This is a genomic window from Atlantibacter sp., assembly GCF_032062175.1.
In the GTDB taxonomy this organism is placed as follows: Bacteria; Pseudomonadota; Gammaproteobacteria; order Enterobacterales; family Enterobacteriaceae; genus Atlantibacter.
Map to the genome: position 1 here is coordinate 1 of NZ_DAMBQK010000002.1, position 228248 is coordinate 228248.

Sequence of the window (228248 nt, forward strand, 5' to 3'; positions counted from 1 at the left end):
GTCGATGACGGCAGATTTACAGTCTGCTCCCTTTGGCCGCTCGGGAACCCCACCACGGGGTAATGCTTTGTTAATCGCTTCCTGACCGGGAAGCGGGGCGCATCATATCAAATGAAACGCCCCTGTAAAGCTTTCCTTTTTGGAAAATGTGCCGTTTGCGTACTTTTTACCCTTAACGATGGAAAGCTAATCAATACGTTACGGCTTAAAGCAGAATAGTACGGTTGCCGTAAACGAACACCCGCTGCGCCAGCACGTGGTACAGCGCACGGCTTAATACGTTTTTCTCAACGTCTCGGCCAGCGCGCATCATATCTTCCGCCGTGTAGCTGTGATCCACATGAATCACGTCCTGCATAATGATCGGGCCTTCGTCGAGGTTGTCATTCACATAGTGCGCCGTCGCACCGATGATTTTTACGCCGCGCTCATAGGCCTGATGATAGGGACGCGCGCCGATAAATGCCGGCAGGAACGAGTGGTGAATGTTGATAATCTGGTTCGGGAAACGCGCCACAAATTCCGGCGTCAACACGCGCATATATTTCGCCAGTACCACGTAATCCGGCTGATATGATTCGATCGCTTCAGCCATCTTGTCATCGTGCTCTTCGCGGGTCAGCCCTTCGTGGCTAACCAGTTGGAACGGAATGTCGAAACGCTCAACCAGAGTACGCAGTGTATCGTGGTTACCGATCACCGCAGCGATTTCTACATCGAGGCCGCCATAATTGGCTTTCATTAACAGATCGCCCAGACAGTGCGCTTCCTTAGTCACCAGAATCACCACCCGGCGGCGGCCTGCAGGGTTTAACTCACGCAGCGAACCCGGCGGCAGCGCGCCGTCCAGATCGGCCAGCAGCGTGGCGTCGTTGAAAATACCTTCCAGCTCGGTACGCATGAAAAAGCGCCCGGTGCGATGATCGACAAACTCATTGTTCTGCACAATGTTCAGTTCGTGCTTGTAGCAAATATTGGTGATGCGCGCGATTAACCCTTTCTGATCCGGGCAGATGGTGCGCAGTACTTTACGTTGAATTGGTTGCATTACCGGGGAAATCCTGTTGAGTGTCTGCTTATCGAGTGCTGTTAAGGCCTTATTGCCCGCAACACTTTTTAAATTTTTTACCTGACCCGCACGGGCAGGGATCGTTACGTCCGAATTCAGGGCGCTGACCGTCTATATAATACCAGTGGCCGTTTTCGTACAAGAAACGCGAGCGTTCGATGATCGCGCCGTTGCGCTGGTTTTCACGATAACGCGCCACAAAGCTGACAAAGCCTTCGCTTTCACTGCGGCCCGCGGCCTCTTCAAAAATCGTCAGTCCCAGCCACTCCGTGCCCGCGAAACCGGCTTCAATATCGGCGCGGAACTCAGCGGCATGAACGGATGGATGCCAGGTTTTAACCAAATAATCCGCGTTCTTCGTCACAAAAGCACAATAACGAGACCGCATAAGCCGCGCTGGAGTGGGCGCCGCCACGTTTGCACTAATATAAGGCGCGCAACATAGGCTATACTCCAGAGCGCTGCCACAAGGACAAAGCTGCGACAAAGCGTGGCTCCTTGAATAAAAATAAACGGCGTTTATCGCCAGGCGGCTCTATGTTAACTGACTGGCAGCATTGATGCCATGCTGTGAAGAACCGGGGGAGCAATCGAGACGAATGAGAGTAATATTCAGTGAACTGGCTAACACCAGAAGAGTGGACTCGATTGATGCATTAACTGTTTTACGAAACACATTGTTATCAGAGACAGAGCCAACGCTCACACAGGCGGCGCGCCACTCCGGCGGACCGCATTCCAACGATCCCAACGCCCGTCATCGTTCAAATCTCGCGCAGGTGCTTGCCTTCGCGCGGTTTTACCAGGCGTTTCGTCCATTTCTTCGGGATATTCTGACAGGCGATAGCGGCTCGGGCATGCCACTATTTAACTATCGTCAGTCAGAGGTGCTCGCATGACCCAGCCCTTGTCAGGAAAAAAGATTCTTATCGTTGAGGACGAGCCGGTATTCCGCTCGTTGCTGGACTCCTGGTTGGCCTCTTTGGGTGCGATAACCACGGTTGCCGTCGACGGTGTAGAAGCCCTGGAAAAAATGAGCCTGTCCGTGCCGGACCTGCTGATTTGCGACCTCGCCATGCCGCGTATGAACGGGTTGAAGCTGGTTGAGCATGTGCGCAATGAAGGCCATCAACTGCCGATTCTGGTCATTTCCGCGACCGAAAATATGTCCGATATTGCCAAAGCGCTGCGCCTGGGCGTTCAGGATGTGATTTTAAAACCGGTCAAGGATTTAAACCGGCTGCGCGAAACGGTGTTTTCCTGCCTTTATCCCGCCATGTTTAATTCCCGCGTTGAGGAAGAGGAACGGTTATTCCAGGACTGGGACGCGTTGGTCAGCAATCCTCAGGCGGCGGCGACGCTACTCCAGGAATTGCAACCGCCGGTGCAACAAGTGATTTCCCATTGCCGGGTCAACTACCGTCAACTGGTCTCCGCCAATGAGCCAGGAATGGTGCTCGATATTGCACCACTTTCCGATCGCGACCTGGCATTTTATTGCCTCGATGTGACCCGCGCCGGAAATAACGGCGTACTGGCGGCATTATTATTACGCGCGCTGTTTAACGGGCTATTGCAGGAACAACTCTCTCGCCAGAAACAACGCTTGCCGGAGCTGGGGCATTTACTAAGGCAGGTTAATCAGTTGTTGCGCCAGGCGAATTTAACCGGCCAGTTTCCTTTATTAGTCGGTTACTACCATAGCGGATTAAAAAATCTGATATTAGTTTCTGCGGGTCTTAACGCAACGCTTAATACCGGTGAGCAACAAATTCAACTCAGCAACGGTGTCCCTTTAGGCACGTTGGGCAATACTTATTTAAATCAAATTAGCCAGCCGTGCGAAGCATGGCAGTGCCAGATTTGGGGGGCAGGCGGCCGTCTACGATTGATGCTGTCTGCGGAATAACCGTTTGATTTAAAAATGCCAGAATGCTTTTCCTGCCGCGATGAACCCAGTGTTAATATCGCGGCAACTTCTTCATATTAGTCCGAAATTGCCGCGCTTCGGCGTGTTCAGCCCCAACGACGTTTTTATGCTGATATACTCGAACGCGATATTTAATTGACGAACAAGTATAAAACTTGAACGGTTCAGGAGAAATTTACATGGCTGCCATTAATTCCAAAGTGAAAAAAGCAGTAATTCCGGTTGCGGGTCTGGGCACCCGTATGCTGCCTGCAACAAAGGCGATCCCAAAAGAAATGCTGCCTTTGGTTGATAAGCCCCTGATTCAATATGTAGTTAACGAATGTATCGCAGCCGGTATCACCGAGATTGTTCTGGTGACCCACTCTTCTAAAAACTCGATTGAAAACCATTTTGATACCAGTTTCGAACTGGAAGCCATGCTGGAAAAACGCGTTAAGCGTCAGTTGCTGGCAGAGGTGCAATCTATTTGCCCGCCGCACGTCACCATTATGCAGGTGCGTCAGGGTCTGGCGAAAGGTCTGGGCCACGCGGTTATGTGCGCTCATCCGGTAGTTGGCGACGAACCGGTCGCGGTGATCCTGCCGGACGTGATCCTGGATGAATTCGAATCCGATCTGTCCCAGGATAACCTGGCGGAAATGATCCAGCGCTTTGATGAAACCGGTAATAGCCAAATCATGGTGGAGCCTGTTGAAGACGTCACCGCCTATGGCGTGGTGGATTGCAAAGGCGTTGAACTTAGCCCTGGCGATAGCGTGCCGATGGTCGGCATCGTTGAGAAACCGAAAGCGAACGTGGCGCCTTCAAATCTGGCGGTAGTGGGTCGTTACGTGCTTGGCGCGGATATTTGGCCGCTGCTGGCGAAAACCCCTCCAGGCGCGGGCGACGAAATTCAGTTGACCGACTCCATTGCGATGCTGATGGATAAAGAAACCGTCGAAGCCTACCACATGAAAGGCAAAAGCCACGACTGCGGCAACAAACTCGGCTATATGCAGGCATTCGTTGAGTACGGTATTCGTCACAACACCCTGGGCGAGGAATTTAAAACCTGGCTTGAAGGCGCGGTCGGCATTAAGAAATAAGTTTCTCACCGCAGGAAAATGCAATGAAAGTAACCGTATTTGGTATTGGCTATGTTGGCCTGGTACAGGCAGCGGTGCTGGCGGAAGTCGGTCACGATGTGATGTGTATCGATGTGGACGCGCAGAAAGTCGAGAACCTCAAACAGGGTATCATCCCTATTTTTGAGCCTGGCCTGACGCCGCTGGTAAAGAAAAATTATGAAGAAGGACGCCTTCATTTCAGCACCAATGCGAAAGAGGGTGTCGATCACGGGGTGATGCAGTTTATCGCCGTAGGTACGCCGCCGGATGAAGACGGCTCTGCCGATCTGAAATATGTGACTGCCGTGGCGCGCACCATCGCTGAACATATGACGAATCACAAAGTTGTGCTGGATAAATCCACGGTGCCGGTCGGCACGGCGGATAAAGTGCGTAAAGTGATGGCTGACGCGCTGAAAGCGCGCGGCAGTGATTTGGGCTTTGATGTGGTTTCAAACCCCGAGTTCCTGAAAGAAGGCGCGGCGGTATCTGACTGTATGCGTCCTGAGCGCATCGTGATCGGGACCGATAACAACGATGTGGTCGATCTGCTTCGTGAGCTATACGAGCCGTTTAACCGCAATCATGACCGCCTGATTTTAATGGATATCCGCAGCGCAGAGCTGACCAAGTATGCCGCTAACTGCATGCTGGCGACCAAAATCAGCTTTATGAACGAGATTTCCAACCTGGCGGAACGTCTGGGTGCGGATATTGAAAAAGTGCGCCAGGGGATTGGTTCTGATTCGCGCATCGGCTATCACTTCATCTATCCTGGCTGCGGCTATGGCGGCTCCTGCTTCCCGAAAGACGTACAGGCGCTGATCCGTACTGCGGAGCAGATTGGCTATGTACCGCGCATTCTGAAAGCGGTGGAAGAGGTCAATGAAGATCAAAAGATGAAACTCCCTGAGTTCATTACCCGTCATTTCGGCGAGGATCTTCAGGGTAAAACCTTCGCGCTGTGGGGGCTGTCGTTCAAGCCAAACACCGATGATATGCGTGAAGCCTCCAGCCGTGTGTTGATGGAAGAACTCTGGAAGCGCGGGGCAGTCGTCCAGGCGTTCGATCCGGAAGCCATGGATGAAACGCAGCGGATTTATGGGCACCGCGCGGACTTACGTCTGATGGGCACCAAAGAAGCGGCGCTACAGGGTGCAGATGCGTTAGTCATTTGTACTGAATGGCAGGCTTTCCGGGCCCCGGATTTCGATACCATCAAAAAATCATTGAAACAACCGGTTATCTTTGACGGCCGTAATCTGTATGATCCTGTCAGGCTCGATAAGCGCGGCTTTGTTTATTATGCAATTGGCCGTGGAGCATCCATTAATATTGCAGAATAAATGAGGGTCATATGAAATTTCTGGTTACCGGCGCAGCAGGCTTTATCGGTTTTCATGTAAGCGAGCGTCTGCTTGCTGCCGGTCACCAGGTTATCGGTATCGATAACCTGAATGACTACTACGATGTAAACCTCAAACTTGCCCGCCTTGATCTTCTCAAAAAGCATTCCAACTTTCGCTTCGATAAAATAGACCTCGCCGATCGTGAAGCGATGGCGGCGTTATTTTCAGCAGAACAGTTTCAGCGCGTGATTCATCTTGCGGCGCAGGCTGGGGTGAGATATTCGCTTGAGAACCCACATGCGTATGCGGAGGCAAACCTGATTGGCCATTTAAATGTTCTCGAAGGGTGCCGTCACAATAAAGTTGAACATTTATTATACGCCTCATCCAGCTCCGTTTATGGTTTGAACCGTAAAATGCCTTTTTCAACGGAAGATTCAGTCGATCATCCGGTTTCTCTGTATGCGGCTACAAAAAAAGCCAATGAATTAATGTCGCACACTTATTCACACCTTTACGGATTACCCACAACAGGTCTACGCTTTTTTACCGTTTATGGGCCGTGGGGGCGTCCTGATATGGCGCTGTTTAAATTTACCAAAGCGATCATTGAAGGCAAAAGCATCGACGTTTATAACCATGGACAGATGCGCCGCGACTTCACTTATATAGACGATATTGCCGAGGCTATTGTCCGTTTGCAGGATGTTATTCCTGATCCTGATTCTGAATGGACGGTTGAAGAGGGAACCCCGGCGACCAGTTCGGCCCCTTATCGTGTCTACAATATCGGTAATAGCTCGCCGGTAGCGCTAATGGATTATATCTCTGCACTGGAAAAAGCCCTTGGCAAAGAAGCCATTAAGAATATGCTGCCGATGCAGCCTGGCGATGTGCTGGCCACCAGCGCGGATACGCAGGCGTTATATAAGGTTATTGGTTTTAAACCCCATACCTCGGTCGAGGAAGGTGTTCAGCAATTTGTTGACTGGTATAAAAATTTTTATCACGTCGCTAATTAATTACTGAACGTGAATAAAAAAAATCCCGCCTGGGCGGGATTTTTTATTGAGGATGGGAAACTTACTCGTTGATCAGGAAATCGTCGAGTTGTTTGCCTTGCTCTTCGATAGCTTTTTTGATTACTGCCGGCGTACGACCCTGGCCAGTCCAGGTTTTGCTTTCGCCGTTTTCATCGATATAGCTATATTTAGCCGGGCGAGCAGCACGTTTTGCTTTGGCACCCGTTTTAACCGCAGCCATGCTGTTCAGTAATTCATTAGGATCAATACCGTCAGCAATCAGCATTTCACGATATTGCTGTAATTTACGAGTACGCTCTTCGATTTCAGCAGCAGCTGCGCTTTCTTCTTCGCGACGCTCAGATACAACAACTTCTAATTTTTCCAGCATTTCCTCAAGCGTTTCGAGGGTGCATTCTCTTGCCTGCGCACGAAGAGTACGGATGTTGTTCAGAATTTTAAGTGCTTCGCTCATTGTAGTAATCTCAAACTTATATTGGGGGGGTTTGTTGAGCTAATAATAGAGCCTTAATTTAATTTTCGCAATAGGGCGAAATGTAAGGAATTCAAAATTACAGAATATATGTTAGCGGTTCTAAATATTGTCTGGGGCGTTTTTCTTGAACAACCGCACAAAAAAAGCGGGAGTAAGGTAAATTTCAGACAAAATATTGCGTATCGGATAACTAAACTACCGGCTTCGACAGGCCATTATTGCGGCCCCGCATTAATATCATCCTAATGTATTATGGAGTGGCGGATGATGGAAAAATCTAAGGTTTATAAATACATTTAGCGATGCGCTTAATGACGAGGTGTTATTTGAAAAATACTTTCATTTCTTGGGGTTACGCTAATTTTATCATAATCGATTAACCCGCAGCGAACAAAAAATAAACGTGATTTCTTATATAATGACGAAGCGAGCGTAGCAGAAACCACCATGTCAATGGCCTGCCGCGCTGCCTTCACAGAAGAATATGGTACAATCACGCATGATAAAATTACATGACGAACGGAGTGATGCGGCGAATGGCGCAACTATATTTTTACTACTCGGCAATGAATGCAGGTAAGTCTACCGCGCTACTTCAATCCTCGTGGAATTATCAGGAAAGAGGGATGAGGACGCTGGTCTACACCGCAGAGATTGATGACCGCTTCGGCATCGGTAAAGTCACTTCACGTATCGGCCTCTCATCGCCGTCACGGCTTTTTAATCCCGGGACAGACTTATACGCGGATATTCATGCCGAACATCAGCGTGAGGCGATTCATTGCGTTCTGGTGGATGAAAGCCAGTTCCTGACCCGCGAGCAGGTGCATGCACTTTCCGAAGTGGTCGATAATTTGGATATTCCTGTGCTGTGTTACGGGTTACGCACCGATTTCCGTGGGGAATTATTTTGCGGAAGCCAATATTTACTGGCCTGGTCCGATAAGCTGGTGGAGCTGAAAACGATTTGCTATTGCGGTCGTAAGGCCAGCATGGTGTTGCGTTTAGACCAGCACGGTAAGCCTTATAATGAAGGTGAACAGGTAGTGATAGGGGGCAATGAGCGTTACGTCTCGGTGTGCCGTAAGCATTATAAAATCGCTCTGGCGACAGGCTCTCTGAAAGAAATCCAGAATAAATAATGACTGTTGCCGTTACTGTTAAGTAACAAGATAAAAAACCCGCCATCAAGGCGGGTTTTTTATTATTGCCGTAACAATCAGGCAGACTTTTTAGCTTTTTTCTCAGCTTTCACTGGCGCCACAACGGCGTCTTTCTTCGCGACGTCGCCTTCACTGAATTCGCGACCGTAGAAAGTATCCATCAGAATCTGTTTCAGTTCGGAGATCAGCGGATAACGCGGGTTCGCGCCGGTGCACTGGTCATCGAAAGCATCTTCAGACAGTTTGTCTACGTGGGCCAGGAAGTCCGCTTCCTGCACGCCAGCTTCACGGATTGACTTCGGAATACCCAATTCAGCTTTGATGCTTTCCAGCCATGCCAGCAGTTTCTCGATTTTCGCAGCGGTGCGGTCGCCCGGCGCGCTCAGACCTAAATGGTCAGCGATTTCTGCATAGCGACGGCGCGCCTGCGGACGGTCGTACTGGCTGAATGCCGTCTGCTTGGTCGGGTTGTCGTTGGCGTTATAACGGATTACGTTGCAAATCAGCAGGGCGTTAGCGAGGCCGTGCGGAATATGGAACTGAGAACCCAGCTTATGCGCCATAGAGTGGCAAACACCCAGGAAGGCGTTAGCAAATGCAATACCGGCAATGGTTGCTGCACTGTGTACACGCTCACGCGCTACCGGGTTTTTAGACCCTTCATGGTAGGACGCCGGCAGGTTTTCTTTCAGCAGTTTCAGGGCTTGCAGCGCCTGGCCGTCAGAGAACTCGCTCGCCAGTACCGACACATAAGCTTCCAGGGCATGAGTCACCGCATCCAGGCCGCCGAAGGCGCACAGGGATTTCGGCATCTCCATCACCAGGTTAGCATCGACAATCGCCATATCCGGGGTCAGCGCGTAGTCTGCCAGCGGATATTTCTGACCGGTTGCATCATCGGTCACTACTGCGAACGGCGTGACTTCAGAACCGGTACCTGAAGTGGTGGTGACGGCGATCATTTTCGCTTTCACGCCCATTTTCGGGAACTTGTAGATACGCTTACGGATGTCCATAAAGCGCAGCGCCAGTTCTTCGAAGTGGGTTTCCGGGTGCTCATACATAACCCACATGATTTTCGCAGCGTCCATCGGGGAACCGCCACCCAGCGCGATGATCACGTCAGGTTTGAAGGAGTTCGCCAGCTCTGCGCCTTTACGTACCACAGACAGCGTTGGGTCAGCTTCAACTTCAAAGAATACTTCAACTTCAACGCCGGCAGCTTTCAGAACAGATGTGATCTGGTCAGCATAACCATTGTTGAACAGGAAGCGGTCGGTCACGATAAGCGCACGTTTGTGGCCGTCGGTAATCACTTCATCCAGCGCGATAGGCAGAGAGCCACGGCGGAAGTAGATAGATTTCGGAAGTTTGTGCCACAACATGTTTTCTGCTCGCTTGGCCACGGTTTTCTTGTTGATCAGGTGCTTCGGACCCACGTTTTCAGAGATGGAGTTACCACCCCAGGAACCACAACCCAGCGTCAGAGAAGGCGCCAGTTTGAAGTTGTACAGGTCACCGATACCACCCTGTGAAGCCGGGGTGTTGATCAGAATACGGGCAGTTTTCATCTTGTTGCCAAACAGGCGAACGCGTTCCGGCTGGTTATCCTGGTCGGTATACAAGCAAGAGGTGTGGCCGATACCGCCCATTTCTACCAGTTTTTCCGCCTTGATCACCGCGTCGTCGAAATCTTTCGCGCGGTACATTGCCAGGGTCGGAGACAGTTTTTCGTGGGCGAACGGTTCAGATTCGTCAACAACAGTCACTTCGCCGATCAGAATTTTGGTATCTGCCGGTACGGTGAAGCCTGCCAGTTCAGCGATTTTGGTTGCTGGCTGGCCTACGATGGCGGCGTTCAGCGCGCCATTTTTCAGGATAATGTCCTGAACGGCTTTCAGTTCGCTGCCCTGCAACATATAGCCGCCGTGGGTGGCGAAACGCTCACGCACTGCGTCATACACGGAATCGACGACCACAACGGACTGCTCGGAAGCACAGATAACGCCGTTGTCGAAGGTTTTAGACATCAGAACGGAAGCCACAGCACGTTTGATATCGGCAGTTTCGTCGATCACAACCGGGGTGTTGCCCGCGCCTACGCCGATAGCAGGTTTACCGGAGCTGTACGCCGCTTTCACCATGCCTGGGCCGCCAGTCGCCAGGATCATATTGATATCCGGGTGATGCATCAGGGCGTTGGACAGTTCCACAGAAGGCTGATCGATCCAGCCGATAAGATCTTTCGGCGCGCCGGCAGCGATAGCAGCCTGCAGCACGATATCTGCCGCTTTGTTGGTGGCATCTTTGGCACGCGGGTGCGGAGAGAAGATGATACCGTTGCGGGTTTTCAGGCTGATTAAAGACTTAAAGATTGCGGTAGAGGTTGGGTTAGTTGTCGGAACAATACCGCAAATAATACCAATGGGTTCAGCGATGGTAATGGTTCCGAAGGTGTCGTCTTCAGACAGCACACCGCAGGTTTTCTCATCTTTATAGGCGTTGTAGATATACTCAGAAGCGAAGTGGTTTTTAATCACTTTATCTTCTACGATACCCATTCCGGATTCGGCAACGGCCAGTTTCGCGAGGGGGATTCGAGCATCAGCGGCGGCCAGGGCGGCGGCGCGGAAGATCTTGTCTACTTGCTCTTGAGTGAAGTTGGCATATTCACGCTGGGCTTTTTTTACGCGCTCGACGAGGGCGTTAAGTTCAGCGACGTTGGTAACAGCCATAAATGCTCTCCTGATAATGTTAAACTCTTTTAGTAAATCAGCTGTTCGACACGTCAGTATAGTCAGCATGAAACAGCTTGGGTAAAGACAGTATGTAACGCCACGCTACTACTTATTATCTACTGATTTACTAAAAGAGCCTTACCTGAAACACCACTAATATATGATGTTGTTATCAATTGGGGCGTAATCAAGAGTACCCACTTCTGAGTAGAAAATGTGTGATCTGGATCAATTATTCTCAATGCTGACACCTTTCAGCAGGGCTTTTTCGTGGAGAGTTGTTAACAAAATAATACTGATTACAACACGCAAATATTAAAGTTCCATGAATACAACACATGTATAACACAGATGAATAATTCCATCATTATGAAATTATTCAGATAAATGTGCTGTGAAAGAGCGTGACGGCAGTTGAGGTTTTCCATTACATTACGCAAGCCACAACTACCCCCTGAAATGCGGAGCTCCCCGTGATGCAGTCGTTTTTTGATTTGCCGACCTATTTTAAATTTTTTATAGGATTATTTGCGTTGGTCAACCCGGTGGGCATTATCCCGGTGTTTATTAGCATGACCAGCTATCAGACGGCGGCGGCGCGCAATAAAACCAATCTTACGGCAAACCTGTCGGTGGCGATTATTTTATGGACTTCGCTGTTCCTCGGCGACGGTATTCTGCAAATATTCGGCATTTCTATTGATTCGTTTCGTATTGCGGGTGGCATCCTTGTGGTGACCATCGCCATGTCGATGATTAGCGGCAAGCTCGGCGAAGATAAGCAAAACAAGCAGGAAAAATCAGAAACCGCCATCCGTGAAAGCATTGGCGTTGTGCCGCTTGCCCTGCCGTTAATGGCGGGACCGGGGGCGATCAGTTCGACTATCGTATGGGGCACCCGATTCCATTCCATTTCGCATCTGATCGGTTTTTCGGTCGCCATTGCGCTGTTCGCTTTATGTTGTTGGGGCGTGTTTCGCCTGGCTCCCTGGCTGGTGAGGTTATTAGGGCAAACCGGTATTAACGTCATTACTCGTATTATGGGATTACTGTTAATGGCGTTGGGTATCGAATTTATTGTCACCGGTATAAGAGCGCTTTTTCCCGGGCTGGTCTCCTGAATCACTTTCATTTGAAAAAAGGCGAAGCAGAGCTTCGCTTTTTTTGAAATTTTACTCGCATTATTGCAAAACCCTCCAATCATCTTCCCTTGCATAATAAAAAGTAATGGTTAATAAAAGCATTGCTTTTCAATGAATTAAAAATAGTTTTGATGGCTTCTGATTATTTCTTCTCCGCCTGAGCTGTTATTTCTCTCACAATCAACTCTGATACTTGCTGCAACATTATTGAAATGATATTAGTAATTTTGTGGCTATCGTAGCGTAATCTGCTAAAAAATAGTCAGTTGTTAAATTTATGCAAAATATCTGATATTGGTGTTCACGATACCGTAATTATTAGTATAAATATAGCAACTAATTGATTAAGAAAGATTTTTATGAGATTTTGTGTGGTTTTGCGCTCACCTGTCTTCCAGATTGCGCATTCCAAAAGAGAAACGCTTAACAAATTTGCAAATTATATTGGCGCGGGTGGAATGCATTTGGTACTTTCCGGCCAAAACATTCGCGGGCTCAGTATCTACAGAGTCAGGTCGCTGGGTAACAAATCCGCCGATAACGAAGAAGTAAAAAAAAACATCTGGCAGCGGCTATTCACTCCTGCGCTGTACAGAACTCCCTGAGGGAAAAACAGGCCGTAAAAAGGTCTTCATTATAACGAGTGGAGTAACAACACAATGTCCATCATCACAACAAGAAGTCTGGTTGCAGCAGGTATTTTATCAGCGCTAATCGCAGGTTCGGCAATGGCTGCCGACGTGCCGGCGGGCGTTCAACTGGCAGAAAAGCAAACGCTGGTGCGTAATAACGGTTCGGAAGTGCAGTCGCTTGACCCGCATAAAATCGAGGGCGTGCCGGAGTCGAACGTTAACCGCGATCTGTTTGAAAACTTATTGATTACCGGCCCGGATGGCCATCCAAAGGCTGGTGTAGCGGAATCCTGGGATAATAAAGATTTCAAAGTCTGGACGTTCCATCTGCGTAAAGACGCGAAATGGTCCAACGGCGACCCGGTTACCGCGCAGGACTTCGTGTACAGCTGGCAACGTCTGGCCGATCCGAAAACTGCCTCTCCTTATGAAAGTTATCTGCAATACGGCCACATCGCCAATATTGATGAGATCATCGCCGGTAAAAAACCTTCAACTGAGCTGGGCGTGAAGGCGATTGACGACAACACGCTGGAAGTCACCTTAAGCGAGCCGGTTCCCTATTTCTATAAGCTGCTGGTTCACTCATCCATGGCCCCGGTCCCTAAAGCCGTGGTAGAAAAATTTGGTGAAAAATGGACCCAGCCTGCCAATATCGTGTCTAACGGCGCGTATAAGTTAACCAATTGGGTAGTCAACGAAAAAATGGTGCTGGAGCGTAATACCCACTACTGGGATAACGCCAAAACCGTCATCGACCAGGTCACCTATCTGCCGATTTCTTCGGAAGTCACTGACGTAAACCGCTACCGCAGCGGCGAAATTGACATGACGTATAACAACATGCCAATTGAACTGTTCCAGAAACTGAAAAAAGAGATCCCCAACGAAGTTCACGTCGACCCCTATCTGTGCACCTATTACTACGAAATCAACAACCAGAAAGCGCCGTTTAACGATCCGCGCGTTCGCGCCGCGCTGAAGCTGGGTCTCGACCGCGACATTATCGTTAATAAAGTGAAAAACCAGGGCGATTTGCCAGCCTTCGGCTATACCCCGCCTTATACCGATGGCGCGAACTTTACCAAGCCGGAGTGGTTTGGCTGGACGCAAGAGAAGCGTAACGAAGAAGCACGTAAACTGTTAGCCGAAGCGGGTTACACCAAAGATAAGCCGCTGACCTTCAACCTGCTGTACAACACCTCCGATCTGCATAAGAAACTGGCCATCGCCGTGTCGTCAATCTGGCAGAAAAACATTGGCGTCAACGTCAAGCTGGAAAACCAGGAGTGGAAAACCTTCCTGGATACCCGTCATCAGGGCAACTATGACGTAGCACGTGCTGGCTGGTGTGCGGATTACAACGAACCGACGTCGTTCCTGAATACCATGATGTCTACGAGTTCAAACAACACCGCGCATTATAAGAGCGATGCGTTTGACAAGATTATGGATGAAGCGATTAAGGCCACCGACGAGGCGCAGCGTACCGAGTTTTATAACAAGGCTGAGCAACAGCTGGATAAAGATTCGGTCATTGCGCCGGTGTTCTATTACGTGAACGCCCGCCTGGTGAAACCCTGGGTCGGTGGTTATACCGGTAAAGACCCGCTCGATAATATCTATGTGAAAGATCTGTATATTATCAAACATTAATGGCAATGCGTGGGGCAGGGACGGACGTTGTTTTTGAATAAACGGTTTTCCTTGCCCCACTGTGTCTGTTTTTAGCGCACTACAAAGGCACACGCCAGAAGGTACGGGCAATGTTAAAATTCATTCTACGTCGTTGTCTGGAAGCGATTCCGACGCTATTTATTCTTATTACGATTTCCTTTTTTATGATGCGTCTCGCGCCGGGGAGTCCGTTTACCGGCGAGCGCACCCTCCCGCCAGAGGTCATGGCGAATATTGAAGCAAAATACCATCTGAACGATCCCATCCTGACCCAGTACTTCAGTTATCTGAAGCAACTGGCGCACGGGGATTTCGGCCCATCGTTTAAATATAAAGATTATTCGGTTAACGACCTGGTCGCGACGTCGTTTCCGGTGTCCGCCAAACTGGGCGCAGCCGCATTTTTCCTGGCGGTGTTTTTAGGCGTCAGCGCGGGGGTGATTGCGGCGCTGAAGCAAAACACCCGATGGGATTATACGGTGATGGGCTTCGCCATGACCGGGGTAGTGATACCCAGCTTTGTGGTGGCACCATTGCTGGTCTTGATCTTCGCCATTACGCTGAAGTGGCTGCCGGGCGGCGGCTGGAACGGCGGGGCGCTGAAATTTATGATCCTGCCGATGGTGGCGCTGTCGCTGGCCTACATCGCCAGCATTGCGCGTATCACCCGGGGTTCGATGATTGAAGTCCTGCACTCTAACTTTATTCGTACCGCCCGGGCCAAAGGCCTGCCGATGCGCCGCATCGTGCTGCGTCACGCCCTGAAGCCCGCCTTGTTGCCGGTGCTCTCCTATATGGGGCCCGCGTTTGTAGGGATCATTACCGGTTCGATGGTTATTGAAACGATTTATGGCCTGCCGGGTATCGGCCAACTGTTCGTTAATGGCGCACTGAACCGCGATTACTCGCTGGTGCTGAGCCTGACCATTCTGGTAGGCGCGCTGACGATCCTGTTCAATGCCGTGGTTGATGTGCTGTACGCCGTCATCGACCCGAAAATCCGTTATTAACGCTGAGGTACGCCATGATGTTGAGTAAGAAAAACAGCGAGGCGCTGGAAAACTTCAGTGAAAAGCTGGACGTGGAAGGCCGCAGCCTGTGGCAGGACGCGCGCCGTCGTTTTATGCATAACCGGGCGGCGCTGGCCAGCCTGGTGGTGCTGTTGTTGATTGCCCTGTTCGTCACCCTGGCACCGATGCTGTCGCAGTTTACCTACTTTGATACCGACTGGGGCATGATGTCGAGCGCACCGGATAGGGAGTCCGGCCACTATTTCGGCACTGACTCATCGGGGCGCGATTTGCTGGTGCGCGTCGCTATCGGCGGGCGCATTTCGTTGATGGTAGGGATTGCCGCCGCGCTGGTGGCGGTGCTGTTGGGTACGCTTTACGGTTCGCTGTCGGGCTATCTCGGCGGGAAAGTCGACTCGGTGATGATGCGCTTGCTGGAAATACTTAACTCATTCCCGTTTATGTTCTTCGTGATCCTGCTGGTGACCTTCTTTGGACAAAACATCCTGCTGATCTTCGTTGCTATCGGCATGGTGTCCTGGCTGGATATGGCGCGTATTGTGCGCGGCCAGACGTTAAGCCTGAAGCGCAAAGAATTCATTGAAGCTGCCCAGGTTGGCGGCGTCTCTACGGCAAATATCGTCGTTCGCCATATCGTGCCGAACGTATTGGGCGTGGTGGTGGTGTATGCCTCACTGCTGGTGCCGAGCATGATCCTGTTTGAATCTTTTCTGAGCTTTCTCGGTTTAGGTACCCAGGAGCCGTTAAGCAGCTGGGGCGCATTGCTGAGCGATGGGGCGAACTCGATGGAAGTTTCTCCGTGGCTGCTGCTGTTCCCGGCCGGTTTTCTGGTGATTACTTTGTTCTGTTTTAACTTTATCGGCGATGGCCTGCGTGATGCCCTCGATCCGAAAGATCGCTAAGGAGCGCCCTGATGAGCACCCATGAACAGGCTATGAGCCAGGCGCTGTTAGACGTTAAAGATTTACGTGTGACGTTCAGCACCCCGGACGGTGACGTAACGGCGGTCAACGATCTCAACTTCAGCCTCAACGCGGGCGAGACGCTGGGCATTGTCGGTGAATCCGGCTCCGGTAAATCACAAACCGCGTTTGCGCTAATGGGCCTTTTAGCGGCCAATGGCCGTATCGGCGGTTCCGCTACCTTTAACGGCAGAGAAATTCTGAACCTGCCGGAACGCGAGCTTAACCGCCTGCGCGCCGAGCAAATCTCGATGATTTTCCAGGATCCGATGACCTCGCTGAACCCCTATATGCGGGTAGGTGAGCAGTTGATGGAAGTGCTGATGCTGCATAAGGGCTTGGGCAAAGCGGAAGCGTTCGAAGAGTCGGTGCGCATGCTGGATGCGGTGAAAATGCCGGAATCCCGCAAGCGGATGCGCATGTTCCCGCACGAGTTTTCCGGCGGGATGCGCCAGCGCGTGATGATCGCGATGGCCTTGCTGTGCCGTCCAAAACTGCTGATTGCCGATGAGCCGACAACGGCGCTGGATGTCACGGTACAGGCGCAAATCATGACGCTGCTGAACGACCTGAAGCGCGAATTTAACACCGCCATCATCATGATCACCCACGATCTCGGCGTGGTAGCGGGGATTTGCGACAAAGTGCTGGTGATGTACGCCGGGCGCACCATGGAATATGGCCGCGCGCGCGATGTGTTCTACCAGCCAGCGCATCCGTACTCTATCGGTTTGATTAATGCGGTTCCGCGCCTTGATGCCGAAGGGGAGTCGCTGATGACTATTCCCGGCAACCCGCCGAACCTGCTGCGTCTGCCGAAGGGTTGCCCGTTCCAGCCGCGCTGTCCGCATGCTATGGAGATTTGCAACACCATGCCGCCGTTGGAGCGATTTGCCGAAGGGCGTTTGCGCGCCTGCTTTAAACCGGTGGAGGAACTGGTATGAACGCTGTGACTGAGGAAAGAAAAGTTCTGCTGGAAATCGCCGATCTTAAAGTGCATTTCGAGATCAAAGACGGCAAACAGTGGTTCTGGCAGCCGCCGAAAACCCTGAAAGCGGTGGATGGCGTTACTCTGCGTTTGTACGAAGGCGAAACGCTGGGCGTGGTCGGGGAATCTGGCTGCGGTAAATCTACCTTCGCGCGGGCGATTATTGGTCTGGTTAAAGCCACCAGCGGCCGCGTGGCGTGGCTCGGTAAAGACCTGATGGGGTTAAACCCGCAGGAATGGCGCGACGTGCGCAGTGATATCCAGATGATTTTCCAGGATCCGCTGGCGTCACTGAACCCGCGTATGAATATTGGCGATATCATTGCCGAACCGCTGCGCACCTATCATCCGAAAATGCCGCGCCAGGAAGTGCAGGACCGCGTGAAAGCTATGATGATGAAAGTGGGACTGTTGCCGAACTTGATTAACCGCTACCCGCACGAGTTTTCCGGCGGCCAGTGCCAGCGTATCGGCATTGCGCGCGCGTTGATCCTTGAGCCGAAGCTGATTATCTGCGACGAGCCGGTTTCCGCGCTGGATGTGTCGATTCAGGCGCAGGTGGTAAACCTGCTTCAGAAACTGCAACGCGAAATGGGATTGTCGCTGATTTTTATCGCTCACGACCTGGCGGTGGTGAAACATATTTCCGATCGCGTTCTGGTGATGTACCTGGGCCATGCGGTAGAGCTTGGCACTTATGACGAGGTTTACCACAATCCGCTGCACCCCTATACCAAAGCGCTGATGTCGGCGGTGCCGATCCCCGACCCGGACCTGGAGAGAGATAAGCAAATTCAACTGCTGGAAGGGGAATTACCGTCGCCGATTAATCCGCCGTCGGGCTGCGTGTTCCGCACCCGTTGCCCGATTGCCGGGCCGGAATGCGCGAAAACCCGTCCGATGCTGGAAGGCAGCTTCCGTCATGCGGTTTCCTGTCTGAAGGTTGACCCGCTGTAAGGGCCAGCCGGGTGTTTATCTGAAGCCATAAATATCAAGACCGCTTTCCGGCGTTATGCCAGGATCTCAGGGCCAGCAATCGCTGGCCTTTTTTATCAAGAGAGTGTGGAAATGGCGATGCTGCGCTCGCGTCTCTATTACCGGTTATTCGATCAACGTACCCGCAGCGGCCGGCGCTTTGAAGCGCTGTGCGGTTTTATCGCGCTGCTTAGCGTGGTTGTGGTATTTATCGAATCCGGTTTTGGCACCCAATATCATCCTTCCGGCTACCAGCGGATGATCTTTGTTGGTCTGGAAATTGGCTTTACGCTGCTGTTCACCGCCGAATATTTACTGCGGCTCTGGGTATGGCCCAATCCGGCCCACTATGCGTGGAGCGTTTGGGGCATTATTGATTTACTGACGCTGCTGCCGCTCTACGTTCTGCTGCTGTGGCCGGAGTTTGCACTGAGCTATGTCTATCTCTGGCGGGCCATGCGGGCTATCCGGGTATTCCGTATCCTGAAACTGCTGCGCATTATGCCTGCGGTAAACAGTCTGTGGCGTTCGGTGGTCAATGCCCGGCATCAGTTGATCCTGTTTTACAGTTTTATTGGCATTGTGATGGTGATTGCCGGGGCGCTGATGTACGGCATTGAAGGGCCAGAAAGCGGCTTTAAAACGCTGGGGACGGCGGTGTACTGGGCAGTGGTGACGGTTACCACTGTCGGTTATGGCGATATTACGCCGCAAACCGCTGCCGGGCGGCTGGTGGCGTCGCTGCTGATCTTAATCGGTTATTCCGTTATCGCCATCCCGACCGGGATCCTGACCGCGCAAATGACCACGGAATTGCAGAACCGAAATAAAGCGCGGGCTTGCCCAAAATGTAAAACACAGGGCCATGAAGTGACGGCGAAATATTGCAATAAGTGCGGCGGGGCATTACCAAAAAGCGATGAATAAGACGCGGCGGACGCCGCGCCAGATTATTCACGCCACAGGATATGACAGAATTTATGATCTTTTTCGCGGCACAGCAGTACGCGGGCAAATACATCGGTGATTTCACCGTCTTCGCTATCCGCCAGGCCAATCACCACTTCGGAGAAGAAATCAGGATTTAAATCGAAATCCACATGCTGTTCCCATTCCTGGGACGGGTCGAAAAGCTCTGCGCCGCCGCGCTCTTCGAACTGCAAATTAAACAGAATAATATCGGCCGGATCGAGATTATCCGCCGCCAGCTCGAGAAAAATATCGTATGCCTGATCCAGCGTTTCGTCTTCCGTCAGGCGATTATTCAGATCCATTTCCATCATCACTACCTTGATTGATTCATTGAGGCCCGTTTTACAGCAACGGGCTAAAGAAGTAAAACAAACGCTCGGTGATCCGCTGCCATAACGGGCGTTTTACCCACAAACGCACGTCCAGCAACCGGGAGCGTGAAATATAATCGTCCTGTACGGCGGCGAGATCGGCGGCGAAACCCGCGTCGTCGATCACCAGCGTGATTTCAAAATTGAGCCACAGGCTGCGCATATCCAGATTGACGGTTCCCACCAGGCTTAATTGCCCATCCACCAGTACGCTCTTGGTATGCAGCAGGCCGCCTTCAAACTGGTAAATTTTCACCCCGGCGGCCAGTAGCTCGGTAAAGAAGGCCCGGCTGGCCCAGCCCACCAGCATCGAATCATTTTTGCGCGGCAGAATAATGCTCACATCCACGCCGCGCTGCGCAGCGGTGCAAATCGCGTGCAGCAAATCATCCGACGGCACAAAGTAGGGCGTGGTCATAATCAGGTATTCCCGTGCGGCATACACCGACGTTAACAGCGCCTGGTGAATCAGATCTTCCGGGAAGCCCGGCCCGGAGGCGATGGTCTGTATCGTATGCCCGCTGGCCTGCTCAAACGGCATAATATTGACATCCGGCGGGGGCGGCAGCAGGCGCTTACCGGTTTCGATTTCCCAGTCGCAGGAATACACAATGCCCATCGCGGTCGCAACCGGGCCTTCCATGCGCGCCATTAAATCCACCCACTGGCCCACGCCGGCATCCTGTTTAAAAAAGCGCGGGTCCACCAGGTTCATACTGCCGGTATAAGCGATGTAGTTATCGATCATCACCATTTTGCGATGCTGGCGTAAATCCATGCGGCGCAGGAACACACGCATCAGGTTTACTTTTAACGCTTCCACCACTTCCACGCCCGCATTGCGCATCATCGCCGCCCAGGGACTGCGGAAAAACGTCACGCTGCCGGCGGAATCCAGCATTAAGCGGCAATGCACGCCGCGCCGCGCCGCCGCCATTAATGACTCCGCGACCTGATCGGCCATGCCGCCCGGTGCCCAGATATAAAAAACCATCTCAATATTGTGGCGGGCGAGCTGGATATCGCGGATGAGCGCCTGCATTACATCGTCGGAATCCGTCAGTAACTGAAGTTGGTTGCCTTTAACGCCGCTGATGCCCTGACGCCGTTCACACAGTTGGAAAAGCGAGCTCGCCACCTCGCTGTTCTCTTCGGCGAAGATATGTTTGCAGGCTTTTAATTCATGCAGCCATTTTGCCGTAGAAGGCCACATCGCGCGGGCGCGCTCGGCCCGGCGTTTACCGAGATGCAGTTCGCCGAACGATAAATAAGCGATGATTCCAACCAGCGGAAGAATATAAATTATCAGCAGCCAGGCCATGGCGGAGGGAACGGCGCGGCGTTTCATCAAAATACGCAGCGTCACACCGGCAATAAGCAGCCAATAACCCAAAAACACCAGCCAACTCATCACGGTGTAGAAAGTCGTCATATCCTGAAAATCCTTTTGATTCGCTGTCTTATGAGTGTACGCACAAGTCGCCATCCATCAAACAGAAAATGCGCCAGAAAACCCCTATGAAGCCACCCGGAAGGGTCTATAATGACGCGTCTGTTCTTATTAAGAGTAGTAGTCATGAGGCGTAGTAGAACTGAGGTTGGGCGCTGGCGGATGTTACGCCAGACTCAGCGGCGCAAATCGCGCTGGCTGGAAGCGCAGTCGCGACGCAATATGCGGATCCACGCCATCAGAAAGTGCATTGTTAATCGTCAACGCGGCACTTTACTGTTTGCAATCCACGCGATGTAAGCGCAAAAAAGAGGGCACCGCATGCGGTGCCCAATGATTTTTTACTCGTCTGCTCAGAAAACCTTTTTATACGGCTTCACCGAAACGGTTTTATATACGCCTGCCGCGATATAAGGATCTGCCTGGGCCCAAGCCTCGGCATCTTCGAGCGATTCGAATTCAGCGATAACCGTTGAACCGGTAAAACCCGCAGCGCCAGGTTCATTGCTGTCGACAGCTGGCATCGGCCCGGCGGTCAGCAATTTCCCTTCATCCCGCAGCAATTGCAGACGAGCCAGGTGAGCAGGGCGCACCGACAAACGTTTTTCCAGAGAATCAGCATTATCTTCAGCGTAAATCACGTAAAGCACAGGCAGAGTTCCTTTAAAAATCATAAGAGCGTTTACGGTATTGGAAAGTGCCTGATTCTGCAACGTAAAGATAAACTCCCTGCTAATTCCTTAACATATTCCGGGTGTTTTTGAGGTTTGCCAGACGAGATTTATCTCAACGGGTGATGCGTTGTTGAATATGATTGCTATTTGCATTTAAAATCGACCCATCGCTCATTTAACGAAATTGCTATGACTTCAATGACCCTCGATTTACCTCGTCGTTTTCCATGGCCAACACTGCTGTCAGTGGCGGTACATGGTGCCGTAGTGGCGGGGCTGCTTTATACCTCGGTACATCAGGTTATTGAATTGCCTGCGCCGTCGCAGCCTATCTCCGTGACAATGGTTGCGCCGGAAGTGCTTGAGCCGCCGCAGCCGGTGGTCGAGCCGCCACCACCGGAACCGGTGGTTGAACCGGAGCCAGAGCCTGAACTGCTGCCGGAGCCGCCGAAAGAAGCGCCGGTGGTGATCCACAAACCCGAGCCGAAGCCAAAACCGAAGCCTAAGCCAGTGAAAAAAGTGGAAGAGCAGCCGAAGCGTGAAGTGAAGCCCGCCGAGCCGCGCGCTGCCTCGCCGTTCGAGAATAAAACCCCGGCGAAAACGGTGACAAACCGTCCGGCTGCGCCCGCGCCTGCCGTGGCCGCGCCGTCAGGTCCCCGCGCGGTGAGCCGAAACCAGCCGACCTATCCGGCGCGTGCCTTTGCGCTGCGGATGGAAGGTAACGTCCGGGTGAAATTCGACGTGGGTGCCGATGGCCGGGTAGATAACATCCAGGTGTTGTCTGCCAAACCGACCAACATGTTCGAGCGAGAAGTGAAAAACGCGATGCGCAAATGGCGCTATGAGCCAGGTAAACCGGGTAATGGACTGGTGGTGAACATTGTGTTCCGCATCAATGGCGGCGCGACGGTGGAATAACCCTCTCCATAAATAACGAAGCACGCCAGATGGCGTGCTTTTTTTTACGTTAACGCGGGCAATGGTCGGGGTTTCCCCTGTTCGTCCACCGCGACATAAATAAACAGCGCTTCGGTGGCTTTATAACGCTGGCCGATAGGTTCGGAAGAGACTTTTTTCACCCACACCTCCATATTAATGGTCACTGAGGTGGTGCCGCGCTTGATACAGCTGGCGTAGCAGCAGACCACATCGCCTACCGCGACCGGGCGCAGAAAGGTCATCCCGTCAACGCGCACGGTCACCACGCGGCCATGAGCCTGCTCTTTCGCCATAATTGCGCCGCCAATATCCATTTGCGACATCAGCCAGCCGCCGAAAATATCCCCGTTGGCGTTGGTATCCGCTGGCATTGCCAGTGTGCGTAATACCAGTTCTCCCTGCGGCGCAACTTGCTCATTACTCATTTTTTTTCTTCCTGCGGCATATGGCGGTAAATATAAATCCCGCTTAACAGCGTGAACACCAGGGTTAACGCCGTCAGGCCAAAGACTTTGAAATTGACCCACACGCTTTGCGGCAGCCAGAACGCGATATAAATATTGGCGAGGCCACAGCCAATAAAGAACAGCGCCCAGGCGACATTCAACCGCGACCACACCGCCTGCGGCAGCGTCAATTCTTTGCCAAGCATACTTTGGATCAGGGGCTTTTTCATGATCCACTGGCTAATCAGCAAGGCGCTGGCAAACAGCGCGTAAATCACGGTGACTTTCCATTTAATAAATTCATCATTGTGGAAAAACAGCGTCAGGCCGCCGAATACCGCCACCAGAACAAAGGTAATTAACGCCATTTTTTCAATTTTGCGGTATTTAAACCAGCTATAAACCAGCACCACGGCGGTGGCAACAATCAGCGCCGCGGTTCCGGCATAAATGTCGTACAGCTTATAAAACGCAAAGAAGACAATCAGCGGTAAAAAGTCGAGAAACTGCTTCATAATCGATTCCGTAACGAAAGGCTCCTGACTATAACGCCACAGCCAGGAGCAGGGACAGGTTATTGGCGTAACAGCATGTACAGGCGATAAAGATAGATTAGCAGCAGCGCTGAAATTAAATTGCTCAGCGTGTTCGCCACAATCGCGCCCACCTGAGGAGTCAACGCCGCAAAGCCGGAGGCCATCAGCAGCAGGGCAGTTTTCGCCAGCAGCCAACTCATCACCGCCGGCGCGACCAGGCGCATATTGCTCCAGGCCAGGCGCATACTGTTACGCATCGCCTGGAAAATACCCACTTTATCCTGCACCAGCATGATCGGCGCCAGCGAAAGCACAATCGCCAGAATCACGCCCGGCAAAACGATCAACATTATGCCGACTTGCACTAAGAGCGTGGTCAGTAAAATCAGCAGAAACATGCGCGGCAAAACCGGCGCGCTGGCACCAATCGCGCGCAGGGCGCTCACCGGTTGTCCGGCGGAAACCATCTGGATCAGCAATAAAATGCCGCCCGCGAGGATCGCGTTCCCGAACAGGCCGGAAAACGTCGACACCGCTGAGGCGCGCAGTAACACCTGCTGCTGCTCTGGCGTCATATTTTGCACCAGTTCAAACAGCCCAACGCTCCCGGTTAAATTATCGCCCTCGCTAAGAATCGACAGCTGTTCTTCGCTGGGTGAAAAGGCATGCCCAAAAAGAACGGTAATAAAGGCACATAACAGCGCGATCAGCAGGATAGTAACCAGCTGATTGCGAAAAAAATTCCCCGTGTCACGGTAAACGGATTTTGCCGTGATAGACATGCACTCTCCTTGAGTTGATTGCCGTATTAATCTGGCGGCAATTGTAACCTGGATGGGCTGTCACTTGCAGCACTGTGAATGGTCAAGCTCAGTAAATCTGTGCCATACAGCGGCGGCAAACCGTAATGGGCGCGGGCGCGGTTACAAGCGTCTTCGGTAACACCGTTTTCACCCGACTGGGTAAATTCCCGGCACGGAGAAGGCCGCTGCTGATAAATCGCACAGCTCACGTTAATGCCTGGTTCACCCCGGAGCGCCACGCAACGGCTCTGGCGCTGGTTGGTGCCGCGCATGCAGCGAAGAAAAGGGCTGACAGGCTCCGTCAGTTGGGCAGGGACCAGACCCCCCGCATCATCGGCTTCCGCCCAGTAAAAAGAGACACGAAAAAACGCACAACAGGCACCGCAAGACAAGCATTCATTACTCATCGTACACCCGCACTCAACGCATTCGCTTAAAGAGGAGTTATCACGTTAGCCAGCCTTAACGGTGCACGCAAGATGTTAAAAATAAATTTTATTTGTTCTGTAACCTGGCGATTGATGTGGATGCAAAGTGTTGATGGGTGAAAGACATGTAAAAATTAATCTAAATCAAGAAATGTTAAATTTACAAAATAAGTGTGATCGAATCGAGATCACTTATTACTTCTTTGTAGGTATATTCATCGCGCAAATAAAACCACAAAGAGGGAATGGATATGAAGAAGCTGACAGTGGCATTGGCACTTTTGGGTTGTTTTTCGGGTGTTGCGCCAGCTCACGAAGCAGGTGAATTTTTTATGCGCGCGGGAACCGCGACGGTGCGCCCAACGGAAGGTTCGCAGAATGTACTGGGCATGGGGGGTTTTAACGTCAGTAATGATACCCAACTGGGCCTGACGTTTACCTGGATGGCGACGGACAATATCGGTGTGGAACTGCTGGCAGCGACGCCGTTTCGTCATAAAGTCGGTCTGGGCCCGACAGGCGATCTGGCGACCGTTCACCAGCTACCGCCGACACTCATGGCGCAGTGGTACTTTGGCGATGCCTCCAGCAAAGCGCGTCCTTATGTTGGCGTTGGGGTGAACTACACCACGTTCTTTGATACCAAATTCAACGACACCGGTAAGGACGCGCAGCTAAGCGACCTGAGCGTTAAAGACTCCTGGGGCGCGGCGGGTCAGGTCGGCCTGGATTACCTTATCAATCCGGACTGGCTGATTAACATGTCTGTGTGGTACATGGATATCGATACTGAAGTGAAATTCAAAGCGGCAGGCGAGCAGCAGAATATTAAAACCCGTATTGACCCTTGGGTGTTTATGTTCTCGGCAGGATACCGTTTTTAATTTTCCTTAGCCTCTGACGCAGTAAAGAATGGAGGCGGGTCAATTTTTGGTAAGTCATAAACTGGCCGCGCGTCGGCCAGTTTTTATCCCGGCTACACTTTCTGGGAAGCGGTAAAAAATAAACTGAAATCGTTCGGATAGTTGTTATGAATACTATTGGTTTTAACATAAATGTTACTTCCTATCGCATTGATAGCGATTTCCGGCAGGCGTTACGGATCCTTCAGCAATAAGATTGAATCGGTGCCATTTCAGGGAGAGCAGCAATGAATATCGAAAAATATCAAGAATTTGCGAATTATCTCAGGGTGATTGTGGAGGGTGAGCGCGACCAGTGCGTTATTGATAAGAATTTATTATTAACGGCCGCCGCCGCCATTGATGAATTATCCAGCCGGCTGACTTCGGCTCATCCGCCGTTTCATATTAGTAAAGTCAGCACCTTGCCTCTGTCATCGTCATGCCGTACGGCGCGTTATATCGCTAAAGCGCCGCTGGAATAACCTGCCGCTATCAACAGATTTGCGTCCATCCCAGTCTGTTCTGTAACGGTTTGCGGACGAAAGACAATAACCGCCGCTTTCCGGGCATGTTCCGCTATCTCCGCGCTTTTCGCATTAACTCAATGACATCGCCTGTTATTCGCAGAAATAAAAAAGCCCCTGAATCAGGGGCCTTATAGCGGGACGATCATCCCTGGCGGGTCGCGGCTTTCAGGCTTTGCACAAAGGCCCTCAGTTCGCTCAGCATCGCGCTGTGATCGTTGAGGTTCTTCTCAATAATCTTCACGATGGCAGAGCCAGAAATTGCTCCGGCAGCGCCTGCGCTAATTGCGGCTTCCACCTGCGACGGCTCAGAGATCCCAAAGCCCTGCAACGGCGGTGCGGCATGGTATTCGGTCAGCTTGTCGATCAGATGATTCAGCGGCACGCTGGCGCGGTTTTCCGCACCGGTAACGCCTGCGCGAGACAGCAGATAAGTATAGCCGCGACCGCGTGAGGCAATCTGGCGCAGAAGATTATCATCAGCATTCGGCGGGCAGATGAAAATCGGTGCCACGTTATGGCGCAGCGCCGCTTCGCTGAACGGCGCGGATTCTTCTACCGGCACATCCGCCACCAGCACCGAATCCACACCCACCTGGGCGCATTTCTGGTAAAACGCGTCGATGCCGTTACTGAACACCAGGTTAGCGTACATCAGCAGACCAATCGGGATCTGCGGGTGCTTCTGGCGGATAGCCGCCAGCATCTCAAAGCACTGCGCAGGGGTCACGCCGGACGCAAAAGCACGCAGGGTGGCGTTCTGGATCGTCGGGCCATCCGCCAGCGGGTCAGAGAACGGGATGCCCAGCTCCAGCGCATCCGCGCCCGCGTCGATCAGGGTGTCGATAATCCGCAGTGACTGTTCCGGAGAGGGGTCGCCGAGGGTGACGAAAGGTACAAACGCCCCTTCCTTACGGGCTTCAAGCTGCGTAAACAACTGCTCATAACGTTCCATCAGATTTCCCCTCTTGCTTTCAAAATATCGTGAACAGTGAAGATGTCTTTGTCGCCACGGCCAGAGAGGTTAACCACCAGCAGTTGCTCTTTTTCCGGGTTCTCATGCGCCATTTTCAGGGCGTGAGCCAGCGCGTGTGAGGATTCCAGCGCCGGGATAATCCCTTCTTTCAGGCACAGGGTTTTAAACGCTTCCAGCGCTTCATCATCGGTAATCGACACATAATCCGCGCGGCCTGTGCTGTTCAGATACGCATGCTGTGGGCCGACAGACGGGAAATCCAGACCGGCAGAAATGGAATAGGACTCTTCGATTTGCCCGTCTTCGGTCTGCATCATCGGCGATTTCATGCCGAAGTAAATCCCAACGCGGCCATGCCTCAACGGCGCGCCGTGTTCGCCGGTTTCAATACCGTGGCCGGCTGGCTCTACACCGATCAGCCCCACGCTCTCTTCTTCAATAAAGTCCGCGAACATGCCGATGGCGTTAGATCCACCGCCCACGCAGGCCAACACTGCATCCGGCAGACGGCCTTCTTTTTCGAGAATTTGCGCTTTGGTTTCTTCGCCAATCATGCGCTGGAATTCACGCACGATGGTCGGGAACGGGTGCGGGCCCGCTGCGGTGCCCAGCATATAGTGGGCGCGGTCGTAGCTGCCGGACCAGTCGCGCAGCGCCTCGTTACAGGCGTCTTTCAGCGTAGCGGAACCGCTGTGCACCGGGATCACTTCCGCGCCCATCAAGCGCATACGGAACACGTTCGGCGACTGGCGCTCCACATCTTTCGCACCCATATAGATGCGACACTTCAGGCCGAGCAGGGCGCTCGCCAGGGCAGAGGCCACGCCGTGCTGGCCCGCGCCGGTTTCGGCGATGATTTCGGTTTTACCCATCCGCTTCGCCAGCAGCGCCTGGCCCAGCACCTGGTTGGTTTTATGCGCGCCGCCGTGCAGTAAATCTTCACGCTTCAGATACAGCGTGGTGCGGGTGCCTTCCGTGATGTTCTGGCATTTGGTTAACGCGGTTGGGCGACCGGCGTAGTTTTTCAGCAGATCGGTAAACTGCGCCTGGAACTCCGGGTCCTTCTGCGCGCTGACAAACGCTTCTTCAAGCTGGCGCAGGGCAGGCATTAGGATCTGCGGAACATACATACCGCCGAATTCACCAAAATAGGGGTTCAGTAATGTTGTCATGGTCTCTTCCTTAATAGGCCCGCAGCGTTTTAAACACCGCCGCCAGCTTGTTGCTGTCTTTGATACCCGGCGCGCTTTCCACGCCGGAATTGAAATCTAACCCGCTGCAACCGAGTTTGGCCGCATCGACGCAGTTATCCGCGCCCAGTCCGCCTGCCAGTAATACGTTATCGAGCCGTTGGCCTGCCAGTAATGACCAGTCGAAACGCTGGCCGCTGCCGCCCTGGCCGTTATCGAACACATAGCGGTCGACAAACTGTAAATCCCGCGCCGGAAGGCTGTGCGCCACGCTGAGCGCTTTCCAGATTGCCACGTCGTCGGGCAAGGCTTCGCGCAGGGCGCTAATATAGGCCTGGTCTTCACTACCATGCAGTTGCACGGCAGATAAATTCAGGGTTTTGGCGATTTCCGCAGCCTCCTGAAGGGCGCTGTCGCGGAACACCCCCACATAGCGCAGCGGTGCGGCAGCGATTACCGTACTGGCCTGCTCCGGTGAGACGTAGCGCGGGGATGACGATGCGAAAATCAGCCCGCCGAAGATTGCGCCCGCTTCATACGCGGCTTGCGCATCCTGAGGGCGGGTCAGGCCGCAGACTTTATTTTCGCCCAACAGCACGCGGCGTACTGCGGCGTTGAGGTCATCCTGGCCCATCAGGGCAGAGCCGATCAGAAAACCGTTGGCGAAATGGCTAAGTTCGCGAACCTGGGCATAGCTGTTAATGCCGGATTCGCTGATCACCGTGACGCCTGCGCCGAGGCGCGGTGCCAACTGGCGGGTGCGGTCCAGATCAATCGACAGGTCACGCAGGTCGCGGTTGTTAATGCCGACGACCTTCGCTTCCAGCGCGATGGCGCGTTCCAGCTCCTCTTCATTGCTAACCTCGGTCAACACGCCCATCTTCAGGCTGTGGGCCACGGCCGCCAGTTGACGGTACTGCTCGTCGTCCAGCACCGAGAGCATCAGCAGGCAGGCATCAGCCTGGTAGTAACGCGCCAGGTAAATCTGGTAGGCATCGATAATAAAATCTTTGCACAGCACCGGCTGTGGGGCGATCTGGCTGACGATGGGCAGGAAGTCGAAGCTGCCCTGGAAATATTTCTCATCGGTCAATACCGAAATCGCCGAGGCGTGGTGCTTATAAACGCCTGCGATACGCGCCGGGTCGAAGTCATTGCGGATCACGCCTTTGGACGGCGACGCCTTTTTACATTCGAGAATAAAGACGGTCCGCGCACCCTGCAACGCCTCGTAAAAATGGCGCTGGCTCGGCACAATGTCATTCTGGAAGCTGGACAGCGGTTGCTGTGCTTTGCGCGCTTCCACCCAAATGGCTTTGTCGGCGACGATTTTCGCTAACACGGTTTGCATGATTTATCCTCTCGCTGCCAATGCGGTAACACGATCGTAAGCGGCACCACTGCGCAGCACCTCGATAACCCGTTGAGCGTTTGCCCTGAGATCCTCTTCGCCGTGTAAACGCAGCAGCATCGCGACGTTAGCGGCCACGGCGGCCTCATGAGCGCTCTCGCCTTTACCTTGTAACAGGCGGGTCAGAATGTCACGGTTTTCTTCCGGCGTACCGCCCAGTAACGCGTCCTGATGATAAGGCGTCAGGCCAAAGTCTTCAGCGGTCAGCTGATAGCTTTTGATTTCGCCGTTATGTAGCTCCGCCACCAGGGTCGGGGCATGCAGCGACACTTCATCCATCCCGCCGCTGTGAACCACGGCGGCGCGCTGATAGCCCAGCACGCGCAGGGTTTCGGCAATCGGCAGCACCAGCTCCGGGCTGTAAACGCCAATCAGCGCCAGCGGCGGGTGCGCCGGGTTAATCAGCGGCCCCAGCACATTAAACAGGGTGCGGGTTTTCAACTGCTGGCGGACCGGCATGGCGTGACGAAAGCCGGTGTGGTATTTCGGGGCGAACAGGAAGCAAACGCCCAGTTCATCCAGCGCTTTACGTGATAAATCGGCGTTCATATCCAGATTGATACCGAACGCCGCCAGCAGATCCGACGAACCCGAACGGCTGGAAACGCTGCGGTTGCCGTGTTTCGCCACTTTCATCCCGACCGCTGCCGCCACAAAAGCGCTGGCGGTAGAAATATTGATGCTGTTGCTGCCGTCGCCGCCGGTGCCAACGATATCGGCAAACAGGTAATCCGGGCGCGGGAAAGGTGCGGCGTTCTCTAACAGCGCCGTCGCGGCCCCGGCGATTTCATTCGGGTGCTCGCCGCGTACTTTAATGCTGACCAGCGCCGCCGCCAGCTGTTCCGGCTTCAGCTCGCCGCGCACAATTGCCGAGAACAGCTGGTGGCTCTCTTCGCGGCTCAGGGTTTGCGCCTGATACAGCTTGTCGAGGATCGGCTGAATAGTATTTTTCTCTTCCAGCGATTTCAGCGCCCAGGCGAGGGTTTGCTCCAGCAGGCGCGCGCCCTGGCTGGTAAGGATTGATTCCGGGTGAAACTGGAAACCGACCACGCGATCCGCATCGTGGCGCACGCCCATCACCATCCCGTTGAAGTGGGCATTGATGGTCAACCCCGCCGGGACGTTGCTGCCTACCAGCGAATGGTAGCGCGCCACCGGCAGCGGATTGGGCAACCCGGCGAACATTGCTTCCCCGTCGTGGGTAATGTTGGAGGCTTTGCCGTGCAGGATTTCCCCGGCCTGGCCCACGTAGCCGCCATAGGCTTCGACAATCGCCTGATGGCCGAGGCAGATGCCGATAATCGGCAGCTTGCCGCGCATCCGGGTCAGCAGTTCCGGCATACAGCCCGCTTCTGACGGCGTGCCCGGGCCAGGGGAGAGCATCAGTACCGGGCTTTTCATGGTCGCCAGCCGATCAATTAAGGTCTGCGCCGGAACATGGTTACGGTAGATCACCACATTGTGCCCGCTGGCCCGCAGCTGATCGGCCAGGTTATAGGTGAACGAGTCGATATTATCGAGCAGCAGAATGTCGGCCATTAGAAAATCTCCTGTGCGTGGTGTGCCGTGGCGATTGCGCGCAACACCGCGCGAGCTTTATTACGTGTTTCATCTGCTTCTGACTGCGGCACCGAGTCGAGTACCACGCCTGCGCCCGCCTGGACGGTGGCGATGCCATCTTCGACATAGGCCGAACGGATCACAATGCAGGTATCCAGATCGCCGTGGGCGGTGAAATAGCCGACCGCGCCGCCGTAGCTGCCGCGCCGCGTACCTTCCGCTGCCGCGATAAGCTGCATGGCGCGGACTTTCGGCGCGCCGCTCAGGGTGCCCATGTTCATGCAGGCGCGATAGGCGTGCAGCACATCCAGATCCCGGCGCAGTTCGCCCACCACGCGTGATACCAGGTGCATCACGAAGGAGTAACGGTCAACTTTGGTTAAGTCCGCCACGTAGCGGCTGCCCGGTGTGCAGATGCGCGCCAGGTCGTTACGCGCCAGATCCACCAGCATCAAATGTTCAGAGAGTTCTTTATGGTCGGTGCGCATTTCCAGTTCGATACGGCTATCCAGGTCGCGGTCCAGCGAGCCATCGGCGCGGCGGCCACGCGGACGGGTGCCGGCAATCGGGTAGATTTCAATCTGGCGGGACACGGCGTCATATTTCAGCGAGCTTTCCGGCGATGCGCCAAACAGCGTGAAATCGTTATCCTGCATAAAAAACATGTACGGGCTGGGGTTGCTGTTTTTCAGCGTCTCATAGGCGGCGAGCGGCGACGGGCAGGGTAGCGTAAAGCGGCGTGACGGCACCACCTGGAAAATTTCCCCGGCGCGAATCGCTTTTTGCATATCGCGTACGACCGCGCCGTACTCTTCATCGCTCTGATTGCATTCGCAGCGCAGGGTCGGCACGGTTTCCACCGGCAGCGGCTCTGCAGGCTGACTCAACTGTTGGGTGATTTCGTCAATACGTTGCGCCAGACGACGCGCTTCGCTGTCTGACGGGGTGAACTGGCTGGTTTGAATACGGATATATTTTTTCTGATGGTCGATAACCAACAGGGTTTCCGCCAGGTAGAAGCAGTAGTCCGGGCAGCGGTTATGCTGCTCAACCGCAGGCAACTCTTCAAAACCGGCAACCAGGTCGTAGGCAAACAATCCGCCGAAGAACATGGCTTCACGCTCTTCTGCCGGAACGGTGACCAGTTCCTGTAACAGGCGGAAGGTATCGAACACCGACAGCGAGCACAGGCGCGCGTCTTCATCCAGCAGCGCGCTCACCGGCGGGAAGCGCAGCACGCGGCCCTGGGCCAGGATTTGATTGTCGATCCCGGCAGGCAGCGCTTTATCCAGTAAATCCAACAGCGCTGCGCCGTTAGCGGTCAGCGCGTCAATGGTGACAGTGTCACCCAGCGCCGTAATGCGCAGCGCGCTGTCCACCAACAACAGGCTTTTTAACGAGTCTTTACTGTCGATATCCGCCGATTCCAGCAGCAGCGTGGCAGGGCGAGAAGCGCAAAGCTGATGAAACAGCGCGGTCGGATTATCGCGATAGGCGGCTTCGTAAGCCTGGAGTTGCAACGCGGGTTTCTGGGTTTGCATATCGGTTCTCATTATTCTGTTCAAAAAAAAGCCCGCTTGATGGCGGGCTGGGTATCTGGTGTGCGTGGCGCACAGTGGATTCACTGCCCTGAGTCAGGAAGTGCGCCACCAGCGGTTAACAATCATGTTTGCTTTCATCTTCAGATACCTGTCTTGTGTGAACTTGTGTACTAGTTAACTAGTTCGATGCGTTGGCGTCAAGAGGTTTTCTTATTTTTTTCCAGACAAGAGTAAATCATGACCTCGACCAGAGCCTGTTGACGCCAGGCGCAGTATAAAACGTTGCCCATCACAGGAGGTTTTATGCCAGGGATAAATTATAAACAGGGCGCTATCGTCGGTTCGATAGTTGCGCTTATCGCATGTCGTTCGACGCTGAACAGCAATGACGTGGAAATGCTTCACCGTAAACCGGGCGCAAACGAGAGTACATTAGTTGTACAAGGTTCGATGCCGGCCAATACTGCGTTAAGTGTCAGCGCTGAATATGAATCCAGCACGTGCCGGGAAACCGAGCTGATATTTCCGTATGGTGAAATCACCAATCCCACCTTTCATGAAAAAAACCGTTACGCCTGGGTGAGGCATAATATTGCCGCGTCTTCGTCTGAACAGCCCTTTAATGTTGCGTTACTAAGCGGTGAGCCGGGAAAATGTCAATGGCACATGACATCGCTGATTGCCGACTGGTCTTACACCGATGTCGGTCATGCAAAAAAACCGCTGTCGTGGCGTAATAAATTTATTGATCGAAGCAATAGCGAGGAAGCACGCGATTTACGCTATACGCCACTAATTTATGCATTGCAGGTTCACGAAGATAATAATGCTAAAACCACAGAGGAAATCCGTCTGGCGTCGAGCGATAATAATAACAGTGAGTGGTTCCAGGCTGATGAAGTTGAAGATTATATTGATTTGAATCCGACAACGCAGCGTTCCATTACTCTCAAGCCGACGCTCGATTTAAACCATATCGTTGCGATTACCAGCCATTTCAAAACCGGTACCCAATGGGGCGAAAAATATTACGACGAAACCATTCGATACCCCGATGGAACAACGTTCTTCTTCGATCGTAATCCAGACGCGCAGGTGCCAGCGGGGGCGTTGAGAATGCAGCAAAACCGCGCGCTTTTTAGCCCTGATCGGCCTGAGTCGCAAATTAACACCCTAATAAAAAGTGCCGATCCCTCCGCCAAACGGCAGTTGGCTGAAATCTATGAACTGGGCCACGCCGTGGAACAGGATCGACCCAAAGCGCATGCGCTGTACGAAACAGCGGCAAAAGGGGGCGATATTCCCGCCATGCAGTGGATGAAAAAGCAGGCGGGATACGCTCAGCAGCCAAAACAGGTACGCTACTGGCAGCATAAGCTGGCGATGGCTGATGACATCCAGGCAAAATTTGATGACGCCCGGGATGACCTGTGCGAACAAAAAAATCAAGTTCATGCCGAAGAGGTTATTGCGTCTCTGGCGGCGAATGGGACGCAGAGAATGAAAAATTTCGCCCTTTTTTGGCAGAACATAAACCAGCCTGAAAACGCTCAGGATAAACGCGCATGGTTTGAGGATTGCCGCCGCTAACAAGTTTACTGGGGTGACAGGCGTTAAATTGATAAGATAGCTTTTTAACATCCGTTACCTCCGGAATCGCTTTGAATCACACGACGCAACCCCCTGTTTACGATCTTCACAGCCATACGGTCGCCTCTGATGGCGCGCTCACGCCGGAACAACTGGTGCACCGCGCCGTTGAGATGGGCGTGACCACGCTCGCCATTACCGATCACGACTCCACCGCAGGCCTGCCCGCTGCGCATCGGGAAATCACCCGACAGCAACTGCCTCTGCAACTGATCAACGGCAGTGAAATTTCCACGCTGTGGGAAAACCATGAGATTCACATCGTCGGGCTGAACATCGATATTGAACACCCTGCGTTAATTGAATTCCTTGGCGAACAACATGCGCGCCGCAACCGCCGTGCCGAAATGATCGCCGAACGGCTGGAGAAAGCGCGTATTCCCGGTGCCTGGGAAGGCGCGCTGCGCCTGGCGGACGGCGGAACGGTCACGCGCGGCCATTTTGCCAAATTTTTAATAGAGGACGGGCGCGCCAATTCGATGGCTGACGTGTTTAAACACTATTTAGCCCGTGGGAAAACCGGTTATGTGCCGCCGCAGTGGTGTACAATAAAACAAGCTATTGATGTGATTCACCATTCTGGCGGTCTGGCGGTGGTTGCCCATCCGGGGCGTTATCGGCTGTCGGCGAAGTGGCTTAAGCGTTTGCTGGGACATTTTGCCGAACAGGGCGGCGACGCGATGGAAGTGGCGCAGTGCCAGCAAGCGCCCGACGAGCGCGCGAAACTTGCCGCGTATGCAACCCAATTCGGACTGTTGGCATCACAGGGATCGGATTTTCATCAGCCTTGCCCGTGGATCGAGCTGGGCCGCAAACTCTGGCTTCCCGAAGGCCTTCAGCCTGTCTGGCAGCGCTGGGACGCGCCAGAATCGAGTAAAGAGAGGGCAGTATGAGTCAGTTTTTTTATATTCATCCGGATAACCCGCAGCCGCGGCTGATCAACCAGGCCGTGGACATTGTGCGTAAAGGCGGGGTGATCGTTTACCCCACCGATTCCGGCTACGCGCTGGGCTGTAAACTGGAAGAGAAGGGCGCGATGGAGCGCATTTGCCGTATTCGTCAGTTGCCGAACGGCCACAACTTCACGCTGATGTGCCGCGACCTGTCGGAGCTGTCGACCTATGCGTTTGTGGATAACGTGGCGTTTCGCCTGATTAAAAATAATACGCCGGGCAATTACACCTTCATCCTGAAGGGCACCAAAGACGTGCCGCGTCGGTTGTTACAGGAAAAGCGTAAGACTATTGGTCTGCGCGTGCCGTCAAACCCGATCGCGCTGGCCCTGCTGGAAACGCTGAACGAGCCGATGCTGTCCACCTCGCTGATGCTGCCGGGCAGCGAATTTACCGAATCCGACCCGGAAGAGATCAAAAACCGCCTGGAAAAAGTGGTCGATTTGATTATTCACGGCGGCTACCTCGGCCAGCAGCCCACCACGGTGATTGATTTAACCGACGATTCGCCGGTGGTGGTGCGTGAAGGCGTGGGCGACGTTAAGCCTTTCCTGTAATGCCCTGAGCCGCTATACTACGCGGCCTTAAAGGCGGCGGGTCACTGCCGCCTTCCCCATTCGACGCCTGGGAAGGCGACATCTTAAGGAAGCTCTATGAGCGAGAAGCTACAAAAAGTATTGGCCCGCGCCGGTCACGGTTCGCGCCGCGAACTCGAAACCATGATCTCTGCTGGTCGCGTCAGCGTTGATGGCAAAATTGCCACCCTGGGCGATCGCGTTGAAGTTAACAGCGCGCTAAAAATTCGTATTGATGGCCATCTGATTTCAATTAAAGAATCCGCCGAGCAGATTTGCCGTGTGCTGGCCTATTACAAACCGGAAGGCGAGCTGTGCACCCGTAACGATCCGGAAGGCCGCCCGACGGTGTTTGACCGTCTGCCGAAGCTGCGCGGCGCGCGCTGGATTGCGGTAGGGCGTCTGGACGTGAATACCTGCGGTCTGCTGTTGTTCACCACCGATGGTGAACTGGCTAACCGTCTGATGCACCCGAGCCGTGAAGTGGAACGCGAATACGCGGTACGCGTGTTTGGTCAGGTTGAAGACAGCAAAGTTAACGATCTGGCGCGCGGCGTTCAGCTCGAAGATGGTCCAGCGGCGTTCAAAACCATTAAATTCACCGGCGGTGAAGGCATTAACCAGTGGTACAACGTCACCCTGACAGAAGGGCGCAACCGTGAGGTGCGTCGTCTGTGGGAAGCGGTAGGCGTACAGGTTAGCCGTTTGATCCGCGTGCGCTACGGTGACATCCCGCTGCCGAAAGGCCTGCCGCGCGGTGGTTATACCGAGCTGGACTTAGCGCAAACCAACTACCTGCGCGAGCTGGTAGGCCTGCCTGTTGAAACCAGCAGCAAAGTGGCGGTAGAAAAAGATCGTCGTCGTATGAAGGCGAACCAGATCCGCCGTGCGGTAAAACGTCACGGCCAGACTACTGCGCGCCGCAGCAGCGGCCCGGCAGTGAAGAAAACCCGCGAAAGATAATCGCCTTTGCTCATAAACAGAGATGGTCGCTTAAGGCGACCATTTTTTTGCGCACAGATCAGTAATCGATGCCCATCTGGGCTTTCACGCCCGCGTCGAATGCGTGTTTTACCGGACGCAATTCGCTCACCGTGTCGGCAATTTCAAGAATATCGCGATGGCAGCCACGCCCGGTAATAATCACCGTTTGCTGTTCAGGGCGATTATTTAACGCTTCCAGCACCACCTCCAGCGGCAGATAGTCATAGGCCACCATATAGGTCAGCTCATCCAGCACCACCAGATCCAGTGACGCGTCGCGCAGCATACGCTCGGCGTGCTGCCATGCAGAGAGGCAGGCGGCGGTATCGGATTCGCGGTTTTGGGTTTCCCAGGTAAAGCCGGTGGCCATGGTCTGGAACTCGACGCCGTGTGGCTCCAGTAAATTCCGTTCGCCGTTAGGCCAGGTCCCTTTGATAAATTGCACCACACCGGCTTTTTTACCGTGGCCCACCGCGCGGGTCACGGTGCCGAAAGCGGCGGTGGTTTTGCCTTTGCCGTTGCCGGTAAACACCATCAGTATGCCACGCTCTTCCTGGGCATTGGCAATGCGGGCATCCACTTTCTCTTTTACTCGCTGCTGGCGTTGCTGGTAACGATCGTCACTCATTCAGAAATTCCTGGTTTTCGGTTGGGTTGGGCATCAAAGGTCATGCCGGTTTTGCGACGGCTGTCGTCGCCCATCAGCCACAGATAGAGCGGCATCAAATCGCGTGGGGTCTTGAGTTTATTCGGATCTTCCGACGGAAACGCATTGGCACGCATCGCGGTGCGGGTACCGCCGGGGTTGATGCAATTTACCCGCAGATTGCGGTGGACATACTCTTCCGCCAGCACCTGCATCATGCCTTCGGTGGCGAATTTCGACACGGCGTAGGCTCCCCAACCCGCGCGGCCCTGACGGCCAACGCTTGAGGAAGTAAATACCAGCGAGCCCGAATCAGACTTCAGCAGCAGCGGGATCAGCGCCTGGGTCAGAAAGAAGGTGGCATTTACGTTCACCTGCATGACATCCAGCCAGCTTTCCGGGGTTTGTTCGATCATTGGCCGCACTTCGCCGAGCGCGCCCGCGTTATGCAACACCCCGTCGAGCCGGGGAACCTGGGCGGCGATTTGGCTTGCCAGCTCCTGGCACTGCTGCGGCGTGGCGCTGGAGAAGTCGAGAATGAACCAGCGCGGCTGCGCATAGCCTTGCTGATGAATAGCGTGCGCGACATCGCGCAGTTTTTGCTCGTTGCGGCCCAGCAGGACCACCTCGGCACCGTATTGCGCATAGGTCATCGCCGCTTCTCGGCCAATACCATCGCTGGCACCGGTGACCAGAATGATGCGATTTTGCAGCAAATCGCGTTGGGGTTGATAGTGCACAAATCACTCCTGAGCGGGCAGTTAGCGTGCGAAACAGGGTCTTTTCACAGAGATTTAACGTGTTATGCCTGAATCCGCCCGCTATTTCAATCAGCCATCCGCCCCGGTAGCCGAAGGTTAACATTTTGAAATAATTCACCGTCGATGAAATTTACGGGATAGATTCCATGATAAACATGTCATACGAGACTGATCGGGCTTGAGTCGGTAAACTCAAGCTAACTTTTGGACGTAATATCAAGGCGGATGTTGTGGATCTACTTTCTGAATATGGGTTGTTTTTAGCCAAAATCGCCACGGTTGTGATCGCTATTGCGATTGTTGCAGCCATTATCGTCAATGTTGCCCAACGCAGGAAACAGCAGCGCGGGGAATTACGCGTGACCCGTTTGAGCGAACAATATAAGGAAATGCAGGAAGAGATGGCGGTGTCGCTGCTCGATCCCCATCAGCAAAAACTGTGGCATAAAGCGCAGAAGAAACAGCACAAGCAGGAAGCCAAAGCGGCGAAAGCGCTGGCGAAGCAGGGTAAACCGACCGCGGATGGCCGTGCCAAATTGTACGTGCTCGACTTTAAAGGCAGTATGGATGCCCATGAAGTGACGTCACTCCGTGAAGAGGTGACGGCGGTGCTGGCGGTGGCGACGCCGCAGGATGAAGTGCTGGTGCGTCTTGAAAGCCCCGGCGGCGTGGTTCACGGCTACGGTCTGGCGGCCTCGCAGCTCCAGCGGCTGCGCGAGCACAGTATCCCGTTAACGGTCGCCGTGGACAAAGTTGCGGCCAGCGGCGGTTATATGATGGCCTGCGTGGCCAGCCATATCGTGGCGGCACCGTTTGCCATCGTCGGCTCGATTGGCGTAGTGGCGCAGATCCCCAACTTTAACCGTCTGCTTAAACGCAATGATATTGATGTGGAATTGCATACCGCCGGGCAATATAAACGTACCCTGACGCTGTTTGGCGAGAACACCGAAGAAGGGCGCGAGAAATTCCGCGAAGATCTCAACGATACGCATCTGCTGTTCAAAAGCTTTGTTAAAGAGATGCGCCCGAGCCTGAATATTGATGAGGTGGCGACCGGCGAACACTGGTATGGCGTTCAGGCGAAAGAGAAAGGGTTGGTCGACGCCATCAGCACCAGCGACGATCTGATTCTGGAAAAGATGAAACAGCGGGACGTGGTCGGTGTGCGCTATCTGCGGCGTAAAAAAATGATGGACCGTTTTACCGGCAGCGCGGCGGAAAGCGCCGATCGCTTGCTGCTACGCTGGTGGCAGCGCGGTGAGAAACCGCTGCTGTAACCGCGCAACGTGAAAGAGGCCATACGGCCTCTTTTTTAATCCTGCAAACGATATTTTTCAGACAGTTCGTGGGCGAGGTATTTAAACATGTTAAATACCGCCGTGCTCTTCGGCGTCGGCAAACCTTGTTCGTCCAGGAAGTATTCGCCTCTAAAAACCAGCACCCCGCTTTTCTGCTCAACGTCAGTGGCTACGATGCCCGCGATATAATCTTCATGTTCGACAATTAATGCATTTGCTTTTTCAAGCAGTGTTTTTTTGTCTATCGGTTGAATCGTCTGTTGCATAGTCTACTCCTTCAAAACTGCGCGTAGTGTACGCCGGGCCTGACATAAGGTGCAAATTTTCCCAGAAAGAGAGTGTGGATTTATCCTCACCGACAAGTTGGCGCTCACGAGCAAGGCATGCTAATAAAGTTGCGTAACGAATTTTATCAGGTAGAGTGTGACGCTTTCGCAAATCTGGCAACAGAATTGCTTGACATTCGACCAGACTTTCGTCGTGCTGTGTCGTCATGGCGCGAAAAACCTGCTGTCTCAGGCACCTGAAAGTGCGTTCCGTCGCATTGGTCAAAGAAGCAGGGTTGAATTCCTTTACGGCTATCGCAATATCTCCTGGCGTATGGCCCGATAAAGTGAATTATCGTGCGACGTCATTTGGAAGAATCAACCAGGTAAAGGTGAATATGGGTAAAGCTCTCGTTATCGTTGAGTCCCCGGCAAAAGCCAAAACGATTAACAAGTATCTCGGCAATGACTACGTGGTGAAATCCAGCGTCGGTCATATCCGTGATTTGCCGACCAGCGGATCAACCCAAAAAAAGAGCGCTGACTCTGCCTCCACCAAAACGGCCAAAACCGGCAAAAAAGTCAAAAAGGATGAACGCGGTGCGTTAGTCAATCGCATGGGCGTCGATCCGTGGCATGACTGGGAAGCACAGTACGAAGTGCTGCCGGGCAAAGAGAAAGTTGTCTCTGAACTGAAATCGTTGGCTGAAAAAGCTGACCACATCTATCTCGCAACCGACCTTGACCGCGAAGGGGAAGCCATTGCATGGCACCTGCGGGAAGTGATCGGCGGCGACGACACCCGCTATAGCCGCGTGGTGTTCAACGAAATTACCAAGAATGCGATTCGCCAGGCGTTTGAGAAGCCGGGCGAACTGAATATCGACCGGGTTAACGCTCAGCAGGCGCGCCGCTTTATGGACCGCGTCGTGGGCTACATGGTTTCTCCGCTGTTGTGGAAGAAAATCGCCCGTGGCCTGTCTGCCGGACGCGTGCAGTCCGTTGCAGTTCGTCTGGTTGTTGAGCGCGAGCGTGAAATCAAAGCCTTCGTGCCGGAAGAATACTGGGAAATCGATGCCGCGCTGACCACCCCGAAAGGCGACGCGCTACAGGTTGAAGTGACCCACCAGAACGACAAACCGTTCCGTCCGGTTAACCGCGATCAAACTATGGCGGCGGTAAGCCTGCTTGAAAAAGCGCGTTACACCCTGCTGGATCGTGAAGATAAACCCACCAGCAGCAAGCCTGGCGCGCCGTTTATCACCTCGACGCTGCAACAGGCAGCCAGCACGCGCCTCGGCTTTGGCGTGAAGAAAACCATGATGATGGCCCAGCGTCTCTACGAAGCGGGTTACATCACCTATATGCGTACCGACTCCACCAACCTGAGCCAGGACGCGGTGAGCATGGTGCGCGACTACATTAAAGACGAATTCGGCAAAAAATACCTGCCGGAGTCGGCTAACCAGTACGCCAGCAAAGACAACTCCCAGGAAGCGCACGAAGCCATTCGTCCTTCGGATGTAAGCGTGGTCGCGGACGTGCTGAAAGATATGGAAAGCGATGCGCAGAAACTGTACCAACTGATCTGGCGTCAGTTCGTGGCCTGTCAGATGACCCCGGCGCAATACGACTCCACCACATTGACCGTTAAAGCAGGCGATTTCCGCCTGAAAGCGCGTGGCCGTACCCTGCGCTTTGATGGCTGGACCAAAGTGATGCCTGCGTTGCGTAAAGGCGACGAAGACCGTACGCTGCCTGCCGTTGAGCCTGGTGACGTACTGTCCCTGGTCGAACTGACGCCGGCGCAGCACTTCACCAAGCCGCCTGCACGCTTTAGCGAAGCGTCCCTGGTCAAAGAACTGGAAAAACGCGGTATTGGCCGTCCGTCTACCTATGCATCGATCATCTCTACTATTCAGGATCGCGGCTATGTGCGGGTTGAAAACCGCCGTTTCTACGCGGAGAAAATGGGTGAGATCGTCACCGACCGCCTGGAAGAAAACTTCCGCGAGCTGATGAATTACGACTTCACTGCCCAGATGGAAAGCAGCCTCGACCAGGTGGCAAACCATCAGGCTGAATGGAAAGCGGTGCTTGATAACTTTTTCGGTGATTTTACCCGTCAGTTAGCTACGGCGGAGAAAGACCCGGAAGAGGGTGGGATGCGTCCGAACCAGATGGTGTTGACCAGCATCGACTGCCCGACCTGCGGTCGCAAAATGGGCATTCGCACCGCCAGCACCGGAGTGTTCCTGGGTTGTTCCGGCTATGCGCTGTCGCCAAAAGAGCGCTGCAAAACCACCATCAACCTGGTGCCAGAAAACGAAGTGCTCAACGTGCTGGAAGGCGATGATGCCGAAACCAACGCCTTGCGCGCCAGGCGCCGTTGCCAGAAATGCGGCACCGCGATGGACAGCTACCTGATCGATCCGAAGCGCAAAATCCACGTTTGCGGCAATAACCCGACCTGCGATGGCTATGAAATCGAAGAGGGTGAGTTCCGCATCAAGGGCTATGACGGCCCGATCGTCGAGTGCGAGAAGTGCGGTTCGGAGATGCATCTGCGTATGGGCCGTTTCGGTAAGTACATGGCCTGTACTAACGACGAGTGCAAAAACACCCGTAAGATTTTACGTAACGGCGACGTTGCGCCACCGAAGGAAGATCCGGTTCCGTTACCGGAGCTGCCGTGCGAGAAATCCGACGCGTACTTCGTGCTGCGTGACGGCGCGGCGGGCGTGTTCCTGGCAGCGAATACATTCCCGAAATCGCGAGAAACCCGTGCGCCGTTAGTGGAAGAACTGTACCGCTTCCGCGATCGTCTGCCGGAAAAACTGCGTTATCTGGCAGATGCCCCGCAGAAAGATCCGGAAGGTAATCCGGCGGTGGTTAAATTCAGCCGTAAAACCAAACAGCAGTACGTTTCTTCAGAGAAAGCGGGTAAAGCCACCGGTTGGTCTGCGTTTTACGTCGACGGCAAGTGGGTGGAAGGCAGTAAGTAACTTGCTGTAAATAGAAATAAAAAAGGGCTGGAGAAATCCGGCCCTTTTTGTTTATTACGGCGTTATTATTTATTTTCACCATCTATACACAGAAGATATAAATGATATAGTGGTTATAGTTAACCTCTTTTTTAGACTGATTCGGTCTTAATCTCGTCAGAAAGCGCAGTCAGCGCGGATGGTCTGCCATGAAACTACAACAGCTTCGTTATATCGTTGAGGTGGTCAATCACAACCTTAATGTCTCGTCGACAGCAGAAGGGCTGTATACGTCCCAGCCCGGTATCAGTAAACAAGTCCGCATGCTGGAAGACGAGTTAGGAATTCAAATTTTTGCCCGTAGCGGCAAGCATTTAACCCAGGTGACGCCAGCCGGGCAGGAAATCATCCGCATTGCCCGGGAAGTGCTGTCGAAAGTGGACGCCATCAAATCGGTCGCGGGAGAGCATACCTGGCCAGATAAAGGCTCGCTGTATGTCGCCACCACCCATACTCAGGCGCGTTACGCGCTGCCTGGCGTGATTAAAGGCTTTATTGAGCGTTATCCGCGCGTATCCTTGCATATGCACCAGGGCTCGCCAACGCAAATTGCTGAAGCGGTCTCAAAGGGCAACGCGGACTTTGCCATCGCCACCGAAGCGTTGCACCTGTATGACGATTTAGTGATGCTGCCGTGCTACCACTGGAACCGTTCGATTGTCGTCACGCCGGATCATCCGCTGGCGTCTAAAGAGTCGGTCACTATTGAGGAACTGGCGCAATACCCCCTGGTGACTTACACCTTCGGCTTTACCGGGCGCTCGGAACTGGATACTGCCTTTAACCGCGCCGGGCTGACTCCGCGTATCGTGTTTACCGCTACCGATGCGGATGTCATTAAAACCTACGTACGCCTCGGCTTAGGGGTAGGGGTTATCGCCAGCATGGCGGTGGACCCGATTGCAGATCCGGATCTGGTGCGTCTGGACGCCCACGAAATTTTTAGTCACAGCACCACGAAAATCGGTTTTCGCCGCAGCACGTTTTTAAGAAGCTATATGTACGACTTCATTCAGCGTTTCGCTCCGCATTTAACCCGCGATGTGGTGGATACCGCCGTGTCGCTGCGTTCTAATGAGGATATTGAAGAAATGTTCAAAGACATTAAATTGCCTGCTAAATAAGCGGCTCTTTAATAAAGAATATATTATCTGCTGCCGATTAAACGGTAAGATTTCCCGTTAAAAGCCCACGTGTTAAACATGGGCTTTCTGTCTCTGTGGGACGACAAAAATAGAAAATAATTTCCATCCCGGCAAATCCCGGGTTTCGATTATTTATTTGATGTCAAAAGATTGATTATTTAGATGGTGATCTCACATAAATCTGCTGGCTTTTTTGATACTTTTTAATTAGGATTTGTCTCATCAATTGATTAATTCTGACTATTGTTTGGTGAAACATGATAAGCAATGTCGATTATATGAGGACCCCGATGCCTTCAGAAAGCCATCAGCCACAATGTGGTGCGAACCTGAAACGTAGAGCCTGGCTCGCGGCGTTCGCACTGTCCGCCCTGTTTTGGGTTGTGGTTGGCGGGCTTGCCTGGTACATCTGGGGCTAGTATGGTTTCGGAAGAGAACAAGACGACGGGCGCTGAGACGGATCGCGATGGCGAGACGCAACAGGAACAAAAACCGACAATCCCGACGTCATGGACTCTGACCAAACAGCAAAAAGCGTTTATCGATTTGTTTTCGCAAGATGACGAGACAAATAACGAATAACAGATACGAGTAATATTGCCTGTTTTCGCAAAACCCTCTGAAGTTTTCAGAGGGTTTTTTCTTTTTGATAATAACGTAATTATTCTTTTACTACCGCCTGGCGACTGACCCGCTGCCCGTCAATACTCACTGAACGCACGCGGATATTTCCCGTCACCTCCGGGTGGGATTTATCGTTATAACGCTGCCAGCTCTGCCCGTTATCCAGCGAATACTCAACCGGCGTACCGGGAAGCGCGCTGTTTACCAGCAGTTTGCCGTTTAGCACCCGTGCGCCTGGCACCGGGAGGCGGTACTGAATACCTGCTTTTTCCAGCTTCGTCAGTTCACGTTGCCCCACAAGATTGGCGAATCGCTCCCATTCTCTGTTCATCGCTGTCACATCGATAAAATGGGTTTCGCCACCTTTGTATTCGCGTCCGGCCTGATAATCCTGTTCCCAGCCAGCCCGATGCCAGGCACGCTCCGCCACGGAAATCATTCGCGGATAAATCATGTACTCCATCTGTTTATCGGTGCGCACCACTTCGCTCCACAGTTGCGCAGACAGGCCGTAAGCGCCGGGCCAGGCCTTATCAGATTTGGCGGTAAAGGCGTTGCCGTCGCGATCGACGGAGGTTTCTGCATTCTGAGGCAGGTTATCTGGTGCGAAGCTGAAGATTTTGCGCTCGTCGCTAAAGCGCGTCCCCCAGTAATAACCGCTTTCTTCCGGGTTAACTTCATTGGGGAAGTCCAGATAGAGATAGTCTGGATTAGATACCACTACACGGAATCCTTTATTGGCCCAGTCGTTTGCGGTATCAAAACCACCCCAGTAGAGCGTATCCCAGAAGTTGACGTTAACGTGGTCGGTCCCGAACGTGCTGGCGTCTTTGGCATCTTTCAGGCCATCCTGCCACGCCTGCATCGCTGTGATGCCGTGCGCTTTAACCAGCTTACTGACTTCAATGCCAAAATAGCTGGAGAGATGCTCGACATCGGCAACGCTGCCTTCTTTGACCATCCGCTGGCAGGCGGGGGATCTCGCCCAGGGTTTATCCTGCTGGCTTTGGTCAATCACGCCTTTTCCGTCTTCAGGCTTCGCCCGATCGGTATAGCCGGTACCCAGATAAATATTCTTCGCTTCGTCGCCGCCGAAATGCCAGGTATTGAGTGGGATACCCGCTTCTTTGTGCATCTGTTGGATTTCGCCGATGACCTTATCCACAAAACGGCTTGATGCGGGCAGGCACGGATTAAGATAACCGGTACGGTTATAGTACTGAACACCGGTGGTATTCGAGATGTCGCCAGGCTCCAGCAACCGGTACTGCTCCGCTTCCTGTGTTTTACCTTGCTGGTTCAACCGTTCATAGCGCGCTTCCATAGCGATAATTGCCGCACGGGCATGTGCGGGCATATCGATTTCCGGGATCACCTCGATTTGCCGGGCCCCGGCATATTTCAGGATCGCGATGTAATCCTCGCGCGTGAAATAGCCGCTGCCATTATTGTCGCTGTCTGGCCCGGAGCCGAGCTGTGGCAGCAGGCAGGTTTTTTCGTTCAGGTCATGGCAGCGTTTGGCACCCACATCGGTCAGTTCCGGCAGACCGGGTATTTCCAGACGCCATCCTTCATCATCGCTAAGATGAAAATGGAATTTATTGAGTTTATAGGCGGCCATTTGTTCCAGCAGGCGCAACACCGCTGCTTTGGAGTGAAAATTACGGCCTACATCCAGATGAATACCGCGGTAAGCAAAGCGCGGAGCGTCCTTGGCATCCAGCGTGGCGATGACAGGCGCGCCTTCTCCCGGCATCATCGACAGCATTGACTGTAGCCCGTAAAACAGTCCGGCCTGGTCATAACCCGTCACCACGGCTTCTTTCTGGCCCACATTAAGGTGATACGCGCCGCTTACCGCCTCTTTCCCGCCAAATGCCCGGGGAGCGATTTCCCCGCGGATCGGGTAGTCACCATCGGTTTTTACGCTAAGCAGCGCAAAGCGAGACTCAATGGCCTGCCGGGCAGGGGCCGCCAGCGCCGCCAACTGCAATGTAACGCCCCGGCTTAAATCAACGTCCTGCTTATAAATATGGGTTTCAAGTGGTGTAGGGATAATCTGCCCACGCAGCGTCCGGCTATCGAGTAAATGCAGATCGCTGTTTTTATCGAAACGCGTCTGCGCAGTCATCAGGATATTTTTATCATCCGGGGTGCGCTTCCATTGTTCGCCTAACGGCGTAACGAACTGGGTCAGTTCTTCGGTATCGGTGTTGGCAATAATCCTGGGCACCGCATGGTCTGCGGTCACATACCAGCGCGGCAAAATATCGGTGATAAAAAGCTGCCAGTATTCATTGATAATCGGAATTTCCACACGCTGTCCCGCCGGGAAGCCGGTAAATTTATCGGTGGGCTCCAGCTTATGCAGATCGCCCATGATATGGCTGACCTTGAACTGGTCGTTTTCAACCTGAAGAATGCGGCGAATACTGTGAAAATAGATGGTCCATGATTTGTCCGTTACCGCGTCGCCGTTATTGGCCAGCGTAATCGTCGCTTTGGTGCAGGACGCCCAGTCTGCGCCTAATTTCGCGCAGTCGGTGCCGTGCAGGGCGGCATGATTATCGTTGACCGTGTAGTTCAACGTGAACTGACTGATTTGATCCACCGTTTGCTGGCTGGCGGCGGCTGAAGGGCTATTAAGCAGCGCCAGAACAGACGCGGCTAAAAGACTCAAAGATAATTTATTCATGTCAAAATCCTTATGATGTCTCGCTGATTTTCCCGATCGTAACGATCGATATTTAACGCTGAGGTATTCCGACCGTTCAGAAAATCGTGAACGGGGCGATGACCATGAATTTCACGTCGCGCTCATCCTGGAAAATATTTCCATATCCACCGCCGTAGCTGGGAATGTCGGAGTGGTTGTCATACTGCGTGAAATGAAGCTTAAACAGAGTGCCTTTAGCGCGGCCTTGTTGCAGCGTGTAGCTGGCATCCAGACTGTATGCGGATTCCTTCAGGCGATTACCGGCATCGTAGTACCCATCGCGGGTGGGCGCTGAGCTGGGTTTCGCATCCCATGCGTAAACGTAAGAGCCGCCAACGGCGAAACCGGCTAAATCCCAGTTGCCCAGATCGTACATTGCGCCGAAATACACCGCCTTTTCGCCGTTGGCATTAAAATCTGAGCGGTTATCCCACCAGATATCCAGACGACCATTGGAGGACGCGTAAGTAGGGGTCATACGTTGCAGAAAATAACCCTGCTGACCGTCCGCCCTGACCCATGTGCCCTCAAGGCGCAAATCCACCTGACCGAGCTTATAGCCGAAGGTTAATGCCTGAAGCCAGGCGGTGCCGTCATAAATATCATTGATGCCGCCGTTGTCCACCTTATCGCGCGTGCCGTAGAACTGATAACTGGTGGTCAATGGGTTCCCGCTTATCGGCCATTTATAGCTGGCTTTGGCAAAATACTGGTCGATATATCCCTGAGCCTGACCAAATGCGGCTTCGAGTATCAGGTTATTTTTAAAATCATATTTCGCGCCGACAGAATGGAGATAATCCACATGGGTGGTTTTATCGTTCTGATAAAAATCATCCATCTCAAGGTGCCAGGGTGATTTATATTCATTGGTCCACATGTAAGAAAAACTGAATGCGCCCGAATCACCGTAATCAATATTCGCGCCTGCTTCAGCGCCCTGGTAGGTGCCAGGCATAAAACTCCAGTGTGGCGCCAGCAGCGTCTGGCCGGTGGGTTGAATATAACCGGCGCGCGCCCATACCGGCCCCAGTTTCAGTTTCGCCGCAGCCTTATACAGGCTAATACCGCTTTTATCGCCAGACCAGTCTTCGTCATAGGCCTTATTGCTGGAAGAGAAGGCAATTTCGTTAGGATGGCCGCTGTCACTTGCTTCCGCCATTTCAACGGCGGTAAAGGCCGCGATATCCAGACCCAAAATATCGTTAATATAGCCTGACTGGAAATCAAGATTCGCGTTCCAGGTAGAATGGGAAAGGTTGGTTTTATATTTATCTTCCGCAACGTCTTTGCGATCGCGTTCCCGTTGCCAGTAATAAACGCCGCCCGTTAGCGTCGAATCTTCAACAAATCCTGCGGCACTGGCCTGGGGGGTAAATAGCCCCGACGCGCCTGCGCTCAGGCTTAGTAATGCCCAGCCGAAGGCATGCCGTTTGTTATTAAACGAATGCATAATAATTCCTTTTAAAATAATAAGAGAGCGAGTGTGAGTGATTCGCCATATTCGGCGTTTAATGTGAGAGGTTAATTTCCGTACGGGTTAAGGGTGCGTTCACCTTATTTTTCGCGAAGCGAATTATCAATAACTATTTTGATGATATTTTTGCGTTTATGATGAAGTGCACAAAATTTTATCATCATATTACCTTTGCGCTAATTTGTTTGTTTTTGGGTTTTTAAATTATAATATGACAATATTATAGATGATGGTTTTGATAATGGTCTTTTTTTAGCGTTTAGCTCTGTTTTGACATAATTGAATCATTCGTGAAAATATCGAGATAAATAGAATTAATTCGCGACGCGAATATTAATGAGGTAATTAAGAATGTCCTTATTTCTTGTCGCCATCCTTATTCGCTTCCTGAAAGCAGACATTCCACTCGGCAGACAACGTCCCGATTCCACGGACATTTTCCTGAACAATGTTCCGGCCCCGCCAGCGGTGATTTATCAATTTGGGTTGTTATCAAAACGTTACGACATGTTTGTGTTATCTTTAATACAAACCCTGATTATCGTCAGGGTATCGCATCTCAGCTATTAAGGAGGAGCATATGTCGTCGACACTACGCGAAGCCAGTAAGGATACGTTGCAGGCACTCGATAAAACTTACCACTATTACAGTCTGCCGCTGGCTTCCAGGGAACTTGGGGATATTTCGCGATTGCCCAAGTCGCTAAAAGTGCTGCTGGAAAACCTGCTGCGCTGGCAGGACGGAGGTTCCGTTACCGGTGAGGATATCGCGGCGCTGGCCGGTTGGCTGAAAAACGCCCATGCTGACCGGGAAATTGCCTACCGCCCGGCGCGCGTGCTGATGCAGGACTTTACCGGGGTGCCCGCCGTGGTAGATCTCGCCGCGATGCGTGAAGCGGTGAAACGCCTGGGTGGTGATGTCTCGAAGGTGAATCCGCTCTCGCCGGTTGACCTGGTGATCGACCACTCGGTCACGGTGGACCATTTCGGCAATGACGACGCATTTGAAGAAAACGTGCGTCTGGAAATGGAGCGCAACCACGAGCGCTATGTGTTTCTGCGCTGGGGCCAGCAGGCATTCAGCCGGTTCAGCGTGGTGCCGCCGGGCACCGGTATTTGCCACCAGGTGAACCTGGAGTATCTCGGCAAAGCGGTCTGGAGCGAATTGCAGGACGGTGAAATGGTGGCCTACCCGGACACCCTGGTCGGCACGGACTCCCACACCACCATGATTAACGGCCTCGGCGTATTGGGCTGGGGTGTAGGCGGGATCGAAGCGGAAGCGGCCATGCTTGGCCAGCCCGTGTCGATGCTGATCCCGGACGTGGTGGGCTTTAAGCTTACCGGTAAGTTACAGGAAGGCATTACCGCCACCGACCTGGTGCTGACCGTTACCCAAATGCTGCGTAAACACGGCGTAGTGGGTAAATTCGTGGAATTCTATGGCGACGGGCTGGACGATTTGCCGCTGGCGGACCGCGCGACCATCGCCAACATGGCCCCGGAATACGGCGCGACCTGCGGGTTTTTCCCGATTGACGGCGTCACGCTGGACTATATGCGGCTCAGCGGGCGCAGCGAAGAGCAGGTGGCGCTGGTTGAAGCGTATGCCAAAGCCCAGGGGATGTGGCGCAATACCGGCGATGAGCCGGTGTTTACCAGTACGCTAGCACTGGATATGGCAGAAGTGCAGGCGAGCCTCGCCGGGCCTAAACGCCCACAAGATCGCGTGACCCTTAAAGATGTACCTGCCGCATTTGCTGCCAGCAATGAGTTGGAAGTGAACCACAGCCAGAAAGATCGCGCCCCGGTGGATTATGTGATGAACGGGCAGCAGTATCAGTTGCCTGACGGCGCAGTGGTGATTTCCGCGATCACCTCCTGTACCAACACCTCAAACCCCAGCGTGTTGATGGCCGCTGGCCTGCTGGCGAAAAAAGCAGTCACCTTAGGGCTGAAGCGCCAACCGTGGGTGAAAGCATCGCTGGCGCCAGGGTCAAAAGTGGTTTCCGATTATCTGGCCCAGGCGAAGCTTACGCCTTACCTCGACGAGCTAGGCTTTAACCTGGTAGGTTACGGGTGCACCACCTGTATCGGTAACTCCGGGCCGCTGCCGGACCCTATTGAGCAGGCGATCAAAAAAGGCGATTTGACCGTGGGTGCAGTGCTCTCCGGCAACCGTAACTTTGAAGGCCGTATCCATCCCCTGGTAAAAACCAACTGGCTGGCGTCGCCGCCGCTGGTCGTGGCGTATGCGCTGGCGGGGAATATGAACGTTAACCTGGCGACCGATCCGCTGGGCCATGATAAAAAAGGCGACCCGGTGTATCTGAAAGATATCTGGCCGTCATCCCAGGAGATCGCCAGGGCGGTGGAACAGGTTTCTACCGATATGTTCCGTAAAGAATATGCCGAAGTGTTCGAAGGCACCGACGAGTGGAAATCCATTGAAGTTGAACGCTCCGACACCTATGGCTGGCAGAATGATTCGACCTATATTCGCCTGTCGCCGTTCTTTGACGACATGCTGGCGGAGCCGAAGCCGGTCGAGGATGTCCACCAGGCGCGCATTCTGGCGATGCTGGGCGACTCGGTCACCACTGACCATATCTCTCCGGCGGGTAGCATCAAAGCCGATAGCCCGGCGGGGCGCTATCTGCAAAGCCACGGCGTGGAGCGGGGCGATTTCAACTCCTACGGTTCGCGCCGTGGTAACCATGAAGTGATGATGCGCGGTACTTTTGCCAATATCCGTATCCGTAACGAAATGGTGCCGGGTGTGGAAGGCGGGATGACGCGCCTGCTGCCGGGTGATGAAGTCATGTCGATTTACGACGCGGCGATGGCCTATCAGGCCAAATCCGTGCCGCTGGCGGTCATTGCCGGTAAAGAGTACGGTTCCGGCTCCAGCCGCGACTGGGCGGCAAAAGGCCCGCGCCTGCTGGGCGTTCGGGTGGTGATTGCGGAGTCTTTTGAACGTATCCACCGCTCGAACCTGATCGGTATGGGCATCCTGCCGCTGGAATTCCCACAGGGGGTGACGCGTAAGACGCTGAATCTGACCGGGGAAGAGCACATTGACATTAGCGGGCTGCAATCACTGACGCCGGGCGCGACGGTTCCGGTCACGCTTACCCGTACCGATGGGACAACAGCGGTGGTGAACTGCCGCTGCCGCATCGATACCGGCAATGAGCTGACTTATTACCAGAATGACGGCATCCTGCATTTTGTGATACGCAACATGCTCACCTAAAAGCAAAGGCCTGCGAATGCAGGCCTTTTTCTGAAGATATTTAGTCGCGGGACAACAGATGGCCCATTTTCGCGGCTTTGGTATCCAGATAGTGTTCGTTGTTTGGATTACGGCCCACAATAAGCGGTACGCGTTCAACAATATTGATCCCCGCCTCGCTAAGAATTTCCACCTTACGCGGATTATTAGTCAGCAAGCGTACTTCATTCACGCCCAGCAGCTTGAACATATCGGCGCACAGCGTGAAATCACGTTCGTCAGCGGCAAAGCCGAGCTGGTGGTTGGCTTCAACGGTATCGTAACCCTGATCCTGCAACGCATAAGCGCGGATTTTATTCAGCAGGCCAATATTACGGCCTTCCTGACGATGGTACATCAGGATACCACGGCCTTCTTCGGCAATGTGGGACAGCGCCGCCTCGAGCTGGAAACCGCAATCGCAGCGCAGGCTGAACAGCGCATCGCCGGTTAAACATTCGGAATGCACGCGTGCCAGTACCGGCGACTCGCCGGTAATATCGCCGAACACCAGTGCGACATGATCATGACCGGTAGCCAGTTCTTCAAATCCCACCATCAGGAAATCGCCCCAGGGGGTTGGCAGTTTAGCTTCCGCCACACGTTTAAGCTGCATGTGATTCTCCAGATCGTTATAGGACGCTTTCGCGCCAGCCACTATTTTGGCTTTCTGTTATTGGCGCTATTTTGCCACAATGCACTGCCGTTCGCCTACTGTGAGCCCGGTCACGCAATTGTTAAGCGCACAAAACTGGCAGTAAATGGGTGAATGTTAAATTTTCGGTTATCCTTGTGTGACATTACGATGAAGGAGACGTCATGCTGTCGATTGCTACGCGCACCACCTTTGGCGCGGGATTGTTATTGGTGATGCCTTTATTGGTTTGGATTTCCGGCTGGCAATGGGAACCTACAACCGGCTCATTCTGGTTAAAGGGCATGTTCTGGATCACCGAAACGGTTACCCAACCCTGGGGGATCATCACGCATGTGCTACTCTGCGGCTGGTTTTTGTGGTGCCTGCGTTACCGTCTGCGCGCTGCGGTGGTGTTGTTTCTGATCTTAGGTGCCGCGATTCTGGTCGGGCAGGGCGTCAAATCCTGGATCAAGGATTCGGTGCAGGAACCGAGGCCATTTGTCATGTGGCTTGAAAAAACGCGTCACGTTCCGGTGGACGACTTCTACAATTTAAAGCGTAAAGACCGCGGGCATTTAGTCAAAGAGCAATTGCAGAACGAGGCAAACATTCCGGTCTGGCTGCGCAAACACTGGCAGAAAGAGACCGGTTTCGCGTTTCCTTCGGGGCACACGATGTTTGCCGCCAGTTGGGCGTTGCTGGGCGTGGGGCTCTTATGGCCGCGCCGCCGCACAATCACGCTGGCGGTGCTGTTAGTCTGGGCCAGCGGCGTGATGGCCAGCCGCATGCTATTAGGGATGCACTGGCCACGTGATTTGGTGGTCGCCACGCTGATCTCCTGGCTGCTGGTCACGCTGGCGGTATGGGTTGCGCAAAAATTATGTGGGCCGTTTGCGCCGCCAGTGGAAGAGAAGAAAGAAATCGCCGAACGCGAAAATGACTAGCGTTGGCTTGAAAAGCGTGCAGGGGATCCGCATTTATTCCTTTTGCAATGGTGCATTCTCATTTCCCGATTAGCCAGGAAATGTTAATTTATAGCGTTACAAGAAAGAGTTGAACACGATTTATTCGCTCAAACCACATAACGGGAAGTAATGTGAAATATTTACTCATTTTCTTACTGGTATTAGCGATATTTGTCATTTCCGTCACACTGGGCGCGCAAAACGACCAACAGGTAACCTTCAATTATCTGCTGGCTCAGGGTGAATATCGTATCTCTACACTGCTGGCCGTGCTGTTCGCGACGGGGTTTATCATTGGCTGGTTAATTTGCGGGCTTTTCTGGCTGCGGGTACGCGTACAGTTGGCGCGGGCCGAGCGCAAAGTTAAGCGTCTGGAAAACCAGCTCTCTCCGCTGCCTGAAACCACGCCGGCCCCTGCCGCGCCTGCGGTAAAAGGCTGATTCGATGCTGGAACTGTTATTTCTGCTGCTGCCTGTTGCCGCCGCCTATGGCTGGTATATGGGGCGCAGAAGTGCACAACAGGCGAAGGATCAGGAAACCAACCGCCTCTCCAGAGATTACGTCGCTGGGGTTAACTTTCTGCTGAGCAATCAGCAGGATAAAGCGGTGGATCTGTTCCTCGAGATGCTGAAAGAAGATACCGGCACCGTTGAAGCGCACCTGACCCTCGGCAACCTTTTCCGTTCACGCGGCGAAGTAGACCGGGCTATCCGTATTCACCAGACCCTGATGGAAAGCGCCTCGCTAACCTATGAGCAACGCTTGCTTGCGGTACAGCAACTGGGCCGCGACTATATGGCCGCCGGGCTTTATGACCGGGCGGAAGAGATGTTTGGCCAACTGGTGGATGAAACCGACTTCCGTATCAGCGCGCTTTCCCAGCTGTTACAGATTTATCAGGCGACCAGCGACTGGCAAAAAGCCATCGACGTGGCCGAGCGCTTGGTGAAACTGGGTAAAGAAAATCATCGGGTTGAAATTGCGCATTTCTATTGCGAACTGGCGTTGCAAATGATGGCCAGCGAAGAGATGGACAAGGCGCTGGGCCTGCTGAGAAAGGGCGCGGCGGCAGACAGCAACAGCGCGCGCGTTTCCATCATGATGGGCCGCATTTATATCAATAAGCAGGAGTATGCCAAAGCGCAGGAGTCGCTGCTTAAAGTGATTGAGCAGGACCGCGAACTGGTGGGCGAAACCCTGGAAATGCTGCAAACCTGCTACCAGCAGTTGGGCAAGCATGACGAATGGGCAGAGTTTCTCAAACGCTGCGTTGAGGAAAACACCGGCGCGGTGGCGGAGCTGATGCTCGCTGAGTTAATGGAGCAACAAGAAGGCTCTGATGCGGCGCAGGTCTATATTACCCGGCAATTGCAGCGGCACCCGACGATGCGCGTATTCCATCGTCTGATGGACTATCACCTCAACGAAGCGGAAGAAGGCCGGGCCAAAGAGAGCCTGCTGGCGCTGCGCGATATGGTCGGCGAACAGATGCGCACCAAACCGCGTTACCGCTGCCAGAAATGCGGCTTTACCGCGTTTACCCTGTACTGGCATTGCCCGTCGTGCCGGGCGTGGTCCACCATTAAGCCGATTCGTGGTCTGGATGGACAATAAATTTTTTAATCTATCATCTTAGTTACAACATACTTAGAGGTTATCACCGTTATTGGCCGTAACGCCGTACCTGGATTCGTCTGGCAGGGCGCTAAGCGCCTGTAATTTTTCAGGCTCCGCAGGTAGAATGCTTGCCGTTTATTGTTTCGCGCCTTATCGGTGCCCCTATCAGAAGGTCTGGTCATGACGCTACTTGCCTCCACTTCCCGTTCTGCGACTGATTCACCGATTGTGGTTGCCCTGGATTACGATAGCCGCGATAAAGCGCTGGCCTTCGTCGATCTTATTAATCCGCAAGATTGCCGGCTGAAAGTCGGTAAAGAGATGTTCACCCGGTTTGGACCGCAGCTGGTTCGCGATTTACAAGGCCGTGGGTTCGACGTATTCCTCGATCTAAAATTTCATGATATTCCCAATACTGCCGCGAAGGCGGTGGCGGCAGCGGCGGATCTGGGCGTCTGGATGGTAAACGTTCATGCCAGCGGCGGGGCGCGAATGATGCAGGCTGCGCGCGAGGCGCTGGTGCCCTTCGGTCAGGACGCGCCGTTGCTGATTGCCGTGACGGTGCTTACCAGCATGGAAAGCAGCGATCTGGCGGATATCGGCATCACGCTTACACCGGCGGAACATGCGGAACGCCTGGCGCGTTTAACGCAGCAATGTGGCCTTGACGGCGTGGTCTGTTCGGCTCAGGAAGCCGTGCGCTTCAAATCAGCGTTGGGCAATGCGTTTAAATTAGTGACGCCGGGCATCCGTCCTGAAGGCAGCGCGGCAGGCGATCAGCGCCGTATTATGACGCCTCAACTAGCGCAACAGGCCGGTGTGGATTATATGGTGATTGGACGTCCAGTGACGCAGTCGGACAACCCGTCGCAAACCCTGCGCGATATTCTGGACAGCCTGCGGGAGGCGTAATGAAAGACGATAACAGCCGGTTAGTCTATTCCACCGGGACCGGGCGCATCGAGGAGCCGAAAACACAGCCCGAGCGCCCAAAAGGGGACGGCATTGTGCGTATCCAGCGCCAGACCAGCGGGCGTAAAGGCAAAGGGGTGTGTTTGATCACGGGTATTGATGAAGATGACGCTACCCTGAATAAAATCGCGGCAGAACTCAAAAAGAAATGCGGCTGCGGCGGTGCAGTAAAAGACGGGATTATTGAAATTCAGGGCGACAAACGCGATTTAATCAAATCGCTGCTGGAAGCCAAAGGGATGAAGGTCAAACTGGCTGGCGGCTAAAATAACATGGCCACGGTAAAACACCGTGGCCATTAATTTAAACTGCTGTATAGCCCAACGTTAAAATACTGTTCGTTCTTTACGTTAAAGCATTATTCTTGACATTATTATTAGTCAATCTGGTGACCGATAATACCGCCAACCGCTGCACCGCCTAATGTCCCCAGGGTGCTGCCATCGGTCAGTACGGAACCGCCAATTGCGCCGGCACCCGCGCCAATTGCGGTGTTACGGTCGCGTTTAGACCAGTTAGAACATGCGCTCAGAGACATAACCAGAGTAACAGCAAGCATCGCAGCAGCCGCTTTTTTGTAATTTAATGTCATAATACTTTCTCCTGAATAATTGATTCACGGAAGGAAGTCACGCCTTAAGTATAGAAGCTCTCTGCTAAATAAAGCGTCGATCCGTGAAACGGGGTTGCGTCAGGTAATTCACATCACGCAGGTGATAGTTACTTCCTGTGATATCGCTACAGTAATTTTAAATTCTTTGTAACATTGATACAGGTAAATAGTCCTAATTGGACGATGGGAATAGTCTCAGAGAGCGGGCCTGATAACGAACAGGCCCTGATAATTACGCGGCGGGGAATTGCGGTATCAGGTTAACCTGAAGCCCGGTGTTTTGAAGATGGCGGAGTGCGTCGGGTTTGATCCCGTCATCGGTGATCACGCGGCTAAAACTGTTGGCCGGGCTCAGTGTATATGGATGCACCGCGCCGAATTTGGAACTGTCGGTCAGGACAATGGCTTCGCCGCCCTTTTCAAGCACGGCGTTGACCACATCGGTACGCATCATATCGCGCCCGGTAAAGCCGGTTTCCGGCTGCCAGCCATCAATGCCGATAAACGCCTTGCTGAAATGCACCTGCCGCACGTACTGGCGGGTGAGGGGACCAACCATGCTTTCGCTTTTCTTTTGATAAATCCCGCCCAGCAAAATGACTTCGCAGTCCGTTTCTTTCAGAAGATGGGCGATGTATCCGCTGACGGTGATCAGGGTGACGTTTTTCTGCTCGGCGAGGGTGCGCGCCAGTAACGCGTTGCTGCTGCCGTTTTCGATAAACACCGTTTCGCCGTCATTCACCAGAGAGGCTGCGAATTCTGCCAGACGACGTTTCAGCGCATAGTTATTCAACATCCGCGTTTCTACATCGTCGCTGTCCAGCGGCACGGCGTAACCATGTGCACGGCGCAAATAGCTGTGCTTCTCAAGAAGATTCAGGTCCTGGCGAATCGTCACTTCAGAAACCCCGGTCATTTTCGCCAAATCCGAGACGCTCATTCGGCCCTGGTCGATGACCATTTGCAAAATTATTTGTTGTCGAGAATTCATATCAGCAAGTTTAGCGTGGTTAAGCCATCTATCAGTGGAGCCTGCCGTTCTGCACAAGGGATTACCGCGCAGGGGGCAGTGCGAAAAGTCGAGTGTGACCGTTTAAGCGCAGCGATTCAACTTTAAAAAAATATCCCGCTTACGAAACCGCCAGGTCCTGTACGGTATCGCAGCGACTATATTTCCCAGGGCGCTTTGGGTTGAGAGGGCAATTCATCGCCGTGACCCTGGTCCTGCGCCAGTAATTCGGCTTTTAAGATTTCCAGGTTATTTATGGCGGAGTGGTAATCACCGGCCACCAGAATATCCAGCACGGTGTCGATTCGATGGGCGAGGGCTTTGGCGTCGAGCGTTGACATGATGCGTCCTTATTCATTTAGCGACCACCATGATGCTAAAAAGCGCTGCAAAAGAGAAGCCTTCATCCCGGCTTTATGTCGTTTGCAACCAATTATTTGATCCTAAAACATAAAGAATAATTATAAATAACCGCAAACACACGCCGACGTAATTGCGGTGAATTAGTCTTTCTCTGCGGTTACCGCATTCACATAAAAGAGGAATGATTATGACAGTTTTAAATCACCCCACCTGTAAACTCTTCACCGATCCTGCACGTTTCACGCAACTTTGCGCCTGGTATGACGAAGAGCGCCGTACCCTCTGGATGATGCTGCGGGCACAGCCGCGTCCGTGCTTTAACCATGCCCTGATCGAAGAGATTATGAATCTGGGCTATCTGGTGCAGAAAAGCGACTATAAAGTCGATTTCTGGGTAACCGGCTCTCTGGTTCCCGGTATCTACAACGCGGGCGGCGATTTGCACTTTTTTGTCGAATGCATTCGCAATGGACGGCGTGAAGCGCTGCGCGCGTATGCTCGCGCCTGTGTGGATTGCGTACACGCGGCCTCAAGAGGGTTTGATACCGGCGCGGTCAGTCTTGCCATGGTCGAAGGCAGCGCCTTAGGCGGCGGGTTTGAAGCGGCATTAGCGCACCACTTTGTGCTGGCGCAGCGCGACGCGCGGCTTGGGTTCCCGGAGGTTGCTTTTAATCTCTTCCCGGGCATGGGCGGCTATTCTCTGGTGGCTCGCCGGGCAGGAATGCGGCTCGCTGAAGATCTTATTTTTACCGGAGAATCGCATACCGCCGAATGGCATCAGCAAAAGGGTCTGGTCGATGAATTGTTCGAGCCGGGACAGGGTTACATCGCTACCCGGACCTTTATTGATACGTTGCAACCCCGGCTCAACGGCGTGCGCGCTATGTTACGCGCCCGTCAGCGGGTGCTGAGGCTGCCGCGCGCCGAGCTGATGGATATTACCGAGGACTGGGTCGAGGCGGCGTTCTGCCTGGAACCTAAGGATATCGCCTATATGGAGCGGCTGGTGCTGTTGCAAAACCGCCACACCACCAGCGCGTTACGCAAAGCCAGTTAACGCATCATTCTGGTCTGATATCGTTTGAGCCAACGCTCGAGTGCGGCAGCGGGCATCGGCTTAGCAAATAAGAAACCTTGCCGTTCATTGACGCCGTTCTTTGTGAGAAAGGCGTCTTCTTTCGCATTTTCCACGCCCTCGGCAATCACCTGCAAATTCAATGCCTGCGCCACCGCCACAATCGCACGCACCAGCGACTGGGACACCGACTGCTTGTGCACATTGCTGACAAACGTCTGATCGAGCTTTATCGCATCAATGGGGAAGCGCGCCAGTTGCGACAATGACGAATAGCCAGTGCCAAAATCGTCCAGATGAATTTGCGCGCCCAGGCTGCTGAACTGCTGGATAACCGACAGCGCTAACTCCTCGTTTTCGATTAAACAGCTTTCAGTGAGTTCCACATCGATGGGGCAATACTCGAAATCCAGATCTGCCAGCGCCTGTTTTAAATCCGTAAAAATGGTTTGATCGGCGAGCTGGCGGGCAGAGACGTTGACGGCCACCCGCAGATTCAGGCCTTTGTCGCGCCATTTGGCGACCTGGCGCACCACATCAAGCATCACCCAGCGCCCAAGCGGCACAATCAGCCCTGATTCTTCGGCATAAGCGATAAAATCCTGTGGCTGGATCATGCCGCGCTCTGGCGACTGCCAGCGCACCAGCGCTTCGACACTGCGTACTTCGCCTCGCCAGGTGATTTTCGGTTGGTAATGGATAACCAACTGGTCGTTATCCAGCGCCTTACGCAGGTTGGTATCAAGCCATAAATATTCAAAAACCCGTTGGTTCATTTCGGGAGAGAACACGCAAAACTTGCCGCGGCCGCCTTCTTTCGCGGTATACATGGCGGTATCGGCGTTGCGGATCACGCTCTCATGGTCGAGCCCATGCTGAGGTGCCAGGGCGATGCCCAGCGAGCAACTGGTATACACCTCGATAAGGCCGATGCGAAAAGGCTGTTTTAACCGGGTCAGAATGCGCGACGCCATCGCTTCCAGCGCGCTCTGGGACGTGTCGTTGGCCAGCACGATAAACTCATCGCCGCCGAGACGCGCCAGCACCTGGCCTTCCTCCAGACAACTTAATATCGCCAGCGAAACCGACTGGAGAAGCTGATCGCCAAACAGATGCCCATAGGCGTCATTCACTTTTTTGAAGTTATCCAAATCCAGATACACCACGCCGACCTGTGTGTCGCCGCGCTGAGTAATGGCTTCGGTAATCAATTCATAAATGGCGTTGCGATTGGGTAAACCGGTGACGGTATCGGTATTGGCTAATACCCGTAAACGCTCCTGGGCGCGGCGCTCTTCGGTAATATCCGTACCGGAACAGATAAGGAAAATTTCATTTTTCCCACTGCCGCTGTGCACAAATTTATTGCGGAATAAAAATAAACGCTGCCCTTTACGGGTTTTAATCCAGCGCTCGACTTCATAGGAGCTGCCATCGCGGAAGAAAGTAGAGATATTTTGCCGTGACGCGGCCGCCTCAGACGGGCTCATAAATAATTTATATACGTTCTGGCCGATAACTTCGTGCTCTTTTAGCCCGGTATATTCCTCGCACAATCGGTTAAAGCGCTGAATATTTCCCATCTTATCGAGAATGACGATCACCGAATTCGCTTCAGAAACCACCTGCTCGGCGAACGAGAGGCCCTGGACTAAATCGCGGGCGACGGAAGGGGTATCATTCCAGGCGGACGCTGTTCCTCCCCATTCACGGCGAGAAATTTTTCGGCCCACTAAATGTAATGGCATGGTCACGCCAAAAAAAGAAACATTCAGGGTAACGCTTGACGTTATTACCGTCATTTCGCGTATTTGCAACGCCTCTTCCGGCGTCAGGCTAATAACCTGATTGCTGTCGCCATTTTCCGTTGCGGATAATTGCAATGCGTTACTATCCAGCGGCAGCCGCCAGTAAGGGCTGGCCGTTCCCAAATAGCGATACAGCAAGTTTTGTTCCAGGTCATCTTTCATGGGTTCTCCTGAACACCTTTTTAAAATCGCAACCGCTGAATTTTATAGCGAAAATCAAGGGTTACTGGCAAGCAGGATTCGGATGTAAATATTTTGTTTTTACAGAAGTTAATTGATTTAACGCGGCAATGTGAAGTGTAGCACTATCTGCTTAGTTCATCGTTATTAATGAATAACAACGCTAAACGCTATTTTACCGGGAAATTTTGATGAGGACTGCGAGCAGAACCGATAATCCTGGTCTGCATTGGCCGTAAAAATCTGAAAGTACTCCCCGGCGTTAACCGGGGAGAAAGACATTACGCTGCCGGGCGAGCGATGACGCTACGGGTTTCCATGCGCACTTCAGCAATGGTCACATCGATCACATCAGTCACTTTGTAAGCCACTTCGCCTTTAATCTGCACGGTGCCGTTTTCCTGGCTGCACACCAGCTCATCGCGCACCGCATGCAAGAACGGCGCAGGGATAAACGCCACCGCGCCGTTATCCACCAGACGCACACGCATGCCGCCACGGCTGATATCAATAATTTCCGCCGCAAAACGCGTGTCCGTGCCGGCTTTATCCTTCAGGAAACGGGCATAGAGCCAGTCGCCAACGTCACGCTCCGCCATACGGTTGGCGCGGCGGCGTTCCGCCATCGGCGTCAGGACGTCATCTTGCGGGCGCTCTGCGGTTTCGCCTTTGATGATGGCTTTCAGCAGGCGGTGGTTGATCATGTCGCCATACTTACGGATGGGCGATGTCCAGGTAGCATAGGCTTCAAGGCCAAGACCAAAATGCGCGCCCGGCTCGGTGCTGATTTCAGCGAACGACTGGAAGCGACGAATGCGGCTATCCAGGAAACCGGTCGGCTGCGCGTCTAATTCGCGGCGCAGTTTACAGAAACCTTCCAGCGTCAGAACTTCCTGAGCATCAACATGCATGCCGTGAGATTGCAGCAGGCTCGCCAGTTGCTCAGTATTCGCCGGGTCGAAACCGGCGTGCACGTTGTAAATGCCAAAGCCCAGCTTGTCGCGCAGCACGCGCGCGGCGCAGACGTTAGCGGCAATCATCGATTCTTCCACAATGCGGTTGGCGATACGGCGCGGCTCAGCCACGATATCCAGCACTTCGCCTTTTTCACCCAGCACAAAACGGTAGTCAGGACGATCTTTAAAGACCAATGCATGCTGGTGGCGCCACGCGTTGCGGCGCTCGCAGACCTGTTGCAGCAAACGGATTTGTTGGGCAATCGCGTCGCTTTCCGGTTGCCATTCACCGCTGTTTTCCAGCCAGTCAGAAACATTGTCATAAGCCAGTTTGGCTTTTGATTCCACGGTCGCGGCGAAGAAATGGATCTCGTCGTCGATAGCGCCGTCCGGCTGGATCACCATGCGGCAGGCCAGCGCCGGACGCGCTTCATGGGCGCGTAGCGAGCAGAGATCGTCTGACAGTTCGCGCGGCAGCATCGGGATATTGAAGCCCGGCAGGTAGTTAGTGAACGCACGGATTTTCGCCATGCCGTCAAGCTTGCTGTTGGGCGCGATCCAGGCGGTAGGATCGGCAATCGCTACGGTCAGCGCCAGGCTGCCGTCTTCGCGTTGCTCGACGAACAGCGCATCATCCATATCTTCTGTGCTGGCGCTGTCGATAGTGACGAAATCCAGCGCGGTAAGATCTTCGCGTACCATGCCTTCGTCCAGCATTTCCGTCGCCACGCCGTTCGGTGCTTCACGTTCCAGATTATGGCGTGCCAGCGTTACCCACCACGGGGCGAAATGGTCGTCGCCAAAGGTAATGTACTGGGTGAGTTCCGCGTAAAAACCGCGATCGCCCTTCAGCGGATGGCGGCGCATTTCTGCCACGACCCAGTCGCCGTTTTGGAAATCGTGTTCAACATCGCGGGCGGCGCGGCAGGAGATAACATCTTTGATCAATGGATGGTCCGGTACGATGGAAAGACGGTCATCTTTCTTTTGTACCCGGCCAACGAAACGGGTCAGGAAGGGTTCAATCAGCGTTTCTGGTTCCGCGCTTTCTTTCTCTTTTTCAGTGTGAATGACGGCGCTGATCCGGTCGCCGTGCATCACTTTTTTCATCTGCGGCGGCGGAATGAAATAGCTTTTTTGCGCGTCAACTTCGAGAAAACCAAATCCTTTTTCGGTGGCTTTTACCACGCCTTCGGCGCGTGGCGTTTGGGAATGCAGTTGCTGTTTAAGCTGCGCTAGCAGCGGGTTATCCTGAAACATATTTTCGCATTTTCGTGGCCAATTGAGCGGCTGACAGTTTTACGCGATTCCAGGGGTGTCAGCAAGCGCTCTTTGCCCTGAAATCACGCGATCGGGCGGTTTTAGCCGATATCGCCGAAACCCAGTTTCAAGCGGTTGAGCCACCCGCAGAACCCCACCCATATTAGTAAACGCAGCGCCTGGTGGCAGGATAACCCCTGTTCAATTAACGGCTGGAAATGCGCCTGGCTAAAGCGATCGGGGGCACGGGTTAGCCATTGCGTCGCCTGAATAATGGCTCGCTCGGCCGAATGATGGTGGCTCCAGGCATTCAGCGCCCGTTCGCCGTTGCGCACCGCTTCCGGCAAACTGGTATCGCCGCTCCATATCTCAGCCGCATCATTAAAACAGGCTACGCTACCGTTGATTCTGGCACTCACCAGCGTGGCAAGGGTGGCGGCATTAAAAATATCTTGCGAGGGCCGAAGTTCTGTACTTAGCTGCACAAAAGGCTCAATCGTCAGCGGATCCTGAATCAATAAACCCGCCAGCTCGCGCAACAGCGGCTCTCGGGCGCAGTGAAGAAACCGCTCCTGAAGCTTATCGTTAGCCAGTGGTGTGTCGGACTGGGGTAAATCAGCGCGCCAGCTTGCAGGGGTTTGATGGAACCGTTCGGCGGGCGCATCTTGCTGCATATCAAAACCGGGCAACCAGCGTACCGGTATCCCCATCGCGGCCTGAAACGCCGCAACAACCCGCGCCTGGAAACCAACAAAGCCGATAATGTGATTAAACGTGACGATATCGCCCGTCGACAACCCGGCTTCGTCAAGTTGCTGGCGAAGATGACTATCGATTAGCGTCGGCTGGCTGGCGAGTTGGCGCGCGTACTGGGTAATAAGGGTTAAGCGGCGGTTACTTTCGCGGGAGGAATCGGGGCCGGGTAGCGGCGTGAGGCGGGCGGCGTAGTGATTACACAGCCGCTGTACGCCGCACACCTGCGCTACCGTGAGGGCGGTGCTCAGGCGGTCGTAACTGCTTAACGTATTAAGCCGGTCAGGCACAACGCGATCGGGGAAGAACAGAGCGCTAAGCTTACGGGCGGTGGATAACCCTAACAGGTGCGGAGCAACCAGGTCGTCCTCCACCGTTAAATCCAGTAAAAACCGATCCTGCACATGGGCAGCTTCCGGTACGAGCGACACCACATCATCAGGAAGACGGCTTGACTGAGTTTCATGATACCAGTGGTTACGACCGGTTTCGCGGCGGCGTTGTTCCATGAGCTTTCCTTGAAAAAAATGAAAGACCCGAAGCCCGAGCGGCTTACCGGGCCTGGTTCGCAGCCTTATCCTGGCGTAAGGGCAACGGCCAACAAAAGATTGTTCAGTGATATTTAAGATCGGAAAGCTATAAACAGCGGGAGGGAAGGCGGGGCGATGGTAATAAAAAGGCGGGCCGCAGCCCGCCTTAGCAATACGGAAATCTGGATTACTTGAGTTCCAGCTCGTTCATCGCGGCGATGCTGAATCCGCCATCCACGTGAACCACTTCACCGGTAATGCCGCCAGAGAGATCGGAGCACAGGAATGCTGCGCTGTTGCCCACGTCTTCAATGGTGACGGTGCGACGAATCGGGGTAACCGCTTCGCAGTGCGCCAGCATTTTACGGAAATCTTTAATGCCAGAAGCCGCCAGTGTGCGGATCGGACCCGCAGAGATCGCGTTGACGCGAACGCCTTCAGGACCCATCGCATTCGCCATATAACGCACGTTAGCTTCCAGCGACGCTTTCGCCAGGCCCATGACGTTATAGTTCGGGATAGCACGCTCTGCGCCCAGGTAGGAAAGGGTCAGCAGGGCAGAGCCAGGGTTAAGCATTTCACGGCTGGCTTTCGCCAGGGCAACAAAGCTGTAAGCACTGATGTCGTGCGCGATTTTGAAGCCTTCACGGGTCACAACGTTGACATAGTCGCCATCAAGCTGGTCGCCCGGCGCGAAACCGATGGAGTGCACAAAACCGTCGAACTTCGGCCACACTTTCGCCAGCTCGACAAACAGTGCGTCAATGCTGGCATCTTCAGCTACGTCGCACGGCAGCACGATGCTCGAACCCAGTTGAGCGGCAAACTCTTCCACGCGGCCTTTCAGCTTGTCGTTTTGATAGGTGAACGCCAGTTCAGCCCCTTCGCGGTGCATCGCTTGCGCAATACCAAAGGCGATGGAAAGTTTGCTGGCGACGCCAGTCACCAGAATGCGCTTACCGGTAAGAAAACCCATAGCTTTTAATCCTTATCGTCGTTACTTATTCTGTTTTAAAATCATACGATTATGAGTCTAAAACCAAATTACATGCAATGCAGAATGAAATTATAGCCTTTTACAGGCATGAGTTGTCACGCCTTTTTGCTAACACGGATGCATCAAAAACCGCGTTAAGCCCTTCACCGCATCCATCAACGACTCAAATATACCACGAGGATAACGACGCACTGATCCAACCTTTGAGGAGGCATCAGTATTTGAGCGGCAAATGCTTGATTTCACGTAGGCGCCCTACCTCTATAACGATATAGCCGCCTTTTTTGAGATCGGATAGAATTTTCATTACGCAAGTACGGGAAAGATGCACTTTGTCACGAATGTAACGCTCAGCTGAAAGGCTATTGCGCAGCGATTCGGGTTCGTTGATTAACTCAATGAGTTGTTTACGAACCAGTTCATAGGAAGTCGGTGCGGTAAGCTGGTTACTGTAGAGGTACAATTTATTGGTCTGTACCATCATATGCCGCGCTAAAATTTCCCACAGACCTTTTTCTTCGATGTGCTGAAGAACCTGTTCCTGGGGAAGAGTGTGTATTGAGGCGGTTTCTTTAATCACGATATACGCATCGGAAACGCCCAGGCCCAACACACTTGGCGCGGCTATTCTGACAATAAGTATCTGGTCGGTGCTACGACGGAGTTCAATGACGCCTGTTTCGACAATATGACAAATCCTAACGCCGCCCTGAATGAAATCAAGCCGAGTCCCTTTTGCATACATGCGTGGTGTAAAGGGTTTTAACGACTCGATTAATGGCATCGCATAAGGCGATGGTTTATTAACTGCTGCTACTGGGCTTTTTTCGCTCATATAAATTGTATCGCCTTTTCCTTAGCTAGTTTCTATTTGTAACGCTCATGCCCATATTTTTACATAATTTAGGCACACCATTCCCTTCGGTTATCTGTAAATATAATTAAGAAATAGTCATATTAAACTTAGGGTGTTAATAGTGACTCCTTGGATGAAAAGCTATTGAATTTAATGATATAAGATGGATTTTTTACATCTTGAGGGGGTTGGTTTTATTTCCATCTCTGTTAAAGAAGTTAACGTTATTTAGCCATGGCAGTGATAAGTGTGCCATACCAGAAAAAAAGAGAAAATATAGTGTTTTATTTCATAAATTACAGGAAGCGTATTTTTGTTCAAAATCGCACCAGAAATATACTTAAAGTTTATATTTAAAGCGAATTCATTGACGCCATTGATTTATACAGATTAACTTATTAGGAATTGATTGCAGGGCGATTAAAATAAGCTTTTAAATATATGTTTCGATGTAGGTGATATTATATACCTAATTCGCACCAGAAAGGCGATTTTTTTTGGCGGGTCGCCCCGCCCATCGTTCAGCGATCTTTGCGCCAGGCGTCCGCCGTCAATGCCTCACCAAAATGGCTGGCGATTAACCGCTTAGTCAGATCGTGCAGCGGAGACGCCAGCACATCAGCAGTGCTGCCGCGCTCCACCACTTCGCCCTGGTGCATTACCATCACCAGATCGCTGATGTGCTTCATCATGCCGATATGCTGAGTCACATAGATATACGAAATCCCCTGTTTCTCCTGCAACTCCAGCATCAGGTTGATTAACTGGGAGCGCATCGACATATCCAGCGACGCCAGCGCCTCATCGGCAATAATCACTTTCGGGCGCAGGATCAGCGCACGCGCCAGTCCGAGACGCTGTTTCTGGCCGGGGGCCAGCATATGGGGGTAGTAGCTGGCGTGATCCGGCAGCAGCCCCACCATACGTAGCGTTTCCAGAATCTGCTTCTTACGCAGTTCCGGTTCCAGATCGGTATTCAATCGCAAGGGGAAATCGAGGATCTGCGAAACGCGCTGGCGCGGATTAAGCGACGTCGAAGGGTCCTGGAAAATCATACGGATACGCTGGCTCCGGAATGAATAATCACCGTAGTGCAGCTTATGATCGTCAATCAACAGTTCCCCGCTGGTGGGTTCCACCATGCCGGCCAGCATCTTAGCCAGGGTAGATTTCCCCGAACCGTTTTCGCCAATAATCGCCAGCGTCTGCTTTTCCCGCAGGGTAAAGCTTAACGGCTTAACGGCTTCCACGGTCTGGCGGTGAAACCAGCCGGTGCGATAGCGAAAGGTTTTGCTGAGATTGCGGACTTCTAATAGCGTCTCGACCACTTCACTCTTTCTCCATATTCAGCGGGAAATGGCAGGCGAAAAGATGCCCTCTCGGGCCGGCAAGACGCGGCGTTTCGACGCATTTGCGCTGGGCATAGGGGCAGCGCGGCCCCAGACGGCAGCCAATCGGCAGGTGTTCCAGCAACGGGATCGCGCCCTGGAGTGTATTCAACCGGCTTTTATGCGGCATGGCGCTGCCAAAATCGGGAATCGCGCGGATCAGCGCCTGGGTATAAGGATGATGCGGCATGGTGATCAGTTCTTCGCTTGGTGCGGTTTCCACCGTCTGGCCGCAGTACATTACGTTAATCCGATCAGCCCACTGGCTGAGCATCTGCAAATCATGGCTGATGAGCAGAATGGTGGTATTGTTATTCTGGTTAAGCCGGGTCAACAAACGGAAAATCTGCGCCTGAGTCGTCGGTTCCATCGCATTGGTCGGCTCATCGGCAATCAGTAAACGTGGCTGGTTAGCCAGCGCGATGGCGATCATGACTTTCTGGCACTCCCCGTCGGTAAGCTCATACGGGAAGCTGTTCATCGCATCTTTGTGATCTTTAATCCCCACCCGGTGCAACAGCTCAATGGCGCGCTGTTTGCGCCAGCCAACGCGCTGCCACCAGCGACCTTTCCAGGTCCAGGCGGGAATGTTTTGCATCAGCTGGCGGCCAATTTTTTCTGAAGGATCCAGACATGATTGTGGCTCCTGAAAAATCATCGACACGTTATGTCCCACCAGACGGCGTCGTTCACGCGCGGAGAGGCGCAGCAGGTCGATATCATCAAAGCGCATACGGTCGGCGGTAACGCGCCAGTTGTCTTTAGTTACGCCGCAAATTGCTTTAGCGATGAGACTTTTGCCGGAACCCGATTCGCCCACCAACCCACGGATCTCCCCCTCGGCCAGCGTCATACTGACCCGGTCCACGGCTTTCACCCACTCTTCACCGGCTTTAAATTCAATGGTGAGATTACGGATATCAAGTAACGGCATTATTCCACTCCCGCATTAATGGCGCGTCGGATACCTTCGCCAAGCAGGTTGATCAGCAACACGCTGACCATAATGGCGGCACCGGGCAGCATCACCGTCCAGGGCGCGACATAAATTAATTCTAGCGCATCCCCCAGCATCGCTCCCCACTCGGGCGAAGGTAGCTGCGCGCCGAGATCAAGAAAGCCGAGCGCGGCAATATCCAGCACCGCCATCGACAGGGCGCGCGTCACTTCGCTAACGAACACCGAGGCGGTATTGGGCAGCACGGCGAACCAGAGAATATTCAGGGTTGATGCGCCGTCAAGGCGGGCCGCCACGACGTACTCTTTTTCCAGTTCATCGTGCACCATGCTGTATACCGAACGCACAATGCGCGGCAGCAGTGCCAGCCACACCGCGAACATCGCATGGGTCAACCCTGGCCCGGCAAACGCGACCACGATAATTGCCAGCAGCAGGGAAGGGATCGACAGCAGCGTATCCAGAATATGGTTAAGCAACGCCGAACGCAGCCCGTGGGTAGATCCGGCGATTACGCCTAACACTAAACCCACTACCGCCGCGCCCAGCGTCACCACGAACGCGCCACCTACGGTGGGTGCCGCGCCGCTCAGCAGACGGCTTAATACATCGCGGCCTAAATCGTCGGTGCCTAAAAAGAATGACACCTCGCCATAGCGCGACCATGACGGCGGCAGCAACTGATAGCCGAGAAACTGCTGATTAATGTCATAAGGAGAAAACAGCGAGCCAAACACGCAGAGCAGCATCAGCCCGGCGCAGCCGTACAGGCCGACCATCGCCATGGTATCGCCGTAGAATTTGCGCCATACCGTGCGTAACGCCCCCGGCGGTCGCTTTTCGCTGTAAACATTATCGTAGGGCATACCATTCCTTATGCTTCAGCGGGTTCGCCATGGCGCCGAGAATATCCGACAGCACGTTAACTGCAATCACCAGTGCGCCAATGACCATGACCCCGGCGGAAATCGCCGCATAATCCTGCTGGCGGATGGCATTAATCAACCAGCGGCCCAGCCCAGGCCAGCTAAACACCATCTCAGTAATCATCGCCAGCGTCAGCATGGTGGAAAATTGCAGGCCCAGGCGGGGGATCACCGGAGGGAGGGCGTTATGCAGCACATGGCGGCGCAAAATCGTTAGCCGCGACAGGCCGCGTGTGGCAGCCGCTTTGACATAATTCTGATCGAACACCTCAATGGTACTGATGCGCATCAGACGGATCACTTCGGTGGTCGGCGCCACCGCCAGCGTCAGTACCGGCAGCACCATATGGCGCGCGGCGCTGATAATCATCTCATCGCGCCACGGCGAATCGGAAAGCCAGGCATCAATCAGAGCGAAACCGGTCACCTGTTTGACTTCATACAGCAGATCGAACCGGCCCGACACCGGCAGCCAGCCGAGGGTGAGCGAGAAAAACAGCGTCAGCAGCAGGGCCAGCCAGAATACCGGAATAGACAGGCCCACCAACGCCAGCCCGCTGATAAACGTATCCTGCCATTTATTGCGCAAAATCCCGGCCAGCATTCCAACCGGAATACCAATCAGCAACGCAAAGCCAAACGCCAGAATGCACAGTTCCATGGTAGCCGGGAACACTTCCCGCAACTGGGCGGTGATGGGCTGACCGTTGATGCTGGATACGCCAAAATCCCAGTGCAGCACGCCGTCAAACCAGAACCACCACGCATTCCACAATGATGCGCCTTGTAGCGGGGCATGCGGGGTAAAATAGCTCAGGCAGAAGCCGACGATACTTAAAAACAGCAGCGTTACCAGCAACAGCAGTAAACGACGCAGGGTAAAAATAATCATGGCGCTTTCACCTCCGCCTCGTCCCGGGATACCCCGGCGAATGACGCGTTGCCGAACGGGCTTAATACCAGCCCTTTGATATCATAACGGGATGCCTGTAAGCGCAGAGACGACGCCAGCGGCAGCACCGGCAACTCTTTTGCCAGCATCCGCTGGGCTTCGTCGTAGGCTTCGATACGCGATGCCAACTGCTGTGATGACAGCGCTTTTTGCAGCACCTCGTCGAATTCACGGTTGCACCAGTGCGCCACGTTGCTCTGGGAACGAATTGCCGCGCAGCTCAGCAACGGGCGGAAAAAACTGTCCGGGTCGTTACTGTCGGTGGCCCAGCCCGCGAGCGTGAGATCGTGATTCATATCCATCAGCCGTGCTTCCTGGAAACGCCCCTCAACAGGCACGATCACCACCGTCACGCCCACCTGCGCTAAATCGGCCTGAATCAGTTCGGCGGTTTTCAGCGGGCTGGGGTTCCAGGCCTGAGAACTGGTCGGCACCCACAGTTGCAGGGTTAAATTCTGTACGCCCAGCGCCTCAAGCTGCGCTTTGGCTCTGGCGGGATCGTATTCGGTGATTTTCGCATCATTGTCATAAGCCCATGATGCGCGCGGCAAAATTGAGGCGGCGGTTTCGGCGGTGCCGTAATAAATCGACTGCATCAGGCGTTGGTTATTAATCGCCAGCGCCAGCGCGTGGCGTACCGCCGGATTATTCAGTGGCGCTTTATTGGTGTTGAACCCCAAATAGGCGATGTTCATACCGGGGCGCAGCGTCAGGCGCAGGCGCGGATCGTCGCGCAAGATGGAAAGCTGGCTGGCGGCTGGCCAGGCCAGCACATCGCACTCGCCAGTCAGCAATTTGGATAAACGCCCGGTGCCGCCGGAGCCCAGATCGATAACCACTTGCGGCATTAACGGCTTGCCGCGCCAGAAATTATCGTGGCGTGCCAGGCGAATATATTGCCCGGTGCGGTACTCGCTCAGTTTAAACGGGCCGGTGCCAACCGGTTCGCGGTCCAGCATCTCCTGGCGATCGGCTTTGGTCAGTTTCGCCGCGTATTCTGCTGACATTACCGACGCGTAATGGGTTGCCAGATGCCACAAAAACGAGGCGTCCGGCTGGGCGAGGCGAAACTCAATGCTGTATTCACCCGTTTTGCGTACGCTTTTAACGGTATCGGCAAATTGCAGGCTATCGAAATAGGGATAACTCGCGCCATTGACGCTGTGCCACGGATTATTGCGATCGAAAATGCGCTGGAAGCTAAACACCACGTCATCGGCGTTCAGGGGGCGGGTCGGCGTAAACCAGGCGGTGGTCTGGAACTGCACGTTGCGGCGCAGGTGGAAGCGATAGGTTGCGCCATTGTCCAGAACTTCCCAGCTATCAGCCAGCTCGGAAACCAGCCGGTAAGTGTAAGGGTCAACGTCCAGCAAGCGATCGTAGAGTTGCGCCGCCAGGGTATCAACGGTCAGGCCGCTGCCCGCTTTTTGCGGATTAAAGGTGTTCACCTGCCCGCTGACGCAATAAACAAACCCACTCTGGCGAATATCGGCAAGAGGTTTTGGGGCAGGGGCCGCATGGGCGTACCCGCCAGAAATGCCGAGCGCCATAATCAGGGAAGACAAAAATACGCGCATAAGTTTTTGAGTTATTTTGACCAATAGTCAAAGTGTATCGCACTTGGACGGGCCAGGGAAAAATCTCTGCGCCAGTTGGCGCAAAAGCCATCACTGGGCGGCAATCTCATGCTTTTTCAACAGGGCGCGCAACTGATGATAGGTGACGCCCAAAAGCTGCGCGGCACGTTTCTGGTTATATTTCGCCTGGGCGAGGCTGGTTTCTACCAGCGTTTTTTCGCTTTGCTGCTGCCAGTGGCGTAAATCGAGCGGCAGGGCGGGTAATTCGCTGTCATTGGCTTCGGTTTTTAGCGCCATTGGGCGTGAAAAGGGGTCGAGAATAATGGTATCTACCGGCGTATCGCTGCTGCCGTGGCGATAAATCGACCGCTCTACTACGTTTTTCAGTTCACGGATATTACCCGGCCAGCCGTATTCCAGCAGAGTCTGTTCGGCATCGGGGGTAAAACCAGGGAACAGCAGCCAGCCGAGTTCCCGGCACATCTGGATGGCAAATTGTTCTGCCAACAGCATGATGTCGCTGCGCCGCTCGCGCAGCGGCGGGAGCTGCACCACGTCAAACGCCAGCCGGTCGAGCAGGTCGGCGCGGAATTTTCCTTCTTCCACTAAATCCGGCAGGCTGGCGTTGGTGGCGCACACCAGACGCACATTGACCTGCAACGGCTGGCTGCCTCCCACGCGTTCCAGTTCGCCGTACTCAATGACTCTGAGCAGTTTTTCCTGCACCATCATCGGTGCAGTGGCCAGTTCATCAAGAAACAGCGTCCCGCCGTCGGCCCGTTCAAAACGACCGGGATGGCGCTTCTGCGCACCGGTAAACGCCCCTGCCTCATGGCCGAACAGCTCGGAATCGAGCAGGTTTTCATTCAACGCCGCGCAGTTCAACGAAATAAACGGTCCCTGCCAGCGGCGTGACAAAAAGTGTATGCGGCTGGCAATCAGTTCTTTACCGGTCCCGCGCTCGCCAATCACCAGTACCGGCTTATCCAGCGGTGCCAGCCGCGACACTTGCTCCAGCACTTCAAGAAAGCTATTCGCCTCGCCAATCAAATTATCTTTGTAATCTGCCATGATGAAATTGACCACTTGTTGGTGGATATGACTACTATTAAAGATAACACACCGGGCGATAAAACGCGTAACATCTTTAAAAACAGCAAGTTAAAAAAGTGGCACGATGTTTGTATTAGTTAAAACGAAATCGAGCAGGGCGCATAACGCCCGGATAATCAAAGAGGATTGAGTTATGGGTATTTTTTCTCGTTTTGCCGACATCGTGAACGCCAACATCAACTCCCTGCTGGAAAAAGCAGAGGACCCGCAAAAGCTGGTGCGTCTGATGATTCAGGAAATGGAAGACACCTTAGTTGAAGTGCGTTCCACCTCCGCGCGTGCGCTGGCTGAAAAGAAACAGCTCAGCCGTCGCATTGAGCAGGCTACCGCGCAGCAGGCCGAATGGCAGGAAAAAGCCGAACTGGCGCTGCGTAAAGATAAAGACGATTTAGCCCGTGCGGCGCTAATCGAAAAACAAAAGCTGACCGACCTGATTACGGTGCTGACCGACGAAGCCACCCAGGTTGATGAAACCCTGGCGCGTATGAAAACCGAAATCGGCGAACTGGAAAACAAGCTCCAGGAAACCCGCGCTCGCCAGCAGGCGCTGACGCTGCGCCACCAGGCGGCATCGTCTTCCCGCGATGTGCGTCGCCAGCTCGACAGCGGAAAAATTGATGAAGCGATGGCGCGTTTTGAATCGTTTGAGCGCCGTATCGATCACATGGAAGCAGAAGCTGAAAGCCAGCGTTTTGGCAAACAAAAAAACCTCGATCAGCAGTTTGCCGATCTCAAAGCGGACGATGAAATCAGCGCTCAACTGGCTGCGCTTAAAGCCAAAGTACAGCGCGACGTTGAATAAAAACTTTGCTGCGGCGACGTGACGCGCCGCAGCGCTTTTACTGTCAAGGAGTACACATGAGCGCACTTTTTCTCGCTATACCGCTAACCATTTTTGTGCTGTTCGTCGCGCCAATCTGGCTGTGGCTGCATTACAGCAACCGCAGTTCGCGCAGCGAGTTAACGCAAAGCGAACAGCAGCGCCTGGCGCAATTGACCGAAGACGCTCGCCGGATGCGCGAACGCATCCAGTCGTTGGAGCAGATTCTGGATGCTGAACACCCCAACTGGAGAAATGACTAATGACCCCCTCTTTTGGAAATCGCAAGCTGTGGCGTATTCCCCAGCAGGGCATGGTTAAAGGGGTTTGCGCGGGCGTCGCGCAGTATCTCGACGTGCCGGTTAAGCTGGTGCGCCTGATTGTGGTGCTGTCGATGTTTTTCGGTCTGTTCTTTTTTACCCTTGTGGCGTATATCGCCCTGACATTTATACTCGACCCGATGCCGGAAGGCGCGGAGCAGGGCGAAGGCGCGCCGCGCAGCGGTGATTTGCTGAACGACGCCGATGCCCAACTGGCTGAGTCCGAGCAGCGTTTACGCGTAATGGAGCGTTATGTCACATCCGACACGTTCACCTTGCGCAGCCGTTTTCGTCAGCTTTAACCCTTAACTGGAGAGCGAATGAAACAAACCCGTTGGCAGCAGGCTTCTGTGAAAGCGCGTCCCGGCCTGAAACTGGCCGGTAAACTGATCATACTCGGCGCATTGCGTTACGGGCCTGCGGGCGTAGCAGGCTGGGCGGTGAAGTCGGTTGCGCGCCGGCCGGTAAAAATGCTGTTGGCATTCGCCCTTGAACCGCTGTTAAAACGCCTGGCGACCAAATTGTCGCGCAATATCAAACCCTGATTCACAAAAAACGCATCGCCAGGGCACAACGGGGACGTGCCTGTCGGATAAATCATCCCCATAATATCCTTATCTATACGCTTGTTCGAAAACAGGATGACGATGAAGCGAATCAAGACTGAATTCAATGCACTGGTCAACCGGGGCGTCGATCGCCATTTACGGTTGGCCGTCACTGGCCTGAGCCGCAGCGGCAAAACGGCGTTTATCACCGCGATGGTGAACCAACTGTTAAACCTTCATGCCGGGGCGCGTCTGCCGCTGTTGAATGCGGTGCGCGAAGAGCGGCTACTGGGCGTGAAGCGCGTGCCGCAACGTGACTTGGGCGTGGCGCGTTTTACCTACGATGAAGGGCTGGCGCAATTGTACGGCGAGCCGCCGGCCTGGCCGACGCCGACCCGCGGCGTCAGCGAAATGCGCCTCGCACTGCGTTACCGCTCAAATGAATCCCTGCTGCGCCATTTCAAAGACACCTCAACCCTGTATCTGGAAATCGTCGATTATCCCGGCGAATGGCTGCTGGATTTACCGATGCTGGCTCAGGATTACCTGAGCTGGTCGCGGCAGATGACCGGTCTGCTCAAGGGCGATCGTGAAAAATGGTCTCAGCAGTGGCGTAAGTTGTGCCACGGGCTTGACCCGCTGGCCCCCGCCGATGAAAACCGCCTTGCGGCAATTGCCGAGGCCTGGACTGACTATCTGCACACCTGTAAACGCGAAGGGCTGCATTTCATCCAGCCGGGGCGCTTTGTGCTGCCCGGTGATATGGCGGGCGCGCCCGCGCTGCAATTCTTCCCCTGGCCGGACGTGGACGGCATCGGCGAATCGCGCCTCGCCCAGGCGGACAAATCCACCAACGCCGGGATGCTACGCGAACGCTATCGCTACTACTGCGAAAAAGTGGTCAAAGGCTTTTATAAAGACCACTTTCTGCGTTTTGACCGCCAGATCGTGCTAGTGGACTGCCTGCAACCGCTTAACAGCGGGCCGCAGGCGTTTAACGATATGCGCCTTGCGCTGACGCAACTGATGCAAAGCTTTCACTACGGCCAGCGCACGCTGTTCCGCCGCCTGTTCTCCCCGGTGATTGATAAACTGCTGTTTGCCGCCACCAAAGCCGATCACATTACCGCCGATCAGCACGCCAATATGGTCTCGCTGCTACAGCAACTGGTGCAGGACGCCTGGCAAAACGCGGCGTTTGAAGGCATCAGCATGGACTGCCTCGGGCTGGCGTCGGTGCAGGCAACGCAAAGTGGGCTGGTGGAGGTGAAGGGCGAAAAAATTCCGGCGTTACGCGGTCACCGATTAAGCGATGGTGCACCGCTCACGGTCTACCCCGGCGAAGTCCCGGCGCGCCTGCCGGGTAACGCCTTCTGGGAAAACCAGGGATTTCAGTTTGAGCAGTTCCGCCCGCAGCAGATGACAGTGGATACGCCACTGCCGCATATCCGGCTGGATGCGGCGCTGGAGTTTTTAATAGGAGATAAATTGCGATGAGCGAGCCGTTAAAACCGCGAATCGATTTCGCCGAGCCGTTACAGGCAGAGCGGGAGCCACAGATTAAAAGCGCCCAGGCATTTAGCGAGCCGGAAGCGGAACGGTTTACCCCCGCGTTGACCACCGAGCTGGAGCCAGAAAACGGCCAGGCTGAAGCGGTGGTGGAAGCTGCGCTGCGTCCTAAACGCAGCTTGTGGCGACGTATGGTCACCGCCGGGCTGGCGCTGTTCGGCGTTAGCGTGGTGGCGCAGGGCGTACAGTGGACGATGACTGCCTGGCAAAATCAGGACTGGATCGCCCTGGGCGGGCTGGCGGCGGGCGGGCTGATTGTCGCAGCGGGTGTGGGTGCAGTGGGCACCGAATGGCGGCGATTGCACCGTTTGCGCGAACGCGCCACCGAACGCGACGAAGCGCGGGAACTGCTGACCAGCCACGGCATGGGCAAAGGCCGGGCGTTCTGCGAGAAGCTGGCGCGCCAGGCGGGGCTGGATCAGGGCCATCCGGCGTTACAGCGCTGGTATGCCGCTATCCATGAAACCCATAACGACCGGGAAATCGTCGAGCTTTACGCCCATCTGGTGCAGCCGGTACTGGATAGCCAGGCGCGGCGTGAGATCAGCCGTTCGGCGGCAGAATCTACGCTGATGATCGCCGTCAGCCCGCTGGCGCTGGTAGATATGGCGTTTATCGCCTGGCGGAATTTGCGCCTGATTAACCGCATCGCCGCGCTGTATGGCATTGAGTTGGGTTATTTCAGCCGCATCCGGCTGTTCCGGCTGGTGCTGCTGAATATCGCCTTCGCCGGAGCCAGCGAAATGGTGCGCGAAATTGGCCTCGACTGGATGTCTCAGGATTTGGCGGCGCGGCTGTCTGCCCGTGCGGCGCAGGGCATTGGCGCAGGGCTGCTGACGGCGCGTCTCGGCATCAAGGCTATGGAACTGTGCCGCCCCCTGCCGTGGCTTGATGATAAGCCGCGCCTCGGCGATTTCCGCCGCCAGTTGCTGACCCAGGTTAAAGAGACTCTGCAAAAGAAACCGCGCGAAAACTAACCCTTCGGCGCTGTGAACGTTTAACTTTACGGCGCAGCGCCCAATTTTCCGCCATACTGTCAATGATTGTTGACAGACATCTTCCTGGTGAAGGTTATCTTGAGTATCATCGCCCCGTCATTGGCCCTTAAGCATGAAGGTTACCCCCATGCGTCTGGAAGTATTTTGCGAAGACCGTATCGGTCTTACCCGAGAATTACTGGATTTACTGGTGCTGCGCAGCATTGACCTGCGCGGAATCGAAATTGACCCTATCGGGCGTATCTACCTCAACTTTTCCACCCTGGATTTTGATTCCTTCAGTAGCCTGATGGCGGAAATCCGCCGTATCTCAGGCGTGACAGATGTGCGCACCGTGCCGTGGATGCCGTCGGAGCGGGAGAACCGTGCCCTGGCGGCCCTGCTGGAAGCGTTGCCGGAAGCGGTGCTATCGCTGGATTTAAAAAGCAAAGTGGAACGGGCTAACCCTGCCAGCTGCGCGCTGTTCGCCCTGAGCGAAGCAAAGCTGCGTAACCATAACGCCAGCGCGCTGATTAACAGCTTCAACTTCCAGCGCTGGCTGGATAGCGACCCGGTGGAATCGCATTCCGAGCATGTGATCATCAGCGGCCAGAATTTCCTGATGGAAATCACCCCGGTGCATCTGGAAGAGGACAAAGGCGTTAACACGCTGATTGGCGCGGTAGTGATGCTGCGCTCCACGGTGCGTATGGGCCGCCAGTTGCAAAACCTGTCGAGCCTGGATGCCAGCGCGTTTAGCCAGATCGTCGCGGTCAGCCCGCGCATGCGCCAGGTGGTAGAGCAGGCGCGTAAATTCGCGATGCTGAATGCGCCGCTACTGATTGTCGGCGACACCGGCACCGGTAAAGATCAATTAGCGCGCGCCTGCCATCAGGCCAGCCCGCGAGCCGAGAAACCCTATCTGGCGCTCAACTGCGGCTCTATTCCGGAAGACGTGGTGGAAAGCGAACTGTTCGGCCATGCGCCGGGCGCGTACGCCAACGCCACGGAAGGTAAAAAAGGCTTCTTTGAGCAGGCTAACGGCGGCTCGGTGCTGCTGGATGAGATCGGCGAAATGTCGCCGCGCATGCAAACCAAACTACTGCGCTTCTTAAATGACGGCACCTTCCGGCGCGTCGGCGAGGAGCATGAAGTGCATGTGGATGTGCGGGTGATTTGCGCGACCCAGAAAAACCTGGTGGAGATGGTGCAAAAGGGCACGTTCCGTGAGGATCTCTACTATCGCCTTAACGTGCTGACCCTGAACCTGCCGCCGCTGCGCGATCGTCCGCAGGACATCATGCCGCTGACCGAGCTGTTTGTGGCGCGTTTCGCCGATGAACAGGGCGTGGCGCGTCCCAAGCTGTCCAGCGATCTGAGTAATATGCTGACCCGCTACGGCTGGCCGGGCAATGTGCGCCAGTTGAAAAACGCCGTATACCGGGCGCTGACCCAGTTGGAAGGCTATGAACTGCGCGCGCAGGATATTTTGCTACCGGACTTTGACGCCGGTACATTGCCGGTCGGCGAAGAGGCGATGGACGGTTCGCTGGATGAGATCACCCGGCGCTTCGAGCGTTCGGTATTGAATCAGCTTTATCGCACCTATCCCAGCACCCGTAAGCTGGCGAAGCGCCTTGGCGTGTCGCATACCGCGATTGCCAATAAGCTACGTGAATATGGATTAAGCCAGAAGAAGGGCGAAGAGTAGCGGTTGTCAGGCGAAGAACAAAGGGGGCTTAACGCCCCCTTTTGTTATTTCAGTGCTTCCAGAGCGGCGTCGTAGTTCGGCTCGTGGGTGATTTCATTCACCAGTTCGCTGAATACCACTTCGTCTTGCTCGTTGATAACAACCACTGCGCGAGCGGTCAGGCCTTTCAGCGCGCCTTCTTCAATGCCGACGCCATAGTCCTGCTGGAACTGCGGGTTGCGCAGCGTAGACAGGGTGATGACGTTGCTCAGGCCTTCCGCGCCGCAGAAGCGAGACTGAGCGAACGGCAGGTCAGCGGAGATGCACAGCACCACAGTGTTGTCCACGCTGGTCGCCAACTGGTTGAATTTACGCACTGACGCAGCGCACACGCCGGTATCAATGCTCGGGAAAATATTCAGGACCTTACGTTTGCCGGCGAATTGGCCAAGCGTAACGTCAGACAGATCTTTTGCCACCAGGCTGAAGGGCTGAGCTTTGCTGCCTTGCGCCGGGATCTGACCGACTACGGATACCGGATTGCCCTGAAAATGAACGATTTGTGACATAGTTATCTTCCTGTTTACATATAGTTAACGTCGCCGACAGTGTATGCCATCATTCAACAGATGAATATAAAAAACTGAGTCGGCGTAAGCTAAATTCGCTCGCTATAATGAGGCAAACCCTTGGAGAGGCTAATGAAATGCGCAGCGTAAAGGTCTATCAGGAATCCTGGCCCCTGCATTCGCCGTTCGTTATTTCGCGCGGGACGCGCAATGAAGCGGTGGTGGTAGTAGTAGAAATCGAGCAGGACGGCGTTAAAGGCGTCGGGGAGTGTACCCCGTATCCGCGCTACGGCGAGAGCGTCGAATCGGTAATGGCACAAATCATGACCGTGGTAGAACCGCTGGAAGCCGGCGCCAGTCGCGACGCGCTTCAGACGCTATTGCCCGCCGGTGCGGCGCGCAATGCCCTGGACTGCGCGCTATGGGATCTCGACGCGCGCCGCGAAGGGAAACCGCTCAGCGGCCTGCTGGGCGTGACGCTGCCGGAGTTCGTACTCACTGCGCAGACGGTCAGCATCGGCACCCCGGAGCAGATGGCGAGTTCGGCGGCGGTGCTGTGGGACAAGGGCGCGCGGCTGCTGAAAATCAAGCTTGATGACCGGCTGATTACCGAGCGCATGGTGGCGATCCGCACCGCCGTACCTGACGCCATACTGATTGTCGATGCCAATGAATCCTGGTCCCACGATGGCCTGGCGGCGCGCTGCCAGCTCCTGGCGGATTTAGGCGTGGCGATGCTGGAGCAGCCGCTGCCTGCGGCGCAGGACAGCCAGTTGGAAAACTTTATCCATCCGCTGCCGATATGCGCCGATGAAAGCTGCCATACCCGCGACTCGCTTGCCGGTCTGGCGCGGCGCTATGAGATGGTGAATATCAAACTGGATAAAACCGGCGGCCTGACCGAAGCGCTGCTGTTAAGCGACGCAGCGCGGGAGCAGGGCTTTGAGGTAATGCTCGGCTGTATGCTGTGTACTTCACGGGCCATCAGCGCCGCCTTGCCGTTAAGCGTTCAGGCGCGTTTCGCCGATCTGGATGGCCCCACGTGGCTGGCGGTGGACGTGGAGCCAGCGCTTAACTTTTCAACCGGCGCGATTCACCTGTAAGGCTGCCAGTGAAGCAGCGCCGTCATGGCGTCCAGATAGCGCTCGCTGGCTTCATCAGCGGAAATGGGCGGGAATTCGGCGGTGATGCAGGGCAGATTGATGTCCGCGCACCAACTGCCGAAGGAACCCGGCGTGTCATAGCCGACGCTGGTGACCTGCGGCAAACCGAACGCCTGCGCCAGCCACTGCCCGAGGGCGCTGCTGCGCGGATCTTCAATACAGGCCAGCGGATCGTGGAACGAGATTACCCAACGCGGCGCAATCTGGTGAATTAACTGGCACAGCGCCACGGTTTCCGGTTCTGAACCGGGTTTATCCCCGGTGGACAACACCACGTCGCGCTTATCCGCTGCGCTGTTCCAGCGGTATACCGTCTCGCCTGCTTTCCAGTTTGCCGCCGGGAAATTCCGGTTTAAATCCACGCCGTGCGCATTGGCCCGCAGGCCAAGCTGGCAGCCATCTGGATTGACCGCCAGCACCACGTGATGCTGGCGGTGCGTTGGCTCAAGGGTGCGCAACGCGCAGGAGAGCGCCACCATCGCGGCATTTTCATCACCGTGGGTGCCGGCGAGGATCAATCCGGCATTTTCACTGGCTTCCGGTGCCGGGAACCACAGCAGCGGCGCGCCTAATACGCTTTTTCCGTAGCGTTCCGCACCGGGTGGAAAATGGCCGCGCTGCGAACGAGGGCGTAACGTCGTCATAGGTCTCATTCCTTGAAGTGATGATGAGATGAGTGTTGAGCAAAAGCGCCGGGAAATCAACTGCCTGCGCCTGTCCACATTTCTGAGGATAAATTCCCCCCGGCGTTTGCATTTCAATACATCAAAACAAATAATAAACGCCAATTAATAATCAGCTGGCCCGCCTGAAAAGACGCGTCGGTATCGTTGAGTTTAGGGGGTTGGTATGAAATTTCCCGTGCGTATCGCAACCGGTGTGTTGCTGGCGGGTAGTACATGGGGGCCTGCTGTCGCGGCGGAGGTTCCGCAAGGCACGGTGCTGGCGGAGAAACAGGAGCTGGTGCGCCATATCAAAGATGAACCGGCCTCGCTGGACCCGGTAAAAGCCGTGGGCCTGCCGGAAATTCAGGTGATCCGCGATTTGTTCGAAGGGCTGGTAAACCAGAACGAGAAGGGCGAGCTGACGCCTGGCGTCGCTACCCGCTGGCAGAGCAGCGACAACCGCGTCTGGACCTTCAGCCTGCGCAGCGACGCCCGCTGGTCCGACGGTACGCCGGTCACCGCGCAGGATTTCGTGTATAGCTGGCAACGGCTGGTGGATCCGAAAAACACCTCGCCCTTTGCCTGGTTTGCGGCGCTGGCGGGCATTACCCACGCGCAGGCGATTATCGATGGCAAAATGCCTGCCGATAAGCTGGGGGTTTCTGCACCCGACGCGACCACGCTGCGGGTGGAGCTGGACAAACCGGTGCCGTATTTCCCCAACCTGACCGCCAATTTCTCGCTCTATCCCACCCCTAAAGCCACCATTGAAAAGTGGGGCGGCGAGTGGACCAAACCCGGCTATCTGGTAGGTAACGGCGCTTATACGCTGACCGAGCGGGTAGTGAATGAAAAGCTGGTGGCGACGCCGAATAAAAATTACTGGGATAACGGCAAAACGGTGATTAGCAAAGTCACGTTTATTCCCGTTAACCAGGAATCCGCCGCCACCAAACGCTATCTGGCGGGAGATATCGATATCACCGAGTCCTTCCCGAAAAACATGTACCAGAAGCTCCTCAAGGATATTCCCGGCCAGGTGTATACGCCGCCGCAGTTGGGCACTTATTACTACGCGTTTAACACCCGGAAAGGCCCGACGGCGGACCAGCGGGTCCGGCTGGCGCTGAGTATGACGATTGACCGGCGCATTATGGCCGAAAAAGTGCTGGGCACCGGTGAGAAACCGGCCTGGCGATTCACACCGGACGTCACGGCGGACTTCAAACCAACGCCGTCGATGTTTGAGGAAATGAGCCAGCAGGAATTAAACGCCCAGGCGAAAACCCTGCTCCAGGCCGCCGGTTACGGTCCCAATAAGCCGTTGAAACTGACATTGCTGTACAACACGTCAGAGAACCATCAGAAAATCGCTATCGCGGTGGCATCAATGTGGAAAAAGAACCTCGGCGTGGAGGTGAAGCTGCAAAACCAGGAGTGGAAAACCTATATCGACAGCCGCAATACCGGCAATTTCGATGTGATCCGCGCCTCCTGGGTAGGGGATTATAACGAACCATCCACCTTCCTCTCATTGCTGACCTCGACTCACAGCGGCAACATCTCGCGCTTTAACGATCCGGCTTATGACAAAGTGCTGGAACAGGCCAGCCGCGAAAACACCCTGGAAGCCCGTAACAGCGATTACAACCAGGCGGAAAAGATCATTGCTGAGAAAGCACCGATTGCGCCGATTTATCAGTATACCAATGGGCGCTTAATCAAGCCTTGGGTGAAAGGCTACCCGATTAACAACCCGGAAGATGTGGCCTATACCCGTACGATGTATATGATTAAGCATTAATTTCTTTTCTGTTTATTCTTCCTGCTCAACATGGCGGGCGCAAAAACTCGCGCCCGCCTCTTTTCATAATCCTGAAACATGTTATGTTATATTGTAACGTAAATCACAGGGCAAATGAGGAAGACATGTTGGTGGGTTATTTTTCTAAATTAGCGTTCACTCTGGGTGCGATACTGGTAAGCGGCCATGCATTGGCGCATGGGCATTCCCACGGGAAGCCGCTGACGGAAATTGAGCAAAAAGCCACTGAAGGCGTGTTTGATAACAAAAACGTGAAAGACCGCAGCCTGTCTGACTGGGACGGCGTCTGGCAATCGGTCTATCCGTATTTGCAGAGCGGCGATCTGGATCCGGTATTTAAAATGAAAGCCGGGAAAGATAAGACCCAAACCTTCGAGGAGATCAAAGAATATTACCGCAAAGGCTATGCCACCGATGTGGACACGATCGGCATCGAAAATGGTGTGATGGAATTTCACGTCGGCGATACCGTTAGTGCCTGTAAATATGATTATGCCGGGCATAAGATCCTGACCTATAAATCCGGTAAAAAAGGTGTGCGCTATCTGTTTGAGTGTAAGGATGCCAGCAGCCAGGCGCCGAAATTCGTCCAGTTCAGCGATCACATTATCGCGCCACGTAAGTCCACGCATTACCACATCTTTATGGGAAATACGTCGCAGGAAGCCCTGCTGGAAGAGATGGACAACTGGCCGACGTATTACCAGTACCAGCTCTCTAAGGAGCAGGTGGTGGACGAAATGCTGCACCATTAATTATTGCCAGCACCAGGTTCAGGCCGCTCGCGTTGAGCGGCCTTTTTCATTCATTACTATGGCTGGTCAGCAGCGCGTTACTGATGAAATTCCGCGACCATCATGGTGAACTCCAGACGAGTACTTTGCATGTTTGCGTACCGGCGCGAGGCTTCGGTTTTCGCCACGGCGGAGCAGTGCATTTAAAAGCCATCAAGGCTGATGCGCTTTCAGCCTATGCCTGGAGGGAAATTTCTTAAAACCCGATATACTTATTCTTAGGTGAAGCAGAATGGAAAATCGATATGTGGTGGATGGTAGTAGTCATTGCATTACTGATTTTCATGGCTGCTGTGTGGGTATTTATGTCGGCAGCTGACGATAGTAAACACGACTACTAAGCATTTATGCTTAAGGGGGCGGTTATGGCATCGGGTTGGGCGAATGACGATGCGGTACAGCAGCAAATCGACAGTACGATTGAAGACGCAATTTCCCGGGCTCGACAGGATCTGACATCAGGCGAAAGCCTGACGCATTGCGAAGAGTGCGGCGAACCTATCCCACTCGCCCGGCAAAAAGCGGTGCCGGGGGTACGGTTATGCATTAACTGCCAGCAAAAGGCAGATACTGAAAAACAACGCTTCTCGGGTTACAACCGGCGGGGTTCAAAAGACAGCCAGTTGCGTTAGTCCGGATGACGTGCCGCAGTATATTCATTCCAGCGGTTACGTCCGCTCTCCTTAGCCTGATACAGCGCCGCGTCCGCCTGGGCAATAAATACCGTTCCTGACATGTCTGGTTTCCAGACCGAAATCCCCTGGCTGACCGTCACGTGTTTATTGACCGGCGATGCGGCATGCTCAATCGCTAAATTTTCCAGACGCCATGCCAGCCGACGCGCCACGCGGTGTGCCGCCTCGCCGCCGCCGCCCGGCAGCAGGATAGCGAACTCTTCGCCGCCGAGGCGCGCGACACTGTCTTCCCGTTTTCTCACCGCGCTTTTAAGTTGGTTCGCCACTTCCTTCAGACAGACATCCCCGGCCTGATGACCGTAATGATCGTTAAAACGCTTAAAATGATCGACGTCCACCATAATCATTGCCAGTTCGCCGCCTGTCTGGGTGGCCTCATGGATAGCAATATCAAGCTGCTGCTGAAAGTTACGGCGATTGGCGATGCCGGTCAACGGATCGTAACTCGCCAGCGTTTCCAGTTGCTTAATCAAATCCCTTTTTTCTTGCCCACGTCGCAGCGCCAGGAAAAACCAGTTATTCAGCATCCGGCGGCCTGATTCCAGCAGCGCGGCCAGCAGCAACCACAGCACCACATTGAGCGCGGTAGGGCTTTGGTCGTAAGCAAACGTGCTCACCAGTATCGCCAGCCAGATCGGCACAATAAACGTGAGCAACACGCGAACATCAAAATAGAGCGAAATCAACGCGGTAAACAGCAGCAGTGCCGCCAGGGGAAAGATAACGCGCATATCGCCGCTGGCGATAAACACATAAAACGAAAGCGCCCAGGCCAGGCTTAAAAACAGCACCGTGCCTTTGGCGAGCTGGCTTAACCATATTGCCTCGCGATCCGGCGCCATGCGTAAAATAAACAGCACGCTGGATGACGCTGCAAGCACCAGCACCATCGCGCTTTCCAGCACGTGGTGGGGGCGGTGCAGCACGGCGACGAGCGGTTCCGGCGAAAAGTAGTTACGTCCAAGAATAAACAGCGAAAACAGGATATTTACCCACAGGAACCAGCTTGTGCTGACGGTAATGGCCTGGCGACGCATTTCAGCGGCATGAAGTTCAAAATTAACGCAGCGTGGCTGTTTATCAGTCACTTAAAGCTCCTGGTACGAAGAAAAACAAAAGAAAACAGGAAAGGGGATTAACGTATTTTTATTGCTTATGTTAACTGTTTGCTTTCGTAATGAGCAAACGGTATGACAGCAAACGGTGGCCTCTTGCCACAGAGAAGCAGGAGACTAGACTGACACCATTGCCCGGTCAAACCAGGAGGCTTACGTGCAGGCGATAAAGGGATCGGAACTGAATGTGCCGGATGCGGTATTTGCATGGATACTGGATGGAAAAGGCGGCGTGAAACCGCTGGATAACGATGACACCATTGATAAAGAGCACCCTTGTTGGCTGCATCTCAATTATACCCACCCTGAAAGCGCCCAATGGCTGGCGACCACGCCGCTGCTACCCAATACCGTGCGCGATGCGCTGGCAGGGGAAAGCACCCGTCCGCGCGTGACCCGTATGGGCGATGGTACGTTGATTACGCTGCGCTGTATTAACGGCAGCACCGACGAGCGCCCCGACCAACTGGTGGCGATGCGCCTGTATATGGACGAGCGGCTGATTGTTTCCACCCGGCAGCGTAAAGTGCTGGCGCTGGACGACGTGGTGCAGGATCTCAACGACGGTACTGGCCCGACGGATGGCGGCAGTTGGCTGGTGGACATCTGCGATGCGCTAACCGATCACGCCAGTGAGTTTATCGAGGAGCTGCACGATAAGATTATTGACCTCGAAGACAACCTGCTGGATCAGCAAATCCCGCCGCGCGGCTTTCTGGCGCTATTGCGCAAGCAGTTGATCGTGATGCGCCGCTATATGGCACCCCAGCGCGACGTGTATGCGCGGCTCGCCAGCGAACGCCTGCCGTGGATGACCGACGATCATCGCCGCAGAATGCAGGACATTGCTGACCGGCTGGGGCGCGGGCTGGATGAAATCGACGCCTGTATTTCGCGTACCGCCATCATGGCCGATGAAATCGCCCAGGTGATGCAGGAATCCCTGGCGCGCCGGACTTATACCATGTCGCTGATGGCGATGGTGTTTTTACCCAGTACGTTTTTAACCGGGCTGTTCGGCGTTAACCTCGGCGGCATCCCCGGCGGCGAGTGGCGGTTAGGATTTAGTTTGTTTTGCCTGATGTTAGTGGTGCTAATTGGGGGTGTTACCTGGTGGTTGCATCGCAGTAAATGGCTGTAAAAATTCACATTTTTAACAATATTGGAACCTTTTAAAGCGTTTCTTATTGAGCAAAGTCAATAAAAAAAGCGGCTACTGCGGGCAAACTCTCTCTTGCAGGTGAATGCAACGTCAAGCGATGGGCGTTGCGCTCCATATTGTCTTACTTCCTTTTTTGAATTACTGCATAGCACAATTTAATTCGTACGACGCCGACTCTAATCAGTCGGCTTTTTTTTTGCCAGTCGGAAAGGGGCTTCTACGCTTAAGGAGTACAGCCACTTCTGGAGGTAATGATGACTATCAAGATGAGTGACCCGGTACCCACCGATCCGGTTCCCGTTCCGGACCCGATCCCACGGCCTCAGCCCATCCCTGAACCCACACCCGATCCGGGCCCGATCCTGGCGGCACCGCCGCAACGATAAAAAAACGCCCTCGAGATTGAGGGCGTTTCGCTTATTTCACTTCGACGATATCCAAACGGTTGCTGATATCCAACTGTTCGTCCTCATCCGGCTGCCAACCCACCGGCTGCACCGGGATTTCATCGCGGTCGAATGCCAGATCGCCGCCATCTACCACGTCGCTACCGTGCGTGATGGATTTAAAATCAAACAGGTTGATATCGCTCAGGTGCGACGGCACCACGTTTTGCATGGCGCTGAACATGGTTTCGATGCGCCCCGGGTAGCGTCTGTCCCAGTCGCGCAGCATATCGGCAATCACCTGGCGCTGGAGGTTTGGCTGGGAGCCGCACAGGTTACAAGGGATAATCGGGTAGGCTTTGGCTTCGGCAAAACGCTCGATGTCTTTCTCACGGCAGTAGGCCAGCGGACGGATCACAATGTGTTTGCCGTCATCACTCATCAGCTTCGGCGGCATGCCTTTCATTTTCCCGCCGTAGAACATGTTCAGGAACAGGGTTTGCAGAATGTCGTCACGATGGTGGCCGAGTGCGATTTTGGTGGCACCCAGTTCGGTGGCGGTGCGGTACAAAATGCCGCGACGCAGACGGGAGCAGAGTGAACAGGTGGTTTTCCCTTCCGGGATTTTATCTTTGACGATCCCGTAAGTGTTTTCTTCCACAATTTTGTATTCGACGCCGATGCTTTCCAGATATTGCGGCAGCACATGCTCCGGGAAACCCGGCTGTTTCTGGTCGAGATTAACCGCCACCAGGCTAAAGCTGATCGGCGCGCTTTGTTGCAGATTGCGCAAAATCTCCAGCATGGTGTAGCTGTCTTTGCCGCCCGACAGGCAAACCATAATCCGGTCGCCGTCTTCGATCATAGTAAAATCGGCAATGGCTTCGCCGACATTGCGGCGCAGGCGCTTCTGGAGTTTATTCAAGTTGTATTGCGTTTTTTTATCAATCTGCTGGGTATCTTGCATAGTTCGCGTGACCGGTTGATTCAGAGGGATACGGAGCGTTCCCGTATCAGTTAATGCATGAGCAATGCGTTGCGTGGCGTGTATGGTACGGATTACGGCGGCGATTGCCAGCAGGATTTATCTCTGCCCGCTATCCGTTGTCATCAATAAAGCGTAAACGGGATGCCGGATGCAGAATATATCGCCGGGCCTGGTGACATTCCGTTTATGATCCGCTGAGGTTTATGCATTATGCTGCGCGTAAATTAATCTGGGGTGAAATCATGAAAAAAATCATTATGGCGTTGGGAATGGTAAGCCTGGCGGGTTGCGCGACGGTTAACCCGCAGGCGGAACAGGTCGGTATCATTAAAGGCAACAGTGCGTTTTCCGCGCAGTGCCAGTTTGTCGGCAACGTGGTATCGCACCGTAATCCTATGGCTTTCCTGGACATGGCTGAATACCAGCAGCAGGTGAAAAACGATCTGCAAATGGAAGCCTTAAAACTGGGCGCGGATTCGGTGGTGTTGCAAACCCTTGATGACCGGGGCGGCACCGGTAGCGCATTGAAGTGTGCAAAGACCCGCTGAATATCTTCACTTTTCCCCCGTCGTCTACACTTAACTCACGACATCTGATGGGAGAAAGTTATGTCTGATAAAACCAATTTCGAACGTAATAAAGAAGGCGAAGTGAGCAAAGGGCTGCCTGAGGCCGCGCCAAACGCGGGGAATGCTTATGAAGAGGACGAGCATCAGGTGAACGACGCGCCCAATAAGCAGGGTGAAATCCCCCGCAAGCGCGATGACAGCGAAGACGATGAAAAAGACCCGTTTAACGCGTAATAAACATCAGGCCCGGTTTTCGGGCCTGTTTGTTTTCGTCTGCCAAATGACCACGCCACCTGAATCTGCTAGCATAGCGGCCCGCTTGATTTCAGAGAGATGACCGTGACTGCCTTTTCAACCTTAAATGCTTTGCCTGCCGAACTGCTCGCCAACCTTAACGAGCTGGGCTACCACACCATGACCCCGGTTCAGGCGGCGGCATTACCGGCCATTCTCGCGGGAAAAGACGTACGCGCGCAGGCGAAAACCGGCAGCGGCAAAACGGCGGCGTTTGGGCTGGGGCTGCTTCAGCATATCGACGCCAGCCGGTTTATTACCCAGTCGCTGGTGTTGTGCCCAACCCGTGAACTGGCGGATCAGGTGGCAAAAGAGCTGCGTCGCCTGGCGCGCTATCTGCCGAACATCAAAGTGCTGACACTCTGCGGCGGCCAGCCGTTTGGCGCGCAGCGCGATTCTTTACAACATGCTCCGCATCTCATTGTCGCCACGCCGGGGCGTTTGCTGGATCATCTGGAAAAGGGCACCGTATCGCTGGAAGCGTTAAAAACGCTGGTGCTGGATGAAGCCGATCGCATGCTCGATATGGGCTTTAGCGATGCCATTGACGATGTGATCCGCCATGCGCCGTCGCAGCGCCAGACGCTGTTGTTTTCCGCCACCTGGCCGGAATCCATCGCTGCCATCAGCAGCCGCGTGCAGCGCAACGCCGAGCATATTGAAATCGACAGCGTGGACGCGCTGCCTGCCGTCGAGCAACAGTTTTATGAGGCTTCTCGCCGCCAGAAAATCCCGTTATTGCTGAGCCTGTTAAGCAAGCATCAGCCTGCGTCCTGCGTGGTGTTCTGCAATACCAAAAAAGACTGTCAGGAGGTGTGCGACGCGCTGAACGAGCACAGCCAGAGCGCGCTGGCGCTGCATGGCGATATGGAACAGCGCGACCGCGACCAGACGCTGGTGCGCTTCGCCAACGGCAGCAGCCGGGTGCTGGTGGCCACTGATGTCGCCGCGCGCGGGTTGGATATCAAGTCGCTGGAGATGGTCATCAACTATGAACTCTCCTGGGACCCGGAAGTCCACGTTCACCGCATTGGCCGTACTGCACGTGCCGGGCAGAGCGGGCTGGCGATCAGCCTGTGTGCCCCGGAAGAAGCGCAGCGGGCAACGATTCTTGCTGAGATGCTGGGCCTGTCGCTGGACTGGCGTGAGCCAGTGATGGGCACTAACGTCAAACCGCTGGAGCCGGAAATGGCGACGCTGTGCATCGACGGCGGTAAAAAGGCCAAAATGCGCCCCGGTGACATTCTCGGCGCGCTCACCGGAGATATGGGGCTGGATGGCGCGGACATCGGCAAAATCGATATGCACCCGATGCACGCCTACGTGGCGGTGCGCCAGTCGGTAGCCCGTCACGCCTGGAAGCAGCTCCAGCAGGGGAAAATCAAAGGCAAGTCCTGCAAAGTGCGTTTGCTGAAATAACTTTCGCCAGATAAAAAAATCCCCGCTCAAAAAAGCGGGGATTTTGGTTTATATAGCCAGCTTACTCGCTGCTGGCTTTCTCGGCTTTACCCGCCATCTGCGCCAGGAAGTCATAGCGTCTTTGCAGATCTGCCGTGGCATCCTTCCACAACTGCTCCGCCACTTCCGGCTGCTGCGAATTGAGCCGGCGGAAGCGTTGTTCATTGAGCAGCGTATCGGCCAGCGCGTCTGACGGCGGACGAGAATCCAGCGCCAGCGGCAGTTTGCCTTCATCGGCACGGCGCGGGTCGAAGCGGTACAGCGGCCAGAAGCCGGTAGCGGTTAACTGACGCATCTGATCGTGGCTGAGCGCCAGATCGTAGCCGTGCTCCTCGCACGGGCTATAGGCGATAATCAGCGACGGCCCCGGATAGGCTTCCGCTTCCTGAATCGCCTTCACCGTCTGGTTAAGCTGGGCACCCAGCGAGATCTGCGCCACATAGACGTGCCCGTACATCATCATGCTGACGCCGAGATCTTTACGCGCCTTACGCTTGCCGTGCTCGCCAAATTTGGTCACCGCGCCAAGCGGCGTCGCTTTAGACGCCTGGCCGCCGGTGTTGGAGTAGCACTGAGTATCCAGCACCAGAATGTTGACGTTCTCGGTCAGGCTCAACACGTGGTCCAGACCGCCAAAGCCGATGTCGTAGGCCCAGCCGTCGCCGCCAATCAGCCAGATGGATTTTTCCACCAGCGCGTCGGCATCGGTGAGCAACTGGCGCGCATCAACGCTGGTTTCCCCGGCAAGATGCTGGCGCAGTTGTGCCACCTGTTCACGGCGGACGTCCGGCGTGGCCTCACTGTGAAGTTGCTGATTCAGCTCTGCCGGGATCTTGTCGGCAAATTGCTCCAGCAAGCGCATCACGCGCGCTCGATGCTGATCCACCGTTAAGCGGAAGCCGAGGCCAAATTCGGCGTTGTCTTCAAACAGCGAGTTAGCCCATGCCGGGCCGCGCCCGTTGGCGTCGGTGGTGTACGGCGTGGAGGGCAGATTGCCGCCGTAAATGGACGAGCAGCCGGTGGCGTTAGCAATCAGCAACCGGTCGCCGTATAACTGGGTCAGCAGTTTGATATACGGCGTTTCGCCGCAGCCGGAACAGGCTCCCGAATATTCGAACAGCGGGGTAATTAACTGCGAGGTACGAATATCGATACGTTCCAGCTTGTTGCGATCGATTTCCGGCAGATTCAGGAAGAAGTCATAATTCACTTTCTCTTCTTCCACGTGCTCAAGGCGCGACATCATGTTGATCGCCTTGATGTCCGGGTTCTGGCGATCTTTTGCCGGGCAAACTTCCACGCACAAATTACAGCCGGTGCAGTCTTCCGGCGCAACCTGCAGGACATATTTCTGACCGCGCATATCGCGTGATTTCACATCCAGCGATTGCAGGGCGTCCGGCGCGTTCTCCATGTCCTCAGGCGAGACCACTTTGGCGCGAATAGCCGAATGCGGGCAGGCGGCGACGCAGTGGTTACACTGGGTACACAGCTCAGGCTTCCAGATCGGGATTTCTTCAGCGATATTGCGTTTTTCCCAGCGGGTGGTGCCCACCGGCCAGGTGCCGTCCGGCGGCAGGGCTGAAACCGGTAGCGCATCGCCGAGGCCCGCCAGCATGGCGGCGGTGACGGTTTTGACGAAGTCCGGCGCGGCGTCGGAGACCACCGGCGGGCGGTTGGCGCTCTGGCTGTTCACCGGCTGCAACGGCACGGCGGAGATCGATTCCCGCGCCAGCGCCAGCGCCTGCCAGTTGCGCTCCACCAGCTCCTGGCCTTTGCTGCTGTAGCTTTTCGCTATCGCGCCCTGAAGCTGTTGCAGGGCGTTGTCGCCCGGCAGAATCTGGGTCAGATGGAAAAACGCCATCTGCATTACCGTGTTGATACGCGCGCCGAGCTGGCATTCGCGGGCGATTTTCTGGGCGTTGATGATATAAAACCGCGCCTGCTTCTGATTGAGCACCGCCTGGACATCCTGCGGCAAACGATCCCAGACTTCTTCAGCGCTATACGGCGTATTAAGCAGGAAAATGCCGCCGGGTTTCAGGCGCTCGGCCATCTGGTATTTATCGATAAACTGTAGCTGGTGGCAGCCAACGAAATCGGCTTTGTCCACCAGATAAGCAGAGTTAATCGGCTTTTCACTGACCCGCAGATGGGAAACCGTCAGGCCACCCGCCTTTTTCGAGTCATAGACAAAATAGCCCTGGGCGTACCACGGCGTGGCGTTACCGATGATTTTGATGTTGTTTTTGGTGGCTGACACGCTGCCGTCGCTACCTAAACCGTAGAACAGCGCTTCCAGTTTGGCGTGAGACGGCAGGGTGTTTTCCGGCAGCGGCAGAGAGAGATGGGTAACGTCGTCATAAATCCCCACCGTAAAGCGTGATTTCGGCTTCGCCTGGCGCAGCTCTTCAAATACCGCCAGCGCGCAGTCCGGGCCGAACTCTTTAGAGGAGAGCCCATAGCGCCCGCCAATTACGCGCGGCAGCGTTTCGCGCTCGCCGCGGCTGAAGGCTTCCGCCAGCGAGGTCATCACGTCCAGGTACAGCGGCTCCGCCAGCGCGCCAGGCTCTTTGGTGCGGTCCAGCACGGCAACCTGGCGCACGCTTTGCGGCAGCGCCGCCAGCATCTGGCTGGCATTGAACGGGCGGAACAGCCGGACTTTCAGCACGCCGACTTTCTCGCCGCGCGTCAGCAGTTCATCCACCACTTCTTCGCAGGTGCCGATAGCCGAGCCCATCAGCACGATCACACGTTCGGCCTGCGGGTGGCCGTAATAATCAAACGGACGGTACTGGCGGCCCGTCGCCGCTGCGAAATCGTCCATCGTCTGCTGAACGTGGTCATAGACCGCGTCGTACCACGGGTTGGTGGCTTCCCGGGACTGAAAATACGTATCCGGGTTGGCGGAGGTGCCGCGGATCACCGGATGTTCCGGGTTCAGCGCTCTGGCGCGGTGGCCGTCAATTTCCTCCTGCGGCAACAGGCTTAGCAGCGTCTCGTTGGAGAGCGGAACGATTTTGTTAATTTCGTGGGAGGTGCGGAAACCATCAAAGAAATGAATAAACGGCACCCGGCTTTTCAGGGTGGCGATATGGGAAATCAGGGCGAAATCCTGCGCTTCCTGCACGCTGCTGGCGCACAGCATGGCGCAGCCGGTCTGGCGCACCGCCATCACGTCAGAATGATCGCCGAAAATCGACAGCGCGTGGGTGGCGACGGTACGCGCGGCCACGTGCAGCACAAACGGGGTGAGTTGCCCGGCAAGTTTATACAGGGTCGGGATCATCAGTAACAATCCCTGTGAGGAGGTGAACGACGTCGACAGCGCACCGGTTTGCAGCGCGCCATGAACCGTGGCGATCGCCCCGGCTTCTGACTGCATTTCCACCACGCGTGGGACATCGCCCCAGACGTTTTTCACCCCGTTGCCCGCCCAGTCGTCGGCCTGCTCCGCCATGGTAGAACTGGGGGTGATGGGGTAGATAGCAATCACTTCGCTGGCGCGAAACGCCACCGAGGCGACTGCGCCGTTACCGTCAATTGTGATCATTCGACACCCTTACATTGCGCAAAATTAAATAAACTCCCTCAGCGTGGAGTCCTGAAATAATTCACTAAGTTTAGCAAAGCGCCGCCTGGGCCATTTTCGCTTTTGTGTCCTCAATATATCTTCTGATCGTTTCAGGCGCGAATAGCCATAAAAGTGCTAAAAAATGTGTCCAGACGCCGAAAGTGGCGCAGGTGCTATCGACGTGACGGCGTTGGCTCGCCTATATTGCAGGGGTTTTGCTGTTTATTAATGAGGGGAGCGTCATGCGTGCAGCGTTTTTAGTGGGGTGTGCGGCACTTTTTTTGTCCGCGTGCAGTAATGAACCGGTCCAACAGGCGACGGCGGCGCACGTGGCGCCCGGCATGAAGGCCGCAATGTCCAGTTCCGGCGAAGCCAACTGCGCGATGGTCGGCGGCGCGGCTTTATCCGCGCGGCAACTGGACGGCTCGTTAATTGGCATGTGCGCATTACCGAACGGCAAACGCTGTAGCGAAGCCGCTTTAGCGTCCGGTAGCTGCGCCAGCTATTAATTGACCCAGTCGGCCTGCTTATAAACCAGAGTGTGCTGTGGGTTTTTTAACGTCAGCGACTGCGGCTTAACGTCGACTGTGGCACCCGTTGTCAGCATCTCGCCGATCAGGTTATCCAGTTGGTTAAGTTCAGGCTCGGCGCACAGCATCCGGGTGGAGGCCATGCCGTCTACTTTCAGCACGTTGCCATCCAGTTTGCCCTGGCCCATAAAGCGGTTACACATGCTGCCCGCAACGTGCAGATTTTCGCCGAAGCTGAGATCCTGCTGGCGCGAATTTGCGGTTAGCGGTTTACCGTCGACGCTTTCCAGCACATAACGGCGATGCTCCAGATCTTTTGAGGACAGCGCATCGCTGGCGGATTGCGCGCAGCCAGCGAGCAGGGTGATGCCGAGTGCTAAACAGGTTAATCTTTTCATAACTCCTCCATAAGTATTTACGCCATCAATGATTACGCGAGGAGTGTGCCACGTTATGTCCGCGTAATCATTGAGGATCGTCTTAAAAGACCTATACCAGCGCGTTCGGGCACTCGCCGCCGTTTTCCAGCTGGCGCAAATTATCCAGCGTGGTTTCGGAAATGCTGATTAGCGCCTCTTCAGTCAGGAACGCCTGATGCCCGGTGAACAGCACGTTGTGGCAGGCGGACAGGCGACGGAACACGTCATCCTGAATCACGTCGTTGGACTTATCTTCAAAGAACAGATCGCGCTCGTTTTCATACACGTCCATACCCAGCGAACCGATTTTCTGGTTCTTCAGGGCATCGATGGCGGCCTGGGAGTCAATCAACCCGCCACGGCTGGTGTTGATGATCATCACGCCATCCTTCATCTGATCGAAGGCCGCCTGGTTTAACAGGTGATAGTTTTCCGGGGTGAGCGGGCAGTGCAGGGAGATCACGTCCGAATGAGAGAACAGCGTCGGTAAATCAACGTATTCCACGCCGATATCCAGGGCCGCCGCGCTCGGGTACGGGTCAAACGCCAGCAGGCGCATCCCGAAGCCTTTGAGGATCCGCAGCGTGGCGACGCCGATTTTACCGGTGCCGATGACCCCGGCAGTTTTGCCGTGCATGGTAAAACCGGTTAATCCTTCGAGAGAAAAGTTGGCGTCACGGGTGCGCTGGTAAGCGCGGTGAATACGGCGGTTGAGGCACATCATCATGCCAATAGCATGTTCTGCAACGGCTTCCGGCGAGTAGGCGGGGACGCGCACCACGCGCAGGCCAAGCTCTTTGGCGGCGTCTAAATCGACATTATTAAACCCGGCACAGCGCAGGGCGATAAACTTCACGCCCTGCTTTTTAAGCTCTTCCAGAACCGGGCGGCTACCGTCATCGTTCACGAAAATACACACCCCGTCGCAGCCGTGCGCGGTTTTAGCGGTTTTTTCAGTGAGCAGGAAGTCATAAAATTCGATATCGTAACCATATTCCTGGTTAACATGCTGTAGATACTTCTTGTCATACTGTTTTGTGCTATACACGGCCAGTTTCATAAGACATTCTCCAGTGATTTTCTGTGATCACGTTAGCATGATTCAAATTTTCTTACAAAGTCTAAAAAATCTGATATGAAAGTTAGGGTTATCAATAATTTTAGGCCAACTACGCTTAAATCAACGGCCAGGTTCAACGTTGCTGATAAAAATGGCACAATGCGCGGGATAGCCCGTTTAAATCTCTTTCATTATCAGGATATTAATCACCCATGAGGGGTAAATACCGAGCTCTTATCGCCCTTGCGCTGCTGCTGGTCCTGCTGCCGCTGGCGCTGCTATTGACGGTGGCGCACTGGCTGCCGGGGCTGGTGGGGATTTGGCTGCCACCGGGCACCCGTATCGCGCTGGAAGAGAGCCCGCGCATTACGCGCAACAGCGTGCTGATCCCGCATCTCAGCTATTTGGCGGGAGACTGCGAACTGGCGAAAGTTACCCACGCCACGCTCAGCCATCCCAGCCGCTGGAAGCTCGACGTCGATGCGCTCGATATTAACAGCGCCTGTTTTAATCAACTTCCCGCAGGTGAAGAAAACCCCGCCGCGCCGCGCACCCTGGCTGAATGGCAGGCGATGCTGCCCTATAGCTGGCTGACAATTAATCAATTCACGCTTGCTTCCTGGCAGCAGTTTGCGGGCGAACTCAACGTGGGGTTGACCCCGACGCGTCAGACCATCAGCTATCAGGGCGATACTGTCTCTTTGAGTGCGCAAATCGACGGGCAAACCGCCACCATCAAATCGTTCTCCTTTCAGGCCCTTGAAGGACAGGAGCCGCTGTCGCTGGCGGGCGAAGTAACGCTGGGCCTGCTTCCGGACGGCTTGCCGACCCAGGGGCACTTGAATACGCGCGTCCACTTGCCAGGTCCGCTGCCGCTGGCGGATGCCGAGCTGGAATGGGAACAAAATCGCGGCCAACTGCTGATTAGCGCCCCGGACGATCCCGATCCGCTGCTCGACCTTCCCTGGACCGTGACCGCCGATCGCTTCTCCATTAGCGACGGTCGCTGGCACTGGACGCTTGAAGGCATGCCGCTGAGCGGCCGTCTGGCTATCAACGCCGATAACTGGCAGCAGGGGCTGGACGCGGCGCAAATTAGCGGGCGGCTGAACGTGGTGACCCAGGGGGCCGCCGGGAAAGGCAACGCGGTACTCAATTTTGGGCCGGGTAAACTGAGCCTGACCGACAGCGCCATGCCGGTACAGCTCACCGGGGAAGCCAAACAGGACCAGATGATTTTCTACGCAGTGCTGCCAGGGGCGCTGAGCGGTCCGCTGCTCGACCCGCAACTGCGCTTCGCACCCGGTGCGCTACTGCGCTCGCGTGGGCGGGTGATCGACTCGCTGAATATCGACGAAATCCGCTGGCCGCTGGCGGGGGTGAAAGTCGCCTCAACCGGTGTGGACGGTAGGCTCCAGGCCATTCTGCGCGCCCACGAAAACCAGATGGGCGATTTTGAACTGCATCTCGACGGCCAGGCGAATGATTTTTTACCCGACAGCGGCCTGTGGCAGTGGCGCTACTGGGGTGAAGGCGGCTTTACGCCGATGCAGGCGCGCTGGGATGTGAAGGGCACTGGCGAATGGCATGACAGCACCATCACGCTCAATACGCTCTCTACCGGGTTCGACAAACTGCAATACGGCTCGATGCGTATCAACGCGCCGCGCCTGGCGATGAACAAGCCGGTGCGCTGGGTGCGCGACGGAGCTCATTCGCTGTTTGAAGGGGCGATGACCCTCAATGCGGGAGAAACCACCTTCACTGGCGGTAGCGTCTTGCCGCCGTCGCGGCTCAACTTTAGCGTTCAGGGCAGCGACCCCACCTCGTTCCAGTTCAAAGGCGATCTGCATGCCGACGAGATTGGCCCGGTACAGGTTAACGGTCGCTGGGATGGTATTCGCCTGCGCGGCCAGGCGTGGTGGCCCGCCCAGCCGCTGGCAGTTTTCCAGCCGCTGATCCCGCCAGACTGGAAAATGGCGCTGCGCGACGGCACGTTCTACGCCCAGATCGCGTTTTCGGCGGCGGCGGAGCAGGGTTTTGAAGCGGGGGGGCACGGCGTTCTCAAGGGCGGCAGCGCATGGATGCCGGATAACAAACTCGACGGCGTGGATTTTGTCCTGCCGTTCCGCTTCAGCGACTCGACCTGGCAACTCGGCACGCGCGGCCCAGTAACGCTGCGTATCGCCAGAGTAGAAAACCAGGTGGTGGCGCAAAACCTCACGGCAGATCTGGAAGGCTGGTATCCCTGGAATGAACAGCAGCCGCTAATCCTCAGTAACGTCAACGTTGGCGTGCTGGGCGGCAACATCAGCATGCAGCAGTTGCGGATGCCTCAACACGATGCGGCGCTACTGCGGGTAAACAATATTTCCTCCAGCGAACTGATTACGGCGGTAAATCCGAAACAGTTTACCCTGTCCGGGCGGGTGAACGGCGCACTGCCGCTGTGGCTGGATAACCCGGACTGGATTATTCGCGACGGCTGGCTGACCAACCCTGGCCCGATGACGCTGCGGCTGGATAAAGACATGGCGGACGCTATCGTCAAAGATAATATGGCAGCGGGAGTGGGCATCAACTGGCTGCGTTATATGGAGATTTCCCGCTCCTGGACGCGGCTTAATCTGACCAATCTCGGCGTGCTGACGCTGCATGCCGAACTCCAGGGCATCAGCCGCATCGATGGCAAAAGTAATACCGTCAAGTTGAACTACCAGCATGAAGAGAACCTCTTCACCCTGTGGCGCAGCTTGCGATTTGGCGACAATCTTCAGGCCTGGCTTGAACAACATGCAAGTTTGCCGGATAGCGCGTGTGCAACCGGCGAAACCTGTGAGGAACCCCAATGAGAGTGATGTTAGCAACCGGGCTGGCGCTGCTGTTTCCGGTGCTCAGCGGCTGCACGCCGCGCATCGAGGTGGCGGCCCCGAAAGAGCCGATTACCATCAATATGAACGTGAAAATCGAGCACGACATCAATATTAAAGCGGATAAAGAGGTCGAGACGCTGCTTAACAATCGCAGCGATATGTTGAAGCCCGATCGCACACAGCACTGAGCGGCTACCCCTGACGGGTAGTCTCCGGCTCAGGCCTGAAGTGCTACGCTGTGAGTCTTATTTTGATGGAGAGCCGTCATGGAACAACACACATTTCGCCTGCCGCTGGAAGGTATCGATGCGCAGGACAAACAGCAGCTTATCCCGTTAATCACCCGCCATGCGGGGATTTTCGAACGCTTCGTGATGTCAGAGTTTCCCGGCGATCGTCGCTATGCGTACCAGCCGGAGTCGTTTGAAATCGTTACCCTCGACGATAAGCAATTCACGTTCCGTTGCCTGACGCACTACTTTGAGCCGTGCTGCGATCGCAATATGCATGATGAGCATCAGTATACGGTGGCTTATCAGCGGGAAGGGGATGCGCTGGTGATTACGCTTGATGAAACGCCGTGGGAAGTGGTGTAGCCATAAAAAAGTGGGCGCGAGGCCCACTTCTTACAAATTCTACTGAACGGTGAAGCTTACGCCGCGACCAGGCTATCAATCGCCGCTTTGGCATCGCTCTGGGCTTTGGTCGCGACTTCCGGACCGTAAGCAATCCCTTCTGCGAACACGAAGTTCACATCGGTGATGCCGATAAAGCCGAGGAACAGGCTCAGGTACGGTGCAATCAGGTCGGTCGGGGTGTCTTTATGGATACCACCACGGCTGGACAGCACAATCGCACGTTTACCGGTTACCAGACCTTCCGGCCCTTTCTCGGTATAACGGAAGGTCACACCCGCTCGCGCCACCAGGTCAAAATAGTTTTTCAACTGGGTCGGGATGTTGAAATTGTACATTGGCGCCGCAATAACAATCACGTCATGAGCTTTCAGCTCGGCAATCAGTTCATCAGACAGCGCCAGCGCGTCCTGTTGACGCGGGGTCAGCGGGGCATCGCTCGGGCGCAGCGCGCCGACCAGTTCGCCATCCAGTACCGGGATTGGGTTTGCTGCCAGGTCACGCACGGTGATGTGGTCCGCGCTGTGCTGCTCACGCCACTGATCGACAAAATAATCTGATAACTGGTTAGACTGTGAATACCCTGCCAAAATGCTTGATTTGAGAACTAATACTTTGCTCATGGGTGGTTCCTTTTATTTGATAGTCGGGGTAATGCCCCTTGCTTGAAAACACTTTATTCACAATCCGATTGCAGTGATAGCGCAATATATCGATTCCTATGTTCGAATTTATTGAACAAGGCGTGGGATTGAGCGATGTGGTACTCTACGCCGCATCGCGCTCGACGCCTTAACACCTTGTGCACCTAACATTTAAAAGCACCATGGAAACCAAAAACCTGAACGTAAACGCGCTGATGGCGCGCCTTGATACGCTGATGCTGAAAGATCGCCAGCGTTTCGCGCGCCGTCTGCATGGCGTGAAAAAAGTGAAAAATCCTGATGCCCAACAGGCCATTTTTGCCGAGCTGGACCAGCAAATTAACGAAGCGGTAGGGAAGGTTCAGCTGCGTCTTGCGGCGCGCCCTGAGATTACCTATCCGGATAATCTGCCGGTCAGCCAGAAAAAAGATGACATCCTGGCGGCTATCCGCGATCACCAGGTGGTGATTGTCGCCGGGGAAACCGGCTCGGGCAAAACCACCCAGTTACCGAAAATTTGTATGGAGCTGGGGCGTGGCATCACGGGGCTGATTGGTCACACCCAGCCGCGCCGTCTGGCGGCGCGCACTGTGGCAAACCGTATCGCCGAAGAACTGAAAACCGAGCCGGGCGGCGCGGTGGGCTATAAGGTCCGGTTTAGCGATCACGTTAGCGAATCCACCCAGGTCAAGCTAATGACCGACGGGATCCTGCTGGCGGAAATCCAGCAGGACCGGCTGCTGATGCAGTACGACACGCTGATTATCGATGAGGCCCACGAACGCAGCCTGAATATCGATTTCCTGCTCGGCTACCTGAAAGAGCTGCTGCCGCGTCGTCCGGATCTGAAAGTGATTATCACCTCGGCGACCATCGACCCGGAACGCTTCTCACGCCACTTTAACCACGCGCCGATTATTGAAGTGTCGGGACGGACTTACCCGGTGGACGTACGCTATCGCCCGATTGTTGAAGACGCCGACGACACCGAACGCGATCAGCTCCAGGCGATTTTCGATGCCGTGGACGAGCTGAGCCACGAAGCGCCCGGCGATATCCTGATCTTTATGAGCGGGGAGCGGGAAATCCGCGATACTGCCGATGGCCTGAACAAGCTGAATCTGCCGCACACCGAAGTGCTGCCGCTGTACGCGCGTTTATCCAACAGCGAACAGAACCGAATTTTCCAGTCCCATACCGGGCGGCGCATCGTGCTGGCGACTAACGTGGCGGAAACCTCGTTGACCGTGCCAGGCATTAAATATGTGATCGACCCGGGCCAGGCGCGCATCAGCCGCTACAGCTACCGCACTAAAGTGCAGCGCCTGCCGATTGAGCCGGTCTCGCAGGCCTCCGCCAATCAGCGTAAAGGCCGCTGCGGCCGCGTGTCGGAAGGCATCTGTATCCGTCTCTATTCGGAAGACGATTTCTTGTCGCGTCCGGCGTTTACTGACCCGGAAATTCTGCGTACCAACCTCGCGTCAGTTATTTTGCAGATGACCGCGCTGGGGCTGGGCGATATCGCCGCTTTCCCGTTCGTTGAAGCGCCGGACAAGCGTAACATCCAGGACGGTGTGCGCCTGCTGGAAGAGCTGGGGGCGATTACCGCCGACGAGCAGGCCTCGGTCTACAAACTTACCCCGCTGGGCCGCCAGCTCTCGCAACTGCCGGTTGACCCGCGTCTGGCGCGTATGGTGCTGGAAGCCCAGCGGCTCGGCTGCGTGCGCGAGGCGATGATTATCACCTCGGCGCTGTCGATTCAGGACCCGCGCGAGCGTCCGATGGATAAGCAGCAGGCGTCCGATGAAAAACACCGCCGCTTCCATGATAAGGAGTCGGATTTCCTGGCGTTTGTGAACCTGTGGAATTACCTCGGCGAGCAGCAAAAAGCGCTCTCCTCGAACCAATTCCGCCGCCTGTGCCGGGCCGATTACCTGAACTATCTGCGGGTGCGCGAATGGCAGGATATTTACACCCAGCTACGCCAGGTCGTCAAAGAGTTGGGCATTCCGGTAAACAGCGAACCGGCGGAGTACCGCGAGATCCACACTGCGCTGCTCACCGGCCTGCTGTCGCATATCGGCATGAAGGATACCGACAAGCAGGAGTTTACCGGCGCGCGCAACGCCCGGTTCTCAATTTTCCCCGGTTCCGGCCTGTTTAAGAAGCCGCCGAAATGGACGATTGTCGCCGAACTGGTAGAAACCAGCCGTCTGTGGGGGCGTATTGCCGCGCGCATCGATCCCGAGTGGATTGAACCGGTGGCGCAGCACCTGCTGAAGCGTAGCTACAGCGAGCCGCACTGGGAGCGGGCGCAGGGCGCGGTCATGGCCACGGAGAAGGTCACGGTTTACGGGCTGCCGATTGTCGCGGCGCGTAAGGTAAATTACAGCCAGATTGACCCGGCGCTGTGCCGCGAACTGTTTATCCGCCACGCGCTGGTTGAAGGCGACTGGCAAACCCGTCACGCCTTTTTCCGGGATAACCAGAAACTGCGTGCCGAAGTGGAAGAGTTGGAGCACAAATCGCGCCGTCGCGACATTCTGGTGGATGACGAGTCGCTGTTTGAGTTTTACGACCAGCGCATCGGCCATGAAGTGGTATCGGCGCGTCACTTCGACAGCTGGTGGAAAAAGGCCAGTAAAGAGAACCCGGACCTGCTCAATTTTGAAAAGAGCATGTTGATTAAAGAAGGCGCGGAGAAAGTCAGCAAGCTGGACTATCCGAACTTCTGGCATCAGGGCACTCTCAAGCTGCGCCTCAGCTACCAGTTTGAGCCGGGCGGCGACGCGGACGGGGTGACGGTGCATATTCCCTTGCCGCTGCTGAACCAGGTGGAAGACGCGGGGTTTGAATGGCAGGTGCCGGGGATGCGCCGCGAGCTGATTATCGCGCTGATCAAATCGTTGCCCAAGCCGTTACGCCGTAACTTTGTGCCCGCGCCTAACTATGCAGAAGCATTCTTAGGGCGCACCACGCCGCTGGAACAGCCGCTGCTCGAGTCACTGGAGCGCGAACTGCGCCGCATGACCGGCGTCACCGTTGACCGCGAGGCGTGGCAGTGGGAACAGGTGCCCGATCACCTGAAAATGACCTTCCGGGTCGTGGATGAAAAGAACCGCAAGCTCAACGAAGGCAAAGATCTCACGGCGCTGAAAGGCAGCCTGAAGAATAAAGTGCAGGAAACGCTCTCCGCCGTGGCGGATGACGGCATCGAGCAAAGCGGCCTGCATATCTGGAGCTTCGGCACGCTGCCCGATCACTACGAGCAGAAGCGCGGCGGCTACCAGGTTAAAGCCTGGCCTGCGCTGGTGGATGAAAAAGAGAGCGTCGGCATCAAGCTGTTTGATAACCCGCAGGATCAGCAGAACGCCATGTGGCGCGGGCTGCGGCGCTTATTGCTGCTTAATATTCCGTCGCCGATTAAGTATCTGCATGAAAAACTGCCTAACAAAGCCAAGCTGGGCCTCTATTTCAACCCGTACGGCAAAGTGTTGGATCTGATCGACGATTGCATCTCCTGCGGCGTGGATAAGCTGATTGCCGAACACGGCGGGCCGGTGTGGACCGAAGAAGGCTTCGCGCAGTTGCATGAAAAAGTGCGTGCCGAGCTTAACGACGCGGTGGTGGATATCGCTAAACAGGTCGAGCAGATCCTGACGGCGGTATTTAACATCAACAAGCGGCTCAAGGGGCGGGTCGATATGACGATGGCGCTGGGGCTGTCCGATATCAAAGCCCAGATGAGCGGCCTGGTGTATCGCGGTTTCGTGACCGGCAATGGCTATCAGCGGTTAGGCGATACCCTGCGCTATTTGCAGGCCATCGAAAAACGGCTTGAGAAGCTGGCTATCGATCCGCATCGCGATCGTGCCCAGATGTTGAAAGTGGAAGCGGTACAGCAGGCGTGGCAGCAATGGCTTAACAAACTGCCTGCCGCGCGTCGCGATGACGAAGAGGTCACTGCGATCCGCTGGATGATAGAAGAACTGCGGGTCAGCTACTTCGCCCAACAGCTCGGCACGCCGTATCCCATTTCGGATAAACGGGTGTTGCAGGCGATGGAGCAGGTCGGCGCTGCGTAAATAAAAAGGCTGCACATCATTTGCAGCCTTTTTTATCGGTTAACTCTGCGGCTTCGCGGCATCTTCATAGGTGAAGGAGACCGGGAAGCTGCTTTCGCCCTTCGCCAGGGGCGGTTTGGGTAGCGGGCTGGCTTTGGCGGTAGTAATAAACGCATTGCACAGCGAGCCGCCGTTTTGCTGTTGCTGAATTTCCGGCGGCGCGATAGGCGTGGCGGCGGATCCATCGGCTGATGGCCCGTTTGCCAGCGCATCATCAATACTGGCATCGGCCATCGCTGCACTGGCGGCAGCGGCCTGGGCGCTCGGCAGCGCCGGAGTGCCTTCAATCTGTTCGATAGTGCCGTCTGCGTTCACGCTCATCAGCACTTCGCAGGCCTGACCGGCATACGCGGACTGCTCAGCATCAAAGCGCTTATCTAATTCAGCCACCACCAGTTTTTGATACTCGTCGCCGGTTAACGGTTTCGGCTTCGGCTTCGGTTTAAATGCCGATTTCTGGGCATCCAGTTTTTCGAGGATTTGCGCCAGTTCCGCCGCGCCGAGCGGGTTAACGAAATTCATCCGCTTGCGAATGGCCTCTCTGGACTGGCTGTAACAGGTATCAAAGGCTTTCTGCTCGCCGTCAGATTTTTGGGTGCAATCCACGTCATACTGGGCGCGGAGCTGGGAAGGGGTGCTGCATCCGCTAAGCGCAAACAGCGCCGCAAGGGCGATTAAGGTGTAACGGGTTTTCATAACGCGTGAATACCTGGTTTATCGATAAACGTGCCGGAGCCTCAAAGGCGCAGAATAATGCCGTAAATTAACGGAATTTTCCATTGCCTCTACTCCTTTTTACCAGGCCGTCAACCGGAGCGTTGACGGGCGGTTTAACCCGTGAGGTTTATTTTTACAATGGTAAGATTTAGCGCTGTTAAGGAGCTTTTATGACGGATGAGAAACGCCCCTATCATCACGGCAGTTTACCGCAGGCGGTACTGGAAGCCGCTGAGCGGGTGCTGGTGCGCGACGGGATCGCGGGCGTAGGGTTACGTGCCATCGCGCGGGAAGCGGAGGTATCGCATACCGCGCCAAAGCATCATTTCGGCAACCTGGCGAATTTGCTGAGCGAGCTGGCGGCAAAAGGCTATCAGCGGCTGGCGGCGGCGCTGTTCAACGCCACGGAGCACTGCACGGATGACGCGGCGCGGCGGCGCGAGATGGCGAAAACCTACGTTCACTTCGCCGCTGAACATCCACACATGTTTAGCCTGATGTTTCGCAACGAGATCATCAGCTTATCCAATCCAAACCTGCTCAGCGCGATGCGTAACGCCATGTTTATGATGGCGCGCAGCGTTTCGTCGGACGCGGGTGACGGGACCAGGGTCATGGATGAGGCGGCAGCAATGCGCGTGACCGTCGCCTGGGCGTATTTGCACGGCCTGGCGACCTTGCTGATCGATAAACGCCTGACCGGTATTGCACGAGTCAGCCCGTTTGAAAATGCTCCGGCGCTGGTCGAACGCGTACTGGAGCAGGTCACGTTAACGATTCATTTGCCTGGGGATGAACCTGATAAACGCTGACATCAACCCCAGATTTCGCCAGTTCGATGAAAAACTGTGGGGAAGGGCGCGTTCCGGTCAGGGGAGTTTGTACCGCGATGCGCAGGAATAAGCCTTTCGGACGCTTCTCCCTGCAACCCTCATCTGGCGACGGTACACTGGCCGCTGGTTTCTAACATGGAGTGCCAAACGATGACGCCATTTCCTCCTTTATCCCCGGCGCTGATTAACGCCGCGAACACACTTGGACAGTGGCTGGCGCAGGATGACAGCGCCGTGCTGCCAGCCGCGAAAGATATCGGCCTGGTGGTGCTGGCGGGTAATGCGGCCATCCCCGCCATTGACGCGGCGTGCCGGGAAGCGGCGCAGCGCAAGGTGCCGCTGTTGATCAGCGGTGGGATTGGCCATTCCACGCCATTTTTGTACGCTGCCGTCGCCCGTCACCCTCGCTATAACGTGTTGCCCACCACCGGACGTAGCGAAGCGGCGGTACTGGCGGATATCGCCACCCGGTTCTGGCACATCCCCGCCGATAAATTGCTGGTAGAGGATAAATCCACCAACTGTGGCGAGAACGCGGCCTTCACACGTGACATGATGACCGCGCGTGACGTATTGCCGCCCCAGGCGATTGTGGTGCAGGACCCGACCATGCAGCGCCGTACCGCCGCGACCTTTGCCCGCGTCTGGCGCGATGCTGAACATCAGGTTGAATGGTTTAACGTACCGGGAATGGTGCCGACGTTAATCACCACGCCGCGCGACACCCGTTTTGCCGAAGGAGAAGGGTGGTGGTCGGTGGATCGCTATCTTTCACTGATTGTCGGGGAAATCCCCCGGTTGCGTAATGATAAAGACGGCTACGGTCCTAATGGGCGCGGTTTTATTGAAGCGGTGGACATCCCTGAAGCCGTTTTAGCGGCCTGGCAAACGCTGCGTCACGATCCCTCGTTTACTGCGATACTGAATCGCTGAGTGCTTCATAAATTGACGCCGGGCCTGACCCGGCGCAGTCATATTTCCATCTTTAGCTTTGTAATCATTCGTTTACGAAAGCTGTAAAAATTGCCCCTCCGATCCATAACTTCAGATTATGTGAAGTTGATCACTATTTACATCCCTGATAAGGTAAATAAGTTGTTACAGCAACGCCTGACGCACACACAGCGCGATTGCTTATTACTTCACCATGCTGAAATAACAAACCTGCTACGCTTTCAAAGGGGCAACCCTGTTTCTTACTTTTATTTCGCCGCTTAGTGAAATCACGCTCTGCTTAGTCTGGGCAAAACGCGTGTGTTCTGCTGTCGCTGCGGGGATTTTTAGAGGATGACTATGAAACTTAAAAGGAAAAAAATTGAGCCGATATCGCTCTCCGATGTCACGATTATTGATGACTCGCGGCTTCGTAAAGCGATAACGGCGGCCTCCCTGGGTAACGCCATGGAATGGTTCGATTTCGGGGTTTACGGCTTCGTGGCCTATGCGCTCGGTAAAGTCTTCTTTCCAGGTGCCGATCCCAGCGTTCAGATGATCGCCGCGCTTGCGACTTTCTCTGTACCCTTCCTGATCCGCCCGCTCGGCGGCCTGTTCTTTGGGATGCTGGGCGATAAATATGGTCGCCAGAAAATCCTCGCCATCACGATAGTGATTATGTCGGTCAGTACCTTCTGTATCGGGCTGATACCATCCTATGCCTCGATCGGCATCTGGGCACCGGTATTGCTGCTGCTGTGTAAAATGGCGCAGGGCTTCTCAGTGGGTGGTGAATATACCGGCGCGTCAATTTTTGTCGCTGAATATTCGCCAGACCGTAAGCGCGGCTTTATGGGCAGTTGGCTGGACTTCGGGTCTATTGCCGGTTTCGTACTGGGCGCGGGCGTGGTGGTCATGCTCTCGGCGATGATCGGCGAAGAAAAATTCCTTGACTGGGGCTGGCGTATTCCGTTCTTCCTGGCGCTGCCGTTAGGGATCATCGGCCTGTATTTGCGCCACGCGTTGGAAGAGACGCCGGCGTTCCAGCAGCATGTTGAAAAGCTGGAGCAGGGCGACCGCGAGGGTCTGCGCGACGGGCCGAAAGTCTCGTTTAAAGAAATTGCCACTAAACACTGGCGCAGCCTGTTGACCTGTATCGGCGTGGTGATCACCACCAACGTGACGTACTACATGTTGCTCACCTACATGCCGAGCTACCTGTCCCACAACCTGCATTACTCCGAAGATCACGGCGTGCTGATTATTATTGCCATCATGATCGGGATGCTGTTTGTGCAGCCGATTATGGGCCTGCTGAGCGACCGTTTTGGCCGCCGCCCGTTTGTGATTTTCGGTAGCGTCGCGCTGCTGTTGCTGGCAATCCCGGCGTTTATCCTGATTAACAGCAACGTTATCGGGCTGATTTTTGCGGGCCTGCTGATGCTGGCGGTGGTCCTTAACGCCTTTACCGGCGTGATGGCCTCCACGCTACCTGCGATGTTCCCGACTCATATCCGCTACAGCGCCCTGGCGAGCGCGTTTAATATTTCGGTATTGATCGCGGGCCTGACGCCCACCCTCGCGGCCTGGCTGGTGGAAACCTCTAACAATTTGATGATGCCTGCTTATTACCTGATGGTGATTGCAGTGATCGGTCTGATTACCGGCCTGACAATGAAAGAAACCGCCAACCGTCCGCTTAAAGGCGCGACGCCAGCGGCATCGGACATCCAGGAAGCGCGGGAAATTCTTCAGGAGCATCACGATAACATCGAGCAAAAAATCGACGATATCGACCATGAAATCGCTGAGCTTCAGGAGAAGCGCCAGCGCCTGGTACAGCAGCATCCAGATATCAACGAGTAACCCAGGCGGCCCATAACGGGCCGCTTTTTTTCGCCACGCCAACAGCTTGCGGCTACGCTTAAACAGGGATCACTGTCCGGGTTTTCGCAATGCGCTCAAAATACACCTCTTTGCAAATCACGCTGCACTGGCTGGTTTTCCTGCTGGTGATTGTCGCCTATACGGCGATGGAGCTGCGCAGCGAATTTCCGCGCAGTGTCCGGCCGCTGGTGGTATCGACCCATTTTAGCTGCGGGATCGCTATCTTCCTGTTAATGGCGACCCGATTATTGTTGCGCATCAAATACGCTGCGCCACCGATAACCCCTAAACCCCATCCGCTGTTTATCGGGCTGTCCCATCTGGTGCATCTGCTGATTTATCTTATCTACCTCGCGCTGCCGCTGCTGGGCGTCACCCTAAAATATTATGGCGGTAGCGACTGGGTGGCATTCGGCGTTTCCATGCCCGTCGCACCGGAGCCGGATGAGGATTTCGCCGATACGCTGGCGGATTATCATGGGCTTATCGCCCGGCTGGGCTATATCGTGCTGGGCCTGCATGCGGGGGCGGCGCTGTTTCATCACTACGTCTGGAAAGACAATACGCTGCTGCGCATGATGCCGGGCAAACGATCTTAAAATAAAGTTGCATTTTAACTGCACATTTTGAAAAATGACCTCTGACACGACGTGGTTAAATAGTCGCAACGCATGATGCGACATTAAAAGGGGATCACATGCTACGCATTCCAGCTAACTGTATTCATACCCGTTCTACGCCTTTCTGGAATAAAGACACCGCCCCTGCGGGCATTTTCAAACGCCACCTTGATACCGGCACCCGTCCGGGCGTTTATCCGCGATTATCGGTCATGCAGGGCGCAGTGAAATACTACGGTTTTGCCGATGGCGAATGCCCGGAGCCGGACAGCCAACGGGTGATCAACGCCGGAGAGTTTGGCGTTTTCCCACCGGAAAAATGGCATTACATCGAATTACTGACTGACGACACCTGGTTTAATGTCGACTTTTTCGTCGCCCCCGAGGTGCTGTTAGAGGGCGCAACATTGCGCAACGTGAAGAAATAAGGAGTCAATAATGGGCAAAGCAACCTATACCGTCACCGTGACCAATAACAGCAACGGTGTATCCGTGGATTATGAAACCGAAACGCCGATGGCTTTGCTGGTGCCGGAAGTGGCCGCCGAAGTGGTGAAGGATTTGGTTAACACCGTGCGCGCCTATGATACCGAAAATGAGCACGAGGTTTGCGGCTGGTAAAACACGGCTCGCGCGCGACGAGATCGTGATTGATGATCTCCTGTGGCCTTACCCATAGATTTTCTGAATATGACTTCGTTCCGCTGATACCCTGGCGTATGCTGACATTCTGATTAATACAAAAGGAGATCATGATGTTAGAAGGGTATTTTGACGATAATAATGCCGTACAAAACAAACAGCGTCTGCTCGCCGTTGCGGCCGCACTCGAAATCGCGAAATCCGCCGTGGGCGCGGGCAACGGGATTTCTGGGGCGCGTACGGAATACGATTTACAGTCGGTTGCAAGAGAGATCGGCCCCTTGGCGGATGCGATTCAGGATGCACTCGCGCTGCGAGGTTAACCTCTGACAAACCGGGCCCGCATTGCGACGCCAATCTCTGCGGGAAAGAAAAACTTAATAAGAAATAATGAAGCGTTAAAACCGCATCATTATTTCTTCGCGCGCATTAACTGTATTTTTTATATTCTAAGTAAGTAAGAATTAACTTTTAAGAGGCCTGATCCCGTAAGGGCATATTTTAAATAAACAACTCTCAGTGCGTGTACATTCGCAAGAAATCAGGGCGTCATTACCCGGACAGTACATTGTTGATTTAAAAGTATTCCAGAGAACGGTATTATAAGGGAAGGCGTGAATAATTTCGATGTTTCTGGCGCGCCCATTAATATTAATTCCGAAGTAGCCTGTCTTGATTATGTTTCCAGCACGTATAAAATAACTACCTTTATACCATAATATGAGTTTTAAATTTTTTGCACTTGATACCAGTGCGAAAAATGTGCTGGTCGAGGGACAAACTAGCTGCTTTTCTACAACCCATTCCATGCGAAAATACTACTCCTGTGGTGTGTTTGCATTTATCCAATAGCGTTTTGAAACTGCAATTCAATATTAGCAAATGAAATGATGATGTCTAATGAAAATGTGAAAAAAATGCCTTAAACAAAATTTTAATGTTTATGGCGATCTTTTTATTATGTTTACCATTTGATACATAAGACTATTTGCGAAGCGATTGCGTTTTTAGTTCTCTGCGGGATTATATTTTGACTATTATTATACAAAGGGACTAGTTAATGTAGGTAATAAGACATTGCTTAATAAATGATGCGTAGTGGTGTGAGATTAAAGAGCGGAAATGAAGCGTGAAAGTAAAAGTCTTTAATATGCCTGCAATGCGACCGGGTATTTGCAAAAAAAGAGAACATCAAATTTCTTATCCCCCCTGAGTCCATTATGCCTGAGCGATCCTGAGGCGAAGCGATTCAAAGGGGGGGGGACAATTCGCAGACTATAGCGACAGACCCATTACCGCATTTACCACCGATGAGGCCATAAACACGCCGCCGACGATAAAAAAGGCGCGGTTTTGCTGGGCCGCGCCCAGGATCAAAAATACCATGGCCGTCGCAAAAAACGGGATGGCGATGATATTGAATGTGCTCATGACGGCTCCCCAGGGGTACAGAATAACCTGCCAAATAAAAAAGCAGGATAGGGATATTGCCTGCGCCACTCAACTCCCTTTTCTTGTAGGGTGTCAGGCAAACAGTCTGGCTCTGGTTGAGAGCCGGGCCGGGTACAGAAGGGGAAATGGACCCTTTGGTAAAATTTTTTTATTTCCGCCCTTGAAACCCCGGCCAGCGATCATATTTAAATAGCGGACAAGCCACGCTTGCCTTTAACGTGAACTTTTGAATGGGTTATTCAGGAGGTTAACTTATGGCACTCAGAACCTTGTCAGCACTTCCAGGCTTTGCTGATTCTGTATTTAGCGATCGCTTTAACCGTATCGATCGGCTTTTCAGCCAGTTAACAGGGGATACGCCGGTATCGTCTTTACCTGCTTACGACTTAAAGAAAGTCGATGGCAATAATTATCTGCTTACCCTAAGCGTGCCGGGCTGGAAAGAGGACGAACTGGAGATTGAAACGGTTGGCGGAACCCTGCACGTGTCGGGTAAACGTTCTGCCAGCGAATCTGAGACTGAAGAAGGCTGGATTTACCGGGGCATTCGACGTGCTGATTTTCGCCTGAGCTTCTCGCTACCTGAATTTGCGAAGGTGAACAATGCAAAACTGGATAGCGGGCTGTTATACGTGTCCATTTATCAGGAAATACCGGAAAGCGAAAAGCCGCGTAAAATCGCGATCGAAAATTCACAGCCGGTAATTGAGCATAAGGCTTCATAACGCCATCTTTAAGGCCCACTTCGGTGGGCCTTGTTATTTCCCGTTAAGTCCCGTTTGTTGCCTGCTATAAATAACGTGAGACGAGGAGAAAATTGATGATCATGATTGATTCGCTGCGCGCAGAGGGGGGGGAGTTGGATCAACCCGCCCGATATTTATAGTTTCGAAAACGGGACGCTGCGCTTCACAACGCAAGGCAACACGGATTTCTGGAAACAAACTTACTATGGCTTCCAGCGACACTCCGGTCATGCCTTTGGGTTTTACCTGGCCGATGATTTTACCCTCCAGGTAAAAATCAGGGCTGATTTTTCTCATCTTTATGACCAGGCCGGCCTGTTCCTGCAGGATGACGAAGATCACTGGGTTAAGGCAGGCATAGAATTTAATGACGATCGGCCCTCTACAGGAAGCGTGGTAACCCGTAAAACATCGGACTGGTCAACCGGCCTTTTCTCGGGCGATCCCGGCGCGTTCTGGATGCGCGCCACGCTGGAAAATGAGGCATTGCGGATCCAGTATTCCGTGGATGGTCAAACCTGGCCGTTACTGAGGTTGTGCCACTGGCCGCAACGCCAACAACGTTTTGTCGGGGTGATGGCGTGCACACCTGAAAGGCAGGGGCTCGACGTCGCTTTCGAAAGCTTTACCCTCAGTACCCCTTCCGGCAAGCCGCTGCATGACCTTACCTGAGCAACATTTTCGGAACATAAAGCGGCTCGCTTACGTCATTTTCTGCCGCCCTCCGTTCAGAACATAACCTAAACTGCTGTCTCCCACTATACTGACCAATGCAGTTGTCATTTTCATACGGAACTGCGCACGGTTTATTACCTGCTACCCACCTTTCCCATGACCACCAGGAGAACAACATGCAAAAGAGTAAAACCTTGAAAGGATTGCTGGCCGTATCGGCAGTCGTCGCGATGTTCACCACTGTTGGCGTGCAAGCCCAGACCCAGTCCACTGCCGCGCAAAATGACGCCGCAGGCCAGACCACATCGAACACTAAACTCAGTTCCGGCGACGAGCAAGCCTTGAAGGACATGGCGCAGGCCAATATCAATGAAATTGCCGCCGCCAGGATCGCGCTGAACAAAGCCCAAAGCAGCGAAGTCAAAGCATTCGCTCAGCAAATGGTCAAAGACCACGGCGATGCCCTGGCCAAAGTACAGGCCGTTGCCCAGCAAAAAGGCGTAACGCTGCCGACTGAGCCAGACCCTATGCACAAGGACATGGCCGCCCGGCTTGAACAACAGAGCGGCGAGGCATTTGACAAAATGTATATGGAAAATGCCGGCACCAAAGACCACGAGATGGTGCTGTCGAAACTGAAAAGTGACGCCCAGAAGATCAAGGATCCGGATGTGAAAGCCCTGGCCGACGCGCATACCCCTGTCGTTGAGCAGCACCTGAAGGCCGCCCAGCAGATGTCAATGCAATCAGGTAAGTAGCCAGGTTGTTCGGTGGGCACACGGTTAAAAAGATTTCATAACGTCACGGTAGGGCATCATTATTGACAGTGTTTAAGAACAGGGACGACCGCTCCTGTCAGTATGCCGATCGATGCTCGTCCATATGCAGTCGCAAGCTGTAACGACCAGAATGGGCCTGAAGGCTACAGGCTGTAAATATAGCGAAGGACCGCTTCTGGCACGAAGCGGGTATGTCGCTACCGCCGAAGGGCCTCAATGAGCGATAAGCCGACGTCAAAATTCACAACAAAAAAATCGCCAGATTTGGTAGTAAAGGCTAAATTGAATTCAGGTGCCACTGGTATGACCACACAGAACAGGCTCAATTAATGAATTCAATAATAATACCCGTCAATGAAGGTGGATTTTTGGCTGCCACGATTTGGGAAAGAAGTGATGCCAACGCGATGGTTATCCTTCATCCCGCAACGGCAGTTGTGCAAACGTTTTATGAAGGGTTCGCAGAATACCTTTTTAACAGGGGATTCAGTGTCCTCACTTACGATTACCGTGGCACTGGCCGGTCGAAATCCGGGACGGTCCGTCGCTACAGCGTCTCCATGTCAGACTGGATCGAGCAGGACGTTGGATGCATAACAGCCTGGGCGAAAGCGCGTTTCCCCGGGCTTAGCCTGCTGGCGGTAGGGCACAGTGTAGGAGGGCATGCCATTCTGCTTTCGACGGCCACCCACCACCTGGAGGCGGCAGTCATTGTGGCCTCACATGCGGGTGTGACGAGCACAATAAAACAAACCACAGAAAAGGTGCGTGTCTGGTGCCTACTGCGTGTGCTGGCCCCGGTTCTGTGCCGTATATTCGGGTACATGCCTGCCAGGCGCCTGGGGCTGGGCGAAGATTTACCGGCTCCAGTGATGCTTCAGTGGGGGCGCTGGAGCACAATGCAGGGTTATTTCTACGACGATCCAGACTGGAATGCACGCCAGCGGGCAAGTGAGATAACGTTACCCGTACTGGTGATGGGTTTTGATGACGATCCCTGGGCTAACCCTGAAGCCATTGCGCGGTTGATGGAGCCCGTGCAAAACGCAAAAATCGAACGCCGCGAAATACGACACGCAGATTTTGGTCTTCCGTCCATTGGTCATATGGGCTTTTTTCGTGCGCGATGTGCGGAGAAATTATGGCCCGCCGTTGGTCAGTGGCTGGAGAATCAGTGCGCGGATTGAACGAAAAGTGGATATTAATCCTGAACACGTTCAGGGTAACGTCCGCTTCTTTCAAAACGCAGACTTCGCGACCAGTAAAACCTGTCATATAAAACCCTTTCAAAGCACGGCTTATGAACATGATGCGAAATGAACATTCATTCGCCTTTAAACGAATGGGTGTAGTAATGACAAAATTCTTTCGCTACCACTTTATGAAGTGTTCTGAGGGGGGGGAGGTTCATTGCATCATGTAACAATGGCTGGATGCCATACAGTTAAAGGGCAATGAGGCCAGACTTCATTTCGGCGTCATCCCAGCAGATGCGTGATTTATTCATTGAGCACACTGACGGGAGAGGAATGTTACTACCACCGAAGAGCCAGTTTTTACTGAAGCGGTTATTCACGAAGAGGGTGAAGAAGAGATGTGCGGCCTGACGGTATTTTTTGCCGAGGCGGCCTTTCAATGAAGAACTATGGAAAGGCTTGAAAAAAGAATATCTGCCTTAGAACAAAAATAATCAGATGTAGCCTCAAGCATCCATGTGGGCGCGAATGCATAACATTATCCGAACTTAAGTTAAACTTTTGTTGGAGCATGGAGTGCAAGATAAACTGAGGGTCTCACCTCATTGACTGAGGTGGCAGTAGTTAATAGAATGAATTGATCAATACACTCTTTATATATAAAGGAAATTAAATCGTGGCGCAGGAAGTTGATAAATCTTTCATAGTTCAAGACCAGGGAGCAGGGAATTCGTTTGCTTGTGGAGTACTTGAAAATAGTAAAGAGAATAACGTCCAGTTTAATGGAAATAATAATAAATTAGTAATTGAAGATGATGTTGAATGTAGGTGGCTTACTGTAATTTTTCGTGGCGACAATAATTACGTTAAAATACACAAAAACAGTAAAGCCAAAGGAGTAATAGTCGCATCTAAAGGATCAAAGGTAACCGTTGGGCGTAGAACGACTATTGGATCTGGATTTGAAGTTGTTACTGATGGATGCAATGTGACTATCGGCCATGACTGTATGATCGCGCGAGATGTAATTTTGCGCGCTTCAGATGGGCACCCTGTATTCGATGCAACAAGTGGCAAAAGAGTTAACTGGGCAAAAGATATCAATATTGATAGTTATGTCTGGGTTGGCAGAAATGTATCAGTAATGAAAGGTGTTAGTATTGGTAGCGGCTCTGTGGTCGGTTACGGAAGTATCGTTACCAAAGATGTACCTGTAATGTGCGCGGCGGCTGGTAACCCTGCAAAAATCATTAAACGTAATATTATCTGGGCGAGAACAGACAAAGCCGAATCAATCAGTGATGACAAGCGTTGTTCAAGTTATCACGCCAAACTTACCCAACAATGAACATGCGACTCTTCTATCTCACTAATTGATAGGCCTCGCTAAATTTATCTTCTCCCGATTAAAAACTACTGCATACAAAAACAGTATAATAATCGGGAGTCGACTTATTATAGAATTATACACCCCATGAGAACTGCGCGAGATTGACGCGCTACCCCTCTTCGGAGACTTCGTCCTGTGCGGGTTTCGTCTCCCTCCGCCGATTATGTTGAGCAGCGCATTGATTTGAATGAACTGATGATCCCGCACCCCAGCGCGACATATTTCGTTAAGGTGGCAGGGACATGATGATCCAGGCAGGAATCAGTGACGGCGACCTGTACCAGAAAGCAGGCGTTAACAGCAGCAGTTGCAAATGAAAAGGGATATTCTGTCGCCGCGCTATACCACCAGATTTACAGATCTATTGGTTGTTAAATAGACGCGCAATAGTAGATTTTTAATATGGTAAGATTAAATTACTGCTATCAAAGATTTCTATCCATTGCATGAATTCATCTTAGATGTAAATAAAAAAACTGACATTAAAAATAATTGAATGCGCTATTCAGTTGTGGCAATAAATTTTTACCATTTGAACACGCGCTTACCGCAAAACAATGAAAAATATTACCTTGCGAGTGCTAAGTTATTGATGTCTACAATTGATACGATGGGGTTTATTGAATATGATCCTCAAAATGCTGTATTCCAGCAGTGGTTGGATACGTACTCAAATATAGAAAAAATAGGTTTAACTTCGAACGAGTTATATGAGTTTAGAAATTCACTTTTACATATGACTAACCTTGATTCTCGAAAACATATTCAGAACAAGGTGAGGCGAGTAAGTTTTTATATAGGTGGGCCTGATTCTGAAACAAAAACATAAATTTTACAACTACTTGCTCATCCTGTTACTATACCCCCCTATAGTATACAGGAGGCAATCATGCCCCATTCCCCTGAAGATAAAAAACGCGCCCTGACGCGGGTCCGGCGGATCCGCGGCCAGGTTGAGGCGCTGGAGCGCGCACTGGAAGCGGGCGAACCCTGCATCGCAATTCTGCAACAAATTGCTGCCGTACGCGGCGCGGCCAACGGTTTGATGGGCGAGATGGTGGAAATCCATCTCAACGATGAACTGGTCAACGGCGAAACCACTCGCGAACAACGCGCGCAGCGGATGGATAAAATCGGTCATTTATTGCGCGCTTATCTAAAATAAGAGTCACGACTCACAACAACGGAAGAGACGATATGAAATCACGTGCAGCCGTCGCATTCGGCCCTGGCAAGCCGCTGGAGATTGTGGAAATTGATGTTGCGCCGCCGCAGAAGGGCGAAGTGCTGGTCAAAATTACCCACACCGGGGTGTGCCATACCGATGCGTTTACCCTGTCGGGCGACGATCCTGAAGGCGTTTTCCCGGCGGTGCTGGGCCACGAAGGCGGCGGGATTGTGGTGGAAGTGGGCGAGGGCGTCACCAGCCTGAAGCCGGGCGATCACGTTATTCCGCTTTATACCGCGGAATGCGGCGAGTGTAAGTTCTGTAAATCCGGCAAAACCAACCTTTGCCAGGCCGTTCGCGCCACCCAGGGAAAAGGCCTGATGCCGGACGGCACCACCCGTTTTTCCTACAACGGCGAGCCGATTTACCACTACATGGGCACCAGCACCTTCAGTGAATACACCGTCTGTGCGGAAATCTCGCTGGCGAAAGTCAACCCGCAAGCACCGCTGGATAAAGTGTGCCTGCTGGGCTGTGGCGTGACCACCGGCATCGGCGCAGTACATAACACCGCGAAAGTGAAAGAAGGCGACAGCGTCGCGGTCTTCGGGCTGGGCGGTATCGGCCTGGCAGTGATCCAGGGCGCAGTGCAGGCCAAAGCGGGCCGCATCATCGCTGTGGATACTAACCCGGAGAAATTTAAGCTGGCGGGTGAAATGGGGGCCACCGATTTCGTCAACCCGAACGATTATGACAAGCCCATCCAGGACGTGATCGTTGAACTCACCGACGGCGGCGTGGATTTCAGCTTCGAGTGCATCGGCAACGTCAACGTGATGCGCGCCGCGCTGGAATGCTGCCATAAAGGCTGGGGTGAAAGCGTGATCATTGGCGTAGCGGGCGCGGGCCAGGAAATCCGCACCCGTCCGTTCCAGCTTGTCACCGGTCGCGTATGGCGTGGTTCGGCGTTTGGCGGCGTGAAAGGGCGCAGCCAGTTGCCGGGCATGGTGGAAGACGCGATGGTCGGCAAAATCCAGCTCGACCCGTTTATCACCCACCGTTTGCCGCTGGAACAGATCAACGAAGCCTTTGATTTAATGCACGAGGGCAAATCGATCCGTACCGTTATTCACTTCGGCGACCAGTAATTCCTTCGGCCAGCGGCGTCCTGTCGCTGGCCATAATTTATCTTTATCCTGATTTGTGACCCATCTGACGTTTTCTGGGGTAATCGAAACCTGGGTTTTTGCCGATGACTATCTGACGAGCATATACCTGACCCTGGAAGACTGTTATGACGACACACAACACGATAATTCAAAAACCTGCAGCTGTGAGTTTCTGGCATCACATCCGTTTAGTCCCGCTCTTTAGCTTTATTCTCGGTGGTATTCTGGTGCTCTTCGCGGCGAGCGTTGGATTAGCAAGTTATTTCATGGTTCAGAGCAACACCGCGCTTCATGACGTTACCGAAGAGATCCAGGTACGCATGGGGCTTTCCAACAGTTCAAACCATCTGCGCACCGCGCGAATCAACCTGATCAACGCCGGGGCCGCCAGCCGCGTGGCGGAAATGGACGATCTGAAACGTAACGTCGCCGATGCGGAAAAACGCCTGAAGCAGGCCCAGGAAGGGTTCGACAGCTATATGGCGCGCCGGGTAAAAACCCCGCAGGACGAAGCGCTGGACGGCGAACTTAAAGCCCGTTTCGACGCCTATATTCAGGGCATGCAGCCAATGGTGAAATTCGCTAAAAACGGCATGTTCGAAGCGATCATCAAACACGAAAACGAGCAGGCGCGCGGCCTGGACAGCGCCTATAACGAGGTGCTGTTAAAGGCCATCGCGATCCGTATGGAGCGCGCCACAGCATTAGGCGTGGCGGCGGAAACGCGCACCACCTGGGGCGTGATGGCGATGATCGCGGCGCTGACCATTGCCGTGTTAATGACCATCATCACCTTTGTGGCGCTGCGCGGCATCGTGATTCTACCGCTGCGCCGGGCGGCCAACCGTATCGAGCATATTGCCAACGGTGATTTAACCGTGGCGCCGGAAGCCGCAGGCCGCAGTGAAATCGGCGTACTCAGCAAGAACCTACAAAAAATGCAGCATTCGCTGGCGGAAACCGTCGGCACGGTGCGCACCGGTGCCGAAGCCATTTATCAGGGCACCAGCGAAATTTCCGCAGGGAACACCGATCTTTCTTCCCGTACCGAAGAACAAGCGTCCGCGCTGGAGCAAACCGCCGCCAGTATGGAACAGCTCACCGCAACGGTGAAACAGAACGCTGAAAACGCCCACCACGCCAGCAAACTGGCGAACGACGCGTCCGATAAAGCCAGCGCGGGCGGGCACATGGTCTCGGGCGTGGTTACCACCATGGGCAATATCTCCACCAGTTCGAAAAAAATCTCGGAAATCACCGCGGTAATTAACAGCATCGCGTTCCAGACCAACATCCTGGCACTCAACGCCGCCGTGGAAGCTGCTCGTGCGGGCGAGCAGGGACGGGGATTCGCAGTCGTGGCGAGCGAGGTTCGTACCCTTGCCAGCCGCAGCGCCCAGGCGGCGAAAGAGATTGAAGGGCTGATCCAGAACTCGGTAAGCCTGGTGGATAAAGGCTCCAGCGAAGTGGTGGCGGCCGGTCAAACCATGCAGGGTATCGTTGAAGCGGTGCAGCGTGTGACCGATCTGATGCAGGAAATCGCCGCCGCCTCGGACGAGCAGAGCCGCGGTATCCAGCAGGTCGCCCAGGCGGTGTCGGAAATGGATAACGTCACCCAGCAAAACGCCTCACTGGTGGAAGAAGCTTCTGCGGCGGCGCTGGCGCTGGAAGAGCAGGCGGCGCGGCTAACTGATGCGGTGGGCATTTTCCGCCTCTCGTCACACGCGGAAAGGGTGCGTGAAAACGCGAAAGCAGATAGCGTGCCGCCAGCGAACACCTTTACCCGCCCGGCGGCGGCGCACGGCGATAACTGGGAAACCTTCTAAGCGAGACAGAATAAAAAACCCCGCCTCACGCGCAATGTCGTTCATTTAAGCGGAGCGGTACGGGATTTTACCGGGTAGCGGGTTTTTGACATCTTAACCGCCCCCGGCCTTGCTGGCCGGGGGCGTTTTGTTATGCACACAGCCTCCAGATCCCCCGCAGGTGTTCCAGCCGTTTCAGGATCATCCCCGGCGATACCCTGTGTCCCGGTAATCTGTGCAGAGGGCGGTGGCATAAGCGGATAGTCACTGAAATCGAGCAGGTCGTTGAGAAGTGGCATAAGAAGACGGCTTCCTGTTGTGGAAGCCGTTATAGTGCCGCAGTTTAAGGATTGGCCAACTTATCCTTTACTGATCGGCATTGCCGCAGCAAGCGGGTTTTTTATGTCTACATTCCAGCATCAGCCAATCCAGCTATGGATCGCCAGGTTGATTGCGCCACCGCCGATAATTAGCCAGCCAAACAAAATCAGGCCCAGCAGGAACGGTTTTAACCCCGCTTTCATCAACTGGCTGATGCGGGTAGTCAGGCCCAGCGCCGCCATCGCCATCGCCAGCAGCACATTATCCACCACGTTAATCATCGCTACCCACTGCGTGGGCAGCAGATGAAACGAGTTAAACAGCGCCACCAGGATAAACATCAGGGCGAACCAGGGGAAAACGATGGGCTGTTTATGCGTACCGTCGCTTTCCACATGGCGGCTGACCGCAATACTCAGCAGCAGTAAGAACGGTGCCAGCATCATCACACGCAGCATTTTGGCAATCACTGCCGCGCTTTCGGTTTCCGGGCTGACCGCGTGGCCCGCTGCCACTACCTGGGCGACTTCGTGCATGGTTGAGCCGGTATAGACGCCAAATTGCGTTGCGGAGATAGCCGGGTAGTGGCTGGCGACTTCATGCCAAATCACCGGGTAGAGAAAGATCCCAACCGTGCCGAAAATCACCACGGTTGCCACAGCCACCGCGACTTTGGAAGATTCCGCCTTAACCACCGGGGCAGTCGCCAGCACCGCCGCCGCGCCGCAGATGCTGCTGCCCGCGCCGATCAGCCACGAGGTTTTCAGGTCGAGGTTCAGCAACCGCGCGCCGATAAAGGTCGCGAGCAGAAAAGTGCTGGTTAGCATCACGATATCGATGGCCACGCCGCTCACGCCCACATCCATCACCTGCTGAAAGGTCAGGCGAAAGCCGTAAAGGATAATCCCCAGTCGCAGCAGCTTCTGTTTGGCAAACTGCACGCCAGTATCGCACAGCGGATGCGCCGCCGGATAAAGGGTATTCCCCAGCACAATACCGACGATAATCGCCAGAGTCAGCGCGCCGAGGCCCAGCGACGAGACGGCGGGGATGTTGCCGATCCACGCCGTGGCGAAAGCGATAACCGCCGTCAGCGCCAGGCCAGGAACAAAGCGTTTAACGTCGTGCTGATATCGCGTGCTGGAAATCTCGGCCATAATCACTTTCCCTCTCATGTATAGGACTTAGCATGAGGCATAACCTGAGAAAAGAAAAATTTATTATATCGTTATAATTAATCGAAATAACCGGTATGGACATACCTGAGGGACGGGGAAGCATAAAACATGTTCTGTTAATGGTTTTTGCAGACAAGGGTTAAGATTAAAAATGATATAAATCAATATACAAAGATGTCAACTGAAACCAGGTAGCCATGATTTCCAGTCAATATACTACCCAGTATCAACTAAGCCAAAACGAATAATCATGTCAAAACATCCAGAAAACCGCAACATCCTCACGAAATTCGCCTGCAAAAGATGTCAGCCACTCCTCTATATGTCATAGTAATTCTAACGTGATGTTGTAGGACTCGTTCCGGGAGGAAGGTACGCATGAATCAGGACATTTCACCCTCTGCTGAAATGAAGTCAGCCGTTTTTCAGCCGCTTTATCTGCAAATCAGCCAACTGTTGCTGGAAAGGATCGCCTCCGGCGAATGGCCTGCGGGCACTTATATCCCCAGTGAGGCCAGCCTTGCCGAGGCGTATAACGTCAGCATCGGCACCTTACGCAAGGCGCTGAACGAACTGGTCAGCAATAACGTGGTGATCCGCTACCAGGGCAAAGGCACCGTGGTAGCAGCGCATGACTCCGACAGCGCGCTGTTCCGCTTCTTTAATATTTTGCGGGAAAATGGCGAACGTTCGCTGCCGCTGTCCCGCGTGCTGGCGCGCCATTTACGCACCGCGTCGCAGGAGGAGGCTGCCGCGCTGTGTATCGCACCGGGCAGCAAAGTGATCCATATCTGGCGCGTGCGCGATCTGGATGGCGCGCCGGCAATTCTTGAGCATGTCTATGTGGATGCCGCGCTGTTCCCCGGCCTCGATCGCGACCCGGAAATTCTGCCCAATACCCTCTACCAGCTCTATCAGCAGAAATTCGCCTGCACCGTGGCAAATGCCCATGAGCAGATCAAAGCGGTGAATGCGGGGCCGGATGAGGTGTTGCACCTTGAAGCAGAAGAGGGCGAGGCGCTGCTGCGGGTTTACCGTATCGCGCGGGATTTTCAGGATAAACCGGTGGAGTACCGCGTTTCCACGGTACTCACCCGGCATCATGCGTACTTTAACCAGCTCTGATCCGCAACTGCGCCATTAACCCGCCAGGCATCAGCAGCGTCTCGCTGTTTTGCCTGGCGACATCCCGCCGCCGCGCGCCAGGTAAACGCACGCCGGGCTGCGCCAGCATCGCGCTGAACAGCGTTTCGCAATGCTGAAGATAACCTGGCGGGAAAAAACCAGGATTCAACAACAGCAACAACTGGGCGACTAATGGCGGTTCGCCGTCGGCGGTAAAAAACGAGCTGGCCTGGAAGCCGTAATGGCTGCCGGTTAAGCCTGCGGTTAACAACTCCACCATCAGCGCCAGTGCGGCCCCTTTAGCGCCGCCTGCGGGAGCCATACTGCCCGCCAGCGCGGCGTCGGGATCGGAGGTCGGCTCGCCGTGACGATCGAGCGCCCAGCCGAAGGGGATCGCCTGCTGCTTCTGGCTGGCTATCATGATTTTCCCGCGCGCCACTTCAGAGAGCGACAGGTCGATGACCAGCGGTTCATCATTCACGCGCGGTGAGGCGAAAGCGACGGGATTGGTGCCGAACAGCGGCGTTTGACCGCCCCAGGGTGCCATCGCCGCCGGGCCGTTGCTGAAGGCCAGGCACAGCATACCCCGCTGCGCCGCCTGCTCGACATAATATCCCGCCATACCGAAATGGTGCGAACGGCCAATCGCCACCGCGACCACGCCAAACTCTTCCGCCAGCACCAGGCCGCGTTCCAGCCCGCCCTCTACGGCGGGAAACGCCAGCCCGGCGTCCGCATCCACGCTCAGCACTGCGCCGCGCGGGGTGATGGCGGGCCGCGCGTTGGGGTTGAGTTTGCCGCTGGCGAGCTGATCGAGATAAAACGGCAGCCGCGCGAAACCGTGCGAGGCAATGCCCGCACGTTCCGCCGCCATTAGCGCCCGGCATGTTGCCTCGGCGGCCTGCGCCGTGACGCCGGTTTTCATTAACGCCTGGCGGGCAAGGGCATCCAGTTGCGCCACGCGAACGGAGACAAGCGCGTTCACGGCATACTCCTTTTTTCCGGCTCCAGGATCGGCGTATCCTGCGGCAGGGTGAGTTTGCCGGGGCCAAGCCGCAATTGTTCTCTGGCCGTCGCCAGATCTAATTTTTGCTCCCAGCGGGCGATCACCAGCGTCGCCACCACGTTGCCGATCATATTGGTGACGGCGCGCATCTCGTTCAAAATCCGGTCGATACCCAGCACCAGGGTGATGCCCGCCAGTGGGATAATATTGTGGGTCGCCAGGGTCGCGGTAAGCGCAATCAGCGCCGCGCCCGCTACGCCCGCGCCGCCTTTCGACGTCAACAGTAATATCAGCAGCAGGCTGATTTGTTGCCACAGGGTGAGATCGGTATTGGTCGCCTGGGCGATAAATAACGCCGTCATGGTCAGGTAAATCGCCGCGCCGTCCAGATTAAAAGAGTAGCCGGTCGGCAGCACCAGCCCGACAATGGCGCGGTCGCAGCCCAGCTTTTCCATTTTCACCATCAGTCGGGGCAGTACCGATTCGGTGGTCGAGGTGCCCAGCACGATCAGCAACTCCTCGCGGAAGTAGAGGATTAGCCGCCATAAACTGACCCCCACCAGCTTGCAGATCAGCCCCAGCACGCCGCCGATAAACAAAAAACTGGTGATATACAGGCAGACGATCAGCATCCCGAGATGCGAAAGCGAGGTCAGGCCATATTTGCCGACGGTAAAGGCGATGGCCCCGAATGCGCCGAGGGGCGCGAGGCGCATAATCAGCTCGACGATGCGCATCAACACTTCGCCGCACTGCTCAATGGTTTTGGTGATAAATTCGCTACGCTGGGAGGCCAGCGACAGGGCGACACCGAACAGCACCGAGAACAGCAGCACCTGCAACAGATTCCCCTGGGCGAACGCGCCAATCACCGAATCGGGAATGATCTGCTCCATAAAGCCTTTGCTGTGCTCATTGGCGCTGACGTAATGGCTGACGGCGCTGCCGTCCAGCTTGCTGGCGTCAATGTTCATGCCCGCGCCGGGCTTCATCACATCGGCCACCACCATGCCGATGATCAATGCCAGCGTGGTCACCACTTCAAAGTAAATCAGCGTCTTACCGCCGACTTTGCCCACCTGTTTCAGGCTTTCCATACGGGCAATGCCAATCGCCACGGTACAAAAAATCACTAAGGTTACGATCATCTTGATAAGACGAATAAAGGTGTCGCCGAGGGGTTTCATCTGAACAGCAAAATCAGGAAAGGCGTACCCCACAGCAACCCCGGCGACCAGGCCGATTAAAACCTGGACGTAAAGGTGCTTGAGCAATCGCATCTGGATATCCTCGCGTGAGAATCGGTGCCCGAACGGCACCGCAGGCAAGCGTGAAGAGAGGCCCGCCGGAGCGGCGGGCAAAGGATCAGGCGCTTTCGAAAATACGGGTGAGGACAAACTCCCGGTGCCCCAGCGCTTCGGCGGCGGTCAGGCGGCCATTGGCGGTGCGCAGCAGGCTCTCCAGCAGCGCATCCCCCGCGCCATCCAGATTCATCTCGCGGCGCAGAATAGCCGACACATCCACATCAATATGTTCCGACATGGTGCGCACCGTGCGCGGGTTAGCGCACACCTTGATCACCGGCAGGATCGGGTTGCCGATCACATTGCCCTGGCCGGTGGGGAAAAAGTGCGCCACATAGCCCCCGGCGGCGCACAGCGTCACCATTTCGGCGGCGGCGGAGGAGGAATCCATAAACCACAGCCCCGGTCCGGTGGGCATTTCGGCTTTATCCAGCACCCCGTCGACCCGGCATTTCTTGCCGATTTTCTGGATGTTGCCCAGCGCTTTTTCCTCGATGGTGGTCAGCCCGCCCTCAATATTCCCTTTGGTCGGCTGCGACTCGGAGAGATCGCTGGTTTTCCAGCGGTCGATCATGGCGCTGTAGCGGTCGAACATAAACTGGAACTTCTGGCGCACATCGCTGTTGGCGCAGCGGGCCGCAACCAGATGCTCGCCGCCGGTCAGCTCCGAGGTTTCGCCGAACAGCAGGGTATTGCCGTTCTCGTACAGCCGGTCGAACAGATTGCCGACGGCAGGGTTGGCGCCGCAGCCGGAGGTGGTATCCGATTCGCCGCACTTGGTGGACACCCACAGCTCGCTGATGTCACACATCTCGCGCTGAAGTTCCGACGCATATTGTGAAAACTCACGCGCTTTGCGCGAGGCGTTGCAGATGGTGTTGTGATCGCCGTTCTGCTCAATCCAGAAACCGGCGACCGGTTTGCCGGTGGCTTTAATGCCGTCGACCACGCGCTGGGTCCAGCCCGGTTCGATGCCGATGACGATCACCGCCGCCACGTTAGGGTTACAGCCGGTGCCGATCAGGGTGCGAAAGTGCAATTCCAGATCTTCGCCAAACTGTAAGCGCCCATACGGGTGCGGCAGGGCGATGATGCCTTTAATGTTGTTGGCGACCGCTTCCGCTGCGGCGTTGGAAATATCATCCACCGGCAGCACAATCACATGGTTGCGGATACCGACCCGGCCATTTTCACGGCGATAACCTGCAAACTGACGTCCTTTGATTTCCATCATTACCACCTTTTGGTTTTCACGTTGTGTACATGCAGATGTTCGCCTTGCTTGATCGCCGAGACGACGCGGCCAATGTCTTCACCATACTTAATGACCGAGTCATTGACGGCCAAATCGCGAATGGCCAGCTTGTGGCCGATGGGAATGTCATTTTTTACTTCAAATTCAATGGTTTTGTTCTGGTCCATAATCCAGCCGGTGAGCTTCTGGCCCGCTTCAACGCCCTCTATCACCACCACGCCTACTGAATCACCATCATCGTGTACGACAAAATCGATACTCATAATCGCCTCCGTTTTAGTGCACAAGAAATCAACTCATGTATATGACATATATTAAATGACTTTGAGGTGCCAAATTAATTTAGCGCTGGCGGTTAGTTTTTGAGATCCGGCTCACGAATAGAGGGGGGTTACCATGAAAAAACAGAAAGGCAACAAAGGCCAGAAAGGACTAATCGTTTAAATCGATGATTAATAATACTTTATTCAATAAGGACTTTAAAATGTGAAAAAAATGTGATCGGGGCAGGAGTTCTGCGGAATGAAGACGATCGCGATCACTTTTTGTTCGATTGCTTTTTGCAGTTCGTGGCGATGCTCACTATAGATAACGATAGTCATATATATGACACAGGAATAACGGTCAGCAGTTCAGCCCGGCCCCTTAAACAATCCTTGGAGATACGTATGTCTATTAACTGGTTAAAGAAAGCGAGTAAAACACCGGAGTCCAACACGTTTGAAGCGCGTCGCGTGGTGGATGAGATGCTCGCTACCATTAAAGAACAGGGTGAAGAGGCAGTACGTCGCTACGCCAGTAAGCTCGATAACTGGACGGGCGACATTATGTTGACCCCCGAACAGATCGCCACGCAAATCCGCGAAGTGCCCGGCGACGTACGCCGCGATATCGACTACGCCATCGAGCAGGTATACACCTTTGCCTGCGCCCAGCGCGAATCGGTGAAGGACTTTGAAGTGACTTTACCTTCCGGGCTGGTGGCAGGCCAAAAAGTTCTGCCCGTCACTACCGTGGGGTGTTATGCGCCCGCTGGCCGCTACGCGCATATCGCTTCTGCTTATATGGGCGTGGCGACCGCCAAAGCGGCGGGAGTGAAAAACATTATTGCCTGTTCGGGCCCTTATCTGGGGCAATCGATTCACCCGTGCGTGCTGTACGCGTTTCACCGGGCGGGGGCGCACACCATTATGACGCTGGGCGGCGTCCAGGCCATCGCTTCGATGGCGTGGGGTCTGTTTACCGGTAAACCCGCCGATGTGGTCGTGGGGCCAGGCAATAAGTTTGTTGCAGAAGCCAAGCGCACGCTGTTTGGCCAGGTAGGGATTGACGTGTTTGCCGGGCCATCAGAAGTGGCGGTGATCGCCGATGACAGCGCCGACCCGCATATCGTCGCCAGCGATCTGGTTGGGCAGGCGGAGCACGGGCATGAGTCGCCCGCCTGGCTGTTCACAACCTCCCGCGCTCTGGCGGAAGAGGTGCTTGAGCGCGTCCCGCAGTTGATCGACCAGCTCCCGCCGGTAGCCCGCGACGCGGCAAGCTGCGCCTGGCGTGATTACGGCGAAGTGATTGTCTGCGACACACGCGAAGAAGTGGTGGAGATTTCCGACCGCTACGCCTCCGAGCATCTCGAAGTCCATACCAGCGACCTGAATTGGTGGCGCGATACCCTGAGCTGCTACGGCTCGCTGTTCCTCGGTGAAGAAACCACCGTGGCGTTCGGCGACAAGTGCAGCGGCCCTAACCACGTCCTGCCGACCAAAGGCGCGGCGCGCTATTCCGGCGGCCTGTCGGTACACAAATTCCTGAAAACCCTGACCTGGCAGCAGATGTCCCGGGAAGCGGTGCCGCAAATTGCCGAAACCACCGCGCGCATTTCGCGGCTGGAAGGCATGGAAGCGCACGCGCGCACCGCAGAAGTCCGGCTGGAGAAATATTTCGCCGGCGAGTCTTTCCTGACCGGCGTCCCGGTCACCCGTTGAGGAACTCCTATGCAACTTTCAGCTTTATTTGATTTGACGGGCAAAACCGCGCTGGTCACCGGCGGCGGCAGCGGGATCGGTGCGGCGATGGCCGAAGCGCTGGCGCTGGCCGGGGCGACCGTTATTATTGCCGCCCGGCGCGAAGGCACCCTGGCCGAAACCGTCCAGCGCTTGTCCGCAGCGGGCGGGCGCGCCAGCTATCTGTGCGCGGATATCAGCAAAAAAGCCGATATCGACAAACTGGCGGCAGCCTGCGGCGCGGTGGATATTCTGGTCAACGCGGCGGGGGTCAATTTACGCCAGCCGTTTGAAGAGGTCAGCGAGTCGGCGTGGGATGAGCAACTGGCGCTGCATCTTAAAGCGCCGTTTTTCCTGACCCAGGCGCTGGCACCGGGCATGGCCCGGCGGCGCTGGGGGCGGATTATTAATATCGCCTCGCTCCAGTCGACGCGGGCGTTTGCCAACAGCGCCCCCTATGGCGCAGGCAAGGGCGGCGTGGTGCAGCTTACGCGGGCCATCGCCCAACGCTGGGGGCGTGACGGTGTCACGTGTAACGCCATCGGGCCAGGCTTTTTCCCTACCGCGTTAACCGGGCCGGTGTTTGCCGACGAGGCTCTGCGCGAACGTCACGCCCAGCACACCTGTCTGGGGCGTAACGGCGAACTGGAGGATTTGTCTGGCGTGACGCTGTTTCTCGCCAGCAACGCCAGCGCCTATATCACCGGGCAAACCCTGATGGTCGACGGCGGTTACAGCGCCATTTGATCTCTTCTTTTCAGCGCAGAGGAACACATCATGCAAAAACCCGCTGCCGGTAACTTGCGACGCGTTACGCTGTCCAGCCTGTTCGGTTCGACCATTGAATGGTATGACTTCTTTCTCTACGGCACCGTTGCCGGGATGGTGTTTAACAAACTCTATTTCCCGGAAGGCGATCCGTTTATCACCACGCTGCTCTCCTACGGCGTGTTTGCCATCGGCTTTCTGACCCGGCCGCTCGGGGCGATTATTTTCGGCCACTTCGGCGACACCCTCGGGCGCAAAAACATGCTGATCCTGACGCTGGTGATCATGGGCGGCGCAACGGTGGTGATAGGGCTGATACCCAGTTATCAGCAAATTGGCCTGTGGGCGCCGTGTTTGCTGATTGCCTGTCGCATGATTCAGGGCATCGGCCTCGGCGGCGAATGGGGCGGCGCGGTGCTGATGACCTTTGAATCGGCCCCGGAAAAGAACCGCGCGTTCTTCGCCAGTATTCCTCAGGTTGGGATGTCCCTGGGCCTGCTGCTGGCCTCCGGCGCGATTGGCCTGGCCTCGTTTACCCTCTCCGATGAGGACTTTATGTCCTGGGGCTGGCGCGTGCCGTTCCTGCTCAGCGGGGTGTTTGTGATTATCGGCACCTACATCCGTAAAAATGTCGCGGAAACTGAAGACTTCCTGAAAGCCAAAGAAAAGCAAAAAGATGCGCCGAAGCGTATCCCGCTGGTGGAGTTGTTCCGCAAACATACCCGACTGGTGTTCACCTGCATGGGGATGCGCCTGATCGACGGCGTGTTCTTTAATATCTTCGGGGTGTTTTCGCTGACTTACCTGACGCAAACCCTGAACATTCCGCGCGATCAGGCGATTGTGGCGATACTCGGCAGCGCCTTTGTGATGAGCTTCTTTATTCCGTTCTGGGGCTATATGGCGGACCGCTGGGGACGGGCGCGGGTCTACGCGATGGGGGCGGCGCTTTCGGGCCTGTCGGCATTCCCGGCATTCGCGATTATGCATTACAACGCGGACCAAATCTGGCTGGTGTGGGCGGCGATCATCGTGCCGTTCGGGATTTTCCATGCGGCGGTGTTTGGCACCATGTCGTCGGTCTATTCGGAATGTTTTGACGCGTCGGTGCGTTATACCGGCATTTCGTTTGCCTACCAGATTTCCGGCGTCTTCGCCGGGGGCTTAACGCCGGTGCTGGCAACCCTGTTCTCCGAATCGATGGGCGGCGAGCCGTGGCTCATCTGCGCCTACGTACTGGTTATCGGCCTGATCAGCGCCGCCTGCGCAGTGTATCTGTGGCGACGCACCCACGGTGCGGGCCGCATGGCGGTAACCCATTCAGTCATGATGAAGTGAGGATGCATGAAAGCACTTGTCTATACCCGCCCGCTGGGCGTTGAGATTCAGGAGCGGCCTTATCCGCAACTGCCGGAAGGCGGTGACCAGGTGGTGATCCGCATTGCCGCCGCCGGGATTTGCGGCTCGGATATGCATGCCTTTCACGGTAAAGATCCGCGCCGCCAGCCGGGGCTGGTGCTGGGGCATGAACTGTCCGGCGAAATCGTCGAAAGCCAGTCGCCGCGCTTTAAGCCGGGCCAGCGTGTCACCGCTAATCCGCTGATCACCTGCGGGAAATGCGATTACTGCCGCGAAGGCCGCGACAACCTGTGCAGCGACCGCCATATGATCGGCATGGACTGGCCGGGGGCGTTCGCCGAATACATGGCGATCCCGGCGGCCTCGGTGGTGGCGTTGCCCGATGGCCTGTCGTTACAGGACGCGGCGATCACCGAACCCGCTGCCACCGTGGTGCATGCCCTGCGCCTGACGCAGCGGGCGATGCAGATGCCGCTGGCGGACGCCAGGGTGCTGGTGATCGGCGGCGGGGCGATCGGCCTGCTGACGGTACTGGTGCTGCGCGCCTGGGGATGCCGGGAAATCACCCTGGCGGAAACCAATCCGCTGCGCGCCGACACGGCGCAGCAATACACCGGGTGCGAATGCGTTAATCCCATCAACCAGACGATTGATGAATCCAGCCGTCAGGTGGTGATCGACGCGGTAGGGTCCGCCATCACCCGCAAACTGGCGATTAAAACCGTCAAGCCGGGCGGGGTGGTGATGCATATCGGTTTGCAGGACTGGGACAGCGAAATAGATATGCGCAAAATCACCCTCGGGGAGATCACGCTGCTGGGGACGTACACCTACACCATGGAAGATTTCCATCTGACGCTGTCGATGCTGGAGCAGGGCTCGCTGGGGACGCTGGGCTGGATTGAACAGCGGGAACTGCTGGCCGGGCAACGGGCATTTGATGACCTGGAATTCCAGCGGGTCTCTTCCGCTAAAATCCTGCTCATCCCCTGACGGTAAAAAGAGAGCGGCCAAAAAGGCCGCTCTCTTTATCTGCGGTTAATCTAACGCCGGATAATCGGTATAGCCCGTCGCGCCGGGGGCATAAATGGTTGCGTTGTTCAGCGCGTTAAACGGTCCTTGCTGGCTAAAGCGCTCCACCAGATCGGGGTTAGCGATATACAGCTTGCCGAACGCGGCGGCATCGGCTTCACCGCGTTCAATCAGCGCCTCCGCCGAGTGTTGTGTCAGCCCTTCGTTGGCGATCCACGCGCCGCTGAATTTTTGCTTCACCTGCGGCCCCACGCGACCGGGGAAATCCTGCGATTCGCGGGCAAAGATATAGGCCACCTTGCGCTGGCTGAGCTGCTCCGCCACATAGCTAAACAGCGCCAGCGGGTTACTGTCTTCCATAGAATAAGAGTTGGACATCAAATTCAGGTGCACGCCCAACCGGTCTGCGGGCCATACGTCCAGTACCGCATCCACCGCTTCCAGCAGAAAGCGGGCGCGATTTTCAATGCTGCCGCCGTAGCGGTCGGTACGCTTATTAGAGCCATCATGCAGGAACTGATCAAACAGATAGCCGTTCGCGGCATGGATTTCCACACCGTCGAACCCGGCGCGTTTGGCATTTTCCGCCGCACGGACAAAATCTGCCACAATGGCCGGGATCTCGTCGGTTTCCAGGGCGCGCGGGGTTTCATACGAGCGCTGCGGGCGCACGGTGGTGACGTGGCCTTCTGGCGCGATGGCGCTGGGGGCGACCGGCAATGCGCCGTCGAGGAAAATCGGGTCGGATACGCGGCCCACATGCCAGAGCTGGCTGACGATTTTACCGCCCGCCGCATGTACCGCGTCGACGATCTCTTTCCACGCCTGTACCTGTTTTTCCGACCAAATGCCCGGCGTGTTGGGGTAACCCACGCCCTGGGGAGTCACGGAGGTGGCTTCGGTAAAGATCAGTCCGGCGCTGGCGCGCTGGACGTAATACTCTTTGGTCAGTGGACCGGGCGCACGCTCGTCCACCGCGCGCATGCGGGTCAGCGGGGCCATAACGATACGGTTTTTCAGCTCAAGCGCGCCAATTTTGACGGGATCATACAGGGTGGGCATAGGTTTCTCCGGGTCTGATTGCGTGAACTCATTATGTACGCCCGGAGAAACGGCGGTTATCACTTTATGCGCTTAATTATTCCAGCAGGTGATGAAAATGGCCGCCATTACAGCGGCATGGATTTTCTGATTGACGCCAGCAACAGTTGCGCCCCAGGCGAGAGCGGCTTATCGACCCGCGTCAGAATACCGATGGGTTCGCCAACCCCAGGGTTAGCGATGGGCAGGGCGATCAGCGTGTTCTGGCGCAGATCCTCTTTGACCGCGCCGGACGGCACAAACCATACGTAGTCGTAATCCACCGTTAGCTGGCGCGACAGCGACGCCGACAGCGTTTCAATACAGGAATTCGGCAATTTGCAGTTCTGGCTCGCCAGTAGCGCGTCGGCGTGCTGGCGCGGCGCGGTGCCTTTCGGGGAGATCACTACCGGCCATTCCAGCACCCGACTTAAGGTAATGGTGTCGGCTAACAGTGGATGATTGGGGCGCACCACCAGCTTCATCGACTCCAGAAACAGCAGTTCATAATTGAGCCCGGTCATCATTTCCGGGTCAGACATGCGTCCGATACCTAAATCCAGCTCGCCCGATTTCAGCCCCGACAGCAGCATCGGGTTATTCATGGTGGCGACCTGAAGCGTCAGGTTGGTTTGATGTTTGTGAAACGGACCGATCACCGCAGGCAGAATGCCCAGCGCGGCGGTGGGCAGTGCGCCGATGCGCACCACGTCTTTGGATTGCTCTTCTTTGCGGGCCAGCGACTGTCCGGCATGGTTGAGCGCGTCCAACACCTTGATGGCGTGAGTGAGAAACTGTTCGCCGACCAGCGTCAATTGTGCACCCAGCCGACCACGGTCGAACAGGCGCTCACCGGTCAACTGCTCAAGTTCATTAAGCGTTTTAGATAATGCAGGCTGGCTTAAATTAAGGGTTTCTGCCGCGCGCCCCAGCGTTCCCTGTTGAGCGACGGCAACGAATGTATGTAAATGGCGCAAACGAATGCGCTGACTGAACAAACCGTTTTTTTCCATAGTCGATGTTAAAAACGAAACGTGATCCGTGACAAGAAAAGTTATGTGATTTTGATAACTTGATAGCAAATTATTATTAACATTACGGTATTTAAGTTAACAAAACAACGCGGATATATTCTAATTATTGGGGTATTGCCCAGGATTTGTCTGAAGATCAAATTCCGCGCCTGGCTTATAAAATCATCACCCTGGCCTGAGATCACAGATTCCACATTCTTCACGTCAATCTATTCCGTCGTTTCCTACAATCTCAGCAATATTCACTGGAGAAATGACATCATGGCGAACAGCATCACGGCAGATGAGATTCGGGAACAATTTTCGCAGGCAATGTCAGCGATGTACCAGAAAGAGGTGCCACAGTACGGCACGCTGCTTGAACTGGTGGCGGATGTGAACCTGGCGGTGCTGGAAAATAATCCGCAATTGCATGAGCAACTGGTAAACGCCGACGAACTGGCGCGCCTGAATGTGGAGCGCCACGGCGCGATCCGGGTTGGAACAGCGGAGGAATTATCCACGCTACGCCGGGTGTTCGCGGTGCTGGGCATGTATCCGGTGGGCTATTACGATCTTTCCCAGGCGGGCGTACCGGTGCACTCTACCGCGTTTCGCCCCATTGACGACACCGCGCTGCAACGCAACCCGTTTCGCGTTTTTACCTCGCTGCTGCGCCTGGAACTGATCGAAGATGAAAACCTGCGCAAAAAGGCTGCCCGCATTCTCGCCGCGCGGGACATTTTTACGCCGCGTTGCCGCGAATTGCTGGATATTTATGACGCGCAGGGCGGGCTGGATGAGAAGCAGGCCAGGGAGTTTGTTAGCGAAGCGCTGGAAACGTTCCGCTGGCACAGCCATGCCACGGTGGATACTGACACCTACCACGCGCTGCATAACGCCCATCGGCTGATTGCCGATGTGGTGTCGTTTGGCGGTTGTCACATCAACCATCTGACGCCGCGCACCCTGGACATCGACCGCGTGCAGTCGCTGATGCCGGAATACGGCATCGAACCCAAAATGATTATCGAAGGGCCGCCGCGCCGGGAGATCCCGATCCTGCTGCGCCAGACCAGTTTCAAAGCGCTGGAAGAGCCAATTATGTTTAACGGCGAACATCACGGCACCCATACCGCGCGATTTGGTGAAATCGAACAGCGCGGCATCGCCCTGACCCCGAAAGGCCGGGCGCTGTATGACAAACTGCTGGGCGAGGCGGGCAGCGGCAGCGATAACCTGACCCATCAGCTTCATTTGCAGGAGGTGTTCCAGGCGTTTCCTGACAGCGACATGCTGCTGCGCCATCAGGGGCTGGCCTATTTCCGCTACCGTTTAACCCCGGTGGGCGAAACCCACCGCAAACAGATCAACCCCGGCGATGACCCGCAACCGCTTATTGAGCGCGGCTGGATCACCGCCCAGCCGATTATTTATGAAGATTTCCTGCCAGTCAGCGCGGCGGGGATTTTCCAGTCTAATCTGGGTGATGAGGCGCGCGGGCGCAGCCACGGCAACGCCAGCCGGGGCGCGTTTGAAGCGGCGCTGGGGTGTGCGGTACAGGATGAGTTTGCGCTCTACCAGGAAGCCTCCGATCGCAGCAAACGCCGTTGCGGTTTGCTGTAAAAGACAGTCGTTGAAATACCCTCGATTTCTGTAAAGCAATCGAGGGTATCAAGTTGGCAAACATTTATTACAACAATTATCCGCTGAGCTAATAATTAATTGTATGATTACATCGGTCATAAAAGGTAGACAGGAAACAAATTTCATTTGCAGCAAGCAAAAATATACACACAGTCAGTTTGCTTCCTCTTATTAATTAGATACCCTACATGCCGGGTTAATAAACTATAAGGGAAAGCATGGCTATTCCAGGAAATATGTGGATTCATGATGACGGTGGGGCACTCACAAAGGTGGGTGCGATGTCACGGGAAGAGAGTTTAGTATTGAGTTTAAAGGGTTTCACCATAGCCTTGCTATTCCTGTCGACAATGCAACTGGAAAACCTACCGGTACACGTCAACACTCTCCAATGATTATCGTAAAAGAATTCGACTATTCCAGTCCATATCTTTACAAAGCAGTTGCAACTGGTCAGAACCTAAAATCCGCTGAGATAAAATGGTATAAAATCAACGACGCCGGTCAAGAAGTCGAGTATTTTAACATGCTCCTCGAAGGCGTGCGTGTTGTTTCTATATCCCCTTCAATGGGCTCACCTGAAGATAACAATAATAATCACCTTGAATCCATTGAGCTAAGGTATGAAAAAATCACATGGAAACATTGTGACGGAAACATAATTTATACGGATGCATGGAATGATCGTCAAACAGCATAATGGTAATTGAATGGATACTACCGAGGAATTGAACGGAAATTATTTCTATCATGGGCAAAATAACCTGTCCGCAGGGGAGTTGTTTGATGTGATTTTTCTTGAGCAATTTTGTGATGAACCAGGGATTGGCATTGAGTCAGGTGCTGTTATCCTCGCCGGGCAACCGTGGTTAAAAACCAGAACGAAACCGGGAGAGGCTATCAAAGGGACAAGTGTTATTTCCAGGTATGGGAGGATGCTTTTACGAAATGCGCGAACTCCTTTTGGTATTAGAGTTCCTATACCAGTTGGCGTGAGAATGCGAAAAACAAATAATCTTGCCGCTGTCATTGCACGATATGTTCCGTGGTTAGGCTGGGTTGGACTCGTTAATTCAATTTACCAAGCATCAAGGAAAACTCAGGCAAAATATAACCTCATAGTCTGCCCTAAAGATCGTATACAATGGACATCTTTTTGATGGACACAATTCAGCAAGCGGTGTTAGCACTCTTCCGAGAAGAGATTCCGGGATATTTAGATAACAACTGGGAAGAAATCCCTTTAGAACTTGATTCTGATTTATTCGAAGTTCCTGGTGATGATCTGCATGAAGCATTAAATAAATTTGAAAAAAAATTCAATGTAAATTTATCAGAAGTTAAATGGTCATGTTATTTTCCTTGGGAGAATACACCGCTACTAACGCGGTGGTTTAAATTAAAACGAGAAGCTGTAGAGAAAAATCGAAAACCTTTAACTGTTAAAATGTTTGCCGAATCAGCGAAAGCTGGAAAATGGCTTTATGATTGATAAAAAGATAGGATTATTTGTTATAAATAGGAAATATGTATAAAAGCTGGTCTTCTTAAAGAAGACAAACATTCTGGAGAACTTCACCTTTTTGAAGGAGTTATGCTCCGAAAGATTCAGAATATAAATGATGCGCCATCATGTCAGTCTGGAGTAAGCAACTGCGCGACAAATGCCGCCATCAGGTCGCTTTCCTGCGGGGCGTCGCGCAGCACCAGACGGTAGCTGGCGCCGGTTTTTACGCTCTGGGGGAACGGACGGACCAGCCGCCCGGCGCGTAAATCTTCTGCCACCAGCCGTTCATCGGCAATCGCCACGCCAAACCCCTGGATCGCCGCGCTGATGGCTAAATCCATAGTATCGAAGTGTTGATTTTTACGCATAACCGGCCGCGGCGACGCCTGCTGGGCCAGCCATAGCGACCAGTCGGTTTTATCACGGGTGGGATGCAAAAACGTCAACGGTGCCAGCGCGTCCAGCGCAGCGGGAGGTTCGGTAGTGAGCGCAGGGCTGAGCACCGGCGTTAACGCCTCATCAAACAGCAAAAATCCCTGGGTTTTATGGGCACCGAAAATAATCGCCGCGTCGTAGGGCTCAGTTTTGAAATTGACGTCATGATCGGTGGTCGTGGTCAGCGTGACCTGTACGTCGCTGAGCGTCTTTTCCAGTTGCATCAGCTTCGGCACCAGCCAGCGGATGGCGCAGGTCGGGGCTTTCAGGCGGATAACGTTATGCTGCTGGCGCGCCTGTTCGGCGGTGGTCATTAACTGATCCCATGCGCTTTGCAGTTCCGGCAGTAAGGCGCTGCCCTGCGGCGTCAGCCGTAACCCGCGAGCATGGCGCTCGAAAAGCGTAAAGCCGAACCAGTTTTCCAGCGCGGCGATTTTGCGGCTTACTGCGCCCTGAGTCAGATACAGCGTGCGCGCCGCGTGGGTTAAATTGAGGTGGCGGGCGGTCACTAAAAACGCCTCAAGCGCATTTAAAGGAAGAGTGCGGCGCGTCATAACGGCTCCCTGAAGTGTTAAGCCATGCATTTTTTGCATGGCTATTATGACAACAAATCGGTTGCGGAGCTATCGCACTACGGTTTGAATAGTTATGCACTCAAAACGAGAAAGGAACCAATATGCCCCATCACACGCCGGTAAAATTACGCTCTAAACTGCCCGATGTCGGCACCACGATTTTTACCGTGATTGGCCAGCTTTCCGCCCAACACCAGGCGATTAATCTTTCTCAGGGTGCGCCTAATTTCCCCTGCGATCCGCAGTTGATTGCCGGCGTCACCCGGGCGATGGAAGCCAACCGCAACCAGTACGCGCCGATGACCGGGCTGGTTACCCTCAAAACGCTGATCGCCGAAAAAGTCGCGGCGCTGTATGGCGCGAACTACGACGCCGACAGCGAAGTACTGATCACCGCCAGCGCCAGCGAAGGGATTTACTGCGCCATCAGCGGCCTGGTGCATCCGGGAGACGAGGTTATCTATTTCGAGCCGTCGTTCGACAGCTATGCGCCGATTGTCCGGTTGCAGGGCGCGACGCCGGTGGCGATCAAACTGACGGTGCCGGATTTCGCCGTGGACTGGGATGAAGTGCAGGCCGCGATCACGCCGCGCACCCGGATGATTATCGTCAACACGCCGCATAACCCGAGCGGCCAGGTGTTCAGCCGCGACGATCTGGAAAAACTCGCCGCCATCACCTGCAACACCGATATCGTGATTTTGTCTGATGAAGTGTATGAACACATCGTGTTCGATGGTCTGAAGCACCACGGTATGGCGACCCATCCGGCGCTGGCGGAACGCAGCGTGATTATCTCCTCGTTCGGCAAAACGTTCCACGTAACCGGCTGGCGCGTAGGCTATTGCCTGGCGCCGGCGGCGCTGATGGATGAAGTGATTAAAGTGCATCAGTTCCTGATGTTTTCCGCCGATACGCCGATGCAGTACGCTTTCGCCGACTATATGAGCGACCCGGCGCGCTATCTGTCGCTGGGCGAGTTTTACCAGCGTAAACGCGATCTGATGCAAACGCTGTTGGCAGCGTCGCCGTTTAAACTGCTGCCGAGCGCCGGATCGTTCTTCCTGCTGGCGAGCTATGAACATTTTAGCGATGAAAGCGACAGCGAGATGGTGAAACGGCTGATCGTGGATTATGGTGTAGCAACGATTCCGCTGTCGGCGTTTTACACAGACGGAACCGATAATAAATTGATTCGCCTCTCTTTTGCCAAAGATGAAGCGACATTACGGGCAGGGGCGCAGGCGCTCTGTCAGGTTAAGCCACGCTAAGAAGGGGATCACAATGACTAAAATGAAAATGCTGTGTCTGGCACTGGGGATGGTGACATCGTTCTCTTCTCTGGCGGCGACCGAGCTGCGCTACGGCCTGGAAGCAGAATACCCGCCGTTTGAAAGCCGCAATTCACAGGGCGAACTGGAGGGGTTTGATATCGAACTGGGCAAAGCCATCTGCCAGGCTGCCAGCCTGAAATGCAGTTGGGTAGAAACCTCGTTTGATACTTTGATCCCCGGCCTGGTCGCGAAGAAATTCGATGCTATCAACTCGGCGATGAACATTACCGAACAGCGCCGCCAGAGCATCGACTTTACCCAGCCGATCTACCGTATTCCGTCACAACTGGTGGGTAAAGAAGGCAGCGCGCTGGATGCCACTCCGGACGCGCTGAAGGGCAAAACCATCGGCGTATTGCAGGGTTCCATTCAGGAAACCTATGCCAAAGAGCACTGGGAAAAGCAGGGCGTTGAAGTGGTTTCCTATAAAGATCAGAACCTGGCGTGGGGCGACCTGGTGAACGGACGTATCGACGCCACGCTGGTGATGTCGGCTGCCGGTCAGGGCGGCTTCCTGAGCAAACCGCAGGGCAAAGGCTTCGGCTTTATCGGCAAACCGGTGGTTGACGATAAAATCCTCGGCAGCGGTATCGGATTCGGGCTGCGTAAAGGCGATGAGGAAACCAAAAAACAGCTGGACGCCGCGATTGATAAGGTCCGCGCCGACGGCACCATCACGAAACTGGCTGCGCAGTACTTCCCAGGCATTGACGTTAGCGTTAAATAACCTTTTCCCCTGAAAAAGTAAAAACCCCGATTTCTTGCGAAACGGGGTTTTTTTATGCCGCTGGACATTTGAAGAGAACCCGGCAACGCCGGGCCACCACAAGCTATCATCATTAATATAATTTGGTGTCCGCCCGATATTTTTATTGTGGTATCGGGCCCTCTCAACGAGAGGAATAAAGGCATATACGCAAGGGAGAGGGTAATCCCACCCCTGGCGCGACGCTGAAACTACCCCGTCTTTTACCGCCTGGCAAGCCTGCCGAAAGATATATTTCAGTTATGTGTGGGTGTGCAAAATCCCCCTTCAGATGATTCTGTTTATCCCCGCCATCGAAACAGAAAGCGATTTGTCAAAACGTGCAAACCGGTTTGATGAGATGCTACGAAACAGCCAAATAACAACAGCTTATTTTTTCAGAAAGTTGACCTTTCTTTACATGGCGCAAGATAACGCGTTTTTCCTTTCTACAAGCGTGAGGGTGCGCGTGGAAAGCTATTGGCTTCAAAATGAATTTTGACTAGAGTGAGCGGTCGTAACAAATACAATAAATTGCCGCTGTTAGCGCTGCGCGTGACAGCACTCTTTGACTCCAAAAGGACGCGTTCTCAGGCATGAATCGCAGACGTTTTATTAAAGCCTCAATGGCACTTGCCGCCGCTTGCGGTACGCCGGGTCTGATGACCCTGTTTTCTAACGCAGCATGGGCGCAAGAGTCAGATATCGCCGACGGGCTGTCGCGCGCATTTGATTTCGACGTTCTGCAATCCATGGCAGGCGATTTAGCCAAAAAACCCTGGGGCGGCGCACCGCGTCCGTTGCCGGATACCCTGGCGACCTTAACCCCGCAGGCGTACAACAGCATCCAGTACGATGCGGAACACTCGCTGTGGAACACTATCCCTGGGCGCGAGCTGGACGTGCAGTTCTTCCACGTTGGCATGGGCTTCCGCCGCCGTGTGCGGATGTTTTCCCTCGATCCGTCTTCCCATCAGGCGCGTGAAATCCACTTCCGCCCTGAACTGTTCAAATATCACGATGCGGGCGTCGACACCAAACAGCTGGTGGGCCAGTCCGATCTCGGTTTCGCCGGTTTCCGCGCTTTCAAAGCCCCGGAACTGGCGCGCCGCGATATCGTGTCGTTCCTCGGCGCAAGCTATTTCCGCGCCGTAGACAGTACCTACCAGTACGGCCTCTCGGCGCGCGGTTTGGCGGTAGATACCTTTACCGATAGCCTGGAAGAGTTCCCGGATTTCACCGCGTTCTGGTTTGAAACCCCGAAAGCCGACGACACCACTTTTGTGGTGTATGCGCTACTCGATAGCCCGAGCGTCACCGGCGCGTACAAATTCATTATCCACTGCGAAGAGAAGCGGGTGGTGATGGAGGTGGAAAACCGCCTGTTCGCGCGTAAAGACATCAAACAACTGGGTATCGCGCCGATGACCAGTATGTTCGCCTGCGGCACCAATGAGCGCCGGATGTGCGACACCATCCATCCACAAATCCACGACTCCGACCGCCTGGCAATGTGGCGCGGCAACGGCGAATGGGTGTGCCGTCCGCTGAATAACCCGCAGCGCCTGCAATTCAACGCCTTTACCGACGATAACCCGAAAGGCTTCGGCCTGGTGCAAACCGACCGCAATTTCGAGAGCTATCAGGACATCATGGGCTGGTACAACAAACGTCCAAGCCTGTGGGTCGAACCGACTAATAAATGGGGCAAGGGCACCGTCGGCCTGATGGAGATCCCGACCACCGGGGAAACGCTGGATAACATCGTCTGCTTCTGGCAGCCGGAAAAGCCGGTGAAAGCGGGCGACCAGCTTCACTTCAAATACAAGCTGTACTGGAGCGGCGAACCGCCGGTGCGCTCGCCGCTGGCCAATATTCTCGCCACCCGCACCGGGATGGGCAGTTTCCCGGAAGGTTGGGCACCGGGCGAGCATTTCCCGACCACCTGGTCGCGCCGTTTCGCCATTGATTTTATCGGCGGCAATCTGAAAGACGCCGCGCCGAAGGGCATTGAGCCGGTGATCACGCTGTCCAGCGGCGAAGCGAAGCAGATTGAAATTTTGTATGTCGAACCGTTTGACGGTTACCGTATTCTGTTCGACTGGCACCCGACATCCGACTCGACGGATCCGGTGGAAATGCGCATGTTCTTGCGCTGCCAGGGCGAGACCATCAGCGAAACCTGGCTGTATCAGTACTTCCCGCCCGCGCCGGACAAACGTCATTACGTTGACGATCGCCAGATGCGCTAACCGATCGGGCAAATGTTGAGGGGAGCGAAGGCTCCCCTTTTTACGTTATGCTAATAAAAAAACACCAACCGGAGACCCCGCGTGCAAAATCCCGCTGAGTGGCATGACGACATCATTATCATTAACGACACCCTGAAACTGCACTCGGTCAACGACCCGTTTATTGAGCCGCTGTATCAACTGGTTGAGCGCAATAAAGCCTACCTGCAACAGGCGATGGAGTGGCCGAAGTCGGTGGTCAGCAGTAACGATATCCGCCGCACGGTGCAGGGCAATTATCAGTTGCACCATCGCGGCTACGCCAAAATGTTTATGATTTTGCGCCATGACGCGGTATGCGGCGTGATGTCGTTTAACCAGATCGAACCGACGAATAAGGCCGCCTATATTGGCTACTGGCTGGATGAAGGTTTACAGGGGCAGGGCATTATTTCTCAGGCGCTACAGGCGATGATGCAGCATTACGCCAACGAAGGCAGCGTGCGCCGCTTCGTGATTAAGTGCATCGTCACCAACCATGCCAGCAACCAGGTGGCGCTGCGCAACGGGTTTGTTCTGGAAGGTTGCCTGAAGCAGGCGGAATACCTGAACGGCGCGTTTCACGATCAGAATATTTATGCGCGCATCATTGATAAGCCATCACAAACCGGGCATTAAATCGCCCCGATAACCGGCGTGCGGGTAATATACTGGTCACCGTTGAGGATTTTCGCGCCGCGAAGATGCAGCGGATCGCCGTTAAAGGCTTCTATCACGGCGTTATCCATGACTGTGACCTGATTTTCAATCAATACGTTGCCGGTCACCCGCGCATGGCCGCAAATCTTTATCCGGTCGTCCAGTTGCACCGGGCCACCGGTAATCACCGCGTCGTCAAACACGTGTACGTGATGTTTCAATACACAGTCGCCTTCAATCACCGCGTTGCCGAACACCTGCGAGCTGTAGCGGATGGTGGGGCACTGGTCGATCTCGGCTCCGGCAACAATCCGCGCCTGGCCGTAGATTTGCGCGCAGTCGCAGACCCAGACGTTGTTTTCGTCGTTGCCTTCTAAAATCGCATCCTCATAGATCTGGGCGCGATGCTCGATAAACGCGTAGTTCACCAGCGCCCGGCCATAGATTTGCGCCTGGTGGACGATGCGTGAGGCGTTAACCGTGGCGTTATCGTAGATTTGCAGCCGCTGGTCGCGGTCTTCGGTCAACCCCACGGCGGCGATCACCTGGCTCTGGTGCATTACCCGCGCATCGCCATAAATCCGACATTCACCCCGCACCTGGGATGCCTGGATCATGGCGCGATCGTATACAGCCGCACCGTGGCTGATATCCGCGCGATCTGCCCAGCACTCATCGGCGAGCGATGCGCCGTGGCTGAGGGTGCAGGGCTGGGTAACACGCGCATTGCCGCTGACGCTTGCGCCGGCGAAGACCGCGCTGTTGTGATCGTAAATCCAGCAGTCGCCGTCATGGCTAAGATTGCTTTCATTCTCCAGCCAGCCGCCCAGGGTTCCCGCTTTGATATCACTAAAATCACGCAGCGCTTCTATCTGGCGCAGAGTAAATTTGTGAGTGACGCCATTTTCCTGATAGTCAAGCGTTCTGGTGGCGTCCGTTAACCGGTATTTTTCCATGCTAATGGCTCCGTTATGGGCATTGACTAACCGTAGCAAACTTTTCAGCAACCTGCGGGTTATGGTAATTCGCGCCGGAGTCCCATAAAATGCATATCAAATATATTTTTAAACTTTAAACAAAATGAATAAAACCATTGCCTGGCAATCCGCCAGCGCGTCATCAACCCTATTGAATCTGCCTGCCGGGTATTTCGGCATGGTATTGGGCACTATCGGGATCGGCTTTTCCTGGCGTTACGCGCCGACAATCTGGCCGGTATCGCCCTGGATCGGCGAAGGGCTGGTGGCGCTGGCGACGCTGATCTGGTTTTTGCTGGCGGTGGCGTTTGTCTGGCGTCTGATGGCGCACCCGCAGACGGTAAAAGCGGAGATCCTGCATCCGCTGATGAGCAGCTACGTGAGCCTGTTCCCGGCCACCACCATGCTGGTATCGATTGGATTGGCCCCGTGGGTGCGCCCGCTGGCGGTGGCACTGTTCAGCATCGGCGCGGTGAGCCAGTTGCTGTATGCCGCCTGGCAAAACGCCGGGCTGTGGCGCGGGAAGCATCCCCATGAAGCCACCACGCCGGGGCTCTATTTACCCACCGTCGCTAATAACTTTATCAGCACCATGGCCTGCGGCGCGCTGGGTTTCCATGATTTAGGCATTCTGTTTTTAGGGGCCGGGGTATTGTCCTGGCTGAGCCTGGAACCGGCGATTTTGCACCGTATGCGCAGCGCAGGGGAAATGCCCCCGGCGGTGCGCACCTCGCTCGGCATCCAGATGGCCCCGGCGCTGGTGGCCTGTAGCGCGCTGCTAAGCGTTAACGGCGGCGAGGCGGATATGTTCGCGAAAATGCTGTTCGGCTATGGTTTGTTGCAGGCGCTGTTTATGATCCGCCTGGCGCCGTGGTATCTGTCCCAGCCGTTTAACCCCACCTTCTGGAGCTTCTCGTTCGGCCTGTCGGCGCTGGCCACGACCGCGCTGCATCTTGGGCATGCCGCGCCGGACGGCGTTTTTCATTTTTTGATGTTGCCGCTGTTTATCAGCAGTAACGTACTTATCGGCCTGCTGCTCGTTCGCACGCTGATTTTGTTGTGCCAGGGCAAACTCTTGATTCGTACTTCTGTTTCTCATACTTCTAAGGAATCACTATGACCATTCGTGATGAAAATTATTTTACCGACAAATATGGCTTAACCCGCACGCACTCTGACGTTGTCGCTGCCATGCCTTTCCTGACCCCTGGCAAGGTGCTGGATTTGGGTTGCGGTAATGGCCGCAACAGCCTGTACCTGGCGGCCAACGGTTTTGACGTCACCGCCTGGGATAAAAATCCGATGAGCATCGCCAATCTGCAACGCGTGGCGGAAGCGGAAGGGCTGCACAATCTGCAAAGCGACGTGCGCGATCTGAACAGCCTGAAATTCGACGGTGAGTATGATTTCATTCTTTCCACCGTGGTGATGATGTTCCTTGAATCGACCACCATTGCGGGCCTGATTGACAATATGCAGCGCTGCACCAAAAGCGGCGGCTATAACCTGATTGTCGCGGCGATGGATACCGAAGACTTCCCGTGCACTGTTGGCTTCCCGTTCGCGTTCCGCGAGGGTGAGCTGAGCGGCTACTATGCCGGTTGGGAAGTTGTGAAATACAACGAAGAGCCGGGTGAGTTGCACCGTACTGATGAAGCGGGTAACCGCATTAAATTACGTTTTGCCACCTTGCTGGCGCGCAAACCTTAATATCCCGCTGGCGCGATCCTCTCGCGCCAGCCATTTTCTTTCCTGCCGATTGCTTACTCTGCTAATTAAAACTTGAAATACGTATAATGATTTCATTTGGCAGAAAAATATTACTGCCTTAAATTTGCTCAGGTAATCGGATTTTTTCTCAGATAGCTATTTATGCCTCAAAACTCTTTGATAGCTTTGCTATAACTTGTCTGCTTATGTGCAATTACAGGTGCAAAAAATGAGAACCTCTTTATTTGTTAAGGCTTCGGTGCTTTGCGCAGCGCTCGCGCTTGCAGGCTGTGCTTCAAAAGTCACTTCACCGGAAAAATACTCCGGTTTTTTGAAAGACTACTCAGGCTTACAGGAAACAACTTCATCCACCGGCAAAACCGTGATGCGTTGGGTTGCACCTGACTTTAATCCAAATAATTATGACAGCATTGTCTATAACCCGATCGTGTACTACCCGGTTCCTAAACCCACCACGCAGGTTGGTGAGAAGGTTCTGACGCAATTGCTTAATTATACCAATCAGCAGATGAAAGCGGCGGCAGCAGAACGTAAGCCACTGGTCGCGACCCCAGGGCCGCGCAGCTTGATCTTCCGTGGCGCGATCACCGGTGTTGATAGCAGTAAAGAAGGTTTGCAGTTCTATGAAGTGGTGCCGGTCGCGCTGTTAGTCGCCGGAACGCAAATGGCCACGGGCCATCGCACAATGGATACCAACCTTTATTTTGAAGGCGAGCTAATTGACGCCGCCACTAAAAAGCCGGTGTTTAAAGTGGTGCGTAAAGGTGAAGGCAAAGACCTGAACAACGAAAATACCCCCATGGCTTTAGAAAACTTAAAACAAGTTGTCGACGATATGGCGACCGACGCCAAAATGTTTGATGTCACCAAAAAGCAATAATAAATTCGGGGGAGTTCGCTCCCCCGTTAAATAGGTTTTATCGCGCGTTACATTTTTTTATTTCCCCGGCTCCGCGCCATTCCCAATACCACAAAGCTTATTCCGCCGCCAATTAATCCCCAGAATGCCGAGCCAATTCCGCCCAGCGTAATGCCCGATGCGGTAATTAAAAACGTCACAATCGCAGCATCGCGATCGGTTTCATGTGTTAGCGCCTGGTGCAGGCTGCCACCGATGGTGCCCAGCAGCGCCAGGCCCGCCAGCATCTGGATCCAGGCGAGCGGCAGCGCCGTCATCAGCGCGGTGATTGCGCCGCCGAACACGCCAGCCAGCAGATAAAATCCGCCTGCCGCCGCCGAGGCCAGCCAGCGTTTATTCATCTCAGGGTGCGCATCCGGGCTCTGGCAAATCGCTGCCGTGATCGCGGCAATGCACACGGAAAACACGCCAAACGGCGCCATCACCAGCGCAATCAGCCCGGTGACCGTCATCAACGGCGATACCGGCACCTGATAGCCCGAGGCTTTTAGCGTCGCCACGCCGGGCGCGTTCTGCGACGCCATGGTCACCAGGAAAAACGGCAGGCCGATGCCGAGTAAACTTTGCAGCGTAAAGTGCGGCAGGGTAAAGCCGGGCAGCGCAGGCGTGATATCCGTCTGGCTGGTGTAAAACTGCCCGGTCACCAGGCAAATTGCCAGCCCGGCGACAAGCGTCGCGACGATGGCGTAACGCGGCGCAATGGCTTTGGCGATAAGCCAGGCGATCAACATAACGCCGCACAGCAAGCCGTTAGCGGGCAGGGTGGCGAAAGCATCAAGGCCAAAGCGCAGTAAAATGCCGGCCAGCATCGCGGCGGCCAGGCTGTGAGGGATCAGCGTCATCAGCCGGGCAAACAGGCCGGTGACGCCACACAGCACAATCAGCGCGGAGGCGAAGATAAACACGCCAATGGCTTCATTCATCGTCACGCCGTGCAGGCTGGTCGCCAGCAACGCCGCGCCGGGCGTCGACCAGGCAGTTAATACCGGTGCGCGATACCACAGTGATAATCCCAGGGTACTGACGCCCATCGCGATGCCCAACGCGGTCATCCATCCAGCGATCTGATCTGCATTCGCGCCTGCTGCCGCCGCGGCTTGCCAGATAATGGCAGCGGAGCTGGCGTAGCCCACCAGTACGGCGACCAAGCCGGCCAGTAACGTGGGAAAAGTGAATTGACGCATCGTTTATGTCCGTTGTGCGTTATAGCGTCCATGAAAAATAACACTGTGCGCTATAACGCACAAGCAGGTAAACTGGCATTTTTTAGCCGTTGGGGAATGTGATGGATAGTGCCGCCCATTTAAGCGATACGCTGAAAGCGCTGCGCCAGGCACGCGGCTGGAGTTTAACCCAGGCCGCACAACAGACCGGCGTATCCAAGGCGATGCTGGGGCAAATTGAGCGCCAGGAATCAAGCCCGACGGTGGCGACGCTGTGGAAAATCGCCACCGGGTTTAACGTACCGTTTTCGGCGTTTATCGCCCCACCGCTGGCCAGTGAACGCCCGGTATATGATGCCCATCAGGGCATGACCGCTGAACCGCTATTCCCGTTTGATGAACACCTGGGTTTTGATCTGCTGGTGGTCACGCTGGCTCCCGGTGCGATGAGCGAATCATCAGCCCATGAACTCGGTGTTATAGAACACGTGGTAGTGATTAGCGGCGAGTTAGCGTTGCAGCTACAGGGAGTGTGGCAAACGCTCTCCGCGGGAGAGGGCCAGCGCTTTCACGCCGACCAGGCGCATGCCTATCGCAACCAGACAGCACAACCGGTACGCTTTCATTCGTTAATTCATTACGCGCGGATATGACAAAAAAAAACCGCAAGCTGTTAACTTGCGGTAATAAAAATCAATAACCACACGACGATATGGGTATTCGAACAAGAAGGAATACGCCTTCACCTTAGCGCGGATTTTGTCTGCGCCAAACCAACAAAAAACGCGAAGCATTGCCGCAGAACGGCAAAAGACACGTAATACTTCTGATCTGCCCGCCTTGTGACTACAATAGCCGCCATTTCAAATACTGGATAACGATAAAACATGCGCCTGCACTCCCATCATCTTGAACTTCTGAGCCCGGCACGCGACACCGCCATCGCCCGTGAAGCGATCCTTCATGGCGCCGACGCGGTGTATATCGGCGGCCCGGGCTTTGGCGCGCGCCACAACGCCAGCAACAGCCTGCGGGATATCGCCGAGCTGGTGCCGTTCGCCCATCGCTATGGCGCGAAGGTCTTCGTGACGCTCAACACCATTCTTCATGATGATGAACTGGAACCGGCGCAGGCGCTGATCCACCAGTTGTGGCAGGCGGGCGTCGATGCGCTGATTGTCCAGGACATGGGCGTGCTGGAGCTGGATATCCCGCCGATTGAGCTGCACGCCAGTACCCAGTGCGATATCCGCAGCGTGGAAAAAGCCAGGTTTCTCTCTGACGTCGGGTTCTCGCAAATTGTGCTGGCGCGCGAACTGAATCTTGACCAGATTAAAACCATTCACGACAGCGTCGACGCGACCATTGAGTTCTTTATCCACGGCGCGCTGTGCGTGGCGTATTCCGGGCAGTGCAATATCTCCCATGCCCAGACGGGCCGCAGCGCCAATCGTGGCGACTGCTCCCAGGCCTGCCGTTTGCCGTACACCCTGAAAGACGACCAGGGCCGCGTGGTGGCCTATGAAAAACACCTGCTGTCGATGAAAGACAACGATCAGAGCGCCAATCTGGCGGCGCTGGTCGATGCAGGCGTACGCTCCTTCAAAATCGAAGGGCGCTACAAAGACATGAGCTACGTGAAAAACATCACCGCGTACTATCGCCAGTTGCTGGACGAAGTGATGGAGCAGCGCGGCGACCTGGCGCGCGCCTCGGCGGGCGTGACCCAGCACTACTTTGTGCCGTCGCCGGATAAAACCTTCCATCGCGGCAGCACTGACTATTTCGTTAACGCCCGCAAAATTGATATCGGCGCGTTTGACTCACCGAAGTTTATCGGTCTGCCGGTGGGTGAAGTGATGAAAGTGGCGAAAGATTATCTGGACGTGGACGTCACGGAGCCGCTGTCAAATGGCGACGGGCTGAACGTGCTGGTAAAACGTGAAGCCGTCGGGTTCCGTGCCAATACCGTGGAAAAACTCACCGAAAGCCGTTACCGCGTCTGGCCAAACGACATGCCGGATGCGCTGAAAACCTTGCGTCCACACCATCCGCTGAACCGCAACCTCGATCACAACTGGCAGCAGGCGCTGTTGAAAACCTCCAGCGAGCGCCGGGTGGCAGTGGACATCGAACTGGGCGGCTGGCAGGAACAGCTTATCCTGACCATGACCTCCGAAGAGGGCGTCAGCGTGACGCGCACCCTGGACGGGGAATTCAGCGAGGCCAATAACCCGGAAAAAGCGTACAACAGCCTGCGTGACGGTGTCACAAAACTCGGTCAGACGATGTATTACGCCCGCGCGGTGACGATTAACTTGCCTGGCGCCCTGTTTGTGCCGAACAGCCTGCTTAACCAGTTGCGCCGCGAAACCGGCGAGGCGTTAGATGAAGCCCGGCTGGCGGCCTATCAGCGTGCGACCCGCAAAGCGGTGAGCGAACCTGCGCCGGTCTACCCGGACAGCCACTTAAGCTTCCTGGCGAACGTGTATAACCATAAAGCGCGCGAGTTTTACCATCGCTATGGCGTACAGCTGATCGACGCGGCGTATGAAGCCCATCAGGAAAAAGGCGACGTGCCGGTGATGATCACCAAACATTGCCTGCGCTTTGCCTTTAATTTGTGCCCGAAACAGGCGAAAGGGTCGATTAAGAGCTGGAAGGCCACGCCGATGCAGCTGATCCACGGCGATGAAGTGCTGACGCTGAAATTTGACTGTCGTCCGTGCGAAATGCACGTTATCGGCAAAATCAAAAATCACATTCTGAAGATGCCGCTGCCGGGTAGCGGCGTGGTGGGCTCTATCAGCCCCGATGAGCTGCTAAAAACCTTACCGGGCCGCAAAGCCTGAAAACAACAGCGCCGCCTGAAAGGCGGCGCTGTTGTATTACGGTTCCCCGTACAGGCTGATTAACCGGCGGGTTACGCCGTTGGTCCAGCCAAACCCATCCTGCAACGGATACTCACCCCCGCCACCGGGCTGCGGTGCGTAATCCGCGATATGGTATTTTTCCACCAGCTTGTTTTGCTCCATATACACGCGCTTCACGGTGCGCATCCAGTTATGGGCAATGATGTCCGCCAGGCCGTCCTCGCTGTAGTTTTTAAAGCCCTGGATCGCCATCCATTGTAGCGGCGCCCAGCCGTTGGGTTTATCCCACTGCTGATCGCTTTCCACATCGGTCGCCAGAATACCGCCAGGCGTCAGCAACCTCTCGCGCACGTTAACCGCGATTTTCTGCGCCTGTTCGTGAGTTGCCATGCCGACATACAGCGGCACGACGCAGGCTGCAGAGAATGAGGCCAGGCATTCGCGCCGCCAGTCGTAATCGCGGAACGTGCCGGTGGCGTCATCCCACAGGTAGCGGTTCATGGCGTTACGGCGGGCCAGCGCTTTTTCGCGGAAGCGGGCCGCCATGATGGCGTCCTGCTTCAAGCCTGCAATATTGGAAATCGCGGTCTCTAACTTGTAGAGGAACGCGTTGAGATCCACCGGGATAAACTGGGTCGTGCGGATACTCGCCAGACGGTCGGCATCGCGCAGCCAGCGGGTCGAGTAGTCCCAGCCGGATTCCGCGCCCGCGCGTAAATCGCGATACACTTCGCTCGCCGGGCGACCAGACAGTTTGGCGGTTTCCACGTCCTCATACCAGGATTCATCGCGCGGCGTATCGCGGTCATCCCAGTAACGGTTAAGCAGCGCGCCATCCGGCATTTTTACCGCACGGCGGTAGGCCTGGTTGAAATCCAGACTATCGGCGCCGTCCATCCAGAAAGCGTATTCCATCAGCAGATGATCGAGATAGCGCCGCGCGCCGCGTACCCCGTCTTCCTCAAACAGTTCCACCATCAGGGCGAACACCGGCGGCTGCGAGCGGCTGAGGTAATAGGTACGGTTACCGTTGGGGATATGACCGTAGTTTTCGATCATCCATGCAAAGTTATCCGCCATGCAGCGCAGCAGGTCGTTGCGGCCACTTTCCGCCAGCCCCAGCATGGTGTAGTAGGAGTCCCAGTAATAGGCCTCGCGAAATCGCCCCCCCGGAACAATATAGGACTGAGGCAACGGCAGCAGCGACGAGAACTCGATATGCTCCTGCGGCTCACGGGTCAGTACCGGCCACAGGCTGTCGATATGGTCTTTCAGACTGCGGTCCGGGTCGGAGATGTACTCTTTGCTGTAGTCTCGCGGCAGATGAAAATGGTCGTATACGAATTTCTCCAGTTGGAAACCCGGATAGCGTTTCGCACGACGATAGTTCATTAAAATCGCCAGCGGCGTCATTTTTGGCGCGCAGTCGGCAAAGGTTTTGCTGTCAGGAAACATGCGTGAAGACTGCACATGCTCATACAGCTCCAGATAACGATCCGCCGGTGTCAGCGCATCAGGAGCAGGCATGCCTTCAATCAGCTCGGGCAGCGGTTCCGCTTCGACCATCTCATCCAGCTTGAGCTCACAGGGATCGAACTCATACCGAACGTCTTCTTCGTAAGCTTCTGATTCCGATAATGTGAGTCGAGATGTCTGATTAAGCATACTAATAACAACCTCCAGAGTAGCTTTTTATGAAAGCGTTACTCTTAAGTTTAGCAAATGGATTTGTCGGGCCGGTAAGCGGCAAGAATTCAGGGCGCAAAGGCCGATACAACTGACGCATCATCGATGCAAATGGACTTAAAATTCATTTATTTCGCCCCCTTTTCGTGCCCTGGGGAAATAATCTGATAATTAATCCTGAAACGCCCGGCCTTTCAGCCTTGAGCGCGAAGGCATAATTGTAACGCGGTTGCCTGGTGGAAAATCAAGCTACTTTTTCTACAAACAGCTCTATATTCGTAAATATTGTGCGTTTTCTGGAAACAGCCCGTAACCGGATATTAAGCGCCCTGGCGTTAGCCGCAAAAATCGCCAACAGAAACAGGCGGTTCCTTTCTATACTGGACCACAGCGTTTATTTACTGGAATTACCATCCCTGGAGGTTTGTGATGAGTCACCTGTTTTCCGCTGGTCATCTTGGCGAGCTTGCGCTGAATAACCGCATTATTATCGCGCCGATGTGCCAGTATTCCGCCGAAAATGGCGCGCCGACAGACTGGCACCGTGTGCATCTCGGCACCCTGGCGCAGTCAGGGGCCGGGCTGCTGATTATTGAAGCCACCTCCGTGACGCCGGAAGGGCGTATCTCTCCCTGGGATTTAGGGATCTGGAGCGACGAACTGGGCGATGCGTTGCAGCAGGAAGTTGAGGTTATTCGCCGCTGGTCGCCTGTTAAACTCGGCATACAGCTCGGCCATGCGGGGCGTAAAGCCTCGGTGGATGCGCCGTGGAAAGGCGGCAAATCGCTGTCAGATAGCGAAGGCGGCTGGGAAACCCTTGCGCCGTCGGCACTGGGCTTTGGCGAATACCGCGCGCCAAAAGCCATGACCACAGAAGATATTGCGCAGATCAAACAGGCATTTGTGGACGGGGCGCGCCGGGCGCAAAAAGCGGGTTTCGATCTGATTGAACTGCACGCTGCGCATGGTTATCTGCTGCATCAGTTCCTGTCGCCGCTGTCGAACCAGCGCACGGACAATTACGGCGGCAGCCTGGAGAACCGTATTCGGCTGGTACTGGAGATTTTTGATGACGTTAAAGCCGCCGTGTCGCTGCCGGTAGGGGTGCGTATTTCCGCCACTGACTGGGCGGAAGGGGGCTGGGATATCGACAGCTCGATTCAACTGGCGAAAGCGCTGGAAACGCGCGGCAGCGCCTATATTCACGTCTCTTCCGGCGGTTTATCCCCGGCGCAGCAAATTACCGTCAGCCCGAACTACCAGGTGCCTTTCGCCCAGCAGATCCAGCAACAGGTGAAGACGCCCGTTATCGCCGTGGGGCTGATCACCGAACCGGAACAGGCGGAAGCGATTATCGCCACCGGCCAGGCGGAGTTTATCGCCCTGGCGCGTGGGATCTTGTTTAATCCGCGCTGGCCGTGGCATGCGGCAGCAAAGCTCGGCAGCAAAATCGCCGTCGCCCCGCAGTATCAGCGCAGCGAGCCGCATCACCTGCGCGGGCTGTTTTCAGTCTGAGCCGTTAATTCTGGTGCGTCCCCGGCTTGCGGGAGTTAGACCCGTGATGATGTTCCCGCACATCCAGCGCTGCCTCTTCGGCGGCGCTTCTTATTTCATCGCTGTCAGCCGCATGGCGTAACGTGGTATCCGCGCTCTGCACTTTATAAAACACGAGCCCATTGCGCTGTGCCGCGCTCTGGCCGGAAAAAAGCGCCGTGCATAGCAGCAGGGCGCTTATCAGCTTCTTTGTCATCAGGTTGCTCCGTGTGGCAGGTGGCGCTAATTTCGCAATAATAACGTAGGTTTTTTATTGCGATTTTTAAATGCCTGCAAACCCGGTGTCAGTTTTGCAAAGTCTCACGAAGAAGCGTGTTGATTGCCATTGGGTTGAGGTTGGGCATGTTTTACTGCGCGATCCTAATGGGATTTAAACCCGGCGGCTGCCATAATCACCCGAAAAAACAGGCCCACCGCAGCCAGCGTTAACACGCTGCCTCCCCAAATTACCACCAGCCAGAACAGCCGTTTCGGCCAAAGTGTAGTTTTCATCAGTGATACCCCTCACCGTGCTGCACCTTGCCGCGAAACACGTAGTAGCTCCAGAAGGTGTAAATCAAAATAATCGGGATAATCAGCAGCGCGCCGACCAGCATAAAGCTCAGGCTGGACGCGGGCGCGGCGGCCTGCCAGATGCTGATGTGCGGCGGGATAATCTGCGGCCAGATACTGATCCCTAATCCGCTGAAACCCAGGAAAATCAGCCCGAGCGTCAGGACAAACGGCAGCGTCTGGCTGCGGCTATCCGCCACGCAGCGCCACAGCCACAGGCTGAACACGATAACCAGCAGCGGCACTGGCAGCAGCCAGAACAGATTCGGCAGGGTAAACCAGCGTGCGGCGATCTCTGCGTGGGCCAGCGGCGTCCACAGGCTGATCCCGGCAATCACGACCAGCAGCGCCAGCAGCAGCGGGCGGGTCAGGGCGCGCATTCGCTGTTCCAGCGGGTTTTCGCTCTTCATTACCAGCCAGGTTGCGCCCAGCAGGGCATAAGCCACCACTAACCCTACGCCGCAGAACAGGTTGAACGCCGTCAGCCAGCCCAGCGGCGAGCCGCTGAAGGTGCGTCCGGTTACCTCAAATCCGCTGACCACCGCGCCGACCACCACGCCCTGGCAGAAGGTCGCCAGAATCGAACCGGCCATAAAGGCTTTATCCCAGAACGGTCGGTGGCCTGGCGTGGCTTTAAAGCGGAACTCAAAGGCCACGCCACGGAATATCAGCCCAATCAGCATTAGCGATAGCGGAATAGTCAGCGCATCGACAATTACCGCATAGGCCAGCGGAAACGCGCCGAACAGCCCTGCGCCGCCCAACACCAGCCAGGTTTCGTTGCCGTCCCATACCGGCGCAACGCTGTTGACCATCACGTCGCGGTCGTCGTTATCGCGGATAAACGGGAACAGGATGCCAATCCCCAAATCGAAACCGTCCATCACGATATACATCAGGGTGGCGAATACGATAATCACGAACCAGATAATGGCGAAATCGAAAGTCATACGGCCTCCCCGGAGGTTGACTGGCTTGCGGCAGACAGCGGTCGGGCAGGGGTGCCATTAACCGGTGGCAGCGCGTCCTCGGGCTGCGGGCCCTTCTTAATCAGGCGCACCATATAGCTGTACCCGACGCCAAATACCGACATATACACCACGAAAAACGCCAGCAGGCTGATGCTCATATGCAGCGTGCCGTGGGCAGACACCGCATCCTCGGTGCGTTGCAGGCCATACACGACCCAAGGCTGGCGGCCCACTTCGGTGGTTACCCATCCCGCCAGAATAGCGATCAGCCCCGAAGGCCCCATCCACAGCGCAAAACGCAGGAAAGGCCGCGAGGTGTACAAGCGCTGTTTGTAGCGCAGCCACACTGCCATCGCCCCGAGCAGCAGCATCAACATGCCCAGCCCGGCCATAATGCGGAACGACCAGAACACAATCGGCGAATTAGGGCGATCGGCTTTGGGGAATTCCTTCAGCGCCGGAACCTGTTTATCGAGACTGTGGGTCAAAATCAGGCTGCCGATCGCCGGGATTGCCAGCCCGTAGCGGGTGCGCTCCTGCTCCATATCCGGCCAGCCGAACAGCAGCAACGGCGTCGGCTCGCCGGGCGGGTTTTCCCAGTGGCCTTCAATGGCGGCAATTTTCGCCGGCTGGTGCTTGAGCGTATTCAGCCCGTGCATATCGCCCACCAGCGCCTGGATGGGCGCGACGATAAGCGTCATCCACAGCGCCATCGAAAACATGGTGCGGATGGCGGAGGTAGTGTTGCCGCGCAGCAAATGCCAGGCCGCCGACGCGCCGACAAACAGGGCGCTGCTCAAAAACGCGGCGATGGTCATATGGAATAAACGGTAGGGGAACGACGGGTTAAAGATCACCGCGAACCAGTCCACCGGTACCACCTGGCCGTTAATGATTTCGTGGCCCTGGGGCGTCTGCATCCAGCTATTAGACGCGAGGATCCAGAAAGTGGACATCAGCGTGCCCAGCGCCACCATGCAGGTCGAGAAAAAGTGCAGCCCCGGCCCGACTTTGTTCCAGCCAAACAACATCACGCCCAGAAAACCGGCTTCGAGGAAGAACGCAGTCAGCACTTCATAGGTCAGCAGCGGGCCGGTAATACTGCCCGCAAACTGAGAAAATCCGCTCCAGTTAGTGCCGAACTGATAGGCCATCACCAGCCCCGACACCACGCCCATCCCGAAGTTAACGGCAAAAATTTTCGACCAGAAGTGGTACAGCGAACGCCATACCGGATTTTTGGTTTTCAGCCACATGCCTTCCAGCACCGCCAGATAGCTGGCGAGACCAATGGTAATGGCGGGGAAGATTATGTGGAAAGAAACGGTAAACGCGAACTGTATTCGCGCTAAGTGAAACGCATCCAAATCAAACATGCCTGACTCCTGACAATAGCTCTGGCGGGAGGATAGGCCCAGGCGAGGCGGATGATAAGAAACAGTGGTGGGGTATTTGGCTATAACAGTTGATGTAATCTTCTGATATTTTATTTTTGTTATGGTTGCAAGTGAGTGTCACTAATTGACTTATATGAAATTCAACGTCGCAAACGTGCAACGGTTAAAAATATGTTGTTCATAAGTTCAATATGAAATCATTAGCACTGCTTTTAAGGCTGATATTTAGTGATTTAAGTCTCATTGTTTTCCGCAAAATGAGAAATTACGGTTAATGATCGTTTACGTGATTGTGATCACTGGTTAATTTTCCTGCGCTCTGCTTAACTAAATGCTCACTTAATGAACATATGAACGGTGCGTGTATGGAAAACCCAATCAGCATTGCGAATACCACTAAAATGACCAAAGTACGTTGGCAAACATTTGTGCTGTTATTGTTTGTGGGCGCGTTAAGTTATATCGACCGTATTTCTCTCTCCATTGGGATGCCGCTTATTGCTAAAGAGTTTGATTTAAGCCCGCAAATGCAGGGGTTATTATTAAGCTCATTTTTCTGGACCTACGCGTTATTTCAAATTCCCGGCGGCTGGCTGGCGGATAAAATTGGGCCGCGCCGGATATTAACCTGGGCGGTAACGCTCTGGTCGGTTTGCCAGTTAGCCACAGGGCTGGCGCTGAATTTCACCATGATGCTGATCGCCCGCCTGGGATTAGGGGCGACGGAAGCGCCGCAATATCCCACCGGCGCAAAACTGGCTGCGCTGTGGCTGCCGTTAAAAGACCGCGCCAGGGGCGCAGTATTAATGGACTCCTCGTCCACGCTGGGTGCGGCATTTGGCAGTTTAATTGTTGCCGGGTTAATCAGTTTATTAGGCGGCTGGCGCGAATCCTTTATCGCCGTGGCGATTATTACCGCCGGGGCAGGGTTTGTGATCCATCGTTATATACGTGATAAGCCGGAACAGCACCCGAAAGTGAATGAACTGGAAGCACAATATATTGCTAAAGAGCATCGTAAAGAAGACAGCCAGGAAGAACAAAAAGCGCTGATCGGCAAACCGGTAAATTTCCTTAAACACCGTACATTCTGGTTTATGGCCGTCGGCTTTATGACCGCCAATATGCTGTTCTACGGATTATTAACCTTTGGTCCGCTCTATTTATTTCAGGCGCGTGGCCTGGATATTCACGGCTTAGCCAGCGCGTCGTTTTTTATTTATATTTCCGGTTTCTTCGGTGAAAATTTTGCCGGCTGGCTGGCGCAAAAAGGGCTGCGTCGCGGTTATCGTCAGAACGTGGTGATGCGCACGCTGCTGGGCATCTCGGCGGCGATTGCCACCCTGGCGATTTTCGCGGTGGCCTTTGTGGAAAGCGCTAACGCCGCCATTGTGCTACTGGCGATCACCCTGTTTTTTGGGCGCTTCCTGGGATTGTACTGGTCGCTGCCGGGCACCTTAACCGTGCGCAGCCAGGCGGGTATTTTGGGCGGCATGATGAATATGTTTTCTAACGTCGGCGGGATCATTATTCCGCTGGTAACCGGTGTGGTTGTTAGCATGACCGGTTCCTATTTTGCGGCGTTGATTCTGTTTGCCGCCTGCGGATTGTGCTACCTGGTTTGCAGCCTGTTAATTAACTACGAGAAGAAGTTAGTGCTCAGCGAGGAATGAGTTATGTCATTAGAGACGTATAAATTACTGGCATCATCGTTATTCAAAAGGGACAACAAAAGCAAACTGGAACAGGTGCCCAGCATTGCCGATATGCGGCTGATGGCGAAACGTAATGTGCCGAAAATGATTTTTGATTTTGTCGACGGCGGCGCAGGGCATGAAGTGACGCTGCGCCATAACGAAAGCGATTTTCAGCGCGTATTTTTTAACCCTCGCTCGCTGGTGGACGTGTCAAAACAGGATCCCTCCGCTCACTTTTGTGGGCGGGATTTCCCGCTGCCGATTATTCTCGGCCCGGCAGGGTTAGTCCGCGTGGTAGGGAATAAAGGCGAAGTGTCGGCGGTAAAATCCGCCGGTAAACGCGGGCTGGTTTATACCATTAGCACCTCATCGTCGTATTCCATTGAGGATATTAAGCAAGTGGCGCAGGGGCCGTTATGGTTTCAGCTTTATTTATGGCGCAATAAAGACATTGTCGACGGATTAATTGAGCGGGCGGAAAAAGCCGCGTGCGACGCCCTGGTATTAACCATCGACGTGCCGTTAAATGCTAATCGGCTACGTGATTTACGCAACGGCATGTCGATACCGCCGAAAATCACATTGCGCAACGCGTTTGAGGCAATGACTAAACCGCGCTGGCTGATGGATATTACCTCCGGCGATCCGATTGGGTTTCGTAATTTCGTCGGCATCGCTGAAGGGAACAGCGCGTTATCGCATAGCGAATTTATTAATAAGGAGTTGTCGAATTTATCCGCCACCTGGGAAGATTTAACAAAGCTGCGCGAACGCTGGCCGAAAAAACTCTACATCAAAGGGATATTAACGGTGGAGGATGCGCTTAACGCCGTCAACTGTGGCGTGGACGGGATTATCGTCAGCAACCACGGCGGCAGGCAACTGGATTCCACAAAAAGCGCGGTGAGTTGTTTACCGGCGTTAAAGACAGCGGTGGGCGATCGGTGTGAAATTTTCCTCGACGGCGGCATTCGTTCCGGCGTGGATGTGATCAAAGCGCTATGCATGGGCGCGGATGCCGTCACGCTGGGGCGCAGTTGGGTATGGGGCGTCGCGGCAGGCGGGGAGAAAGGCGTCGATCGGGTTATCGATATCTATCAGGAAGAGATTCGCCAGACCATGATCCTGCTGGGCGTCAGCAATCTGTCGGAACTCAACGAAAAGATGATTACCCTCCCGGCGGAGTGGCAATCCTGAAGCAAACGGCTGGTTTCCCAGCCGCATAAACTTACTTAACGCTCACGGTCAACGTATGCGGCACTTTGCTGCCTTTACGGGCGGTGGCGCGGGTCTGGAAGACCTGAAGGGTATATTTACCGCTGGCCGGCAGTTTCGCTGTCCAGTCACCGCCGACGTAGCCGGAACCTAACGCCTCCGCTGCGCCCGGCGTCGCGCCTGGGCCGAATACGTTAAAGTTAGCGTTGTTGCTGCCAGCGATTTTCACCGTCATTTGCTGGCCCTGTGTCGCCGTCACGGTGTAGTTAATGCTGTCATAACCGGCAAAGGTGCCTTTCATCTGGGCGCTGGAGGTGCCTTTGGCAAATTGCACCGGCACCGTGGTGACTTTATCCGCAGCCAGAGCCGGCGCGGCGAGGAAACAGCATAGCAGTGAGCTGGCAATCAGTTTTTTCATGAATCGCGTTCCGTTGTAGTGACGTAGTAACCTGAAGCGCAGTGTATCCGTGAAACATGATATATCAACGCAAACCATTGACCTGGAAAATGTTCAGGATTGTTCTCAGTAAAAAACGCGTTTTCTGTTATTGGCAGCCGAATAAGTTGTTAATCGCTTTTGCTGCCGCTCGCAGAGGGTTGCGATATTGTTATACTCCTGGCTCAAACGGGAGGGACCATGAAAAAATACCAGCGGCTGGCGCAGCAAATTATCGATCAAATTGAATTAGGGGTCTGGCAACCGGGCGACCGGCTTCCCTCCCTGCGTGAACAGTGCGCCAGCGGCGACATCAGTTTTATGACCGTCAGCCACGCTTACCAGACGCTGGAAAGCCAGGGTGTGATCGTGGCGCGTCCGCAATCGGGCTATTACGTCGCGCCGCGCCCGGCAGCGCCGTCACGCGCGCCCGCCGCCCAGGTGATGCGCAGTGAAACGGTGGATATCAATACCTATATTTTCGATGTCTTACAGGCCAGTTGCGACGCCAGCGTGGTGCCGTTCGGCTCGGCGTTCCCCGATCCGCGTTTGTTCCCTCTGGCCCAGCTTAACCGCTCGCTGGCGAACGTCAGTAAAACTGCCACCGCCATGAGCGTGATCGACAACCTGCCGCCCGGCAATGAAGCGCTGCGTCATGCCATCGCCCGACGCTATGCCCAACAGGGGATCAACGTCTCGCCGGATGAAATCGTGATCACCGCCGGGGCGCTGGAGGCGTTAAACCTCAGCCTCCAGGCCGTGACCGAGCCGGGCGACTGGGTCATTGTCGAAAACCCCTGTTTTTACGGCGCGCTTCAGGCGCTGGAACGGTTGCGGTTAAAAGCGCTGTCGATAGCGACCACGCCGGAGCAGGGTATCGACCTGGCGGCGTTGGAGCAGGCGCTGAATGAATACCCGGTCAAAGCCTGCTGGCTGATGACCAACAGCCAGAATCCGCTGGGGTTTACCCTGAGCCCGGAAAAGAAAGCACAACTGGTGGCGCTGTTGACCCGTCATAACGTGGCGTTAATCGAGGATGATGTTTACAGCGAGCTTTATTATGGCCGGGAAAAACCGCTGCCCGCGCTGGCCTGGGACACCCAAAGCCAGGTGCTGCACTGCTCGTCGTTTTCCAAATGCCTGGTGGCGGGTTTTCGCATCGGCTGGGTGGCGGCGGGCCGCCATGCCCGGCGTATTCAGCAGTTGCAATTAATGAGCACGCTGTCTACCAGTTCGCCAATGCAACTGGCGCTGGTGGATTATCTCTCCTCACGGCGTTATGACAATTACCTGCGCCGTTTACGCCGCGAGCTGGCGCAGCGCAAACAGCAGGCGTGGCAATCCCTGTGCCGCCATCTTCCCCCGGAAGTGAAAACCCACCGCAGCGAAAGCGGCTATTTCTTATGGATTGAATTACCTGAAGGCCTGGATGCCGGACAGCTTAGCGAACGGGCGTTAAGCCATAAAATCAGCATCGCGCCGGGCAAAATGTTTACTACTGAACGTATCTACGACAGCTATTTCCGTTTTAACGCTTCCTGGGCGTGGGGCGAGCGGGAAGAGCAGGCGGTAAAAACCCTGGGGATGGTGATCGGTGAATTACACACTCAACACGCTAAATAATTAATTTTGCGTACTGATGCTTTATTTTCTCTTTCGCTGAATAACTTATTTTCAGCGATTAACAATATCGCCATTTTTTATAGAAGATCATTTTTGCCAACCCCAAAAATAATCGCCATAGGAAATGTTGATATTTACAAAAAAAGCTAACTCCCTGTCTACACTCTAAAAATGCTGTCGTGCTGCTTGCATGAAATAGTGCGCGGTTTGTCACAACCTTAATAAATTCCTGCCAATTCACAGGAATGGTTTTAAGGCGAAGGCTATTTTTTTAATTGGGACATAATTTTACGGCAAGGCTGCCTGATACGACTTCAGACAGGAGTACCCGTTTATGAGTAAGAAATTTGCGCTGAGCACATTGAGTGCGCTGTGCCTGACTGTGCTTACCGCTCAGGCTGCTGACAGCGATGCCAAAGGGGAAGGGCGGCTGGATATTATCGCCTGGCCAGGATACATCGAACGTGGTCAGACCGACAAACAATACGACTGGGTAACCCAGTTTGAGAAAGAGACCGGCTGTGAAGTCAACGTGAAAACCGCCGCCACCTCCGATGAAATGGTCAGCCTGATGGCGAAAGGCGGCTACGACCTGGTCACCGCTTCCGGCGACGCCTCCCTGCGGCTGATTATGGGCAAACGCGTTCAGCCCATCGACATCAGCAAAATCCCCAACTGGAAAAACGTTGATCCCCGGCTGGTGAAGGGCGAATGGTTTAACGTCGACGGCAAAGTCTACGGCACGCCGTATCAGTGGGGGCCGAACCTGCTGATGTACAACACCAAAACCTTTACTACCCCGCCGGATAGTTGGGCCGTACTGTTTGTTAAGCAGGATCTGCCAGACGGCAAATCTAACCAGGGCCGCGTACAGGCGTATGACGGGCCAATCTATATCGCCGATGCCGCGCTGTATCTGAAAACAACCCAGCCGGATTTAAAAATCAACGACCCGTACCAACTCACCGAAGAGCAGTACCAGGCGGTGCTGAAAGTACTGCGCGATCAGCATCAGCTGGTGCACCGCTACTGGCATGACACCACCGTACAGATGAGCGATTTCAAAAACGAAGGCGTGGTAGCGTCCAGCGCCTGGCCCTATCAGGCCAACGCCCTGAAAGCCGAAGGCCAGCCTGTCGCCACCGTGTTCCCGAAAGAGGGCGTTACCGGCTGGGCGGATACCACCATGCTGCACGCCCAGGCGAAGCACCCTGTCTGCGCTTACAAGTGGATGAACTGGTCGCTGACCCCGAAAGTGCAGGGCGACGTGGCCGCCTGGTTCGGCTCGCTGCCGGCAGTGGTGGAAGGTTGTAAAGCCAGCCAGCTATTGGGTGATAAAGGCTGCGAAACCAACGGCTTCGACTATTTCGATAAGATCGTGTTCTGGAAAACCCCGGTTGCCAACGGCGGGAAGTTCGTTCCGTACAGCCGCTGGACGCAGGACTATATCGCCATCATGGGCGGACGCTGAGCGGGGTTACCATGTCGTACGCAGTAGAATTTAACCATGTCAGCCGCCTGTACGGAGACGTGCGGGCGGTGGATGACGTCACCATCAAGATCAACGATGGCGAGTTCTTCTCCATGCTGGGGCCGTCCGGCTCCGGTAAAACCACCTGTCTGCGGTTAATTGCCGGTTTTGAACAGCTCTCGTCAGGCTCAATCCGTATTTTCGGCCAGGAAGCGCGCGATCTGCCGCCGTGGCAGCGTGACGTCAACACCGTGTTCCAGGATTACGCGCTGTTCCCGCATATGTCGGTGCTGGAAAACGTGGCCTATGGGCTGATGGTCAAAGGCGTGGATAAAAAGACGCGGCTGGCGAAAGCGGCCCAGGCGCTGGACCAGGTGGCGCTCGGCTTTACGCACGCCCGCAAACCGTCTCAGCTTTCCGGCGGCCAGCGCCAGCGTGTGGCGATTGCCCGCGCGCTGGTCAATCAGCCGCGCGTGCTGCTGCTGGATGAACCCCTCGGCGCGCTGGATTTGAAGCTGCGCGAGCAGATGCAGGGCGAGCTGAAAAAACTCCAGCGCGAGCTGGGCATCACCTTTATTTTCGTTACCCACGATCAGGGCGAAGCGCTGTCGATGTCTGACCGGGTGGCGGTGTTCAACAATGGCCGTATTGAGCAGGTCGATTCGCCGCGCGAACTGTATATGCGCCCGCGCACCCCGTTTGTCGCCGGGTTCGTCGGTACTTCCAACGTGCTGACAGACGAGCAGGTGCAGCGGCTGTGGGGCGGCAGCGGGGCGTATTCCCTGCGCCCGGAACATATCGCGCTGAATCAGCCGGGCGATATTCAGGTGCAGGGTACGGTGCAGGAAATCCAGTACCAGGGCGCAGCGACGCGCCTCGAACTGCGGCTTGATGACGGCGGGCGGCTGCTGGTCAGCCAGGCCAACCTTTATGATGCCCAGCCTGGCGGCGCGTTTCATATCGGCCAACCGGTGCTGGCCTCCTGGTCCCGTGACGCGATGATCCCATTGCACGCGGAGGGATGACATGGATATGACGCTCCCGCAACCCACTCAACAGCCTGGTCTGATGCGCCGTGTAACCGCCTTTTTCTGGGCGCGCCCGACGCTGTGGCTGCTGTTACTGCTGCTGCCGCCGCTGATGTGGTTCGGCGTGGTCTATTTAGGATCGCTGCTGACCCTGCTGTGGCAAGGCTTCTACACCTTTGACGACTTCACCATGTCGGTGACGTCGGATCTGACCCTGGCTAACCTGGCCGCCCTGTTCCAGCCGGCGAATTACGACATCATCGTGCGTACCGTGACGATGGCGATTGTCGTGACCCTCGCCAGTGCGGTTGTCGCGTTCCCGATTGCCTACTACATGGCGCGCTATGTGCACGGCAAAATGAAAGCCTTCTTTTATATCGCCGTGATGCTGCCGATGTGGGCCAGCTATATCGTTAAAGCCTATGCCTGGACCCTGCTGCTGGCGAAGGACGGCGTGGCGCAGTGGTTCCTGCAACACCTGGGGTTAGACGGCGCGCTGGCAGCGTTTTTGACGCTGCCGCTGGTGGGCGGCAACACGCTGTCTACCTCCGGCTTCGGGCGCTTCCTGGTGTTCGTCTATATCTGGCTGCCGTTTATGATCCTGCCGATTCAGGCGGCGCTGGAGCGTCTGCCGCCGTCGCTGCTCCAGGCCTCGGCGGATTTGGGTGCCACGCCGACCCAAACCTTCCGCTTCGTGATTTTACCCCTCGCCATTCCGGGCGTGGCGGCGGGTTCCATCTTTACCTTTTCCCTGACGTTAGGCGATTTTATCGTGCCGCAGTTGGTTGGCCCGCCGGGGTATTTCATCGGCAACATGGTCTATTCCCAGCAGGGGGCGATCGGCAATATGCCGATGGCGGCGGCGTTTACGCTGGTGCCGATTGTGTTGATTGCAATCTATCTGGCGATCGTGAAACGCCTGGGAGCCTTCGATGCACTCTGAACGCGCACCACTATGGCTCAAAATCGCGGCCTGGGGCGCGATTGTGTTCCTCCACTGGCCGCTTTTCGTTATTGGCACCTATGCTTTTAATACCGAGGACGCGGCCTTTAGCTTTCCACCGCAGGGCTTCACCCTGAAGTGGTTTAGTGTGGCGGCGCAGCGCGGCGATATCCTGGACGCGGTGATGCTATCCGTGAAGATCGCCTCCCTCGCGACCGCGCTGGCGTTGGTACTTGGCACGCTTGCTGCAGCAGCGCTCTGGCGACGAGATTTTTTTGGTAAGAATTCCATCTCGCTGCTGTTGCTGCTGCCAATTGCGCTGCCGGGGATCATCACCGGCATCGCGCTGTTGACCGCCTTTAAAACGGTGGATCTGGAACCGGGTTTTCTGACCATCGTGGTGGGCCACGCCACGTTTTGCGTGGTGGTGGTGTTTAACAACGTGATCGCCCGGTTCCGGCGCACCTCGTACAGCCTGATTGAAGCATCCATGGATTTAGGCGCTGACGGCTGGCAGACCTTCCGCTACGTGATTATGCCGAATCTCGGTTCGGCGCTGCTGGCGGGCGGCATGCTGGCGTTTGCGCTGTCGTTTGACGAAATCATCGTCACCACTTTCACGGCGGGGCATGAACGTACGCTGCCGCTGTGGTTGCTCAACCAGCTCGGAAGACCGCGCGATGTGCCCGTCACCAACGTGGTGGCGCTTTGCGTGATGCTGGTCACCACCATCCCGATCCTCGGGGCCTGGTGGCTAACGCGCGATGGCGAAATGGTCGCCGGTAGCGGTAAATAAAATTCGATATCGATGAGGCAGGCTATGCAGAGTCAATTATTGATCAATGGACAACTGGTAGACGGCAAAGGCGAGCGCCTGCCGGTTTACAACCCGGCCACGGGCGACGTGCTGCTGGAAATCCCCGAAGCCTCGGCGCAGCAGGTGAACGACGCCGTAGACGCCGCCGACGCCGCCTTCGACCAGTGGGGGCAAACCTCGCCGAAAGAGCGCGCTGAAGCGCTGCTCAGGCTGGCAGACGTGATTGAGCAAAACGGCGAAACCTTTGCGAAACTCGAATCACTGAACTGCGGCAAGCCGTACCACTGCGTACTGAATGATGAGATCCCGGCGGTAGTGGACGTATTCCGCTTCTTCGCGGGTGCAGCGCGCTGCCTGAACGGCCTGGCGGCGGGCGAATATCTGCCGGGGCACACCTCAATGATCCGCCGCGATCCGGTGGGCGTGGTGGCGTCGATTGCTCCCTGGAACTATCCGCTGATGATGGCGGCCTGGAAACTCGGCCCGGCGCTGGCGGCGGGTAACTGCGTGGTAATCAAACCGTCGGAAATTACGCCGCTTACCGCCTTTAAGCTGGCGGAACTGGCGAAAGATATTTTCCCTGCTGGGGTGTTGAACGTGCTGTTCGGCACCGGGAAAAACGTCGGCGACCCGTTAACCGGGCATGAGAAAGTGCGCATGGTGTCGCTCACCGGCTCTATCGCCACCGGCGCGCACATTGTGGGCCGCACCGCCAGCACCCTGAAGCGTACGCATATGGAACTGGGCGGCAAAGCCCCAGTTCTGGTGTTTAACGACGCGGATCTCGATGCGGTGGTTGAAGGCATTCGCACCTTCGGCTTTTATAACGCCGGGCAGGACTGTACCGCCGCCTGCCGTGTTTATGCCCAGTCGGGCATTTACGCCAAACTGGTGGAAAAACTCGGCGACGCGGTGGGCAGCCTGAAATACGGCGCGCCGGATGATGAATCCACCGAGCTTGGCCCGCTGAGTTCACAGGCGCATCTGGAGCGCGTTACCCAGGCGGTGAACGACGCCAAAGCGCTGGGTCATATCAAGGTGGTAACGGGCGGCGAGAAAGTCGAGGGTCCAGGCTACTTCTTTAAACCCACCGTACTGGCTGGTGCGAAGCAGGATGACGCCATCGTGCAGCGTGAAGTGTTCGGCCCGGTCGTCAGCGTGACGGAATTTAGCGATGAAGCCGAAGCGCTGGCGTGGGCTAACGATTCACAGTACGGGCTGGCATCATCGGTCTGGACGCAGGACGTAGGCCGCGCCCATCGCTTAAGCGCCCGGTTGCAGTACGGCTGCACCTGGGTCAACACCCACTTTATGCTGGTCAGCGAAATGCCGCACGGCGGACAGAAACTTTCTGGCTACGGGAAGGATATGTCGGTGTATGGGTTAGAGGATTACACGATTGTTCGGCATGTCATGATTAAGCATTAACTGGCTCAAACCCGCCGGGATAACACCGTCTATCCCTGCGGGTTTATCGATTACGCAGGCATTATGCGGCGACGTTTTTAGCGGGCTGGAAAAGTTGATTGCAGTGTGGGCAGATAAGCGTGGAGCCTTTTTGTACCCGCGAGAAGCTATGTTCAGAGTTTTTTTCGCACTTAGGGCACTGGCTGGTAACGAGGTAATTGCGGGCTTTTTTAACGTTTTTCCGTTCGGTCATAGGTTCTTTCCTGTTTGGATGGCCGATAACCTTACACGGTTCTGTGAGGAATAACACGCTTTTGATTATATACCCTGCTGGCCCGGCACCCTTAATAGCGGTAAATAAACTCATCCCTGAGCATGAGTTCCTGGGTATCAGTGAGCTAATTCGGGGAAGCGGGAACGGGCAAAATTCAGAACTTGCTCAGCGTCCAGCGATGCGTAGGGCAGGCTGTCAATAATGGCGATTGACTGCGAGTCGCCCGTCGCTGCTATCAGCTCGTCCAGCTTGTACTGCACGTGTGGTGCCACAAGAAAACAGTCAAAAGCAGGCGCCACGCTTGCGAAATTATCCAGCCCCACCGCGCCAATCACCATCGCAATGCCCTGGGCGTCTGCTAATTTCTGCATTTTTTTGGCCAGTGAATTAGCCGTATTTCCAAACAAACAGCAAATCAGTAATTTTTTCATGCGAGTGTCCTCCTGGAAACAGCACCCACAATATTCCTGCTGGGGTCAGGAAAATGCGTGCTGAAGCATGGTGATACAATAAAACCGTTAGGGAGATAATGATAATGGGTGAGAGAATTGTCAGGTTAGTCAACCACATGTCAGTCGGAAGGAAACAGAATGGGCCGCTTAATTGATGATTTATCAGAATCTTATCATTAATGGGTTGCTTATAGGCTGTAAACATGCGTTAATGAAATATCGGTTTAGAGATAAAGTTATTTTTAGCGGTTTTTAAGTCATTCTCATCACACGTATCTTTCAGATATTTCCTTTTGAGTTTTTTCTTTTCTTACCTCATCAAGCTCGATCTTAGAGCACGTCAGTCAAAAAACATCGCTGACGGTCAAAATAAATAAAATATTCTGGCACCGATCGAACAAAGCGTTACCGGATGGACTATCCTGATTTATCAAGCTTAAAACTGAAAAACGGTCTTTTCGGTAATTGTTAATTTTTACCAGACATTGCTTCTCCTGCCGTCATACTCAAAAAAACACGTAGACGAAGAACAGGGAGTGGAGTGGTTGGTTACAGTCAGCGCTACGGCGCTGTGAGGAATTTCTTATTATGTTACATATTCATTTCCGTTGCCCTTGCTGTCATGGCTCTCAGTATCGCACTTCGCATTTTGACGTCTCGGAGCAAAACCCATTTGGCGCAAAATGTATTTTTTGTAAATCGGCCATGGTGACGTTAGATAACGTGGCGTTTCGAGTGCAGCCCGCACAAGTTTCTGGCAGCCTCCATAAATAAATTACCGCTCTCGCCAGAGAGTAGTAAATGTAAAGCCTCGCAATAGCGAGGCTTTTTTATGAATAAAAAAGTAAACAGCAGCAAAATTTTTGCGGTGAAAATAACTTGCCACCGCGCCCTATAACCCATCTAAAACATTCGTCGTCTCCATCCACTCTGGGATATTCTCCGGCAACAGCGGCCTGGAAAAATAAAACCCCTGCACCTCATCACAGCCGAACTCTTTTAAAATTCTCGCAGTCGCACGATCCTCCACGCCTTCCGCCAGCACCTGATAATCCAATTCTTTCAGCATCACGATAACGTTACGCACAATCACCAGGCTGGCCTCATCAGTGGTTATCTGGCTAATCAGCGAGCGGTCCAGTTTGATAATATCGATAGGGATACGCCGCAGATAATTAATATTGCTGTAGCCCGCGCCAAAGTCGTCGAGCAAAATTAAAAATCCCTTCGCCTTGAGCAAATCAAGCTCCATTAACGCCACGTCGCTTTCCAGCACTTTGTCAGTTTCCAGGCATTCGATACGGAAATCCTGGCAGGACAACCCGGCATTCAGCACCTGTTTTTCCAGGTCGCTGGCGAAGCCGGGAACCGAAAAGTCGCTCACCGTGACGTTAATCGAGATCGGCAAATAAATACCGCTTTCGCGCCATATTTTGGTCTGGCGGAGGGTTTCCCGGATCACCCACTGGGTGATATCCCTCATCAACGTGGTTCTTTCCACCAGCGCGACGATGGTGGAAGGGGGAATGTTGCCGCGCGTTGGGTGGTCCCAGCGCAATAACGCCTCCGCACCAATGGTTTGCCCGGTATGCAGGGAAATTTTCGGCTGATAGACCAGGTAGAGCTGGTTTGGCGCTTTGATGGCTTCGCCGATGTCATACAGCAGTTTGAAGTCGTCATTGCGTTTGCGATCCAGTACCGGGTCAAAGGCTTTCACCGGCACGCCCTGGCGTATGGCTTCATGCAACGCGCTGATGACGTGGCGGAACACCTCCTGCCCGTTGGTCTGGGACGGGCAGAACAGCGCGTAGCCGGTATGGGTTTGCAGTTGTAGCTCAATATCGCCGGTAATACTTGCCAGTGTCGGCGGCATTCGTTCGGCTTTTTCCACGATCGCGCTGGCCTGGCTGGCCTTCACCAGCACCGCGAAACGCCCGGTCGCAAACGCATATAGTGGAATCGACCTGCTCAAATCAAGCCGCAGCCGCAGCAGTGCGCCGAAGTTGCGCAGCATGGTTTCTACAGCGGAAACCCCTAAATAACGCGACAGCTCATACAGCTTGGGGATCTCAATGCAGTCGAAAATCAGCAGTGTATACAGTTCGGTCGTTTTCGACTGCACGATCCTTTCCAGTTCGTTGAGTAAATTCTGCCGGTTGGGCAGGCCGGTTAACGCATCGATCTGCCCGACGGAATACCAGGCTTCCAGATAAGCACTGGCCAGGGCGGCGATATGCAGAAACTGGTCGATCTTTTCCTGTGAAGGTTTGACCGGGTGTTGTTCGGTGACACAGAGCGTACCCAGCACAAATTCATCGTGCGTTTTTAACGGCGAGGCGGCGTAAAACACCGCTGCGCCGCTCTGCACCAGCGGATGATGATGAAAACGTGCATCCTGGCGGGTGTCGGGGCAAATAATCGATTCGCAGGAATGCACCGAGTGCTGGCACATCGACTCCTCCGCCGGGATCTTATCGGGTAGCGGAATATTTTTTGAGTATTTGATGTACTGAAACTTGGGATCGAAAATCGTTACAAAACAGCCAGAAACACCCATGATCGTGCTCGCAAGACGAGCAAACTCGCCCAGCACCCGATCGCGCGGTTTATCATCCCGGCGCAGCAAATCCAGCGCCGCGAGCTTTTTGGTTTCGTATTGATTGAGTCCTGAAAACATAATGTGCTCCTGCACCAGGGTCATCGTATCTTTGCGTTAACGTTGATTTCTCTGTTCGGTAGTAGCCAGGGCAGCGACGTCAGTCTTTAAGGATAAGAAATTCTGGCGCATTCGCCGGATTTCATGCGCTAATTTGCGGCCTGTTTAAAAACCTGGGTGCCAGGCTATTTGCGCAATCTGGCAAAGAATAGGCGGGCGCACCGCATATCGATATCCAGATAAATTAGTTTGGTCCGATCGCCGCGCTCTTTAAGGTGATGTTTCCGCTCACTATTGAGGAACATCGCATGAGTACGTCGGTTAATGCTGTTGGTCACGACTTTTCATTATTAGACCTTCGCCCGGTGGCGGGGAATATTGGCGCTGAAGTTCGCGGCGTGCGTTTATCCCCGGATTTGGATGAGGCGCTGTTCGCGCAAATCGACGCGGCATTAATCAACTATAAGGTGCTGTTCTTCCGCCAGCAGCAGCATCTGACGGATGAAACCCATCAGGCATTTGGCGCACGGTTTGGCAAAATTGTTCCGCATCCCACGGTCCCTGCGCCAGGCAACAGTAAGCTGTTTGAACTGGATGCCTCAAAAGGCGGCGGGCGCGCCGACTCCTGGCACACCGATGTCACCTTCGTTGACGCCTTTCCGAAAATTTCTATTTTGCGCGGCGTAACCATTCCGGCGTACGGCGGCGATACGGTATGGGCCAATACCGCGGCGGCCTATGAACAGTTGCCGGAATCCCTGAAACGCTTCGCCGAGTCGCTGCGCGCGGTTCATAGCAACGATTATGATTACGGCGCTGAACGCACGGTGACCGAGGCCCACCGGCTGGAGCACCACCAGAACGTGTTTGTCTCTTCGGTCTGGGAAGCGGAGCACCCGCTGGTACACGTGCATCCGGTATCCGGCGAGCGCGCGCTGCTGCTGGGGCATTTCTTCAAGCGGCTGGTGGGTTTTAGCAGTAAAGAATCGGCGAAGATTTTCGAGTTGCTGCAAAACCGCATCACCCGGCTGGAAAACACCGTGCGCTGGCAGTGGCAGCAGGACGATGTGGCGATTTGGGATAACCGCGCCACTCAGCATTACGCAGTGAATGACTACGGCAATCAGCCGCGCCTGGTGCGCCGCGTGACGGTGGAAGGGGAAAGCGCGGTGGGAGTGGACGGCAGCCGCAGCCGAACGTTAGTGAGCCCTGCGGCGCAGGCGCAGAACGTTGCCTGAAAAAGACAGACCTGAGCTCCGGGGCCGCCCGGAGCCTGATCCCGCTGACGTAACCTGTCTGTTAGTCATCATCATCTTGCAGATGAGTGACATACTCCTTGAGCATTGAGATAGCGTAAACCACCGCCTGCTGGAGCACCGACACGCTGTCGCCCTCAAAGCGTTTTACCGCCGTTTTGATATTGTGGGCATGTCCCCATGCGAACCAGACCGTACCGGCGGGGGTGCCGTCGGGGCCGCCGTCCGGTCCGGCATAGCCGCTGATCGCCACGCCAATATTTTCGCCAGAGCGTTCGATGGCACCCGCTACCATTTCTTCCACCGTCTGCTGGCTAACGGCCGTGTAGCGGGCGAGAGTTTCCGGCTTCACATTCACCAGTTTGCTCTTGGCGTCGTCGTTGAAAGTGATAAATCCGCAACTATAAAAATCCGGGGTGTTTTCCGCCGCGCACAGCGCCACGGCGAGCTGTCCGCCAGTGCAGGATTCCGCCGTGGTCAGGCGTAATTGTCGGGCAATCAATAATTTTCCCAGTTCATTGGCTTGGTTAATTAATTCGTCTTGATCCATCGCAGGCACTCTATTTTATTGATAAGGGATAATGGATATCTGTCCATTCTTTTCAAGGATAGCAAATTTAATATCTTTGATATCGATAATGCCCTGATTACAGCGTGCAGCCACCATGACATCATCCACGCTGATATCGGTCATTTTCAGTTTTTTCTGATTGGGAATGCCATCCGCCACTAAAATAACCGGTACGCCGTCAATCATATTGTCAACGCCGGGCACGTATTTCTTCATAATGCCAAAAATAATATCAGCACAAATTAAGGTGATAATGGTTAATGATGCGCCAACCACCGAAAAATCATTACCTAATAATGCCTGCTGTGTGGCTTCGCTGATGATTAAAATTAAGATCAAATCAAAGTTTGTCATTTGCAGCAGGGTGCGGCGCCCGGCGATTTTAAACACAATCACCAGAACAACATAAACGCTGACCGCTCTCAGTACCGTTTCCATTGTTGCCGCCTCGCTAGGGGAGAATAACCTGACTGAACGCCAGCGAGGTATCGCCGGACCGTATACGGTACTCATGTCGGCCCGCCTTACGCGGCGTCACGCCCAGCCAGACCGCGAAGGGACCGGAAGCGGCGCTGGCGCGATAGTGTAAAATTAACTCGCCGTTCTGGCTGGTCATCCGTTCTGCTGTCGGGTAAAGCGATTTGATTTCGTTGGCTTCCATCCAGTCGCCGCCAAGCACCAGCGTGACAGTTTCACCGGTTGCTGCCGTTTCGATTTTGATATTCATATCGCTATCGATACGGCCCACTTTTTCATATTCCACGCTCAGGGTATGGGTCGGATCGCTAAGGCGCTGAGAACTTAATACCCCGTCGGAAAATAATCCGGCCAGACCGAGGCAGACGATGATGACCAGCGCCACGCCGCCATACTTCTGCATGATATATTCAAAGGCCAGCCATTTAGGGCTCTCTTTGACCGGGATTTTATTTTGCACCGATGCGGGTTTTGGCATAAATCAACCTGTTCATTTTAAACAAAATGAGTCATGACCGACGGGTTTTAACGCAACGCTTAATAAGTGTAGGAGAGTTTGGCCGGTATTCCATCATCCCTGGGTAGCAGCTAAACGCAGCGGCAAAATAAGTTTCGGCAAAACAAAGAATAATCCTGAAATTCGCGGCGTTAGCGCTTTTGCGCCATCAATATAACGGGAGTATGCCAGGCTTAAGCAACACTAAAAATGACAGGAGAGCATGATGAAAGCGATTCACGGTATTCTTTTCCTGACGTTATTCGGTTTTGGCGCTCAGGCCCAGGAAGGTAAAGTGCTGAAAAACGACGAACCCGCGCCACCAGCTCATGAGCAAACCGACGGCTATCGCGGCATTGAGGATGCCCGCATCATGACGGTCAAACAGGCGTTGGCGATGCATCAGGGCGCGTCGGTTTCCCTGCGCGGCAACCTGATACAGGAAACCGGCAAAGACCGCTATTTGTTACGTGACAGAACTGGCGAAGTGGAAGTCATGATCCCGCAGAATGTCGCCGGAGACCGCCAGGTGAGCCCGGATCACTTAATGAGCGTGAGCGGGACCCTGGAGAAAAAAGGCGATAACGTACATATCGTCGCGCATCGTTTCCAGAAAGAATAATGATTTTATGGCCTGCCAAAGTCGCAGGCCGCTTACGCTGAACCGCGCTGCACCAACGACCAGGGTAGCATTTCATACACCGGCGTCATCGCCGGGTTATCAATTCGCTCCAGCAGTAACTGAACGCTACGCACGCCCAGCAGATGAATCGGCTGGGCGATAGTGGTCAGCGGCGGGGTGGTTATCTCCCCGAACGGAATGCCGTCAAACCCGATAATCGCTAAATCTTCAGGCACTTTCAGCCCTCGCTGATGCGCACAGGCCAGCGCGCCGCCCGCCAGCGAATCGGAAATGGCGAATACTGCATCCGGTTTTTCGGGCTGATTAAGCAGTTGCTCCATAGCCTGAAACCCGGCCTGATATTCCAGGCTTTCGGTATAAACAACCTGCTGCCAGCGGCCCTCACAGGCTTCGCGATAACCGGCCTCACGCTGGGAGGCATATAAATAGCGCACATCGCCGTTGATCATGGCGATACGCTGATAACCTTTCTCAACCAGATAATCCACCGCCGCTTTAGCCGCAAGGCCGTTATCAATGGTCACCGACGACGCGTTATATCCCGGGTCGCCTTCACCGCACTGGACCCACGGCGAATCGCCGATCAGCGTCGTCAGGCCAGGCAAACAGCTAATGGCGTCCATGGTGATCACGCCATCCACCACTTTGCCGCTCAACAAGCGCAAATAGGCCGATTCACGGTTGAGCCGCGACTCGGAATTACACAGCAGGATGTGATAGCCGTTTTTCTCCGCTTCCTCTTCAATGCCGCGCACCACGCCCGCGCAGAAGGGGTTAAGGATGCTCGATACCAGCACCAGCAGCATTTTGCTGCGCGAGGTGCGCAGCTGGCGCGCCAGCAAATTAGGTTGATAGTCGCAGGTGGCGATAGCGGCCAGTACCTTTTCGCGGGTAAGGGGCTTCACGCCCGGATTGCCGTTCAGCACCCGGGAAACGGTGGCAGTAGAAACGCCGGCGACTCGCGCCACTTTATCGATCGACATGCTTATCCTTGAACTGTGAAGCCCCTTGCAGAATTGCGTCAATCATACCAAAAAGCCGTTTCCGAGATTGGAGAGTCTTTCTGAAATCGATTACATTTTACCTCAGTATAACATGTAATCGATTACAAGGATGTTCCAGACACTTACCTCAACCCACATCTCTGGAGGATGCTATGTCTTCTCAATCAGCCGTCGGCGCACAGGTCGCCACCCATAAATGGGTGATACCGCGTCTGTCACTCATGATGTTCCTGGAGTTTTTCGTCTGGGGGGCCTGGTACGTCACCTTAGGGATTGTTATGTCGAAGTACGGCCTGGGCGCGCTGATTGGTGATGCGTTCTCCACCGGGCCGATCGCCTCGATTCTGTCGCCGTTCCTGCTGGGCATGCTGGTAGACCGCTTTTTTGCCTCGCAAAAAGTGCTGGGTATTCTGCACCTGATAGGCGCGGCGCTGCTGTGGTGGCTGCCGACGCTGTTCGAAAGCGGGCAGAGCGGGCTGTTGTGGATTATTTTCGCCTATATGCTGTGCTACATGCCGACCATCGCGCTCAGCAATAACGTGGCATTCCACAGCCTGAGCAACAGCGAGAAAGGCTTCCCGGTTGTCCGCGCTTTCGGCACCATCGGCTGGATTGTCGCGGGCCTGATCGTTGGCGCGACGGGGCTGTCCGATAGCACTGGCATCTTCACGCTCGCGGCGGTCGCTTCGGTGATCCTCGGAATTTACAGCTTCACGCTGCCGCATACCCCGGCCCCGGATCGCGGTAAGCCGCTGTCGATGCGCGACCTGATGTGCGCCGATGCGTTCGCGCTGCTGAAACAGCGCCACTTCCTGGTGTTTATCATCTGCGCCACGCTGATTTCCATCCCGCTGGCGGCGTATTACGCCTATGCCGCGCCGTTTATCTCCGCTCTCGGCTTCGAGAACGTCAGTGGGGTGATGGCGTTTGGCCAGATGTCTGAACTGCTGTTTATGCTGCTGATCCCGTTCTTCTTCCGGGCGCTGGGCATCAAGATGATGCTGCTGATCGGGATGCTGGCGTGGTTCCTGCGCTACGCCATGTTCGCCCTGAGCATCAATGAAGAAACCCGCTGGATGATTTACATCGGCATCATCCTGCACGGCGTGTGCTATGACTTCTTCTTTGTTATCGGCTTTATCTATACCGATAAAGTGGCGGGCAACAAAGTTAAAGGCCAGGCTCAAAGTTTGCTGGTGCTGTTCACCTACGGTCTGGGGATGCTGATCGGCTCGCAAATCAGCGGCGCGGTGTTCAACCGTTCCGTTACCGCCCAGGGTGCAGAAGCGCTGGCCCAGTGGCAGGGCTTCTGGTGGCTGCCGGCAATCGCGGCGGTGATCATTGCCGCCATCTTCTTCTTCACCTTCAACTACCGTGAGGAGAAACAGCATGGCTAAACCGCTGCGCATTGTGGTGGTCGGATGCGGCAACATGGGCAGCGCGCACGCGCTGGCCCTGGACACCATGCCGGAATTCACCCTGTGCGGACTGGTGGCGCGCGGCGAGTCCAAAGTGCGCCTGCGGGAAAAACTCACCGGCGACGTCGCGCTGTATGACACGCTTGCCGATGCGCTGAGCGACGCCCGGCCTGACGCGGTGTGCATCGCCACCTGGCCGGACAGCCATGAGCGCCTGGCTATCGAGGCGCTGAACGCGGGTTGCCATCTGTTCATCGAAAAACCGCTCGCCACCACGGTGAGCGGTGCCGAAAGGGTGGTGGACGCCGCCGCCCGTGTCGGTAAAAAAGTGGTGGTGGGTTACATCCTGCGCCAGCATCCGGTGTGGCAGCGTTTTATCGAACTCAGCCACACGCTCGGCAAGCCGCTGGTGATGCGCATGAACCTTAACCAGCAGAGCGCAGGCGAGGCGTGGCAAACCCATAAAGCGCTGATGCAGTCACTGTCGCCGATTGTCGACTGCGGAGTGCATTATCTGGACGTAATGTGCCAGATGACCCAAAGCACACCGGTAGCTGTGAGCGCCATCGGCGTACGGCTCTCCGAGGAAATCCCTGAACAGCAGTACAACTACGGCCAGCTCCAGGTGCGTTTTAGCGACGGTTCGGTAGGCTGGTATGAGGCGGGCTGGGGCCCGATGATGAGCCAGACCGCGTTTTTTGTAAAAGACGTGATTGGCCCCAACGGTTCGGCCTCCATTGTGGCGCGCGAGGCGGGCGGCGAAGGGCAGTCGGCGAACGTCGAGGCCCATACCCGCACCGAATCCTTACGCCTGCATCATGCCGGGCTGGACGCGCAGGGTAACTTCGTCAACGCCGATGAGTGGATCGACACCGATGACGAGCCCGATCACTACGAACTGTGCCGCCGGGAACAACAATTTTTTGCCCACGCGATTGCCAGCGATGCGCCGCTTGACGCCCATCTGAGCCAGGCGATAGACAGCCTCGCGGTGGTGCTGGCAGCGGACTGCGCGGTACGCGAACAGCGAACGGTATTTTTAAAGGAGGTATTTAAGTGAAGACTCTGAAAGGACCATCCCTGTTTTTGTCCCAGTTTATTGGCGACGCGCCGCCGTTCAATAAGCTGGAAACCTTAGCCGCCTGGGCGGCAGGGCTGGGCTACAAGGCGGTACAAATTCCGACCCATTTACCCCATATTTTCGATCTCGACCAGGCGGCTGCCAGCAAAACCTACTGCGATGAGGTTCGCGGCAAACTGGCGGATGTCGGTCTGGTGATCAGCGAACTGTCGACCCATTTGCAGGGCCAACTGGTGGCGGTGCATCCGGCTTACGAACTGGCGTTCGCGGGGTTTGCGCCCGAAACGCTGCGCAACGATCGCGCCGGACGTCAGCAGTGGGCGATGCAGCAACTGAAAAACGCTGCCAAAGCCTCGCAGCAGCTTGGTTTAAAAGCCCACGCCACCTTTTCCGGCGCGCTGGCCTGGCCCTATTTTTACCCGTGGCCGCCGCGTAACGTGGCGCTGATCGATGAAGCCTTTACCACCCTGGCCCAGCGCTGGACGCCGATCCTCGATAGCTTTGACGAGGCGGGTGTGGATCTGTGTTATGAACTGCACCCCGGTGAAGATCTCCACGACGGCGCAACGTTTGGTCGCTTTCTGGAACTCACCGGCAACCACCCGCGTTGCAACATCCTGTTCGACCCCAGCCATATGGTGCTCCAGCAGATGGATTACCTGGGCTTTATCGATTACTGGCACGAACGTATCCGCGCCTTCCACGTCAAAGACGCGGAATTTACGCCCAGCGCACAGAGCGGCGTTTACGGTGGCTACCAGGCGTGGGTCGATCGCCCCGGTCGCTTCCGTTCGCTCGGCGACGGCCAGGTGGACTTCAAAGGCATCTTCAGCAAACTGGCGCAGTACGATTACCCCGGCTGGGCGACGCTGGAATGGGAATGCTGTTTGAAAAATGGCGAAACCGGCGCGCGGGAAGGGGCGAAATTTATCTCCGATCATATTATTCACGTTGCCGACCACGCCTTTGATGACTTTGCGCTGCGCAACAGCGACCGCACGGCCATCCGCCAGATGCTTGGTTTAGCGGAGGGCTCATGACGCGGCGTTTACGGTTAGGCATGGTGGGCGGCGGCGAAGGGGCGTTTATCGGCGCGGTACACCGCATCGCGGCGCGGCTGGATGACCAGTTTGAACTGGTCGCTGGGGCGTTTTCATCCCGCGCTGACGTAGCGGCGCGCTCCGGCACGGCGCTGTTTATCGCCCCGGATCGCAGCTACGCCAGTTGGCAGGAGATGGCGGAGCGCGAAGCGGCGCGCGAAGACGGCATTGATGTGGTGTCCATCGTTACCCCCAACCATCTGCATGTGCCGGTGGCGCAGGCGTTTCTTGATCGCGGCATCCACGTCATCTGTGATAAACCGCTGGGCATTACGCTGGAGGAAGGCCGGGCGCTGGCTAAAAAAATACGCGACAGCGGCTGCCGGTTTATCCTCACCCACAACTACAGTGCCTTACCGATGGTGCGTGAAGCCAGGGCGCGGGTCGCGGCGGGCGAACTGGGCGATATTCGCCGCATCGAAGTGGAGTATTTGCAGGGGTGGCTCAGCGAACGGCTGGAAGATACCGATAATAAACAGGCGCGCTGGCGCGGCGACCCGACGCTCGCCGGGGCGGGGGCGATTGGCGATATCGGCACTCACGCCTGGCAACTGGCGGCCTTTGTCAGCGGCATGGAGCCGGTTTCCCTGCGCGGCGAGTTGATGACCCGCGTGGAAGGCCGACGGCTGGACGACGAGGTGGTGGCCGATATGCGCTACGCCAACGGCGCGCATGGCCGATTGCTGGCAAGCCAGGTGGCGGGCGGCTATCTTAACGATTTGCGGCTGCGCATTATCGGTAGCCGTGCCAGCTTAAGCTTCCACCAGCAACACCCGGAGCAGCTGGTGATCTATCCGCAGGGCGCATGTAGTTACACTGTCACGCGCAACGGACCGGAAAACTGCGATGAAACTCGCGCGCTGTGCCGTACACCTGCCGGGCATCCCGAAGGGTATCTCGAAGGCTTCGCGCAAATTTATCGTGAAGCGGCGCAGTTGATTCGCGGCGAGAGCGACGCGCCTTTGCTGCCGGGTATCGATGCTGGCATCAGTGGAATGAAGTTTATTGAGACAGTGAAAGCCAGCAGCGCCAGAGGGGGCGAATGGCTGGCGTGGTAAATGCGTGAACAGGACAAAAAAGACCAGGCGCTCACGCGGGCTGGTCTTTTTTTATGGCTATGCGATCGGCGACAACAGCCTTTCTAACGATTCTCTGTCCCGGGCGTTCACCGCATCCGGGTGCTGATAGCCCTGATTTCCGCGTGCCTGGTGATACAACATCACCAGCCAGTCATAGACGTAGCCCGTTGCGGCGTGAGTGGGCTGTTCGCTGAGCCGGGTCAGCCGGGTATTACAGCCAGGCTGCGGCGCAAATACCGGTTTTCCGGCATTCACGCGGCTGGCAGGGCGCGTATCCTGCGGCAAATCGTTGACGCCGAGCCAGGTAATGAAGTTCCCCAGCCCCGCATACAGCAGTGCGCCGCAGACGCCTTCTTCACGGGCAATGGCGTCCAACTGCGCATCCAGCCGCAGGCGATAGCTGGTGACGATCAGGGTTTCCCCCAGCCAGGCCAGCACCGCAGGCTCCAGATCCAGCAAGCGCGCCTGTTCGGGCTGTTGGCTCCACAAGCGGACATGGTTAATCCATAACTGATGCGTCCGGGCGGCGAGCGTGCCCTGCGCAGAGGTTAAGGGCGCGTCGCCGGACTGCGGCTCGGCGAACAAATCGATCTGCTGATCGAACAGCCCCTGCGCATGCGCGACCGGCGCGCTATCTGGCGTGTCGCACAGCGCCTGTAGCGTGGCGACTGGCGGCAGCAGCGCCGCCAGAATGTCCCCGTGACGCGCCGCCTGGCGTTGCAGCGCGCGGATAGCCTGCTCGGCATCAACGGCGGTGGCGCTATCGTGATAATAAGGCGCGAAAGCGTCACTGAGGGCGTGGCGCAACCGCTGTTGCTGCGCTGCGTGACGCTTCGCGCGCCGTTGTTCGCTGAGCGCTTCCTGCATCCATTCAATTAAGCGCGGCAGGCTGCGATTATCCAGCGCCTGTAGCGTGCCCCAGCGCTGACCCGGTTTGCCGAGTAAACGCTGCACGCCGTCATCCAGATGCTGCTCGCCGCTGAACCGCGCGTCGCCGGGGGTAATTGCCCAGACCAGGCCTGGCAGCGTATCGTCCTGCACCGGATGCGTTTCTTGTGTCCAATGCAGCAGGGTGCGGGCAATGGCGGGCGTCGAGACGCGGTCCGGCGTGGCACCGCACATTACCAGCAGATCGATCGCCGCCTGCTGACGGTAACAGTCCAGTAAAAATGCGCGTTTGGTTTGCCACAGCGGCGCGGTAGCCGAAAAAGCCGGGGCAGGCAGATCGAGCAGATCGATATCGCCCAGAGCACACGGGTTTTCCAGCGGCAGCGTCAGCTCAGCGCACAGCAGCGCCAGTTGGTTAACCGGGACGCTGAGCGCCGGATGCAGCGTGTCGCCGTTGATAGCGCACACCAGCACGTCCCGCGCGCTGGCTGTTTCCTGATGTTCGCACAGCAAAAAGCCTTCTTCAGGCAGCGAAAAGTTGTCTACCAGCAGGCTGAGCGGTGCCGCGACCGTACGGTGGTAGCCCAGCAGTTGCAGGGTTTCCGCAAGCCCCAGCCATTGCGCAGTGAACTCGCGCTGATCGCCCCACAGCAGCGCGTAAAGCTGGCTGCGTTCGCCGAGGCCAAGATGGGGGATCAGCGACGTGAAGCGGTGCCAGGTTTCCATCTGTACGCTACGGGCGCGGAACCCGGCACGACGGGTAAAGGTGTCGATTACCACGGCGAGGCTGGCGGTGTTGATAGCGCTGTCAGCCAGCGGCTGGCGCAACGGCTGCAACTCATCCAGACGCTTACGCAGCAGCGCGTCGTCGAGACCACGCGGAGTGGGCTGGTGATGGTAATGCTCGATAAACAGCGTAACCAGCTCCGCTTCGCTCAACAGCCGTAACGTCAGTGGAAATGCGTCGCTCAGCGCACTACGGGCGGTAAAACGCAGCGCCATCGCGGTGGCGTTGTGGCCGGGATTGATATGCGCCAGATAATCAAGATGTTTGCCCGGCGTGACCGGCAAGCGGCCCTGTTCGCCGCCGCAAAACGCGCTCAGCAAAAAGGCTTTACTGGCCTGGCCTGCGCCGCACAGCGCGAGGGTGCGCGGTGCGTCGGCCTGGTTTTGCTGCGCCTGGGCACTGGCGGTCAGCCGGGCGAGAACCAGTTGCAGCGCGCTGGCTTGCGCATCCAGCAGCGCCGAGCGCTGACGCGCCTGCGCCAGCCAGTTTTCCAGCGCCGGAAGTGAGGATGTTACAGACATTTGAGGTACACACTCCCGCTATCAATCCAGTAGTGGCTGCCGCTGCTGCGACGGTCCGCCAGGGTATTCAGTTTAAAAGTCAGTTGATCCACCGGGACTTTGCTGCCATCAGACAGCCAGGCTTCCGCCAGGGTAAAGCCTTCCGGCGGGCGCGATTTTTCGCCGTGCAGCGCGAGGCGCACGTTTAGCACACCATCTCCGGCGATGGCTTTCGCCAGCGAGGTGGAGTTGACCGCCACGGTATACAACGGTGTGGCGGGCCAGCGGGCGTTATCCAGTTGGCGGAAACCGAGCGTGACGTTGCCGCGCAGCGGGAAATGCAGCTTCGCGTTGAGTTTCTCGCCGGGGTTATCAAGGTCGATATCCCGATACCAGATATTCTCATCGCGCAGGATATTGGCTTCATTGTCCAGGACGCCGAGATAGCGCACCGTGGAATAGGCCCCGATATCCGCCGCTTTGAAGTTAAAGCGCGGCAGGCGCAGATCCAGGGCGAGGGCGCACAGCATTGCGCCCACGGCGGCGGTGGATTTCGGGTTGCCGACGCGGCCCTGTTTGCTGAACGGATACCATTCATGCACTTCATAATTTTCCAGCCACACCATACGGCTGACCGGTACCGGTTGCAGGTGGCGGATCAGCGCCTGTACGCCCGGTAAACAGCCAGGACGCCCGGTGACCAGCAGCACGTCGCAGCGGTAGTGGGAAATGACTTCGCACAGCGCATGCAGCGGCGCACATAGCGAGAACTTGCCGGCAAATATCTGCTCCTGGAGTTCGCTGAAGCGGATTTGCAGCGGTGCGGCAAACAGATCGTAATTATCGGCATCGGCATCGGTAGGCAGCGCCAGGGCGATCGCCTGATTCAGGTAATTCAGGACGTTGACGCTCGGGCGTTTTGCCAGCAAGTTGCCGACGCTGGCATACAGACCCGCCAGTTCATCCGCCGGGTCGCTTTGCTCCCAGGCCTGCAAAATCGCGTGGCCCAGCGGCATTAACAGTTGCAGGGTGGTTTGCTGGCGCAGGATCGCCTGGGTATCCATGCGCCCGGAATCGCCAAACAGCGACCCCAGCAGCGAGGCGGCATCCGCCACGCCCGCTTTTTGCAGATCGGCCTGTAATGCAGGCAGGACGCAGCGCTGAATGATATCCAGCAACAGATCGTCGCCCGCGACTTTGAATCCCTCGCGGAACAGCAGGGTCGGAGAAATTTTGACGTTGCTGCCTACACCGTCATCGAGGCTGTAGCGGGTGATGGCCATATCGGTGGTGCCGCCGCCGATATCAATTGAGGCAACGCGCAGGGCGCGGCCCGGGGCTTCGCCCGGTTCTGGCAGGCGATCGCTGCGGGCGAAGCTTTTAAAGCAGGCTTCGGTCTGGCCGCGAAAATGCACCATCGCTTCGTTATACAGCCACACCAGTTGGCCGCAGCTGGCTTCGTCCCATTCCATATGGATATTCGGCACCGGTATGCGGCTCTGGCTTTTACCCTGAACGCTGGCGAAATCTTCATCCTGCGGATGCCAGCCGAGGGCTTTCCACACCAGGGCAATGGCTTCCTGCATCCGGCGGCGAAAAATCTCCCGCTCCTGGCCCGGCATGGCGGATGGCAGGGTGAGGATCAGGTTGCGCAGATGGCGTGGCGAATTGCTGAAGCCCATACGCTGACGGCTGGCGACGCTGTTGATCTGCACCAGCGCCTGAGCCAGCAGCTCGCAGAGCATTTGGGTCATTAGCGAACTGCGGCTGTATTGCGGCGAGAATACCGGCAGGCGTTCGTCGGCGGGCAGCTTCCACAGCGGCTCGCCGTCATCGTTCATCAAATTCATCAGCGGCCAGGCGGTAGCCAACGGTTCGCGCTGGGTTTTCGGCGTCAGCAGACTGAAGCGCCATGCCTGGCTGGACGGGGTTTCATCCCATAAATAGCGGCGCGGGCTGGAGATACCGCTGTGGCCTTCGCTGCCCAGGCGGCCGGTGGCGAGTTTGCGGGCTTCATCGCCCACCCGCACAATCGACGGCCAGACAAAGGCGTCGTCACGACCGCTTTCCACCGAGAAGTGCTGTTTGCCAAAACGTGCCTGAGAGAACTCAAGGCGGCTGGTAAACAGCGGGGAGTTCAGAAATTGCGGTTCGCTCAGCGAACGCACCTGGAGTTCCATGGTCTGGCGCAGGCCGTCGTTGGCTTCGCCGTGATCTTCAATTATCACGCCGCAGGTGTGGGTGTTGCCCACATCAAGAATCAAATCGACGTTAATGGCGGCGGTGCTGAGCGTTTCGGTGACGATTTTGATTTCCGGCACCTGTAACTGTTCGCCCAGCATGGTCAGCAGATTCAGCCAGTGCGCCTGGTATTCGAAGTTTTTAAGCGCCTTTGTGCTGTCGCCCTGGGTGCGGTTTTCACGGGTGGCGAGATAGTGGGTAAAACTTTCCCGCAGCCAGCCGTCGACCCAGGTGTGATCGAGAAAATCGCCCACTTCGTCGTCGCGCCAGGCAAGGGCGAAACGGCTGCCGTTGCGCACGTCATACAGCGAAGGGGCCAGCAGCGAGGCGCTATCGTCGTCGCTGAGATGAGTGTCGAAAGCGAAGGTAACGCGGTGGGTATTTCCTGCGCTGTCAGGCTCCGGCAGGCGGCGGATCTGCACCCGCGCCCAGTTATCCGGGCCAGTGGTGAAGGTGCGCGGCGGGTTGAAACGCATCACCGGTACTGGCAACCAGACGCCATCCAGTACGCTCAGCGAATAACTCAGCAGATGAACGCTTTCCGGCTTCACCACTTCCGCCGCGCCGCCATCGCGGGCCGGCAGGGCGTATTTATCGCTGGCGGCCAGATAGTCGAGACGCAGCAGCGGGCCGTTGGCGGTTTTGCGCACAAAGCGCCCGCCGTGCAACGGCTCTTGCGGCGTGAGGCCGAAATCAAGGAACTGAACGCCGCTGTTTTCAATCAGGGCTACGTTTTGTTGGTAATCGCACAGGGTTGCCAGCATAGGATCAGGCGCTCGCTTTCTTAAACGTCAGGGGAAGCAGGGTATTCTCGTCATATCTCGCTGTACACTGAGCGACGTTTCCCTCTCCCGCTTTACAGGTAATTTCCGGTAACGGGAAACGCGAGCCGTCGGTACAGCGCGCGTTGCCGCGAGTTTTTATCATCAGCTCGCCGGTGCTGTGCAGGCCAGAGAACACCTCGCCACGGCAGACGATATTGTCGCCGTGGGTAATGCGCACGCTGCCTTTGTTGTTTTTGATGTCGTAACGCAGCGACGGCGGCTTGCCGGTGATCGGATCGCGGGATTCCACCTGAATCCGCCAACTGCCGTTCAGGAAACGGGTCGAGCCGATTTTGACCTGGTCGGCGTCCATCACCATCGCGTTGCGGGTGTCTTCAACCGGCGCGGGCACGGGGGCGATGACCGTTTCTGGCTGGGTGATGCTCGCCTGGACCAGCGGCAGCGCCGGGGCCTCAACAACCGGGGTGGGTTTGACTTCCGCAACCACTGGCGCAGGGTTTTCCAGCGCGCGCACCGCGGCGATTTTGTCTTCGGCAGTTTTCGGCGCGGCGGCAATGGCAGGCGCGGCAGGGCTTTGCAGGCTATACCACAGCGCCGGGGCAGCGATGGCGGCAATCACCGCAGCGGCGACCGGCAGCAGCCAGACGGATTTACGTCGGGTTGGCGCAGGTGCCGGAGCGGCGGGGGCAGGTTGAACCACCGGAACCGGTTCGCTAACAGCAGCTATAACCGGCGCAACCGGCGCAGGTTCTGGCGCGGCCATCAGCAGCGGCGCGTCGGGTTCGCTCATTTGCGGTTTAATCACCGGCGCGTCGGGCTCGTCGGCAGGCACGGTTTCGATGACCGGCGGCGCGGGTTCAACCTCATTCAGGCAGGCCAGAATATTGTCGCGCAGGCCTTCATTAATGCTCACGAAGCCCCAGAAGGTGATCACCGGTTTACCGTCTACCAGCCAGACGTGGTTGGCGGCCGGGAACTGGAGCGCTTTTTCCAGCAGTGCGCCGAAGTGGGCCAGCGCGGTTTTGTCACTCTGGCGGCAACGCAGGCTGAGCGCGCTGGCGCTGGCGAGGGCGCTTTCCAGTAAACGGCGCGCCTGTTTGCGCTGAGCGTCGCTGGCGGCCAGCCAGGAGGTCGCTTTGCCTTCCAGCGGCGCGTACCAGTCCACGCGATCGCCGTCGTCGTTACGCTGCGGGATGGCGAGATAATCCACCAGCGGCTGCTTGCGCAGGCGCAGGGTTTCACGAATTTGCAGCGCAGAGTCAAAAACGGATTGCCCGTTATCGCCGACAGCCTGGAAGTCATCCAGATTTCCGCTGCGTAAGAGTGTTTTTGCCACGTGTTGTTCCTGCCCATCTTCTTTTACGCCTCTACTTTACCGCGCCGGGCTGCAAGCAAACGGCGGAAGAAAAGCGAAAACCTATGAATTATCGGGGCATTGACACGCCTGAGCTAAATGCCCTGGTTTGTCCTGTGCGGGCGCGCTAAGCTTTAGCAAAACCAAATAAGGAGGGGCGATGTCTCATCTGGAAGAAGTGATAAACCGCGTCGATGCGGCGATTGCGCAAAGCGTGATTGCGCCAATGAATGAATTGTTGATTGAACTGAGCGACGATGCCGGGCTGAGCCGCGAGGAGCGGTATCAACAGCAGCAGCGGTTACGCACCGCCATCGCCCATCACGGGCATCACCAGGCACAGGAGCGACAGCAGGCGGAAAAGGCGCGTCTTGATCAGTTGACGCGCGGCGGCACCATTCTTTAAAACTGCCTTCGTGCCACCAGCCAGGCGCCGATCACCAGCAGCACTGCGCCGATGGCTGGCCCGATTAACGCCCGCAGCGACACCCCGTGGCTGCGGGCGATATCCATGACCAGCCCACCGATTAACTGGCTGGCGACCAGCACCGCAATAGTGGTGGCCGCGCCGACGTTCTGATACCCGGTGATACTGGCGAACACGAAAAACGATCCCAGCAGACCGGGAATTAACGTCCACCAGCGCACGGTGGCGACCAGCTCCTGAACGCCCGCCAGGCCGTTGCGCGCCAGCAGAATACCGGTGAACAGGACAATGCCTACCAGCGAGTTCAGCAGCATGGCGATCAGAATGGTGGATGCGGACTGGGTAATGCGCACCATAATGGTGTTTTGCACCACCAGGCCGATCCCTGCGGCGGTTAAAAACAGCAGGGTCAGGGAACTGTTCATGCCGGGAGATCCGGCTCGCTGCGGTCGTCGAGCTGGAGCTGCATAAAGGTCAGATCCAGCCAGCGACCGAACTTGGTGCCGACCTGGGGCATTTTTGCGCTAATAGTAAAGCCAAGCTTATGATGCAGTGCGATGGACGCTGCGTTTTCGGATTCGATTCCCGCCACCATCACGTGCTTATGGCAGGCGCGCGCTTCATCAATCAACGCCAGCATCAACGCTTTGCCGATGCCTTTGCCGTGGTGATCCGGGTGGACATACACCGAGTGCTCCACCGTATGGCGAAACCCTTCAAATGCCCGCCAGTCACCGAACGAGGCATAGCCGATAATGGCGTTATTCTCTTCGGCGACCAGCACCGGGTAACCCGCATTACCGCGCTGATAGAACCAGGCGAGACGATTGTCGGTATCCACCGTGCGATCGTTCCAGATCGCCGCAGTATGCAAAACGGCGTAGTTGTAGATACCGGCAATGGCTTCACAGTCTTCTGCGCGGGCGCGGCGAATCTTCATGGTTGAACCTCAGGGGGGTGTTCACTATATTGTTACGGTATGAATAATATAATTGACACATTAAATCAACGGATCAGTGGCAGAATCCGCCTTGAGCGCGAATCGCGCGGCTGGTCGTTGAACGATTTAGCCCAGCGCGCCGGGGTTTCCCGGGCCATGATCCATAAAATCGAACGCGGCGAGAGCAGCCCGACAGCCACGTTACTGGCGCGGCTCTCCGGCGCGTTCGGCATCAGTATGTCGACGTTGATCGCACGGGCGGAAGCGCCGTCCGGGCGGCTGCTGCGTTATGCCGATCAGCCGCTGTGGCGCGATCCGCAGAGTCACTATTTGCGCCGCCATCTCTCACCGCAAAATGATTTCCCGCTCGATTTAGTGCAGGTGGAATTACCTGCCGGCAGCGATATTCCTATGCCCGCCTCGGCGTATGCCTTTACCCGCCAGCTCATCTGGGTACAGCAGGGCGAACTGGTGTTTTTAGAGGGCGATGTACGCCACGAAATGCACCAGGGCGACTGCCTGGAGCTCGGCCCTCCCAATGATTGTCACTTTATTAACGAAAGTGATGCGTTGTGCGTGTATTTAGTCGTGCTTCTTAACAAGAATTCGATTAGCATTTCTTAACGATTTTGCTGGCATCTTATCTAAATATCGCTATTTTCTTTAAGTGCACCCGAAAAGTATAAGGCTATTAAATATACAAGCCTGAACGGAGGGTGCCTGAAGGACAGCAACAGGAATATGACATCATAGAGTGAGGCAGGAAATACCATGCTTGATCTGGAAAGGGCGCAACGGATGAGTTTAACCACGCAAGTGGAGGTGAGATTAAAGAATGCGTTGATCATTGGTAGTTTGAAGCCTGGTTCGCGTCTAGTCACGAAAGACCTCGCTGAACAGCTGGGGACCAGTATTACTCCGGTACGTGAAGCCTTGTTGAGGCTGGTTTCATCTGGCGCGCTGGTCGCGACGCCGGCTCAGGCCTTTTTAGTGCCGGAGATAAGCGAGGAACGCTTTAGGGAAATTAATCTGATTCGTCAGGGCCTTGAAGGACTGGCCGTCGAAAAAGCGCTGGAAAAAATGACCGCAGAGGACGTAATAACCTTGCGTAAACTCTGGGACAATTTTGCCCTGGCGAAGCAGAGTGGTGAAGTTGAGCACACGCTGGTGGCTAACCGGAATTTCCGCTTTGAGCTGTATAAGCTTGCGCAAATGCCAACGCTGAATAACCTGATTGAGCAACTTTGGGTACAAGTTGGGCCCTGCTTCAATTTCCTGTATCCACAACTGCCCGAAATTGAACAATGCCAGTATGACTATCACGAACTCATTGATGCCCTCGAAGCACGGGATCCTGAACGCTGTGTGTGCGCTGTTCATCAGGTAATTGAGGATGCTAACGCTTTGGTGAGCCGTTTTTACTATCAGTCGGTTGGTTAGCGAATTTTCAACTAACCAAAGAAAACCTTTTTCGTTCCCCTCTCATGCAAACGGCGTTTTACTGAGTTCAGTAGACGCCGTTTTCCTGTGAGGTCATATGCAAACGATTTTGAACCGCCTCGGCCGGGCGCTGAAAGCCGCTTTTATTCCCACCTCTGTTGTGCATCACGCTGCCGATAGCGGGCGCGTAATGGAATCCTTTATCCCAACCGGACATCTTTATGGCATTGATTTCGGCAATATCGACCCTGCCTGGTATCGTAAGCCGTAACGCGTTCCGCCGCACGCTACGCTTGCGTTACTGGAATGAACTGTGCGCGTTTTTTTGATGGCCCTTGTCGGTGAGCTTGTGAACAGGCTTCCAGGCGAAGGGCCATTTTTTTCGGGTTATTCGAACCGATAGCTGACCGACATCCCCACGCCATAATTTCTGCCCGGCGCAGGCTCGTAGTAGCGTCCATTGCTCTCGTTGACGATCACCGAGCCGACATAGCGTTTATCAAACAGGTTATCTACCCGGCCAAACAGGTCGAGCGCCCAGCGGTCATACAGGAATTTATACCCGGTATTCAGGCCAGTAACAGTATAGGAGGGCGCTTTGGCACTGTTCTCGTCATCCGCCATGATATCGCCCATATAGCGCACGTCCGCACCCGCGTACCAGCCCTGTTCCGGCTGATAGCCGAACGAGGCGTAACCCATGTTGCGGGCGATGCCCGGCATCCGGTTGCCATTGCAGTCCGTCGTGCCGCAGGCGTTGCTGCGGTAGGTGGCGTCCAACCAGGTCCAGGCCATTTTTAGCTTCCAGTCGTAAGCGAACTGCTGATCGAGGCCGAGCTCCAGCCCCTGGCGGCGGGTTTTCCCGGCGTTTTTATAGGTGGTGCGCCCGCCGCTGCTGGCATCCACCACGATTTCGTTATCGGTATCGGTCTGGAACAGCGCGGCGCTGAACAGGCCGTTACCGATGCGGGTTTTGCTGCCCAGCTCAAGGGTATCGCTGGTGGAAGGTTCTAGCGCCAGGTTCAGGCCATTCTGGCCGCCGGAGCGGTAGGACAGCTCGTTGATGGTCGGGGTTTCGAATCCACGGCCCGCCGACAGATAAACATTCCAGGCATCGGTCACGCTGTATTTCAACGCGCCCGCTGGCAACCATTTGTGATAACTGGCGTCGCCGCTGTCATCGCCGTTTGCGGCAGTGATGTAGTGGTCGTTGGCGTCAAACCAGATGGAGCTGTAGCGCACCCCGGCGTCCAGCGTCAGCTTGTCGGTCAACTGCCAGCTCGACTGCAAGTAGGGATCAAGGTTCCACATCAGGTTGCGCTCGTCGCGGCGGGTATCGCCTTTTTCGCCATACACCGGCGCGCCGTTTTCCAGCACGAAGTTCTCGTAGCCTTTGCGCTTCTCGCTCATGTTCTCGTAGTTGAGCCCGAAGGTGACGTTAACCGGCAGCGTCCACAGCGTATCGCGGTGGGTCCAGCGGCTGTCGATGCCCTGGTAGTGGCGGCTTAGCTGGATCACGCCGCCTGGGTGAGTCGGGTTTAACTGCGGCCCCATGGGAATCGACTGGTACTGAGTGGTTTCCCGCTCGCCCGCATAGGCGGTGACGCTGAGATCGTCGTTATTGGTCATGGCCCGCTGGTAATTAAGCCCCGCCTGGGTCTGCTTAATAGATTTACGGGTGTTGTACTGATCGCCGCGTGGCGACTGGCGTGGATTATCCTGCCATTCGCTGTAGGAGAGCCCGCCGGGATCGTTAGCGTGAATATCCACGCTGTTCAACAACAGCGTCAGAGTGCTGGCCTCGTCAACCCGCACGCCCAGTTTGGCGTTGGCGAGATTTTTACGCGCGCCGCTGTGGTCGCGATAGCCGTGGGTGGTAAAGCGGGTAGAGGAGACGGTGTAATTTACGTCGCCCGGCTGGGTGCCATCGCCCACTGCGCCGCTGGCTTTCAGCCCGTAGCGCCAGGTGCCGAAACTGCCGTAATAGCTGCTGGCTTCCAGCGTCGGCGGGGCTTCGCCGGTTTCGGTTTTCACGTCAATGACGCCGCCGGAAGCGTTGCCATACAGCGCGGAAAACGGCCCGCGCAGCACCTCGACGCTCGCCACGCTGTTTAAATCGATATTCGAGGTTTGACCCTGGCCATCCGGCATGGTGGCCGGGATGCCGTCGACGTACAGACGAATACCCCGTACGCCGTAGGTAGAGCGCGAACCAAACCCGCGAATCGACAGCTGTAAATCCTGAGCGTAGTTTTGCCGGTTTTGAATCTGCAAGCCCGGCACGCTGCCGAGATTTTCCGACAGGTTAATCTGCGGCGCGGCGTGGCGCAGATCGTCGCCCGTTACCACGCTGACGGCAGCCGGGGTATCCAGTTCAGAAACCGGGCCGGGGGAGGCGGTGACCACCATGGTTTGTTCGTTTTCTGCGGCGAGGGCCGTCAGGGGGGAAAAAATTGCGGGCAGCAGCACTACCGGCAAGGGAAATAACGCGCGAGAAATAATCATGCCTGAACCAATTTTATGTAAATGCGCCAAAATGTTAGGTTATTTGTAAATAAGTTGAAAACATTAACAGCACTTATCGTTAACAATTGAAGTGTAGTGGGCAATTGCCAGGCAGTTACGCAAAATTGTTCCCTTTTTGTAAAAATAATGATTATTATTCTCACTAAAATCAGAGCCGTGAAAAAATCATGGCCGCTTGTCTGGATGCAATGTGACGCCGCCATTTCTACGTAAAAAGGGAGTTGTTATGGAATTTCGTCATCTGTCCGCACGCCGTGCACTGCTTGGCGCGCTGCTGTTTAGCTCATCGTTCGCCACTTTTACCAGCCACGCCGCAGACGAACTGCTGCGTAAGCCAGTCGACAAGGGGGCGTATGAAATGGCCTACAGTCCGGCAGAGCAGGCGCTGTATGTGGCGACGTCCCAGAGTCGTTCGCTGGATAAAGGCGGCGTGGTCTATAAACTTGATCCGGCCACCCTGGAAGTGAAACAGCGTATTCACAATGATCTCAAACCGTTTGGCGCCGCTATCAATACCAAAACCGATACCCTGTGGTTTGGCAATACGGTGAACAGCGCGGTCACGGCGATTGATGCCAAAACCGGTGAAGTGAAAGGCCGCATCGTGCTGGATAACCGCCAGCGCAGCGAAACGGTGAAGCCGATGCACACGCGCCAACTGGTGGTGGATGAAGCGACCAACACCGTTTATGTGACCGGGCTGAGCGAAGACAGCGTGATTTGGGTGATTGACGGCGCAACCATGAAGCTGCGCACCACGCTGACCGGCACCGGTAAATTCAGCACCGGCCTGGCGCTGGATAGCGACGCAAAACGTGTTTACACCACCAATGCCGACGGCGAACTGATCGCCTTCGATACCACCAACAGCAAACAGGTGCTGCGTAAGAAAGTGCTCGACGACGGTAAAGAGCATTTCTTCCTGAACATCAGCCTTGATCCGGCGAACCACCGCGCGTTTATCACCGATTCCAAACAACCGCAGGTGCTGGTAGTGGATACCCGCGATGGTAACGTACTGGCGAAAATCGATGCGCCAGCGTCACTGGCGGTGCTGTTTAACCCGGCGCGCAATGAAGCCTACGTGACCCACCGTCAGGCGGGCACGGTCAGCGTGATTGACGCGAAAACCTACAAGGTGGTGAAAACCATCGAAACGCCGGTCCATCCGAACAGCCTGGCGCTGTCGCCGGACGGCAAAACGCTGTATGTCAGCGTGAAGCAGCCTTCCAGCCGTAAGCAGGAAGCCACCCGCCCGGACGATGTGATCCGCATCGCCCTGTAAGCCGAGCGGTGGGGCTAGTCCCCACCGTTTTCCCGCTTGTAAATCCACAGCGACCAGAGAAAAAACAGCCCGCACAGCAGCGCCGCCAGATACGGCAGGCCGTGAGTAAACAGGCTCATGGCGATCCCGCCGAGGCTCGGACCTATCAACGCGCCCACGCCCCACATAATCGACATCGCCGCGTAAACGCCCGCCAGATGCGTGCCGGTAAAGCGCGACCCCACCTGAGTGATGATCAGCGTATAGATCGCCACAAACACGCCGCCCCAGAAAAACATCAGCAGCCAGGCGAGAAACCGCACATTCAGCGCCAGCGGCCACAGCAGCGCGCCGACGGTAGACAGCGCGGCGCAGCCCAGCAATAGCTTATGGCGATCATACTTATCCGCCAGCCAGCCCACCGGCAATTGCAGCACAATTGCGCCCACCATCAGGACCGCCAGCAATTCAGTGGCAGCCTGTTCGCTCCAGCCCATCTGCATGGCGTAGACCACCAGCAGGTTCAGCCCGGCGGCTTCCAGCGCGGCATTCAGCGCGGTGGCCGCCATTGCCAGCGGCGCGATCCAGATGTAGCGCAAAATCCCACTGACTTTTTCTTCCGCCAGCGGCGGGCTGGGCGGGGCGCTGGTCCAGAGGATCAGCGCGCTCAACAGCGCCAGGCCGCCGCCGAGATAAAACGGGATATCGCCTGGCGCAATTAACAGCAACAACGGCCCAATCGCGTAGCCCAACGACAGGCTGGCGGTATACCAGGCGAGGGTTTTTGCCCGCGCCTGCTCAACGGTGGTGTGGTTCAGCCAGGTTTCGGTGACCACCAGAATAATTTCACTGAACACCCCCAGCAGAAAGCGCAGCGCAAACCAGCCGAGCAGCGGCACAAACGGGAACAGGCACAGCAGCACCAGAATGGCGAACAGGGAACGGGTGATCATTGCGCCAGGGGTGTAGCGCTGACACAGCGCCGGGAGGAAAGGGGCCACGGCGAATACACCGACGGCATGCATCGCGGCGTTTAGGCCAATAAACCATTCATCAAATCCTTCGGTATGCAGACGTAAAGAAATAAGAGGCGCGCTCAGGCCATAGGTCAGGCCAAAAATCATTACCGCGCCAATGACTACCGCTTGCCCTAAACGTTGTGTCGTCATAACGATCCTTAAAATTTTTTTATATAACGCTTAGCATTCATAAGACGAAACGACAAGCTATGACAACGGCGCGGGCGGCACAAGAAAAACTGTGAAAGAAGGGGGAAAACGCCGCCCGGGACTCAGGCGGCGTGAGACAGGGCTTACGCGGCGTTCTGCGCCGGGGCCGCGCGTTTGACCTGGACAGGGGCGCGCATTACCAGGCTTGGCAGCGCCAGTTCGATATCATTTTCGTTCAACTGTTCAATGATACGAATGTTAATCTCCTGCTGAATATCCATGTATTTGTTATAGTCGGCGGTCGCAACAATATGGACCACTTCAAAAGTCAGGCGATCCTGATCGAATGACAGGAAGTGGGCACGGTCGAACCGGGTATTGCCGACGTCATTAACAATCTCTTTTACCATGTCGCCGATAATGCGCAGTTTTTCCGGCGGGGTGGTGCTGGCAACGCCAAAAGTGAACACAATACGGCGGGTCTGCATCCGCTTGTAGTTGTGGATGGTTTGCTGCAACAAATTGGCGTTGGCGCAGACAATCTGCTCGCCGCTCAGGCTGCGGATACGGGTGGTTTTCAGGCCGATATGTTCGATACTGCCCGCCACGTCGTTAAACACCACAAAGTCGCCGATTTCAAACGGCTTATCAAAACCTATCGACAGCGAGGCGAACACATCGCTCAAGACGGTCTGCACGGCCAGGGCAATGGCGATACCGCCGACCCCCAGGCTGGCGACCAGCGCAGTGATATCGACGCCCGCGTTAGCCAGAATCGACAGCAGCATCATGGACCAGACCAGCACCCGCAGGATCATCCCCAGGATCACCAGTGTCACCGGATTGCGGTGGGTGTCCGGCGCGCGCATCAAATGGCGCATCCAGGATTGCACCCCCTGATCCAGCCAGATAGCCATTTGAATGGCGATGACTAAAAACCAGGCCTGGGAAATGGCGGAAAATAGCCGGTCCGGCAGGGCGGCAAAACGCAGGCTGAACAGAAACGCGGTAATCAGGATTAAGATCTTGCTGGTTTTCTTCAGCATATCGAACGCGATATAGCGAAGGTTGCTATCGCCGGGGTGGCCGTTACGCCAGTTTTGAATGGTCTTGTAAACAAAAGCCAGTAGCCTGTTGATTATCCAGTAAACCACCAGTGTGACCACCAGTACGATAGCCAGGTTAATCCAGAACGTCGTCGACATCAGGACCGTAACGAAATTCAGTTGTGCCAGATACGCCATTTCTCCTCCCATAATTCAGGCATAAGCACCAAGTATAGACACCTTGTGCTGCGGGTCGGGTTACAGAGCGATGACAGGGGATTTCTGAGAGGATTCGCAGGGCAGCGGGTGCGGCGGTGGCCGCGCCCGCACAGGAAGGTTATAGCGCGTTATCGGCTTTTTTTACGTCTGTCACGAAAGTGGGTAAGACCCAGGTGCCGCCTGCGCGTAAATAGCGGCACATGCCGGTGGTGTAACTGCTGCTGAGCTGGAATTTTTTCCCGTCCCAGACCCAGCTTTCATTCCCCCAGCAATCCCCCAGTCCACGGCCTTTCTGAGCCATATCGATGATCCCTTTCAGGTAGCTGGTGCCGGAGTAGGTCACCTGCTGTGGCTTGCCTTTCAGCGCCGCGTCCATCACCCAGTAGCCGTAGCCTTCGTTATAGGCGGCGCGCCAGCACAGGGTAGACAGCAGCACGTGTTTGTCATCCAGCGGCGTGAGGGAAATGGCTTCAGGCGGGTTTTCCTGGTCGGGATACAACCTCTCGCAATCATCCGCGCGGGTGCTGGCTTGCAGCAGGGGACGAATCACGGCGGTTTGCTGGTCATCCAGCGGTTTTTCCGGCGCGTCCAGGGTTGCCGCCGCCACAATCACCGGCTTCGCAGGGGCCGCAGGCACGCTGTTTTCCGGTTTGTTGCCTTTTTTGATCAGCGCGCCCGGCGTGTTGACCCGGCCCTGCACATCGTCAATTTTCAGCATGACCGCGTTCGCGCCTTCGCCGGAGAGGATAAACGGCGCTTTTCCGCCGCGAAACTCCACCGCACCGCTGCCTTTAACCGCGCCAATCAGGGCATCGGTCTGCGGTTGGGTGAGTTCCCAGTCGCCGTCCGGGCCAGGGGCGACCGTACCCATCGTCTGGTTATCGATAAACAGCGTTAATTCCACGGTTTCCGGGGAATCGTTTTCTTCGATATCCGCCAGCATCACGCGCCCCTGTACTGCTGTACCGGGGCCCGCCTCACGGATCAGCAGCACCGAGCCGCCGCTGCCTTCTTCCGGGCCGTAGCCCGCCGCACGGCAGGTCAGCGTATTGTCACAGACCACTTCCCAGTTCTTATAATTAAACGATACGCCATCCGCAGCCCAAACCCCGGTACTCCCGGCGCACAGTGCCAACGCGGTTATCGATATCCCAAATGGTTTCATCGATTCCTCCTGAATACGTTATAAAAATAATGCTGCTATCGTTGCGCATAATCCTGAGTACAGGCAATGAAAATTAGCGCTTTTTTCGAGGATTTCAACGAGAAAGAAAAACGCCGGAGAGCGCTCCGGCGTGGTAACGATTAACGGGAAAGATGTTCAACCAGCGGCTGCTCTGGCTCATCAGGAGCCTGAGGCTCAACGGGCGCGGTGCTGTGGATCTGGTTCACGCGCTTGCGTACCGCGTACCAGCCGGCAATCAGCAGCAGGCAGAGCACCGGGATCGAGCCGATGGTCCAGGTGCCGTTCGGGTAATCAAACGCCATCAGTACCAGCACGCTGAGCAGGAACAGCAGGGTCAGCCATGAGGTGACCGGCGCGCCCGGCATTCTGAAGCTGACTTTTTCGGCTTTGCCTTCGCGGATGGCTTTACGCAGGCGCATCTGACATACCACGATAAATGCCCAGGAGGCGATAATGCCCAGCGATGCCATATTCAGCACGATTTCAAACACCCGGCTGGGCACCAGATAGTTCAACACCACGCCGAACACATAAATGCACAGTGTCGCGAGGATCCCGGCCCAGGGCACCTGCTGTTTGCTCATTTTTGACATAAAGCGCGGCGCGGAACCGCCCATCGACATCGAACGCAGAATACGCCCGGTGGAATACAGACCGGAGTTGAGGCTGGAGAGCGCCGCCGTCAGCACCACGATATTCATCACGCTGCCGATGTACGGCACGCCGAGCTTAGAGAAGAACGTGACGAACGGGCTCTGGCCCGGCTGGTAAGCCATCCACGGCAACAGCAGTACCAGCAGCACCACCGAGCCGACATAGAACAGGCCAATACGCCAGATCACGCTGTTAATCGCCTTCGGTACGGTTTTTTCAGGATCTTTGCATTCACCCGCCGCAGTGCCCACCAGTTCGATGGAGGCGAAGGCGAACACCACGCCCTGCACCAGCACCAGCGCGGGCAGCAGGCCGTGCGGGAAGAAACCGCCGTTATCGGTGATCAAATGAAAGCCGGTGGCGTTGCCGTCCAGCGGTTTGCCAGTGCCGAGGAAAATCGTCCCCACCACCAGAAACGCCACAATCGCCAGCACCTTGACCAGCGCGAACCAGAACTCCATCTCGGCGAACCACTTCACGCCGATCATGTTCATGGTGCCGACAATGGCCAGCGCTGCCAGCGCGAAAACCCACTGCGGAACATCGCCGAACGCGCCCCAGTAGTGCATATACAGCGCCACTGCGGTGATATCGACGATACCGGTCATCGCCCAGTTGATGAAGTACATCCAGCCCGCCACGAACGCGGCTTTCTCGCCGAGAAACTCACGGGCGTAAGAAACAAAGCTGCCGCTGGAGGGGCGGTGCAGCACCAGTTCGCCCAGCGCGCGCAAAATGAAAAACGAGAAAATCCCGCATACCAGATAAACCAGCGCCAGCGACGGCCCGGCCATCTGTAACCGCGCGCCCGCGCCTAAAAACAGCCCGGTGCCGATAGCGCCGCCGATGGCGATCATCTGTAACTGGCGGTTGCCCATCGCTTTGTGGTAGCCCTCTTCATGGGAATTGAGCCAGCGTCGTTTGGCGGCCCGATGTTCGGCCGCATGATCTTTGTTGGTGGTCATGTTTTCCTGTGTTCCTGTCCTGATAAAAGCGTTGCGCCGCCTCTGTTATGTTTTTGGTGAGGCGGCTCTCCGGCGCAGCATCCTACCCGAATTCACTGTGGCGGCAAATCCGCGCAGTGAGTGACGCGTGAGGAAGAGTAAAAAACGCGAAAAAGGGAGGGTAACGCGAAGTGCTCCGCTACTGACTCGTTTCAGGGCGGAACAATCATCCGGGTGGATGTTTTAATAGCCATTACACTGAAGTGATACGCAGGAGGTGACGATGAACCTTTACGGCGCGCCGGGCTGGGGCTCGGCAATCAGTGAAATCATGCTGACGATGGTGGGGGAGCCCTACCAGTTGATTGATATCGAAGGCTTCGACCAGCCAGGCCCACAGCGTGACCGGCTGCTGGCGCTGAATCCGCTGTGCCAGGTGCCGACGCTGGAACTGGACGACGGCGAGATAATGACCGAAAGCGCCGCCATTGCGCTGTGGCTGCTGGACCGGTATCCGCACTTCGCGCCCGAGCCGGGGACCAGGAAACGCCAGCAGTTCTGGCGGCTGCTGGTTTGGCTGGTGGCGAATGTCTATCCCACCTTTACCTATGGCGATTATCCGCAGCGCTGGGTGACGGATAACCCGGCCTCGTTGACCAACAGCACTGACCGCTATCGCGAGACGCTGTGGCGCTGGCTGGAAACCCAACTGCATCACACGCCTTACCTGTTTGGCGAGCGGCTTACCCTGATTGACGCTTACTGGCCGGCGATCCGTATCTGGCGGCCACGTCCGGGCTGGTTCGCCGCCGAAACGCCCAAGCTCAACGCGCTGGCCGACCGGGTGTGTGAGCGGCCCGAGTTACAGAACGTGCTGCGGGCAAATAAGCTTTTGTCATAGTTAAACAAACAGGGCAGGATAACGGTTCCCTTTCCGCAGGAGTGTTCCCATGCCGCATGTAGACATTAAATTTTTCCCCCGTGATTTAACCGAAGAACAGCGCCAGGCCTTCGCCGAGGATATTTCCCAGGTAGTGATTCAACATCTCGACAGCAAACCGACCTCGGTGAGCGTGGCGCTGGAAGAAGTCCAGCCGGATAACTGGAAAGCGCAGGTATGGGATACGGAAATCGCGCCGAATCTGGAGACGCTGGCGAAGAAGCCGGGCTACAGCATGTAATTCTGTGCCCGCTACGGCGGGCAATTTCCCGCGCGGCTTTCATAGTTGCAGTCAATATGACAAAATGCAGTCATTATGACTATGTATGAGTGCGCCTTATGAGTCTGTCCGTTAATCTTCTCGCCACCATCGCCATCGAACTCCAGCAGGGCATCAGCCATCAGGACCGCTTCCAGCGTTTAATCAGTACCTTACGCGACGTGTTGCAGTGCGACGCCTCAGCGTTGCTGCGCTATGAAGCCCAGCACTTTCGCCCGCTGGCGATTGATGGATTATCCCCGGACGTACCCGGCAGACGCTTCGCCCTTAACGAACATCCCCGTCTGGAGGCCATCGCCCGCGCTGGCGATATCGTGCGCTTCCCGGCGGACAGCACCCTGCCGGACCCGTATGACGGGCTGATCCCCGGTCATGAAAGCCTGAAAGTGCACGCCTGTATCGGCCTGCCGCTGTTTGCCGGGCAAACCCTGATTGGTGCGCTCACCCTCGACGGCATGGACCCCACCCAGTTTGATAACTTCAGCGATGAAGAATTGCGATTGATTGCCGTGCTCGCCGCAGGTGCCCTGGATAATGCGTTGCTGATCGAACAGTTGGAAAAAAATAACCCGCTGCCCGCCGCCACGGCCGCCCATACCGGCAACGCGTCGGGTACGGAGATGATCGGCCTGTGCGCGCCGATGGTGGCCCTGAAAAAGGCGATTGATATTGTCGCGCCGTCAGATCTTAACGTGCTGATTAGCGGTGAAACCGGGACAGGCAAAGAGCTGGTGGCACGGGCTATCCACGAAGGTTCGGCGCGCGCCGCCAACCCGCTGGTGTATCTCAACTGCGCCGCCTTGCCGGAAAGCGTGGCGGAAAGCGAACTGTTCGGCCACGTCAAAGGGGCATTTACCGGGGCAATCAGCAACCGCAGCGGGAAATTCGAAATGGCGGATCACGGGACGCTGTTTTTAGATGAGATCGGCGAGCTTTCGCTACCGCTACAGGCAAAATTGCTGCGGGTTTTGCAATATGGTGACATTCAACGCGTGGGTGACGATCGCAGTTTGCGGGTCGATGTCCGCGTGTTAGCGGCCACTAACCGCGACCTCAAAGAAGAAGTGATGGAAGGGCGTTTCCGTGCCGACCTGTACCACCGGTTGAGCGTGTTCCCGCTGGCCGTTCCGGCCTTGCGCGAGCGCGGCGACGATAAAGTGGTGCTGGCAGGTTTCTTCTGCGAGCAGTCCAGGGCGCGGCTGGGACTGGGCAGCGTGGTGCTGAGCGCCAGCGCGCTTGTGCATATTCGCGCTTACGGCTGGCCGGGCAACGTCCGCGAGCTGGAACACGCTATACACCGGGCGATTTTGCTGGCGGGCGCGACTCAGAACAGCGATGAACTGATCCTCGACGCCAGCCATTTTACCCTCACGCCGGGCCTGGAAACCGCACCCGCGCAGTCTGTGGAACTCCCGGAAGAAAACCTGGCGCTGCGTAGCGCGACCGATGCGTTTCAGAGCCAGCTGATCCGCCGCACTCTGGCGCAACATGACAATAACTGGGCTGCCTGTGCAAGGGCGCTGGATATCGACGTGGCGAACCTGCACCGCCTGGCAAAACGCCTGGGGCTTAAAGCGTCCAGATCCAAAAGCAAAATGGAACGATAAAACTCTGCTCCCTTCACCAAAATATACATCGTCAGTAAACCAGCCCCACTTAACGACGTGCATTTTTGGGTGACGATATCTACCCGGTTACTACCGCACCCACGGCTTTTCGTAGATTGCAACGTGACGTTGGGACTTGATGAAGTTCCAGTTGCCGATGGCCAGCCGAAAACAGTCAGATGGGGATCATGATGGCCGGGATCGCACGTTCGGTGAAGCGCCACGGCTTACCGGTCAAGCCGCCTGCGATCCTGCTGAGCGGCGGGGAGACCACCGTGACGCTGGGCAACCGCGAAGGCGGGCGCAATACTGAGTTTTTGCTGAGCCTGGCAGTGGCGCTCAACGGCGAAGCGGGGATTTAGGCCATCGCCGGGGATAGCGACGGCATTGACGGCACCGAGGACGCCGCCGGGGCGGTTATCGGGCCGGATACCCTGACGCACGGGCCGGACGCGTGCGCCTTTCTCGATGCGCATGACAGTTACCGCTATTTCTCCGCGCAGCAGGCGCTGGTGATCATCGGCCCGACGCTAACCAACATCAACGATATCCGCGCGCTCCTTATCGCCCCGGATAACCCCTAAAAGCGCACAAACCGAAACAGGCGTTCGTCATTTAAGGCTATAACTGTAAGGTGTTTTTACAGGAACCGGGTTATGGCCTTTATTGATGATTACTTTGCGCGCATCGGCTTTTGCGGTGCGCCCCGCGCGGATTACGCGACGTTAAAACAGCTTCATTTGCTGCATACCTGTCATATTCCCTTCGAAAACCTCGACGTTTTACTGGAACGCCCCATTTTGCTGGACGATGCGCACCTCTCAGACAAGCTGATTACCGCCCGGCGCGGCGGCTACTGCTACGAGCAGAACGGCGTGTTTACCTGGGCGCTGCGCGAGCTGGGGTTTGCGGTGCAGGATCTGGGTGCGCGGGTGGTGATTGCTAATCCGCCGGAGATGCCGCCGCGCACCCATCGGCTATCGCTGATTACCCTGGATGACAAACAGTGGCTGGCGGACGTGGGATTCGGCGGCCAGACGCTGTCGACGCCGATTGAGTTTGTGCCCGATACCGTGCAGAACACGCCTCACGGCAGCTACCGGCTGCTCCAAAGTGATGACGATTACTGTCTGGAAACGCGTAATGACGAGGGCTGGCAGGCGCTGTACCGCTTTGACCTGGCGCACCAGTATCCGGCAGATTATTTAATGGCGAATCACTTTGTCTCCCGCTGGCCTGACTCCCATTTCCGGCATCATTTACTGCTGGCGCTGATGCGCCCCGACGGCGGTAAAATCACCGTTCTCAACCGGCGCGTTACCCGGCGTATGCCCGGATTGCCTGCCGTCACGGAAGCGTTGCCGAATGCCGATGCGCTGTATGATTGCCTGGTGGAGGAGTGCGGGCTGAATGTCTCGCACCCGGTACACGGCATCCGCCGCGATGCGTTGCGGGCAGTGATGGCGCGGCTGGAGTCGGCATGAATTCATTTGCGATAAGTATGAATTCGCCCAATGCATATGGTTCTTCGATTAAAGGGTGTTAGCATGTCGCCCTTAAGTTGTACTGATTTAATGAGGTTGTATGAAGATTAAACTCATCGCAGTGGATATGGATGGCACCTTTCTCAACGAGAAAAAGGATTACGATCGAGAAAGGTTTCACAAGCAGTACCACGCGCTGAAGGAGAAGGGCATTAAATTTGTGGTGGCCAGCGGCAACCAGTATTACCAGCTCATTTCATTCTTCCCGGAGATTTGTCACGACATCTCTTTCGTTGCGGAAAACGGCGCGCTGGTTTATGACCAGGGGCAACGCGTCCACCACGGGGAACTGACCACGGCTCAGTTCCATAAAGTGGTGGATGAACTCGGTGAATTCGAGGGTATTAACTTCGTGGTGTGCGGGCTGGAAAGCGCGTATTACCGCGCCGGCGCGCCGCAGGCGTTTATCGATTTGATGTCGAAACACTATCACCGCCTGAAACCGGTGGACGATCTGTACGCCATCGACGATGTGATCTTTAAATTCTCACTCAATCTGCACGACGACGCGATCCCGGCGCTGGTGGACAGCCTGCACCATTCGCTGGACGGCATCGTTAAACCGGTGACCAGCGGTTTTGGTTTTGTCGATTTGATTATTCCCGGCTCACACAAGGCCAGCGGATTGCAGCGCCTGATGGCGCGCTGGAATATCGCCCCCGGCGAATGCGTGGCGGTGGGCGACAGCGGCAACGACATTGAGATGCTGCAACTGGCGGGTTACTCCTTTGCGATGGACAACGCCGCGCCGGAAGTGAAAAAGATCGCCAAATACGCCACGGGCTCGCTGAACCACAGCGGCGCACTTGATGTGATTGACGCGGTACTGGAACAGCGGTTGCCCGCCTGATTATTCACACAGCGCGTGGTGGTAAAGGATGCTATTGCGTGAGGCGATATAGTCCTCTACCGCCAGCCAGCCGCAGGTTTCCCTGTAAAAATCGAGCAGTTGCAACAGCATTTTTTGCCGGAGTTTATCGATAAACACATCGCTATTCTGATGCGCCAGGTTCTGCTCAATATAGCTAATGGCCGCCAGAAAGGTCTGCTTTAAATCCCGGTAATGCTGACGCTGGCAGGCCGGGACGTCATGTTCGCCGAGCGTGGCGAAAAACGCTGAATAAGCGGCGGTAGGGCTGGTATCGCCGCGCTGAAGATATAACGCTAAAAAGCACTGCTGTAACGCTTTCTCAATATATTCTGGCGTAGACATAATCCCACTCAGTTTAAGGCTATTTCATATAGCAAAAGGTGTTGTACAGACCAATCAAATTATTGACCTTGAATTTTTCATAAATGCTTCGACGATGGCAGCTCACTGTTTTCTGAGATAAATTCAGATAGCGAGAAATCTCTTTGTTGTTTTTCCCCGAGACAATATAAGGCAGCACCACTTCTTCTTTGCGCGTCAGGTTCGACGCTTTTTCGATGCGATACCAGGCCGTGTTTTTAATAATGGTTTTATGCTGGGTGCAGCCATGTAATTCTCTTAATACCTGCTCCAGTTTTCTCAGAGAGTCGGTGCAGTTAAGCGCATAATCTGCAACGGTATTAATCAGTATGTTTTCGATAGTATTGGAAAAACGCGCTTCACGGGTCATCAAAATTTAAAACCGATAAAACCCGTCAGGATATCTGGCAATTCCCGGTAGGGGTGCGTCTGAACAAAACCTGGGCGATGGACTCTGGCTGGGCGCTGAGCACCGATGCGGATATGTCGGTGGTGTTTGCCGCAGGGGATACTGACGTGACCAGTAAAGTCAGGACGACGGGTATCCCGGCTTCAGACAGCATCTCGGCTGACGTGATGGATAAAACCGCGTTCGAAGGCAAGCTGAGCGTGAAAATGCAAAAAGGCAATATGACCTGGGGCGTGGGCTATAGCCTGGACGCGTCCAGCCACAACACTGGCCAGCAGGTCGGGATTTCTTACCGCTACACGTTCTGATCCCTTAACCCCGGCCGCCTGCCTGTGCAGGCGGCTTTTTTTATCCCCGTGTCACGCTGTCACGTTTTGAATCGGTTAAAAAATAAAATCCTCAATTTGTTCAATGACCTGCGACGAAGCGGCCAAAATGGCGTTGTCGGTTCCGCAAAAACAATAATACTGTACATAAATACAGTGATGTTGGGTCTAACAAAAAATGAACAGATTAATCTCTTTAAGCGAAGCGACTCGCCCCGAATTTTTACCGCTCTTTCTGGAGTACGTGCCGTGCGGCTTCCCGTCTCCCGCGCAGGATTACGTAGAAACGCGTATCGATATTGCGTCGTTATGCATTCAACACCCCAGCGCGACCTATTTCCTTAAGGCCTCCGGGGATTCGATGACAGGAGAGGGCATCTCCGATGGGGATTTGCTGGTGGTGGACAGCGCGTTAACCCCGCAGCACGGCGATGTGGTGGTCGCCGCTGTGGACGGGGATTTTACCGTAAAGCTGCTGCGCCTGCGCCCGGTACCGCAGTTGGTGCCGACCAATCCGGCTTATCAGCCGATTACCTTTACCGATGATTCACAGCTGCAAATCTTTGGCGTGGTGAGTTGGGTATTAAAGAAAAAGAGGGGGTAAGATCCTGGTGGATAAATGGTTATCCTGAAGAGTAACGCTTCTTTTATTCTTTAAAACCCTGTCAGCAACGCCATGTATTTTATCTTTGAAAGCCGGGCGTTGCTGCAAAATAGCTCTCCAAAAGAGAACGATTGAGCCAGACGGTTTCCTTCCATAAATTTTCTTGTTCGATAATGGCGAAAGCCGCCTGCTTATTTATAATTTCATAACAAACTGGCGTTAATGTTTTAAAACGAATGGTGGACGGAGGGAGATATATATTCAGATTGATGATTATTGGTGCGTAGAGGAAACAGTTAATGCCTTCAGGCTGAGCGACAGCGATATGGCCCGAGTGTATTATTATACAGTATTCATCTGAGCATCCGTGCTGCGGTATAGTAACCCACTGGTTTCTATCCACCTGTATCATAGCGTTATGCGTTGATATGTAATGAATGATCTTTCGGATGCATTCCTTTGTTTCGATAGATTTTTCCATTTAGCCTATCCTGCGGTAGATAACGCGTTTGCGTTTTTTATGATAAAATAGGGGTTTGAGAAAACACTGGCTTTTATTTCAGTGCGAGCGGTTTTAAATGATTTATTGCCTATAAAATAGGCTGTTGCTTTCCAGGTTGCAATAACTTTTTTACGTGCTGAAATTTAATATTTTAATTACCCGCGTTGTTTTTGTGGTGTGTGTGATTTAATTCACCCAGCAACATGAAAGTGCTTTTTCTTTATAGTGAAACTTGGCGGGCGTTAATAATCCTTGCGCCGCCCGCCTGTAGGGTGGTTTTTTTAGCACCTGCCATGTAACGAGGTCTGTAACGGGATAGAGTAAGAGGTAATGCTATTCTTTGCTCAATAATGCAAAAAAGTAGGTTCGTCGAAAATATCCTGGCTCGGGTGGCCGCACATCTGCTGAATAAAAAAACGCAGCACGTTTCGGGCTTCCGGGGCATCGCGGACTTCACTGAGCATCGCATCAATATCGCGGCCTTCGCTGCGCAGCACCTCCGCACGGAACTGCATTAGCGCCGTTGAAATCACGGGCGTAAATTCCGGGTGGAACTGTGTGGATACCGCGTTCGGTCCATAGCGCACAATCTGGTGCGGGTCATGGCTGGACCATGCCAGCGCAGAGGCACCCGGCGGTAGTTCGACCACGGTCTGCATATGCGTTAAGTGCGCGGTAAAAGTCTGCGGAAACGTATTGAGTAGCGGGTCCTTTTTGGCTTCCGGCGTCAGGGTGATTTGCTGGTTGCCCGCTTCACGGCCCTGGGGATGGTAGTCAACGCGTCCCCCGAGGGCATACGCCATAAGCTGGTGACCGTAGCAGACGCCGAACAGCGGCATATGGATACGCATGGCTTCGCGGATCCACTCTGCCATAGCTTCACTCCACGGCAGGCGCTCCGTCACCATCGCCCAGGAGCCAGTGATGATCGCCATCCTGCGCGGGTCGGGTTCCGGCAGCGGCTCGCCCTCAAACACGCGGATCACTTCGACTGCGCCAACGGGCACCTGCAACGCATGGCAAAACCACACCGGGACATCATCGTGTACTGCGCGCATTTCCTCCGGGGGCGTACCCACCTGAAGAATGATGATTGGACTCACTTGCATCAATAAAACTCCACGTAATAAACATCAATACGTAACGCCTGAGATAACTTTGCGCTCTTTAGTACAAAAAATCATCAGAAATATCCTCAAGATAAATATTTTATTTCTGATGGCTTGAGCCGCATGCAGAATTAGCGATACTGTATATATATACAGTCACATTATATATTCATCATGCAATTGATTGATTACACACACCGCTGCTGCGCACAGCATAACCTTCTCGCGGTGACGCGAGTCGAATTAAGAGCTGACCACCATGTTTGCGCTGGTTGACGTCAACAGCTTTTACGCCTCCTGTGAGGCCGTCTTCCGGCCAGATTTATGGGGGCGACCGGTGGTGGTGCTGAGTAATAACGACGGTTGCGTGATCGCGCGCAATGCCCAGGCGAAGGCGATAGGGGTTTCAATGGCCGCGCCGTACTTCAAACAAAAAGCGCTGTTTGAGCGCCATAACGTGGCGGTATTCAGCTCTAACTATGCGCTGTATGCCGACATGAGCCATCGGGTGATGAGCATTCTGGAAGAAATGGCACCCGCCACCGAGGTTTATTCCATTGATGAAGCCTTTCTGGATGTGCGGGGCATCGCCAGCTATCAATCGCTGGAGTCGTTTGGTAAGCAGATCCAACGGCGCATATTTCAGGAAGCGCATCTTCAGGTCGGCGTGGGAATAGGGCGCACCAAGACCCTGGCGAAACTGGCGAATTATGCCGCCAAACGCTGGAAAAACACCGAAGGCGTACTGGATATTTCCAGCCCTGAGCGCCAGCACAACGCGCTGGCGCATATTCCCATTGAAGAAGTTTGGGGCGTGGGGCGGCGCTTAAGCAAGCAACTGCGTGCTATGGACATCACCACCGCCCGGGATTTAGCCGAATGCCCTGCCTGGCTTATCCGCAAGCATTTCAGCGTGGTGCTGGAGCGTACCGTACGGGAACTGCGCGGGGAATCGTGCCTCGGCATGGAAGAGTTCATCCCGGCTAAACAGCAGATTATTTGCAGCCGCTCATTCGGCTACCGGGTGACGGCGTATGAAGATATGCGCCAGGCGGTCTGTTCGTATGCGGAGCGTGCGGCGCAAAAGCTGCGCGAAGAGCATCAGTTTTGCCGTCAGGTCTCGGTGTTTATCCGCACCAGCCCGCATGCCATTGATGAAGAATATTACGCCAACCAGGCGCTCAGCGTGCTGCAAACCCCCACTAACGACACCCGCGATATCATCAAAATGGCGGTGAGTGCGTTGGATCGTATCTGGCGCAGCAACTGCCGGTATTTGAAGGCCGGGGTGATGTTGAGCGATTTTTACAGCCTCGGCGTGGCGCAGTTGAATTTATTCGATGAGGATACGCCCTGGGCGAACAGCGCGGCGCTGATGTCGGTGATTGATGAGATTCATAAAAAAGGGAAAGGCAAACTGTGGTTCGCCGGGCAGGGGATCCAGAAAAGCTGGGCAATGAAGCGCGAAATGCTGTCGCCAGCGTATACCACGCGGTTATCGGACTTGCGCGTGGTGAGGTAGGCGTGGGGGGGAATTACAGGCTTGGATATTTCCCGTCTTCATCAACTAAAAAGATCTGAGATAAGTACCAGTTATCGCTCTGCCTGAACAATTGATATTCATAGATCGGGGAGTAGTATTGTTGTGACAATCTGGTGGTAACAATGGCGACATCTCCAGTGATTTTTGTAGAGATGATCTTTTCCTGCTCAGGGTCATGAGAGGACTCAGAACCAAAAGCAATAGGTTCGCCTTCAAAATCGGGCTTTGTGTATTTTTTTAAAAGTTCATTCCAGCGTTGCTGCGCCAGCGGCATAGTATTTTTATCTTTGTGACTCTGGCTTTGCTGGAAAGCGTGATCATTCCAGATTTTATAATCGTGTTGGAAAGCAATCACGACGTGTTCCGGTGTATTTGCCATTATGTCTCCTGCCTTGAATAAACCCACGCTTAAGAAAATGAGTTGAATCAGCAATTTTTTCATAGCCTTACTCGCTTAATTGTAAGAGTCATTGTTAGTGTCTCCCATGCGTTTTCCTGAAGTCAACTCATCAGGCGGCAGGTATCGTGACTGCATTGTGAAGAGCAGAAGCGCCCGGCAGGTGATCCAGAAATCGAGCAGCCCGCCGCGTAGACTGTACCGACATTGTGTTTTACACTTCGCGCTGCAAAAATTAAGTAGCTAAATGATTAACCAGGCGGTAATGGCGATGAACGGAAAGATCACAACGTGGTTTAAAGATAAAGGTTTTGGTTTTATCAAAGATGAAAACGGCGACAACCGCTATTTTCATGTGATTAAGGTCGCCAACCCGGAGTTGATTAAAAAAGACGCGGCGGTGACGTTCGAACCCACTACCAATAACAAAGGGTTATCGGCGTACGCGGTGAAAGTGGTCCCGGAAAGTAAATACATCTTTATCGCGGGCGAGCGCCTGAAGCTCACCGCGATCAAGTCTTATCTGGTTTACAGCGAAGAAGTCCCTGCCGATGCCCGCATTGATAAAGAAAATGCGGTGCTGTCTGTCGGCGCGTTAATGAGCAGCATCAGGCCGAAATCAACCGCAAAGCCGGGTGAAATGCGCTCGCTGAAAAAGCTGGCGATCACCACGTTCCAGGGCGAGACGTTAATCTTCTCGGAAGACGAGATTGATATCGATGCCACAGTGAAAATGCTTAAATTAAAATAATTTGGATTGCATGACGGGCGAGCGTAGAAACGACGATGACAAAACTTACCTTACAAGAGCAGATGCTAAAAGCCGGTTTAGTAACCAGCAAAAAGATGGCTAAAGTCCAGCGCACGGCAAAAAAATCACGCGTTCAGGCGCGTGAGGCCAGAGAGGCCGTAGAAGAAAATAAGAAGGCGCAACTGGAGCGCGATAAGCAGCTAAGCGAACAGCAAAAACAGGCTGCATTATCGAAAGAATATAAAGCCCAGGTGAAGCAGCTTATTGAAATGAACCGCATTGCGGTTGCCAAAGGCAATATTGAATTTAACTTCACCGATAACAACCTGATTAAAAAGGTTGTGGTAGATAAGACGACGCAAGCGCAGTTGATCAATGGCCGTCTCGCCATTGCGCGTCTGGCTGTTGATGGCAAGGACACAGTTGACTACGCCATTATTCCCGCCAGCGTGGCGGACAAAATCGCGCAGCGCGATGCAGACAGCATTGTGGTAAACAGCGCGCTTAGCCAGGAAGCGCAGGATGAGGACGATCCGTATGCCGATTTTAAAGTGCCTGATGATTTGATGTGGTAACTGAGAGTGTCGTTACCGGTTGCCAATGATAATGTCCACGCCATTCAGCCAGCGCGGGTTGCGCTGGCGACGTTTTTCCTTTCATGAACGACGGCTTACTCCTTATCGCTTAATGCACGGGGAGCGGAGCCAGGATCCTGCACCTCATAGTCAATCCATCCCTGCGGTATTGAGATTTGAGATCGCAGGATCGCTGTGAATTCTTTACGCTTTCTCGTGGCCCATTCAGGGTTGATAGAAAGCATTAACCGGTATTGCTTGCGGAAATAAACATCCCTGAATTCCTTTTCAGACGAACTGTTTAATGCCGCATAACGTGACGCCAGGCCCGCCACGCCACACTCAACAAACCAATAAAGGATCTCATCATCACTGGACGTGACTTTACGCGCTATTTCGATGCCTCTTTCACTGACAATAAAATGGTATTTCTGGCCATGAATTTCCAGCCAGGGTGTCGCCAGACCATCCGGGCTATCAGGAATAATGAAGTAATGATTGGGCCTTATTCCTCCACCTAACTGCTCTCCAATATTGAGAAGTTCCGCCCGTAGTTCTTCAATCGTTTTCACAGGCATTTATTTTTTTTGTAGGTTAACCATTCATTCCAGACATCCTCCGGATCGATATCGGGATAACCACGGCTGTTGGCCATATCTACTGCAATTTCTTCCGGCAACGCTATAGCGGTCGCATTATCGCGTATCGACTCAACTTCATCGCGGGTCAATTCACGACCCGTTTCTTGCTCTTTTGATTCCAGCACTGCCACAAGCGCAGGGATAAATACCATCACCATTCTCAGTCAGACTCCATTACGCGTTAAATTTGAATTATTCTGGCACAGATACGCCATCACCACATGCCCTCAATTTTCTACCCATCGCCTTCAAATTTTCAGCGTATCAATAACGGCGCGTAGCGCGGGCGACACATTACGGTGCGGATAGTAGAGAAATGCACCGTCCAGCCGCAGGCTGTAGCGATGCAATACACGGAGCAAACGGCCGTACTTTACATCATCGGCAATCAGCTCTTCAGGAACATAGCCCAGCCCAAGACCCAACCGTGCGGCTTCTGCTTCCATATAACTGTCAGAAAACACCCACTGGCCCTGCGGGCGGTGGGTGATTTTTTTATCGTCCTGATTGAGTTCCCACTGGTACAGACTCCCGTCGGCAAACTGGTAGGCGATACAGGGATGTGTAACTAAATCAGCGGGTGTTTGTGGAAAGCCGTAGCGCCGGAAATGGTCTGGCGTGCCCACAACGGCCATTTCCATGTCAGGTGAAATACGCACCGCCACCATGCCGCTGCCGACTTCGCCTCCCAGGCGGATACCGGCATCGAAGCGCTCGGCGATAATATCGACAAACCGGCTTTCGCTGATCAGTTCAAGCCGGATATCAGGATAGCGCTGTTTAAATACCGCCAGCTTCGGTAGCAGCACTTTGTCAATGGCGTGCTGGCTGGCATTGATGCGTACCGTGCCGGACGGCGTATGGCGATAATGTGCCAGCGTCGCGAGCCCCGAATCTAACGCATCAAAGCCGGATTCAATCGTCTGGTAGAGCTGCTCGCCCGCCTGGGTTAACGATAATCGGCGCGTGGTGCGCACCAGAAGCTGTACGCCCAGCCGTTCTTCAAGTTCGCGCACAGAACGGCTAATCCCGGATTGCGCGAGCCCCAGCCGCTGTGCCGCGGCGGTAAAACTCCCTTCCTGCACCACCGCCATAAACAGGTAGAGATCGTTATAGTTTTCCCGTTTCGCCATCCGCGCATCCTCAGCTCTTATTCATAACAAATTGATATTAATGCTAGCAGTGTTTGGCCTCTAATCAGCACAAATACTGCTAACTATAATGACCGCATTGCAACAAAGCACAGCAGCGTTGTGCGTAAGAAACCTGTACCGATACCGTGTTTTTAGGGGGATTTACATGAGCGTTTTCACCAAAAAACTGACAGCCGCGATACCTGCCATGCTGCTATGCGCATCATTAAGTGGAGTCACGACAATGAGTTATGCTGATACAACCCATCCAAACCTGCCCGTTTCGATGGTGAAAAAATGGGATAAAACCTTCGCCGAGAGCACGAAGGTCGATCACCGTAAGGTGAGTTTCCAGAACCGCTACGGGATCACCTTAGTCGGCGATCTGTATATCCCGAAAAACCGTGGCGATCGCAAACTTGCCGCGATTGCGGTGAGTGGCCCATTCGGCGCGGTTAAAGAGCAATCCAGCGGCCTGTATGCGCAGACGCTGGCGGAGCAGGGCTTTATCACCCTGGCCTTCGACCCTTCTTATACCGGTGAAAGCGGCGGCCAACCGCGTAATGTCGCCTCTCCGGATATCAACACCGAAGACTTTAGCGCGGCGGTAGATTTCCTGGGGCTACAGAAAGAGGTGGATCGCAACCGCATCGGTTTGCTCGGCATCTGCGGCTGGGGCGGGATGGCGTTAAATGACGCCGCCATGGATACCCGCGTAAAAGCAGTCGCGACCAGCGTGATGTATGACATGAGCCGGGCGATGGGCCACGGCGTGGGCGATGGCAAAGACCGTTACACCACCGCCGATCGCCGCGCCGTGTTGCAGTATCTGAACCAGCAACGCTGGAAGGATGCGGAAAACGGCACCTTTGCGCCTGGCGGCCACGATATTTATGTCGACGAGAAGGGCAACGCCAGCGCGGGAAATCGTATTCTGCCAGAAGCGTTACCGGCGGATCCGCACCCGGTGCTGAAAGAGTTTTTTGATTATTACCGGATGCCGCGCGGTTACCACGAGCGCTCCGTGAACTCGACGGGCGCCTGGAACGCGACAATGCCGCTGTCGTTTATGAATATGCCGCTGCTGAGCTACGCCAGCGAAATCACCATCCCGACGCTGGTGGTGACCGGTGAAAACGCGCACTCCCGTTATTTTGCGGAAGATGCTTTTCACGCGGGGGGCAGTAAAGATAAACAACTGGTCATTGTCCCGGGGGCCAACCATGTCGATTTATATGACAACGTGGCCGGAAAAATTCCGTTCGACAAGTTCGCACAATTTTTCAAAACCAGCCTGAAAGCTGAAAATGTCCACACTAATCCGTAAAACATCACACGGCAAAGCGCACGCACACTGGAGCGGCGTTTTTGCGATGACCCTGTGCGTCTTTGCGCTTATTGCCTCGGAATTTATGCCGGTCAGCCTGCTTACGCCGATCGCCAGCGATCTGAATATTTCAGAAGGGCTGGCAGGCCAGGGGATAGCGATCTCCGGCGCGCTGGCGGTAATAACCAGCCTGTCGATCTCGGGCATAACCGGAAATATCAATCGCAAATATGTCCTGCTGGGGATGACCGCGCTGATGGCGTTATCAGGAATGGTCATCGCCCTGGCTTCCAGCTACCTGGTGTATATGGCGGGGCGGGCCCTGATCGGTATCGCTATCGGCGGTTTCTGGTCATTGTCCGCCGCCACGGCCATTCGGCTGGTGCCGGCGCATCAGGTGCCCCGTGCGTTAGCCATTTTTAACGGCGGGAATGCCCTTGCGACCGTGGTGGCCGCGCCGCTTGGCAGCTATCTTGGCACCACCCTCGGCTGGCGCGGAGCCTTTATGTGCCTGGTGCCGGTGGCGATAGTGGCGTTTATCTGGCAGTGCGTCAGCCTGCCGGCTATGGAAAATGATAAAAGCCAGGCACCACGGGGCTCGGTGTTTCGACTGTTCAGCAACCCAGTCGTGCGGGTTGGCTTACTGGCCTGCGGGCTGTTCTTTATGGGGCAGTTTGCGTTATTTACCTATGTGCGGCCGTTTCTGGAAACGGTGACCCGGGTGAGCGCGGGCAGCTTGTCGTTGATCCTGCTGGTTATCGGCGTGGCGGGTTTTATTGGCACGCTGATCGTTACGCCGTTCCTGAACGCGAAATGTTATCTGACACTGACAGCTATCCCGTTGCTGATGGCTGCCATTGCCGGGACGCTGATCCTGGCTGGACACAGCGTCGGGGCCGTTGCGCTGCTGTTAGGTTTCTGGGGGCTGTTGGCGACCGCTGCGCCAACGGGATGGTGGACGTGGATCGCGCGGACGCTGCCCGACGATGCCGAGGCGGGCGGCGGGCTGATGGTCGCCGTGATCCAGCTTTCTATCGCGCTTGGCTCCACGGCAGGTGGCATGGTGTTTGACAACCAGGGCTGGCAAAGCGCGTTTGCACTGAGCGGCGCGCTACTTCTGAGCGCTGGCGTGCTGACATTTCAAACAGCCCGCCAGAACGGCAACACGAATTAGCGCAGCCTTACATAAACCGCACCCGCGCCCGGCAACCCGGCCCCGGGCTGCGGTTATCAAGAATAAATTGCGCCTGGTGCAACTGCACGATGCGGGTGACGATGCTTAACCCCAGCCCAATTCCGCCGTAGCGGCGGTCCATACGCACAAACGCTTTGCTCAGCTCGCCGCTTTTGTTTTCATCAATGCCTGGCCCTTCATCTTCCACAACCAACAGCGGCGCGGGCGCGGTTTCTACCCGAATAAAGATGTTGGAGTTTTGCGGGCTGTAGCGGTGGGCGTTCTCTACCAGGTTACGCAGCATGGCGCGCAGCAGCGTCGCGTCGCCGCGCACGGTGACGTCCTGCGGGGCGATAACGTGCAGCTTTTGATGACGCGTTTGCAACATCGCTTCGAATTCCGCCCGCATCGGTTCAATCACTTCGGCGTGTAATGGCACCTGTTGATACTCACCGGAGGCAAAAGATTGCCCAACCCGCGCCAGTTGCAGCAGTTGAGATACGCTTTGCGTCATTTGGTCGAGACGCTGCAATAACGGTTTAACATCCACGTGATGGGCCTTTTCAATCAGTTCCAGATGCAGCCGCAAACCGGCTAAGGGGGTGCGCAGTTCATGGGCGACGTCGGCGGTAAACATCCGTTCGTGCTCAATGGTCACGGTCAATCGTGACACCAGATGATTAATGGCGTGTGTCACCGCGTCGATTTCCCGTACCGAACTGACGTAGCCGATGGGGTCGAGGTTATCCTCGCTGCGGCTGTCGAGATGGCGCTGTAGCTCCTGTAGCGGGCGGGTGATCCATTTCACCGCCTGGAAACAGAGCAGCAGCGCCAGCGAAATCATCACCAGGCTGGGCAGCGCCAGGCTTGCCACCGCTTCGACAATCTCTTTTTCAATATGCCGCTGGTTGTTGCGATTGTGCAGCGCTTCATCAACCAGAAACGAGATCTGCTCTTTGCTTTCGTGCCACAGCCACACCACGCTGATGGCCTGGCACACCACCAGAATCAGGCCGATCGCCAGCAGCAGGCGGAAGCGCAGCGTGCGGTGATTCCCCAGACGGGTTAGCAGTGCCCTCATAATGGTTCGCTTTCCTCGCCCGGTTTGATTAACGCATAGCCAAAGCCGCGCACAGTGCGGATCGCCGCTTTGCCGATTTTGTCGCGCAGGTTATGGATATGCACTTCGAGGGTGTTGGTGGACGGTTCATTGTCCCAGTTGTAGATGTCGTTATAGAGGATTTCCCGGTGTACCGGGTGGCCCGCTTTTAACATCAAACGGCACAAAATGGCGTACTCTTTTGGCGTGAGTTCCACCTGCACACCGTCAAGTTTGGCGATTCGGTGGGTCATATCCATCGTCAGATTACCGACAGAGATCGTATTTTCCGCTTGGTTAGCATGGCGGCGGATCAGGGCGCGAATACGCGCCAGCAGTTCTTCCAGCGCAAAGGGTTTGATCAGGTAATCATCGGCACCGGCGTCCAGCCCGGCGATACGCTCGTTCACCGAGTCACGCGCCGTGAGAATTAATACCGGCAGCATCATTTTCTGGCGGCGCAGGCGTAACAGCACGTGTAGCCCGTCCTCGTCGGGCAGGCCCAGATCGAGGATCAATAGACTATACTGCCCGGCCAGTAAACTGGCTTCTGCTGCCCGGGCGGTGGACACGCCATCGCACACGTAGCCTTCGCCTTCCAGCGCCATCACCAGCCCCTGAAGCAGCAGCGCATCGTCTTCCACTACTAATATTTTCATCGCGTTGTTCCCCTGCAAGCCGCCACGAGATCGTCAGACGGAAGGTACTCGGTGGTTTGCGTGCCCGTCAGCCCCAGCATGGTTGAAAACAAATTATCCTGTGAAGCATCCTGTGCGGCGCGTTTGTTCAGGCAATCCCGATCCACAGAATAGCGTTTTTGATAGTCGTCGGATAACCATACCAGCATCGGCACATGCTTCTGGGTTTCGGGCGCGATACGGTACGGTAGCCCGTGTAAATAGACGCCGTCTTCACCCAGCGACTCGCCGTGATCCGAAAGGTAAACCAGGCTGGTGGTAAATTTATCCTGATGGGCTTTCAGCGTATCAATGGCTTTCGACACAATATCATCCACGTAAAGCAGCGTGTTGTCGTACGTATTGGTCAACTGCTCCGCCGTACAGGTCTGGATCTGGTTGGTATCGCAGGTTGGCGTAAATTTACGGAACTGCGGCGGATAGCGGTTAAAGTAGGTCGGCCCGTGGCTACCGATGGTGTGCAGCACAATCACGCCGTCGCCGGTCAGTTTGTCGATGTAGTCATCCAGCCCGTGAAACAGCACGTCGTCGTAGCATTCGCCTTCAATGCACTGGCCGGGCAGGTTCAGTTTGGTCATATCCTGATGGGGAACCCGGTCACACGCGCCCTTGCAGCCGCCGTCATTTTCATTCCACAGCACCTGAATGCCCGCCCGTTGAATAATATCCAGCATCCCTTCCTGGTGATGGGCCAGCGCCTCGTCGTAGCGGGCGCGCGGCATATTAGAAAACATGCAGGGCACGGAAATCGCGGTGGCGGTGCCGCAGGAAGTGGTATGCGGGAAGTAAACCACGTTCTGCTGCGCCAGTTGCGGATTGGTTTGCCGCGCGTAGCCGCCAAGCGAGAAATTATCCGCACGGGAGGTTTCCCCGACGATTAAGATCGTGAGGTTTTTCTTGCCCTGGCGCATCAGCGGATTTTGCTTTGCATCCTCGCCAATTTTTACCAGCGGCAGGTTGTCTTCCCGATTGTGGACATACCACGACCAGCCAGCGGCCACGGTATTGGACGGGTTGATCGATTTCACCAGCTCTTTGTTATTACGAAACAGCGAGGCGTAATCTTTATAAAACAGCAGGGCCACCACGACCACGACGGCGGCGCAGGCAATCAGGCTCAGGGCACGATGGGCAAAACGACGCCAGGAAGCGGCCTCTTTTACCCGCACCCAGAAGGCCAGCATCGCCATCAGCACACCGGAAAACACCAGCGTCAGCGTGAGTTGCGGGGTGAGCAGGGCGAACGTTTCGGACGCCGTAGTATCCAGCATATTCACGATCATCGAGCGGTCCATCACGATGCCATAGGTCAGGATAAAATATTGCGCCGAGGCGCTGACCAGAATAAACAGCGCGATCACCAGGCGGTCAAGCTTCACCAGCGAGGCCAGGGTCGCCAGGCTGCTGACCACGCAAAAAATCACCAGCGGCATGGTGATAAACACCAGAATGTTGCGTGGCGTGGTTAACGGCAAAACGCGTAATACCTGGTGGTAAAAGGCGAAATTTAAAAACAGCGCAATATACGCCGAGAACAGGCTTATATACGCGATCCGGCTTAGCGTCGGTCTTTTCAGGCGGGGGAGTGGCATAGCAGGGCATCCTGTCATTTCAATGCGTGCAGGATGCCAAAGCAAAATTAGGAAAACCTTAAGAGGCTTAAGGTTGGGCGTGTTATCCGCCACTTGAAGATAAACAGAAAACCTTTTACCGTGCGTGCGGATCACAGACAGCAACAAAGGAGCCGTTATGTCACCGCAAATTGGCGTCGGGGTACTGATTTTTCGCGACGGAAAACTGTTGTTAGGGCGTCGCAAAGGCAGTCACGGCGCAGCGACCTGGTCCGCGCCGGGCGGGCATCTGGAGTTTGGCGAAACGCCGCAAGCGTGCGCATGCCGGGAAACCGCCGAAGAAACCGGGCTGACGCTGAATCATCTTGAAGCCGGGCGGTTTGTCAGCGACGTATTTCACGACGTCGGCAAACATTACATCACGCTGTTTATGATTAGCCGTGATGCGCAGGGCGAGCCAGACTGCCGTGAGCCGGAAAAGTGCGACGGCTGGGAATGGTTTTCCCCCGATGCGCTGCCGTCGCCGCTGTTCGCCCCGCTGCAAACGCTGATCGACAGCTATGGGGTAGCCGCGCTGCGTTAAACCACCTCTACCAGCGTAAATTCTTCGAACACCAGTTCCATATCCGGTGCCCAGGTGCCTTCACGCTCGAAAAAAGCCTGATGTGAGGCTTGCCACCAGGCCAGGCTGCGATCGCCTTCACCTTCCAGGCTCGCCAGCTCGGCGGTCATGTCGCAATAGCGCACCACCCGAAGCACGGTGGTGCGGATCACGCATACCGGCTCATCGCGGCCATTGAGAATAATGTTGTAGCTGCCGGGCAGGATCGGCTCTTTCAGATAAGAGACCAACGCGCCGCAGCTGGCGCGTTTGTGGCCCTGAATCACCAGCGCAGCCAACTCGTCGGCCATTTCAGGCGAGTCGCCAAAACCCCAGACCAGCGCCTGAGGGTAACGTTGTTGAAGGGTGTGCAGGAGGCTTGTCATTTTTATTCCTTGTTATTTTTTGAGCCTGGAAAAATACCGGCGGTTATCAATATCAGCCGGCATGAAAAAAAGGAAATAAAATTTACCTCAGACCAGAAAATAACGGCTTAAGGAAATTCTCAGTAAAGAATTGAAAAGGGATTGAGTAAACCCAACGGCTATGGTTTAATTCCAGCGTGTTTAACTACCGAGGACAATTTTCATCCGCAACGAAGAGAAGCAATACCGCGGATAAGTTGGAAAATTATGGACAATCTGTTCAGGACGTTATTGTTACCCCCACACGTTTTCCCCCTTTCTTTTCATCAGTTTGGTGAACAACACTGGCGCAACGCGCTTTAGTCCCTGCATGTGAATTCTGGCGTCTGCGCACGGCGTAGCCACGCTCTCAGTCTCATTTTTTCGGTTTGCCGCCCTATCGATTTGGTGCAGCAAGCTGTGGCGTATTATTTTCTCATGCAGGAGAAAAATCATGTTTTATTGGGCTTTATTAGGTCTGGCGATTATCGCTGAAATTACCGGGACGCTGTCATTAAAATGGGCCAGCCAGAACGGAAGTTCCGCCGCGTTTATTTTTATGCTGGTCATGATCAGCCTGTCTTATATTTTTCTGTCTTTTTCCGTTAAACGCATCGCCCTTGGGGTGGCCTATGCCCTGTGGGAAGGCATCGGTATTTTAATTATTACGGTATTCAGCGTCTGGTTATTTGATGAAAGCCTGTCGATGGTGAAACTGACGGGTTTGGCGACCCTGGTGGCGGGCATCGTACTGATTAAATCCGGCACCCGCAAAGCCAAAAAACCGCAAGCAGGAGGCCGCCATGTCGCAGTTTGAATGGGTTCATGGCGCATGGTTGATGCTGGCAATTGTGCTGGAAATCGCCGCCAATATTTTCCTGAAGTTCTCGGACGGTTTTCGCCGTCCGCTGTATGGCGTGTTTTCTCTGCTGGCGGTGTTGGCCGCGTTCAGCGCCCTCGGGCAGGCGGTGAAGGGCATTGAGCTTTCCGTGGCGTATGCCTTATGGGGCGGTTTTGGTATCACCGCTACCGTCGCGGCAGGGTGGATCCTGTTCGGTCAGCGCCTCAACCGCAAGGGGTGGGCCGGTTTAGCCCTGCTGCTGGTGGGCATGGTGCTGATTAAACTCGCCTGACGTTCTGAACCGCGCCGTCGCGATCGCTATTGGGCAAGCTGTTCCAGCTTCTCCCTGAAGCCAGTGACCGAGATGGCGCGGTTATCGGCCCGCCAACGATCTTTGGCGGCAGGCGCTGAACTTTGTACGCCAATCAACTGCCAACCGTCATCGGTATGGATCATCAACGGCGAACCGCTGTCGCCGGGCAGGGTATCGCACTGATGCGACAATACCGATTTCTGCGCCCAACCCGTAACGATACAGTCCTGATGGCTGTAGAGATTATCCAGATGATCTTCCGGGTAACCCGCCTGGGTGACCTTACGTTCGGCGGTTTTTAACGCGGCGGTCAGATCCGCGCGGTCGCCGGTAAACAGCGGCAGCGGCGTAATCGCCGAAGGCGGGTTGCGCAGCACAATCAAACCAAAATCATCCGGGGCGGCGGAGGGCGGGACAATCCAGCCGTCGCCGTCGGCTTTAAGCCGTCTGCCCAGGGTCGATTCCACGCGGCCTTCAACGTCGTGAATTTCGTAACGCCATTTGCCCTTCAGCGCCACAAAACGCAGCGCCACCGGTTTGTCGAGCTTGCCGCGCGGTGGGGCCAGCAGGCAATGCCCGGCAGTAAGGGCCAGATGTGATGAGATAAGCGTTGCGGTGCACAGGTTGCCGCTTTCGGTTTCCAGTTGGCCGATAGCATCCCACGGCGATTGCGTCGGATCGGTGATGCGCTGCCGGTCATCGTGACCGAAAAACAGCGTTTTGACCTCATTTGCGGTGGCTTCCGGCGGCTCTCCGACATCCGCACGGGCAGGAAAAACGCTCAGAAAAATGGTTCCCAGAATTAACACAACGGTTTTGCGCATATCACTCTCGGGTGGGGCAATTATGATTATTAATGTAAACCCATTGATGTTGATTATAGACGGGCTGGTAATAAAGAGGGAATAAAATCAGCATGCTACGGGGCTTTACCCGTAGAACGAGGCCGACACAAGGGCGCACAGAATAAGAGAGACAAGAAGGATCTCGAACAGATAACGGCGCATCTGAACCTGCCTTTTACGATAAGCGACAGGCCGCACTATAGTACTGATAATGCAGGGGTTCCGTGAGGGAGTCGTTACGGCGTGTAACGCTATGTACAGCGCCGGGCGTTAACCCGGCGCGGCGTTTTACAAATAGCGCTTTTCCAGATGCTGCCTGAAGTAGTGCGGGTTGAGATCTTCCCCGGTCGCATTCACTACCAGTTGCGCGGTAGTAAAGCGGCTGCCGTGCTGCCAGATATTCTGGCGCAGCCAGTCAAACAGGGCGTTGAAGTCACCGCTGGCGATATCCTGGTTGAGCGTCGGCAGCGCCCGGCGGGCGGCGTGGAACAACTGTGCGGCGTACATCGCGCCTAATGTATAGGACGGAAAGTAGCCGAAACCGCCGTCGGTCCAGTGAATATCCTGCATACAGCCGTTGCGGTAATCGCCTCTGGTGGACAGCCCCAGCCAGTGCTGCATTTTTTCATCCCACAGCGCCGGGATATCGTTGACCTCAATCTCGCCTTCAATCAGCGCCCGCTCAATGTCATAACGCAGCACCACGTGCGCCGGATAGCTCACTTCATCGGCATCTACGCGAATGTAGCCCGGCTTCACGCGCTGATTCCAGGCGATATAGTTATCGCGTTCAAACGCTGGCTGTTCACCGAAACGCGCGGTGATATGCGGTAACAGGCGGGTGAGGAACGCTTCGCTGCGCCCTAACTGCATTTCGAAAAACAGGCTTTGCGATTCGTGCAGCGCGGTAGAGCGTGCCAGCGCCACCGGTTGGCCCAGCCATTCGCGCGGCAGGTTTTGCTCATAGCGGGCGTGACCGGTTTCATGGATCACGCCAAACAGGGCGCTGAACAGCTCGTTTTCGTTATAGCGCGTGGTGATGCGCACGTCTTCCGGCACGCCGCCGCAGAACGGATGGGCGCTGACGTCCAGCCGCCCCCCGTCAAAATCAAACCCCAGCAGTTTCATGGCGTCGAGCCCCAGTTCACGCTGCTGCGCGGTGGGGAAAGGGCCCTGTGGGGCCATCAGCGTTTTCTGAGCCTGTTTTTCTGTGGCGCGGGCCAGCAAATCCGGCAGCCAGCTTTTCAGATCGCCGAACAGGGCGTCGAGCCGTGCGCTGGTCATGTCCGGCTCGTAGATATCCAGCAGAGCGTCATAGCGCGAACCGCCACGGTGTGCGGCACGCAGCGCCGCCTCTTCGCGGCTGAATTTCACGACTTCTTTGAGATTTTCAGCGAACCCTTGCCAGTCGTTATTCGGGCGCTGGGTGCGCCAGGCATGTTCGCAGCGGCTACCTGCCAGAGACTTTGCTTCCACCAGCGATTCCGGCAGCAATGCTGCCTGCTGGTACTGGCGGGCCATTTCGCGCAGGTTGGCGCGTTCCAGATCGTTTAAATCTTCCTGCTCCGCGTCGGCCAGCGCGCGCGCCATCTCCGGGCTGGTGAGGATTTGATGGCACAGTACGCTCATCTCCGCCAGCGCTTCGGAACGCGCTTTGCTACCGCCAGGCGGCATCATGGCGAACATATCCCATCCGGCAATGGCGGAGAGGTGCGAGAAACGCGACAGGCGAGCAAAGGTTTTGGTAAGTTTTTGATAATGAGTGTTTTCCATAAAGCCTCGTGTGCAGGTGGAGCGTAGTGTGAAAAGTAACACTACCGGGGCGGAAACACGAGGCCCGGAAATCAATGCGCGCGGTGGTGCAGCCGCCATCCCGTCAGGATCGCCAGTAACAGCAGCAGGGCGATAAATGCGCCGACGCCGTTCCAGCCGTAGCGGTGCCAGAAAACACCGCCGAGCGTACCGGCCACGCTGGAGCCCACATAGTAGCTGAACAGATACAGCGACGAGGCCTGGCCTTTGGCGCGTTTCGCCCGGTGGCCGATCCAACTGCTGGCCACCGAGTGTGCGCCGAAAAATCCTGCGGAAAACAACAGCATCCCCGCAAAAATTACCCATAGCGACGGCAGCAGCGTTAACAACAGGCCCAGCAGCATGATGCCGGTAAAGCTGATCATCACCGGGCCGCGCCCGTAGCGAACCGACAGCGCGCCCGCTTTCGGCGAACTCCAGGTGCCGGTCAGATACGCCACGGACAGCAGGCCGACTACCGCCTGGCTGAGATGCCACGGCGACAGCATTAGCCGATAACCAATGTAGTTGAACAGGGTGACGAACGCGCCCATCAGCAGGAACCCCTCGGCGAACAGCAGCGGCAGGCCGTCGTCCCGGCAGTGCAGGCGGAAATGAATAAACAGGCTTTTAGGCCGCAACGACGCCGGGCGGAAATGGCGCGACGGGGGGAGGATTTTCCAGAACATCAGCGCCGCCGCCAACGCGAAACAGCCAATCGCGCCGACTGCCACGCGCCAGTCGAAGAAATCGGTGATCACACCGCTTAACAAGCGCCCGCTCATCCCGCCAATGGAGTTGCCGCTGATGTACAACCCCATCGAAAACGCCACAAAGCCTGGGTGGATCTCTTCGCTCAGATACGTCATACCCACCGCCGCCACGCCGCTCAGCGACAGGCCAATCAGCGCACGCATAATCAGAATGCCGTGCCAACTGGTCATTTGAGTGGAGAGCAGCGTACAGCAGGAAGCCAGCAGCAGGGCGGTAACCATGACATTTTTACGCCCGATGGCGTCGGACAGCGGCCCGGTAAACAGCAGCCCCAGCGCCATTAAACCGGTCGCCACAGACAACGAAATACTGCTGCTCGCCGGGGAGACGCCAAATTCCTGGGACAGCACCGGCAGGATCGGCTGTACGCAATACAGCAGGGCAAACGTCGCCAGACCGGCGGAAAACAGCGCCAGCGTCACGCGCATAAATTGCGGCGTACCGCGGGTAATAAATGAAGCAGGCCGGGAAGCAGTGATAACGTCTGGCTGAACAGCCGAATCAGGCGAGACGGTGGATGTACGGCTCAAAACAGATCCTTGTGGATGACGGAACAGACTATAAACAGAGTAGAAAGCGCCTAATATTCTGTCTAATATATTAATAATCTCAAATGATATGTATTAAATATGAATATCGAACTGCGGCACCTGCGTTATTTCGTGGCGGTAGCGGAAGAACTCCATTTTGGCCGGGCGGCGGCGCGGCTGAATATCTCCCAGCCGCCGTTAAGCCAGCAAATCCAGACCCTTGAAGCCCAGGTCGGCGCGAAACTGCTGGCGCGCACCAATCGCAGCGTTAGCCTGACGGCGGCGGGGGCGCAGTTTCTGGCCGACAGCCGCCAGATTTTAAGCCAGGTAGAAGCGGCGGCGGTGCGCGCGGCGCGTCTGCATCATGGGGAGACCGGCGAGTTACGCATCGGCTTTACCTCCTCCGCGCCGTTTATCAAACCGATCTCTGACAGCCTGTCGCAGTTTCGCAAAGGCTATCCGGACGTGCATTTACAGACCCTGGAAATCAACACCCGGGCGCAAATCGCACCGCTTAATGAAGGAAAACTGGAACTGGGGTTAATGCGCAACACCCCTTTGCCCGACACGCTTGACTGGCAATTGATCCTGCGTGAACCGCTGATGGCCATGATGCACCGCGAAAACCCGCTGGCGGCGAAGCCCGCGATTTCGTTGCGCGAACTGGCCGATCAACCGTTTGTATTTTTCGACCCGCACGTCGGAACCGGGCTGTATGACGATATTCTCGGGTTGCTGCACCGTTATGATGTCCAGCCGCTGATCGCCCAGGAAGTGGGTGAGGCGATGACCATTATTGGGCTGGTGGCCGCCGGGCTTGGCGTGTCGATCTTACCGGCCTCGTTCCAGCGGATTCAGCTGAATGAAATGCGCTGGGTGCCGATAACCGAAGCGGATGCCGTATCGGAAATGTGGCTGGTGTGGTCGAAACATCACGAGAAAAGCGCCGCCGCCCTGCGGTTTATGCGTCTGCTGAACGAGGCGCTCACCGTGCGTAAAAACAGCGCAATGCCGCGTTAAAACGTGCTGTAAATCACAACCATGACTAAAAATTTGACGGCTCGTATTGATGTGCTTCACCATAGCGTAAGTTTATTTCGAAGCCCGAAAATAAAGGGAGATTGCAGTGGTTGCTGATAGTCAACCGGGCCACATTGATCAGATTAAACAGACGAATGCCGGCGTGGTATATCGTCTGATAGACCAACTAGGCCCGGTGTCACGTATTGATCTTTCGCGTCTGGCGCAGCTTGCGCCTGCCAGTATCACGAAAATTGTCCGCGAAATGATTGAAGCGCACCTGGTGCAGGAAACCGAAATCCAGGAGCCGGGCAGCCGTGGGCGTCCGGCGGTGGGGCTGATGGTGGAAACTGAAGCCTGGCACTATCTGTCGGTGCGCATTAATCGTGGGGAAATTAACCTCGCATTACGCGATCTCAGCAGCAAACTGGTGGTGGAAGAACAGCTGGCACTGCCGCAGCAGGACGAACAGCCGCTACTTGAGCGCATCATCGCCCATATCGATCAGTTCTTTATTCGCCATCAGCAAAAGCTCGAGCGGCTGACGGCCATCGCCATTACGCTACCGGGCATTATTGATACCGAAAACGGCGTCGTGCACCGCATGCCGTTTTATGACGTTCAGGAAATGCCGCTCGGCCCGGCGCTGGAAAACCGCACTGGCGTGCCGGTGTTTATTCAGCATGACATCAGCGCCTGGACTATGGCGGAATCGCTGTTCGGCGCATCGCGCGGCGCGCGGGATGTGATTCAGGTGGTGATCGATCATAACGTCGGCGCGGGCGTGGTCACCGACGGGCGCTTATTGCACGCGGGCAGCAGCAGCCTGGTGGAAATCGGCCATACCCAGGTCGATCCTTACGGTAAACGCTGTTACTGCGGCAACCACGGCTGCCTCGAAACCATCGCCAGTATCGACAGCGTGCTGGAGCTGGCGCAGCAGCGCATGAACCAATCCATGGGATCAATGCTCCACGGCCAGCCGCTGACCGTTGAAACGCTGTGTGATGCCGCCCAAAAAGGCGATCTGCTGGCGCGGGATATTATCGTTGGGGTAGGGACGAACGTAGGCCGTATTCTGGCGATTATGGTGAACCTGTTTAATCCGCAAAAAATACTGATTGGTTCGCCGCTCAATCGCGCGTCCGGTATTCTGTTTCCGGCCATTGCCGATTGTATTCGCCAGCAGGCGTTGCCTGCCTACAGCCGCAATACGGTGGTGGAAAGCACACAGTTTACCAATCAGGGCACCATGGCAGGCGCCGCGCTGGTAAAAGACGCGATGTATACGGGATCGCTGTTGATTCGTCTGTTGCAGGGTTAACAAATTTTCATAATCCACTAAAAATTGCGCTATCTCAAGCTGACTCCAGACGTCTTCTCTTAGACTTTCACTATTGAATTATTCCGAATCAATATATTTTTAAGAGCATATCCTGGAGTTTGTGATGTTTAAGCGTTTCTTTGTGACGGGTACTGATACAGCTGTTGGTAAAACGGTCGTTTCCCGTGCGCTGCTTCAGGCCCTGGCGGCGGAAGGTAAAAGCGTAGTGGGGTTCAAACCCGTCGCCAAAAGCAGTAAAGAGACGCCAGAGGGGTTGCGTAATAAAGACGCCCTGGTGCTACAAAGCGTTTCCACTTTGGCGCTGCCATATTCCACCATCAACCCGATTGCGCTCAGCGAAGATGAAAGCAGCGTGGCGCACAGTTTCCCTATCAACTATCCCTTGTTGACCGACACGCTGAGCCAACTCAGCGAACAGGCGGATCACGTGGTGGTGGAAGGCACGGGCGGATGGCGCAGCCTGATGAACGATTTGCGTCCGCTGTCGGAGTGGGTGGTTCAGGAACAACTGCCGGTGGTGATGGTAGTGGGTATTCAGGAAGGGTGCATCAACCATGCCTTACTGACGGCCCAGGCGATTGCCAGCGATGGGTTGCCGCTGGTGGGCTGGGTGGCTAACCGTATTAATCCAGGCCTGGCGCACTACGCTGAAATCATTGAGGTGCTGCGTAAAAAAATTCCGGCACCCCTGATAGGCGAATTGCCTTATCTGCCGCGCGCCGAACAGCGGGAGCTGGCCCAGTACATTCAGTTGCCTGCTGACCCTATCAAGTTAAGTGCCTGAATAAGAAAAGGGATACCGCAGTATCCCTTTTCTGTTTATTCCCCGTGAATATTCAATGCCCGGCGAGTTCGACCTGAACTCAGATAGTCGGCAATATAATCCTGAGAAATTTCCCCGCTGTAGCGCCCGTCTTCATCAACAATCGGCATCCACACCGTATTGTGCTCATACAGCCGCGAC

General features: G+C 55.1%; 221 protein-coding genes, 5 pseudogenes and 1 other annotated feature (1 of these 227 running past the window's edge). Of the genes and pseudogenes, 130 read left to right on the top strand and 96 right to left on the bottom strand.

Annotated elements, in window-relative coordinates:
• Positions 1-205 precede the first annotated feature (205 nt).
• Both purU and RT120_RS02225 read right to left on the bottom strand, forming a co-directional pair.
• A complete protein-coding gene (purU, locus tag RT120_RS02220) occupies positions 206-1048 on the bottom strand; it encodes a formyltetrahydrofolate deformylase (RefSeq protein WP_312978838.1) in 843 nt (280 codons plus the stop codon).
• A gap of 49 nt (positions 1049-1097) precedes the next feature.
• Positions 1098-1556: a YchJ family protein gene (locus RT120_RS02225; protein WP_312978839.1), complete on the bottom strand. Its 459-nt coding sequence runs from the start codon at positions 1554-1556 to the stop codon at positions 1098-1100.
• Positions 1557-1964: 408 nt separating this feature from the next.
• Between RT120_RS02225 and rssB the strand changes: the two genes are divergently transcribed.
• From rssB to RT120_RS02245, 4 genes are all read left to right on the top strand, one after another.
• Entirely contained in the window at positions 1965-2978 is a 1014-nt protein-coding gene (gene rssB, locus RT120_RS02230; RefSeq protein WP_312978841.1) for a two-component system response regulator RssB, read from the top strand.
• 200 nt (positions 2979-3178) lie between these two features.
• On the top strand, positions 3179-4087 hold the full coding sequence (gene galU / locus RT120_RS02235) for a UTP--glucose-1-phosphate uridylyltransferase GalU (protein WP_312978844.1): 909 nt from the start codon (positions 3179-3181) through the stop codon (positions 4085-4087).
• Between the two features lie 23 nt (positions 4088-4110).
• A complete protein-coding gene (locus RT120_RS02240; RefSeq protein ID WP_312978847.1) occupies positions 4111-5454 on the top strand; it encodes a UDP-glucose/GDP-mannose dehydrogenase family protein in 1344 nt (447 codons plus the stop codon).
• Between the two features lie 11 nt (positions 5455-5465).
• Positions 5466-6479, top strand: a complete 1014-nt coding sequence (locus RT120_RS02245) for an NAD-dependent epimerase (protein ID WP_312978849.1) — start codon at positions 5466-5468, stop codon at positions 6477-6479.
• Positions 6480-6540: 61 nt separating this feature from the next.
• Here RT120_RS02245 and hns read toward each other — a convergent pair whose 3' ends face one another.
• Positions 6541-6954 (bottom strand): histone-like nucleoid-structuring protein H-NS, encoded by a 414-nt coding sequence (gene hns, locus RT120_RS02250; protein ID WP_125294334.1) that lies wholly within the window; start codon positions 6952-6954, stop codon positions 6541-6543.
• A gap of 557 nt (positions 6955-7511) precedes the next feature.
• On the opposite strand from hns, the gene tdk reads away from it, so the two are divergent.
• Positions 7512-8117: a thymidine kinase gene (gene tdk / locus RT120_RS02255; RefSeq protein ID WP_312978851.1), complete on the top strand. Its 606-nt coding sequence runs from the start codon at positions 7512-7514 to the stop codon at positions 8115-8117.
• A 77-nt stretch (positions 8118-8194) separates the two neighbouring features.
• On the opposite strand, the gene adhE is transcribed toward tdk, so the two are convergent.
• Positions 8195-10873, bottom strand: a complete 2679-nt coding sequence (gene adhE / locus RT120_RS02260) for a bifunctional acetaldehyde-CoA/alcohol dehydrogenase (RefSeq protein ID WP_312978854.1) — start codon at positions 10871-10873, stop codon at positions 8195-8197.
• A gap of 476 nt (positions 10874-11349) precedes the next feature.
• Here adhE and RT120_RS02265 point away from each other — a divergent pair, with 476 nt between their 5' ends.
• From RT120_RS02265 to RT120_RS02295, 7 genes are all read left to right on the top strand, one after another.
• Positions 11350-11997: a YchE family NAAT transporter gene (locus RT120_RS02265; RefSeq protein WP_312978856.1), complete on the top strand. Its 648-nt coding sequence runs from the start codon at positions 11350-11352 to the stop codon at positions 11995-11997.
• A 680-nt stretch (positions 11998-12677) separates the two neighbouring features.
• On the top strand, positions 12678-14306 hold the full coding sequence (oppA, locus tag RT120_RS02270) for an oligopeptide ABC transporter substrate-binding protein OppA (RefSeq protein WP_312978859.1): 1629 nt from the start codon (positions 12678-12680) through the stop codon (positions 14304-14306).
• Between the two features lie 110 nt (positions 14307-14416).
• Entirely contained in the window at positions 14417-15337 is a 921-nt protein-coding gene (gene oppB, locus RT120_RS02275) for an oligopeptide ABC transporter permease OppB (RefSeq protein ID WP_312978862.1), read from the top strand.
• A gap of 14 nt (positions 15338-15351) precedes the next feature.
• The gene (gene oppC, locus RT120_RS02280) at positions 15352-16260 is read left to right on the top strand and encodes an oligopeptide ABC transporter permease OppC (RefSeq protein ID WP_312978865.1); all 909 of its coding nucleotides are present in this window, start codon (positions 15352-15354) and stop codon (positions 16258-16260) included.
• Positions 16261-16271: 11 nt separating this feature from the next.
• Positions 16272-17264, top strand: a complete 993-nt coding sequence (locus RT120_RS02285) for an ABC transporter ATP-binding protein (protein ID WP_312978868.1) — start codon at positions 16272-16274, stop codon at positions 17262-17264.
• Entirely contained in the window at positions 17261-18265 is a 1005-nt protein-coding gene (oppF, locus tag RT120_RS02290) for a murein tripeptide/oligopeptide ABC transporter ATP binding protein OppF (RefSeq protein ID WP_312978871.1), read from the top strand. The genes RT120_RS02285 and oppF overlap by 4 nt, the downstream gene beginning before the upstream one ends.
• A gap of 111 nt (positions 18266-18376) precedes the next feature.
• A complete protein-coding gene (locus tag RT120_RS02295) occupies positions 18377-19210 on the top strand; it encodes an ion transporter (protein WP_312978873.1) in 834 nt (277 codons plus the stop codon).
• A 23-nt stretch (positions 19211-19233) separates the two neighbouring features.
• On the opposite strand, the gene RT120_RS02300 is transcribed toward RT120_RS02295, so the two are convergent.
• Both RT120_RS02300 and cls read right to left on the bottom strand, forming a co-directional pair.
• Positions 19234-19563 (bottom strand): HI1450 family dsDNA-mimic protein, encoded by a 330-nt coding sequence (locus tag RT120_RS02300; protein WP_183171560.1) that lies wholly within the window; start codon positions 19561-19563, stop codon positions 19234-19236.
• Positions 19564-19597: 34 nt separating this feature from the next.
• Positions 19598-21058 carry a cardiolipin synthase gene (gene cls / locus RT120_RS02305; RefSeq protein WP_312978875.1) on the bottom strand — a complete coding sequence of 487 codons (1461 nt, stop codon included), beginning with the start codon at positions 21056-21058 and terminating at the stop codon, positions 19598-19600.
• 144 nt (positions 21059-21202) lie between these two features.
• On the opposite strand from cls, the gene RT120_RS02310 reads away from it, so the two are divergent.
• The gene (locus tag RT120_RS02310) at positions 21203-21376 is read left to right on the top strand and encodes a YciY family protein (RefSeq protein WP_312978877.1); all 174 of its coding nucleotides are present in this window, start codon (positions 21203-21205) and stop codon (positions 21374-21376) included.
• A gap of 53 nt (positions 21377-21429) precedes the next feature.
• On the opposite strand, the gene RT120_RS02315 is transcribed toward RT120_RS02310, so the two are convergent.
• On the bottom strand, positions 21430-21726 hold the full coding sequence (locus RT120_RS02315) for a YciI family protein (protein WP_254488415.1): 297 nt from the start codon (positions 21724-21726) through the stop codon (positions 21430-21432).
• A gap of 213 nt (positions 21727-21939) precedes the next feature.
• On the opposite strand from RT120_RS02315, the gene tonB reads away from it, so the two are divergent.
• On the top strand, positions 21940-22668 hold the full coding sequence (gene tonB, locus RT120_RS02320; RefSeq protein ID WP_312978879.1) for a TonB system transport protein TonB: 729 nt from the start codon (positions 21940-21942) through the stop codon (positions 22666-22668).
• A 44-nt stretch (positions 22669-22712) separates the two neighbouring features.
• Here the strand turns inward: tonB and yciA are convergent, their stop codons facing one another.
• Genes yciA through RT120_RS02340 form a run of 4 tightly spaced genes read right to left on the bottom strand, consistent with a single transcriptional unit; the run spans position 22713 to position 24881 of the window.
• A complete protein-coding gene (gene yciA / locus RT120_RS02325; protein ID WP_312978882.1) occupies positions 22713-23114 on the bottom strand; it encodes an acyl-CoA thioester hydrolase YciA in 402 nt (133 codons plus the stop codon).
• The gene (locus RT120_RS02330) at positions 23111-23650 is read right to left on the bottom strand and encodes a septation protein A (RefSeq protein ID WP_312978884.1); all 540 of its coding nucleotides are present in this window, start codon (positions 23648-23650) and stop codon (positions 23111-23113) included. The genes yciA and RT120_RS02330 overlap by 4 nt, the downstream gene beginning before the upstream one ends.
• Before the next feature lie 59 nt (positions 23651-23709).
• On the bottom strand, positions 23710-24453 hold the full coding sequence (locus tag RT120_RS02335) for a YciC family protein (RefSeq protein WP_312978887.1): 744 nt from the start codon (positions 24451-24453) through the stop codon (positions 23710-23712).
• 26 nt (positions 24454-24479) lie between these two features.
• Complete coding sequence (locus tag RT120_RS02340; protein WP_312978889.1) at positions 24480-24881, bottom strand: YkgJ family cysteine cluster protein; 402 nt, start codon at positions 24879-24881, stop codon at positions 24480-24482.
• A 272-nt stretch (positions 24882-25153) separates the two neighbouring features.
• Here RT120_RS02340 and ompW point away from each other — a divergent pair, with 272 nt between their 5' ends.
• Together ompW and RT120_RS02350 are read left to right on the top strand one after the other, a co-directional pair.
• Positions 25154-25786 carry an outer membrane protein OmpW gene (ompW, locus tag RT120_RS02345; RefSeq protein ID WP_312978891.1) on the top strand — a complete coding sequence of 211 codons (633 nt, stop codon included), beginning with the start codon at positions 25154-25156 and terminating at the stop codon, positions 25784-25786.
• Positions 25787-26052: 266 nt separating this feature from the next.
• Positions 26053-26289, top strand: coding sequence for a hypothetical protein (locus RT120_RS02350; protein WP_312978894.1), 237 nt, complete (start codon positions 26053-26055; stop codon positions 26287-26289).
• 187 nt (positions 26290-26476) lie between these two features.
• Here RT120_RS02350 and trpA read toward each other — a convergent pair whose 3' ends face one another.
• The 5 genes from trpA to RT120_RS02375 are packed head-to-tail and all read right to left on the bottom strand — an operon-like array spanning position 26477 to position 33009.
• Positions 26477-27286: a tryptophan synthase subunit alpha gene (trpA, locus tag RT120_RS02355; RefSeq protein WP_312978896.1), complete on the bottom strand. Its 810-nt coding sequence runs from the start codon at positions 27284-27286 to the stop codon at positions 26477-26479.
• A complete protein-coding gene (gene trpB / locus RT120_RS02360) occupies positions 27286-28479 on the bottom strand; it encodes a tryptophan synthase subunit beta (protein WP_312978899.1) in 1194 nt (397 codons plus the stop codon). Before trpB ends, trpA begins: the two co-directional genes overlap by 1 nt.
• Before the next feature lie 10 nt (positions 28480-28489).
• Positions 28490-29848, bottom strand: coding sequence for a bifunctional indole-3-glycerol-phosphate synthase TrpC/phosphoribosylanthranilate isomerase TrpF (gene trpCF / locus RT120_RS02365; protein WP_312978901.1), 1359 nt, complete (start codon positions 29846-29848; stop codon positions 28490-28492).
• Between the two features lie 3 nt (positions 29849-29851).
• A complete protein-coding gene (gene trpD, locus RT120_RS02370; RefSeq protein ID WP_312978904.1) occupies positions 29852-31447 on the bottom strand; it encodes a bifunctional anthranilate synthase glutamate amidotransferase component TrpG/anthranilate phosphoribosyltransferase TrpD in 1596 nt (531 codons plus the stop codon).
• Positions 31447-33009: an anthranilate synthase component 1 gene (locus tag RT120_RS02375; protein ID WP_312978907.1), complete on the bottom strand. Its 1563-nt coding sequence runs from the start codon at positions 33007-33009 to the stop codon at positions 31447-31449. Before RT120_RS02375 ends, trpD begins: the two co-directional genes overlap by 1 nt.
• A gap of 22 nt (positions 33010-33031) precedes the next feature.
• Positions 33032-33126: a sequence feature (Trp leader region), on the bottom strand.
• Between the two features lie 186 nt (positions 33127-33312).
• Between RT120_RS02375 and RT120_RS02380 the strand changes: the two genes are divergently transcribed.
• The 4 genes from RT120_RS02380 (at position 33313) to rluB (ending at position 37150) form a co-directional block, all read left to right on the top strand.
• A complete protein-coding gene (locus RT120_RS02380; protein ID WP_312978910.1) occupies positions 33313-34599 on the top strand; it encodes an SEL1-like repeat protein in 1287 nt (428 codons plus the stop codon).
• 71 nt (positions 34600-34670) lie between these two features.
• Complete coding sequence (rnm, locus tag RT120_RS02385; RefSeq protein WP_312978912.1) at positions 34671-35552, top strand: RNase RNM; 882 nt, start codon at positions 34671-34673, stop codon at positions 35550-35552.
• The gene (locus RT120_RS02390) at positions 35549-36169 is read left to right on the top strand and encodes an L-threonylcarbamoyladenylate synthase (RefSeq protein WP_312978915.1); all 621 of its coding nucleotides are present in this window, start codon (positions 35549-35551) and stop codon (positions 36167-36169) included. Before rnm ends, RT120_RS02390 begins: the two co-directional genes overlap by 4 nt.
• Positions 36170-36265: 96 nt before the next feature.
• Positions 36266-37150: a 23S rRNA pseudouridine(2605) synthase RluB gene (gene rluB, locus RT120_RS02395; protein ID WP_312978917.1), complete on the top strand. Its 885-nt coding sequence runs from the start codon at positions 36266-36268 to the stop codon at positions 37148-37150.
• A gap of 58 nt (positions 37151-37208) precedes the next feature.
• Here rluB and cobO read toward each other — a convergent pair whose 3' ends face one another.
• Complete coding sequence (gene cobO / locus RT120_RS02400; RefSeq protein ID WP_312978920.1) at positions 37209-37799, bottom strand: cob(I)yrinic acid a,c-diamide adenosyltransferase; 591 nt, start codon at positions 37797-37799, stop codon at positions 37209-37211.
• Positions 37796-38557 carry a YciK family oxidoreductase gene (locus tag RT120_RS02405; RefSeq protein WP_312978922.1) on the bottom strand — a complete coding sequence of 254 codons (762 nt, stop codon included), beginning with the start codon at positions 38555-38557 and terminating at the stop codon, positions 37796-37798. Before RT120_RS02405 ends, cobO begins: the two co-directional genes overlap by 4 nt.
• Before the next feature lie 251 nt (positions 38558-38808).
• Here RT120_RS02405 and sohB point away from each other — a divergent pair, with 251 nt between their 5' ends.
• A complete protein-coding gene (gene sohB, locus RT120_RS02410; protein ID WP_312978924.1) occupies positions 38809-39858 on the top strand; it encodes a protease SohB in 1050 nt (349 codons plus the stop codon).
• A 35-nt stretch (positions 39859-39893) separates the two neighbouring features.
• On the opposite strand, the gene RT120_RS02415 is transcribed toward sohB, so the two are convergent.
• Positions 39894-40145 (bottom strand): YciN family protein, encoded by a 252-nt coding sequence (locus RT120_RS02415; RefSeq protein WP_312978927.1) that lies wholly within the window; start codon positions 40143-40145, stop codon positions 39894-39896.
• 398 nt (positions 40146-40543) lie between these two features.
• Between RT120_RS02415 and topA the strand changes: the two genes are divergently transcribed.
• From topA to RT120_RS02435, 4 genes are all read left to right on the top strand, one after another.
• Complete coding sequence (gene topA / locus RT120_RS02420; RefSeq protein ID WP_312978929.1) at positions 40544-43150, top strand: type I DNA topoisomerase; 2607 nt, start codon at positions 40544-40546, stop codon at positions 43148-43150.
• A gap of 188 nt (positions 43151-43338) precedes the next feature.
• Complete coding sequence (gene cysB, locus RT120_RS02425) at positions 43339-44313, top strand: HTH-type transcriptional regulator CysB (protein ID WP_312978932.1); 975 nt, start codon at positions 43339-43341, stop codon at positions 44311-44313.
• Between the two features lie 311 nt (positions 44314-44624).
• A complete protein-coding gene (locus RT120_RS02430; protein ID WP_312978935.1) occupies positions 44625-44753 on the top strand; it encodes a YmiA family putative membrane protein in 129 nt (42 codons plus the stop codon).
• A 1-nt stretch (position 44754) separates the two neighbouring features.
• The gene (locus tag RT120_RS02435) at positions 44755-44916 is read left to right on the top strand and encodes a hypothetical protein (protein WP_312978937.1); all 162 of its coding nucleotides are present in this window, start codon (positions 44755-44757) and stop codon (positions 44914-44916) included.
• Between the two features lie 79 nt (positions 44917-44995).
• On the opposite strand, the gene RT120_RS02440 is transcribed toward RT120_RS02435, so the two are convergent.
• Positions 44996-47653 carry a beta-N-acetylhexosaminidase gene (locus tag RT120_RS02440; RefSeq protein ID WP_312978939.1) on the bottom strand — a complete coding sequence of 886 codons (2658 nt, stop codon included), beginning with the start codon at positions 47651-47653 and terminating at the stop codon, positions 44996-44998.
• 76 nt (positions 47654-47729) lie between these two features.
• On the bottom strand, positions 47730-49127 hold the full coding sequence (gene chiP / locus RT120_RS02445; RefSeq protein ID WP_312978941.1) for a chitoporin ChiP: 1398 nt from the start codon (positions 49125-49127) through the stop codon (positions 47730-47732).
• Between the two features lie 375 nt (positions 49128-49502).
• Here chiP and RT120_RS02450 point away from each other — a divergent pair, with 375 nt between their 5' ends.
• Together RT120_RS02450 and acnA are read left to right on the top strand one after the other, a co-directional pair.
• A complete protein-coding gene (locus RT120_RS02450; RefSeq protein WP_312978943.1) occupies positions 49503-49721 on the top strand; it encodes a hypothetical protein in 219 nt (72 codons plus the stop codon).
• Positions 49722-49731: 10 nt separating this feature from the next.
• Complete coding sequence (acnA, locus tag RT120_RS02455; protein WP_312978945.1) at positions 49732-52407, top strand: aconitate hydratase AcnA; 2676 nt, start codon at positions 49732-49734, stop codon at positions 52405-52407.
• A 40-nt stretch (positions 52408-52447) separates the two neighbouring features.
• Here the strand turns inward: acnA and ribA are convergent, their stop codons facing one another.
• The gene (gene ribA / locus RT120_RS02460; RefSeq protein ID WP_312978947.1) at positions 52448-53041 is read right to left on the bottom strand and encodes a GTP cyclohydrolase II; all 594 of its coding nucleotides are present in this window, start codon (positions 53039-53041) and stop codon (positions 52448-52450) included.
• Between the two features lie 203 nt (positions 53042-53244).
• Between ribA and pgpB the strand changes: the two genes are divergently transcribed.
• From pgpB to yciH, 5 genes are all read left to right on the top strand, one after another.
• Complete coding sequence (gene pgpB, locus RT120_RS02465) at positions 53245-54006, top strand: phosphatidylglycerophosphatase B (RefSeq protein WP_312978949.1); 762 nt, start codon at positions 53245-53247, stop codon at positions 54004-54006.
• 152 nt (positions 54007-54158) lie between these two features.
• Complete coding sequence (locus RT120_RS02470) at positions 54159-54467, top strand: LapA family protein (protein WP_312978951.1); 309 nt, start codon at positions 54159-54161, stop codon at positions 54465-54467.
• Positions 54468-54471: 4 nt separating this feature from the next.
• Positions 54472-55641, top strand: a complete 1170-nt coding sequence (gene lapB / locus RT120_RS02475; RefSeq protein ID WP_312978954.1) for a lipopolysaccharide assembly protein LapB — start codon at positions 54472-54474, stop codon at positions 55639-55641.
• Positions 55642-55824: 183 nt separating this feature from the next.
• Entirely contained in the window at positions 55825-56556 is a 732-nt protein-coding gene (gene pyrF, locus RT120_RS02480; RefSeq protein WP_312978956.1) for an orotidine-5'-phosphate decarboxylase, read from the top strand.
• A complete protein-coding gene (gene yciH / locus RT120_RS02485) occupies positions 56556-56882 on the top strand; it encodes a stress response translation initiation inhibitor YciH (RefSeq protein ID WP_312978957.1) in 327 nt (108 codons plus the stop codon). The genes pyrF and yciH overlap by 1 nt, the downstream gene beginning before the upstream one ends.
• Before the next feature lie 110 nt (positions 56883-56992).
• On the opposite strand, the gene osmB is transcribed toward yciH, so the two are convergent.
• From osmB to RT120_RS02500, 3 genes are all read right to left on the bottom strand, one after another.
• Positions 56993-57208 (bottom strand): osmotically-inducible lipoprotein OsmB, encoded by a 216-nt coding sequence (gene osmB / locus RT120_RS02490; RefSeq protein WP_161658847.1) that lies wholly within the window; start codon positions 57206-57208, stop codon positions 56993-56995.
• A gap of 253 nt (positions 57209-57461) precedes the next feature.
• Positions 57462-58220 (bottom strand): DNA-binding transcriptional regulator YciT, encoded by a 759-nt coding sequence (locus RT120_RS02495; protein ID WP_312978961.1) that lies wholly within the window; start codon positions 58218-58220, stop codon positions 57462-57464.
• A gap of 176 nt (positions 58221-58396) precedes the next feature.
• Complete coding sequence (locus tag RT120_RS02500; protein ID WP_312978967.1) at positions 58397-58579, bottom strand: hypothetical protein; 183 nt, start codon at positions 58577-58579, stop codon at positions 58397-58399.
• Between the two features lie 209 nt (positions 58580-58788).
• Here RT120_RS02500 and RT120_RS02505 point away from each other — a divergent pair, with 209 nt between their 5' ends.
• The gene (locus tag RT120_RS02505) at positions 58789-59658 is read left to right on the top strand and encodes a crotonase/enoyl-CoA hydratase family protein (protein ID WP_312978969.1); all 870 of its coding nucleotides are present in this window, start codon (positions 58789-58791) and stop codon (positions 59656-59658) included.
• Here the strand turns inward: RT120_RS02505 and pdeR are convergent.
• The 11 genes from pdeR to pspF form a co-directional block, all read right to left on the bottom strand.
• Positions 59655-61646 (bottom strand): cyclic di-GMP phosphodiesterase, encoded by a 1992-nt coding sequence (pdeR, locus tag RT120_RS02510; RefSeq protein ID WP_312978972.1) that lies wholly within the window; start codon positions 61644-61646, stop codon positions 59655-59657. The genes RT120_RS02505 and pdeR overlap by 4 nt on opposite strands.
• A 299-nt stretch (positions 61647-61945) precedes the next feature.
• Entirely contained in the window at positions 61946-63880 is a 1935-nt protein-coding gene (locus RT120_RS02515) for an exoribonuclease II (RefSeq protein WP_312978975.1), read from the bottom strand.
• A 101-nt stretch (positions 63881-63981) separates the two neighbouring features.
• Positions 63982-65142, bottom strand: coding sequence for a CMD domain-containing protein (locus RT120_RS02520; RefSeq protein WP_312978977.1), 1161 nt, complete (start codon positions 65140-65142; stop codon positions 63982-63984).
• Between the two features lie 208 nt (positions 65143-65350).
• Positions 65351-66139 (bottom strand): enoyl-ACP reductase FabI, encoded by a 789-nt coding sequence (gene fabI, locus RT120_RS02525; protein ID WP_312978980.1) that lies wholly within the window; start codon positions 66137-66139, stop codon positions 65351-65353.
• A 235-nt stretch (positions 66140-66374) separates the two neighbouring features.
• A complete protein-coding gene (locus RT120_RS02530) occupies positions 66375-66995 on the bottom strand; it encodes a helix-turn-helix domain-containing protein (protein WP_312978983.1) in 621 nt (206 codons plus the stop codon).
• 542 nt (positions 66996-67537) lie between these two features.
• Complete coding sequence (gene sapF, locus RT120_RS02535; protein WP_312978986.1) at positions 67538-68344, bottom strand: peptide ABC transporter ATP-binding protein SapF; 807 nt, start codon at positions 68342-68344, stop codon at positions 67538-67540.
• A 1-nt stretch (position 68345) separates the two neighbouring features.
• Entirely contained in the window at positions 68346-69338 is a 993-nt protein-coding gene (gene sapD, locus RT120_RS02540; protein ID WP_312978989.1) for a putrescine export ABC transporter ATP-binding protein SapD, read from the bottom strand.
• On the bottom strand, positions 69338-70228 hold the full coding sequence (gene sapC / locus RT120_RS02545) for a putrescine export ABC transporter permease SapC (protein ID WP_312978990.1): 891 nt from the start codon (positions 70226-70228) through the stop codon (positions 69338-69340). Before sapC ends, sapD begins: the two co-directional genes overlap by 1 nt.
• Complete coding sequence (gene sapB / locus RT120_RS02550) at positions 70215-71180, bottom strand: putrescine export ABC transporter permease SapB (protein WP_312978993.1); 966 nt, start codon at positions 71178-71180, stop codon at positions 70215-70217. The genes sapC and sapB overlap by 14 nt, the downstream gene beginning before the upstream one ends.
• A complete protein-coding gene (gene sapA, locus RT120_RS02555; protein ID WP_312978996.1) occupies positions 71177-72817 on the bottom strand; it encodes an ABC transporter substrate-binding protein SapA in 1641 nt (546 codons plus the stop codon). The genes sapB and sapA overlap by 4 nt, the downstream gene beginning before the upstream one ends.
• 90 nt (positions 72818-72907) lie before the next feature.
• Positions 72908-73903: a phage shock protein operon transcriptional activator gene (pspF, locus tag RT120_RS02560; protein ID WP_312979000.1), complete on the bottom strand. Its 996-nt coding sequence runs from the start codon at positions 73901-73903 to the stop codon at positions 72908-72910.
• Positions 73904-74063: 160 nt separating this feature from the next.
• Here pspF and pspA point away from each other — a divergent pair, with 160 nt between their 5' ends.
• The 7 genes from pspA (at position 74064) to tyrR (ending at position 79875) form a co-directional block, all read left to right on the top strand.
• Positions 74064-74732, top strand: a complete 669-nt coding sequence (gene pspA, locus RT120_RS02565) for a phage shock protein PspA (RefSeq protein ID WP_125294388.1) — start codon at positions 74064-74066, stop codon at positions 74730-74732.
• Positions 74733-74788: 56 nt separating this feature from the next.
• On the top strand, positions 74789-75013 hold the full coding sequence (pspB, locus tag RT120_RS02570; RefSeq protein ID WP_312979005.1) for an envelope stress response membrane protein PspB: 225 nt from the start codon (positions 74789-74791) through the stop codon (positions 75011-75013).
• Positions 75013-75372 carry an envelope stress response membrane protein PspC gene (gene pspC, locus RT120_RS02575; RefSeq protein WP_312979010.1) on the top strand — a complete coding sequence of 120 codons (360 nt, stop codon included), beginning with the start codon at positions 75013-75015 and terminating at the stop codon, positions 75370-75372. The genes pspB and pspC overlap by 1 nt, the downstream gene beginning before the upstream one ends.
• Before the next feature lie 18 nt (positions 75373-75390).
• A complete protein-coding gene (gene pspD / locus RT120_RS02580) occupies positions 75391-75615 on the top strand; it encodes a phage shock protein PspD (RefSeq protein WP_312979015.1) in 225 nt (74 codons plus the stop codon).
• A gap of 102 nt (positions 75616-75717) precedes the next feature.
• Positions 75718-77115 (top strand): YcjX family protein, encoded by a 1398-nt coding sequence (locus RT120_RS02585; protein WP_312979019.1) that lies wholly within the window; start codon positions 75718-75720, stop codon positions 77113-77115.
• The gene (locus RT120_RS02590) at positions 77112-78164 is read left to right on the top strand and encodes a YcjF family protein (protein ID WP_312979023.1); all 1053 of its coding nucleotides are present in this window, start codon (positions 77112-77114) and stop codon (positions 78162-78164) included. Before RT120_RS02585 ends, RT120_RS02590 begins: the two co-directional genes overlap by 4 nt.
• Before the next feature lie 148 nt (positions 78165-78312).
• Positions 78313-79875, top strand: coding sequence for a transcriptional regulator TyrR (gene tyrR / locus RT120_RS02595; protein ID WP_312979025.1), 1563 nt, complete (start codon positions 78313-78315; stop codon positions 79873-79875).
• 44 nt (positions 79876-79919) lie between these two features.
• Here the strand turns inward: tyrR and tpx are convergent, their stop codons facing one another.
• Positions 79920-80423: a thiol peroxidase gene (gene tpx / locus RT120_RS02600; RefSeq protein WP_161658871.1), complete on the bottom strand. Its 504-nt coding sequence runs from the start codon at positions 80421-80423 to the stop codon at positions 79920-79922.
• A 137-nt stretch (positions 80424-80560) separates the two neighbouring features.
• Between tpx and ycjG the strand changes: the two genes are divergently transcribed.
• Positions 80561-81526, top strand: coding sequence for an L-Ala-D/L-Glu epimerase (ycjG, locus tag RT120_RS02605; protein WP_312979028.1), 966 nt, complete (start codon positions 80561-80563; stop codon positions 81524-81526).
• Here ycjG and mpaA read toward each other — a convergent pair.
• Positions 81517-82230, bottom strand: coding sequence for a murein tripeptide amidase MpaA (mpaA, locus tag RT120_RS02610; RefSeq protein ID WP_312979030.1), 714 nt, complete (start codon positions 82228-82230; stop codon positions 81517-81519). The two genes, ycjG and mpaA, sit on opposite strands and share 10 nt — an antisense overlap.
• Positions 82231-82435: 205 nt before the next feature.
• On the opposite strand from mpaA, the gene RT120_RS02615 reads away from it, so the two are divergent.
• From RT120_RS02615 to RT120_RS02625, 3 genes are all read left to right on the top strand, one after another.
• The gene (locus tag RT120_RS02615; protein ID WP_312979033.1) at positions 82436-84055 is read left to right on the top strand and encodes a peptide ABC transporter substrate-binding protein; all 1620 of its coding nucleotides are present in this window, start codon (positions 82436-82438) and stop codon (positions 84053-84055) included.
• 125 nt (positions 84056-84180) lie between these two features.
• Positions 84181-84831: a metal-binding protein ZinT gene (zinT, locus tag RT120_RS02620; RefSeq protein ID WP_312979036.1), complete on the top strand. Its 651-nt coding sequence runs from the start codon at positions 84181-84183 to the stop codon at positions 84829-84831.
• A gap of 404 nt (positions 84832-85235) precedes the next feature.
• Entirely contained in the window at positions 85236-85502 is a 267-nt protein-coding gene (locus RT120_RS02625; RefSeq protein WP_312979039.1) for a DksA/TraR family C4-type zinc finger protein, read from the top strand.
• Here RT120_RS02625 and RT120_RS02630 read toward each other — a convergent pair.
• Positions 85499-86653, bottom strand: a complete 1155-nt coding sequence (locus tag RT120_RS02630) for a membrane-associated sensor domain-containing protein (RefSeq protein WP_312979041.1) — start codon at positions 86651-86653, stop codon at positions 85499-85501. The genes RT120_RS02625 and RT120_RS02630 overlap by 4 nt on opposite strands.
• A 184-nt stretch (positions 86654-86837) precedes the next feature.
• Between RT120_RS02630 and zntB the strand changes: the two genes are divergently transcribed.
• Positions 86838-87821 carry a zinc transporter ZntB gene (zntB, locus tag RT120_RS02635; protein WP_312979044.1) on the top strand — a complete coding sequence of 328 codons (984 nt, stop codon included), beginning with the start codon at positions 86838-86840 and terminating at the stop codon, positions 87819-87821.
• 272 nt (positions 87822-88093) lie between these two features.
• Entirely contained in the window at positions 88094-88228 is a 135-nt protein-coding gene (locus tag RT120_RS02640) for a hypothetical protein (protein WP_312979046.1), read from the top strand.
• 31 nt (positions 88229-88259) lie between these two features.
• Here the strand turns inward: RT120_RS02640 and ttcA are convergent, their stop codons facing one another.
• Positions 88260-89195 carry a tRNA 2-thiocytidine(32) synthetase TtcA gene (ttcA, locus tag RT120_RS02645; RefSeq protein WP_312979047.1) on the bottom strand — a complete coding sequence of 312 codons (936 nt, stop codon included), beginning with the start codon at positions 89193-89195 and terminating at the stop codon, positions 88260-88262.
• Between the two features lie 263 nt (positions 89196-89458).
• Between ttcA and RT120_RS02650 the strand changes: the two genes are divergently transcribed.
• The 3 genes from RT120_RS02650 (at position 89459) to dbpA (ending at position 91498) form a co-directional block, all read left to right on the top strand.
• Positions 89459-89764, top strand: coding sequence for a DUF4156 domain-containing protein (locus tag RT120_RS02650; RefSeq protein WP_312979049.1), 306 nt, complete (start codon positions 89459-89461; stop codon positions 89762-89764).
• A gap of 60 nt (positions 89765-89824) precedes the next feature.
• A complete protein-coding gene (locus tag RT120_RS02655; protein WP_312979051.1) occupies positions 89825-90019 on the top strand; it encodes a hypothetical protein in 195 nt (64 codons plus the stop codon).
• A gap of 105 nt (positions 90020-90124) precedes the next feature.
• Positions 90125-91498, top strand: coding sequence for an ATP-dependent RNA helicase DbpA (dbpA, locus tag RT120_RS02660; protein WP_312979053.1), 1374 nt, complete (start codon positions 90125-90127; stop codon positions 91496-91498).
• 61 nt (positions 91499-91559) lie between these two features.
• Here dbpA and nifJ read toward each other — a convergent pair whose 3' ends face one another.
• Positions 91560-95090, bottom strand: coding sequence for a pyruvate:ferredoxin (flavodoxin) oxidoreductase (nifJ, locus tag RT120_RS02665; protein WP_312979056.1), 3531 nt, complete (start codon positions 95088-95090; stop codon positions 91560-91562).
• Positions 95091-95353: 263 nt separating this feature from the next.
• Between nifJ and RT120_RS02670 the strand changes: the two genes are divergently transcribed.
• Complete coding sequence (locus RT120_RS02670) at positions 95354-95620, top strand: DUF333 domain-containing protein (protein ID WP_125294415.1); 267 nt, start codon at positions 95354-95356, stop codon at positions 95618-95620.
• Here the strand turns inward: RT120_RS02670 and hslJ are convergent.
• Together hslJ and RT120_RS02680 are read right to left on the bottom strand one after the other, a co-directional pair.
• The gene (gene hslJ / locus RT120_RS02675) at positions 95617-96039 is read right to left on the bottom strand and encodes a heat shock protein HslJ (protein WP_312979058.1); all 423 of its coding nucleotides are present in this window, start codon (positions 96037-96039) and stop codon (positions 95617-95619) included. The two genes, RT120_RS02670 and hslJ, sit on opposite strands and share 4 nt — an antisense overlap.
• A 91-nt stretch (positions 96040-96130) precedes the next feature.
• Positions 96131-97120 carry a 2-hydroxyacid dehydrogenase gene (locus tag RT120_RS02680; protein WP_312979060.1) on the bottom strand — a complete coding sequence of 330 codons (990 nt, stop codon included), beginning with the start codon at positions 97118-97120 and terminating at the stop codon, positions 96131-96133.
• A gap of 212 nt (positions 97121-97332) precedes the next feature.
• On the opposite strand from RT120_RS02680, the gene RT120_RS02685 reads away from it, so the two are divergent.
• From RT120_RS02685 to RT120_RS02695, 3 genes are all read left to right on the top strand, one after another.
• Positions 97333-99972 carry a YdbH family protein gene (locus RT120_RS02685; RefSeq protein ID WP_312979063.1) on the top strand — a complete coding sequence of 880 codons (2640 nt, stop codon included), beginning with the start codon at positions 97333-97335 and terminating at the stop codon, positions 99970-99972.
• Positions 99969-100181, top strand: coding sequence for a YnbE family lipoprotein (locus RT120_RS02690; RefSeq protein WP_312979065.1), 213 nt, complete (start codon positions 99969-99971; stop codon positions 100179-100181). The genes RT120_RS02685 and RT120_RS02690 overlap by 4 nt, the downstream gene beginning before the upstream one ends.
• Positions 100182-100259: 78 nt before the next feature.
• Positions 100260-100589: a hypothetical protein gene (locus RT120_RS02695; protein WP_312979067.1), complete on the top strand. Its 330-nt coding sequence runs from the start codon at positions 100260-100262 to the stop codon at positions 100587-100589.
• A gap of 56 nt (positions 100590-100645) precedes the next feature.
• Here the strand turns inward: RT120_RS02695 and azoR are convergent, their stop codons facing one another.
• On the bottom strand, positions 100646-101251 hold the full coding sequence (gene azoR / locus RT120_RS02700; RefSeq protein ID WP_312979069.1) for an FMN-dependent NADH-azoreductase: 606 nt from the start codon (positions 101249-101251) through the stop codon (positions 100646-100648).
• 203 nt (positions 101252-101454) lie between these two features.
• Here azoR and hrpA point away from each other — a divergent pair, with 203 nt between their 5' ends.
• Positions 101455-105357: an ATP-dependent RNA helicase HrpA gene (gene hrpA, locus RT120_RS02705; RefSeq protein WP_312979072.1), complete on the top strand. Its 3903-nt coding sequence runs from the start codon at positions 101455-101457 to the stop codon at positions 105355-105357.
• A 39-nt stretch (positions 105358-105396) separates the two neighbouring features.
• On the opposite strand, the gene RT120_RS02710 is transcribed toward hrpA, so the two are convergent.
• Positions 105397-106092: a hypothetical protein gene (locus RT120_RS02710; protein WP_312979075.1), complete on the bottom strand. Its 696-nt coding sequence runs from the start codon at positions 106090-106092 to the stop codon at positions 105397-105399.
• A gap of 191 nt (positions 106093-106283) precedes the next feature.
• Here RT120_RS02710 and RT120_RS02715 point away from each other — a divergent pair, with 191 nt between their 5' ends.
• From RT120_RS02715 to RT120_RS02745, 7 genes are all read left to right on the top strand, one after another.
• Complete coding sequence (locus tag RT120_RS02715; protein WP_312979078.1) at positions 106284-106925, top strand: TetR/AcrR family transcriptional regulator; 642 nt, start codon at positions 106284-106286, stop codon at positions 106923-106925.
• Positions 106926-107096: 171 nt separating this feature from the next.
• Positions 107097-107879 carry a YdcF family protein gene (locus RT120_RS02720; RefSeq protein ID WP_312979081.1) on the top strand — a complete coding sequence of 261 codons (783 nt, stop codon included), beginning with the start codon at positions 107097-107099 and terminating at the stop codon, positions 107877-107879.
• 360 nt (positions 107880-108239) lie between these two features.
• Positions 108240-109745: a glycine betaine/L-proline transporter ProP gene (proP, locus tag RT120_RS02725; protein ID WP_312979083.1), complete on the top strand. Its 1506-nt coding sequence runs from the start codon at positions 108240-108242 to the stop codon at positions 109743-109745.
• An 89-nt stretch (positions 109746-109834) separates the two neighbouring features.
• Positions 109835-110365, top strand: coding sequence for a cytochrome b561 (gene cybB / locus RT120_RS02730; protein WP_312979086.1), 531 nt, complete (start codon positions 109835-109837; stop codon positions 110363-110365).
• A gap of 98 nt (positions 110366-110463) precedes the next feature.
• Positions 110464-110814, top strand: a complete 351-nt coding sequence (locus RT120_RS02735; protein WP_312979089.1) for a DUF1971 domain-containing protein — start codon at positions 110464-110466, stop codon at positions 110812-110814.
• A 10-nt stretch (positions 110815-110824) separates the two neighbouring features.
• Entirely contained in the window at positions 110825-111007 is a 183-nt protein-coding gene (locus tag RT120_RS02740; protein WP_312979092.1) for a DUF1869 domain-containing protein, read from the top strand.
• A gap of 134 nt (positions 111008-111141) precedes the next feature.
• On the top strand, positions 111142-111351 hold the full coding sequence (locus tag RT120_RS02745) for a hypothetical protein (protein WP_312979679.1): 210 nt from the start codon (positions 111142-111144) through the stop codon (positions 111349-111351).
• A gap of 952 nt (positions 111352-112303) precedes the next feature.
• On the opposite strand, the gene RT120_RS02755 is transcribed toward RT120_RS02745, so the two are convergent.
• The gene (locus RT120_RS02755; RefSeq protein WP_312979098.1) at positions 112304-112459 is read right to left on the bottom strand and encodes a hypothetical protein; all 156 of its coding nucleotides are present in this window, start codon (positions 112457-112459) and stop codon (positions 112304-112306) included.
• A 275-nt stretch (positions 112460-112734) separates the two neighbouring features.
• Between RT120_RS02755 and RT120_RS02760 the strand changes: the two genes are divergently transcribed.
• From RT120_RS02760 to RT120_RS02810, 11 genes and pseudogenes are all read left to right on the top strand, one after another.
• Complete coding sequence (locus RT120_RS02760; protein ID WP_312979101.1) at positions 112735-113205, top strand: Hsp20 family protein; 471 nt, start codon at positions 112735-112737, stop codon at positions 113203-113205.
• A gap of 105 nt (positions 113206-113310) precedes the next feature.
• The gene (locus RT120_RS02765; RefSeq protein ID WP_312979104.1) at positions 113311-113898 is read left to right on the top strand and encodes a DUF1349 domain-containing protein; all 588 of its coding nucleotides are present in this window, start codon (positions 113311-113313) and stop codon (positions 113896-113898) included.
• A gap of 179 nt (positions 113899-114077) precedes the next feature.
• Positions 114078-114659, top strand: a complete 582-nt coding sequence (locus tag RT120_RS02770; protein ID WP_312979107.1) for a DUF4142 domain-containing protein — start codon at positions 114078-114080, stop codon at positions 114657-114659.
• A 350-nt stretch (positions 114660-115009) separates the two neighbouring features.
• Entirely contained in the window at positions 115010-115867 is an 858-nt protein-coding gene (locus tag RT120_RS02775) for an alpha/beta fold hydrolase (protein ID WP_312979110.1), read from the top strand.
• 685 nt (positions 115868-116552) lie between these two features.
• On the top strand, positions 116553-117224 hold the full coding sequence (locus RT120_RS02780; protein ID WP_312979113.1) for an acyltransferase: 672 nt from the start codon (positions 116553-116555) through the stop codon (positions 117222-117224).
• A 133-nt stretch (positions 117225-117357) separates the two neighbouring features.
• A pseudogene (locus RT120_RS02785) lies at positions 117358-117544 on the top strand (S24 family peptidase); the annotation flags it as partial.
• Positions 117545-117564: 20 nt separating this feature from the next.
• Positions 117565-117645 (top strand): annotated as a pseudogene (locus RT120_RS02790) (DUF4113 domain-containing protein); the annotation flags it as partial.
• Positions 117646-117762: 117 nt separating this feature from the next.
• Entirely contained in the window at positions 117763-118095 is a 333-nt protein-coding gene (locus RT120_RS02795; protein WP_312979116.1) for a hypothetical protein, read from the top strand.
• Between the two features lie 60 nt (positions 118096-118155).
• Positions 118156-118431 (top strand): metal/formaldehyde-sensitive transcriptional repressor, encoded by a 276-nt coding sequence (locus RT120_RS02800; RefSeq protein WP_312979118.1) that lies wholly within the window; start codon positions 118156-118158, stop codon positions 118429-118431.
• A 32-nt stretch (positions 118432-118463) separates the two neighbouring features.
• Complete coding sequence (locus RT120_RS02805) at positions 118464-119582, top strand: S-(hydroxymethyl)glutathione dehydrogenase/class III alcohol dehydrogenase (protein WP_312979121.1); 1119 nt, start codon at positions 118464-118466, stop codon at positions 119580-119582.
• 146 nt (positions 119583-119728) lie between these two features.
• Positions 119729-121429, top strand: coding sequence for a methyl-accepting chemotaxis protein (locus tag RT120_RS02810; RefSeq protein ID WP_312979124.1), 1701 nt, complete (start codon positions 119729-119731; stop codon positions 121427-121429).
• Positions 121430-121470: 41 nt separating this feature from the next.
• Here RT120_RS02810 and RT120_RS02815 read toward each other — a convergent pair.
• Together RT120_RS02815 and RT120_RS02820 are read right to left on the bottom strand one after the other, a co-directional pair.
• A pseudogene (locus RT120_RS02815) lies at positions 121471-121634 on the bottom strand (IS4 family transposase); the annotation flags it as partial.
• Positions 121635-121827: 193 nt separating this feature from the next.
• Entirely contained in the window at positions 121828-122886 is a 1059-nt protein-coding gene (locus RT120_RS02820) for a YeiH family putative sulfate export transporter (RefSeq protein WP_312979126.1), read from the bottom strand.
• 399 nt (positions 122887-123285) lie between these two features.
• On the opposite strand from RT120_RS02820, the gene RT120_RS02825 reads away from it, so the two are divergent.
• Positions 123286-124032 carry a GntR family transcriptional regulator gene (locus RT120_RS02825; RefSeq protein ID WP_312979128.1) on the top strand — a complete coding sequence of 249 codons (747 nt, stop codon included), beginning with the start codon at positions 123286-123288 and terminating at the stop codon, positions 124030-124032.
• Here RT120_RS02825 and RT120_RS02830 read toward each other — a convergent pair.
• From RT120_RS02830 to RT120_RS02845, 4 genes are all read right to left on the bottom strand, one after another.
• The gene (locus tag RT120_RS02830) at positions 124019-125017 is read right to left on the bottom strand and encodes an Ldh family oxidoreductase (protein WP_312979130.1); all 999 of its coding nucleotides are present in this window, start codon (positions 125015-125017) and stop codon (positions 124019-124021) included. The two genes, RT120_RS02825 and RT120_RS02830, sit on opposite strands and share 14 nt — an antisense overlap.
• Positions 125014-126318: a C4-dicarboxylate transporter DctA gene (gene dctA / locus RT120_RS02835; RefSeq protein WP_312979133.1), complete on the bottom strand. Its 1305-nt coding sequence runs from the start codon at positions 126316-126318 to the stop codon at positions 125014-125016. The genes RT120_RS02830 and dctA overlap by 4 nt, the downstream gene beginning before the upstream one ends.
• Positions 126319-126403: 85 nt before the next feature.
• Positions 126404-127573 carry a UxaA family hydrolase gene (locus tag RT120_RS02840; protein WP_312979681.1) on the bottom strand — a complete coding sequence of 390 codons (1170 nt, stop codon included), beginning with the start codon at positions 127571-127573 and terminating at the stop codon, positions 126404-126406.
• Between the two features lie 2 nt (positions 127574-127575).
• Positions 127576-127860, bottom strand: coding sequence for a UxaA family hydrolase (locus tag RT120_RS02845; protein ID WP_144129505.1), 285 nt, complete (start codon positions 127858-127860; stop codon positions 127576-127578).
• Between the two features lie 405 nt (positions 127861-128265).
• Here RT120_RS02845 and hisD point away from each other — a divergent pair, with 405 nt between their 5' ends.
• Genes hisD through RT120_RS02865 form a run of 4 tightly spaced genes read left to right on the top strand, consistent with a single transcriptional unit; the run spans position 128266 to position 132717 of the window.
• A complete protein-coding gene (hisD, locus tag RT120_RS02850) occupies positions 128266-129579 on the top strand; it encodes a histidinol dehydrogenase (RefSeq protein ID WP_312979136.1) in 1314 nt (437 codons plus the stop codon).
• A 9-nt stretch (positions 129580-129588) separates the two neighbouring features.
• Positions 129589-130344 (top strand): SDR family NAD(P)-dependent oxidoreductase, encoded by a 756-nt coding sequence (locus RT120_RS02855; RefSeq protein ID WP_312979139.1) that lies wholly within the window; start codon positions 129589-129591, stop codon positions 130342-130344.
• A 30-nt stretch (positions 130345-130374) separates the two neighbouring features.
• Positions 130375-131703: an MFS transporter gene (locus RT120_RS02860; RefSeq protein ID WP_312979141.1), complete on the top strand. Its 1329-nt coding sequence runs from the start codon at positions 130375-130377 to the stop codon at positions 131701-131703.
• A gap of 6 nt (positions 131704-131709) precedes the next feature.
• Positions 131710-132717: an alcohol dehydrogenase catalytic domain-containing protein gene (locus RT120_RS02865; RefSeq protein ID WP_312979143.1), complete on the top strand. Its 1008-nt coding sequence runs from the start codon at positions 131710-131712 to the stop codon at positions 132715-132717.
• 45 nt (positions 132718-132762) lie between these two features.
• On the opposite strand, the gene RT120_RS02870 is transcribed toward RT120_RS02865, so the two are convergent.
• Both RT120_RS02870 and RT120_RS02875 read right to left on the bottom strand, forming a co-directional pair.
• Positions 132763-133818, bottom strand: coding sequence for an alkene reductase (locus RT120_RS02870; protein ID WP_312979146.1), 1056 nt, complete (start codon positions 133816-133818; stop codon positions 132763-132765).
• Between the two features lie 107 nt (positions 133819-133925).
• Complete coding sequence (locus tag RT120_RS02875; RefSeq protein ID WP_312979149.1) at positions 133926-134849, bottom strand: LysR substrate-binding domain-containing protein; 924 nt, start codon at positions 134847-134849, stop codon at positions 133926-133928.
• A 282-nt stretch (positions 134850-135131) separates the two neighbouring features.
• Here RT120_RS02875 and RT120_RS02880 point away from each other — a divergent pair, with 282 nt between their 5' ends.
• From RT120_RS02880 to RT120_RS02895, 4 genes and pseudogenes are all read left to right on the top strand, one after another.
• Entirely contained in the window at positions 135132-136475 is a 1344-nt protein-coding gene (locus RT120_RS02880) for a VOC family protein (RefSeq protein WP_312979152.1), read from the top strand.
• A gap of 239 nt (positions 136476-136714) precedes the next feature.
• Positions 136715-137196 (top strand): annotated as a pseudogene (locus RT120_RS02885) (Hcp family type VI secretion system effector).
• Between the two features lie 10 nt (positions 137197-137206).
• On the top strand, positions 137207-137656 hold the full coding sequence (locus RT120_RS02890) for an STM2901 family protein (protein WP_312979154.1): 450 nt from the start codon (positions 137207-137209) through the stop codon (positions 137654-137656).
• Entirely contained in the window at positions 137641-137988 is a 348-nt protein-coding gene (locus RT120_RS02895) for a DUF1493 family protein (RefSeq protein WP_312979156.1), read from the top strand. The genes RT120_RS02890 and RT120_RS02895 overlap by 16 nt, the downstream gene beginning before the upstream one ends.
• A gap of 143 nt (positions 137989-138131) precedes the next feature.
• Here RT120_RS02895 and RT120_RS02900 read toward each other — a convergent pair whose 3' ends face one another.
• Positions 138132-138992 (bottom strand): LysR substrate-binding domain-containing protein, encoded by an 861-nt coding sequence (locus RT120_RS02900; RefSeq protein ID WP_312979159.1) that lies wholly within the window; start codon positions 138990-138992, stop codon positions 138132-138134.
• 122 nt (positions 138993-139114) lie between these two features.
• Here RT120_RS02900 and RT120_RS02905 point away from each other — a divergent pair, with 122 nt between their 5' ends.
• From RT120_RS02905 to rimL, 4 genes are all read left to right on the top strand, one after another.
• A complete protein-coding gene (locus RT120_RS02905; RefSeq protein WP_312979161.1) occupies positions 139115-140284 on the top strand; it encodes a pyridoxal phosphate-dependent aminotransferase in 1170 nt (389 codons plus the stop codon).
• Positions 140285-140297: 13 nt separating this feature from the next.
• Entirely contained in the window at positions 140298-141074 is a 777-nt protein-coding gene (locus tag RT120_RS02910) for an ABC transporter substrate-binding protein (RefSeq protein ID WP_312979163.1), read from the top strand.
• A gap of 614 nt (positions 141075-141688) precedes the next feature.
• Positions 141689-143344 carry a glucan biosynthesis protein gene (locus RT120_RS02915; protein WP_312979166.1) on the top strand — a complete coding sequence of 552 codons (1656 nt, stop codon included), beginning with the start codon at positions 141689-141691 and terminating at the stop codon, positions 143342-143344.
• Between the two features lie 81 nt (positions 143345-143425).
• The gene (gene rimL / locus RT120_RS02920) at positions 143426-144001 is read left to right on the top strand and encodes a 50S ribosomal protein L7/L12-serine acetyltransferase (RefSeq protein WP_312979169.1); all 576 of its coding nucleotides are present in this window, start codon (positions 143426-143428) and stop codon (positions 143999-144001) included.
• Here rimL and ydcK read toward each other — a convergent pair.
• The gene (ydcK, locus tag RT120_RS02925) at positions 143998-144978 is read right to left on the bottom strand and encodes a YdcK family protein (RefSeq protein WP_312979171.1); all 981 of its coding nucleotides are present in this window, start codon (positions 144976-144978) and stop codon (positions 143998-144000) included. The genes rimL and ydcK overlap by 4 nt on opposite strands.
• Before the next feature lie 124 nt (positions 144979-145102).
• Between ydcK and tehA the strand changes: the two genes are divergently transcribed.
• From tehA to RT120_RS02940, 3 genes are all read left to right on the top strand, one after another.
• Positions 145103-146119, top strand: a complete 1017-nt coding sequence (gene tehA, locus RT120_RS02930; RefSeq protein ID WP_312979173.1) for a dicarboxylate transporter/tellurite-resistance protein TehA — start codon at positions 145103-145105, stop codon at positions 146117-146119.
• Positions 146116-146709, top strand: coding sequence for a tellurite resistance methyltransferase TehB (gene tehB, locus RT120_RS02935; RefSeq protein ID WP_312979175.1), 594 nt, complete (start codon positions 146116-146118; stop codon positions 146707-146709). Before tehA ends, tehB begins: the two co-directional genes overlap by 4 nt.
• 229 nt (positions 146710-146938) lie before the next feature.
• The gene (locus RT120_RS02940) at positions 146939-147610 is read left to right on the top strand and encodes a DUF3313 domain-containing protein (protein WP_312979176.1); all 672 of its coding nucleotides are present in this window, start codon (positions 146939-146941) and stop codon (positions 147608-147610) included.
• Positions 147611-147657: 47 nt separating this feature from the next.
• Here the strand turns inward: RT120_RS02940 and RT120_RS02945 are convergent, their stop codons facing one another.
• A complete protein-coding gene (locus tag RT120_RS02945; protein ID WP_312979179.1) occupies positions 147658-148833 on the bottom strand; it encodes a benzoate/H(+) symporter BenE family transporter in 1176 nt (391 codons plus the stop codon).
• Between the two features lie 101 nt (positions 148834-148934).
• On the opposite strand from RT120_RS02945, the gene RT120_RS02950 reads away from it, so the two are divergent.
• Entirely contained in the window at positions 148935-149465 is a 531-nt protein-coding gene (locus tag RT120_RS02950) for an XRE family transcriptional regulator (protein ID WP_312979182.1), read from the top strand.
• A 234-nt stretch (positions 149466-149699) separates the two neighbouring features.
• Positions 149700-151664 (top strand): U32 family peptidase, encoded by a 1965-nt coding sequence (locus RT120_RS02955; RefSeq protein WP_312979186.1) that lies wholly within the window; start codon positions 149700-149702, stop codon positions 151662-151664.
• 36 nt (positions 151665-151700) lie between these two features.
• On the opposite strand, the gene treF is transcribed toward RT120_RS02955, so the two are convergent.
• Positions 151701-153350, bottom strand: a complete 1650-nt coding sequence (treF, locus tag RT120_RS02960; protein WP_312979188.1) for an alpha,alpha-trehalase TreF — start codon at positions 153348-153350, stop codon at positions 151701-151703.
• Positions 153351-153800: 450 nt separating this feature from the next.
• Between treF and RT120_RS02965 the strand changes: the two genes are divergently transcribed.
• Positions 153801-154886, top strand: coding sequence for an NADH:flavin oxidoreductase/NADH oxidase (locus tag RT120_RS02965; protein ID WP_312979190.1), 1086 nt, complete (start codon positions 153801-153803; stop codon positions 154884-154886).
• A gap of 4 nt (positions 154887-154890) precedes the next feature.
• Here the strand turns inward: RT120_RS02965 and RT120_RS02970 are convergent, their stop codons facing one another.
• The 4 genes from RT120_RS02970 to RT120_RS02985 form a co-directional block, all read right to left on the bottom strand.
• Positions 154891-155121, bottom strand: a complete 231-nt coding sequence (locus tag RT120_RS02970) for a DUF2554 family protein (RefSeq protein WP_312979193.1) — start codon at positions 155119-155121, stop codon at positions 154891-154893.
• A gap of 164 nt (positions 155122-155285) precedes the next feature.
• The gene (locus tag RT120_RS02975) at positions 155286-155417 is read right to left on the bottom strand and encodes a DUF2474 domain-containing protein (RefSeq protein WP_312979195.1); all 132 of its coding nucleotides are present in this window, start codon (positions 155415-155417) and stop codon (positions 155286-155288) included.
• Positions 155417-156427: a cytochrome d ubiquinol oxidase subunit II gene (gene cydB / locus RT120_RS02980; RefSeq protein ID WP_312979196.1), complete on the bottom strand. Its 1011-nt coding sequence runs from the start codon at positions 156425-156427 to the stop codon at positions 155417-155419. The genes RT120_RS02975 and cydB overlap by 1 nt, the downstream gene beginning before the upstream one ends.
• On the bottom strand, positions 156424-157824 hold the full coding sequence (locus RT120_RS02985; protein WP_312979197.1) for a cytochrome ubiquinol oxidase subunit I: 1401 nt from the start codon (positions 157822-157824) through the stop codon (positions 156424-156426). The genes cydB and RT120_RS02985 overlap by 4 nt, the downstream gene beginning before the upstream one ends.
• Positions 157825-158210: 386 nt before the next feature.
• On the opposite strand from RT120_RS02985, the gene RT120_RS02990 reads away from it, so the two are divergent.
• On the top strand, positions 158211-159518 hold the full coding sequence (locus RT120_RS02990) for an MFS transporter (RefSeq protein ID WP_312979198.1): 1308 nt from the start codon (positions 158211-158213) through the stop codon (positions 159516-159518).
• A gap of 3 nt (positions 159519-159521) precedes the next feature.
• A complete protein-coding gene (locus tag RT120_RS02995; protein ID WP_312979200.1) occupies positions 159522-160739 on the top strand; it encodes an alpha-hydroxy acid oxidase in 1218 nt (405 codons plus the stop codon).
• A gap of 31 nt (positions 160740-160770) precedes the next feature.
• Here RT120_RS02995 and RT120_RS03000 read toward each other — a convergent pair whose 3' ends face one another.
• Entirely contained in the window at positions 160771-161175 is a 405-nt protein-coding gene (locus tag RT120_RS03000) for a g-type lysozyme inhibitor (RefSeq protein WP_312979202.1), read from the bottom strand.
• Positions 161176-161394: 219 nt separating this feature from the next.
• On the opposite strand from RT120_RS03000, the gene RT120_RS03005 reads away from it, so the two are divergent.
• The 6 genes from RT120_RS03005 to patD all read left to right on the top strand — a co-directional run bounded on the left by RT120_RS03005 (position 161395) and on the right by patD (position 168503).
• Positions 161395-162816 carry a PLP-dependent aminotransferase family protein gene (locus RT120_RS03005; protein WP_312979205.1) on the top strand — a complete coding sequence of 474 codons (1422 nt, stop codon included), beginning with the start codon at positions 161395-161397 and terminating at the stop codon, positions 162814-162816.
• Between the two features lie 334 nt (positions 162817-163150).
• Positions 163151-164287: a putative ABC transporter substrate-binding protein YdcS gene (gene ydcS / locus RT120_RS03010; protein ID WP_312979208.1), complete on the top strand. Its 1137-nt coding sequence runs from the start codon at positions 163151-163153 to the stop codon at positions 164285-164287.
• A gap of 11 nt (positions 164288-164298) precedes the next feature.
• A complete protein-coding gene (locus RT120_RS03015) occupies positions 164299-165312 on the top strand; it encodes an ABC transporter ATP-binding protein (RefSeq protein WP_312979209.1) in 1014 nt (337 codons plus the stop codon).
• A 1-nt stretch (position 165313) separates the two neighbouring features.
• Positions 165314-166258: an ABC transporter permease gene (locus RT120_RS03020; RefSeq protein ID WP_312979212.1), complete on the top strand. Its 945-nt coding sequence runs from the start codon at positions 165314-165316 to the stop codon at positions 166256-166258.
• Positions 166248-167054: an ABC transporter permease gene (locus RT120_RS03025; protein WP_312979214.1), complete on the top strand. Its 807-nt coding sequence runs from the start codon at positions 166248-166250 to the stop codon at positions 167052-167054. The genes RT120_RS03020 and RT120_RS03025 overlap by 11 nt, the downstream gene beginning before the upstream one ends.
• Positions 167055-167078: 24 nt before the next feature.
• Positions 167079-168503, top strand: coding sequence for an aminobutyraldehyde dehydrogenase (patD, locus tag RT120_RS03030; RefSeq protein ID WP_312979216.1), 1425 nt, complete (start codon positions 167079-167081; stop codon positions 168501-168503).
• A 61-nt stretch (positions 168504-168564) separates the two neighbouring features.
• On the opposite strand, the gene RT120_RS03035 is transcribed toward patD, so the two are convergent.
• A complete protein-coding gene (locus RT120_RS03035; RefSeq protein ID WP_312979219.1) occupies positions 168565-168735 on the bottom strand; it encodes a YnfU family zinc-binding protein in 171 nt (56 codons plus the stop codon).
• Between the two features lie 137 nt (positions 168736-168872).
• A complete protein-coding gene (locus RT120_RS03040; protein ID WP_312979222.1) occupies positions 168873-169187 on the bottom strand; it encodes a PTS cellobiose transporter subunit IIB in 315 nt (104 codons plus the stop codon).
• A 606-nt stretch (positions 169188-169793) separates the two neighbouring features.
• Between RT120_RS03040 and RT120_RS03045 the strand changes: the two genes are divergently transcribed.
• Entirely contained in the window at positions 169794-169982 is a 189-nt protein-coding gene (locus RT120_RS03045) for a cold-shock protein (RefSeq protein WP_312979683.1), read from the top strand.
• A 118-nt stretch (positions 169983-170100) separates the two neighbouring features.
• On the opposite strand, the gene RT120_RS03050 is transcribed toward RT120_RS03045, so the two are convergent.
• Positions 170101-171885, bottom strand: coding sequence for an EAL domain-containing protein (locus RT120_RS03050; RefSeq protein WP_312979225.1), 1785 nt, complete (start codon positions 171883-171885; stop codon positions 170101-170103).
• A gap of 287 nt (positions 171886-172172) precedes the next feature.
• On the opposite strand from RT120_RS03050, the gene RT120_RS03055 reads away from it, so the two are divergent.
• Positions 172173-173102, top strand: coding sequence for a TauD/TfdA family dioxygenase (locus tag RT120_RS03055; protein WP_312979228.1), 930 nt, complete (start codon positions 172173-172175; stop codon positions 173100-173102).
• 61 nt (positions 173103-173163) lie between these two features.
• Here RT120_RS03055 and RT120_RS03060 read toward each other — a convergent pair whose 3' ends face one another.
• The 3 genes from RT120_RS03060 to RT120_RS03070 are packed head-to-tail and all read right to left on the bottom strand — an operon-like array spanning position 173164 to position 174646.
• Positions 173164-173670 carry a 2-oxo-tetronate isomerase gene (locus RT120_RS03060; RefSeq protein WP_312979230.1) on the bottom strand — a complete coding sequence of 169 codons (507 nt, stop codon included), beginning with the start codon at positions 173668-173670 and terminating at the stop codon, positions 173164-173166.
• 15 nt (positions 173671-173685) lie between these two features.
• Complete coding sequence (locus tag RT120_RS03065) at positions 173686-174129, bottom strand: YetF domain-containing protein (RefSeq protein WP_312979232.1); 444 nt, start codon at positions 174127-174129, stop codon at positions 173686-173688.
• Positions 174130-174142: 13 nt separating this feature from the next.
• Positions 174143-174646 carry a hypothetical protein gene (locus RT120_RS03070; protein WP_312979234.1) on the bottom strand — a complete coding sequence of 168 codons (504 nt, stop codon included), beginning with the start codon at positions 174644-174646 and terminating at the stop codon, positions 174143-174145.
• Between the two features lie 241 nt (positions 174647-174887).
• Between RT120_RS03070 and RT120_RS03075 the strand changes: the two genes are divergently transcribed.
• Complete coding sequence (locus tag RT120_RS03075; RefSeq protein ID WP_312979236.1) at positions 174888-175286, top strand: NirD/YgiW/YdeI family stress tolerance protein; 399 nt, start codon at positions 174888-174890, stop codon at positions 175284-175286.
• Between the two features lie 32 nt (positions 175287-175318).
• On the opposite strand, the gene RT120_RS03080 is transcribed toward RT120_RS03075, so the two are convergent.
• A complete protein-coding gene (locus tag RT120_RS03080) occupies positions 175319-176290 on the bottom strand; it encodes a LacI family DNA-binding transcriptional regulator (RefSeq protein ID WP_312979238.1) in 972 nt (323 codons plus the stop codon).
• Between the two features lie 173 nt (positions 176291-176463).
• Between RT120_RS03080 and RT120_RS03085 the strand changes: the two genes are divergently transcribed.
• From RT120_RS03085 to RT120_RS03100, 4 genes are read left to right on the top strand one after another with little or no spacing between them, the layout of a single operon-like run.
• The gene (locus tag RT120_RS03085) at positions 176464-177708 is read left to right on the top strand and encodes an MFS transporter (RefSeq protein WP_312979240.1); all 1245 of its coding nucleotides are present in this window, start codon (positions 176464-176466) and stop codon (positions 177706-177708) included.
• Entirely contained in the window at positions 177701-178789 is a 1089-nt protein-coding gene (locus RT120_RS03090) for a Gfo/Idh/MocA family oxidoreductase (protein WP_312979242.1), read from the top strand. Before RT120_RS03085 ends, RT120_RS03090 begins: the two co-directional genes overlap by 8 nt.
• A complete protein-coding gene (locus tag RT120_RS03095; RefSeq protein ID WP_312979244.1) occupies positions 178786-179850 on the top strand; it encodes a sugar phosphate isomerase/epimerase family protein in 1065 nt (354 codons plus the stop codon). Before RT120_RS03090 ends, RT120_RS03095 begins: the two co-directional genes overlap by 4 nt.
• Positions 179847-180968 (top strand): Gfo/Idh/MocA family oxidoreductase, encoded by a 1122-nt coding sequence (locus tag RT120_RS03100; protein WP_312979247.1) that lies wholly within the window; start codon positions 179847-179849, stop codon positions 180966-180968. The genes RT120_RS03095 and RT120_RS03100 overlap by 4 nt, the downstream gene beginning before the upstream one ends.
• Before the next feature lie 57 nt (positions 180969-181025).
• On the opposite strand, the gene RT120_RS03105 is transcribed toward RT120_RS03100, so the two are convergent.
• The 3 genes from RT120_RS03105 to RT120_RS03115 are packed head-to-tail and all read right to left on the bottom strand — an operon-like array spanning position 181026 to position 187526.
• On the bottom strand, positions 181026-183185 hold the full coding sequence (locus tag RT120_RS03105; protein WP_312979249.1) for a virulence factor SrfC family protein: 2160 nt from the start codon (positions 183183-183185) through the stop codon (positions 181026-181028).
• Positions 183176-186169, bottom strand: a complete 2994-nt coding sequence (locus tag RT120_RS03110) for a virulence factor SrfB (protein ID WP_312979250.1) — start codon at positions 186167-186169, stop codon at positions 183176-183178. Before RT120_RS03110 ends, RT120_RS03105 begins: the two co-directional genes overlap by 10 nt.
• 4 nt (positions 186170-186173) lie before the next feature.
• The gene (locus RT120_RS03115; protein ID WP_312979251.1) at positions 186174-187526 is read right to left on the bottom strand and encodes an SrfA family protein; all 1353 of its coding nucleotides are present in this window, start codon (positions 187524-187526) and stop codon (positions 186174-186176) included.
• A gap of 178 nt (positions 187527-187704) precedes the next feature.
• Here RT120_RS03115 and RT120_RS03120 point away from each other — a divergent pair, with 178 nt between their 5' ends.
• Positions 187705-187950 carry a DUF2526 family protein gene (locus RT120_RS03120; protein ID WP_312979253.1) on the top strand — a complete coding sequence of 82 codons (246 nt, stop codon included), beginning with the start codon at positions 187705-187707 and terminating at the stop codon, positions 187948-187950.
• Here RT120_RS03120 and RT120_RS03125 read toward each other — a convergent pair.
• Both RT120_RS03125 and RT120_RS03130 read right to left on the bottom strand, forming a co-directional pair.
• Complete coding sequence (locus RT120_RS03125; RefSeq protein ID WP_312979255.1) at positions 187947-188396, bottom strand: DMT family transporter; 450 nt, start codon at positions 188394-188396, stop codon at positions 187947-187949. The two genes, RT120_RS03120 and RT120_RS03125, sit on opposite strands and share 4 nt — an antisense overlap.
• Positions 188393-188911: an N-acetyltransferase family protein gene (locus RT120_RS03130; protein WP_312979258.1), complete on the bottom strand. Its 519-nt coding sequence runs from the start codon at positions 188909-188911 to the stop codon at positions 188393-188395. Before RT120_RS03130 ends, RT120_RS03125 begins: the two co-directional genes overlap by 4 nt.
• Before the next feature lie 39 nt (positions 188912-188950).
• Here RT120_RS03130 and RT120_RS03135 point away from each other — a divergent pair, with 39 nt between their 5' ends.
• The 3 genes from RT120_RS03135 to RT120_RS03145 all read left to right on the top strand — a co-directional run bounded on the left by RT120_RS03135 (position 188951) and on the right by RT120_RS03145 (position 190622).
• A complete protein-coding gene (locus tag RT120_RS03135) occupies positions 188951-189535 on the top strand; it encodes a helix-turn-helix domain-containing protein (RefSeq protein WP_312979260.1) in 585 nt (194 codons plus the stop codon).
• A gap of 147 nt (positions 189536-189682) precedes the next feature.
• Positions 189683-190351, top strand: a complete 669-nt coding sequence (locus RT120_RS03140) for a GntR family transcriptional regulator (protein WP_312979262.1) — start codon at positions 189683-189685, stop codon at positions 190349-190351.
• A 97-nt stretch (positions 190352-190448) separates the two neighbouring features.
• Positions 190449-190622, top strand: a complete 174-nt coding sequence (locus RT120_RS03145; protein ID WP_312979264.1) for a hypothetical protein — start codon at positions 190449-190451, stop codon at positions 190620-190622.
• Between the two features lie 116 nt (positions 190623-190738).
• On the opposite strand, the gene pqqU is transcribed toward RT120_RS03145, so the two are convergent.
• Positions 190739-192856, bottom strand: coding sequence for a TonB-dependent receptor PqqU (gene pqqU / locus RT120_RS03150; protein ID WP_312979267.1), 2118 nt, complete (start codon positions 192854-192856; stop codon positions 190739-190741).
• A gap of 247 nt (positions 192857-193103) precedes the next feature.
• Between pqqU and RT120_RS03155 the strand changes: the two genes are divergently transcribed.
• Positions 193104-194162 (top strand): YncE family protein, encoded by a 1059-nt coding sequence (locus RT120_RS03155; protein ID WP_312979269.1) that lies wholly within the window; start codon positions 193104-193106, stop codon positions 194160-194162.
• 14 nt (positions 194163-194176) lie between these two features.
• Here RT120_RS03155 and RT120_RS03160 read toward each other — a convergent pair whose 3' ends face one another.
• The 4 genes from RT120_RS03160 to ansP all read right to left on the bottom strand — a co-directional run bounded on the left by RT120_RS03160 (position 194177) and on the right by ansP (position 199380).
• A complete protein-coding gene (locus RT120_RS03160) occupies positions 194177-195310 on the bottom strand; it encodes an MFS transporter (protein WP_312979272.1) in 1134 nt (377 codons plus the stop codon).
• 143 nt (positions 195311-195453) lie between these two features.
• Positions 195454-196554 (bottom strand): mechanosensitive ion channel family protein, encoded by a 1101-nt coding sequence (locus RT120_RS03165; protein ID WP_312979275.1) that lies wholly within the window; start codon positions 196552-196554, stop codon positions 195454-195456.
• A 139-nt stretch (positions 196555-196693) separates the two neighbouring features.
• Positions 196694-197740, bottom strand: a complete 1047-nt coding sequence (locus RT120_RS03170) for a DUF1176 domain-containing protein (protein ID WP_312979277.1) — start codon at positions 197738-197740, stop codon at positions 196694-196696.
• A 140-nt stretch (positions 197741-197880) separates the two neighbouring features.
• Positions 197881-199380 (bottom strand): L-asparagine permease, encoded by a 1500-nt coding sequence (gene ansP, locus RT120_RS03175; protein WP_312979280.1) that lies wholly within the window; start codon positions 199378-199380, stop codon positions 197881-197883.
• Between the two features lie 262 nt (positions 199381-199642).
• Between ansP and RT120_RS03180 the strand changes: the two genes are divergently transcribed.
• The 6 genes and pseudogenes from RT120_RS03180 (at position 199643) to RT120_RS03205 (ending at position 204580) form a co-directional block, all read left to right on the top strand.
• Entirely contained in the window at positions 199643-200260 is a 618-nt protein-coding gene (locus RT120_RS03180) for a glutathione S-transferase family protein (protein ID WP_312979282.1), read from the top strand.
• A 49-nt stretch (positions 200261-200309) separates the two neighbouring features.
• Positions 200310-200540, top strand: a complete 231-nt coding sequence (gene pptA, locus RT120_RS03185; protein WP_312979285.1) for a tautomerase PptA — start codon at positions 200310-200312, stop codon at positions 200538-200540.
• A 98-nt stretch (positions 200541-200638) separates the two neighbouring features.
• A complete protein-coding gene (gene norR / locus RT120_RS03190; protein ID WP_312979288.1) occupies positions 200639-202186 on the top strand; it encodes a nitric oxide reductase transcriptional regulator NorR in 1548 nt (515 codons plus the stop codon).
• Positions 202187-202353: 167 nt separating this feature from the next.
• Positions 202354-202770 (top strand): annotated as a pseudogene (locus RT120_RS03195) (MOFRL family protein); the annotation flags it as partial.
• A 72-nt stretch (positions 202771-202842) separates the two neighbouring features.
• Positions 202843-203670, top strand: coding sequence for an arylamine N-acetyltransferase (locus RT120_RS03200; protein ID WP_312979291.1), 828 nt, complete (start codon positions 202843-202845; stop codon positions 203668-203670).
• A 100-nt stretch (positions 203671-203770) separates the two neighbouring features.
• Positions 203771-204580 (top strand): Cof-type HAD-IIB family hydrolase, encoded by an 810-nt coding sequence (locus RT120_RS03205; protein ID WP_312979293.1) that lies wholly within the window; start codon positions 203771-203773, stop codon positions 204578-204580.
• Here RT120_RS03205 and RT120_RS03210 read toward each other — a convergent pair whose 3' ends face one another.
• Positions 204581-204943 (bottom strand): hypothetical protein, encoded by a 363-nt coding sequence (locus RT120_RS03210; protein WP_312979296.1) that lies wholly within the window; start codon positions 204941-204943, stop codon positions 204581-204583.
• 19 nt (positions 204944-204962) lie between these two features.
• Positions 204963-205331: a LuxR C-terminal-related transcriptional regulator gene (locus RT120_RS03215; protein ID WP_312979299.1), complete on the bottom strand. Its 369-nt coding sequence runs from the start codon at positions 205329-205331 to the stop codon at positions 204963-204965.
• Between the two features lie 53 nt (positions 205332-205384).
• On the opposite strand from RT120_RS03215, the gene RT120_RS03220 reads away from it, so the two are divergent.
• Both RT120_RS03220 and umuD read left to right on the top strand, forming a co-directional pair.
• Complete coding sequence (locus tag RT120_RS03220) at positions 205385-205678, top strand: hypothetical protein (RefSeq protein ID WP_312979301.1); 294 nt, start codon at positions 205385-205387, stop codon at positions 205676-205678.
• Positions 205679-205874: 196 nt separating this feature from the next.
• The gene (umuD, locus tag RT120_RS03225) at positions 205875-206300 is read left to right on the top strand and encodes a translesion error-prone DNA polymerase V autoproteolytic subunit (RefSeq protein WP_312979303.1); all 426 of its coding nucleotides are present in this window, start codon (positions 205875-205877) and stop codon (positions 206298-206300) included.
• Between the two features lie 79 nt (positions 206301-206379).
• On the opposite strand, the gene RT120_RS03230 is transcribed toward umuD, so the two are convergent.
• Together RT120_RS03230 and RT120_RS03235 are read right to left on the bottom strand one after the other, a co-directional pair.
• Positions 206380-206781 (bottom strand): hypothetical protein, encoded by a 402-nt coding sequence (locus tag RT120_RS03230; RefSeq protein WP_312979305.1) that lies wholly within the window; start codon positions 206779-206781, stop codon positions 206380-206382.
• 365 nt (positions 206782-207146) lie between these two features.
• A complete protein-coding gene (locus tag RT120_RS03235; protein WP_312979307.1) occupies positions 207147-207911 on the bottom strand; it encodes a glutamine amidotransferase in 765 nt (254 codons plus the stop codon).
• 259 nt (positions 207912-208170) lie between these two features.
• On the opposite strand from RT120_RS03235, the gene umuC reads away from it, so the two are divergent.
• Positions 208171-209433, top strand: coding sequence for a translesion error-prone DNA polymerase V subunit UmuC (gene umuC, locus RT120_RS03240; protein WP_312979309.1), 1263 nt, complete (start codon positions 208171-208173; stop codon positions 209431-209433).
• A gap of 13 nt (positions 209434-209446) precedes the next feature.
• Here umuC and RT120_RS03245 read toward each other — a convergent pair whose 3' ends face one another.
• A complete protein-coding gene (locus RT120_RS03245) occupies positions 209447-209896 on the bottom strand; it encodes a hypothetical protein (RefSeq protein ID WP_312979311.1) in 450 nt (149 codons plus the stop codon).
• 220 nt (positions 209897-210116) lie between these two features.
• Here RT120_RS03245 and RT120_RS03250 point away from each other — a divergent pair, with 220 nt between their 5' ends.
• Complete coding sequence (locus RT120_RS03250) at positions 210117-210602, top strand: cold shock domain-containing protein (RefSeq protein WP_312979686.1); 486 nt, start codon at positions 210117-210119, stop codon at positions 210600-210602.
• Between the two features lie 35 nt (positions 210603-210637).
• The gene (locus RT120_RS03255; protein ID WP_312979313.1) at positions 210638-211177 is read left to right on the top strand and encodes a DUF2058 domain-containing protein; all 540 of its coding nucleotides are present in this window, start codon (positions 210638-210640) and stop codon (positions 211175-211177) included.
• Positions 211178-211272: 95 nt separating this feature from the next.
• Here the strand turns inward: RT120_RS03255 and RT120_RS03260 are convergent, their stop codons facing one another.
• From RT120_RS03260 to RT120_RS03270, 3 genes are all read right to left on the bottom strand, one after another.
• Complete coding sequence (locus tag RT120_RS03260; RefSeq protein WP_312979314.1) at positions 211273-211749, bottom strand: Imm63 family immunity protein; 477 nt, start codon at positions 211747-211749, stop codon at positions 211273-211275.
• Positions 211746-211976 carry a hypothetical protein gene (locus RT120_RS03265; RefSeq protein WP_312979315.1) on the bottom strand — a complete coding sequence of 77 codons (231 nt, stop codon included), beginning with the start codon at positions 211974-211976 and terminating at the stop codon, positions 211746-211748. The genes RT120_RS03260 and RT120_RS03265 overlap by 4 nt, the downstream gene beginning before the upstream one ends.
• A gap of 90 nt (positions 211977-212066) precedes the next feature.
• On the bottom strand, positions 212067-212951 hold the full coding sequence (locus tag RT120_RS03270; protein ID WP_312979316.1) for a LysR family transcriptional regulator: 885 nt from the start codon (positions 212949-212951) through the stop codon (positions 212067-212069).
• A gap of 166 nt (positions 212952-213117) precedes the next feature.
• Between RT120_RS03270 and RT120_RS03275 the strand changes: the two genes are divergently transcribed.
• Together RT120_RS03275 and RT120_RS03280 are read left to right on the top strand one after the other, a co-directional pair.
• Entirely contained in the window at positions 213118-214278 is a 1161-nt protein-coding gene (locus tag RT120_RS03275; RefSeq protein ID WP_312979317.1) for an alpha/beta hydrolase, read from the top strand.
• The gene (locus tag RT120_RS03280; RefSeq protein WP_312979318.1) at positions 214259-215452 is read left to right on the top strand and encodes an MFS transporter; all 1194 of its coding nucleotides are present in this window, start codon (positions 214259-214261) and stop codon (positions 215450-215452) included. The genes RT120_RS03275 and RT120_RS03280 overlap by 20 nt, the downstream gene beginning before the upstream one ends.
• A gap of 7 nt (positions 215453-215459) precedes the next feature.
• Here the strand turns inward: RT120_RS03280 and pmrB are convergent, their stop codons facing one another.
• Genes pmrB through eptA form a run of 3 tightly spaced genes read right to left on the bottom strand, consistent with a single transcriptional unit; the run spans position 215460 to position 218841 of the window.
• Positions 215460-216533, bottom strand: a complete 1074-nt coding sequence (gene pmrB, locus RT120_RS03285; RefSeq protein WP_312979320.1) for a two-component system sensor histidine kinase PmrB — start codon at positions 216531-216533, stop codon at positions 215460-215462.
• Positions 216530-217210, bottom strand: coding sequence for a two-component system response regulator PmrA (gene pmrA / locus RT120_RS03290; RefSeq protein ID WP_312979322.1), 681 nt, complete (start codon positions 217208-217210; stop codon positions 216530-216532). Before pmrA ends, pmrB begins: the two co-directional genes overlap by 4 nt.
• On the bottom strand, positions 217207-218841 hold the full coding sequence (gene eptA / locus RT120_RS03295) for a phosphoethanolamine transferase EptA (protein ID WP_312979324.1): 1635 nt from the start codon (positions 218839-218841) through the stop codon (positions 217207-217209). The genes pmrA and eptA overlap by 4 nt, the downstream gene beginning before the upstream one ends.
• A 157-nt stretch (positions 218842-218998) precedes the next feature.
• Between eptA and RT120_RS03300 the strand changes: the two genes are divergently transcribed.
• Positions 218999-219403: an NUDIX hydrolase gene (locus RT120_RS03300; RefSeq protein ID WP_312979325.1), complete on the top strand. Its 405-nt coding sequence runs from the start codon at positions 218999-219001 to the stop codon at positions 219401-219403.
• Here the strand turns inward: RT120_RS03300 and RT120_RS03305 are convergent.
• On the bottom strand, positions 219400-219807 hold the full coding sequence (locus RT120_RS03305; RefSeq protein ID WP_312979326.1) for an ASCH domain-containing protein: 408 nt from the start codon (positions 219805-219807) through the stop codon (positions 219400-219402). The two genes, RT120_RS03300 and RT120_RS03305, sit on opposite strands and share 4 nt — an antisense overlap.
• Before the next feature lie 469 nt (positions 219808-220276).
• Between RT120_RS03305 and mdtJ the strand changes: the two genes are divergently transcribed.
• Positions 220277-220642 (top strand): multidrug/spermidine efflux SMR transporter subunit MdtJ, encoded by a 366-nt coding sequence (gene mdtJ, locus RT120_RS03310; RefSeq protein WP_312979689.1) that lies wholly within the window; start codon positions 220277-220279, stop codon positions 220640-220642.
• Entirely contained in the window at positions 220629-220958 is a 330-nt protein-coding gene (gene mdtI, locus RT120_RS03315) for a multidrug/spermidine efflux SMR transporter subunit MdtI (RefSeq protein WP_312979328.1), read from the top strand. Before mdtJ ends, mdtI begins: the two co-directional genes overlap by 14 nt.
• A 26-nt stretch (positions 220959-220984) precedes the next feature.
• Here mdtI and RT120_RS03320 read toward each other — a convergent pair whose 3' ends face one another.
• The 3 genes from RT120_RS03320 to RT120_RS03330 form a co-directional block, all read right to left on the bottom strand.
• Positions 220985-221803: a serine protease gene (locus RT120_RS03320; RefSeq protein ID WP_312979330.1), complete on the bottom strand. Its 819-nt coding sequence runs from the start codon at positions 221801-221803 to the stop codon at positions 220985-220987.
• A 309-nt stretch (positions 221804-222112) separates the two neighbouring features.
• Positions 222113-223597: a carboxypeptidase M32 gene (locus RT120_RS03325; protein WP_312979333.1), complete on the bottom strand. Its 1485-nt coding sequence runs from the start codon at positions 223595-223597 to the stop codon at positions 222113-222115.
• 71 nt (positions 223598-223668) lie between these two features.
• The gene (locus RT120_RS03330; RefSeq protein WP_312979335.1) at positions 223669-224919 is read right to left on the bottom strand and encodes an MFS transporter; all 1251 of its coding nucleotides are present in this window, start codon (positions 224917-224919) and stop codon (positions 223669-223671) included.
• A 99-nt stretch (positions 224920-225018) separates the two neighbouring features.
• Here RT120_RS03330 and RT120_RS03335 point away from each other — a divergent pair, with 99 nt between their 5' ends.
• From RT120_RS03335 to bioD, 3 genes are all read left to right on the top strand, one after another.
• Positions 225019-225939, top strand: coding sequence for a LysR family transcriptional regulator (locus RT120_RS03335; protein ID WP_312979336.1), 921 nt, complete (start codon positions 225019-225021; stop codon positions 225937-225939).
• A gap of 106 nt (positions 225940-226045) precedes the next feature.
• On the top strand, positions 226046-227263 hold the full coding sequence (gene mlc / locus RT120_RS03340; RefSeq protein ID WP_312979338.1) for a sugar metabolism global transcriptional regulator Mlc: 1218 nt from the start codon (positions 226046-226048) through the stop codon (positions 227261-227263).
• Between the two features lie 124 nt (positions 227264-227387).
• Positions 227388-228068: a dethiobiotin synthase gene (bioD, locus tag RT120_RS03345; RefSeq protein ID WP_312979340.1), complete on the top strand. Its 681-nt coding sequence runs from the start codon at positions 227388-227390 to the stop codon at positions 228066-228068.
• 35 nt (positions 228069-228103) lie between these two features.
• Here the strand turns inward: bioD and osmV are convergent, their stop codons facing one another.
• On the bottom strand, positions 228104-228248 hold the 3' portion of the coding sequence (gene osmV / locus RT120_RS03350) for an osmoprotectant ABC transporter ATP-binding protein OsmV (RefSeq protein WP_312979343.1). The gene runs 1001 nt beyond the window's last position; the window shows 145 of its 1146 coding nt (coding positions 1002-1146); the start codon falls outside the window, past its right edge; it ends in the stop codon at positions 228104-228106.

What these genes read in the sequence shown, in the direction of transcription:
- pspC (WP_312979010.1), top strand. Translation starts at nt 75,013, where the DNA reads ATGACCCCCTCTTTTGGAAATCGCAAGCTGTGGCGTATTCCCCAGCAG.
- pyrF (WP_312978956.1), top strand. Translation starts at nt 55,825, where the DNA reads ATGACGCTACTTGCCTCCACTTCCCGTTCTGCGACTGATTCACCGATT.
- RT120_RS02240 (WP_312978847.1), top strand. Translation starts at nt 4,111, where the DNA reads ATGAAAGTAACCGTATTTGGTATTGGCTATGTTGGCCTGGTACAGGCA.
- RT120_RS03170 (WP_312979277.1), bottom strand. Translation starts at nt 197,740, where the DNA reads ATGAAACCATTTGGGATATCGATAACCGCGTTGGCACTGTGCGCCGGG.
- RT120_RS02390 (WP_312978915.1), top strand. Translation starts at nt 35,549, where the DNA reads ATGAGTCAGTTTTTTTATATTCATCCGGATAACCCGCAGCCGCGGCTG.
- RT120_RS03140 (WP_312979262.1), top strand. Translation starts at nt 189,683, where the DNA reads ATGCTTGATCTGGAAAGGGCGCAACGGATGAGTTTAACCACGCAAGTG.
- RT120_RS02655 (WP_312979051.1), top strand. Translation starts at nt 89,825, where the DNA reads ATGTCTGATAAAACCAATTTCGAACGTAATAAAGAAGGCGAAGTGAGC.
- chiP (WP_312978941.1), bottom strand. Translation starts at nt 49,127, where the DNA reads ATGCATTCGTTTAATAACAAACGGCATGCCTTCGGCTGGGCATTACTA.
- RT120_RS02910 (WP_312979163.1), top strand. Translation starts at nt 140,298, where the DNA reads ATGACTAAAATGAAAATGCTGTGTCTGGCACTGGGGATGGTGACATCG.
- RT120_RS03250 (WP_312979686.1), top strand. Translation starts at nt 210,117, where the DNA reads ATGGCGATGAACGGAAAGATCACAACGTGGTTTAAAGATAAAGGTTTT.
- RT120_RS02820 (WP_312979126.1), bottom strand. Translation starts at nt 122,886, where the DNA reads ATGGCCGAGATTTCCAGCACGCGATATCAGCACGACGTTAAACGCTTT.
- umuD (WP_312979303.1), top strand. Translation starts at nt 205,875, where the DNA reads ATGAACAGATTAATCTCTTTAAGCGAAGCGACTCGCCCCGAATTTTTA.
- RT120_RS02585 (WP_312979019.1), top strand. Translation starts at nt 75,718, where the DNA reads ATGAAGCGAATCAAGACTGAATTCAATGCACTGGTCAACCGGGGCGTC.
- ttcA (WP_312979047.1), bottom strand. Translation starts at nt 89,195, where the DNA reads ATGCAAGATACCCAGCAGATTGATAAAAAAACGCAATACAACTTGAAT.
- RT120_RS02735 (WP_312979089.1), top strand. Translation starts at nt 110,464, where the DNA reads ATGCTACGCATTCCAGCTAACTGTATTCATACCCGTTCTACGCCTTTC.
- tonB (WP_312978879.1), top strand. Translation starts at nt 21,940, where the DNA reads ATGACTTCAATGACCCTCGATTTACCTCGTCGTTTTCCATGGCCAACA.
- RT120_RS03080 (WP_312979238.1), bottom strand. Translation starts at nt 176,290, where the DNA reads ATGTCGATCGATAAAGTGGCGCGAGTCGCCGGCGTTTCTACTGCCACC.
- RT120_RS03210 (WP_312979296.1), bottom strand. Translation starts at nt 204,943, where the DNA reads ATGTCTACGCCAGAATATATTGAGAAAGCGTTACAGCAGTGCTTTTTA.
- RT120_RS02840 (WP_312979681.1), bottom strand. Translation starts at nt 127,573, where the DNA reads ATGGAAATCAAAGGACGTCAGTTTGCAGGTTATCGCCGTGAAAATGGC.
- fabI (WP_312978980.1), bottom strand. Translation starts at nt 66,139, where the DNA reads ATGGGTTTTCTTACCGGTAAGCGCATTCTGGTGACTGGCGTCGCCAGC.
- proP (WP_312979083.1), top strand. Translation starts at nt 108,240, where the DNA reads ATGAAACTTAAAAGGAAAAAAATTGAGCCGATATCGCTCTCCGATGTC.
- RT120_RS02995 (WP_312979200.1), top strand. Translation starts at nt 159,522, where the DNA reads ATGTCATTAGAGACGTATAAATTACTGGCATCATCGTTATTCAAAAGG.
- adhE (WP_312978854.1), bottom strand. Translation starts at nt 10,873, where the DNA reads ATGGCTGTTACCAACGTCGCTGAACTTAACGCCCTCGTCGAGCGCGTA.
- RT120_RS02870 (WP_312979146.1), bottom strand. Translation starts at nt 133,818, where the DNA reads ATGCCCACCCTGTATGATCCCGTCAAAATTGGCGCGCTTGAGCTGAAA.
- tehA (WP_312979173.1), top strand. Translation starts at nt 145,103, where the DNA reads ATGAATAAAACCATTGCCTGGCAATCCGCCAGCGCGTCATCAACCCTA.
- yciH (WP_312978957.1), top strand. Translation starts at nt 56,556, where the DNA reads ATGAAAGACGATAACAGCCGGTTAGTCTATTCCACCGGGACCGGGCGC.
- sapA (WP_312978996.1), bottom strand. Translation starts at nt 72,817, where the DNA reads ATGCGCGTATTTTTGTCTTCCCTGATTATGGCGCTCGGCATTTCTGGC.
- RT120_RS02340 (WP_312978889.1), bottom strand. Translation starts at nt 24,881, where the DNA reads ATGAGTAATGAATGCTTGTCTTGCGGTGCCTGTTGTGCGTTTTTTCGT.
- sapC (WP_312978990.1), bottom strand. Translation starts at nt 70,228, where the DNA reads ATGCCCTACGATAATGTTTACAGCGAAAAGCGACCGCCGGGGGCGTTA.
- RT120_RS03035 (WP_312979219.1), bottom strand. Translation starts at nt 168,735, where the DNA reads ATGACCGAACGGAAAAACGTTAAAAAAGCCCGCAATTACCTCGTTACC.
- RT120_RS02695 (WP_312979067.1), top strand. Translation starts at nt 100,260, where the DNA reads ATGGAACAACACACATTTCGCCTGCCGCTGGAAGGTATCGATGCGCAG.
- RT120_RS02945 (WP_312979179.1), bottom strand. Translation starts at nt 148,833, where the DNA reads ATGCGTCAATTCACTTTTCCCACGTTACTGGCCGGCTTGGTCGCCGTA.
- pspA (WP_125294388.1), top strand. Translation starts at nt 74,064, where the DNA reads ATGGGTATTTTTTCTCGTTTTGCCGACATCGTGAACGCCAACATCAAC.
- RT120_RS02715 (WP_312979078.1), top strand. Translation starts at nt 106,284, where the DNA reads ATGACGGATGAGAAACGCCCCTATCATCACGGCAGTTTACCGCAGGCG.
- ydcK (WP_312979171.1), bottom strand. Translation starts at nt 144,978, where the DNA reads ATGGAAAAATACCGGTTAACGGACGCCACCAGAACGCTTGACTATCAG.
- RT120_RS02990 (WP_312979198.1), top strand. Translation starts at nt 158,211, where the DNA reads ATGGAAAACCCAATCAGCATTGCGAATACCACTAAAATGACCAAAGTA.
- pqqU (WP_312979267.1), bottom strand. Translation starts at nt 192,856, where the DNA reads ATGATTATTTCTCGCGCGTTATTTCCCTTGCCGGTAGTGCTGCTGCCC.
- hisD (WP_312979136.1), top strand. Translation starts at nt 128,266, where the DNA reads ATGTCTATTAACTGGTTAAAGAAAGCGAGTAAAACACCGGAGTCCAAC.
- umuC (WP_312979309.1), top strand. Translation starts at nt 208,171, where the DNA reads ATGTTTGCGCTGGTTGACGTCAACAGCTTTTACGCCTCCTGTGAGGCC.
- RT120_RS02495 (WP_312978961.1), bottom strand. Translation starts at nt 58,220, where the DNA reads ATGAATTCTCGACAACAAATAATTTTGCAAATGGTCATCGACCAGGGC.
- RT120_RS03120 (WP_312979253.1), top strand. Translation starts at nt 187,705, where the DNA reads ATGTCTCATCTGGAAGAAGTGATAAACCGCGTCGATGCGGCGATTGCG.
- bioD (WP_312979340.1), top strand. Translation starts at nt 227,388, where the DNA reads ATGTTTAAGCGTTTCTTTGTGACGGGTACTGATACAGCTGTTGGTAAA.
- RT120_RS03265 (WP_312979315.1), bottom strand. Translation starts at nt 211,976, where the DNA reads ATGGTGATGGTATTTATCCCTGCGCTTGTGGCAGTGCTGGAATCAAAA.
- ansP (WP_312979280.1), bottom strand. Translation starts at nt 199,380, where the DNA reads ATGACCACCAACAAAGATCATGCGGCCGAACATCGGGCCGCCAAACGA.
- RT120_RS02895 (WP_312979156.1), top strand. Translation starts at nt 137,641, where the DNA reads ATGGACATCTTTTTGATGGACACAATTCAGCAAGCGGTGTTAGCACTC.
- dctA (WP_312979133.1), bottom strand. Translation starts at nt 126,318, where the DNA reads ATGCGATTGCTCAAGCACCTTTACGTCCAGGTTTTAATCGGCCTGGTC.
- RT120_RS02690 (WP_312979065.1), top strand. Translation starts at nt 99,969, where the DNA reads ATGAGAGTGATGTTAGCAACCGGGCTGGCGCTGCTGTTTCCGGTGCTC.
- RT120_RS02440 (WP_312978939.1), bottom strand. Translation starts at nt 47,653, where the DNA reads ATGAATAAATTATCTTTGAGTCTTTTAGCCGCGTCTGTTCTGGCGCTG.
- RT120_RS03280 (WP_312979318.1), top strand. Translation starts at nt 214,259, where the DNA reads ATGTCCACACTAATCCGTAAAACATCACACGGCAAAGCGCACGCACAC.
- RT120_RS03320 (WP_312979330.1), bottom strand. Translation starts at nt 221,803, where the DNA reads ATGCGCAAAACCGTTGTGTTAATTCTGGGAACCATTTTTCTGAGCGTT.
- RT120_RS02615 (WP_312979033.1), top strand. Translation starts at nt 82,436, where the DNA reads ATGAAATTTCCCGTGCGTATCGCAACCGGTGTGTTGCTGGCGGGTAGT.
- rluB (WP_312978917.1), top strand. Translation starts at nt 36,266, where the DNA reads ATGAGCGAGAAGCTACAAAAAGTATTGGCCCGCGCCGGTCACGGTTCG.
- ydcS (WP_312979208.1), top strand. Translation starts at nt 163,151, where the DNA reads ATGAGTAAGAAATTTGCGCTGAGCACATTGAGTGCGCTGTGCCTGACT.
- RT120_RS03305 (WP_312979326.1), bottom strand. Translation starts at nt 219,807, where the DNA reads ATGACAAGCCTCCTGCACACCCTTCAACAACGTTACCCTCAGGCGCTG.
- cydB (WP_312979196.1), bottom strand. Translation starts at nt 156,427, where the DNA reads ATGACTTTCGATTTCGCCATTATCTGGTTCGTGATTATCGTATTCGCC.
- RT120_RS03300 (WP_312979325.1), top strand. Translation starts at nt 218,999, where the DNA reads ATGTCACCGCAAATTGGCGTCGGGGTACTGATTTTTCGCGACGGAAAA.
- cybB (WP_312979086.1), top strand. Translation starts at nt 109,835, where the DNA reads ATGCGCTCAAAATACACCTCTTTGCAAATCACGCTGCACTGGCTGGTT.
- zinT (WP_312979036.1), top strand. Translation starts at nt 84,181, where the DNA reads ATGTTGGTGGGTTATTTTTCTAAATTAGCGTTCACTCTGGGTGCGATA.
- RT120_RS02890 (WP_312979154.1), top strand. Translation starts at nt 137,207, where the DNA reads ATGGATACTACCGAGGAATTGAACGGAAATTATTTCTATCATGGGCAA.
- RT120_RS02875 (WP_312979149.1), bottom strand. Translation starts at nt 134,849, where the DNA reads ATGGAAAAAAACGGTTTGTTCAGTCAGCGCATTCGTTTGCGCCATTTA.
- hrpA (WP_312979072.1), top strand. Translation starts at nt 101,455, where the DNA reads ATGGAAACCAAAAACCTGAACGTAAACGCGCTGATGGCGCGCCTTGAT.
- RT120_RS03085 (WP_312979240.1), top strand. Translation starts at nt 176,464, where the DNA reads ATGTCTTCTCAATCAGCCGTCGGCGCACAGGTCGCCACCCATAAATGG.
- RT120_RS03100 (WP_312979247.1), top strand. Translation starts at nt 179,847, where the DNA reads ATGACGCGGCGTTTACGGTTAGGCATGGTGGGCGGCGGCGAAGGGGCG.
- RT120_RS02710 (WP_312979075.1), bottom strand. Translation starts at nt 106,092, where the DNA reads ATGAAAACCCGTTACACCTTAATCGCCCTTGCGGCGCTGTTTGCGCTT.
- galU (WP_312978844.1), top strand. Translation starts at nt 3,179, where the DNA reads ATGGCTGCCATTAATTCCAAAGTGAAAAAAGCAGTAATTCCGGTTGCG.
- RT120_RS03125 (WP_312979255.1), bottom strand. Translation starts at nt 188,396, where the DNA reads ATGAACAGTTCCCTGACCCTGCTGTTTTTAACCGCCGCAGGGATCGGC.
- RT120_RS03060 (WP_312979230.1), bottom strand. Translation starts at nt 173,670, where the DNA reads ATGGATCAAGACGAATTAATTAACCAAGCCAATGAACTGGGAAAATTA.
- RT120_RS03180 (WP_312979282.1), top strand. Translation starts at nt 199,643, where the DNA reads ATGAACCTTTACGGCGCGCCGGGCTGGGGCTCGGCAATCAGTGAAATC.
- RT120_RS03255 (WP_312979313.1), top strand. Translation starts at nt 210,638, where the DNA reads ATGACAAAACTTACCTTACAAGAGCAGATGCTAAAAGCCGGTTTAGTA.
- RT120_RS02375 (WP_312978907.1), bottom strand. Translation starts at nt 33,009, where the DNA reads ATGCAAACCCAGAAACCCGCGTTGCAACTCCAGGCTTACGAAGCCGCC.
- trpB (WP_312978899.1), bottom strand. Translation starts at nt 28,479, where the DNA reads ATGACAACATTACTGAACCCCTATTTTGGTGAATTCGGCGGTATGTAT.
- RT120_RS03015 (WP_312979209.1), top strand. Translation starts at nt 164,299, where the DNA reads ATGTCGTACGCAGTAGAATTTAACCATGTCAGCCGCCTGTACGGAGAC.
- RT120_RS03230 (WP_312979305.1), bottom strand. Translation starts at nt 206,781, where the DNA reads ATGGAAAAATCTATCGAAACAAAGGAATGCATCCGAAAGATCATTCAT.
- tpx (WP_161658871.1), bottom strand. Translation starts at nt 80,423, where the DNA reads ATGTCACAAATCGTTCATTTTCAGGGCAATCCGGTATCCGTAGTCGGT.
- RT120_RS03090 (WP_312979242.1), top strand. Translation starts at nt 177,701, where the DNA reads ATGGCTAAACCGCTGCGCATTGTGGTGGTCGGATGCGGCAACATGGGC.
- RT120_RS02680 (WP_312979060.1), bottom strand. Translation starts at nt 97,120, where the DNA reads ATGAAACTGGCCGTGTATAGCACAAAACAGTATGACAAGAAGTATCTA.
- cysB (WP_312978932.1), top strand. Translation starts at nt 43,339, where the DNA reads ATGAAACTACAACAGCTTCGTTATATCGTTGAGGTGGTCAATCACAAC.
- eptA (WP_312979324.1), bottom strand. Translation starts at nt 218,841, where the DNA reads ATGCCACTCCCCCGCCTGAAAAGACCGACGCTAAGCCGGATCGCGTAT.
- RT120_RS02965 (WP_312979190.1), top strand. Translation starts at nt 153,801, where the DNA reads ATGAGTCACCTGTTTTCCGCTGGTCATCTTGGCGAGCTTGCGCTGAAT.
- RT120_RS02650 (WP_312979049.1), top strand. Translation starts at nt 89,459, where the DNA reads ATGAAAAAAATCATTATGGCGTTGGGAATGGTAAGCCTGGCGGGTTGC.
- RT120_RS03215 (WP_312979299.1), bottom strand. Translation starts at nt 205,331, where the DNA reads ATGACCCGTGAAGCGCGTTTTTCCAATACTATCGAAAACATACTGATT.
- RT120_RS03335 (WP_312979336.1), top strand. Translation starts at nt 225,019, where the DNA reads ATGAATATCGAACTGCGGCACCTGCGTTATTTCGTGGCGGTAGCGGAA.
- pdeR (WP_312978972.1), bottom strand. Translation starts at nt 61,646, where the DNA reads ATGAAAGATGACCTGGAACAAAACTTGCTGTATCGCTATTTGGGAACG.
- azoR (WP_312979069.1), bottom strand. Translation starts at nt 101,251, where the DNA reads ATGAGCAAAGTATTAGTTCTCAAATCAAGCATTTTGGCAGGGTATTCA.
- pspB (WP_312979005.1), top strand. Translation starts at nt 74,789, where the DNA reads ATGAGCGCACTTTTTCTCGCTATACCGCTAACCATTTTTGTGCTGTTC.
- RT120_RS03005 (WP_312979205.1), top strand. Translation starts at nt 161,395, where the DNA reads ATGAAAAAATACCAGCGGCTGGCGCAGCAAATTATCGATCAAATTGAA.
- lapB (WP_312978954.1), top strand. Translation starts at nt 54,472, where the DNA reads ATGCTGGAACTGTTATTTCTGCTGCTGCCTGTTGCCGCCGCCTATGGC.
- RT120_RS03130 (WP_312979258.1), bottom strand. Translation starts at nt 188,911, where the DNA reads ATGAAGATTCGCCGCGCCCGCGCAGAAGACTGTGAAGCCATTGCCGGT.
- patD (WP_312979216.1), top strand. Translation starts at nt 167,079, where the DNA reads ATGCAGAGTCAATTATTGATCAATGGACAACTGGTAGACGGCAAAGGC.
- RT120_RS02760 (WP_312979101.1), top strand. Translation starts at nt 112,735, where the DNA reads ATGGCACTCAGAACCTTGTCAGCACTTCCAGGCTTTGCTGATTCTGTA.
- RT120_RS02500 (WP_312978967.1), bottom strand. Translation starts at nt 58,579, where the DNA reads ATGTCAACGCTCGACGCCAAAGCCCTCGCCCATCGAATCGACACCGTG.
- trpA (WP_312978896.1), bottom strand. Translation starts at nt 27,286, where the DNA reads ATGGAACGTTATGAGCAGTTGTTTACGCAGCTTGAAGCCCGTAAGGAA.
- RT120_RS03025 (WP_312979214.1), top strand. Translation starts at nt 166,248, where the DNA reads ATGCACTCTGAACGCGCACCACTATGGCTCAAAATCGCGGCCTGGGGC.
- trpD (WP_312978904.1), bottom strand. Translation starts at nt 31,447, where the DNA reads ATGGCCGACATTCTGCTGCTCGATAATATCGACTCGTTCACCTATAAC.
- RT120_RS02905 (WP_312979161.1), top strand. Translation starts at nt 139,115, where the DNA reads ATGCCCCATCACACGCCGGTAAAATTACGCTCTAAACTGCCCGATGTC.
- RT120_RS02775 (WP_312979110.1), top strand. Translation starts at nt 115,010, where the DNA reads ATGAATTCAATAATAATACCCGTCAATGAAGGTGGATTTTTGGCTGCC.
- RT120_RS02795 (WP_312979116.1), top strand. Translation starts at nt 117,763, where the DNA reads ATGCGCTATTCAGTTGTGGCAATAAATTTTTACCATTTGAACACGCGC.
- RT120_RS02825 (WP_312979128.1), top strand. Translation starts at nt 123,286, where the DNA reads ATGAATCAGGACATTTCACCCTCTGCTGAAATGAAGTCAGCCGTTTTT.
- RT120_RS02770 (WP_312979107.1), top strand. Translation starts at nt 114,078, where the DNA reads ATGCAAAAGAGTAAAACCTTGAAAGGATTGCTGGCCGTATCGGCAGTC.
- tyrR (WP_312979025.1), top strand. Translation starts at nt 78,313, where the DNA reads ATGCGTCTGGAAGTATTTTGCGAAGACCGTATCGGTCTTACCCGAGAA.
- RT120_RS03050 (WP_312979225.1), bottom strand. Translation starts at nt 171,885, where the DNA reads ATGTTTTCAGGACTCAATCAATACGAAACCAAAAAGCTCGCGGCGCTG.
- osmB (WP_161658847.1), bottom strand. Translation starts at nt 57,208, where the DNA reads ATGACATTAAATTACAAAAAAGCGGCTGCTGCGATGCTTGCTGTTACT.
- RT120_RS02640 (WP_312979046.1), top strand. Translation starts at nt 88,094, where the DNA reads ATGATGACTATCAAGATGAGTGACCCGGTACCCACCGATCCGGTTCCC.
- RT120_RS02415 (WP_312978927.1), bottom strand. Translation starts at nt 40,145, where the DNA reads ATGCAACAGACGATTCAACCGATAGACAAAAAAACACTGCTTGAAAAA.
- treF (WP_312979188.1), bottom strand. Translation starts at nt 153,350, where the DNA reads ATGCTTAATCAGACATCTCGACTCACATTATCGGAATCAGAAGCTTAC.
- RT120_RS03145 (WP_312979264.1), top strand. Translation starts at nt 190,449, where the DNA reads ATGCAAACGATTTTGAACCGCCTCGGCCGGGCGCTGAAAGCCGCTTTT.
- RT120_RS02300 (WP_183171560.1), bottom strand. Translation starts at nt 19,563, where the DNA reads ATGGAAATGGATCTGAATAATCGCCTGACGGAAGACGAAACGCTGGAT.
- yciA (WP_312978882.1), bottom strand. Translation starts at nt 23,114, where the DNA reads ATGAGTAATGAGCAAGTTGCGCCGCAGGGAGAACTGGTATTACGCACA.
- nifJ (WP_312979056.1), bottom strand. Translation starts at nt 95,090, where the DNA reads ATGATCACAATTGACGGTAACGGCGCAGTCGCCTCGGTGGCGTTTCGC.
- sapB (WP_312978993.1), bottom strand. Translation starts at nt 71,180, where the DNA reads ATGATTATTTTTACCCTGCGTCGTTTACTGCTGTTGCTGGTAACGCTG.
- RT120_RS03270 (WP_312979316.1), bottom strand. Translation starts at nt 212,951, where the DNA reads ATGGCGAAACGGGAAAACTATAACGATCTCTACCTGTTTATGGCGGTG.
- ompW (WP_312978891.1), top strand. Translation starts at nt 25,154, where the DNA reads ATGAAGAAGCTGACAGTGGCATTGGCACTTTTGGGTTGTTTTTCGGGT.
- hslJ (WP_312979058.1), bottom strand. Translation starts at nt 96,039, where the DNA reads ATGAAAAGATTAACCTGTTTAGCACTCGGCATCACCCTGCTCGCTGGC.
- RT120_RS02520 (WP_312978977.1), bottom strand. Translation starts at nt 65,142, where the DNA reads ATGGAACAACGCCGCCGCGAAACCGGTCGTAACCACTGGTATCATGAA.
- hns (WP_125294334.1), bottom strand. Translation starts at nt 6,954, where the DNA reads ATGAGCGAAGCACTTAAAATTCTGAACAACATCCGTACTCTTCGTGCG.
- RT120_RS02900 (WP_312979159.1), bottom strand. Translation starts at nt 138,992, where the DNA reads ATGACGCGCCGCACTCTTCCTTTAAATGCGCTTGAGGCGTTTTTAGTG.
- pmrA (WP_312979322.1), bottom strand. Translation starts at nt 217,210, where the DNA reads ATGAAAATATTAGTAGTGGAAGACGATGCGCTGCTGCTTCAGGGGCTG.
- RT120_RS02970 (WP_312979193.1), bottom strand. Translation starts at nt 155,121, where the DNA reads ATGACAAAGAAGCTGATAAGCGCCCTGCTGCTATGCACGGCGCTTTTT.
- RT120_RS02350 (WP_312978894.1), top strand. Translation starts at nt 26,053, where the DNA reads ATGAATATCGAAAAATATCAAGAATTTGCGAATTATCTCAGGGTGATT.
- RT120_RS03245 (WP_312979311.1), bottom strand. Translation starts at nt 209,896, where the DNA reads ATGAAAAAATTGCTGATTCAACTCATTTTCTTAAGCGTGGGTTTATTC.
- RT120_RS02800 (WP_312979118.1), top strand. Translation starts at nt 118,156, where the DNA reads ATGCCCCATTCCCCTGAAGATAAAAAACGCGCCCTGACGCGGGTCCGG.
- RT120_RS02915 (WP_312979166.1), top strand. Translation starts at nt 141,689, where the DNA reads ATGAATCGCAGACGTTTTATTAAAGCCTCAATGGCACTTGCCGCCGCT.
- RT120_RS03055 (WP_312979228.1), top strand. Translation starts at nt 172,173, where the DNA reads ATGAGTACGTCGGTTAATGCTGTTGGTCACGACTTTTCATTATTAGAC.
- cls (WP_312978875.1), bottom strand. Translation starts at nt 21,058, where the DNA reads ATGACGACTTTCTACACCGTGATGAGTTGGCTGGTGTTTTTGGGTTAT.
- RT120_RS03040 (WP_312979222.1), bottom strand. Translation starts at nt 169,187, where the DNA reads ATGAAAAAATTACTGATTTGCTGTTTGTTTGGAAATACGGCTAATTCA.
- RT120_RS03200 (WP_312979291.1), top strand. Translation starts at nt 202,843, where the DNA reads ATGGCCTTTATTGATGATTACTTTGCGCGCATCGGCTTTTGCGGTGCG.
- oppB (WP_312978862.1), top strand. Translation starts at nt 14,417, where the DNA reads ATGTTAAAATTCATTCTACGTCGTTGTCTGGAAGCGATTCCGACGCTA.
- RT120_RS02805 (WP_312979121.1), top strand. Translation starts at nt 118,464, where the DNA reads ATGAAATCACGTGCAGCCGTCGCATTCGGCCCTGGCAAGCCGCTGGAG.
- RT120_RS03235 (WP_312979307.1), bottom strand. Translation starts at nt 207,911, where the DNA reads ATGCAAGTGAGTCCAATCATCATTCTTCAGGTGGGTACGCCCCCGGAG.
- mpaA (WP_312979030.1), bottom strand. Translation starts at nt 82,230, where the DNA reads ATGACGACGTTACGCCCTCGTTCGCAGCGCGGCCATTTTCCACCCGGT.
- RT120_RS03160 (WP_312979272.1), bottom strand. Translation starts at nt 195,310, where the DNA reads ATGACGACACAACGTTTAGGGCAAGCGGTAGTCATTGGCGCGGTAATG.
- acnA (WP_312978945.1), top strand. Translation starts at nt 49,732, where the DNA reads ATGTCGTCGACACTACGCGAAGCCAGTAAGGATACGTTGCAGGCACTC.
- tdk (WP_312978851.1), top strand. Translation starts at nt 7,512, where the DNA reads ATGGCGCAACTATATTTTTACTACTCGGCAATGAATGCAGGTAAGTCT.
- pptA (WP_312979285.1), top strand. Translation starts at nt 200,310, where the DNA reads ATGCCGCATGTAGACATTAAATTTTTCCCCCGTGATTTAACCGAAGAA.
- RT120_RS03205 (WP_312979293.1), top strand. Translation starts at nt 203,771, where the DNA reads ATGAAGATTAAACTCATCGCAGTGGATATGGATGGCACCTTTCTCAAC.
- RT120_RS02505 (WP_312978969.1), top strand. Translation starts at nt 58,789, where the DNA reads ATGACAGTTTTAAATCACCCCACCTGTAAACTCTTCACCGATCCTGCA.
- RT120_RS03075 (WP_312979236.1), top strand. Translation starts at nt 174,888, where the DNA reads ATGATGAAAGCGATTCACGGTATTCTTTTCCTGACGTTATTCGGTTTT.
- rssB (WP_312978841.1), top strand. Translation starts at nt 1,965, where the DNA reads ATGACCCAGCCCTTGTCAGGAAAAAAGATTCTTATCGTTGAGGACGAG.
- RT120_RS02950 (WP_312979182.1), top strand. Translation starts at nt 148,935, where the DNA reads ATGGATAGTGCCGCCCATTTAAGCGATACGCTGAAAGCGCTGCGCCAG.
- RT120_RS02880 (WP_312979152.1), top strand. Translation starts at nt 135,132, where the DNA reads ATGGCGAACAGCATCACGGCAGATGAGATTCGGGAACAATTTTCGCAG.
- RT120_RS02860 (WP_312979141.1), top strand. Translation starts at nt 130,375, where the DNA reads ATGCAAAAACCCGCTGCCGGTAACTTGCGACGCGTTACGCTGTCCAGC.
- RT120_RS02515 (WP_312978975.1), bottom strand. Translation starts at nt 63,880, where the DNA reads ATGTTTCAGGATAACCCGCTGCTAGCGCAGCTTAAACAGCAACTGCAT.
- RT120_RS02295 (WP_312978873.1), top strand. Translation starts at nt 18,377, where the DNA reads ATGGCGATGCTGCGCTCGCGTCTCTATTACCGGTTATTCGATCAACGT.
- RT120_RS02245 (WP_312978849.1), top strand. Translation starts at nt 5,466, where the DNA reads ATGAAATTTCTGGTTACCGGCGCAGCAGGCTTTATCGGTTTTCATGTA.
- RT120_RS03135 (WP_312979260.1), top strand. Translation starts at nt 188,951, where the DNA reads ATGAATAATATAATTGACACATTAAATCAACGGATCAGTGGCAGAATC.
- RT120_RS03165 (WP_312979275.1), bottom strand. Translation starts at nt 196,554, where the DNA reads ATGGCGTATCTGGCACAACTGAATTTCGTTACGGTCCTGATGTCGACG.
- norR (WP_312979288.1), top strand. Translation starts at nt 200,639, where the DNA reads ATGAGTCTGTCCGTTAATCTTCTCGCCACCATCGCCATCGAACTCCAG.
- ribA (WP_312978947.1), bottom strand. Translation starts at nt 53,041, where the DNA reads ATGCAGCTTAAACGTGTGGCGGAAGCTAAACTGCCAACCCCCTGGGGC.
- RT120_RS02330 (WP_312978884.1), bottom strand. Translation starts at nt 23,650, where the DNA reads ATGAAGCAGTTTCTCGACTTTTTACCGCTGATTGTCTTCTTTGCGTTT.
- topA (WP_312978929.1), top strand. Translation starts at nt 40,544, where the DNA reads ATGGGTAAAGCTCTCGTTATCGTTGAGTCCCCGGCAAAAGCCAAAACG.
- RT120_RS02285 (WP_312978868.1), top strand. Translation starts at nt 16,272, where the DNA reads ATGAGCACCCATGAACAGGCTATGAGCCAGGCGCTGTTAGACGTTAAA.
- RT120_RS03155 (WP_312979269.1), top strand. Translation starts at nt 193,104, where the DNA reads ATGGAATTTCGTCATCTGTCCGCACGCCGTGCACTGCTTGGCGCGCTG.
- RT120_RS02685 (WP_312979063.1), top strand. Translation starts at nt 97,333, where the DNA reads ATGAGGGGTAAATACCGAGCTCTTATCGCCCTTGCGCTGCTGCTGGTC.
- RT120_RS02740 (WP_312979092.1), top strand. Translation starts at nt 110,825, where the DNA reads ATGGGCAAAGCAACCTATACCGTCACCGTGACCAATAACAGCAACGGT.
- RT120_RS02755 (WP_312979098.1), bottom strand. Translation starts at nt 112,459, where the DNA reads ATGAGCACATTCAATATCATCGCCATCCCGTTTTTTGCGACGGCCATG.
- RT120_RS03275 (WP_312979317.1), top strand. Translation starts at nt 213,118, where the DNA reads ATGAGCGTTTTCACCAAAAAACTGACAGCCGCGATACCTGCCATGCTG.
- RT120_RS02450 (WP_312978943.1), top strand. Translation starts at nt 49,503, where the DNA reads ATGTCCTTATTTCTTGTCGCCATCCTTATTCGCTTCCTGAAAGCAGAC.
- RT120_RS03070 (WP_312979234.1), bottom strand. Translation starts at nt 174,646, where the DNA reads ATGCCAAAACCCGCATCGGTGCAAAATAAAATCCCGGTCAAAGAGAGC.
- RT120_RS03000 (WP_312979202.1), bottom strand. Translation starts at nt 161,175, where the DNA reads ATGAAAAAACTGATTGCCAGCTCACTGCTATGCTGTTTCCTCGCCGCG.
- RT120_RS02975 (WP_312979195.1), bottom strand. Translation starts at nt 155,417, where the DNA reads ATGAAAACTACACTTTGGCCGAAACGGCTGTTCTGGCTGGTGGTAATT.
- RT120_RS02810 (WP_312979124.1), top strand. Translation starts at nt 119,729, where the DNA reads ATGACGACACACAACACGATAATTCAAAAACCTGCAGCTGTGAGTTTC.
- oppA (WP_312978859.1), top strand. Translation starts at nt 12,678, where the DNA reads ATGTCCATCATCACAACAAGAAGTCTGGTTGCAGCAGGTATTTTATCA.
- cobO (WP_312978920.1), bottom strand. Translation starts at nt 37,799, where the DNA reads ATGAGTGACGATCGTTACCAGCAACGCCAGCAGCGAGTAAAAGAGAAA.
- RT120_RS02430 (WP_312978935.1), top strand. Translation starts at nt 44,625, where the DNA reads ATGCCTTCAGAAAGCCATCAGCCACAATGTGGTGCGAACCTGAAACGT.
- pgpB (WP_312978949.1), top strand. Translation starts at nt 53,245, where the DNA reads ATGCTGTCGATTGCTACGCGCACCACCTTTGGCGCGGGATTGTTATTG.
- oppF (WP_312978871.1), top strand. Translation starts at nt 17,261, where the DNA reads ATGAACGCTGTGACTGAGGAAAGAAAAGTTCTGCTGGAAATCGCCGAT.
- RT120_RS02670 (WP_125294415.1), top strand. Translation starts at nt 95,354, where the DNA reads ATGCGTGCAGCGTTTTTAGTGGGGTGTGCGGCACTTTTTTTGTCCGCG.
- RT120_RS02435 (WP_312978937.1), top strand. Translation starts at nt 44,755, where the DNA reads ATGGTTTCGGAAGAGAACAAGACGACGGGCGCTGAGACGGATCGCGAT.
- RT120_RS02530 (WP_312978983.1), bottom strand. Translation starts at nt 66,995, where the DNA reads ATGAGCGAAAAAAGCCCAGTAGCAGCAGTTAATAAACCATCGCCTTAT.
- RT120_RS03110 (WP_312979250.1), bottom strand. Translation starts at nt 186,169, where the DNA reads ATGCTGGCAACCCTGTGCGATTACCAACAAAACGTAGCCCTGATTGAA.
- RT120_RS02955 (WP_312979186.1), top strand. Translation starts at nt 149,700, where the DNA reads ATGCGCCTGCACTCCCATCATCTTGAACTTCTGAGCCCGGCACGCGAC.
- RT120_RS03020 (WP_312979212.1), top strand. Translation starts at nt 165,314, where the DNA reads ATGGATATGACGCTCCCGCAACCCACTCAACAGCCTGGTCTGATGCGC.
- sapD (WP_312978989.1), bottom strand. Translation starts at nt 69,338, where the DNA reads ATGCCGTTACTTGATATCCGTAATCTCACCATTGAATTTAAAGCCGGT.
- RT120_RS02380 (WP_312978910.1), top strand. Translation starts at nt 33,313, where the DNA reads ATGCCAGGGATAAATTATAAACAGGGCGCTATCGTCGGTTCGATAGTT.
- RT120_RS03105 (WP_312979249.1), bottom strand. Translation starts at nt 183,185, where the DNA reads ATGTCTGTAACATCCTCACTTCCGGCGCTGGAAAACTGGCTGGCGCAG.
- RT120_RS02855 (WP_312979139.1), top strand. Translation starts at nt 129,589, where the DNA reads ATGCAACTTTCAGCTTTATTTGATTTGACGGGCAAAACCGCGCTGGTC.
- RT120_RS02845 (WP_144129505.1), bottom strand. Translation starts at nt 127,860, where the DNA reads ATGAGTATCGATTTTGTCGTACACGATGATGGTGATTCAGTAGGCGTG.
- mdtI (WP_312979328.1), top strand. Translation starts at nt 220,629, where the DNA reads ATGTCGCAGTTTGAATGGGTTCATGGCGCATGGTTGATGCTGGCAATT.
- RT120_RS02985 (WP_312979197.1), bottom strand. Translation starts at nt 157,824, where the DNA reads ATGTTTGATTTGGATGCGTTTCACTTAGCGCGAATACAGTTCGCGTTT.
- RT120_RS02865 (WP_312979143.1), top strand. Translation starts at nt 131,710, where the DNA reads ATGAAAGCACTTGTCTATACCCGCCCGCTGGGCGTTGAGATTCAGGAG.
- RT120_RS02310 (WP_312978877.1), top strand. Translation starts at nt 21,203, where the DNA reads ATGAGGCGTAGTAGAACTGAGGTTGGGCGCTGGCGGATGTTACGCCAG.
- ycjG (WP_312979028.1), top strand. Translation starts at nt 80,561, where the DNA reads ATGCGCAGCGTAAAGGTCTATCAGGAATCCTGGCCCCTGCATTCGCCG.
- RT120_RS03325 (WP_312979333.1), bottom strand. Translation starts at nt 223,597, where the DNA reads ATGGAAAACACTCATTATCAAAAACTTACCAAAACCTTTGCTCGCCTG.
- pspD (WP_312979015.1), top strand. Translation starts at nt 75,391, where the DNA reads ATGAAACAAACCCGTTGGCAGCAGGCTTCTGTGAAAGCGCGTCCCGGC.
- tehB (WP_312979175.1), top strand. Translation starts at nt 146,116, where the DNA reads ATGACCATTCGTGATGAAAATTATTTTACCGACAAATATGGCTTAACC.
- purU (WP_312978838.1), bottom strand. Translation starts at nt 1,048, where the DNA reads ATGCAACCAATTCAACGTAAAGTACTGCGCACCATCTGCCCGGATCAG.
- RT120_RS02940 (WP_312979176.1), top strand. Translation starts at nt 146,939, where the DNA reads ATGAGAACCTCTTTATTTGTTAAGGCTTCGGTGCTTTGCGCAGCGCTC.
- trpCF (WP_312978901.1), bottom strand. Translation starts at nt 29,848, where the DNA reads ATGCAAACCGTGTTAGCGAAAATCGTCGCCGACAAAGCCATTTGGGTG.
- RT120_RS02720 (WP_312979081.1), top strand. Translation starts at nt 107,097, where the DNA reads ATGACGCCATTTCCTCCTTTATCCCCGGCGCTGATTAACGCCGCGAAC.
- RT120_RS02745 (WP_312979679.1), top strand. Translation starts at nt 111,142, where the DNA reads ATGTTAGAAGGGTATTTTGACGATAATAATGCCGTACAAAACAAACAG.
- RT120_RS03065 (WP_312979232.1), bottom strand. Translation starts at nt 174,129, where the DNA reads ATGGAAACGGTACTGAGAGCGGTCAGCGTTTATGTTGTTCTGGTGATT.
- RT120_RS02335 (WP_312978887.1), bottom strand. Translation starts at nt 24,453, where the DNA reads ATGTCTATCACGGCAAAATCCGTTTACCGTGACACGGGGAATTTTTTT.
- RT120_RS02625 (WP_312979039.1), top strand. Translation starts at nt 85,236, where the DNA reads ATGGCATCGGGTTGGGCGAATGACGATGCGGTACAGCAGCAAATCGAC.
- RT120_RS02590 (WP_312979023.1), top strand. Translation starts at nt 77,112, where the DNA reads ATGAGCGAGCCGTTAAAACCGCGAATCGATTTCGCCGAGCCGTTACAG.
- pmrB (WP_312979320.1), bottom strand. Translation starts at nt 216,533, where the DNA reads ATGAGGGCACTGCTAACCCGTCTGGGGAATCACCGCACGCTGCGCTTC.
- oppC (WP_312978865.1), top strand. Translation starts at nt 15,352, where the DNA reads ATGATGTTGAGTAAGAAAAACAGCGAGGCGCTGGAAAACTTCAGTGAA.